The organism is Paenibacillus apis, from assembly GCF_018333295.1.
In the GTDB taxonomy this organism is placed as follows: domain Bacteria; phylum Bacillota; class Bacilli; order Paenibacillales; family Paenibacillaceae; genus Fontibacillus; species Fontibacillus antibioticophila.
The window spans coordinates 288,357-470,757 of the sequence record NZ_BORS01000002.1; the positions used below are offsets into that span (position 1 = coordinate 288,357).

At 49.0% G+C, this 182,401-nt stretch carries 172 protein-coding genes, 2 tRNA genes, 1 other RNA gene, 1 pseudogene and 2 other annotated features (1 of these 178 running past the window's edge); of the genes and pseudogenes, 58 read left to right on the plus strand and 118 right to left on the minus strand.

Features of this window, described 5'->3' with window-relative positions:
- The 7 genes from KI362_RS03900 to KI362_RS03930 form a co-directional block, all read right to left on the minus strand.
- Nucleotides 1-1,223: the 5' portion of an ATP-binding protein gene (locus tag KI362_RS03900; RefSeq protein ID WP_301625003.1), read on the minus strand. The gene continues 88 nt to the left of window position 1, outside the view; 1,223 of the gene's 1,311 nt are visible here — the first part of the coding sequence; the start codon lies at nucleotides 1,221-1,223; its stop codon lies off the left edge, out of view.
- Complete coding sequence (locus KI362_RS03905) at nucleotides 1,220-1,930, minus strand: LytR/AlgR family response regulator transcription factor (protein WP_301625004.1); 711 nt, start codon at nucleotides 1,928-1,930, stop codon at nucleotides 1,220-1,222. The genes KI362_RS03900 and KI362_RS03905 overlap by 4 nt, the downstream gene beginning before the upstream one ends.
- 81 nt (nucleotides 1,931-2,011) lie before the next feature.
- Nucleotides 2,012-3,592, minus strand: a complete 1,581-nt coding sequence (locus tag KI362_RS03910) for a methyl-accepting chemotaxis protein (RefSeq protein ID WP_301625006.1) — start codon at nucleotides 3,590-3,592, stop codon at nucleotides 2,012-2,014.
- Between the two features lie 856 nt (nucleotides 3,593-4,448).
- Nucleotides 4,449-5,027, minus strand: coding sequence for a TetR-like C-terminal domain-containing protein (locus tag KI362_RS03915; protein ID WP_301625008.1), 579 nt, complete (start codon nucleotides 5,025-5,027; stop codon nucleotides 4,449-4,451).
- Nucleotides 5,005-5,760 (minus strand): MBL fold metallo-hydrolase, encoded by a 756-nt coding sequence (locus KI362_RS03920; protein WP_301625009.1) that lies wholly within the window; start codon nucleotides 5,758-5,760, stop codon nucleotides 5,005-5,007. Before KI362_RS03920 ends, KI362_RS03915 begins: the two co-directional genes overlap by 23 nt.
- A gap of 239 nt (nucleotides 5,761-5,999) precedes the next feature.
- On the minus strand, nucleotides 6,000-7,445 hold the full coding sequence (locus KI362_RS03925; RefSeq protein ID WP_301625011.1) for a glycoside hydrolase family 1 protein: 1,446 nt from the start codon (nucleotides 7,443-7,445) through the stop codon (nucleotides 6,000-6,002).
- 31 nt (nucleotides 7,446-7,476) lie between these two features.
- Nucleotides 7,477-8,862, minus strand: a complete 1,386-nt coding sequence (locus tag KI362_RS03930; protein ID WP_301625013.1) for a PTS transporter subunit EIIC — start codon at nucleotides 8,860-8,862, stop codon at nucleotides 7,477-7,479.
- Nucleotides 8,863-9,085: 223 nt separating this feature from the next.
- Between KI362_RS03930 and KI362_RS03935 the strand changes: the two genes are divergently transcribed.
- Nucleotides 9,086-9,745, plus strand: coding sequence for a helix-turn-helix transcriptional regulator (locus KI362_RS03935; protein WP_301625014.1), 660 nt, complete (start codon nucleotides 9,086-9,088; stop codon nucleotides 9,743-9,745).
- A gap of 72 nt (nucleotides 9,746-9,817) precedes the next feature.
- Here KI362_RS03935 and KI362_RS03940 read toward each other — a convergent pair whose 3' ends face one another.
- From KI362_RS03940 to KI362_RS03975, 8 genes are all read right to left on the minus strand, one after another.
- Nucleotides 9,818-10,303, minus strand: coding sequence for a PTS sugar transporter subunit IIA (locus KI362_RS03940; RefSeq protein ID WP_301625016.1), 486 nt, complete (start codon nucleotides 10,301-10,303; stop codon nucleotides 9,818-9,820).
- A gap of 311 nt (nucleotides 10,304-10,614) precedes the next feature.
- On the minus strand, nucleotides 10,615-11,094 hold the full coding sequence (locus KI362_RS03945) for a GyrI-like domain-containing protein (protein WP_301625017.1): 480 nt from the start codon (nucleotides 11,092-11,094) through the stop codon (nucleotides 10,615-10,617).
- A 139-nt stretch (nucleotides 11,095-11,233) separates the two neighbouring features.
- A complete protein-coding gene (locus KI362_RS03950) occupies nucleotides 11,234-12,148 on the minus strand; it encodes an alpha/beta hydrolase (RefSeq protein WP_301625019.1) in 915 nt (304 codons plus the stop codon).
- Between the two features lie 132 nt (nucleotides 12,149-12,280).
- Entirely contained in the window at nucleotides 12,281-13,171 is an 891-nt protein-coding gene (locus KI362_RS03955; RefSeq protein WP_301625021.1) for a carbohydrate ABC transporter permease, read from the minus strand.
- 11 nt (nucleotides 13,172-13,182) lie between these two features.
- Entirely contained in the window at nucleotides 13,183-14,073 is an 891-nt protein-coding gene (locus tag KI362_RS03960; RefSeq protein ID WP_301625023.1) for an ABC transporter permease, read from the minus strand.
- A gap of 80 nt (nucleotides 14,074-14,153) precedes the next feature.
- On the minus strand, nucleotides 14,154-15,791 hold the full coding sequence (locus tag KI362_RS03965) for an extracellular solute-binding protein (protein ID WP_301625024.1): 1,638 nt from the start codon (nucleotides 15,789-15,791) through the stop codon (nucleotides 14,154-14,156).
- 191 nt (nucleotides 15,792-15,982) lie between these two features.
- Entirely contained in the window at nucleotides 15,983-17,773 is a 1,791-nt protein-coding gene (locus KI362_RS03970; protein ID WP_301625026.1) for a sensor histidine kinase, read from the minus strand.
- A gap of 4 nt (nucleotides 17,774-17,777) precedes the next feature.
- A complete protein-coding gene (locus KI362_RS03975) occupies nucleotides 17,778-19,376 on the minus strand; it encodes a response regulator (RefSeq protein ID WP_301625027.1) in 1,599 nt (532 codons plus the stop codon).
- Nucleotides 19,377-19,621: 245 nt separating this feature from the next.
- On the opposite strand from KI362_RS03975, the gene KI362_RS03980 reads away from it, so the two are divergent.
- Together KI362_RS03980 and KI362_RS03985 are read left to right on the plus strand one after the other, a co-directional pair.
- A complete protein-coding gene (locus KI362_RS03980) occupies nucleotides 19,622-20,752 on the plus strand; it encodes a glycoside hydrolase family 27 protein (RefSeq protein ID WP_301625029.1) in 1,131 nt (376 codons plus the stop codon).
- Nucleotides 20,753-20,784: 32 nt separating this feature from the next.
- On the plus strand, nucleotides 20,785-20,952 hold the full coding sequence (locus tag KI362_RS03985) for a hypothetical protein (protein WP_301625030.1): 168 nt from the start codon (nucleotides 20,785-20,787) through the stop codon (nucleotides 20,950-20,952).
- On the opposite strand, the gene KI362_RS03990 is transcribed toward KI362_RS03985, so the two are convergent.
- From KI362_RS03990 to trxA, 4 genes are all read right to left on the minus strand, one after another.
- Nucleotides 20,941-21,789 carry an AraC family transcriptional regulator gene (locus KI362_RS03990; RefSeq protein ID WP_301625031.1) on the minus strand — a complete coding sequence of 283 codons (849 nt, stop codon included), beginning with the start codon at nucleotides 21,787-21,789 and terminating at the stop codon, nucleotides 20,941-20,943. The genes KI362_RS03985 and KI362_RS03990 overlap by 12 nt on opposite strands.
- A gap of 106 nt (nucleotides 21,790-21,895) precedes the next feature.
- Nucleotides 21,896-22,447: a peroxiredoxin family protein gene (locus KI362_RS03995; RefSeq protein ID WP_301625032.1), complete on the minus strand. Its 552-nt coding sequence runs from the start codon at nucleotides 22,445-22,447 to the stop codon at nucleotides 21,896-21,898.
- A 42-nt stretch (nucleotides 22,448-22,489) separates the two neighbouring features.
- The gene (locus tag KI362_RS04000) at nucleotides 22,490-23,170 is read right to left on the minus strand and encodes a hypothetical protein (RefSeq protein ID WP_301625033.1); all 681 of its coding nucleotides are present in this window, start codon (nucleotides 23,168-23,170) and stop codon (nucleotides 22,490-22,492) included.
- A gap of 196 nt (nucleotides 23,171-23,366) precedes the next feature.
- Complete coding sequence (gene trxA, locus KI362_RS04005; protein ID WP_044477869.1) at nucleotides 23,367-23,687, minus strand: thioredoxin; 321 nt, start codon at nucleotides 23,685-23,687, stop codon at nucleotides 23,367-23,369.
- A 203-nt stretch (nucleotides 23,688-23,890) separates the two neighbouring features.
- Between trxA and ytxJ the strand changes: the two genes are divergently transcribed.
- Both ytxJ and KI362_RS04015 read left to right on the plus strand, forming a co-directional pair.
- Nucleotides 23,891-24,229, plus strand: a complete 339-nt coding sequence (ytxJ, locus tag KI362_RS04010; RefSeq protein WP_301625034.1) for a bacillithiol system redox-active protein YtxJ — start codon at nucleotides 23,891-23,893, stop codon at nucleotides 24,227-24,229.
- A 58-nt stretch (nucleotides 24,230-24,287) separates the two neighbouring features.
- Nucleotides 24,288-24,950: an ArsR/SmtB family transcription factor gene (locus tag KI362_RS04015; protein ID WP_044477867.1), complete on the plus strand. Its 663-nt coding sequence runs from the start codon at nucleotides 24,288-24,290 to the stop codon at nucleotides 24,948-24,950.
- 14 nt (nucleotides 24,951-24,964) lie between these two features.
- Here the strand turns inward: KI362_RS04015 and KI362_RS04020 are convergent.
- Both KI362_RS04020 and KI362_RS04025 read right to left on the minus strand, forming a co-directional pair.
- A pseudogene (locus KI362_RS04020) lies at nucleotides 24,965-25,092 on the minus strand (transposase); the annotation flags it as partial.
- Between the two features lie 179 nt (nucleotides 25,093-25,271).
- Nucleotides 25,272-25,505: a hypothetical protein gene (locus tag KI362_RS04025; protein ID WP_301625036.1), complete on the minus strand. Its 234-nt coding sequence runs from the start codon at nucleotides 25,503-25,505 to the stop codon at nucleotides 25,272-25,274.
- Nucleotides 25,506-26,384: 879 nt separating this feature from the next.
- Here KI362_RS04025 and KI362_RS04030 point away from each other — a divergent pair.
- A complete protein-coding gene (locus KI362_RS04030) occupies nucleotides 26,385-26,510 on the plus strand; it encodes a hypothetical protein (RefSeq protein ID WP_301625038.1) in 126 nt (41 codons plus the stop codon).
- Between the two features lie 192 nt (nucleotides 26,511-26,702).
- Here KI362_RS04030 and KI362_RS04035 read toward each other — a convergent pair whose 3' ends face one another.
- Nucleotides 26,703-27,413 carry a YceI family protein gene (locus KI362_RS04035; protein WP_301625040.1) on the minus strand — a complete coding sequence of 237 codons (711 nt, stop codon included), beginning with the start codon at nucleotides 27,411-27,413 and terminating at the stop codon, nucleotides 26,703-26,705.
- 196 nt (nucleotides 27,414-27,609) lie between these two features.
- On the opposite strand from KI362_RS04035, the gene KI362_RS04040 reads away from it, so the two are divergent.
- On the plus strand, nucleotides 27,610-28,293 hold the full coding sequence (locus tag KI362_RS04040) for a response regulator transcription factor (RefSeq protein ID WP_301625042.1): 684 nt from the start codon (nucleotides 27,610-27,612) through the stop codon (nucleotides 28,291-28,293).
- Entirely contained in the window at nucleotides 28,278-29,684 is a 1,407-nt protein-coding gene (locus KI362_RS04045; RefSeq protein WP_301625043.1) for a HAMP domain-containing sensor histidine kinase, read from the plus strand. The genes KI362_RS04040 and KI362_RS04045 overlap by 16 nt, the downstream gene beginning before the upstream one ends.
- A gap of 6 nt (nucleotides 29,685-29,690) precedes the next feature.
- Here KI362_RS04045 and KI362_RS04050 read toward each other — a convergent pair whose 3' ends face one another.
- Nucleotides 29,691-30,521 (minus strand): alpha/beta hydrolase, encoded by an 831-nt coding sequence (locus KI362_RS04050; protein ID WP_301625045.1) that lies wholly within the window; start codon nucleotides 30,519-30,521, stop codon nucleotides 29,691-29,693.
- Nucleotides 30,522-31,107: 586 nt separating this feature from the next.
- Between KI362_RS04050 and KI362_RS25500 the strand changes: the two genes are divergently transcribed.
- Nucleotides 31,108-31,317 carry a hypothetical protein gene (locus KI362_RS25500; RefSeq protein WP_374705618.1) on the plus strand — a complete coding sequence of 70 codons (210 nt, stop codon included), beginning with the start codon at nucleotides 31,108-31,110 and terminating at the stop codon, nucleotides 31,315-31,317.
- A 2-nt stretch (nucleotides 31,318-31,319) separates the two neighbouring features.
- Here KI362_RS25500 and KI362_RS04055 read toward each other — a convergent pair.
- The 8 genes from KI362_RS04055 to KI362_RS04090 form a co-directional block, all read right to left on the minus strand.
- Nucleotides 31,320-31,407 (minus strand) — tRNA-Leu (locus KI362_RS04055).
- 327 nt (nucleotides 31,408-31,734) lie between these two features.
- Nucleotides 31,735-32,712, minus strand: a complete 978-nt coding sequence (locus KI362_RS04060) for a pectinesterase family protein (protein ID WP_301625251.1) — start codon at nucleotides 32,710-32,712, stop codon at nucleotides 31,735-31,737.
- Nucleotides 32,713-32,753: 41 nt separating this feature from the next.
- Entirely contained in the window at nucleotides 32,754-34,118 is a 1,365-nt protein-coding gene (locus tag KI362_RS04065; protein WP_301625047.1) for a glycoside hydrolase family 28 protein, read from the minus strand.
- A gap of 16 nt (nucleotides 34,119-34,134) precedes the next feature.
- Entirely contained in the window at nucleotides 34,135-35,238 is a 1,104-nt protein-coding gene (locus tag KI362_RS04070; protein ID WP_301625049.1) for a glycoside hydrolase family 88/105 protein, read from the minus strand.
- Between the two features lie 72 nt (nucleotides 35,239-35,310).
- Nucleotides 35,311-36,186, minus strand: a complete 876-nt coding sequence (locus KI362_RS04075; protein WP_212939439.1) for a carbohydrate ABC transporter permease — start codon at nucleotides 36,184-36,186, stop codon at nucleotides 35,311-35,313.
- 21 nt (nucleotides 36,187-36,207) lie between these two features.
- Entirely contained in the window at nucleotides 36,208-37,176 is a 969-nt protein-coding gene (locus KI362_RS04080) for an ABC transporter permease (protein WP_044477854.1), read from the minus strand.
- An 83-nt stretch (nucleotides 37,177-37,259) separates the two neighbouring features.
- Nucleotides 37,260-38,807 (minus strand): extracellular solute-binding protein, encoded by a 1,548-nt coding sequence (locus KI362_RS04085; protein WP_212939441.1) that lies wholly within the window; start codon nucleotides 38,805-38,807, stop codon nucleotides 37,260-37,262.
- Nucleotides 38,808-39,016: 209 nt separating this feature from the next.
- Complete coding sequence (locus tag KI362_RS04090; protein WP_301625055.1) at nucleotides 39,017-40,528, minus strand: extracellular solute-binding protein; 1,512 nt, start codon at nucleotides 40,526-40,528, stop codon at nucleotides 39,017-39,019.
- A 178-nt stretch (nucleotides 40,529-40,706) separates the two neighbouring features.
- Between KI362_RS04090 and KI362_RS04095 the strand changes: the two genes are divergently transcribed.
- Together KI362_RS04095 and KI362_RS04100 are read left to right on the plus strand one after the other, a co-directional pair.
- A complete protein-coding gene (locus KI362_RS04095) occupies nucleotides 40,707-43,055 on the plus strand; it encodes an AraC family transcriptional regulator (RefSeq protein ID WP_301625056.1) in 2,349 nt (782 codons plus the stop codon).
- A 174-nt stretch (nucleotides 43,056-43,229) separates the two neighbouring features.
- Entirely contained in the window at nucleotides 43,230-43,694 is a 465-nt protein-coding gene (locus tag KI362_RS04100) for a hypothetical protein (protein ID WP_301625058.1), read from the plus strand.
- A 243-nt stretch (nucleotides 43,695-43,937) separates the two neighbouring features.
- Here KI362_RS04100 and mnhG read toward each other — a convergent pair whose 3' ends face one another.
- From mnhG to KI362_RS04135, 7 genes are read right to left on the minus strand one after another with little or no spacing between them, the layout of a single operon-like run.
- A complete protein-coding gene (gene mnhG / locus KI362_RS04105; protein ID WP_301625059.1) occupies nucleotides 43,938-44,306 on the minus strand; it encodes a monovalent cation/H(+) antiporter subunit G in 369 nt (122 codons plus the stop codon).
- Nucleotides 44,281-44,574, minus strand: a complete 294-nt coding sequence (locus KI362_RS04110) for a Na(+)/H(+) antiporter subunit F1 (protein WP_301625061.1) — start codon at nucleotides 44,572-44,574, stop codon at nucleotides 44,281-44,283. The genes mnhG and KI362_RS04110 overlap by 26 nt, the downstream gene beginning before the upstream one ends.
- Complete coding sequence (locus KI362_RS04115; RefSeq protein WP_301625062.1) at nucleotides 44,574-45,050, minus strand: Na+/H+ antiporter subunit E; 477 nt, start codon at nucleotides 45,048-45,050, stop codon at nucleotides 44,574-44,576. Before KI362_RS04115 ends, KI362_RS04110 begins: the two co-directional genes overlap by 1 nt.
- Nucleotides 45,051-45,055: 5 nt before the next feature.
- Nucleotides 45,056-46,537: a Na+/H+ antiporter subunit D gene (locus KI362_RS04120; protein ID WP_301625064.1), complete on the minus strand. Its 1,482-nt coding sequence runs from the start codon at nucleotides 46,535-46,537 to the stop codon at nucleotides 45,056-45,058.
- Nucleotides 46,530-46,874 (minus strand): Na(+)/H(+) antiporter subunit C, encoded by a 345-nt coding sequence (locus KI362_RS04125; protein ID WP_044477844.1) that lies wholly within the window; start codon nucleotides 46,872-46,874, stop codon nucleotides 46,530-46,532. The genes KI362_RS04120 and KI362_RS04125 overlap by 8 nt, the downstream gene beginning before the upstream one ends.
- On the minus strand, nucleotides 46,865-49,738 hold the full coding sequence (locus KI362_RS04130) for a Na+/H+ antiporter subunit A (protein ID WP_301625066.1): 2,874 nt from the start codon (nucleotides 49,736-49,738) through the stop codon (nucleotides 46,865-46,867). Before KI362_RS04130 ends, KI362_RS04125 begins: the two co-directional genes overlap by 10 nt.
- A gap of 39 nt (nucleotides 49,739-49,777) precedes the next feature.
- Nucleotides 49,778-50,425 (minus strand): universal stress protein, encoded by a 648-nt coding sequence (locus KI362_RS04135; RefSeq protein ID WP_301625068.1) that lies wholly within the window; start codon nucleotides 50,423-50,425, stop codon nucleotides 49,778-49,780.
- Between the two features lie 189 nt (nucleotides 50,426-50,614).
- Here KI362_RS04135 and KI362_RS04140 point away from each other — a divergent pair, with 189 nt between their 5' ends.
- Nucleotides 50,615-50,830 (plus strand): hypothetical protein, encoded by a 216-nt coding sequence (locus KI362_RS04140; RefSeq protein ID WP_301625069.1) that lies wholly within the window; start codon nucleotides 50,615-50,617, stop codon nucleotides 50,828-50,830.
- Between the two features lie 2 nt (nucleotides 50,831-50,832).
- Here KI362_RS04140 and KI362_RS04145 read toward each other — a convergent pair whose 3' ends face one another.
- The 3 genes from KI362_RS04145 to KI362_RS04155 form a co-directional block, all read right to left on the minus strand.
- Nucleotides 50,833-51,069 (minus strand): hypothetical protein, encoded by a 237-nt coding sequence (locus KI362_RS04145; RefSeq protein WP_044477839.1) that lies wholly within the window; start codon nucleotides 51,067-51,069, stop codon nucleotides 50,833-50,835.
- A 161-nt stretch (nucleotides 51,070-51,230) separates the two neighbouring features.
- Entirely contained in the window at nucleotides 51,231-51,563 is a 333-nt protein-coding gene (locus KI362_RS04150) for a hypothetical protein (RefSeq protein ID WP_044477838.1), read from the minus strand.
- Between the two features lie 100 nt (nucleotides 51,564-51,663).
- Complete coding sequence (locus KI362_RS04155) at nucleotides 51,664-52,236, minus strand: xanthine phosphoribosyltransferase (protein WP_301625072.1); 573 nt, start codon at nucleotides 52,234-52,236, stop codon at nucleotides 51,664-51,666.
- 102 nt (nucleotides 52,237-52,338) lie between these two features.
- Here KI362_RS04155 and KI362_RS04160 point away from each other — a divergent pair, with 102 nt between their 5' ends.
- A complete protein-coding gene (locus tag KI362_RS04160) occupies nucleotides 52,339-53,370 on the plus strand; it encodes a YkvI family membrane protein (RefSeq protein WP_301625073.1) in 1,032 nt (343 codons plus the stop codon).
- Between the two features lie 5 nt (nucleotides 53,371-53,375).
- Here KI362_RS04160 and KI362_RS04165 read toward each other — a convergent pair whose 3' ends face one another.
- Genes KI362_RS04165 through KI362_RS04175 form a run of 3 tightly spaced genes read right to left on the minus strand, consistent with a single transcriptional unit; the run spans nucleotide 53,376 to nucleotide 59,075 of the window.
- A complete protein-coding gene (locus tag KI362_RS04165) occupies nucleotides 53,376-56,624 on the minus strand; it encodes an AAA family ATPase (RefSeq protein ID WP_301625074.1) in 3,249 nt (1,082 codons plus the stop codon).
- Nucleotides 56,621-57,946 (minus strand): metallophosphoesterase family protein, encoded by a 1,326-nt coding sequence (locus KI362_RS04170; protein WP_301625075.1) that lies wholly within the window; start codon nucleotides 57,944-57,946, stop codon nucleotides 56,621-56,623. Before KI362_RS04170 ends, KI362_RS04165 begins: the two co-directional genes overlap by 4 nt.
- A 4-nt stretch (nucleotides 57,947-57,950) precedes the next feature.
- Entirely contained in the window at nucleotides 57,951-59,075 is a 1,125-nt protein-coding gene (locus KI362_RS04175; RefSeq protein WP_301625077.1) for a glycosyltransferase family 4 protein, read from the minus strand.
- 224 nt (nucleotides 59,076-59,299) lie between these two features.
- On the opposite strand from KI362_RS04175, the gene KI362_RS04180 reads away from it, so the two are divergent.
- Together KI362_RS04180 and KI362_RS04185 are read left to right on the plus strand one after the other, a co-directional pair.
- Nucleotides 59,300-60,724, plus strand: coding sequence for an RsmB/NOP family class I SAM-dependent RNA methyltransferase (locus KI362_RS04180; protein ID WP_301625078.1), 1,425 nt, complete (start codon nucleotides 59,300-59,302; stop codon nucleotides 60,722-60,724).
- Nucleotides 60,725-60,901: 177 nt separating this feature from the next.
- The gene (locus KI362_RS04185) at nucleotides 60,902-60,997 is read left to right on the plus strand and encodes a sporulation protein YjcZ (RefSeq protein WP_199558820.1); all 96 of its coding nucleotides are present in this window, start codon (nucleotides 60,902-60,904) and stop codon (nucleotides 60,995-60,997) included.
- Between the two features lie 81 nt (nucleotides 60,998-61,078).
- On the opposite strand, the gene KI362_RS04190 is transcribed toward KI362_RS04185, so the two are convergent.
- The 6 genes from KI362_RS04190 to KI362_RS04215 form a co-directional block, all read right to left on the minus strand.
- Nucleotides 61,079-61,882 (minus strand): Cof-type HAD-IIB family hydrolase, encoded by an 804-nt coding sequence (locus tag KI362_RS04190; RefSeq protein ID WP_044479791.1) that lies wholly within the window; start codon nucleotides 61,880-61,882, stop codon nucleotides 61,079-61,081.
- A 54-nt stretch (nucleotides 61,883-61,936) separates the two neighbouring features.
- On the minus strand, nucleotides 61,937-62,728 hold the full coding sequence (locus KI362_RS04195) for a pseudouridine synthase (protein WP_301625080.1): 792 nt from the start codon (nucleotides 62,726-62,728) through the stop codon (nucleotides 61,937-61,939).
- Nucleotides 62,729-62,731: 3 nt separating this feature from the next.
- Nucleotides 62,732-64,285: an RsmB/NOP family class I SAM-dependent RNA methyltransferase gene (locus KI362_RS04200; protein WP_301625081.1), complete on the minus strand. Its 1,554-nt coding sequence runs from the start codon at nucleotides 64,283-64,285 to the stop codon at nucleotides 62,732-62,734.
- Between the two features lie 102 nt (nucleotides 64,286-64,387).
- A complete protein-coding gene (locus KI362_RS04205) occupies nucleotides 64,388-64,864 on the minus strand; it encodes a DUF309 domain-containing protein (protein ID WP_301625083.1) in 477 nt (158 codons plus the stop codon).
- Nucleotides 64,854-65,669, minus strand: coding sequence for a GTP pyrophosphokinase (locus tag KI362_RS04210; RefSeq protein WP_044477830.1), 816 nt, complete (start codon nucleotides 65,667-65,669; stop codon nucleotides 64,854-64,856). Before KI362_RS04210 ends, KI362_RS04205 begins: the two co-directional genes overlap by 11 nt.
- A 30-nt stretch (nucleotides 65,670-65,699) precedes the next feature.
- Nucleotides 65,700-66,794 carry a quinone-dependent dihydroorotate dehydrogenase gene (locus tag KI362_RS04215; RefSeq protein WP_044477829.1) on the minus strand — a complete coding sequence of 365 codons (1,095 nt, stop codon included), beginning with the start codon at nucleotides 66,792-66,794 and terminating at the stop codon, nucleotides 65,700-65,702.
- A 182-nt stretch (nucleotides 66,795-66,976) separates the two neighbouring features.
- Between KI362_RS04215 and KI362_RS04220 the strand changes: the two genes are divergently transcribed.
- Nucleotides 66,977-67,111, plus strand: coding sequence for a hypothetical protein (locus KI362_RS04220; RefSeq protein WP_262362610.1), 135 nt, complete (start codon nucleotides 66,977-66,979; stop codon nucleotides 67,109-67,111).
- Between the two features lie 28 nt (nucleotides 67,112-67,139).
- Here the strand turns inward: KI362_RS04220 and KI362_RS04225 are convergent, their stop codons facing one another.
- The 3 genes from KI362_RS04225 to KI362_RS04235 all read right to left on the minus strand — a co-directional run bounded on the left by KI362_RS04225 (nucleotide 67,140) and on the right by KI362_RS04235 (nucleotide 70,381).
- On the minus strand, nucleotides 67,140-68,582 hold the full coding sequence (locus KI362_RS04225) for a L,D-transpeptidase (protein ID WP_301625085.1): 1,443 nt from the start codon (nucleotides 68,580-68,582) through the stop codon (nucleotides 67,140-67,142).
- A gap of 137 nt (nucleotides 68,583-68,719) precedes the next feature.
- On the minus strand, nucleotides 68,720-68,962 hold the full coding sequence (locus tag KI362_RS04230; RefSeq protein ID WP_044477827.1) for a ferredoxin: 243 nt from the start codon (nucleotides 68,960-68,962) through the stop codon (nucleotides 68,720-68,722).
- 132 nt (nucleotides 68,963-69,094) lie between these two features.
- Nucleotides 69,095-70,381, minus strand: coding sequence for a DNA polymerase IV (locus KI362_RS04235; protein WP_301625087.1), 1,287 nt, complete (start codon nucleotides 70,379-70,381; stop codon nucleotides 69,095-69,097).
- A 187-nt stretch (nucleotides 70,382-70,568) separates the two neighbouring features.
- On the opposite strand from KI362_RS04235, the gene cimA reads away from it, so the two are divergent.
- Nucleotides 70,569-72,188, plus strand: coding sequence for a citramalate synthase (cimA, locus tag KI362_RS04240; protein WP_301625089.1), 1,620 nt, complete (start codon nucleotides 70,569-70,571; stop codon nucleotides 72,186-72,188).
- A gap of 59 nt (nucleotides 72,189-72,247) precedes the next feature.
- Here the strand turns inward: cimA and KI362_RS04245 are convergent, their stop codons facing one another.
- The 4 genes from KI362_RS04245 to KI362_RS04260 all read right to left on the minus strand — a co-directional run bounded on the left by KI362_RS04245 (nucleotide 72,248) and on the right by KI362_RS04260 (nucleotide 76,184).
- Nucleotides 72,248-72,835, minus strand: a complete 588-nt coding sequence (locus KI362_RS04245; protein ID WP_044477825.1) for a TlpA family protein disulfide reductase — start codon at nucleotides 72,833-72,835, stop codon at nucleotides 72,248-72,250.
- Nucleotides 72,836-72,922: 87 nt separating this feature from the next.
- Nucleotides 72,923-73,657: an exonuclease domain-containing protein gene (locus KI362_RS04250; protein WP_301625092.1), complete on the minus strand. Its 735-nt coding sequence runs from the start codon at nucleotides 73,655-73,657 to the stop codon at nucleotides 72,923-72,925.
- Nucleotides 73,654-74,751: a DUF294 nucleotidyltransferase-like domain-containing protein gene (locus KI362_RS04255; RefSeq protein WP_301625093.1), complete on the minus strand. Its 1,098-nt coding sequence runs from the start codon at nucleotides 74,749-74,751 to the stop codon at nucleotides 73,654-73,656. Before KI362_RS04255 ends, KI362_RS04250 begins: the two co-directional genes overlap by 4 nt.
- A gap of 20 nt (nucleotides 74,752-74,771) precedes the next feature.
- A complete protein-coding gene (locus tag KI362_RS04260; RefSeq protein ID WP_301625095.1) occupies nucleotides 74,772-76,184 on the minus strand; it encodes an ammonium transporter in 1,413 nt (470 codons plus the stop codon).
- 281 nt (nucleotides 76,185-76,465) lie between these two features.
- Between KI362_RS04260 and KI362_RS04265 the strand changes: the two genes are divergently transcribed.
- Nucleotides 76,466-76,903, plus strand: coding sequence for a MerR family transcriptional regulator (locus tag KI362_RS04265; RefSeq protein WP_044479788.1), 438 nt, complete (start codon nucleotides 76,466-76,468; stop codon nucleotides 76,901-76,903).
- A 51-nt stretch (nucleotides 76,904-76,954) separates the two neighbouring features.
- The gene (locus KI362_RS04270; protein WP_044477821.1) at nucleotides 76,955-77,635 is read left to right on the plus strand and encodes a zinc metallopeptidase; all 681 of its coding nucleotides are present in this window, start codon (nucleotides 76,955-76,957) and stop codon (nucleotides 77,633-77,635) included.
- Nucleotides 77,636-78,336: 701 nt separating this feature from the next.
- Here KI362_RS04270 and KI362_RS04275 read toward each other — a convergent pair.
- Complete coding sequence (locus KI362_RS04275) at nucleotides 78,337-79,248, minus strand: LysR family transcriptional regulator (RefSeq protein ID WP_044479787.1); 912 nt, start codon at nucleotides 79,246-79,248, stop codon at nucleotides 78,337-78,339.
- Between the two features lie 114 nt (nucleotides 79,249-79,362).
- Nucleotides 79,363-79,977, minus strand: coding sequence for a rhomboid family intramembrane serine protease (locus KI362_RS04280; RefSeq protein WP_301625098.1), 615 nt, complete (start codon nucleotides 79,975-79,977; stop codon nucleotides 79,363-79,365).
- A 115-nt stretch (nucleotides 79,978-80,092) separates the two neighbouring features.
- Between KI362_RS04280 and tpx the strand changes: the two genes are divergently transcribed.
- On the plus strand, nucleotides 80,093-80,614 hold the full coding sequence (gene tpx / locus KI362_RS04285) for a thiol peroxidase (protein ID WP_044477819.1): 522 nt from the start codon (nucleotides 80,093-80,095) through the stop codon (nucleotides 80,612-80,614).
- Nucleotides 80,615-80,698: 84 nt separating this feature from the next.
- Here the strand turns inward: tpx and KI362_RS04290 are convergent, their stop codons facing one another.
- From KI362_RS04290 to KI362_RS04305, 4 genes are all read right to left on the minus strand, one after another.
- The gene (locus tag KI362_RS04290; RefSeq protein ID WP_301625100.1) at nucleotides 80,699-81,088 is read right to left on the minus strand and encodes a DUF1499 domain-containing protein; all 390 of its coding nucleotides are present in this window, start codon (nucleotides 81,086-81,088) and stop codon (nucleotides 80,699-80,701) included.
- Nucleotides 81,089-81,255: 167 nt separating this feature from the next.
- Nucleotides 81,256-81,447, minus strand: a non-coding RNA gene (ssrS, locus tag KI362_RS04295) — 6S RNA.
- Between the two features lie 75 nt (nucleotides 81,448-81,522).
- Nucleotides 81,523-82,362: a YesL family protein gene (locus KI362_RS04300; RefSeq protein WP_044477817.1), complete on the minus strand. Its 840-nt coding sequence runs from the start codon at nucleotides 82,360-82,362 to the stop codon at nucleotides 81,523-81,525.
- A gap of 186 nt (nucleotides 82,363-82,548) precedes the next feature.
- Nucleotides 82,549-84,147, minus strand: a complete 1,599-nt coding sequence (locus tag KI362_RS04305; protein WP_044477816.1) for a DEAD/DEAH box helicase — start codon at nucleotides 84,145-84,147, stop codon at nucleotides 82,549-82,551.
- 258 nt (nucleotides 84,148-84,405) lie between these two features.
- Between KI362_RS04305 and KI362_RS04310 the strand changes: the two genes are divergently transcribed.
- The 4 genes from KI362_RS04310 to KI362_RS04325 all read left to right on the plus strand — a co-directional run bounded on the left by KI362_RS04310 (nucleotide 84,406) and on the right by KI362_RS04325 (nucleotide 87,029).
- Nucleotides 84,406-85,227: a YitT family protein gene (locus KI362_RS04310; protein ID WP_044477815.1), complete on the plus strand. Its 822-nt coding sequence runs from the start codon at nucleotides 84,406-84,408 to the stop codon at nucleotides 85,225-85,227.
- Nucleotides 85,228-85,403: 176 nt separating this feature from the next.
- Nucleotides 85,404-85,604 (plus strand): hypothetical protein, encoded by a 201-nt coding sequence (locus KI362_RS04315; RefSeq protein ID WP_187375129.1) that lies wholly within the window; start codon nucleotides 85,404-85,406, stop codon nucleotides 85,602-85,604.
- A gap of 4 nt (nucleotides 85,605-85,608) precedes the next feature.
- Entirely contained in the window at nucleotides 85,609-85,833 is a 225-nt protein-coding gene (locus KI362_RS04320; RefSeq protein ID WP_301625106.1) for a hypothetical protein, read from the plus strand.
- Nucleotides 85,830-87,029, plus strand: coding sequence for a putative glycoside hydrolase (locus tag KI362_RS04325; protein ID WP_301625107.1), 1,200 nt, complete (start codon nucleotides 85,830-85,832; stop codon nucleotides 87,027-87,029). The genes KI362_RS04320 and KI362_RS04325 overlap by 4 nt, the downstream gene beginning before the upstream one ends.
- A 150-nt stretch (nucleotides 87,030-87,179) precedes the next feature.
- Here KI362_RS04325 and pfkA read toward each other — a convergent pair whose 3' ends face one another.
- On the minus strand, nucleotides 87,180-88,151 hold the full coding sequence (gene pfkA / locus KI362_RS04330) for a 6-phosphofructokinase (RefSeq protein ID WP_301625109.1): 972 nt from the start codon (nucleotides 88,149-88,151) through the stop codon (nucleotides 87,180-87,182).
- 94 nt (nucleotides 88,152-88,245) lie between these two features.
- Nucleotides 88,246-89,325 carry a tetraprenyl-beta-curcumene synthase family protein gene (locus KI362_RS04335; RefSeq protein WP_081671628.1) on the minus strand — a complete coding sequence of 360 codons (1,080 nt, stop codon included), beginning with the start codon at nucleotides 89,323-89,325 and terminating at the stop codon, nucleotides 88,246-88,248.
- 253 nt (nucleotides 89,326-89,578) lie between these two features.
- Here KI362_RS04335 and KI362_RS04340 point away from each other — a divergent pair, with 253 nt between their 5' ends.
- On the plus strand, nucleotides 89,579-90,790 hold the full coding sequence (locus KI362_RS04340; protein ID WP_301625112.1) for an MFS transporter: 1,212 nt from the start codon (nucleotides 89,579-89,581) through the stop codon (nucleotides 90,788-90,790).
- 95 nt (nucleotides 90,791-90,885) lie between these two features.
- Nucleotides 90,886-90,981 (plus strand): YjcZ family sporulation protein, encoded by a 96-nt coding sequence (locus KI362_RS04345; RefSeq protein WP_233500597.1) that lies wholly within the window; start codon nucleotides 90,886-90,888, stop codon nucleotides 90,979-90,981.
- A 52-nt stretch (nucleotides 90,982-91,033) separates the two neighbouring features.
- Here the strand turns inward: KI362_RS04345 and KI362_RS04350 are convergent, their stop codons facing one another.
- Nucleotides 91,034-91,348, minus strand: coding sequence for a hypothetical protein (locus KI362_RS04350; RefSeq protein WP_044477810.1), 315 nt, complete (start codon nucleotides 91,346-91,348; stop codon nucleotides 91,034-91,036).
- A 104-nt stretch (nucleotides 91,349-91,452) separates the two neighbouring features.
- Between KI362_RS04350 and KI362_RS04355 the strand changes: the two genes are divergently transcribed.
- Nucleotides 91,453-92,121, plus strand: coding sequence for an NAD(P)H-dependent oxidoreductase (locus KI362_RS04355; protein WP_301625117.1), 669 nt, complete (start codon nucleotides 91,453-91,455; stop codon nucleotides 92,119-92,121).
- A 520-nt stretch (nucleotides 92,122-92,641) separates the two neighbouring features.
- Here the strand turns inward: KI362_RS04355 and KI362_RS04360 are convergent.
- Nucleotides 92,642-92,839: a cold shock domain-containing protein gene (locus tag KI362_RS04360; RefSeq protein ID WP_018750471.1), complete on the minus strand. Its 198-nt coding sequence runs from the start codon at nucleotides 92,837-92,839 to the stop codon at nucleotides 92,642-92,644.
- A 225-nt stretch (nucleotides 92,840-93,064) separates the two neighbouring features.
- Between KI362_RS04360 and KI362_RS04365 the strand changes: the two genes are divergently transcribed.
- From KI362_RS04365 to KI362_RS04410, 10 genes are all read left to right on the plus strand, one after another.
- Nucleotides 93,065-93,298, plus strand: a complete 234-nt coding sequence (locus KI362_RS04365; RefSeq protein ID WP_044477808.1) for a hypothetical protein — start codon at nucleotides 93,065-93,067, stop codon at nucleotides 93,296-93,298.
- A 41-nt stretch (nucleotides 93,299-93,339) separates the two neighbouring features.
- Nucleotides 93,340-93,519 (plus strand): hypothetical protein, encoded by a 180-nt coding sequence (locus KI362_RS04370; protein ID WP_044477807.1) that lies wholly within the window; start codon nucleotides 93,340-93,342, stop codon nucleotides 93,517-93,519.
- Nucleotides 93,520-93,772: 253 nt separating this feature from the next.
- The gene (gene pepF / locus KI362_RS04375) at nucleotides 93,773-95,563 is read left to right on the plus strand and encodes an oligoendopeptidase F (protein ID WP_301625123.1); all 1,791 of its coding nucleotides are present in this window, start codon (nucleotides 93,773-93,775) and stop codon (nucleotides 95,561-95,563) included.
- Between the two features lie 91 nt (nucleotides 95,564-95,654).
- The gene (locus tag KI362_RS04380; protein WP_081671627.1) at nucleotides 95,655-96,005 is read left to right on the plus strand and encodes a LapA family protein; all 351 of its coding nucleotides are present in this window, start codon (nucleotides 95,655-95,657) and stop codon (nucleotides 96,003-96,005) included.
- A 29-nt stretch (nucleotides 96,006-96,034) separates the two neighbouring features.
- Entirely contained in the window at nucleotides 96,035-97,072 is a 1,038-nt protein-coding gene (locus tag KI362_RS04385) for a M42 family metallopeptidase (protein ID WP_301625125.1), read from the plus strand.
- A gap of 82 nt (nucleotides 97,073-97,154) precedes the next feature.
- Nucleotides 97,155-98,015, plus strand: coding sequence for a MerR family transcriptional regulator (locus tag KI362_RS04390; protein ID WP_301625126.1), 861 nt, complete (start codon nucleotides 97,155-97,157; stop codon nucleotides 98,013-98,015).
- Between the two features lie 229 nt (nucleotides 98,016-98,244).
- Nucleotides 98,245-99,231 (plus strand): hydroxyacid dehydrogenase, encoded by a 987-nt coding sequence (locus KI362_RS04395; RefSeq protein ID WP_301625127.1) that lies wholly within the window; start codon nucleotides 98,245-98,247, stop codon nucleotides 99,229-99,231.
- 9 nt (nucleotides 99,232-99,240) lie between these two features.
- Nucleotides 99,241-100,647: an SLC13 family permease gene (locus KI362_RS04400; protein ID WP_301625128.1), complete on the plus strand. Its 1,407-nt coding sequence runs from the start codon at nucleotides 99,241-99,243 to the stop codon at nucleotides 100,645-100,647.
- A 374-nt stretch (nucleotides 100,648-101,021) separates the two neighbouring features.
- Nucleotides 101,022-101,510, plus strand: coding sequence for a MarR family winged helix-turn-helix transcriptional regulator (locus tag KI362_RS04405; RefSeq protein ID WP_049894780.1), 489 nt, complete (start codon nucleotides 101,022-101,024; stop codon nucleotides 101,508-101,510).
- A gap of 4 nt (nucleotides 101,511-101,514) precedes the next feature.
- Nucleotides 101,515-105,750 (plus strand): 2-hydroxyacyl-CoA dehydratase, encoded by a 4,236-nt coding sequence (locus KI362_RS04410; RefSeq protein WP_301625131.1) that lies wholly within the window; start codon nucleotides 101,515-101,517, stop codon nucleotides 105,748-105,750.
- A gap of 65 nt (nucleotides 105,751-105,815) precedes the next feature.
- Here the strand turns inward: KI362_RS04410 and KI362_RS04415 are convergent, their stop codons facing one another.
- Nucleotides 105,816-106,574 (minus strand): SDR family oxidoreductase, encoded by a 759-nt coding sequence (locus KI362_RS04415; protein ID WP_301625133.1) that lies wholly within the window; start codon nucleotides 106,572-106,574, stop codon nucleotides 105,816-105,818.
- A 171-nt stretch (nucleotides 106,575-106,745) separates the two neighbouring features.
- Between KI362_RS04415 and KI362_RS04420 the strand changes: the two genes are divergently transcribed.
- Nucleotides 106,746-107,381, plus strand: a complete 636-nt coding sequence (locus KI362_RS04420) for a TetR/AcrR family transcriptional regulator (RefSeq protein WP_301625135.1) — start codon at nucleotides 106,746-106,748, stop codon at nucleotides 107,379-107,381.
- A gap of 46 nt (nucleotides 107,382-107,427) precedes the next feature.
- Here the strand turns inward: KI362_RS04420 and KI362_RS04425 are convergent, their stop codons facing one another.
- The 7 genes from KI362_RS04425 to hemE all read right to left on the minus strand — a co-directional run bounded on the left by KI362_RS04425 (nucleotide 107,428) and on the right by hemE (nucleotide 115,255).
- Nucleotides 107,428-109,395 carry an ABC-F family ATP-binding cassette domain-containing protein gene (locus KI362_RS04425; protein WP_301625137.1) on the minus strand — a complete coding sequence of 656 codons (1,968 nt, stop codon included), beginning with the start codon at nucleotides 109,393-109,395 and terminating at the stop codon, nucleotides 107,428-107,430.
- A 76-nt stretch (nucleotides 109,396-109,471) separates the two neighbouring features.
- On the minus strand, nucleotides 109,472-110,389 hold the full coding sequence (locus KI362_RS04430) for a DUF92 domain-containing protein (RefSeq protein ID WP_301625256.1): 918 nt from the start codon (nucleotides 110,387-110,389) through the stop codon (nucleotides 109,472-109,474).
- The gene (locus tag KI362_RS04435; protein ID WP_301625139.1) at nucleotides 110,389-111,033 is read right to left on the minus strand and encodes a fumarylacetoacetate hydrolase family protein; all 645 of its coding nucleotides are present in this window, start codon (nucleotides 111,031-111,033) and stop codon (nucleotides 110,389-110,391) included. The genes KI362_RS04430 and KI362_RS04435 overlap by 1 nt, the downstream gene beginning before the upstream one ends.
- The gene (locus KI362_RS04440) at nucleotides 111,033-111,788 is read right to left on the minus strand and encodes a glycerophosphodiester phosphodiesterase (protein WP_044477799.1); all 756 of its coding nucleotides are present in this window, start codon (nucleotides 111,786-111,788) and stop codon (nucleotides 111,033-111,035) included. The genes KI362_RS04435 and KI362_RS04440 overlap by 1 nt, the downstream gene beginning before the upstream one ends.
- Nucleotides 111,789-111,790: 2 nt before the next feature.
- The gene (locus tag KI362_RS04445) at nucleotides 111,791-113,089 is read right to left on the minus strand and encodes a CapA family protein (protein WP_301625140.1); all 1,299 of its coding nucleotides are present in this window, start codon (nucleotides 113,087-113,089) and stop codon (nucleotides 111,791-111,793) included.
- 129 nt (nucleotides 113,090-113,218) lie between these two features.
- A complete protein-coding gene (gene hemH / locus KI362_RS04450; RefSeq protein ID WP_301625142.1) occupies nucleotides 113,219-114,154 on the minus strand; it encodes a ferrochelatase in 936 nt (311 codons plus the stop codon).
- Between the two features lie 48 nt (nucleotides 114,155-114,202).
- Complete coding sequence (gene hemE / locus KI362_RS04455; RefSeq protein WP_301625143.1) at nucleotides 114,203-115,255, minus strand: uroporphyrinogen decarboxylase; 1,053 nt, start codon at nucleotides 115,253-115,255, stop codon at nucleotides 114,203-114,205.
- A 225-nt stretch (nucleotides 115,256-115,480) separates the two neighbouring features.
- Between hemE and KI362_RS04460 the strand changes: the two genes are divergently transcribed.
- Complete coding sequence (locus tag KI362_RS04460; RefSeq protein ID WP_374705619.1) at nucleotides 115,481-116,704, plus strand: MFS transporter; 1,224 nt, start codon at nucleotides 115,481-115,483, stop codon at nucleotides 116,702-116,704.
- 50 nt (nucleotides 116,705-116,754) lie between these two features.
- Here KI362_RS04460 and KI362_RS04465 read toward each other — a convergent pair whose 3' ends face one another.
- From KI362_RS04465 to KI362_RS04480, 4 genes are all read right to left on the minus strand, one after another.
- On the minus strand, nucleotides 116,755-118,452 hold the full coding sequence (locus KI362_RS04465) for an S-layer homology domain-containing protein (protein WP_301625145.1): 1,698 nt from the start codon (nucleotides 118,450-118,452) through the stop codon (nucleotides 116,755-116,757).
- A 172-nt stretch (nucleotides 118,453-118,624) separates the two neighbouring features.
- Nucleotides 118,625-119,884, minus strand: coding sequence for a tyrosine--tRNA ligase (tyrS, locus tag KI362_RS04470; protein WP_212939496.1), 1,260 nt, complete (start codon nucleotides 119,882-119,884; stop codon nucleotides 118,625-118,627).
- A 54-nt stretch (nucleotides 119,885-119,938) separates the two neighbouring features.
- Nucleotides 119,939-120,167: a binding site (T-box leader), on the minus strand.
- Nucleotides 120,168-120,399: 232 nt separating this feature from the next.
- A complete protein-coding gene (locus tag KI362_RS04475) occupies nucleotides 120,400-121,362 on the minus strand; it encodes a DUF4097 family beta strand repeat-containing protein (RefSeq protein WP_301625150.1) in 963 nt (320 codons plus the stop codon).
- Nucleotides 121,363-121,614: 252 nt separating this feature from the next.
- On the minus strand, nucleotides 121,615-122,244 hold the full coding sequence (locus KI362_RS04480) for an O-methyltransferase (RefSeq protein WP_301625273.1): 630 nt from the start codon (nucleotides 122,242-122,244) through the stop codon (nucleotides 121,615-121,617).
- 129 nt (nucleotides 122,245-122,373) lie between these two features.
- Here KI362_RS04480 and KI362_RS04485 point away from each other — a divergent pair, with 129 nt between their 5' ends.
- Both KI362_RS04485 and KI362_RS04490 read left to right on the plus strand, forming a co-directional pair.
- Nucleotides 122,374-123,519, plus strand: coding sequence for a THUMP domain-containing class I SAM-dependent RNA methyltransferase (locus KI362_RS04485; RefSeq protein ID WP_301625151.1), 1,146 nt, complete (start codon nucleotides 122,374-122,376; stop codon nucleotides 123,517-123,519).
- Nucleotides 123,520-123,910: 391 nt separating this feature from the next.
- Complete coding sequence (locus tag KI362_RS04490; RefSeq protein ID WP_301625152.1) at nucleotides 123,911-125,884, plus strand: LTA synthase family protein; 1,974 nt, start codon at nucleotides 123,911-123,913, stop codon at nucleotides 125,882-125,884.
- A 161-nt stretch (nucleotides 125,885-126,045) separates the two neighbouring features.
- Here the strand turns inward: KI362_RS04490 and KI362_RS04495 are convergent, their stop codons facing one another.
- The 5 genes from KI362_RS04495 to KI362_RS04515 form a co-directional block, all read right to left on the minus strand.
- Complete coding sequence (locus tag KI362_RS04495; protein WP_212939500.1) at nucleotides 126,046-126,279, minus strand: DUF1450 domain-containing protein; 234 nt, start codon at nucleotides 126,277-126,279, stop codon at nucleotides 126,046-126,048.
- A gap of 54 nt (nucleotides 126,280-126,333) precedes the next feature.
- On the minus strand, nucleotides 126,334-126,636 hold the full coding sequence (locus KI362_RS04500; protein ID WP_044477785.1) for a HesB/IscA family protein: 303 nt from the start codon (nucleotides 126,634-126,636) through the stop codon (nucleotides 126,334-126,336).
- A 107-nt stretch (nucleotides 126,637-126,743) separates the two neighbouring features.
- Nucleotides 126,744-127,007 (minus strand): hypothetical protein, encoded by a 264-nt coding sequence (locus KI362_RS04505; protein ID WP_044477784.1) that lies wholly within the window; start codon nucleotides 127,005-127,007, stop codon nucleotides 126,744-126,746.
- Between the two features lie 134 nt (nucleotides 127,008-127,141).
- Entirely contained in the window at nucleotides 127,142-128,068 is a 927-nt protein-coding gene (locus tag KI362_RS04510; RefSeq protein WP_301625153.1) for a M14 family metallopeptidase, read from the minus strand.
- 23 nt (nucleotides 128,069-128,091) lie between these two features.
- A complete protein-coding gene (locus KI362_RS04515; protein ID WP_301625155.1) occupies nucleotides 128,092-128,730 on the minus strand; it encodes a TraX family protein in 639 nt (212 codons plus the stop codon).
- A gap of 112 nt (nucleotides 128,731-128,842) precedes the next feature.
- Here KI362_RS04515 and KI362_RS04520 point away from each other — a divergent pair, with 112 nt between their 5' ends.
- Nucleotides 128,843-129,775, plus strand: a complete 933-nt coding sequence (locus tag KI362_RS04520) for a diacylglycerol/lipid kinase family protein (protein WP_301625156.1) — start codon at nucleotides 128,843-128,845, stop codon at nucleotides 129,773-129,775.
- Nucleotides 129,776-129,852: 77 nt separating this feature from the next.
- Here the strand turns inward: KI362_RS04520 and racE are convergent, their stop codons facing one another.
- From racE to KI362_RS04555, 7 genes are all read right to left on the minus strand, one after another.
- A complete protein-coding gene (racE, locus tag KI362_RS04525; RefSeq protein ID WP_187375150.1) occupies nucleotides 129,853-130,671 on the minus strand; it encodes a glutamate racemase in 819 nt (272 codons plus the stop codon).
- A gap of 192 nt (nucleotides 130,672-130,863) precedes the next feature.
- Entirely contained in the window at nucleotides 130,864-131,298 is a 435-nt protein-coding gene (locus KI362_RS04530; protein WP_301625157.1) for a YtxH domain-containing protein, read from the minus strand.
- A gap of 330 nt (nucleotides 131,299-131,628) precedes the next feature.
- Nucleotides 131,629-132,066 (minus strand): DUF86 domain-containing protein, encoded by a 438-nt coding sequence (locus KI362_RS04535; RefSeq protein ID WP_301625159.1) that lies wholly within the window; start codon nucleotides 132,064-132,066, stop codon nucleotides 131,629-131,631.
- Between the two features lie 43 nt (nucleotides 132,067-132,109).
- A complete protein-coding gene (locus KI362_RS04540; RefSeq protein ID WP_301625160.1) occupies nucleotides 132,110-132,397 on the minus strand; it encodes a Dabb family protein in 288 nt (95 codons plus the stop codon).
- A gap of 125 nt (nucleotides 132,398-132,522) precedes the next feature.
- Complete coding sequence (locus KI362_RS04545; RefSeq protein ID WP_301625162.1) at nucleotides 132,523-133,830, minus strand: 6-phospho-beta-glucosidase; 1,308 nt, start codon at nucleotides 133,828-133,830, stop codon at nucleotides 132,523-132,525.
- Complete coding sequence (locus tag KI362_RS04550) at nucleotides 133,827-134,816, minus strand: N-acetylglucosamine kinase (RefSeq protein WP_301625163.1); 990 nt, start codon at nucleotides 134,814-134,816, stop codon at nucleotides 133,827-133,829. The genes KI362_RS04545 and KI362_RS04550 overlap by 4 nt, the downstream gene beginning before the upstream one ends.
- A gap of 1,363 nt (nucleotides 134,817-136,179) precedes the next feature.
- On the minus strand, nucleotides 136,180-137,052 hold the full coding sequence (locus KI362_RS04555) for an AraC family transcriptional regulator (RefSeq protein WP_301625165.1): 873 nt from the start codon (nucleotides 137,050-137,052) through the stop codon (nucleotides 136,180-136,182).
- A gap of 174 nt (nucleotides 137,053-137,226) precedes the next feature.
- Between KI362_RS04555 and KI362_RS04560 the strand changes: the two genes are divergently transcribed.
- A complete protein-coding gene (locus KI362_RS04560) occupies nucleotides 137,227-137,538 on the plus strand; it encodes a DUF2642 domain-containing protein (protein WP_301625167.1) in 312 nt (103 codons plus the stop codon).
- Nucleotides 137,539-137,594: 56 nt separating this feature from the next.
- Here the strand turns inward: KI362_RS04560 and KI362_RS04565 are convergent, their stop codons facing one another.
- The 14 genes from KI362_RS04565 to KI362_RS04630 all read right to left on the minus strand — a co-directional run bounded on the left by KI362_RS04565 (nucleotide 137,595) and on the right by KI362_RS04630 (nucleotide 150,947).
- Nucleotides 137,595-139,151, minus strand: a complete 1,557-nt coding sequence (locus tag KI362_RS04565; RefSeq protein WP_301625169.1) for a 2-isopropylmalate synthase — start codon at nucleotides 139,149-139,151, stop codon at nucleotides 137,595-137,597.
- Nucleotides 139,152-139,244: 93 nt separating this feature from the next.
- Nucleotides 139,245-139,479 (minus strand) — a binding site (T-box leader).
- Between the two features lie 92 nt (nucleotides 139,480-139,571).
- Complete coding sequence (locus KI362_RS04570; RefSeq protein ID WP_301625171.1) at nucleotides 139,572-140,288, minus strand: ABC transporter permease; 717 nt, start codon at nucleotides 140,286-140,288, stop codon at nucleotides 139,572-139,574.
- 18 nt (nucleotides 140,289-140,306) lie between these two features.
- Nucleotides 140,307-141,008 (minus strand): ABC transporter ATP-binding protein, encoded by a 702-nt coding sequence (locus KI362_RS04575; protein WP_301625172.1) that lies wholly within the window; start codon nucleotides 141,006-141,008, stop codon nucleotides 140,307-140,309.
- 93 nt (nucleotides 141,009-141,101) lie between these two features.
- A complete protein-coding gene (locus tag KI362_RS04580) occupies nucleotides 141,102-141,629 on the minus strand; it encodes a PadR family transcriptional regulator (protein WP_301625174.1) in 528 nt (175 codons plus the stop codon).
- 137 nt (nucleotides 141,630-141,766) lie between these two features.
- Nucleotides 141,767-141,839 (minus strand) — tRNA-Lys (locus KI362_RS04585).
- 176 nt (nucleotides 141,840-142,015) lie between these two features.
- The gene (locus KI362_RS04590) at nucleotides 142,016-142,702 is read right to left on the minus strand and encodes an MBL fold metallo-hydrolase (protein ID WP_301625276.1); all 687 of its coding nucleotides are present in this window, start codon (nucleotides 142,700-142,702) and stop codon (nucleotides 142,016-142,018) included.
- 50 nt (nucleotides 142,703-142,752) lie between these two features.
- Nucleotides 142,753-143,310, minus strand: a complete 558-nt coding sequence (gene maa / locus KI362_RS04595; protein WP_301625176.1) for a maltose O-acetyltransferase — start codon at nucleotides 143,308-143,310, stop codon at nucleotides 142,753-142,755.
- Nucleotides 143,311-143,334: 24 nt separating this feature from the next.
- Entirely contained in the window at nucleotides 143,335-144,540 is a 1,206-nt protein-coding gene (locus KI362_RS04600) for an MFS transporter (protein ID WP_301625177.1), read from the minus strand.
- 27 nt (nucleotides 144,541-144,567) lie between these two features.
- The gene (locus tag KI362_RS04605; protein ID WP_301625178.1) at nucleotides 144,568-145,596 is read right to left on the minus strand and encodes an ROK family transcriptional regulator; all 1,029 of its coding nucleotides are present in this window, start codon (nucleotides 145,594-145,596) and stop codon (nucleotides 144,568-144,570) included.
- 146 nt (nucleotides 145,597-145,742) lie between these two features.
- The gene (locus KI362_RS04610) at nucleotides 145,743-146,837 is read right to left on the minus strand and encodes an ABC transporter permease (protein ID WP_233500596.1); all 1,095 of its coding nucleotides are present in this window, start codon (nucleotides 146,835-146,837) and stop codon (nucleotides 145,743-145,745) included.
- Between the two features lie 14 nt (nucleotides 146,838-146,851).
- Nucleotides 146,852-148,117 (minus strand): ABC transporter permease, encoded by a 1,266-nt coding sequence (locus KI362_RS04615; RefSeq protein WP_301625180.1) that lies wholly within the window; start codon nucleotides 148,115-148,117, stop codon nucleotides 146,852-146,854.
- Nucleotides 148,118-148,128: 11 nt separating this feature from the next.
- Complete coding sequence (locus KI362_RS04620) at nucleotides 148,129-149,061, minus strand: ABC transporter ATP-binding protein (RefSeq protein WP_301625181.1); 933 nt, start codon at nucleotides 149,059-149,061, stop codon at nucleotides 148,129-148,131.
- A 112-nt stretch (nucleotides 149,062-149,173) separates the two neighbouring features.
- Entirely contained in the window at nucleotides 149,174-149,809 is a 636-nt protein-coding gene (locus tag KI362_RS04625; protein WP_044477765.1) for a response regulator, read from the minus strand.
- Entirely contained in the window at nucleotides 149,802-150,947 is a 1,146-nt protein-coding gene (locus KI362_RS04630; protein ID WP_301625183.1) for a sensor histidine kinase, read from the minus strand. Before KI362_RS04630 ends, KI362_RS04625 begins: the two co-directional genes overlap by 8 nt.
- Before the next feature lie 181 nt (nucleotides 150,948-151,128).
- On the opposite strand from KI362_RS04630, the gene KI362_RS04635 reads away from it, so the two are divergent.
- The 4 genes from KI362_RS04635 to KI362_RS04650 all read left to right on the plus strand — a co-directional run bounded on the left by KI362_RS04635 (nucleotide 151,129) and on the right by KI362_RS04650 (nucleotide 154,067).
- Nucleotides 151,129-151,515, plus strand: a complete 387-nt coding sequence (locus tag KI362_RS04635) for a MarR family winged helix-turn-helix transcriptional regulator (protein ID WP_301625184.1) — start codon at nucleotides 151,129-151,131, stop codon at nucleotides 151,513-151,515.
- A 65-nt stretch (nucleotides 151,516-151,580) separates the two neighbouring features.
- Nucleotides 151,581-152,663 (plus strand): saccharopine dehydrogenase family protein, encoded by a 1,083-nt coding sequence (locus KI362_RS04640; protein ID WP_301625186.1) that lies wholly within the window; start codon nucleotides 151,581-151,583, stop codon nucleotides 152,661-152,663.
- A gap of 188 nt (nucleotides 152,664-152,851) precedes the next feature.
- A complete protein-coding gene (locus KI362_RS04645) occupies nucleotides 152,852-153,442 on the plus strand; it encodes a TetR/AcrR family transcriptional regulator (RefSeq protein ID WP_301625188.1) in 591 nt (196 codons plus the stop codon).
- Entirely contained in the window at nucleotides 153,435-154,067 is a 633-nt protein-coding gene (locus KI362_RS04650) for a hypothetical protein (RefSeq protein ID WP_301625190.1), read from the plus strand. Before KI362_RS04645 ends, KI362_RS04650 begins: the two co-directional genes overlap by 8 nt.
- 6 nt (nucleotides 154,068-154,073) lie before the next feature.
- Here KI362_RS04650 and KI362_RS04655 read toward each other — a convergent pair whose 3' ends face one another.
- Entirely contained in the window at nucleotides 154,074-154,700 is a 627-nt protein-coding gene (locus KI362_RS04655) for a GyrI-like domain-containing protein (RefSeq protein ID WP_301625191.1), read from the minus strand.
- Nucleotides 154,701-154,869: 169 nt separating this feature from the next.
- Here KI362_RS04655 and KI362_RS04660 point away from each other — a divergent pair, with 169 nt between their 5' ends.
- The gene (locus tag KI362_RS04660; protein WP_212939525.1) at nucleotides 154,870-155,232 is read left to right on the plus strand and encodes a VOC family protein; all 363 of its coding nucleotides are present in this window, start codon (nucleotides 154,870-154,872) and stop codon (nucleotides 155,230-155,232) included.
- Nucleotides 155,229-155,792 (plus strand): winged helix-turn-helix transcriptional regulator, encoded by a 564-nt coding sequence (locus KI362_RS04665; protein ID WP_301625278.1) that lies wholly within the window; start codon nucleotides 155,229-155,231, stop codon nucleotides 155,790-155,792. The genes KI362_RS04660 and KI362_RS04665 overlap by 4 nt, the downstream gene beginning before the upstream one ends.
- A gap of 87 nt (nucleotides 155,793-155,879) precedes the next feature.
- On the opposite strand, the gene KI362_RS04670 is transcribed toward KI362_RS04665, so the two are convergent.
- The 10 genes from KI362_RS04670 to KI362_RS04715 form a co-directional block, all read right to left on the minus strand.
- Nucleotides 155,880-156,803 (minus strand): SDR family oxidoreductase, encoded by a 924-nt coding sequence (locus tag KI362_RS04670; protein WP_301625193.1) that lies wholly within the window; start codon nucleotides 156,801-156,803, stop codon nucleotides 155,880-155,882.
- A gap of 53 nt (nucleotides 156,804-156,856) precedes the next feature.
- Nucleotides 156,857-157,234, minus strand: coding sequence for a winged helix-turn-helix transcriptional regulator (locus KI362_RS04675; RefSeq protein WP_301625195.1), 378 nt, complete (start codon nucleotides 157,232-157,234; stop codon nucleotides 156,857-156,859).
- A gap of 165 nt (nucleotides 157,235-157,399) precedes the next feature.
- Nucleotides 157,400-157,963 (minus strand): 6-phospho-3-hexuloisomerase, encoded by a 564-nt coding sequence (hxlB, locus tag KI362_RS04680; protein WP_301625197.1) that lies wholly within the window; start codon nucleotides 157,961-157,963, stop codon nucleotides 157,400-157,402.
- 5 nt (nucleotides 157,964-157,968) lie between these two features.
- Nucleotides 157,969-158,601, minus strand: coding sequence for a 3-hexulose-6-phosphate synthase (hxlA, locus tag KI362_RS04685; protein WP_212939529.1), 633 nt, complete (start codon nucleotides 158,599-158,601; stop codon nucleotides 157,969-157,971).
- Nucleotides 158,602-158,762: 161 nt separating this feature from the next.
- Entirely contained in the window at nucleotides 158,763-159,311 is a 549-nt protein-coding gene (locus KI362_RS04690) for a hypothetical protein (protein WP_301625199.1), read from the minus strand.
- Between the two features lie 738 nt (nucleotides 159,312-160,049).
- Nucleotides 160,050-160,523 carry a GyrI-like domain-containing protein gene (locus KI362_RS04695; protein WP_301625201.1) on the minus strand — a complete coding sequence of 158 codons (474 nt, stop codon included), beginning with the start codon at nucleotides 160,521-160,523 and terminating at the stop codon, nucleotides 160,050-160,052.
- A 44-nt stretch (nucleotides 160,524-160,567) separates the two neighbouring features.
- Complete coding sequence (locus tag KI362_RS04700) at nucleotides 160,568-163,240, minus strand: MerR family transcriptional regulator (protein WP_301625203.1); 2,673 nt, start codon at nucleotides 163,238-163,240, stop codon at nucleotides 160,568-160,570.
- Nucleotides 163,241-163,422: 182 nt separating this feature from the next.
- Nucleotides 163,423-164,520, minus strand: coding sequence for a glycosyltransferase (locus tag KI362_RS04705; protein ID WP_301625279.1), 1,098 nt, complete (start codon nucleotides 164,518-164,520; stop codon nucleotides 163,423-163,425).
- Between the two features lie 329 nt (nucleotides 164,521-164,849).
- The gene (locus KI362_RS04710; protein ID WP_445376003.1) at nucleotides 164,850-170,144 is read right to left on the minus strand and encodes an NTTRR-F1 domain; all 5,295 of its coding nucleotides are present in this window, start codon (nucleotides 170,142-170,144) and stop codon (nucleotides 164,850-164,852) included.
- A gap of 905 nt (nucleotides 170,145-171,049) precedes the next feature.
- Nucleotides 171,050-171,727, minus strand: coding sequence for a lactate utilization protein (locus KI362_RS04715; protein WP_301625204.1), 678 nt, complete (start codon nucleotides 171,725-171,727; stop codon nucleotides 171,050-171,052).
- Between the two features lie 112 nt (nucleotides 171,728-171,839).
- On the opposite strand from KI362_RS04715, the gene KI362_RS04720 reads away from it, so the two are divergent.
- The 8 genes from KI362_RS04720 (at nucleotide 171,840) to KI362_RS04755 (ending at nucleotide 178,487) form a co-directional block, all read left to right on the plus strand.
- Nucleotides 171,840-172,505, plus strand: a complete 666-nt coding sequence (locus tag KI362_RS04720) for a Crp/Fnr family transcriptional regulator (protein ID WP_301625206.1) — start codon at nucleotides 171,840-171,842, stop codon at nucleotides 172,503-172,505.
- A gap of 273 nt (nucleotides 172,506-172,778) precedes the next feature.
- The gene (locus tag KI362_RS04725; protein WP_301625208.1) at nucleotides 172,779-173,339 is read left to right on the plus strand and encodes an RNA polymerase sigma factor; all 561 of its coding nucleotides are present in this window, start codon (nucleotides 172,779-172,781) and stop codon (nucleotides 173,337-173,339) included.
- Nucleotides 173,332-174,105, plus strand: coding sequence for a DUF4367 domain-containing protein (locus tag KI362_RS04730; protein ID WP_301625283.1), 774 nt, complete (start codon nucleotides 173,332-173,334; stop codon nucleotides 174,103-174,105). Before KI362_RS04725 ends, KI362_RS04730 begins: the two co-directional genes overlap by 8 nt.
- A gap of 75 nt (nucleotides 174,106-174,180) precedes the next feature.
- Nucleotides 174,181-174,615, plus strand: coding sequence for a hypothetical protein (locus tag KI362_RS04735; RefSeq protein WP_301625210.1), 435 nt, complete (start codon nucleotides 174,181-174,183; stop codon nucleotides 174,613-174,615).
- A gap of 571 nt (nucleotides 174,616-175,186) precedes the next feature.
- A complete protein-coding gene (locus tag KI362_RS04740; RefSeq protein ID WP_301625211.1) occupies nucleotides 175,187-175,594 on the plus strand; it encodes a hypothetical protein in 408 nt (135 codons plus the stop codon).
- Between the two features lie 120 nt (nucleotides 175,595-175,714).
- Nucleotides 175,715-176,551 (plus strand): hypothetical protein, encoded by an 837-nt coding sequence (locus KI362_RS04745; RefSeq protein WP_301625213.1) that lies wholly within the window; start codon nucleotides 175,715-175,717, stop codon nucleotides 176,549-176,551.
- 627 nt (nucleotides 176,552-177,178) lie between these two features.
- Nucleotides 177,179-177,865, plus strand: coding sequence for a hypothetical protein (locus KI362_RS04750; RefSeq protein ID WP_301625215.1), 687 nt, complete (start codon nucleotides 177,179-177,181; stop codon nucleotides 177,863-177,865).
- A complete protein-coding gene (locus KI362_RS04755) occupies nucleotides 177,855-178,487 on the plus strand; it encodes an ABC transporter ATP-binding protein (protein ID WP_301625217.1) in 633 nt (210 codons plus the stop codon). Before KI362_RS04750 ends, KI362_RS04755 begins: the two co-directional genes overlap by 11 nt.
- A gap of 436 nt (nucleotides 178,488-178,923) precedes the next feature.
- On the opposite strand, the gene KI362_RS04760 is transcribed toward KI362_RS04755, so the two are convergent.
- The gene (locus tag KI362_RS04760) at nucleotides 178,924-179,862 is read right to left on the minus strand and encodes an NTTRR-F1 domain (protein WP_301625219.1); all 939 of its coding nucleotides are present in this window, start codon (nucleotides 179,860-179,862) and stop codon (nucleotides 178,924-178,926) included.
- Between the two features lie 528 nt (nucleotides 179,863-180,390).
- On the opposite strand from KI362_RS04760, the gene KI362_RS04765 reads away from it, so the two are divergent.
- Nucleotides 180,391-181,110: a transcriptional regulator gene (locus KI362_RS04765; RefSeq protein ID WP_301625221.1), complete on the plus strand. Its 720-nt coding sequence runs from the start codon at nucleotides 180,391-180,393 to the stop codon at nucleotides 181,108-181,110.
- A gap of 660 nt (nucleotides 181,111-181,770) precedes the next feature.
- Here the strand turns inward: KI362_RS04765 and KI362_RS04770 are convergent.
- Nucleotides 181,771-182,401: transposase (locus tag KI362_RS04770; protein WP_301625223.1), on the minus strand; the 631-nt coding region annotated here is incomplete at its 5' end.

A 182,401-nucleotide genomic window follows, 5' to 3' on the forward strand; every position in this document is an offset into this window, starting at 1 on the left:
GAATAACGAATACTTTTTAACCCATAGCCATGATTGAACGTATCCGTTTTTGTCGTAACCGGCAAATTGCCGTCCAATTCCAATTCGCCTTCAAAATAGTTTTCAAAACGAATCATAATGAAGCCCTTCTGCGCGAAGACCGATACATGAATCAAGCGCTTTTCCGCTTCTTCAATCCGTTGCTCATATTCGATTGCATTATCGAGCGCATTGCCAAAAATCGTACATATATCGATAATATCGATATCACTGAGCAAGCTTCCATCCGCCACGCAAGTAAGCGTGATCCCATTTCTAATGCAATGCATATTTTTGCTGGCCAGCAGTGTATCCAATACATGATTGCCCGTTTTGTTCTGCGCCTCAAAAAATTTAATTTCGTCCTCCATTTTCTTTAGGTAAGCGTTGCGTTTCTCCGTATCTTCTTCCGCTCGTACCGCAATAATTTGATTTTTCAAATCATGATATTTCAGATTGATCAGCTCGATGCTTTCTTTAGATTGCTGGTATTGCACGTACTGATGCTGGAGAATGTTTTGCACCGCTTTCAGCTCATGCCGGATGCGCAGTTCATTAAGCTGAATGTGGTAAGCATATAGAATCGCAAAGCCGCCCAGATCGACAAGTGTACGAATATTCAAAATCTCTTGGGCATACTGTCCGCTGAATGGCGTTTGCGTGCTGACAAAGCTTAAATTGCTAATGCCGAATACGGCAGCGCCGATAAATACGGTCGACCACAGCTCACGCTGTCTAATATTCAGTTTGCCTTCCTCGGGAATGTGCCGCTTCTCCAGCAGCCAAATGATCGCAAACGCTGTCCCGTAGATAAGCAGCAACAGCAGGGATTCCTGCCACGCCGAAGCAGGCTTGTTCTGCCAAACGAACACATGGACCTGCCATTCCAAGGAAGCGACAAATTCAGCGGCTACAAAGGCCCTTACGCTATAATATCCCGCTTCCAGCGCACTGATATGGCAGCTGATATACATGAAATAAAACATAATTCCAATCGCGGCAACCATGCAGGGAATCCAAAAATAAACGGGAAAATTCTTCGTCAGCATTAAGAACAAGGACTGCAGTACAAGAAAACCACCCGCGAAAGCGAATAAACTCCAGCCCTTCAGCCGTTTTCTCAACGGGATAATGTACACGATACAGGCCAGCCACTCTGCCAGTGCCGTATACAATCGGGGAATATCCGGAAGCACAGTATTCATTTGATCACTTCTCCCCAATAGTTGGACAACGCCTCCATGAACGCTTTGCGTTTGGGACGGCTGATCAGCAGGAGCTTTCCTTTGACGATCGCAAACACATCCTCCATTCCTTCCACATGCTCCAGGTTAATGAAGTAGCCTTTATTCCCTCGAAAGAAGGGATACCCGGCAAGCTGATCCTCCAGCTCCTTCATCGTGCCGATGGTCTCCACCTCGCCGCTTTTCGTAACAAATACCAGCTTGTGTCCCAGGCTCTCAATGTAATAAATATCCGAAATTTGAAATCGCTTGACCCCGGCTTTAATCTTAAGTGTAATGTGATGCTCTTCCCGACGCTTCATCCGTTCAATCGCCCGGTTCAACCGCTGGGAGAACTGAAAATAGGAGATCGGCTTCAGCACGTAATCAAGCGCGTCAACCGCGTACCCCTTAATCGCATACTGTGCCATATTGGTAATGAAAATGATGACCACCTCGGAGTCCATCTTTCTGATCTCCTCCGCAGCCGCCATGCCGTCCATAAAGCGCATCTGTACATCCATCAGAATAATATCGAATTGGGCCTTGAAGCCCTCTACAAATTCATCGCCGTCCCCGTAGGTTGCGAGATCTATATGTTCGCCGGTCTCTTGCTCGAACCGTTTCAGAAAATCAGTAAGCTGCTCTTTGTAATGAGCTTCATCCTCAACAATCGCAATCCGGATCATGTTTCCCCTCCTTACCCTTCATCAGGGAACAAAAATACCATGATTATAGCAGACAAAAGCACATCTTTCCACACGCTCGATCTAGATCTTTTTAAACTTATTTACATGGTCATGTAAACGATTTACAATTTCCTGATTATAGCTTACTTCGTCCGAAATGGTAGTCATCGATTCAAGCAAGCTCGATGTGCTTTCATTAGCATCAATCATTACATTCACCCCGTCCTCTACAGCCAAACTGATTCCCCTGATGCCTTCGGCCATATTGGTTGAGATGCTCCTTAATTCTTCTGATTGGCTCGTAAAGCGCGACAGCATTTGATTGATGTTCTCCACATCAGCCTTATAATTATTAGCTGTATCTACAAAGTTGGCGTAGTCGTCCAGTACCCTGCCCGAGATATAAGACATAATCCTATTTGCGTTATCGACAAGCTCCTTCACCGAGTCTGTCACCAAAGCGCTGATCGTCTGGATATGGTTCGCGGTATGTTTCGTATTTTCCGAAAGCTTTCTGATTTCATCCGCTACGACGGCAAAGCCCTTTCCGGCATCTCCAACTCTTGCCGCCTCTATAGAAGCATTCAGGGCCAGGAGATTCGTCTGGGTGGAAATGTCCAGAATGTTCGTGGTGAGCTCATTAATTTTTTCCACAGAGCGGCTGTTCGATATAGCACTAGACATCCCTTGCTCAATATCCTGCACCACAGACATCGTCTGAAGCTTGCTTTGGTTGGACTGTGAATGGATATGCTCGGCACGATTGAGAATATGGGCAACCTGATCATAATTGGCGCCGGCATCGTCTGCAATAAGATTTGCTGCCGAAAGCACGAGCTGGGCCCCATGATCGATGTCCTGAATGGTGCTGCTGATTTCCTCCATGCTTGCTGTCATTTCATTTAAACCTGCTGATATGGTTGTTGTAGCGTCTGTGGAGGCCAGGATATTGTTACTAATGTTCTCAGCCGATTGATGAATTTGATTGGAGCCCAGCTTTATCGAGACCATAGCGCTCTGCAATATCTCTAAAAAGCGGTTCATTCCATGGGTCATTTGCCCGATTTCATTATCTGAAATATGCTCTAATCTAACCGTCAAATCCCCCTCATTATGCTCCAGACTATGGATGATTTGATTGAGATTTTTACTCGCCGTATGAATTGGGCGAATGATCGCTTTCAAGACGAATCTGAAGGCAACAACAACAGAAATCAGGAATAGGATGGCCATCGCATAAATGATTACGGAGGATCTTGTTAGTCTGGAATCAATGAGTGCTTTCTCATGGGCAATGCTACTATCCAGCACGGCCTGAAATTGAGCTTCCGCTTCCTGCATAGCTCCTGCGAGACGATCCAACTCGATGTAGCTTTCTTTCGCTAATGCCTCATCCCCTTGGACAATCTGATTCAATACTAACGCAATTTGACTTAAATAGGCTTCTATTGAAGCCTGATAAGGCAGGTATGAAGCTCGAAGCGCGTCGTCCTTCACCTTGCTGGAGAACTCCTCCGTTAGATCAGATATGGTATTAGCACCGGCTGTCGCCTGCTCAACAATCTTGTGCGTTGCCGGCACTTCTTCAATTACTCTTCCGTTTCCCAAAAGGGCTGCCTGAACGGATAAATCAATCCGGCCTAACTCTTTAGCTAGTTTCAACTGCTCATTCTCCAGAACCAGGAATGAATTTGAAAATAAAGTGGCGGATAATTGCACTTGAGAATTAGTAATTCCACTGATTAAGGTGTTTAATACAAAGAGGAATGTGAGGAATAAAAGTACAAATTTGATCTGAAACGAGATGGTTTTCCGCATACGCTAACGCTCCCTGATCGTTCTATTTGGATAAAAGCGCATACATCTTTACTTAGGCGCTCTTCCCCCATACTAAGAAAATGTAGCACAAAGAATTCCCTTTCATGGGCCTCTTGCTCAAACTGTATAAATTACTGCATAAACTGTTATTATGATCTAAGGAGCGCTGTTGTTCGCCGGATTCTCGGGCTGAACGCAGCTAAATGTAGCTGAATGCGGCTGAATGCGGCTCTGAATGCGGATGAATGCGGCAGAATGCAGTTGCTTGCATATTGAAGTACGAGGAAGTTTTGTACGTTTTTTCGCATAAATTATCCTCCCCATTCTCCCAATCGATGCAAGTTGTACGAATAATCGTATAAAAAGCATGGCTTATCCTCTGAAAACGGAAAATTTGTACGAATATTCGTATAAACCGCCTATCATTCTCTCAAGAAAACCTTCCTTTGTATGAAATATCGTATAAAACTCTCTTTCCTACCCTATGGACTATGGACTCTAATAAGTTGAACTACTGAATTTTACGTTCTGGGGCAACGTGTGAAGTGTGCTTACGATCGCTGTTGTTTATGCCCTTTCTACGTAGCTTTTATAGTTCAACTAATATAGTCACCATCATCATGCGTTAGGTACTGCTTTCCGTTTTAAGCGCACAAAAAAACAGCAGTCAAATAGCTGATCTGCTGTTTATCCAAAGCGTTTATGATTTGAAGGAATCAGGATTTTTGACTCCGGCCAGAAAAGTATCCACCATGAGCCGAAAGGTAACGTCCAGGTCGAGCGGCAGGCCAAAGCCGCCCTGCTGCTCCAGCGTTACGAAGCCGTGCAGCAGACTGCGGATCGTCCGCACCGCATGAACGGCGCTGTCGCCGGACAGTCCGTAACCGTCCATTGTCCGGTAAATTTGCTCCAGCACCCTTTCCCCGGCTTGCTCCAAGAGCTCGTCGCCGGGGGACGGCGCCGCCTGCAGAGCTTGATACAAGCCGGGATGCTCACGGGCGAAGCTGAGGTACGCCCGGCTGAATGCCCGGACCGCGTCATCCCCGGACAGGCCGGCGACCTCTCCCTCAAGCCGGACGGCGAGCTCTTCCAGGCCGCGATGCGCAAGCAAGCGGCGCAGCTGGGGCAGTCCGGCGACATGGTTGTACAGGGAGGGCGGGCGGATCTTCAGCTTCTGAGCAAGCGTCGCCAGCGTTACCGCTTCGAAGCCCTCCGCATCGGCCAGCTCGGCGGCGGCGTTGAGCAAGGCAGGCAAATCAAGACCGATTCTCGGGGACATGAGGCTGTGCACTCCTTTGCTTTATGATCGCTTGCTCCGCTTCAGCGATGGCGCGGTCGAGGGCTTGCGAGGGATCGCTGAGCATGCGGCCGTGACCGACCGCGAGCAGCGATGGCTTCAGCGCTTGCAGCTTGCGGGCGCTGGCAAGCGCCTCTTCCTTGTTCCATGTCGCCATGGCCGGGAACGGGAACCATGGCTTGAGCTGCCCCGACACGGCTACGCCGCCCCGGGTCTGCATGGCGTCTCCCGCGATCAGTGCATCGTTGCGCGTATCCAGAAAGGACATCGAGCCCGGTGTGTGTCCCGGTGTCGCGATGGCAAGCAGGGAGCCAACCCGGTCGCCGTCCCGCAGCAAAACGTCCGGCTCCGCGGCAATCTTACCCGGCTTCGGCACGCCGCCTTGAATCGTTGTAGACGGCTCATGCGCGTCCAGGCTTCTGTCCCCGGCGAGCAGCCGGGCATCGCGCGCGGAGATGTGCAGCTTCGCAGCGGGCAGCGCCCGCTTCAGCGCATCCACCGCGCCGATATGATCGCTGTGCGCGTGGGTAAGCACGATTCGTACGATCGGTTTGCCGATGCGCGCAGCCTCCTCCAGAATCCCCTTCGCGCTATAGGGCAGCGCCGCATCAATCAAAGTCAAGCCATCCTCTTCCTCCACCAAATAGGCATTCACCGGAAAAATGCGCGGCATCCACGTCAATTGCCATACCGTTTTTTCATGTATCACTCTCATATCAGGCTCTCCCTTCACCAAAAACTAATCCTATTAGTTTCATGATAACTAATGGCATTAGTTTTTGCAAGCCCAATATTGAATGAGGCGCCTACGCTATCCCTTCTGCTTCATCACCCGGAAATACTCCGCAACTGATCGATGGAGAATGGATCCCCTAAGCAAAAGGCCCCCAATCCTACTATATAGAGTAGTTTTGGAGGCCTTTCCGTACCCATAAAGCTTAAATGATTGCGATATTACAGTTCTTGTCCGTTGGTTTCAATCACTTTTTTATACCAATGGAAGCTATCCTTCTTCGTTCTCTTCAATGTTCCGTTGCCATGGTTGTCCTTATCCACATGGATGAAGCCGTAACGCTTGTCCATTTCACCGGTTGAACAGCTTACTACATCAATAATTCCCCAAGAGGTATAGCCAACCAGCTCAACGCCGTCTGTGATGGCCTCCTGCATTTGTTGTATATGCTGACGCGTATACTCGATACGATAATCGTCATGAATCTGGCCATCGGCCTCTACCACGTCGCGTGCTCCCAGACCATTTTCCGTAATCATGACAGGCAGACGGTAGCGGTCGTAGACATGGTTCAGTGTATAACGAAGGCCCTTCGGGTCAATCTGCCAATCCCATTCATTGACTTCCAGATAAGGATTCTTGGCTCCGCCCATGATGTTGCCTGAGGTCTGTGCTGTATTCGGGTCGGCGCTTTTACAAATCGTCATATAATAGCTGAAGGTATAGAAATCGCAAATGCCTTCCTTCAAAATCGCCTTGTCCGCCTCGGTCATTTCAATCTGAATATCATTCTCTTCAAAATATCTCAGGGCATAGTAAGGATATTCCCCGCGGTGCATAACGTCGCCGCAGAAGCAGTTTCTGATCAAATCTTCTCTTTGCGCAAGCAACACATCGTCCGGATGGCAGGTATGCGGGTAAACCGTAATATGACAGATCATGGAGCCGAATTGGAATTCCGGATTAATCTTTTTACCGATAACTACCGCTTCTGCACTCGCTACCATTTGGTTGTGCAATGCCTGGTAACGCATGTTCGGATCATCTACCTGGTCCACGAAGTATTTGGTTCCCTCGTGAAGAATACCGCCATGATTCCAGTTGCCGAGCGGCACGGTCAGGTCATTGATTTCATTAAATGTAATCCAGTATTTCACGTCATTTTTGTAACGGGTGAACAAGACCTTACATAGCTCCAAATATTGATCCAGCACTTTCCGTGAAGACCATCCGTTGCATTCCTCGACGAAATGGTAAGGCAGGTCGTTATGATAGATCGTAACCAATGGCTCGATATTGTACTTTTTCAGTTCCTTGAACACCTTGTCGTAGAACTCCAGCCCTTTTTCATTCGGCGTATCCGAATTGCTGTCCGGGAAAATACGGGACCAAGCGATGGACAGGCGATACATTTTCAAGCCCATTTCGGCAAACAGGGCAATATCCTCTTTATAATGATGATAGAAGTCAATGGCTTCATGGGCAGGATAATATTCTCCCTCCACAATTCCTCTGGTAATCCGTCTTGGTTCTCCGAAGGATCCTTCTGTCATTACATCAGCAATGCTGATCCCCTTGCCGTCTACATCCCATGCCCCTTCAATCTGGTTGGCAGCAGTTGCGCCCCCCCAGTAAAATCCTTCAGGAAAGTTTTTCAGTGTTCTCATGTTGTTCCACTCCTTATTTTATCTATATTTTTTAGTTGTCTTCTACCGGATTTTCTTCAAATCCGACGATAAACGTGGTGATAGCGGCTGTGATAAAGGCGATGACAAAGGCAGCAGCCACCAACCAGACATTTCCCGGTTCCCCGATGAACATCGGCAGGGTCAGGAAGGACGGGCCGCCCATGGCATAAGACTTGGCTCCAAAGAATGCGGCAAACGATCCGCCGACCGCACCGCCGATTAAAGCGGCTAAGAACGGCTTTTTCAACCGTAAATTGACTCCGTATATCGCAGGCTCCGTGACACCGGACATCGCTGAGATGGTTGCAGACGCAGCAACGGTCTTCGTGTTCTTGTCCTTGGACTTCAGCCACACTCCGAATGCTGCACCGGCTTGGGCCATATTGGCACTGCCTGATACCGGGCTGATGAAGTTGTAGCCTACTCGGGAAATTCCGTCGATCAGGACCGGCACCATCCCATGCTGCATACCTGTCACGACCAGTACGGAGTAAAGTGCGCCGTAAATCAAACCGGCGAAAATGCCGCCCTTATCAAACAGAATGCTGATAAATCCTGCGATATTATTGCCCAGGAACTGCGCAACAGGACCGATAGCTATCAGGGAGATCGGCGTCGCAATCAAAATAGTAACGGCCGGAACAATAATAATCTTCAGCGCTGACGGCGTGAACCGGTCTACGAATCTCTCAATGTAAGACGCGAACCAAATCGTCAATACAATCGGCAATACGCTGCCGTTATATTTGATCAAGTTCATAGGCGCCCCCAGGAAATGCAACTGGGTTGTCCCCTCTGTCAAGAAGTTCAAGAAGGTCGGATGAAGCATCGCTGCAGCTATGGCAACGGCTACATAGGTATTCATCTTGAAGATTTTGGCCGATGAAATCGCTAACAGAAACGGTAAAAAGGTAAATACGCCGTCACTGATCGTGTTGAGGATCAGATAAGTTTCACTTTGATTACTGAGTACCTTGACCGAGACCAACAGGGCGAGGATCGCTTTGATCAAGCCGGCCCCGGCTAATGCAGGTACGATAGGATTAAATATACCCGCAATCGTGTTCATGACCTTCGTCAGCGTCTTTTCCTTCGGACGTTCTGTTTTTGTATCCGATTTCACTGGAGCTGCTGAAGAACCGCCATTTGCCGAGTCAGACGTATATTCCACAAATTCCTTGTATACGTTCGAGACATTGGGACCGATTACAATTTGGACTTGACTGCCATTCTTAATGACGCCCAATACACCCTTTATTTTTTCAAGCTCCGGTTTGTTGACCTTGCTCACATCGATGATCTCCAAGCGCAAGCGAGTCATACAATGTGTGGATTCTGCGATGTTGCTGCTGCCGCCAATATGATTCAGCACACTAGCGATTAAGTCCTTATACATGTTCTCCCCCATTTCGAAGTTGTTGGTTCTGGTTCGTTACAGCCAAATTATAATGCTAGTATTTTTTTTAGTCAATAGAATAATTTTCATTCAATAAAATAATTTTATTTGGGACTTTTTGAGATAACAAGGCTAAAACCCTATGTTATCCCTTTATAAGTTGTTATATTTGTATTTTTTAGGTATTATTTAATAATGAAATATATTTTAGCGGAGGGGTATCGTGAAGATTACCAAGACGGATCGTGAAATATTGAACTCATACATACAAACCATGAAAGGAATGGGCGCTTTTTTAGGGAGCGGCTATGAACTGATCCTTTACAGCCTTGAGAATCAATCGATTATGATGATTGTTAACGGGGAGCATAGCTCCAGAAAAATCGGGGATTCCATTACGGATAAGGATCTGAATATTTTGGAAAAGGCAAAAAAAATGGAGGAAGGCAACCAACACCTCGTCTACTTTAGCAGAAATTCCTCTGGTGAGCCTATGAAATCAATGATCACGCCGATTGAAGGCTCCAATCATAAAATTATTGGGGTTCTTTGCATCAACTTTTATCTGAATACCTCTTTCGTAAAAGTCATGGGCACCTTCCTTCCGGAACATAACTCTTCACAGAAGGCGCCCGTCATCGACAGCTTTTCCGAGGATCCGCAATCGATCATCCTTCAATCGCTTCAGGAGGCCAAGGCTCAGATCGAGGGCGACACCTCCATTCCAGCTACCGAGAAGAACAAAGCCATTATTGAACAGCTGCTGGTCAACGGAATATTCCAGATCAAAAATTCTGTAGTTATTGTATCTGAATTACTATCTATTTCCAAAAACACGGTTTATCTTCACATCAGAAACTACAAAACCAAACAAAACAACTAAAATAGCCAAAGAAGCCCTGCCGGAGGAACTCCTTAAACAGGGCTTTCTTTATGATTACTGCTCATAAAACGGTTACAAGTCTACGCGGATATAGCTGTCAGAGCCTTCGAGCACCACTTCTATCCCTTTAACGCTTACCAGTCCGTTAGGAACGATAACCGGGGTGATCGTCGGCAGACCGGCCTCACGGATCACGGCCATGTCAAATTCAATAAGCAGTTGCCCTTCCTCAACCCGCTGACCATTCTCAATATGCAGCTTGAATCCTTCACCTTTCAAAGACACGGTATTCATGCCAATATGCATCAGAATCTGCACGCCGCTATCATGCTCCAGCATAACTGCATGCTTACTCTTTTCCATAACATGTACTACCGTGCCGGAGAACGGCGATACCAGTCTGCCTGCGTCAGGCTCAACAGCAAACCCTTGTCCCATTGCGCCCTCCGAAAAAGCTTCATCGGGAACTTCCGACAGTGCCACAACAGTGCCGCTCAGCGGGGATTTGATAACCAATGAGGTTAAGGCTGGCTTCTTTTCCTTGCGTTTAAAAAACATAGGCTTCCTCCCGGATGTCATCATAATGAATAGATAAGTTGCTTCAGATGGATCATAGTTAAAATTATATAGATAGTATTTTTTTTAGTCAATAGAATTTATTTCATTGCGAGGTTGTGTTTATGATGTCTGAATTGAAACCAGTTCATTAAATTTGAAGTTCTTGCTCAATAGTCATATAGTTCATGTTGAAATTTAATTATTCAATTTGACTGACCATGATGAAGGAAAGGGATTTACTGTAATGAAGTGCCTAACATTTCACTCGCCTCCTTCACCGAAATATAATAAACCCTCCAATAGTTGGAGGGTCAAATGGTTTGGTATGGAATTTGTATTTCCGTAGTAAATTTTGACGGATCGTTTGTGAGTCCGTAATCGATTAAAGCAAATTCAAGCGAATCGCCTGCGGGGACATACCCCTTTTGGTCCATGTACTGAAACATCTTGATGTAGGCAGGCTCAGCCTTCTTGTGTGTGCCGTGAAAGCGCAGGGTGAGATATCGACCGCCCGGCAGACAAAATGTGTCTTCCGCATCATCGTCCCCCGGCTCAAGAACCACAAAAATGGAGGAAAATCGATCCAAATTTCGGTTCAATAGATTTTCACATGAGATCGAGACACCCACCTTTCCGAGAAACATAACGGAATTGAGCGAATTCCTGAGTTCCAATTCACGGATGGGCTGCTCCAGATCCTCTGCAAAGGATATCTTGTCGTAGTGCCTAAGTAGCCGAACATCGATATTGAACAATTTGGAGACTTCTCCTATTGAAAATAATTCATTCATGGACCTCATGTATAGTTACTTTTGCTCCTTGTATTCAAAATAATCGAAGTGGGGGATCCGGGTTAAACCTGAACGATTTGAAATCGCGAATTTGAATATATTCGGAAAGACCGATATAAATACTATAGTGCGGCCTGCTCTATGCCTTGCCTGCAATATCAGGCCGGTTCAAGCTCGCCGACAAGAACCTCTCTGTAATTTTAAGGACCTGAGGGTTCCATACACCGTCACCGTGACCTGCACCCACTACTTTATAGAACAAAACCGACTGCCCATGCTTTTTAAGCGCCTTATACATCTCTATACTTTGGTTAATATGAACAACGGTATCGCTATCTCCATGAATGATCAGAAACGGCGGAAGGACTTTATCCAAATTCTGATGGATAGGGCTTGCCTTTTGGGCCAGTTCCACATGATCCTTTACCCGTCCTCCAATAAACAAGCCTTCCGGTGAATCAGCGGCATCATGATCCAGAATATGATTATACTTGCCTAATGTGAGCAGATCCGAAACTCCGTAATAGTCGATGACCGCACTGACTTCATCTGTCTGTTCGCTGTACATTCCGTTGTCAAATTCTCCAATGGTCAGGCCTGTCATTAATGAAAGGTGTCCGCCTGATGAATCTCCCCATACCGCAACACGATTCCGATCAACTCCATATTCATCTGCATGTTTGCGCATAAACCGGATTGCACACTTCACGTCCTCAATTGCTGCCGGAAACCGGGCCACATCCGTATCTCTGATTTCAACGCTTGCTATCACGTACCCCTTTGCTGCAATGTGACATAGATTAGGGATGTTCATATACAAATCCTGTTTCCGCCAGGCGGATCCCTGAACGAAAATAACCAAGGGAAATTTGTACCCGGAACGATGAGGAATTATGATTTGGAGTCTTCTTTCCACTTCTCCATATGTTGCATACACTATGTCAGGCTTATAGGAGCAGGAATAATAAGAGCCTTCTTCGGCAAATTGACCATAGAGAATCTGGGTGCCTTCAGGCGTTTCATTGGCTGCAATCATCGCCGCTTTTTCTTCCATTTGCCATACCTCCTTCTAAATATCGTGATAAACCTTATTATATACTGTTATTCGGCATGCTTTTCCAGAGAAATGACTCGATAAAACGAAATAACAGTCCCCAAAGCTTATATTTGGAGAATCCAATTGCGCCTAACCCTTTACACTTCCCAACACAAGCCCTGTGGTGAAATATTTTTGCAAGAACGGATATATGGCCAGGATCGGAAGGGCGCCAAGGAATAGCTGTGCTGCCCGGCCGGTTCGCGCATTCATCATGGCCAATAGCTGCGTATAATCATTGCCCGACCGCAGCATGATCTGCTCAAAATCGAGCAGCAAGGTTTGCAGATAGCTTTGCAGCGGATAATTCGCCGGATTGTTCATGTAGATGATGCCCTCGAACCAGGAGTTCCAGTGGCCCACAATGCTGAACAGACCTACCGTTGCCAGTGCAGGCTTCAGCAAAGGCAGCAGGATGCGCACCAGAATTTGAATGGGTCCGGCACCGTCGATGGTCGCTGATTCCTCAATTTCCTCGGGCAGCCCGCGGATGAAATTCATCAGGATAATCATGCTGAATATCGGCAGCGCCCCGGGCAGAATCAGGGACCACAGGGAATCGATCAGTCCTGTCTGGACAACGATCAGATAGGTCGGGATCAGCCCGCCGCTGAATAACATGGTGACGACGAAATAACCCATGTAAATGCCGCGCCCCATCACCTTTTCCTTTGATTTGGACAATGGATAGGCGGTAAGCACCATCAACACAAGGTTAACTATCGTTCCCAGCACTACCCGCTTAACGGAAACCCAGAGCGCCTGGTAAAACTGCCCCCCCTCCAGCGCAAATTCGTACGCTTTCAGATTGAAATCCACGGGCCAGAACACCACCTTTCCGGCAGATACTGCGGCGCTGCCGCTGAACGAGACGGCCAGCAGGTTCACGAACGGCAAGATGCACAGCAAAGATACTACAATCAAAAAAGTATAATTAAAAGCATGGAATAAACGACGCCCAAGACTCTTGTCCTGTATCATGCAACCCCTCCTCAGAAAATGCGGTATCCGGCCACTTTATTGGCCAGAACGGCAGACAGAACAACCATGATGGTGGATACAACCGATTTGAACAGTCCTACTGCCGTGGCGACAGAGTATTGGGCTTGCTGAATGCCAAGACGATAAACATAGGTATCGATGATATCCCCCGTTTCGTATACAGACGGCGAATACAGGTTATAAATTTGGTCGAAGCCTGCGTTGAGCACATTCCCCAGCGCCAGCACGGACATTAGTATAATTGTTGGGGTCAGAAGCGGCAGCGTAATGTAGAGCGTCTGCTTCCAGCGCTTGGCGCCGTCAATCAGCGCCGCCTCGTACAAGCCGGGGTCGATGCTGGTCAGAGCCGCCAGATAGACCACCGTGCCAAAGCCAAAGCCTTTCCAAATATCCGTCACGATCATTGTCCACGGGAAAATGGAAGGATTGCCCAGAAAAGATACAGGCTGCACCCCCAACAGACCGAGAAAGCCGTTGACAATGCCTTCCGAGCCTAATATGTCGATCATGATTCCGGCCATAATAATCCAGGAAAGAAAGTTCGGAATATATACCAAAGTTTGAAATGTTCGCTTGAATCGGGTACGAACAACCTCATTCAACAGCAAAGCAAAAATGACGGGCACCACGATGCCCCCGATGATTTTGAATACAGACATGTAGAGGGTATTCCAGATAGTCCGCAGAAAGTTCGGCTGCCGGAAGACATGCTCGAAGTTCTCCATGCCTACCCAGGGCGAGTTAAAGCCCATTCCGGGATTATAATCCTGAAAAGCGATCACCAGCCCGTAGAACGGCATATAGCTGAATATGAATACGACGATAATGCTGGGAATCAGCATCAGATGGTAAGCCCTCTGCCGGTATAATTTTCTTAACATTTCGTTCCTCCTAACGTTCTGAATAACAAGGAAGACGGGCTTGCACCCGCCTCCTCCATCACCACCCGGTACGTTCTCCGTTATTTATTCCCGTAAAGCTCATTAACCGCTTTGGTTACTTCCTCTCCGCCCGCGGTGCTCCAGTTCTGCACAACTGTATCGAAATAATCGATATCCGCCGAGCCCATAATGATTTTTGTGAAGCCCTCGGTGAGGATATCGTCAAGTGTGGAGCCGTACTTTGCCAGTTGCTCCGGCGGCGCTCCCTTGAGACCGGTCTCGATATATTCGCCATTGTCCAGCACCGTCTTCGCAATACTGTAGGCATTCTTCGGCGCACCTTGCTGGAGGTAATCACCAACAGCCGCAGGCGTCCCATTATTCATAAACTCCAGGCTGTTGTTATACTTCTGCCACATGCCGCTGGTTGTAAAAGCACTCGTATCGTTGGTCTTTAGCGCTTCGCTTACCCGCTCATACTGCACGTAATCCGTTTGCGGGTTAATAATCTTGAAGGCTCCGGTCACATGGGCGATGTCCTTGTCCAGGAAGGCAGCCAACGTTTCAGGCGTTTCATGCTCCGACCCTTCGTCCAGCATATGGGCATAGAAGTTCAGCAGCTTGATTGCCGCTTCCGGATGAGCGTAATTTTTATTCACCACGGTGTATACACTGTTCGCAAAAAAGAAGGAATGCACCGGGTTCTTGCCGTCCACGGTCGGGATATTATAGGGATAGAAGATGGCATCCTTCCCCTGATTGGTGACCAGATCTACACCTGGATTATACCCCCACCACTGATAGTAAGGCTGCATTCCGGCTTTGCCGGACACGATGCCCGCATTCATGGCGCTGAAGTCCTTGATTGGAAACTCCGGATCGATGACCCCCAGCTTGAACCATTCTGCCCACTCGGCGATTGCGTCCTTCATTTCGGGCTGAACGGAGCCGTAGACAAGCTGACCATTCTCATCGGGAAGCCACATGTCCGGGTGCGCTCCCCAGCCGACGGCAAGCAGGTTCAGATAATCGAGCGTTTGGTCTATGGCCAAACCGTATCCGCCATAGGCCTCTTTGAATTTGAGTGCTATATTTTTGACGTCTTCCATCGTTTTGGGATCCGGCAGACCCAGTTCTTCCTTCCAATCGTTACGTATCCACAGGAAATCGGGCTGATCGATATATCCCCATTGCAATTGCGGAATACCGTACAACTTGCCGTCTTTCATCCCGGATTCATAGCTGGAACGATCGGCTTCCATATATCCTTTAATCCTGTCGGAGGCATATTGATCGAATACTTCCGTCAAGTCCATGATCATGTCCGCTTTGATCAACTGTTGAAGCTGTGAAGCGTTTACATGAAATACATCGGGTAATTTGTTCGACGAGATGGCCAGATTCAGCTTCGTGTCATATTCGTCGGTTACCCAGTCCGTCACGACATCAATGTTAAGGCGGTCCTTATAAGCTCTTGTCCATACATTCCGGGTCATGTCGTCTCCCTCGGGAAACTGGGCAGAAGAATACTCGGCTCTTACCGTATGCAGAGTGACTGTGTCCTTGTAGGCCCCGAAAGCATAATCGACCTCACCGTTTTCGCCCACCTCCTGAACAGCGGGACCGGGCGTTGCTTCAGACTTGGCATTTGTTCCTCCGCACGCCGAAAGCAAGACAAGTGCGGATGCCATAGTTAAAGAAAGAAATGACTTTTTCATAGTACCCCCCATTTACGCGCTTATTTGAGTCCTCTACATTTTAAACAACCCGGTTGCAAGACGAATACTATCGTTTTTGACTTTTTCTTCTTCTTTTTTGACCTTTTCATCCGAGAGGGAGATACGGGTAAAGCGAACGGTAAAGAAAATGAATCATCCAGTCAAAAAAGTGCAATTCCGCTCTGCTCCGCTTACCCGACCGAACCTGCATCCCGCATCCCGGCTTGCTCGGGCAATCCATACTCTTCGGGGAATACGATCCGGAAGCTGCTCCCTTCCCCCGGCAAAGTACAGAAACGGATAGACTGAGTGTGTCCGGAGAACAGCTGGATTCTGCGCTGCACATTCAGCAGCCCAATCCCTCCCTCATGAGCCTGTTCGCCGCTGAGCAGCTGCTCTACCAGCCGGACGGTCTCCGCATCCATTCCCGCGCCGTTGTCGCAGACATAGATTGCGATGCCTCCCGATTCTCGAGCAATCCGTACGGAGACGATGCCTCCTTCTTCAATTGAAGCCAGACCGTGAAAAATCGCATTTTCAACGAGCGGCTGCAAAATAAGCTTCGGAATCCGGCAAGACAGCAAGGTTTCGTCGGCCTCGATGTCCATACGAATGCGGTTGTAATAGCGAACGTTCTGGATCGTCATGTAATTCCTTAGATTGTCCAGCTCTTCGCTGATGCTGGCCGTCGCTCCTTCGGCCCGGGCCGCATACCTTAACATAGAAATAAGCGAATCGGTCATGATTACAATTTTATCTGCCCGTTGCAGGGAAGCGATCCACTTCACCGTTGCCAATGTATTGTAGAGAAAATGAGGATTGATCTGCGACTGCAGCGCCTTCATCTCCGCTGAAGCTTTCTCCACCTCATCCTTTTGAATTTGCTCGACCAGCCGTTTTAATTCGTGGGACATCCGGTTAAAGCGAACAGCCAGAAGACCGAATTCATCCCGGGACTTAATGTCGCCCACTTGCTCGAATTGGCCCATCTCCACCTGAAGAATGCTGTTCATCAAGCTTTTGATCGGACGGGTAATGAAGCTGGACAGGAACAAAGAGATAAGTAGGAGGAACAGCAGCATCAAAAGCGCTAATTGAATCATGCGATGCTGCAGGACATAACCTTCAGCGGACAGCTCGCTCATCGGAATATAGAGGAAGGTCGTCCAGCGTTGCCGATCGAACGGGCTTTGCACCACGATATGGTCCGATTCATCCGGGCGGACTGTATCGGAAAACTTCTGTCCCAGCAATGCCTCATCGGCGTTGTATATAATGTTGTCCGATTCGTCTACAATTGTGAATCGGGAACTCAGCGCCTTCTGAAGGCGAGTATTGACAACGTCGATAATGTCCAGATCAATGCTCACGACCATAATGCCCAGCACGGTGCCGCTGTTGATATCAAGTATTTTCCGGGCATGCGAGATGGCCATTTTGTTTGGCTTTACTTGCTTGTTGACATGCGTGTCTATGGTCATCATCCGACTGCTGGAGACCTCAAAGAAGCGAAACCATTCTTCCCCCTTCGCACTGTAGCTGTAATCGTATTCCAAGCCGTTGCTGATGAACAAATCTTTGCCTCCGTTCAGATTGTAGATGTAGATGGATATCTCGCTGTCTTTCAACAAAATGTAATTCATGAGCATCCCGCGGGCTTCGTCCGCATTATCATCGCTGTCATCACGCAAATAATCCTGAATGGGATAATTGGCCTTGTCCGCAGCGCTGGTCCCGCTGCTGATGCCGAAGCTGGACACAAGGGTCATTTTTTCAATTTCCTTCAAATATTCGTCGATGCGGATATTCGTCTGTTTGGCCAAATCCATGAGTAGTTCCCTATATTTCGTTTCCAGCAGCCGCTCTGAAGAGGTATAGGCATTGATGGTTATTACGAAGATCGGAATGATTACGACAATGAGGCATAACATAACAATTTTGACCTTGATACTGATAAAGCGCTTCCCCTCGAAATAACGCATTTTTTCACCTCCTGAATTCTTCCGGGCTGACACCGACAATCTTCTTGAAAATTTTACTGAAATATGTGTAATTATGGTATCCAACCTTATCCGCCACTTCGTAGACTTTGTATTTTCGGCTTTCGAGAAAGACCTTTGCCCGTTCAATTCGTACCCGCGTGAGATAAGATATGAAATTTTCTCCTTTTTCCTGCTTGAATACCCTGCTTAAATAGGAGGGATTCACATTGATCTGGCTGGCGACGCTTTGCAGTGAAATATCCTCTGCGTAATAGCGCTGAATCATCTGAACAGCTCGTTCCGCATAGCTCAGCTGCTCCTCATGGCCTCCCTCCGCCAGAAAAATCCGTCTCGTGAATGACGTGAGGACATGATGCAGCCCCTCCAGCGTCTCTTCCAGCAGCAATGCTTCAAAAGGAGATGCGCCGGACGAAGAGATGAGGGTATGATTCCGGTAAGACTGACAAGCGCACGCTGCTTCCGCCAGGCGGATATAGGCCTCTCTTACCACCCGTTCATCTGTTCTGCAGTAGGCGAAACCGTCGCGAAATCGATCCAGGAACCCGATGGCTTTTACCTCATCGCCTTCCTCCAGCACGTTCAAGAAAGCGTAAGCCTTCTCTTCGGGCAGATCACCCGACAATTTATTTTCATACTCAGGCAGGCTATCCTCATCAAAGAGAATATGCCCCGTTCCCTCGAAGAAGCGCCTCCGCATAGCACGATCTGCTTTCCTGTAGGCCGTTCTCAATTCGCGGAGCGAGAACACGACAGGACCAATGCCGATGGACAACGAAAGGTTCATGAAATCCTTCACAGTCTCCCGAATGCTTGCACACAGCTGTTCAAGCTCTTCGCGGCCGGCGACCTTTATCTCTTCTGTAAGGTTTACGATCAGCAAATATTCTGCAGAATTTTCAATTACAATTTCCTTTTTCCATCTGCCAGGAATGATTTCTTCGAGGATGTTTACAATGGAGAATCGCAATAGCTTTTCGTCTTGCTCAACATATTTCTTCCTGACTTCATGAAAATCATCAATACGAAGCTTGACAACCGTCAAGCGCTCGGGCCGAATTCGAACATCCAGATTCTTTGCCTGAATCCGGGCTTCCTTTTCACTCAGCAGCCCGCTGATTATATCTTTGAACAGGTTTTCCTTCATATGTGCAAGACTTTGCCAATAGTCGGAATTGAACGCAAGCGCCCGGGTTCGTCCTTTGTCCTCCCGAACTTTCTGCTTGACGCTTTTCAACAGCTCATCCACGACAGCTGGACTCACCTCGCTTTTGATCAAATAATCAATGGCCCCCAGCTGCATCGCTTCCCGGACATAACGAAACTCATCGAAATTCGACAGCACGACAAATTTACAACTTGGCAGCGCTTTCGAAACTTCGCGAATCAATTGCAAACCGTCCATGACCGGCATTTTGATATCGGTAAGGATCAGGTCGGGTTCGCGGGATAACGCCAGGTCATAAGCTTCTTTTCCATTAGAAGCCTCTCCAATAATCTCAATTCCCCGTTCCTTCCAATTCATCAGGGAGCGGATCGCGAGGCGCATCAACATTTCATCGTCCGCTATAAGCAGTTTCAACATAGCATCTCCCTCTTCCCTAATAGTTCAATTTCTAGTTTGTACTATAAAGGAGCGCAAAAACGCTGGCAACGCTGTTGAGACCGGTAATATGTCCGCCGCTTCATATAACAACACTGCTCCATGTGCATACAACTTTAATCCATAGGACTGCGGACGCGAATCATGCTTTAATACAGGAGAATCGTACATAGGAAGGATGATCGGAGGAAATGAGCAAACAGTCTTTATTGGGCTTGGTCCCGTCAATGGGTTGGAATTCGTGGAATACCTTCACCTGGGATATTAACGAGCAGTTGATCCGCGAAGTGGCGGACCGTTTTGTTACGGAGGGATATAAAGAGGCAGGGTATGAGTATATCGTCATCGATGATTGTTGGAGCCTGAAGCAACGCGATGCGGAAGGCCGGCTCGTGCCGGACCCCGAGAAATTCCCTTCAGGAATGAAGACGCTGGCCGATTATATTCACGGAAAAGGCCTGAAATTCGGGATGTACTCCTGCGTGGGCACCCATACTTGCGCCGGTTATCCCGGCAGCTTTGAGCACGAGTTTCAGGATGCCGAACAGTTGGCCGAGTGGGGGGTTGACTTTTTAAAGTACGACTACTGCTTTAAGCCGCGGCATATTTCCGGAGAGCTGTTGTACAAACGAATGAGCCTGGCTCTAAAAAACTGCGGACGCAATATTCTGTTCTCTGCATGCAACTGGGGAGAAGACGGAGTGTATCAGTGGATTCGGGAATCCGGCGCCCATATGTACCGCTCCACCGGGGATATCCAAGATAATTGGGATTCCATCAAAAAACTTGCCCTGTCCCAGCTTGACAAGCAATGCTACACCGGATCCTTCTGCCACAACGATCTGGATATGCTAGTGGTCGGGATGTACGGGGGAAGCAACAATGACTTTATTGGCCGAATCGGCGGTTGCAGCGATGTCGAGTACAGAACCCATTTTGCGCTTTGGAGCCTGATGGGTTCGCCTCTAATGATCGGCTGCGACATCCGTTCCGCCAATCAGGCAACCAAGGATATTTTACTGAATCCCAACCTGATTGCTATTAACCAGGATCCTGAAAGCCGAGGGGCTTACCGCATCAAGCCGGAGCCGCAATGGTTCCATACCGACGAGGTGTTCATGCTGGTGAGAGTTCTTGCTGACGGTGATTTAGCCATTGGCTTCTTCAACCTCAGTGACGGACAACGTGAAATTTCGCTACAGTTCTGGGATCTCGGACTCCCCTTTGCTTCCGGCTTCTCTCTTTCCCTGAAGGATTGCTGGACCAATGAGGAGTTGGGCGTATACACCGAACGCTTTGCGCCAACCGTGCCGGCCCATGATTGCCTCGTCGTTCGTGCTAAGCTCGTCCGACGATGAACGGCCGCCCGACTTGCAGCGCCTGCGGCGAAATGCTGCAAACCGACGAGGTGGCGATCTATTTGAAGCTCGTCTCCAGAACAGACCGGCAATTTCTATGCCTCGATTGTCTTGGCAGGAAGCTTGGATGCGAGCGCGAGGCCCTCGAGAAGCTGATCGCCTATTTCAGGAAATCAGGCAACTGCGTGTTATTTCGTTAGTTCTCCCGCAGGCAAAACCCCTTCGGCAACTAGCGCCTTATACTCCGACGGGGTGAATGTCGTTGCCTTTTTAAATACTTTGGAAAAATAGAGCTGATCGTGATACCCTACCGAATAGGCGACAGCTTTTACGGACAATTCCGACCTCTTTAGCAGCTCGCAGGCTCGTTCGATCCGAAACGCCGTCACGTATGCCGAAACTGACATCCCTGTTGCCTCCTTGAACAGTCTGTACAGGTAGCTGCGCTCGACGGAGACGAATCGTACAATATCCGTCACCGTCAGAGATTCCCTCCAATAATTATTGGCTATGTATTCCTTGGCAGCCCATACATAGTCCTGGGAATGAAGCATCGCCACGGATGGAAAATACTCGGCATAATAAGACAACAGCAGCCGCAGCTTGGCGGTGGATCGCAGCCTCTCGAACGGCTTTGCGTTAGCGTTCTCTATAATGGAAAACAACGGAAACAAATCTACTGTCGTTTTTCCTGTTACAGGGAAATCCGGCCTCATACTAGTTAACGAGACCAGAGACCCAGCTTCATCGCCCTTGAATTCGATCCATACATACTCCCAAGGATCATCCGGGTCAGGATAATAGCAGACCTCTGTTTCGGGGAAAATGATAAAACTCTCGTTGGCTTCGATGGTAAAAAGATGTTCCTTCGCCTGATAGGTCCCTTTGCCTCTAATAATGTAATGAAGGGCGTATACATCACGGATTCCCGGTCCCCACTTATGCAAATTCGGGGGCTTATGCCCTCCCAGGACGCAGCCCAAGCTGTCGATGCCGTTGCGGGCGGAAGGGGCTGCCGCTCTGTTCGTTCTTAACATGCTATGCAACTCCAATCGTCGTTATCCTAAGCGTCTCGTATCGCCGATTCTTGGTTTGCGATTCACATTCTTACAAGCCATTGTATCAAAGCTCCCTATGTGTATGCTATTTCATTTCCATAGCGTATTTCTTCATCGTTTCGTAGCTCATTGCTCCCACAAATTTGTCCTTGATCACTCCGCTGGAATCCAGCAAATACGTTGTCGGGTACGCAGTAACCTGATATGCCTGCATAACGTCTCCTTTCGTATCGAACAGAATGGGAAACGTAAACTGCCCTTTGTTCACAAACTTTTGCACATCCTCCTGATGATTTTCAATAGCCGTCATATTCACTCCAAGAACCACTATATCTTGATGCCGATATTCTTCATAAAATTTCTGCATATGAGGCATCTCCACTTGGCACGGGGGACACCAGGTGGCCCAAAAGTTAAGCATTACTCTTTTACCCTTATAGTCAGATAGCTTTACGGGGTTCCCTTGTAAATCCGCAAGTGTAAAGTCCGGTGCCCTTTGTCCCTTCCGAATTCCTACTTCATTCGCTTCAAGCTCCGACATCTGTATCGCATCGGAAGGGGACTCTTTCAAATAATCATATGTGCCGTATACAACAAGACCGATCAAGAAAAGTATGGCTGCTATATTTCTCCTCATTCTATGTATCTCCCTCCATCAAAGAGTAATCCGCCAAAAATATTATTCCCGGAGACCTCCGCCAGGCCTTGCCTCATTCAACCAGTTCCATGCGGTTAGGGCTGCGGCAATAATTAAAAAATACAATTGCTGCTTGTTGAAGGACAAAAGCAGGATCTCCCGATTCGGAACACAGAACCAGAGAATAACATGTCCAATCGATAGCCAGACTGCATAGGCCGGCCATTTTAACAGATTACTTTTACTTGAAAAGGCTAATTGCAGAAAAAGAAAACCTGCGATTAATCCGGCGCTTGCTACATGGAACCAGACAGGCTCTACGCCGATGACAGCCGATAACATCTGATAGGCGAACCATCCGGAACATAAAAATAAGGTCGTCATATCCAGCCATGATGGAGATAAGCCCTTCAGCTTCGCCGCTTTCTTCCAGATATAGAATGCAGCAACTGAGCTTGCAATCCAGGCCCCGCGCCCTCCTCCGTCAAAGTAGAGCAGAACAGCAGGACGGTGAATGACCTCGACCGGATGAAAGATTAAGAAACTCAGCTTCCACACTACAATCCACATCCAAAATGCGTTGGACATAACAGACAGAATGACGTGCCGCTCCGCCCTATTTCGAAGACGATAGCGAAGCATCAACCAGCCTGCTGCTCCAAAAGCTAGATATAATATCAGTTGTCCATTTAACACTAAAGAGCCTACTTGAATATTATTCAATTCCCCTCAACCCACCTTGATTAAACGATTTGCCTGTTTAAATAAACATTATTGCACTTATAGAAAAGGGAATACCACAGGTAAGGCATTCCCTTTCATATCGAGCTGCTATTTGATTAAGGAGCTGCTTCACTCCGCTTTGTTGCCCTGAGATATTCCTTTTGATCAGGAAACAAGAGCAAGGGTCGGTGCTATTTTATTCACCAATCAGGCCCAGTACCTTGTTTTTTAGTATAGGCTTTTGATTGATGCCAATCAATTGATCGACTAGTCTTCCATCCTTAAAGAGCAGCAGAGTAGGAATACTTCGAACACCAAACTGAGAAGCCAGTTCTGCATTTTCATCGACATTGACTGTAGCAATTGTAGCTTGCCCCTCCAGTTCACTTGCCAATTCGTGCACGATAGGAAGCTGAACCTTACATGGGCCGCACCAAGGAGCCCAAAAATCAACTAAACTAACACCTGACTGGATAGAGCTTTGAAACGTTTCTTTCGTCAATGCTGTTGCACTCATTGCAATAACCTCCTGTAATTCATACAAGTAATTTATTATTCAATTGAATAGTTGAATTATAGTGTGTTATTATTAACACGTCAAGCAAATATGGAATATGGAGTCGATTAAATTTGAAATTTCCGCCTAATCGTTGTATAGTTCATGTTAAAATTCAATTATTCAATTGACTGAGCTTAATATAAGGAAAGGGGTTTACTGGAATGAACTGGAACGAAATAACTACCCTTGAGGAATGGAAAGATATCCTTGCGAAATCATCAGAGCGAGGACAGGTAATCCTTAAGCACAGCACAACCTGCCCGGTCAGCGCCAATGCACTGCATGAATATGAACAATACCTGGAGTCCGTTCCCAATGATCAGATAGATTACACGCTGGTTAAGGTCATTGAATCCCGCCCCGTATCCAATCAGATCGCAGAAGATTTAGGAGTAAAGCATGAATCACCTCAAATGATCTTCGTGAAAAATGGAGAAAAATACTGGACTGCTTCGCACTGGTCGGTTACCAAAGCACATATGACTGCGGTATTGGACTGACACTTTAAAAAGGTAAACAGCATCATTTTTGGAAAAGAATCGAGGTTAATGAGCTACTATGGATGAGGCGCTGAATGAGGCCAAGGTATTTAAAGAAGATCTCTACAAACAACTATCGAGGATCGGAAAGTGCTTGTCTAGCGATAAGCGGCTGGAGATTATGAATTTGTTGTCTCAAGGGTCAAAGAGTGTTGAAAAGCTTGCAGCATGCACAGACATGAGCATCGCGAACGTATCTCGCCATCTCCAAGTCCTGCTTGAGGCGAAGCTCGTGAAGTTCTCAAAAAAAGGGACCTATGCAATTTACTCATTAGCTGATCCCTCCATTGTCGACTTCCTTGCAGCCTTATGGCGAGTAAGTGAAAAGCAACTGCCTGATATCGGGAAACTAAAACAAGACTTTCTTGAAAACCTTGATCATATTCAAACCTTGACGATGGATGAGGTTCAAGAAAAATTAAGCTCCGGATCCATTATTTTACTGGATTTGCGGCCTAAAGAAGAGTACGAGTCCGGGCATATATCCGGAGCCATATCAGCTCCCATCGAGGATCTTGAGAACTTCATTCAAGAATTACCAAAAAACGCAGAGATTGTCGCTTACTGCAGAGGACCATTATGCGTCTACTCAGCATTAGCTGCCCAGAAGCTGCAAGCTAATGGCTTTAAAGCCTATCGGATGGAAGAGGGCTTAAATGAGTGGCAGCATCATTTCCAGTAATTCTGTTGAACTTACAGTCCTCGGGTGATCCCCCCGAATCCTCGCTTCATTTTCCCATAGGTCATCTGTCTTCTGTATTTTGGTGCAAATACAATGTGGTATGTGCAGTTCCAGCCATGTGTGCTAGACTGCTCTTGTCCATTCCCTTGTCCTCCTTGATTTATTCATTGCTATAAGCTTCCCTGAACAACAATATCCCTCCTTCGGGAGGGATTTTCAATTTTAGCGATGTGTACCGGGATATTTATGTTAGCCATGACGAAGAAGGCCCATTCCGAAACACCAAGAGCCCTTCCCATCTTGTCCATTCAACGCAATCTCTCACGGAAATTTCCTCTCGAAAGTCAGAATACTGCTCTTAACAAGAACCATAGGATGGGCCATGTACTGAAACATCTTGATGTAGGCAGGCTTGGCCTCTTTGTGTGCGCCGTGAAAGCGCAGGGTGAGATAACGACCGCCCGGTAGACGAAATATGTCTTCCGCATCATCATCTCCAGGCTCAAGAACGACAAAAAGGGGTTCCACTCCTAACAATTTAATTCTATTATTCAAATTAATATTTCCCAAACAAACTATAAATAATTGTTGAACATTTCATCTATAAGATAGCTTTACTAAGCCAAGTTACTGTTGTTGTTTCAATTATTGCTAACACTCACACTTAAAAAGTATTAGAGAACGGAGGCTAACACAATTGAAGACTTTAATTTTCATTGCTAAGCGGTTGTTTGGCACACTTGCACTATCTATATGGATAATGGTTACATTTGTAATAACTTTATATTTCTACCTCGTGTTTACTTCTTTTTTACTAACACTAAAACAAGCTCTTAATTTAAGTTAACTCTTTGTTCAGCCTCATGTTTCTAAATTTCCTGTTACAGTAACTGAAGCGTCAAGTTGCGATACTCAAACCCAAAAGCGCGTGAAAATTGTTGTGCGATCTGGACTGCAGCCTCTTCGCTTCCTGTATTAATGCCGAGATGACCATAAGAATAAATTATAGTACTTCCTGCCAAGCATAACTCCCTCATAAGTATACTAATGATGCCATTATAGTAAAGAGCATACATATAGAGATAGAAAAAAACATCATTATTAGAACTTTACACTTTTATAAAAAAACCTACCTGATATTGTCCATGTCTCATGCCAGAATCAAAAATACAGGTAATGAGCAATACCTTGCAAGTTTGTTAAGCAATTCTCTTACCCAACATTTTTGCGCCACTCAAGGGACAGGAAACACGGCTAACTCAACTGAATTTGAAGTGTGGTCTCTGCTGTTGTATCCCCCTGATTGACTTCTACACCTTTGACCATATCCTGACCGTTAAGCGAAGAGCTGACGGGCGTGTCTTTTGCCATCTAAACATGGAGTACTCGTCCGACTGGTTTTAAGTTGAAGGATCAAAAAATAGGAAATGGCGGATGATTGACTCTAACGCTGATGATAAGCGCTATTGCGGCGAATCCGCCGCTTTAGAAATCCTAGCGACGCTGGCACGCGCTATTTCTGCAAAAACCCATGGTTTCGTTGATGAAAAAGAGGTATAAGATCTGGGGTAAGCGTTAGAATCTCAGAGCGATGATCTCAGAGGGGTTAAGCACCGTGGCAAGCGTTAGATCATGAAACGATCATTTCATTTCTTCTATGCGAAGGACCTCATCTCCCTTCTAGAGAATTTGAGGTCCTTTTATGCGTTAATAGGGAGCACTCCCCTATCATGCGAGACGAATGAAGCAGGGTTACTTCTCGAGCACCAGCTCCAAACGGACCGCAATGTCATTTTCCGTTTCCAGCACGACCGAATGCGGGTTTTGCATCCCGAAATCGGCGAAGGTCACGGTGGTCGTCCCCGACAATCTTACCTGATTATTTTGATAGAGCGCCTGCCCGTCGAACGTTGCCTCTTTGTCGATCCCTTTCACGCTTAACGTTCCGGCCATCCGAAAGTCGTAAACCGCGCCTTCTTCCCAAGCCTCCGGCAGCCCTTCAAACGAAGCCGCCGTAAATGCTGCCTGCGGGAACTGCGCCACGTTAAAATAATCGGCGCTTTGGATATGACCGTCCCGCTGGGCGTTCCCGGAGTTGACTTCACTCATCTCCAAGGTCCCTTCGGCTTTCATATTTTCCGGCTGGTCCAGTTGGATCGTCCAAGACCCGCCGACCGCCGCGTTTTCAAAATTCACGGTTTCGCGCGAAGTGGTCACGGAAAAATAAACCTTGGATTCTTCGGCGATGTTCCATTCTCCGTTTAATTGTTCGGCTCCGACCGTGGCTTGCTCCGCGTTCCCCTCGTTTGTGGAGGCATTCGCCGCCGAGCTGCTTGCCGGGATGGCTTCGGTAATTTCCACCCGGTTCCCCAAGTAATCATCCATATAGGCGTAACCGCCGGCGCCGACCAAAATCACCGTAGCAGCTCCGGCAACGATCCAGTTTCTCGTCTTTTTGTTCATGTTTAGTATAGCCTCCTATCCTCTTTTGCCCCTTAATCTAGCAGCCGAATGTGTCGGGATGATGTCCAAACCTCAACTTTCATAGAAATTCCCATTTTTGGTATGGCTGCCAAACCAAAACTTGCGGCCCCGGCCGGCATGTGGTTATGATTTATACCATAAGCTTAATAATTGAAAGATAGAGGAGGAGGACTTCGTGAAGACCATTCTTATTATCGAAGACGAGGTGGCCATATCGCGCGTCCTCGCCGCCTATGTAAAAAAAGCCGGCTACCGTCCCGTCAGGGCGGCAACCGGCACGGAAGCCATCGCAGCGTTTGATTGCGATAAACCGGATTTGGTGCTGCTGGATCTGATGCTGCCCGACGCAGACGGGATGGAACTGCTTGCCGCGATTCGCGAAAGAGGAGCTTGTCCGGTCATCATGCTGACGGCAAGGGACGGGATTTCGGACCGGCTCGCTGGTCTGAACGAAGGGGCGGACGACTATATGGTCAAGCCTTTCGTGCCCGAAGAGGTGGTCGCCCGCATCAATGCCGTCCTGCGCAGGCCGGTCCATTGGAATGACCGTCACGGCAAAAGGATTTACGGCAACCTGCTTATCGATTTAGCCGCCAAGCAGGTGTTGGTCAACGGAGCCGAAGTGGCATTGAATCCCCGCGAGCTGACGCTGCTGCTCTTTTTGGCGGAACGCCCCAACCGGACTTTTTCCCGCGAGCAACTGATTGAACAGGTGTGGGGAATGGATTACGAGGGGAGCGACCGGGCGGTCGATCTCTCGATTAAGCGGCTGCGCCAGGCGCTGTCGCACTGGTCTGGCGACGAAGGGGAAATCCGTACCTTACGGGGAATGGGGTATCAATTATGGATCAAAGAATAAAACCGAAGGCGGCCTCCCTCTTATCCTACTGGACGCTGCGCTATTTCGCCATTTTATGCCTGGGCCTTGCCATTATTGCCGTGGCTGCGGTGTACTGGATCCAGGATACGGCCAGGGACAACCGGCTTAAGACAAGCGGATTGCTCGTCCAGGAAATTTCTGAACGGATCGCCTCCAGTGACGGGGAACTTGCCATTCCTGGCGAGTTCGAGCCGTTGCTGAAAAGCCGGTTTGATTATTTTAACGTGGACAAGGACGAGCTATGCCTGATCATTACCGATAAAAAGGGGCACTTGGTCTTCTCCAAGCCGAAAATCAGCGAATATGAGCTTAAACACAAACTGACGGACGACCTGGCCCGTTCGCGGGACAACCGCTTTTTGGCGGTAACGGCGCCGATTATGGGCGAAGGCGGGCAGCAAGGGCAGGTTGCCCTGCTCCAGTCCAAACGATCGCTTACCTATAGCCCGAACGAAATCGTCTTGGTCGTCCTGCTGCTGCTGACCCTGATTTTATGCGGATGGATTACGCTATACGCTTTGTCCCGCAAGCTGTCTCGGCCGATCCGCGACGTTGCCCAAAGCGCCAGGCAAATCGCCGCGGGCTCTTACGACGTCAGCCTGGAGATCGACGCGCCGGAGCGCGAAGTCCGGGAACTGATCGGATCCTTTAAAGACATGGCGCTTCGTCTCAAGCAACTGGAGGAATGGCGCGCATTGGCGCTCGCCGGCGTAACCCACGAATTGAAAACCCCGGTGACCTCGATCAAAGGCTTGCTGCTGGCCGTTCGCGAAGGGGTGGTCAACCGGGAGGAAGCCGAGGAATTCCTAGAGATTGCTCTCAAGGAATCGGAACGGATGGAATGGATGGTGGCGGACCTGCTCCATTACAACGCCCTGTCCTCCGGCAGCGTGGAAGTGAAGAACAGCCCGCTTCAAGTCAAGCTGCTCATAGAAGAAATCGTCTATCAATGGGGGTTGATCCATGAGGGAGAGCAGGTTTCCGTCACGGTCGCCCCGGGCGGCGAGGAACTAATTGCCGGCGGGGATGCCCTGCGCATCCAGCAAATCATCGTGAACTTGTTGAACAATGCGCTCCAGGCGGCGCTCCCGGAACGGCCGCTCCGTATCCGGATCGATCTGACGGCGCAAGAGCATGATGTCGATATCCGCGTCCAAGACAACGGCAGCGGCATCCCCGCCGAGGAACAGCCGCAGGTCTTCGAGCAATTCTATCGCGGGGAAGCCAAGAAAAGAAAGGTGCGTGGGCTGGGGCTCGGCCTGACCTTCAGCCGCCTGCTCGCCCGCGCCCAAGGCGGAGATCTCATACTCGACGGCAGCTCCGACGCAGGCAGCACGTTCGTGCTGAAGCTGCGGCGGGAACCCGGCTAACGATCCTCAATATTCAAACGCAAACTGCCGGCTCAGCCACTCCAGGCAAAGCGGAAACCAGGTGGCCAAATGGTCGTCGCGGCTGTTGACCTCCGTGGTGCACATCGACATGCCGTGTCTGCCGTTCTGGTAGAGATGGCATTCAAACGGGACGCCGGCTCGCCGCAGTGCCGCCGCAAAACGCATGGAATTCTCCACCGGTACGCTGGCGTCCTCCACCGTATGCCACAAGAAGGCCGGCGGCGTCGAAGCGGTGACATGGTTCTCCAGCGAAAACGCCGCTTCCCTTTCCGCTTCATTCCAGCCGGGTCCCAAGCGTTCAATGGAGCCCCGGTGCGCAAATTCGCCGGCCGTAATGACCGGGTAACACAGCACCATGGCGTCCGGCCGGCCTTGTCCGTCTTGGCTGCCGTCCGCCTCCAGCAGTTTGGGGTGATTCCACAAGGTCCCCGATGAAGCCGCAACGTATCCGCCGGCCGAAAAACCGCAAACGGCGATTTGGCGGGGAATAATCCCCCATGCAGCGGCGTTTTCCCTGATTTTCGCGATCGCGAGGGAAATATCCATGATCGGCCTTAGTTCGCTCGCCTCCTCCCGGATCGAGTAATACAACGTAAACACATGGTATCCTTTGGCGAAAAAGGCTGTAGCTGGCGGATCCGCTTCACGCGGAGACAGGATTTCAAAACCGCCGCCGGGGCAAATCACCACGCAAGGCCGCTCGACGCGGTTGCCCATGCTCTCCTTCTCGATATCGTGCAAATAACCGACCAATCTGGCCTTGCTTCCGGGATTCGGGTTCAAATCAACGATCTTCATCTGCAGCCCCCATCTCAATTAAATAGACTCCTAATCTATTATACTAAGCCCAGACGCATTTGTTAGGAAGAATATAACAGGGGTTTCGAAATTCATAGCAAGAATGCCGGTTAGGCCGTATGATTAGTTACATACCCGACTTACCATTATGGCATCTCAACTATAAGGACGATGAGATCCCCTTTTACGAATACTTCTTATATAGGGATAATTGTGACGAAGAACGTACTCGTTGTACTCATGGCACACTTGCCCCGGCTTCATCGTTCCAGTGGACGAGAATGCTCCAGCAGTTGCACAGGTTGTTCATCCATTCAATTCAGCAGGATTTCGGGATCGTAGGGCAGGGCATACGTCTCCAAAACGTCCTCCATTCGGGCGCAAGTTATCGCACTTTGCCCCTAGTTCCCGTCTTACTGGAACTGCTTTGCGGCCATTCTGTACAAGGATTCTTACAGCGACCGATATCAGGACTATATTTACGTCAATAAGCTGGGAGAGCGAATTAAGCCGGGTTATATTACTCAACATTTTCCGCTCGTCCTGAAAAAAGCATAATTTTCAGCGAATTCGGTTTCACGCTCTTCGGCACAGTTGTGCCAGCTTGCTGCTTGCTAACGGTGTCAACTTAAAAGGAATTCAGGCATGGCTGGGGCATAGCCATTATTCCATGACCGCCAACATTTATGTTCATCTTGAATACAACTCAAAACTTTCCTCAGCTCAGGTAATGAGCAATACCTTGCAAATTACGAATATACAAAAAGCTCCTGAATTTCCACCAAAGGAAACTCAAGAGCTCGTTCATTGTTAGATTGGTGCGGTCGAGAGGACTCGAACCTCCACGGGGGGTTAGCCCACACGGACCTGAACCGTGCGCGTCTGCCAATTCCGCCACGACCGCATTTTTTGTGGTGCCGTTAATTTAGCGGCAACGAAGTAAATATTACCACGGATCCCGAAGCCAGTCAACAACACTTTTCGAACACAACACTTTTCGAAATCAGCCATAAGACGAGTTTTGTACGATCTTTCGCATAAAAAAGCGCTATATGAGCAGTAGATAGAAGAATTTGTATGTTTATTCGTACAAAGTTGGCGTATCCAAGCCGCAGGTGGAATCTTTTGTACGTTTATTCGTACAAATTCACTCGTCCGACCACTACGGCGTTGGCTTTTATACGATATTTCATACAAAGGTTACGCATCCGTCCGTTCCTATCCTTGAAGGCTAGTTCCTCCAGAAATCGGTTCCGGCGAAAACCTGCTCCAGGGCATAACCTGCTGCCGGGTTGTCTGCAGCTTCTTCAAGCGCCTCACACCTCGCCCAGGCCACCCTGCTCTTGGAGATCGCAGCCATCATCTCTGCTGGGCCGTACTCCCGATAATCTACCGTCTGCTCATTTGCTGGATTATCCCAGTGGTCCCAGCCTGACGGATGAATATGCTCGCCCAATTGGCAATTCACAAATACGGTCTGGGCATACTCGCGCCAAGGCCGTCCCAGAAATACCTCCGACACACCGGGATCTGCCGTGATGAAGCAGCCACGGAAGACATAACCGTATTGTTGTCCGATTGGAGTGGAGGCGGCTGTAAGATACCCTCTCTTCCCGGGCGCTTGCAGCAGGCTGTGAATATTGCAGCCATCAAAATAAGCAGTCGCCCCGCCAAAGATAAAATCGACGGTCCCCTCGATGTAGCAATTTTGATACAGCTGGCGATAGTGATCATGCTGCTCCCTGATCGGGACACCGCCAAATTGCGCCCGCTCCTTGGGCTTTGGCGGCAAAGGGCCAGTAAATAAAGTGTCCTGGTGGCCCTTGAATACACAATTGCGAAAGACCGTCTGGTCACAATGGGCATACACCGCCACAGCTTGACCGATATGCTCCCCCATCCCTGCCGTATTGGAAATCGTCATATTTTCAACGACAAGGCGTTCTCCGCCCAGAAATAAGGTCGGCGTGGCAAATGTGCCGATTTCATTCCCGTCTTCATCCAGTTCCTTGGCATAACGGTTCATCGTTAACTCAACCGCTCCAATGCCAACCATTTTCAGATTGGAACGGTAGATTATGACCTGCTCCTCGTAGATCCCCGGCAAGATACAAATTGTTTCCTGCTCTCCGGAAGCTGTCTGCTCTAGAAAATCTACCGCCCCCTGTATTGTTCGGAAATGACAGAAGGACGATGCCCCTACCAAAATCATGCCAGACGGCTCCTCTCCACTACACTACTTTTTCATACTCAGGATTCTTCCAACTCCAGATTTAACGGTACGAGTTCCACTTGTTCTACCAAAGGCTCCGGCTTGCTCGTATTTTTCGATCGGCAATGCACGATTTCTACATCTTCCCCGTTCTCGATGTAGAAGGCAGGGCCCGTGTGATTCTCAATCGTAACTCGGTTAAAACGCACATCCCGGACATTTCCCAGATAGAACCCGCGCTGCTTCATATCCTGTATCCCCGACATCATGGCCGGCTTGCCCGGAATCGCTTCCTTGGCCATGGAAATATCGATTCCGTCGAACGTAATCTCTGATACGTACTGTTCTGCCAACCCATAAAGAAATCCTGCTGCTGCATGGACCTCCCGGGCTGTTACATTCATAAAATGTATTCTTCTGAACCTGGGCGTTTCCTTTGTCACCGGATAAGGCGTTTTGTCCCACACGTATTTTTCCTTCCCGCGCGGGCCGCAGAAATAATAGAGATTCATAATGAAGGGGCAGATGACCTCCTCCATAACCACATTGGCAACGCGAATATCCTCGACCGTACCGCCGCGGCCGCGACGGGATTTAATACGGATTCCCCGGTCCGTTCCTTTAAAGATACAATTGCTGATGGTGACATTGCGGACATCGCCGCTCATTTCGCTGCCGATCACCACACCGCCATGTCCATGTATCATCGTGCAGCCCGTAATCGTAATATTCTCGCAGGCCACCCTTTCCGCCGTATCTTCCGTTCCCGCCTTAATAGCGATGCAATCATCCCCGACATCGATATGGCAGTTCGCAATACGGACATTGTTGCAGGATTCCGGATTAATTCCATCCGTATTCGGAGAGTCCGCCGGATTGTTAATCGATACATTATCGATCGTGACATCGCTGCAGCAGATCGGATTAATCGTCCAGGACGGAGATTGAATGAGCGAGACATCCCGGATGGTGATCCGCCGGCACCGGTCAAAGCTGATCAGCTTCGGCCGCGGGTACTCCAGCTCATGCGGAGCATTTCTCTGCTTATGCCACCACGGCTGTCCGTTCCCGTTCAGCGTCCCGCTGCCCGTCACCGAGACTTGCTCCAGGTCTTCGCCGTAGATGCAAGAGGCATGCACAGGCCGCTTCACTCCCTCCCATCTTGATTCCACCACAGGATAATCAGCCGGATTGGTACTGAAGGATAGCACCGAGCCAGGACTAAGCCGAAGCTCGACATGGCTTTTCATCCGGATCGATCCCGTCACATACACCCCTGCAGGAACGTAGACTGTTCCGCCGCCGGCTTCACTCGCAGCCTCTATCGCTGCGGCGATTGCTGCGGTTGCCGGTATACCGCTGTCTCTGGTTGCACCATAGTCTGTGATATTATAAATGCTCATTTTTGATTTTACGCTCCTATGTCGTCATTAAAGACCGCATTTCCACACAAGCCATCACGAAGGCCCCAACTCCATGCAGATCATTCTTCACCTTCGGACGAGTCACATAGTTCTCATAATCGCCAGCCGAGGTTCCGATGCAAATATCCGGCAACAGCAGCCGCCCCTGCTCATCCCATTCCACGATTTCGGTCAATCCCTCAAAACCTCTTCTGGCCGCGATTACTGCCTCTTCACCGGCCAGTCCGAATTGGACCGCTTTCGCAAGTGTATAGACGAACAGACAGGAGCCGGAGGCCTCAAGCCAATTGTCCTTCTGATCTCCTTTGTTCACCACCTGATACCATAAACCGCTTGCACCATCCTGATAACGAATGAGCACCTGAACGAATCCCCGCAGCTCCTTCACCAGCTCCTCCCGGCCGGGATCATCCTCTGGCAGCAAATCAAGAAACTGACTTAGAGCCAGTCCGTACCACCCTATCGCCCGGCTCCAAAACTCCGGAGAGCAGCCGGTATCCGGGTTTGCCCAGGGCATCTGACGGCTTTCATCCCAGGCGTGATACAGCAAGCCGGTAGCTTCATCCTTCATATGCTTGCGCATCAGCCGCTCCTGGTACAGCACGATCTCCCGCAAGCCAATTTCGCCATAAGCGTTGGCATATTTCAAAGAGAACACGCCTGCCATGTACAGCCCATCCAGCCACATCTGATTCGGATATTTGTCCTTGTGCCAGAAGCCGCCCTCCGATGTTCTGTTCAAGGTCAGCAGCAGGCAGCGCAGCTTATCCGCAGCAGCTTTATACTTCGGTTCACCAGTCTGTTCATGTAATCTAAAGAGCAGCTGCCCTGCCTGCATCGCGTCCAGTTCATCCCGGGCGAAGTAGAAATTACCATAATCATCCACCAAGTTATCGACGTATTGCTGAATGTACTCCATGTAACGGCCGCTATCTTGAACCGTCTGTGCAAGGAGCTCCATTCCGCATAAAAATACACCCTGATGATAATGCCATCGATGCGCAGGGGGAAGATTGCCCGCTGCAGCGTAGATATCCATTAATGAGTCGCAGGCCTTCCTGGCCCATTGAATCGGTGTCTCCGGGCGACTAACCGTCATGTTCAAGCTCCCTCCAATTGTGATTCGTCTAAGACTTTTGATTCGCAGATCGTCCGAGCGATTATCTGAACTTTAACCCTTCACCGAGCCCAACAGCGCTCCCTTTGCAAAATGCTTTTGCAGGAATGGATACACCATAAGAATGGGCAGCGTAGCCACTACTATGACCGCCATCTTGATCGTCTGATCCGGCGGAGGCACCGTTCCGTCTAATGTAGAGCTATGGTCCATCCCGCTGGCCAGCACGACGATCTGTCTCAGCAACACTTGAATCGGCCACTTGGCACTGTCATCCAGATACAGAATGGCGCTCATATAGGTGTTCCAATACGTCACCGCATAGAAAAGGGAGATCGTTGCGATGGCCGGCATGGACAGCGGAAGCACGATCTTGAACAAAATACCGAAATCGCTGCACCCATCGATTTTTGCCGACTCCTCTAGACCTTCAGGTATGTTCTGGAAGAAGTTCCGAAGAATGATCATATTAAACGCACTGATTGCCGACGGCAGGATTAACGAGGCATACGTATTGATCAGTCCTAATTCCTTCACGACCAGGAAGGTAGGAATCATCCCGCCGGTGAACAACATGGTGAATACGACCATAAAGTTAATCACATTCCGCCCGTCCAAATCTCTGCGGGCCAGACCGTAGGCCATCAATGAAGTAATAAACATACTGAACAGGGTTCCGACTAACGTCACGCCAATGGAGACGCCCATCGCCCTGAATATCGTATTTGTGGAAAAAATAAATTTGTACGCATCCCAGCTCCAGACCCTTGGAATCAACACGAATTTATGCGCAGCCAGCTCCGCACTCGTCGTAAATGATCCGGCAACAACGTGGACGAAGGGAAGCACGGTAATTAACGCAATCAAGGCAAGCAGCGTGAAATTGATGGCGGCATAAATTCTGCCGCTAATCGATCTGTCTTCTACCATTTTTAGATTCCTCCTGCAATATCAGTAAACGCCTTCTTCACCCATTTTTTTCGAGATCCGGTTAACTAGCATAACCATGATCAAGCCGATGATCGATTTAAAGAAGCCAATCGCCGTACTATAGCTGAATTGTCCTTGTCGCAAACCAGCCGTGTAGACATACGTATCGATGATTTCCCCAACCTGCCGGTTCATGGAGTTTAAGAGCAAATAGACATGTTCGAAGCCTAAATCCAGCACATGACCGATTTTCAAGATGAACAGCGTTATAATAACCCCGCGGATCGTAGGCAGCGTAATATGCCACACCTGACGCATTCTGCCGGCTCCATCCATACGGGCTGCCTCATACAGTCCCGGATCAACGGCTGCGATCGCTGCGAGATAAATAATCGTCCCCCAACCTGCTTCTCTCCATATCACCTGAATAATGTACATCGGACGTAACCAGCCGTTACTAAGCAGGAAATTGATCTTTTCAAAGCCAAAATAACTCAGCAATTCATTAATAATCCCGCCATCCATCGTGACCATAACATAGGAGATGGATACGATAATAACCCATGACATGAAATGCGGCAGGTATACCAGTGTCTGAAATATCCGTTTGAAGAAATTGCCTCTCAATTCATTGAGCATCAAAGCGAGAATAATCGGGATCGGAAAATAAATAAATATATTTAACGCAAACAAAACGATGGTATTCCATAAAATATTGAAAAACTCCGGCTCCGTGAACAGCCTTTTGAAATGCTCAAATCCTACCCATTCGCTGCCGAATATTCCTTGATAAGGCTTATAATTTTGAAATGAAATAATGAGTCCGTACATCGGAAGATATTTGAAAATGATAAAGTACAGCACTCCGGGCAACAGCATCACATAGAGCCATTTATTTCGCCACAACCGTTTCTTGAGCTCGCTTGATCTCGTTTTTTTCTCGAGCCGCAACGGAGGGGCGGCTCCGGGCTGAACGGTGACTTCCTGCATGAGATTCTTCCTCTCTACTATTTGATGAACCGAAAAGGCCATGGCAGTTCCACAGCCTTTCCGGGTGACTGCAAAGTCACGCTTTATTTCGCAGCGGCATTAAACTCCTCGATGATCTTATCGCCTCCCCGACTCTTCCAGTCGGATACTGCTTTCTCAAAGCCGGCTTTATCGATCTGTCCATACATATATTGATACGTCGCATCCGTAATAATCTGTTGAAGCTCAACACCCTTTTCCATATAGGTGACTGAATCCAGTGCGGCAGTTGGGTCAGCTACCCCAACCTTTACGTTCTCCAGAAGCAGCTCTTCCGCATGAATCCGGCCCGGAAGCTCATTGTAGCTCTCGTACATTCCGTTCGTTTCGGCTTCCCCGATAACGCTGTCCTTGTAGCCCTTTACCTCACGCTCAATCAGTTCCTTCTCTGACGAAGGCTTGGCTTTGCCGTCAACGACGGTATAGTGGACACCCTCGATACCCCAGTACATTACATTGGCAACCTCCGGCGTCATCATCTTGTCAAAGAAAGCGAGAATCTTTCTAAGCTCGGCCTCATCCTTTACAGCCGATTTCGGGAACAGAACAATGTTGTTATATCCCGGAATCATCCATTGTGCGAAATTACCGTCAGGACCGGCAACCATGCTGTGCGTATCAAGCACCGCTTCCGGAACGTTCTTGATCAGGTCCTTATGCAGTGAATCGATATCCTGCATCGAGCCGCCGATGTACATCCCTGCCTTGCCGCTGGTGAACATTTTGACGGCATCCGTCTTACTTGTCGCAGCAAAGTCCTGGTTCATATAGCCGTTCTCACGTACCTTTTTGAAGAAATCCATCGTGTCGTAGTAGCCTTCGAATGTAAACTCCGGCTCCAGCTTGCCGTCCTTGGTTCCCCAATAGTTCGGTGTTCCGAACCAGGAGGATACGGTCTTGAAGGCACCATAGACAAGCTCGTTCCGGTCAACAATTCCGATTGTATCCTTCTGACCATTACCATCCGGATCCTGCTCGGTAAAGGCTTTGGCCATTTCAAATAATTCATCCACATTCGCCGGTGCGCTAAGACCTAATTTATCCGCCCAATCCTTGCGGTAGATCATGCCTTGACGGGCCAGCGGTCTGCCGATGTACAGCGAATACAGCTTGCCGTCCACCTTGGTGTTATTCAGAATTTCCGGCTTCAGCTTGTTCAGATTCGGGAACTCGCTAAGCAGTGGACCGATCTCCCAGAACTGACCATCTTTAATCGCTTCCTTCATCTGAACGAAGGTAGTGGAGTTCTTCAGATACGTAACCTGTGGCAAGGATCCCGTTGCAAAAGAGGTGTTCAGCTTTTCTTCATACGTATCCGCCGGGAAAAATTGATAGGTCAGCTTCGTGTTGGTCAACTTCTCGACTTCTTTTTTGATCGTGTCCGGCGGTGTCTCTGACGTATTCAGCGGAAGCATAATCGTAATTTCCGTCGGTTCCTCCGGAGCGGTCGAGACCTCCTCTTTGGAGTTTGACGGAGCAGGTGTCGGATCCGCTGTTGCCTCCTTGCTCTTTTCGCCTCCCCCGCATGCGGACAATACCAGGCTGAATGCGAGCAATACGGTCAGTAACATACTGAATGACTTTTTCTTCATTCCAATTTGACCTCCATTGACATAAATTGATTACGCTTTCACATTACATGCCCGTTAGCATTCCGGATACAATCATTTGTTCAGATTGGCCGCTTGGTTCAAGGCTTCTGGAGAAATGATTATGGTGATTATCGGGGAGGGAATAGAGTACAAAAAAAAGCCTTGCGCCAACTCGAAATATAGTTGGGGCAAGGCTTTGGAATCGATATTTATTTCTTCAAAGCAAGCGAAGCATCGTACTCCCGTATAATTTGATCTCCGCCATTTTGGCGCCACCGCTCAATCTCCCGGGCGAAGCCTTCGGCATCGATGCTCCCAAGGATATAGTTGTAAGTAGCGTCGGCGATCAGCGCGGACAGCTCTGCATTCTTCTCGTCAAAGGTAGGCGAGCTGAGCGAAACGGTCGGATCGTTCACCAGGAAGGACTCGTTATCCTCACTTAACTGGTCGGCCAGATTGGTCAAGTGCTCCTTCTGTCCCACCTTCATAATATTGGCGTTCCCGATATCTGCGATCATTAGAGAATAGAGCGGATTGACCTCATACACGCGCAATTGGGAGGTGGATTCAGGTAAAATCACCTCTCCGTTGACTATACTGTAATGTCGACCTTCCACTCCATACATCATCAGATTGGCTACATCCTTATCCATAGTCCGGTCAAAAAATTGCAAGATATCCTGTAGCTCCTGCTCTGTCGGGATCGCCTTCTTCGAGAATAAGAATAAACCATTATAATTCGGAATCGACCATACCTTGTGGCCGTCCGGACCTTCAATCCGGTTCACCAGCGTGAATTCAGCCTCCGGATTAAGCGCCCTGGCTTCGATCGCCAGACGCTGCACGTCCGTCATGCTGCCTATGAGCACCCCGGCCTCTCCCCGGATGAACCGATCGCGCTGAATTTCCTTGCTCGTCAGGGCAAAATCCCGATTTAAAATCCCTTCATTATACAGCTTCTTCATGAAGTTCATCGTATCCATGTACTCTGTCGTCATAAACTCCGGAATCAAGTGACCATTCTCGACCTTCCAATTATTCGGTGTACCGAAGTACGAGCTTAGCGTCTTGAACACCCCATACACGAGATCATTTCGATCGACCAGGCCGATGGTATCCTGCTTCCCGTTACCATCGGGATCGTTATATGTAAACTGCCGCATCACCTCATATAGATCATCCAGCGATTGCGGCTTAAGCAATTGAAGCCGGTCAAGCCAATCCTGACGTATAATGACCCCTTGCCTTGAGGATGGCCTTTCCGTATATAGACCGTAAATTTTCTCATCTACTGACGCCTGCTCCAGAATTGCGGGATCCAGTTTTTTTAAGTTATTATAATCCTGAAGATACGGGCCAATCTCCCAGAAGGAATCGGAGCGAATCGCATTTTTCACTAAATTGTAATCTGTAAACTTCACGAAGGTTACTTTCGCCAACGAATGCGTAATCAGACCCGTATTCATCTTATCGGTATAAACGCCCTCAGGAATCCAGTTCACATCGAGCTGAGTGCCGGTCAGTTGCTCAATCTCCTCCATAAGCTCCGATGCAGGCGGCTGGGGAAAATGAAGCGGAGCGAGAATCGATATATATAAGCTGCTGTCTCTCTTCGCTGCCGAATCCGAACTGCCACCGCAAGCAGCTGTCACCAAGAATGGCACAATCAGCATGAGACGAAAAAGGCGGGATGCTTTCGCCCTGATGGATTTTCCATACATTTAAAATGTCCTCCTTCCTCATGTATTCATCATACATGCTGGAGCCGCAATAATTAACCATTTTGACGCAACTCTCGATGAAATGATTATCATTCAGGAAAATGATTATTGTTATTATATGCCAGATTACATACACTAATAGTACGTGATGACTATCTATGATAAGGTGCTGAGTTAGGTGAGACCATTAAGCTTCCTAAGCAAATTGATGATCTTTACATTCGCAATCAGTACGCTTCCTGTACTATTTATCGGATCTTTTTCTTATTTAACCTCAACCAAAGAAATTCAAAAAAATGTAAACCAGAGCAAGATGGAGCTTATCTCGCAAATTAATTCCAATGTGGAGCGAAAGCTGACCACCGTCAATCAAACCTTGAATCAGGTTGTGAACTCCAGCGTCCTGAAGCGGGCTCTTGACAGCCCTTTAAATGAAAGCGATTTCAAGTTATATAACGATCTTAGAAATGAAATCCGCAATATGCAGTCCTTTGATACCAAGCTTGAGGATGTCGTCCTCCTTAATACCCAGCAAAACTGGATGATCAAAAACTCCGGTCTATACCGGCTGGATTCCTACAAGGATCAAGATCAGTTGATATCTTTGCTGGAGAATTCCGATAGCAACTCATGGGTCCTGACTCCTTCATCCTGGTATTACAGCGAAGAAAGTGTCGGTGCATCCAAATGCAGCTACAGCATCAGCCTGATTAAGAAGCTTCCGACGAATAAATTGCATAAATACGGACTTGCGCTCGCCAACATTCCCGCATGTACTTTACAGGGCGACGTATATTCCGATTCGCAGCCCTTAGACGATATTATTATCCTTGATGAGCATAGCCGGATTTTATTGCATCCGGATGCTTCGCTCGTCGGCATGCCGCTTGAAGACAGCGGATTTATAGACGGTTCCAAGCTGTCCCTCCAAGCAGGCAACTCCGGGCAGTTTACCACAACCATCAACAAGAAGGAATATTCCGTCAGCTTCTTGCGCTCCCAACTGAACGGCTGGGTTTATTTATCTGTAACCTCCATCGCCAGCCTGACCAAGGAGTCCAATAAGATCGGGCTGTTCACCTTCTACATTTGTGCGATCATGCTGCTGATATCCGTTCTTCTCGCCTGGATCGGGTCCCGGCGGATGTATACTCCCATTGAAAGATTATTGAACCAGCTGGGACAGCGGAAGCCAGGTCTCAGAGCCCGGCACGCCAATGAATTCCAGGTGATCGGCGAGCAGTTGCACCATCTTTTCCAGTCCAAATCACAATTAGAGCGGGAGATTAACCAGCATATCCGCCAGGTGCGGACCTTTTCGCTAAGCCAGGCTTATCAAGGCAACTACAAGAAGAGCGAGCTTCATACCAAACTGGAGCAATTTGGCTATGGCAGACAGCTTCAGGACTGGAAGACGATGGCGGTCATTACCCTGTCTATCGATTCATATGAAAATTCGGCCTACGAGAAAGAGGATCTGAACCTGCTGCTGTTTGCTACGCACAATATGATTGAGGAGCTGGTCAGTCCGGACAATCGGTTTACCCCGGTCATTATGGACCCGTTCATCGTTACCTTAATTGGAAATACAGAAGAGGATGAGCTTGCCTTCCATCGCTGGCTGTATGCATTGACCGAGCAGCTTCAGCAGGAAATCAACCGTTGTCTCAAGCTGCAGGTGAGCATCGGTCTCAGCCTTCCGTTCCATTGCTTCCACAAAATACCGATCGCCTACAAGGAAGGAATTGAAGCTTTGAAATACCGAATCAAGCTGGGCACCGGGGTGATTATTCAATTTGAGAATCTTAACTCCGGCATGCATTATCTGAAATTGAACTATCCGAACCACAAGGAAAACGATCTGATGGACGCGATCAAATTGGCTGAAACCGACAAGGCCAAAGAGCTTGTTCGGAGCCTGTTCGCAAGTATATTTTCGCAAGAATTATCGCCGCAGGAATACCAGATTCCGCTGACTCGCCTGCTTAACAATTTGCTAATCATGATGCAGGAATCAGGCATCGGGTTGAATCAAATCTATCATGCCAATGGATCCTTATTCGAGGAATTGCTGGAGCTGCCTACTGTGGCAGAAATAGAGGACTGGTTCTGGAGCGTTATTATTAATCCATTGATCAAAATTTTTAACAGCCGGCAAAATGCCCAATATCAGAATATTTCCGAGAAAATCATCGACCTGGTGCAGCATTATTACGATACAGACCTTACGCTGGAGGAATGCGCTTCAAGGCTTCATTATAACGCGAACTATATCAGCAGCATTTTCCGTAAAGAGACTCAATCCTATTTCAGTGAATATCTAACGATGTACCGGTTCAAAATGGCTAAAAAATGGCTGGAGGAGACCGATATGCCGGTCAAGGATATCGCTGCAAGATTACGCTATAATAACTCCCAGAACTTCATCCGTTCGTTCCGCAAGCAGGAAGGAATGACCCCCGGACAGTACCGCGAGCTGCACGGAGGTTCAAAGCATACCGATTTCCTCGATGAAATTGCCGAATAATCGCGTCTTCAAAACGGAGCAAAGGTGCCCCAAAGTCATCGTCGATGATTGGGGGCACCTTTTTCAAAGTGAGGTTACGCCGTGCGTTACGAAATAAGTGTCGAAAAGCACTAAAATTATTGGCTGGCGGCTCGTGCGGCGAAATAGATGCCGAAAGGCATTATAATTCCTCGCGTGAGTGCTACTGCGGTGATTTTAATGCATAAAGGCATTATAATTCCTCGCGTGAGTGCTACTGTGCCGATTTTAATGCATAAAGGCATTATAATTCCTCGCGTGGGTGCTACTGCGCCGATTTTAATGCATAAAGGCATTATAATTCCTCGCGTGAGTGCTACTGCGCCGATTTTAATGCATAAAGGCATTATAATTCCTCGCATGAGTGCTACTGCGCCGATTTTAATGAAGAAAGGCATTATAATTCCTCGCGTGGGTGCTACTGCGCCGATTTTAATGCAGAATATCACTAAAAAGCCTCGAGGCTTGCCAAAGGTAAGTTCGGAGGTCGGTTGGATTTTCCTCGCTCCCCATTTGACCAAGAAAGCCTCAGTTGGACGCAAGAAACCAAGGAATCAAAAGCGAAAGAAGACCGCTCTGCTCCTTGATTTCTATATGAATATCACTCTATTTTCTATATGAATATCACTCTATCTTCTATATGAATATCACTCTATCTTCTATACGAATATCACTCTACTTTCTATACGAATATCACTCTACTTCCTATTTTTTATATAAATATCACTCTACTTTCTATTTTTTATATAAATATCACTCTATTTTGGTATTAAGGCTGTACAGAAGTTTACTTTACTTTGGGACACCCTTGACAGCGCGCGGTGGGACGGTACGGGTGTCGCCAGGTATTAGCTGGTTTCTCTTCTACTCCTTGGAAATTTCTTTATTCAAGTCACGGCGCAGGTCATCCTGTACGCTCTTTTCCCACAAGGGGACACCGGATCGATATGCTGCTCTGCCGTTCAAATGGCCTGCCACTGGTGAAGTTATGAACACGAATACGATACCAAGAAGCAATTTGACGCTAAGGATATCAAGGAACAGCATTAAGTACAGAAATGCTCCCGACAGGATGCACAGAACCCCTAGCGTCGCTCCTTTCGTAGCTGCATGGGACCGCAAATAAATATCCGGTAGACGAACCAGACCAATCGCACTCAAGACGCTCAAGACGGCTCCCAGAAGGACAAGGAGCGCTATTACCCATTCACTGATTCCGCTGATCACTGCCATGTTCCAGAACCTCTCCCCTCTCAATGTACCGGGCAAGCGCCGTAGTTCCAATAAAGGTCAATATCCCGATCAATAGAATAATTTCAATGAAGCTTTCGGTTCGAAGCAGCAGCGACAGAACGGCAATCATCGCCAGCACATTGATCCCGATCGTATCCAGCGCAAGCACCCGGTCACTCCGGGAAGGTCCCTTCACCAACCGGTACATGCAGACGCCAATGGCCAAAGACAACAAGGTGAGCGCAGCTACAAATATATTGTTCGTCATCAACGGGTCACCTCCTTAATTGCCTTCTCGAATGAATTGCGAATCTGTTCCGCATGCAAGGATACATCTTCGATATTCATCGCATGAATGTACAGCGTATCCCCATCTTCGGATACTTCCAATGTTAATGTTCCCGGTGTCAGACAAATCAGGCACGATAATAACGTAACCTCCCACTCCGACTTCAATTCAGTGTGATAGGCGAAGATTCCGGGCTGAATAGCCAGTCTTGGTGTCAGAATATACCTGATGACCGCAAAGCTCGATACGATCAATTCTTTAATAAAAATCCAGATCAACCTCAAAACAGCCCATACTCGACTAAGGTAGAGCGGCGCAGACCAGAAAGGACGGAGCAACATTACAAATGCAGCCCCAATCAAATATCCGATTATAAATCCGGAACCGGACCAGTTCCCTGTAAAGGCCATCCATAAAAATGCAAGCGACAGGTTGCTTAGTATTTGTGCCTTCATAACATCTACTCCTTCATAACCGCTTCAATATATAGCTCCGGATTAGCAAGAACCTCTCCCGCTTGGGATACGAAGGAATAGACATACTCCGAGCAGATCCCCGCCAGGATGACGATCAGCAGCAGCCCTGCCGCCCCTGCCATCCCCGCTCTTGGCAATGCGCCGGACTTCTGGATTTGCTTCTCCTGGGGATCGCCCCAGAAGCCGATTCTAAATATCTTGATCAACGAATACAACACGAGCAGGCTTGAGCCCACTCCGATCAGCGACAAACCGATCATGCCTTCTTCCAGGCCCCCGCGGATGAGCAATAGTTTACCCGGAAACCCGCTAAGCGGAGGAATTCCGACAAGAGCCAGGGCAAGAATAAAGAACATCCAGCCCAGGAGAGGATACCGCTGAATCAGACCACCCATGTCTTTAAGCCGATCCGTACCTGATGCGCTAATGATAAGACCGCCGAGGATAAACAGCAGGCCTTTTGCAACGATGTCATGCAGCAGATAAAAAACGGCCCCGTTGATCGCGTCACCGGTCGCCGCAACCAAGCCGAACGTCACGAATCCTACGCTCACAATAACGTTATAGTTGAGAATACGCGGAATATCTTTGTAAGCAACCGCTCCAAGTCCGCCCAGAATCATTGTAGCGGCAGCCATAAACATCAGCCATGGCCGCGTTGTGCCCGGGTCGTGATAGAAAATTAACGTAAATATCCGAATGATCGAATAGACTCCGACTTTAGTCAGCAGGGCTCCGAACAGAGCTCTTACGGCAGAAGGTGGAGCACTATAAGAGCCGGGCAGCCAGAAGAACAAGAATAGACCGGCTTTAAGTCCAAATACAATCAGAAATAGGATTGCTATCACATTAAGCACGCCGCCCTGGCCCAATTCCGCAACACGCATCGACAGATGAGCCATATTCAATGTTCCCACGGAAGCGTACAAATAAGCTACAGCGGCGACAAATAACGTGGAAGAAACGATATTTATCAAAAGATATTTCACGGTTTCCCGAAGTTGGAGCTTGGTTCCTCCAAGCGACAGCAGAGCATAGGAAGACATTAGCATAACCTCGAAGAACACGAACAAATTAAAAATATCCCCCGTTAAAAAAGAACCGTTCACACCAACAAGCAAAAATAGAAAAAAGGAATAGTAATGGTATCTTTCCCGTTCCCCACCGATGCTTCCAAAGGAATAAATCAAAACGGCGAGACCTACTACAGAAGCAGCCAGCACCAGCAAGGCCGAGAACATATCCCCTACGAACACGATTCCATAGGGCGCCTGCCATCCCCCCAGATTAAGAGTAAGAATCCCTTCGGAATGAATGCGTCCGGTTAGCACCAGCGCAGTTAATACGCTGAGCAGAGAGCTGATCAGGCTCAGGATGCGTTGAAGCTTGATTTTTTCCTTAAAGAAGAACAGAATCACCGCTGTCACTAACGGAAGCAACACAGGAAATACAAGCAAATTATTCATTGGCTGCTTCGCCTCCTTCCCGGTCATCCGTTACTTCCGTGCCTGTCGTTTGATTCGTACGGTAGGCTAATACAAAGAAGAATGCCGTAATGCCGAAACTGATTACAATTGAGGTTAAAATAAGGGCCTGCGGCAAAGGATCCACATAGGATCCGGAATTATCTCCCAATATCGGCGAAGCCCCCCGCTTCAAGCCGGCCATGGTCATGACCAGCAAGTGCACTCCATGCGTCAGCAGCGAGGTCCCCAGAATGATCTTCAACAAGCTTTTTGACAAAATCAAATATACGCCGACAGAAAACAGGATTCCGACCGCCACACAGAGTATCAGTTCCATTCCCGGTCTCCTCCGATCGTCAGAATCATATTCATGGTTACTCCCGTTACAGCAAGAAAAACACCAAGATCAAATAGAACTGCCGTTGCCAGCTCGGTGTCGCCCAGAATCGGCAAATAGAAATGACCGAAAGCATGGCTGAGGAAAGGGGCTCCGAAGATAAATGAACCTGCGGCTGTGGCAATTGCAATTAAAAGCCCCGTCGCTGTAACCATGCGGAAATTTACCGCTAACACTCTGGACAACAGATCCGTTCCGAATGAAACCGCAAGCAGAATCAGCGCGGCTGACGCCATAAGCGCACCGACGAAGCCTCCCCCTGGGCTGTTGTGGCCAGCTAGGAACAGATGGAATGAAAAAATCGTAATGATTGCAGCAGCAATCTTTGTGATTGTTTTCAAAATAACGTCATTGCTCTTCGGATAGGGTATTAATCTTGCAGCACCGGTCATATCATTCACTCGGGCAGAGGCCGGACCCGGTTCCATTCTCAGCTTAACCATGCTGAAAATCGCAAACGTGGCGATTCCGAGGACCATAATTTCAAACAAGGTATCGAAGCCGCGGAAATCAACCAAAATTACGTTCACGATATTTTTGCCGCCTGCTGCATGATAGGACTCTTTTACAAAATACTCCGAAATCGGTTCGAACGGGCTGCTGCCTATCGCCGCCAAAGCCACAAACATCATGACTAGGCCGACTCCGACCGAAATCATAATATTTCTGACCTTGGAGCTGACCGCAGCCGCTTCCTTCTTTAAGCGTGGGAAGAAACGGAAACAGATCAGGAACAGCACCACCGACACTGTCTCCACAATCATTTGGGTCAAGGCAAGATCCGGTGCACGGAAGATAACGAACAACAACGTGACCATATAACCGACCGCACCGGTGAACAAAATGGCTACCACGCGTGAATTTGCAAAGGGTACAAAGAGCGCGGCAGTAAGCATTACCACAATAATAATGATTTCATAGAAGGATACAGGAGCGTACTCGACCATGCCCAAATGGATCCCGTCGGCACGGATAAGCGTACTTCCAAGCGCTATGATCAAGAACGTAAAAATGTATAGCAGATAATGTCGCTTGGAGCCGGTCATATACGTATTCGTAATCCGGTTCGAGCCTTGCTCCAGAATACGAAGCAACCGATCGTAAAGTCTGTCCAGCGAAAATCCACCGTCTCGTTCACGATCCATGATGCGTAATCGCCCATATGCCATATACAACAGGACACCGACCGCGATTACTCCGATCGTCATGAACACTTCGGGTGTCCAACCATGCCAGAGGTGAATCGAAACCGCGAATTGTTCTCCGGCCGCAAGCAAATTTCGATGAACGGAAGCCATTGCAGGCTCGATGAGTGTTGAAGACAAAATATTCGGAAAGAAGCCGAAAACCAAGGTCAGCGAGGCCAAAATGACCGGAGACAGCAACAGCCCCAGAGATGCTTCGTGAGGACGGGCATTCAGCTTGTCCTTTGAAAAGGGACCTGCAAAGGTTTTAAATACCAAAATCATGCTGTAGACAAAAGTGAATATACTTGCAATCCATGCTATGACCGCAAACAGAACGAGCCAGGTCTCGGAATGAAGCACATCAAATTGTTGAATATTTAGAACTGCAGTAAAGAACATCTCCTTGCTTAAAAAACCATTGAACGGCGGGATTCCGGCCATCGAAAACGTTCCGGCCAGAGCAGCCGTAAAGGTGATCGGCATCATGGACATCAGACCGCCAAGCTTGCGCAGGTCCCGAGTATTTGTCTCATGGTCGATGATCCCCACAACCATGAAGAGAGTGCCCTTGAAAATTGCGTGATTGATAATATGAAAAATGGCAGCCGTTGTCGCAGCGGCAAAGAACATACCCTCGACAGTCCCCGGATAGAAAGCAGCCGCAGAGCCTAAGCCCAGAAGACACATAATGAGTCCCAGCTGGCTAATGGTGGAATAAGCCAGCATCGCCTTTAGATCGGTCTGTCGTATCGCTTTAAGCGAGCCATATAACAGTGATACTAGCCCGGTAACAGATACGATCCAGAACCACGATTCCTGCCCCGAAAAAATCGGACTCATTCGTGCCACCAAATATAACCCTGCTTTTACCATTGTCGCCGAATGCAAATAGGCGCTTACTGGAGTCGGTGCTTCCATTGCATCCGGAAGCCAGATATGAAAAGGAAACTGGGCAGACTTGGTGAACGCGCCCAGGAGAATGAGCACCATAGCCGGTATGAATAGCTTGCCGGTTGCCAACACATCCAGTTCATTGATCGTCTCGCGAATGCTGAATGTACCGGTCATTGTATAGAGCATTAAGAATCCGACAAACATCGCAAGACCGCCGAATACCGTAATCAGCATGGACTTTAAGGCACCGTAACGCGATCTTTCCCTGCGGTGCCAGAAGGCAATTAAGAGAAATGAGGTTATGCTGGTCAATTCCCAGAAGCCATACAGTACCATCATGTTGTCGGACAAAACCACACCCAGCATGGCTCCCATAAACAACAGCAGGTACACGTAGAATTGCCGCAAAGCTTCCATCCGCTTGTTCAAATAGAAGATGGAATACAGAACTACAAGGGCGCCGATTCCGCTAATCAGGAGGGCAAACAGCATGCTCAGACCGTCCAGATACAAGCCGAAATCGATTCCTAAGGAAGGAGCCCAGACTGCCTCAGCCCTATGGAGCTGACCTGCCCGGATATCCGGAATGAGGCTCAATAAATACAAGAATATTGCCGTGGGGAGCGGGATCACCGCCCAACCGGGGTGAAGCGAATGCCAACGTTTTGTTAATGGAACGATGGCAGCAAATAGGAATGGTAGTAAAACAACCGCATACAGCACCAGTACAGCCTCCCTCTTACCTTCTCTATAAAAATGGGTTTATGGACGAAGTTCCGTCCATTCCCCATGGACGATTTTCAAATATTGCGGTTCTCCGTTCAATTGGGTCTTGAACAGACCGTTATTGAAATCGGTATGCAGCTCTTTGAAAAAGGTGCCTCGCATGAATTCAGTCTCAACAGCTTCTCCACTGTAATTCAATTCATACTTTTCTCCGTTCTTCACCAATATAGCCTGAACCCCTTCTTCATGGGTTTCTTCCAGCATGGCCTCGTAACGCTGCACCGCAACGATGTGGAGATCAATCAGACCGAGCCTTTCCACCAGTTCATTGACAAAGTTGCCTTTCGTAAAGCTCTGCCAGAAGGTCTGTCCGGATTGTCCGATAATGATCTGGGTGACCCCTTTCTCCCTGGCCGTCTCGATGATGACATCGGCCGCTTTTCTTCCTCGGGATTTCCGCACTAGAAACTCCCCGCCAGAATCCCGGCACATTTTCTCCCAGGCCTTAAGATACTGCTCTTTGTCCTCGTTGTACTCGTTCTCTTTGGACGAATCCACGGTAAGGACGGTAAACGGAGCCCGAAGAAGCTTGGCTAGCTGACTTCCGCGCTGGATCAACCGCTGACCATGAGGACCATAGTATACGCATACCATTACACTTTCCCGATGTTCTGCTGTAGTCATTTCATTGCCTCCTAATTAAAAATAGCTAAAAAAACACAAAAAGAGCCCGTTAGTGACAGGCTCCTCCGACTTCCATTCATATCAAATTAAACCGATTATAGCTTCTGGAGAAAAAAAAGTAAAGGTTTCAACAAAACGTATGGATCCTTGGGCTAATGGAAATTCTCCTTGTATGGAGGTATATTGCTCATGCTGACAAAACAGAAAATAAAAATTTGCTCAGGCATTTTTGCCATGATCTTTATCGCCGGGTGGAGAATGCATCTGAGCTTCCCCGAGAATCCTGTTGATTCAGCTCCGCGCACGGAATTCGGGCAGATCGGTGCATTCTCAACAGAGCTGGCAAACGAAGTGATTTTCTCGCCCCGAGAATATTTGAGAATTGTGCGCTATCAAACAGACTGATTCTATTCCTGCCCCGGTGTGCCTTCCTCCCAAGAGGATACCCGAGGTTCGCGTGAAGGTCGATAGCTGTAATTCCGGTCGAGCTTAACGACGTTCCGGTTCGGTCTGCGGATGAGCACATGCGTGTCATCCCAAGCCACCACGATGCCGCGCACATCATTTTCAGGCATGGCATCGCGAACCACTCGAACCTTCTCCCCGGATATTCTGAATTCATTCAGCTGCTCATCTGAAATCATGCCTTGAATCCTCCTTTCGAGTGAATCCGTATTATTTCCCATATCTTCAAAAAAACTCCCGCAGCAACCTTAAGCTGCGGGAGTCTTATGTCTGCACAACTTCATCCTGCTTCGCCTTAAGCGCAAGCCTCTATACTCAAGCAATACAACAACCTTACCTGTTAACGCTGAGCATGCTCCTTGCTGTCGTTCTTCTCGAACCAGAAATCAAGCACCTTCGCGGACATAACCCGTTGCTGGATATATCCAACCTGTTGAGGACTGAATTCCTGCCGCCAAGCTATATTCAACTCTTCACACAGCCCGGCAATCGTAAGCAGTTCTGACCAGGCCACATAGCGCTTATACCAGAAGAACTGAGGGTGTTCAAGCATATAGGGATAAAGGTCATCAAATTCTGTATGCTTGCAATCCAGTGCACGCTCGAAGGTAACCTTTGCATCAGCCAATTTAGAAATGAAAAAGTCCGAATTCACTACCGATTCGTTCCCCATTTTGTAAGCCTCCTCTCCTAGTCATCCCCATTATATCGAAAATAACCTTACCTGCAAAGAAGCGGACGCAAAAATAGGGCAGGAAGATTGAAGAAATAGATTAATCCGCGAAGACGATCTTCCCGCCCTCAAGCGAGGCGATTTTAGCTAAAGACTCCAGACGGATGCCGCTCTCTCGAAGCGCATTAGCCCCTGGCTGGAAGCACTTTTCGACAACGATGCCCGCTCCGATCAAGGTCGCTCCCGAGCGTTCAACAATTCTGATCAATCCCCGGGCCGCATCTCCATTGGCAATAATGTCATCAATAAATAAAATTCGGTCATTCTCCTTCAAAAATTCCTTGGAGATCAGAAGATCGGTAACCATTCCCTTCGTAAAGGAAGGCACACGTTCGCACAGCACCTCCGACTCCGCCGGAAGCGACTTCTTCCGTCTGGCAAATACCAGCGGAACACCAAGCTCATATGCGGTTGCAAAAGCGATGGAAATTCCCGAAGATTCCACGGTAACGACCCGGGTCACGTGCTCGCTCCTGAACAGGTCAGCAAATTGACGCCCCATTTCCATCGTCAGCTGCGGATCCACCTGATGGTTAAGCAGGGCATCGAGCTTCAGCACCTGGTCCGATACAACAACCCCTTGATCTATAATTGCTTGTTTTAATTTATCCATGCCATTTCCTCCCGAGCTTCCTTGTTTACGACTTTGAGTCATGTCCCGTTGCCGGATAACATACCTTGTACTATATATAGCACATCATCCGGGGGGAGTACCATGAGAAATACCATCAAAGTGTTGCAGATTGCGTTCACTTATATCGGAACCGTCGTCGGTGCAGGCTTTGCTACCGGTCAGGAAATATTACAGTTCTTTACCCGATATGGAAAATGGGGCACACTGACCATCCTGCTCTCTACTGTCATGTTTATTTGGTTGGGAACGAAGATGATGCTGCTCGCGAATAAAATCCAGGCCACATCCTATGAAGACCTGAACCGCAAATTATTTGGCGAAAAAATCGGACAGGTTCTCAGTCTGTTCACCCTGGTCGTCCTGATCGGCGTCAACAGCGTCATGCTGGCCGGAGCCGGCTCGGTGTTCGAGGAGCACCTTGGCCTTCCTTTTCAAGTTGGCCTGTGGATCACGCTCGTTGCCACCTTTTTTCTATTAGGCAGAGGAATCGGCGGGGTCATGAAGCTGAATACGGTTGTGGTGCCGATGATGATCACCCTATCTCTCGCCGTTATCTTCAATACGGCCGGTTCTCCCGGAGCCTCCCGTTTCTTGACGATCACTACTGATGCTAGCCCGCTAGCCGTGTTGGCATCACCGCTGATGTACTCCGCCTTCAATTTGTCCATGGCACAGGCGGTTCTTGTACCAATAGGCAGTCACACCGGAAATCGGAAGACGATCATTTGGGGAGGGATCACGGGCGGCATCGGGGTAGGCTTCATGCTCATGGCAGGGCATTTCGCTCTCTCCTCCAGCATGCCCGGCATCACCCAGTTCGAGATTCCGATGGGCAACATCGCCCGACAGCTTGGTACCACAATACAGCTCATTTACATCTTACTGATCTTCATGGAGATCTTCAGCACCTTCGTGGCCGATGTATACGGCGTAACCTTGCAATTGAAGCAGTATCTTAAGGTTCCCTCCGCATTACTGTCAATCAGTATTCTAACCATCTGTTATGTGACCAGCCAGTTCGGCTTCAGTGCGCTGCTATCGGTTTTATACCCGCTCTTCGGACTGTTCAGCCTCCTGTGGGCAGTCATGCTCGCCCGTTACAAAGAGACTTAGCTTCCTTAATGAATTTCGATAACATCAACGGACGAAAAATGCTCCCTGATCTCCTGCAGAACATGATCATGGCAGGTCATAAAAATAATCTGCTGCTTTCCGGATAGGTGTCCAAGCACCTTAAGCGCCCCTTGCAGCCTTCCTCTATCGAAATTCACGAACAGGTCATCCAGCAGTAATGGAAGGCTCCGGGACCCGGACACCGCATCCGACAATGCTAGCCGCATGGCAAGATAGGTCTGCTCGGCGGTCCCCCGGCTAAGATAAGAGCTTCCGATCGGTCCGTAGTCCCGATGCTCCACCATAAGCTCCTGGGTCCCCATCTTCACCAGGATTCTTGAGTACAGCCCCCCTGTCATTTCCTTCAAATAGGCTGATGCCGTCTTAAGTACTTGAGGCTGCCGCTCCTGTTCATAGATTTTGCGTACCCGTCCGATCAGCTCATGACACAGCGCCAATGCAGCATATCGGTCTACCGCGTCATGAAGCGCCGCTTCCTGCTCAGCCAATTGCTGCTGCCAATTGTCCCGAAGCCCCTGGGCCTCCAGACTTTCGCGCTCCTGAAGCAAGCGTCCTTTCCGCTCAACCAGACCTTGTCTTGCGGTCTCTGCCTGCTTAAGCCTGTCACGCGCCTCCGCAAGCAGAACGGATAATTCCGGTTCTTCCCGGCTCTTAAGAAGCTGTCTTACCTGCTCACCGTGCTCTGAACCGATTGTTAAATGGAGCTCCAGCTCAACCTGTCTTAGCTCTTCCTTAAGTCGTCCGCGAAGGGCTTCTTCCTCTGCTATGCGCAGGAGCTGCTCTCCAGCCTCCGCACCGCTTTCATCCAGCAAATGCCTCTCTGCCTGTTCCAGAAGTCCGAGCCGATCCAGCGCTTTCTCCAGCTCCTCCTCAAGGCGAGCCTTCTTCTCCTCGAGTCTGCTCGCAGCTTCCCGCTGCTTTTGCTGTTGCTCCAGCTCAGCCAAGGCGCGATGCAATTTACCCGGCAAGGCATGATGCTCTATAGCCGCCGCTACCTCATCCTCCGCTGATCCGCCTATCCCATTCAAGGCCCGGCAGTCCGACTCAAAGCTTGCGATTTCATGCCTAACGCCTTCAAGCTTCAAGGTTACGGCTTCGAGCTGCTCCAGCCATTCCCTTCCTTGCTCGGCAAGGCGAAACACTTCCAGCGCCGCCTCCGGCGATAGCTCCGGAGCCAGCTCACGCTCAGCCAGCCAGCGCTCCCAGGCTTGGGATTGAGCTGCAAAGATCTCTTCCTTCCGAGTCAGCTCACGCTCCAGTCCGGCTAATGCTTCATCCAGGGCGTGCTTTTTCCGGCGTTGCTCAGCTACTTGCTCTTCCAGAGTCTCCTGCCTTTGGCTCCAGAGCATCCACTTCTCCATCAGCCTGCGGAGTATCCGTTCTTCCTCATCTGTCAGCGTATAGCCATCCAGCCCTCCCTCAGCCTTGAACGAGACCGAGTAACCCGACAAACGGGAGGGTGCCCCCAACTCTCCGACAGGCAGGTGAACCAGCTTGGGCAGCAACTGGCTCAGCTTTAATCCGGCAGGTGTAGCAGATAAGCTCCTTCTGCTTTCCTGCGCTTTTCGTGGAATATCCTTCGATTGCTGTCTATTGTTGAACACCTTGCTAACCAGGTATAAATCAATCCCGAGCAAGACAATAGCACTGACAAGACTCCCCCATAGCGAGTCCGCAATGAGCCACAACAGGAGCGGGATTACAACCGTCAGCAAGACAGCCCCTGCCAGCCAGCCGGATAATTTCTTGGCCGGACGAGCTGATCTAGTGACCTCTGTCGACGGAAGTCCTTCTTCCCGAAGCAGAACTTGTTCTCCGCGCGCCTGGTCGATGAGTCCGGATATCTCATTCCACAAGGCTTGAGTCTCGCTCCGATCCTTGGAGCGCAGCGGGGCATAATCCCGATTCCCTTCCTCTCTGCTTGCCGCCAGTCTGTCCATTATGCGATCAAGCTCGGTGCCTGCCGCAGTCGCCTCCCGCTCCAGCTTCAGGCGCTCTTGATAAAGGGCCTCCATCTCTCTTTCATAGGCGCTAAACTCCGTATTCGTTCTTCTTACCGTCTCACGCTCACCGATTGTACCTGTAAATTTCCGCAGCAGATCACGCGTCCAATCCGGGTGGATGCTCTCCAGACAGCGCTCCAGCTTTTGTTCAAGCCTGGACGCCTCGCTAGCCAGCTCAACGGCCTCTTGCCTGCGGCTCTCATAAGCAGGAAGACGCCGCTCCAGCTGAAGAATGGCTTGCTCCTGATCAAGAAGCGTGAAATCGGCGGATGCTGTCCGGATTTCCAATTCCATAGCAGCGATTTTCCGCTTCAGCTCATTCAGCTCCGGAAGCTCTCTTGCCTTATCCTCCTGCAGCCGATTCCAGCGTTCCTTCGCCTGTACCGGGAATGCCGGCCGTTCCGGCAAATCCGCTAACTCTCTAAGGATCGCTTCCCGTCTATACCAAGCAGGACGACATGCGATCGCCTTGCTAAGCGAAGCCTCCTCTTCAACGCACTGCTCATATTCAGCAGCAGTGCCGTAAAGGAGGTCTTCGAGCTCCTTCAGCTCCAGAGTCACAGACTCATATCGTGGCAAGAGCGATTTGGCTGCTCCCGCCTGGAGCTCGATACGCTCAAGCTCCTGGGTCAATCCATAAATCTCTTGGCTTCTGCCCCGGGGACGATACAGCTTGTCCAGCTCTTGAAGGATTTTCTTCTCTCCCTGCAGCACTGCCGTCCCTCCGCCGATACCGGCGTGAAACAAATAGCTGCTTAAATCATCCGAAGCAAGCGCCGATACTTCCTGAAGCTCGGATAAGGTAACCGCAAACAGCTGGTTGAACATCTCCTTCGACATCCCGCCCAGCAGCTCTCTGCGCAGATCCCCGTCCGATAGCTCGACCATTCCGCCTTCGGGATCACTTCGGCTAATCCTTAGCCTGTCGCCCGCTCTGCCGGACAAGGTTGTTCCTTCTGGCGGCTTCGCATAGCGCTCGATGAACCAGCTCCGGCCTTCCGGATCACGAATCGTGATAGTTCCTCCGTGAATGCCTCCGCTTGTCGGTTCATACCGCTGAGCTCCATAGCTTCGGGAAGGGATTCCGAACAGCATCGCCCGCACAAAGCCAAGCAAGGTGCTCTTGCCCGCTCCATTCGGTCCAAAAAGGACCGTCACATCCTCCTTAAGCTCCAGTTGGAGCCCTTGAAGCTGACCGAAGCCTTGGACATTCAACCGCTCGATTCTCATCGTCCGCCCTCCCCTGCCGCTCCCTCTTCACGCAGAAGAGAGGCTGCGGTCTCGCGCGCGAAATGCAGCCATTCCAGGCGTTCCTGCGCATTCTTGGACTTCAGCAATTGACGCAGCCGGCGATCCGATTTCATCGGCTCCAGCGCTGCCTCCAGCAGTTCATCCAGAAGCTGCGGCTCCCGCTCAGCCTGCTCCGCCATACGGAACAACTCGCCAAGGAAGCTGTCCTCTCCTAGCAGCTGCTCCCGATCCACCGCAGCCTGTGTATGCAGCCGGATACCGGCAGGCCATACAATTCCCCTTGGCAGCAACCCTGTGCTCCCGGCGCCCACCCGCATCTCCTCCTGCCTTTGCAGCTCGGCCAGCAGTTCTCTTGCTTCACGCCCGCTGCTAATCAGCGCATGCAGGGGGCCGCTCCCGGTATACTTGAAGCGGGCAATAGCCGGTTTGCCTTTCATGTCCTGCCTTATGGCCTCAAGCCGTTCCTCGGTCCGAAGCTTCCATTCTTCTTCTGTATTCAGGCCTTCAATGGAAAGTTCAATCTCACACCATCTTAATTGGTCAAGCTCATGGAAATGCAGCACGGACCTCCCTGCTTCATCGACTTCTACCAGATAACAGCCCTTTGGCCCGGTCTCTTTCATGCTCCGTCCTTGCGGATTTCCCGGATAGACGACCCATGGCGCTTCACTGAGCACCTGCCGTTTATGGATATGTCCCAAAGCCCAATAGTCATATCCGGATTCGCGCAGCTCGGAAAGGGAGCAAGGGGCATAAGCATCATGCCCCTCTTGTCCGTCTACGTTCGCATGAAGGAGGGCGATGTGATATAAAGACGAATCCTCGTTGCGGATAAAATGACGTGACAAATTCTCTGTCACCGAGGAAGACGCATAGGATATTCCGCTGACAACAGCTACCGATTGTCCGTTCAAACGGCTGACCGCGGTATAACTCTCCAGCGAGGAGCCGAAGATTCTGACATTCGAAGGCAAGGCAAGTCGTACCCGGCTGCCAAGCGGGTCGTGATTGCCGTGAATAACATAGACCGGTATTCCGTGCCGATCAAGCCTCTCCCACGCCTCCTTCAGGCGAAGCTGCGCGCGTAGTGAAGAATCAGCGGCATCATAGACGTCGCCGCTAATGACGATAAAGTCAACCTCCTCGGAAACAGCAAGATCCACCAGCCCGCTCAAGGCGGCGAAGGTGGAATCCTGAAGATAACTGCGCAGCCGGTCAGGTATCCCGGTCATGCCTGTAAACGGGGTATCCAGATGCAGATCCGCGGCATGTATAAAACGAAACGGATGCAAAGCGATCACCCTTTCATCCTTTATATTGCAAGTAAATTTTCTTCAATTCATGAACGACCCGATTCAACGAATAATGGTTCTTGGCATGATCCGATCCGTTCCGCGCCAGCTCATACCGGTAAGCCGGATCGACGATCACCTTTTCCAGTGCGTCGGCAAGCTGGTCCGCATCATCGGGAGGTACCAGCAATCCGGTCGTCCCGTTCGCAATTTGCTCCGAGATGCCTCCAATATCAGAGCCGACCAAAGCCAGCGAGCACAAGGCCGCCTCAGCGAAGACGGAGCCGAATGCCTCGGCGCGGGACGGCAGTACAAATACATCAAAGAATGGCATAAACTCCTCAGGATGAAGGGTATAACCGTAGAAAATCGTCTCACTGTACACGCCGAGCTGTTGAGCCCGCTGCTCTAACTCCTCGCGTATCGGCCCGTCCCCGATGATATGGAGCACATAAGCAAGCCCCCGCTCCTTCAGCCTGGCACAGGCCTCCAGTAAAGTATCAATTCCTTTGGCCGGTACAAGACGGCATACCGTGACAAGCTGGGCGACCTCATTTTCATGGGGAATCGGCTTAAAGCGTTTCTCATCAAAACCGTTCGGAATGACATCGATTTGATCGTAATTTAATACATAAGGTCTCAGGTACTCTTTAAAGGAGTGCGATACAGTAAGCAGCCGATCCGTACGATGCTCCAGCTCCTTATAAATGGAAGTCAAAAATTGATGTTCAAGTCCGTTCTCCTGAATCCTTCCGTTCAGAATGAGCTCCCGCTCATAGCTGGAGTGAATGCTCTGAATGACCGGAGTATCCGGAAATACTTCCTTCATGGCGAGCCCGGCGATGGGATGATGTGCATGAATGAGATCAAACGTCGTTTTTAGGCGGAGCCGGGTCCACCAGAGATAATCGCGATAGGTCTGGACGTACTTTTGCACCACCGGGCTGGCTTCATACTGATGCCAATCAAAGGTCTGAAATTCGACTGCATCGCTTCCCTTGCTGCGAATTCGCTTGGGGATCGAGAACAGCTCCATCTCCCAATGCGGCGGATTGAAGCGCTCCTGCAAATAGGGAATCATTGATGACACGCCCCCGGGCTGCTCCGGCGGGAAAAACAAAGCCTGCAACAGTTTCATAAGGGTTCTCCTTTGCTGTGTCCTGCTAACCTGCGGATGAACCGCTCTCCTCTTCATTATGCCATAGGCCAAGCGGAACATCCATTCCCCTTTTGAGATTAAAATAGGATATGTTAAACTTCCTAAGTACTGCTAACGCGACAGGATTTCTAGTTAAGCCCCTAATGCAGGATCGACAGTTCAATTGTTGTATAGATAGAACGTTTGTAAAGGAGCAAGATGCGATGACCAAACCTTCCTTGCCGGAAGACTTCCGCAATCAGATGACCCATATGCTGGGAGAGGCCGAAGGAGCTGATTTCCTGCGCAGCTATGATGCGCCGCGCGCCTTCGGTCTCCGCCTCAATCAACTGAAGCTGACCTCCGGATCTGCCGCAGAGCAACTTCTCTCCGCACAGTTCGGACTTCGGCCGGTACCCTGGTGTCCTACCGGGTATTACTATGAAGAGAACTCCCGCCCGGGCAAGCACCCCTATCATGCGGCCGGATTATATTATATTCAGGAGCCCTCGGCCATGTCTGCAGCCGAGCTGCTTATGCCGCAGCCTGGTGAAACCGTGCTGGACCTCGCGGCTGCGCCGGGGGGCAAGACGACTCAAATCGCGGCTTACATGCAGGGAGAGGGAGTGCTGATCAGCAATGAACCCCATCCGCAGCGCGCCAGGGTACTTGCCGAAAATGTGGAACGAATGGGCATCACGAATGCGGTAGTGACTCAGGCTGCTCCCCCTGAACTGGCCTCCCGGTTCCCTGCGGCCTTTGACCGGATCATGCTGGATGCCCCTTGCTCCGGTGAGGGCATGTTCCGCAAGGATCCGGAAGCGACGGCAGAATGGTCGCCAAAGTCCGTCGAGCTGTGTGCGGTAAGGCAATGGGAAATTCTGCAGGATGCGCTTGTCATGCTCAAGCCGGGAGGCAAGCTTGCCTATTCGACCTGCACCTTCAATCGGCAGGAGAATGAGGAAATGATGCAGCGCCTGCTGGCAGCTCATCCCCGTCTGAAGCTGATTGCCGAGAAGCGCATCTGGCCGCATCTCCAGGAGGGCGAAGGGCATTATGCGGCGCTGCTGGAGCTTACCGATGTTGACGACGCGAACGCGGAGGATAACAACGCTGGCGGTGAGGTGAAGCGTCCGCATAAGGGACGCGAAGCCCGCCGGGACGCGCGCGGCAGCGGCGGCAAGGATATCGCGGCCGCCTGGGAGGCATTCCGGCAGTGGGCCGATGAGTCACTGCCGGGCCTGGACAGCGGCCGCCTGCGCGGGGAGCCGGTGCTCTTCGGCGAGGCGCTCTACCTGCTGCCGCGCGGCAAGGAATTGGTCCTGACGGCAGAGAAGCTGTCAGGACTGAAGGTGCCCCGAGCCGGGCTTGAGCTCGGCGAGCTGCGCAAAGGGCGCTTCCAGCCCGCGCATGCGCTTGCGATGGCTGCCCGGGCCGAATCAGCGGCACAGCACTGGATGCTGGACGCTGATTCGGCCGAGACGGCAGCCTTCCTGCACGGCGAGACGCTGACTGTGCCGCCTGAGCTGCGCGGCTGGTGCCTTGTCACCCTGCGCTGCGGCGACGAGAGCTTCCCGCTCGGCTGGGGCAAAGCCAGCGGCGGTCAACTCAAGAATCATTTGCCAAAAGGACTGCGTCGGCCGCAGTAAAACTTGTTGCTGCCCCGATTGTCAAGGCGCGTGCTTCGTACTTGTGCTTCTGCTGTCCGCATACTCCCGATTTGTTGGAAGAGGGCACCTATCCATACCTGCTACGCCCCCTCGGCATATGATACGGTATCCCGCTGTGAACGGGATCTTGATCCATATGATGAGGGAGGAATAACAATGGGTGAAGTATATGGCGGCGGCTTCACGTCGACGGGAGCTATTCTGGTGCTCTTTATCCTGCTCGTTATCATTTCCCGCGCACTGGTTCTCTAAATAGAATCGCGGCGATCAACAAAAAGGGGGCTGTCCCGCAGATCTCGGATCTGACGGGATGCCCCCTTTTGCCGTATTCTCTTAATTCCCCAGGCAATATTTCTCCAGGGCCAGCTTAACGCCCTCTTCATTGTTAGTTGCAGTAACGGCTTGAGCAGCCGCTTTGACCTCAACCGGAGAATTATCCATCGCTATGCCAAGACCGGCATAAGTCAGCATCGACAGGTCATTATAATAGTTGCCGATAGCCATCACCTGCTCTGCTTGAAGTCCGCGTTTCTCGGCAAGCTTCTTCAGGGCCGCACCCTTGGAGGATTCCTTGTGCATAATATCAATGAAAAAATCGCCGCTGCGCAAAATATTAAACTCCGGCGCCCAGACGCTCCAATCCGACTGCACCTGATCCAGTTGCTGCATATCAGCGGTAAGCGTCATCTTGACGATCGGCTCGGAGAACTCCTCCCATGCTGGTAAATCCAGCGGGTCAATCAGGAAGCGGTGATAAAGATCAAGCGCCTCCTGGCTCAGCCCCGGTGCATTCGGCACATAGACCGAGAAGGTCGTGTTCACATCATAGTGAATCCCGTGTTCCCGACAATATTCGATATAGGGATTCAAGCCTTGAGGAGTCATGCCGAACTCATGAACGATCCTCTCGTCCCGGGTACCTACAGTTGCCGCGCCGTTATGCGTAATCACATAACCATTCAGTCCCATTTTCTGCATATAGGGAATGGAGCTGAACGGTGCCCGTCCGGTACACAGGACGAACTCAACACCTTGTCCGGCCAAGGCTTGAATAGTCTCCACCGTTCCTGCACTAATCTCATGATCGTCATTCAGCAATGTTCCGTCCATATCCAATGCAATCAGTTTGAATTTCATCTCCATCCTGACACCTCTCCTTGTCCTTCCGTGTTATGATCTATAGTTTTTTTTCTATGCCTTCCCGGTGCTGAAAAGCCGGCTTTTTGAGCTTGCGCTATAAGAACGAAGGGATTCCAACTCCGGCGCCAGCAGCTCGCGAAAAGCTCCCTTCGGCAATGCTTCATCCAGTTCGAGCGGCCCCATGGAAATCCGCTTCAGATAGGTCACTCGGGAACCGACGGCTTCCAGCATCCGTTTAACCTGATGGTACTTTCCCTCCGAGATCGTCAGCGCGATACGGGTGCTTGGACTTCCGTCCGCAGCGGTCTCCCTGCTAACTACCCGCATTTCAGCAGGGAGCGTCTTATATCCGTCATCCAGCTCCACGCCTGCGGCGAATTGCCGGGCTTCCTTCTCACCGATTTCTCCTGCACAATCAGCGAGATAGGTCTTAGGGACATGCTTTCTAGGAGAGAGGAGCTCATGGGCAAGCTGACCATCATTCGTCAGCAGCAGCAGTCCTTCGGTATCCTTATCCAGTCTTCCTACAGGAAAGGGACTGAACACCCTTAGCTCATCAGGCAGCAGGTCCAGAACTGTGCGCTCGCGCGCATCCTCCGTTGCAGAGATCACGCCCGGCGGCTTGTGCAGCATGATATAAATAAACTCACGATAAACAACGGCCACGCCATCAAATTCAATCCGATCCAGGCCGGGATCACTTTGCAGTCCGCTGTCTTTGATTACTGTTCCATTAACTGTGATTCTGCCTTGCTTGACCCACTTTTTGATCTCTGACCGGGATCCATAGCCAAGATGCACCAGCATCTTGTCAATCCGTTGTGTCTTCTTGCCCTCTGCCATGAATTAAGTCCACCTCCATCCGGCCGGATATTCATTCTTGATCATGCCGTCCTGCCATTTTCCCCAGCCAAGCGGATAGCCGCTCACCGTGATCAGCACATACCCCTTGGGTTGAAGACCGGAAGACCTGACAACTCTTGCTTCAGGTATTTCCAGGGTTTCTCCCTTCAAATAGCGGACGGCTTCTCCTTGCTCTATTGAAAGGTCTGCCCTCCGTTTAGCTTCGTCACTCCGGAGCCCCAACGCCAACGGGTGGCCCGGATGAAAGCGTCCGTGACTGACTGTTCCGACATACCATCCCGGTCTGACAACCTTTAAGCCCTTCAGCTTGTCCTTCGGTAACGGAGATATATAGACATGTCCACCGAAAAGGACTACATGCCCTTGCGGCGCTTCTAATAAATGATTCGCAGCAAAATCCAGCCAGCCCTTCAACAGCTCCTGTTCATGATCGTCCTGGCTGTTTGAATGACGCTGATGACGCGGCTTTTCTTTTCGCTTCCCCTTGCGAGGCGCCTCCTTCAAGAACTCTTCCTCTTGCTTGAAGGAGCTGCCTCGCAAGGGTTCTTCCGCTTCCGATTGCTTGAGGGACATCTCTTCTGCAGTCAGGTGCTGCCCCTGATGCCTGAGCACAGCTAGAAAGTGTCCTTCCCCGTCGATTCGATGCGGCCACAGTCGCCCGCACCCGGCCGTTTGATTCCCAAGCTCCGGATTTGAGGCTGCCAGAGGATGGGTCAACCAATCCGGATGTCCGGGCTGAAAGCCAGGCTTCAGCTTCAGCGGGACCACCTCAAAATCGGGGTTCTCAAGCAAAAACTCAAAGATCCGATCCTCATTTTCCTCGGGCGAGAAGGTGCAGGTGGAGTAGACAATCATTCCGCCGGGAGCCAACAATTGCGCAGCCACGCGCAAAATGTCTTGCTGCATTAAAACACATTTTTGTACGGAATGACGCTCCCACTGGCGAGCCATATCCTCATCCTTACGGAACATCCCTTCCCCCGAGCATGGGGCATCGATAAGTATTTTATTAAAATAATGCGGAAAGCTTCGTGCAATTGCCTCTGGTGTCTCATTCAAGACCACTGCGTTTCGAATTCCGTACAGCTCTATATTTTTAGCCAGTGCCTTCGTTCGGTCCGCGCTGATATCATTCGTTACCAGTACCCCTTCCCCCTGCAGCTTGGCTGCAATCTGGGTCGACTTGCCGCCTGGCGCAGCGCACAAATCCAGTACCCGGTCCCCAGGCTGGATATCCAATACCTCTACCGGCGCCATCGCACTCGGCTCCTGAATATAGTACAGGCCTGCATGATAGTACGGATGCTTGCCCGGTTTCAATCCTTCATCGACATAAAATCCGGATTCACACCAAGGTATACTGCGAAGTTCAAATGGAGACAGCTTACGAAAATCATCCACACTGATCTTTAGTGTGTTTACCCGAATACCGGCAAAGCGCGGTTTATTGTACGAAGACATAAATCGTTGAAATTCTTCTTCTCCCAAAAGGGCGTTCATTCTGTTGACGAATTCTAGCGGCAATTGCAGCGCCATCGCATCGCATCCCATCCATTTCTAATTGTTCTGGGCCTTGTCCGGCCCTCCGATATTATAACATAAAATGCAGCCTGCCCTACGGGCAAGCTGCATCCTTATTCATTCCTTCCGCTGTTTGGCTGCTTCCCTGGCTTCATGCTTGGCTCCCCGCTGCGGGCCTCGCCGCTGGGGGACATTAGGGGCCAACTCTGCGGCTGCAGTCTCTACAGCCTGAATCAGCTCTTGGTCAAGCAGCTCGATGCGCAGATCATAGTACTCGAACGGAGCCGTCTCGAATTCGTCGAGCTTCCGGGCATATTCGAGGACCGATCGGCGAAGCTTGCCCAGATCAATCCCCAGACACGTTGCCGGATAAGGGCCTAACTTCTCCGCAGCCGAGTGAAGCATTTTTCTCCCGCCGATGATGTTGCCGTTCCGAAAATGATAGAGCCCTACCGCAACCTGAAGCAGTCCTTTATATAAAGGATCTTTGTCCCGCTCCAGCCATAGCTCCTCCAGAACCTCATGGCATTCGAAGTAGTCCTGATCCCGATTGAAATAGATTAGATACGCCACATAGAGCGGCTCATAGCTCATCCCCGGGCTCCTCCACTTTTTTCTTCGATTTGATCAGCGCTTTGACCTCGGCAAGCTGCTCCTTCATTCCCTCCATATCATGATTCTCCCACAGAATGTTGAACTTCTCCTGCGCTTCAATAGCTTCCGTGACAAGGTGGAAAAAGTACAGCTGATGGATGCTCATAAGCAGCTTGGATACAATGTTGGAGTCATCCTCGAAGCTCTTCTGGGCAATCAATATCTCCTGCCGGATACTGGACATCTCATTGTCGAGTACGAAAGCCGCTTCCGCTGCCTTCTTCAGCCGCTTTCTCATATCATCCGGGAGGCTCTCTTTATATTTGTAATTCAGAGAATGCTCGATGGTTGCCCAAAAGTTCATAGCCAGTGTACGGATCTGAATCTCGGCCAGAACGTGTTTTTGACCAAGCGATGTCTGAACGGGGTATTCGATAATCATATGGAAGCTCCGATAGCCGCTGTCCTTGTAATTCGTAATATAATCCTTTTCATAGACGACCCTGAGGTCCTTCCGCGTCCGAATATACTCCGCCACCCTGCGGATATCCTCTACAAACTGGCACATGATGCGGATGCCCGCAATATCCTCGATTCCCGTCTCCAATTCACTCATCGGCACTTGAAGCCTCTTCGACTTATCCAGGATACTGGATATCTTCTTGACTCTGCCGGTAACGAATTCAATCGGCGAATATTCCTCCAGCTTTTTGAGCTCGGAGCGCATCGTTTTGAACTTCACTTTTAATTCTTCTACTGCTTGTTCATATGGAAGCAAAAAGGTTCCCCAATCTCTACTGTCCATTTCTGTTGTGCCTCCTGTCTTATCTCAACGTCAGCGATGATCGGCTCCGACGGCCTCGGAAATATGCCTGTAACCGTCTTTACGAAGCAATTCCCCTAACTGACGATGCAACTTGCGGTTAATTTCCGGCCCTTCATAGATCAAAGCCGTATAAATTTCGACCAGGCTTGCGCCGGCCTTAATCTTCTCATAAGCATCCTCTGCCGTGAAAATCCCGCCCGAGCCGATAATCGGCAGCTTTCCGTCCGTCTGCATATATATTTGGGAGATGATCTCCGTCGACTTCTTCTGGAGCGGCTTTCCGCTAAGTCCGCCCGTCTCGCCGGCATGAGCATGACTAAGCCCATCCCTTGCAAGCGTAGTATTAGTGGCAATTACGCCGGACACTCCGCTTCTGGCAATCGTATTGACCATATATTCCAGCTCCTGCGGGCTGACATCCGGAGCAATCTTGACCAGCACGGCCTTCTCTGCCCCGAAGTGTTCGGCCTGACTCTTCATCTCGGCCATAACCGCTTCAAGCAGAAGAGCCAGCTCGTTCCCATGCTGCAGATTGCGAAGATCAGGTGTATTTGGAGAGCTGATATTAACGACAAAGAAATCAGCATAAGGGTAAAGTGCCGCGATGCACTTCTTATAATCCAAATGCGCTTCTTCATTGGGTGTGGCTTTATTCTTACCGATATTGACTCCGATCGGAACAGGCCTGAATTTCAGAGCAGCAAGCCGCTTGGCCATCTCTTCGGCTCCCAGATTATTGAATCCCATCCGATTGATCAGCGCCTCATCCGAAGGAAGCCTGAACAGTCGGGGCTTAGGATTTCCAGGCTGTGCAAGCGGCGTGACGGTGCCGACCTCCATGAAGCCAAATCCGATCGATGAGAAGCCCTTCACGGCTTCTGCATTTTTATCCAGACCGGCAGCCAGACCGATCGGAGAAGGAAAGTCCACTCCGAACAAGCGGCTTGACATTCGGGAATCTCCAGAAATGCCGTACATTTTACGAAGAAGAGGAATCATTCCGGGAATTTGAGCTGATCTATGTAATCCGCCGATCACCAAATGATGGGCTTGCTCCGGATCCAGTTTAAAAAATATAGGTTTCCCCAAACGGCGATACAGCACTCTACACACACTCCGATCTAGTTCGAACTATACTCCATATTCAGTTTAGCGGTTTCCGCTGGAAAAGAAAAGTTCACATCCGTACGACTGTTCTTTTTCTGTATATGGAAATTTGCTGTGAAAGCCGTTACAATAAGGCTAGGCACGATCAAGTAACCGTATTCAATGAGGGGGGAATCGCTATGTCAACCAAACGCAAGGCACCGGCTATCCAGCACAAGAACCAGGAACAAGTCAACAAGAAGGCGCTTATCTGGACAGGTTCCGTCACTGCCGCTCTGATCGTCGTCGTCTCACTGATTATTATCTTCCTTTAAGGGTCATCATTTACTGACTTTTTGAACTCTAATTCAACCAACGATACGTCCGATGGGGATTGGTCTGATTCTGGCGGTGCTTAAGCTCAAAGCGCTGTTCATGCTGCGGCTCCAGCTTTGGAAGAATCCCCTTCTTAATCGTTACCTTGGTTCCCTTCGGAATCATATCGAATAATTCCTCCACATCCTCTTTATCCATGCGAATACAGCCCAAGGACTCATCCTTGCCGATACTGTCCGGATCATCCGTACCATGGATCGCATAATTAGTATCCGAGAGCTGCATTCCTCTGCTCCCAAACTCCCCATTATCCCTGCCGTTTGGATTCACCACTTTATCTGATATTTGAAAAGAGCCTTCGGGCGTTCTCTCTCCACCCAATCCCACCTTGTAAGTCCGCAAAATCGTCTTCCCGCTTACCACGGCAAGCTGATGGCTCGCCGGATCCACAAGCACCTCTATCGGTTCCGTGAAGAAAGGCTCCCCTGCCAATAGAGCCGCCCCTTGCCCTGAACCATTACCTGCCTCCGGGCTTGCTGCGTCTCCATCCGCTTCTCCAGAGCTTCCGGATAGCCCCTTCAGCTCTGCGAGCAGCGGAACAAAGGCCTGTTCCATGATTGCATTGCTGCCGGCAAGCCAATTACCGGGGAACTCCCCTGTCAGATCACTCAGCTGTTCCGGCCATTCTCCCCGGCTCTGCTTGAAATGCCGCATCGCGGACATCAGCACGGCCAGCGATTCTTGACGCTCAATCCAATCCGGAGCATCGGTCTGCAGTTGTCCAGGCTCTGGAGGATCACAATCACAAGCCTCCGGATCAAATGACTGTACGGTGATCTTCCCTTGACCAGGATTCTTGTCGATTGTGTAGACAACAGGCATGCTTCTCGACCAGAGCGCCCATATGCCTGCAGTATCCATCCCCAGCACCGCCTGCTGTCCGGAAATAGTTGAGCTTGTCCCCTCCTGACTTCCTTCCAATAAGCTTGCCAGGCCCGCTTGCCTTGATGAAGGGTCGTTGAAATAGCGCTGCGCTGTAAAACCGGGCACAGAGCTGACCGCTTGCTCCTCGGGCTCGGTAGCTGCATTTGCTTCATCCTCTTCCTGTACTGGTAAGGGGGCTGTATTCACCAGGTCCGCAGACGTTGGCGTTGTTCTGCCCGGCGCTTGCACCTGAGGCAGCGTGGCAAGCAGGAGGATCATCAGTGCAAGAAACGCCCTTCTCCATCGCCGCTTGTTTTTCTCCTTGCGCTTCGATTCCTGGAGCAAATTTTCCTGGTACTCTTGCCACAGATCAGCGGGCACCTTGCTCGCCTCGAACGCCTCGTATACGCTCCCTGCCTGAATGTAACAGTAGTGAGCCTTCCCCTCCTGTCCGGATGCTTCATATTCTTTACCCAGTAAATACCAGGCCATTTTATTGTCGGGATGATTGCGTACATATTTTTTAAGATAAGAGGAGTTATTCATCTTGGCCTCCGCGCTTCACCGAATTGTAAACCCACTATATAAGTATATCGGCAGCAAAAAGTCTGTTGATGAACAAAAATCCCCCGCAGATTCATGCAGGGGATTTTGCTGGTATGATTTAAGAATGGCTCGAGCAATCAGCCTTCTTTGTTAAACGGGCTATCCGCAATTTTGATAGAGTCGGTAGGACAGCCGTCGCAAGCATCCTGAAGATCTTCGAACATATCCTCCGGAATTGCCGTTACGCCGCGGTTGCCGTCATTCTCGAAAATAACTTCTGCCAATCCCTCATCATCGTAATCGTAAATGTCCGGCGCCGTTGCGCCGCATGCGCCGCATGCAATGCAAGTATCCTTCTCTACCCAAGTATATTTAGCCATTTAATCTGCCTCCTGAATAAACGGAACAAGTCCGGTGCTTAGTTTGTGACCAAGTTCAATATAATATAAAAAACGTTTGATTTCAATGCAATTTCCACATCATTCCTATTCCCAAAAAGCAAGATTCCTTGATTATTCCCCCGGTTCCTTCAGAAAATCCCTCTGTAACGAAGTACCCCGAATCTTATGATTCCGAATCAGGGCGGAGGGATCTTCGGTCAGCATACCTGCGGTTAATACGGCACTTTCGCCAAATTTATCCCGCAGCAAATCCATCGTCTTGGTTAGCGCTTCTTTCTTGGGCTGCTCGCTATAATCAAATAAATCCAGTTGAAGGGCAGAATCTTCTTTATCAACAAGATTTTGCAAAGTGATGCCCAGAAGCCGTACCGGCCGCTCGCTTTTCCAATGCTTATGATACAAGTCGCATGCCTCTCGGTATACTTCGTCCATTCGGTCAGTCACCGTCTCCAGGCTCTTGGAACGCGTAATGGTCCGCATATCCGGAGTTCTTATTGTAATCTGAACCGTCTGCGCCATCATCCGTTGTCTGCGCAGCCTGCGCGTTACCTGATCGGCAAGATTCAGAAACACCCGATGGATATCTTGACTATCAGTCAAATCCTTCGGAAGGGTGGTGGTATGACCGACTGACTTATTCTTCTCCCGGTCATCTCTGACCGGAGAATCATCAAGCCCGTTGGCAGCCTGCTTCATCCAGCTTCCGGCAATGCCAAACCGCTGAACTAACATGTTCTCATCCGCTACCGCCAGTTGACCGATCGTATGGATCTGGAGCTTTTTCAGCTTCTCGGCTGTCTTCCTTCCGATACCGAACATTTCCTGGCAAGGTCTGCCCCAAAGGATTTCCGGCACGTCCCTGATCCGCAATACGGTAAGCCCATTCGGCTTCTTCATATCAGAGGCCATCTTGGCAAGAAGCTTATTCGGCGCAATTCCAATCGAGCAGGGAAGGCCCAGCTCTTCCCTGATTCGTGTCTGGATTTCGCGCGCGATATCCAGAGGCGTTCCGAATTGTCTGGAGCCGGTAATATCCAGATAGCATTCATCAATAGAAACCGCCTGCAGCAATGGCGAATAGCTGTATGCAATATCCATGAAGGCTCGGGAATACTTCCGATATAAATGAAAGTCAGGCTGGATCACAACCAGCTCCGGGCATTTCTTCAGTCCCTGGCTTACGGTCATTCCTGTAGACACACCCAGCCTGCGGGCGGCATAGGAGCAAGTGACAATTACGCCCTTTCGCAGCTCCACGCTTCCCGCTACCGCCGTTGGAATCCCTTTATATTTTTCCGGTTCATCCGCCTCATGCACCGAGCAGTAAAATGCGTTCATATCAATATGAAGCACAACTCTTCCCCGAGACGGATAATATTCATCAACTGTACCTTCCACAGGTTCCGAGACCGCCCTTCGTATTGTTTTCTTAACATCAGCATACCTCCGGGCAGGAAATGCGGTCAATAACCCCTATGTAAAATCCCAAAAAGCGTGTTACATTTAAAAAATTAAATGCTATAATATGAAATTATACAAATCGGGCCTTATACTAACAGACATCCAAAGGGGGATCTATTCCAACATGACAAAGGCATTATCCATCTTCGATACCACCTTGAGAGACGGCACCCAGGGTGAGGGCATCAGCCTTTCCGCCGACGATAAGCTCAAAATCGCCAAGAAGCTGGATGATTTAGGTGTTCATTACATTGAAGGCGGAATTCCCGGAAGCAACAATAAGGACATTGAGTTCTTCAAGCGCGTCCGGGAGTATAAGCTGAATGCCAAAATCACAGCCTTTGGCAGTACCCGCAGGAAGGACAGCTTGGCGGAGCGTGACCCTAACCTGGCCAGAATTATCGATTCCGGCGTCTCGGTCGCTACCCTTGTCGGCAAATCATGGGACTTCCATGTGCATACCGCGCTTCAGACTTCGCTGGAAGAGAATCTGGCGATGATTTATGACTCCATTGCCTTTTTGAAACGCAAAGGACTGGAAGTGATCTTCGATGCGGAGCATTTCTTCGACGGCTACAAGAAGAATCCGGAGTATGCTCTTTCGGTCATGCGTAAAGCCGAGGAAGCCGGCGCCGATTGGCTGGTGATGTGCGATACCAACGGCGGAACGATGCCACATGAGGTGCATGATATCGTAACTATTCTGAAGGGGCAGGCAACAAGTGCCCGTGTCGGAATTCATACTCACAATGACTGTGAGCTGGCAGTTGCCAACGCGATCAGTGCGGTGCGTGCCGGTGCCGAGCAGATTCAAGGTACGATGAACGGCTATGGCGAACGCTGCGGCAACGCCAACCTTTGCTCGGTCATCCCGAATCTTCAACTCAAGCTTGGATACCAGGTGCTTGAGGAAGAGCAGCTGCAGCAGCTCACGAACACTGCGCGCTATATCAGCGAGATCGCCAATGTGTATATGCCGGTCAATCAGCCTTATGTCGGCTCCGCAGCCTTTGCTCATAAAGGAGGAATCCACGTCTCGGCGATTTTGCGGGATTCAAGAACCTACGAGCATATTGCCCCGGAATTGGTCGGTAACCGCCAGCGTGTGCTGGTATCCGAACTGGCCGGCCAGAGTAATATTCTGTCCAAAGCCCAGCAGATGGGAATTCAGATCGATCCGGAACGGGAGAGCACGAGAGAGGTCATCGACAGAATCAAGGAGCTGGAGCATGAGGGCTATCAGTTCGAAGGTGCGGATGCTTCGCTGGAGCTTTTGCTCAGAGAAGCGAACGGTGATCTAAAGGAACTGTTCGTGTTTGAATCTTTTAAAATGCTGGTTGAGAAAACAGCAGGAGGGCCTGTCACCTCCGAAGCGTTCGTCAAGCTAAAAATTGATGGGGCAAGCATCTTCACCGCCGCTGAAGGCAACGGTCCGGTAAATGCCTTGGATAACGCGCTCCGCAAGGCGCTCATTACGTATTACCCGGGTCTTCAGGATATTCATCTTTCCGATTACAAGGTGCGGGTTCTGGATGATAAGGATGCGACAGCCTCCAAGGTTCGGGTTCTGATCGAATCCGGCAGCTTCGGTAATTCCTGGAGCACGGTCGGGGTCTCCGGCAATGTCATTGAGGCCAGCTGGGAAGCGCTTGTGGACAGCTTGCGTTATGCACTGATCGGTCAGGCCAAGCGTGAGGATTATGTTGCCATCTCGTCCGATTCCCGAGGATTAGTCAATCATTAACAGTCGAATAAAAAGGTGCGCAGCATAAGTTCATTCCCGCTGCGCACCCTTTTTTTTCATTACATCCATTTCTTAATTTTCGCTTCCAGCTCGTCCGGAGCTAACGTTCCTACAATCACATCCCGGATAATTCCGTCCTTGTCGATTAGCACATTGGTCGGAAATGCTACCCCGCCGAACTTTCTATAGATTTCCTCATCCTCATCAAGCAGCACCGGAAAGGTATAGTTGTACTCCTTCACAAATTGCTCCACCTGCTCAAGCTTATCGTACAATGTGACATTCACTGCATATAAGTCCAGGCTGTCCCGATAGCGTGATGCCAGGTCCACCAGATCAGGCGCCTCTTCCTTGCATGGATCGCACCAGGAAGCCCAAAAGTTAAGCAGCAGCACCTTATCTCTCGCTCCCCCCACCTCGTATCGGCTTCCATCCAGACCGGGCAAGCTGAAGGAAGGAGCCGGCGTACCCGGCTTTAGCGCATACTGCGCAGCCATCGATGTTAGGGAGGGCTCTTCCTTGGCTGCTTTCCCCGTAATTTTGCTCACCCAAGCAGCAACCGGAATTCTTCCAGCCTGGGCATGATCGACTACGATGCCTGCCAGTAGGATGAATGCAATCAACCATATCCAAGTATTTCTTTTCATCATCAGCTTCCTTATCCTTTATTAAGCATAAGCGATATCAGCTTCTGACTCTATTGTACCCTGTTTCTTAAAATTTTTACAATTCAACTATTGCGTTTTACTGAGAAATACGTAGAGATCGCCCAGTGTAACGATCCCTCGCTCCCTCAATTTTTCAATCATCGAGATCCATAAGCCTGAAGTCATTCTGGAATCCTCAAGAGCATGATGCCTGCGGAGCAAAGGCACCTCGTACACGCGAAGCCAATCATCCAGCGAAGACAGCTTGCGCTCCGGCTCCAGCTTCTGGGCAATCATCATCGTATCCAGCACCCTGTGGCCCAGGTGCGCCTTCGTTGTCTTCCAGAGCGCAACATCAAGAAATGCTTTGTCATGAGCACTTCCATGTGCAATAAGCACCCTGTCATCGACAAATGACATGAAGTCCCGAAGCGTCTGCAACAAGCTCGGCGCCTCCAGTACCATCTCCTGTGTAATGCCCGTCAACTCCACGATACGATCCGGAATAGAGCATGCCGGCTTGCAGAGCGAGTAGAACTCCTCGCCGCTCGGTTGATTACCGTCGACTTTAACAGCCCCAAAAGAGATGATTTCATCCCCATAATGATAATGAAAGCCCGTTGTTTCCAGATCGAACACTGCGGTTTTCAGCTGATGAAGCGGAATATGCAGTGTCTCAGGTCTTCGTTGCCCCTTCGTCAGCGATCTTACGAAGGCAATTTGCTGGGCGCTGGGCGCTCCCAGCATTGACCCAAGGCGCGGCGCTCCTCCCCCTCTTAATGCCTCCCAAAATCCTCCGTTTCCCTTCATAGGCTCCTTCATAGCCATTTCCTCTCTCTATACCTTTGCTGTCTTTGTAAAGACCGGTACATCAGCCTTACCGTGCCGAGCGCCTCTCTCAGCTCCCGGCGGATTTCCTTTTGCTTAAGCAAGCTCTGCGGCAAATAGCCTGAACCGCTCTGTTCTCTCTCTCCGGCCTTGACAGCTGTTACCGAGCGGAGCCTGAGCGCTGTATCGAAGGCGGTTTGGCAGGATTCCACCCATCTAAAGGGAACTGCATCCAGTTGATTCAATTGAGACAGTCTGTCTATGGTTGAGGATGCATGGATACCATATTCCACCGCTAAATAGCGAACCGCGTTTACAATAGGAAGATATAATCCATACTTCACATCAAACTCGCCCGCATGCTCTCCGGCCTGCTCTGTAATCACCTGCCCGAGCACATTCAATGCTGCTTTGTGGCGGAGCGTATTCCGAAGCACGGCTGCAGGGAACGATTCCTGCCGAGTGGATTCCTGCTCAAACAGGACATACATCTCGTTTCTGACCCCTGCCGTCAAATCGGGATTCCCCGAAATATGCCGCAGATCTGCCGCAATCATCAAATAGCGAACCTGCTCCCAACCCGGTTCGTCTCTCCAGGAAGCAAGCTGACGGGACCACTCAAGAGTTGTCTTTCTCCACAGCGGATTCGTAACCATCACATTTCCGGGGCAAGGGGGATATCCCGCTATTTCCAGAATTGCTGACAGCCGTTTGCCAAACAACTCGAAGTAGTGATGTACTTCCTCATTTTCCAGATCATGATCAGCTAATATGAGTCCGTTATCCTGGTCGCTCCCCAGCGTCTGTTCTCTTCTGCCGGCACTGCCAAATACAACAAACGCATAATCAGCAGGAGGAGAGCCGAAGCCCTCCTCAACCAACTGCTGCTCGCACAATACTGCCGCTTGCTTCATAACAGCATCGTGCATTTCGCCGACCTTTTGATTCCATTTCTCTATATGGAGTGATGCAAACTGGTCCAGGAGAACGTCCTGCATTTGCATCCGAACCGATCGCAACATCTCCGGGGATGCAGCCGACATGATCCTTTGAAGACTGGAATGGCTCGCGGCCGTATCATAGCTCATAAGCCGGCTCCCTTTCTATCTTAAGATACGTGGTTGGCGGATGGCTTAACCGAAGAAGTCTCTTGCTGAAGCAGACTCATTTGCTCCGGATAGCCGTAAGTGCCATGCTCGCTGATATCCAGCCCCATCATTTCCTCTTCTTCTGTCACTCGCAAGCCCATCAGTACCTTCATGCCCCCAAGAATAATGAATGAGACGGCCAATACGAAGGCAAATGTACCGATAACCCCCAGCAATTGCACACCAAGCTGTCCGAAGCCTCCGCCATAGAGTAAACCAGCTGTACCTACTCCTGTTGTCTCTGCAAGCTCAGGTGTTGCAAACAACCCGGTTGAAACGGCACCCCATATACCGGCAATACCGTGAACAGAGAAGGCATAGATAGGATCATCAATTCCAGCACGCTCGAACCATCTTGCTGTAAAGAAGGTAAGAACGCCCGCTACTGCACCAATGACGATTGAAGCCCATGCATCGACGAAAGCACAAGCACCTGTAATTGCTACGAGTGCTGCCAGAACACCGTTCAGCATGCTTGGTATATCCGATTTGCCCATAACCGCCCAAGAGATTAGAAGTGCGGCCACCGCCCCTGCTGCTGCAGCGAGATTCGTCGTTGCCAGGACATAACCGAAGAATCCGTCGCCAAGCGGTGTCAATGCACTGCCTGGGTTAAACCCAAACCATCCGATCCAGAGAATAATGACACCGAGCACCGTCAACACCTGATTATGCCCAGGAATGCTGTTCGGCTTGCCATCCTTATTGTACTTGCCAAGACGCGGCTTCAACAGGATCGTTGCAACCAAGGCAGCGGTTGCACCGGTTAAATGAACTACAGTGGAACCGGCATAATCCTGCATCCCCAACGCGCCAAGCCAGCCTCCGCCCCATACCCAGTGCGCTACGATCGGGTAAATCAACCCTACGAACAAGACACCGAATACAATGTAAACGCTAAGTTTGGCTCGTTCAGCCATCCCCCCGCAAGCGATCGCAAGCGATACTGCAGCGAATGCCATTTGAAACAGAAACATCAGATTCAAAGGAACTCCGATTTCAGAAAATACACTGAAGGATCCAATGGCACTATCACCGCCAAAAAGGAAGCCTGTTGTCCCAAGAAAACTGTTGCCGTCTCCAAAGGCAAACGCGAAGCCCAATGCCCACCATACAATGACAGTGATTCCGAGGGTTAATACGGTCTTGCCTGCTACGTGTCCGGCGTTCTTCATTCTTACTGTTCCGGCTTCCAGAAGCGCAAAGCCCGCTTGCATAAAGAACACCAGCATGGCAGCTACAAAGACAAACAAGGAATTCAATCCAAGCTCCAGCACGGCCGTTGTAACCTCTCCCTCTGCAGCAAATGCAGATACCGGAAAAGCAAATGCTCCGATTGCCGCTAACATCCCATACAACCACTTCTTCTTCATAAGACCCTCTCCCCAATGTTAAGTTTCCTAACACAAATTAAAATGTTAAGGTGATTATATGGCTGAAGGCACTAAAAACACAATAGATTTTTCAGAAAAAAGCAAGAAAGTGCAAATTATATAGCACGCAGTATAAATAACTTTACATAGTATGTTAGATATATTGTTTTTCATTCTAAAGCCGCTTATTTTTAGAAAGTATGACGTTTGACTGTACGGTTATAGTTTTGTATCATTATCCAATAGTAAGCAATCCATATGTACGGGAAAGGAGTGGTCTAATTGGAGTAGCGAAACTCTATCGAATCGGTGAACTTGCGAAGGCGGCAGAGGTGAGCGAGCGCACCATAGACTACTACACCAAGCTGGGGCTGATCCGTCCGGAGACAAGAACACAGACCAACTACCGGCTTTACAGTTCTGAAACCTTGCTTCGCCTGACACGTATTAATGAAATGAAGCGGGAAAAGTACTCGCTTGAAGAAATCCGGGAAAAGCTAAAGCAGTGGGAAAAGTTAACCGGCGAGGAAGTAACCGAGAAGCTTAGTGCGCTAGAAATCCATATGCAGCAGCTGGAACGCGAGGTGAAGGAGCTTCAACCAATCATTTCCAAATTATCGCCAAATCAAGCCAAACGGGCTTTTGCCGAGCTGATGCCGCAGAGTCTGGCTTGTATTGAGGCTTTGCGTATTATTCTAAATCAGGGTCCCTTTAGCTGAGAGATATTTGCAGTAGATGAAAATAACGATTATTTGACGGAGGAATGCAAAATGTACTCAGATGTTATGCTTATTCCAATACTGCTGGCATTCGGACTTTCGCTCTGGGCACAATTCCGGGTGTCCGGCACATTTAAAAAATGGGCCAAGGTTCCAAATATGTACGGCCTTACCGGTCAACAGGCGGCTCGACGCATGCTTGACTCCAACGGTCTTTACGATGTACCGATTGAACCGGTAAGAGGCACACTGACCGACCATTACGATCCGATCAAACGAGTTGTACGTCTGTCGGAACCGGTCTACTACGAGAATTCGATCTCGGCTGTATCTGTGGCTTGTCACGAGGTTGGTCATGCCATTCAGCATAAAGAATCTTATCCGATGCTTGTTCTCAGACACCGCATGTTCCCGATTGTTAACTTCGCCTCAGGCGTAGCTCCCTTTCTTTTGCTCGCCGGCTTCTTGTTCGGCGCATTCAATCTGATCGGGCTCGGGATCATCTTCTTCTCGGCTGCCGTATTGTTCCAGCTGGTTACGCTGCCGGTAGAATTTAATGCAAGCAGCCGCGCTCGAAAAATTATGCTCCAGCAGGGCTTTATTAGCCAGACAGAAGAACGCGGCGTTGCCAAGGTACTGAACTCAGCTGCATTGACTTATGTCGCAGCCGCATTGGTGTCCTTGTTGGAACTGCTTCGCTACGTTCTCATCTTTACGAACAATCGAGATTAAGGTATGCAAGCAGGATGTAGTGCAAGATGGCTCTAGCGAGGGGCAACGTGTGAAGTGTACCTACGATCGCTGTTGTTCGCGGATTTCCTCTATTGGACTAAGTTCTGACAAAGGCGAACGCTCCGCTTCTCCAGTACACTTCACACTTTTACCCTAACTATTTCGCCTTGCAGTTCAACTTCAACGCAGCTTGCACATGGCCGTGTCAAAAAAAAAAAAAAACCGCATTGCAAGCTTGTCACATACGGCAATGAGGCAATGCAAGGTCTTATATCTCCCAATGTTAGCTTACGCAATTGGTTTTCCACATGACGACTACCCCTCCCGACTGGGATTCCAGTCTTGCTCCGAACTTCCCTCGCCCCTCTCGAACAATTCGGCCACGCTCCAGTGAAATTACTTACCTTAAAAGCTTCATTCGACGCACGAACCCACTTTTAGTGAAAAAACTTACCTTAGATCTCCAGTAACTTGTTAAATCCGCGTTTTAGCCAACTTTAAGCGCAAAAATTTCACTATATCCTCCTCTTGATCAGTTTTCCTGAATTTAACGTATCTTTTTTCATTACATCTTAGTCCAATCATAGAAATCCGCGAGCAACAGCGATCGTAAGCCCCTTCACACGTTGCCCCCCTGCATGCTGAACCTCATTAGCCTGCATTTATTTTGCTGCGTACTTACAGCAAAAAAAAGCCGCCGGTCATTGACTCGGCGGAGTATCGATTTGAAGTCCAAAATATTCGAGCAAAAAGGCTCGGAAGGATTGCGCGACAAGCGGAAGCTTTTCGTCTGCCCGGTGGATAAGTCCGATGGTTCGTGTCACCTTCGGTTCTGAGATTCTCACACGGCTGGGCTGCAGCGAGAAGCTCTGAAAAAGCGCCATCTCCGGCAGCAAGCTGACTCCCATACCCGCGGCTACCAAGCCGCGAATCGTATCCGTCTCCTCTCCTTCAAAGGCTATCTTGGGCGTGAAGCCCGCCTCCTGGCAAGCCTGCCATACAATCGGCCTGAGCGAGTAGCCTTTACTGAACAGAATAAATTTCTCATCCTTTAATTGACTCAGCTTGATACTCTGCTCCTCTGCCAAAGAATGATTATTCGGCAGAATGGCTACCAGATCCTCTGTCAGCACCACATTGCCGACCACCTGGTCATGATTCTCCGGAAACGGCGATATGAACGCCAAATCTACCTCTCCGGACACCACATCCCGAATCAAGGTCGGATAGGTCCCCTGACGGAATCGAAACTTCACATTGGGATACAGCTTCCTGAACTCGGCTACGACACTTGGAATCATGTGAATGCCCAAGCTATTGGGAAAGCCAAGCCTGATCTCTCCCTGCTCCGGGTCCAAAAATTCATGCACCTCGTTAACGGCTCGCTCCAAATCCTTCAGAATGGCTTCAACCCTGCTGCAAAATAACTGTCCAACAGCAGTCAGGTATAAATTACGTCCCTTTTGCATGAACAAATCCACACCAAGCTCCTGCTCCAGCTGATGAATCTGGCGGCTCACAGCAGATTGTGCCACATGAAGCTCTTCTGCCGCTTGAGTAACATGTTCCTTCCTGGCAACCTTCAGAAAATACTGCAATTGTCTTAATTCCACGAGTCCGATCGCTCCATTCGCATCTGTTCGTAACATCAGAATTAGCTCATGAAATGGCAGAGTAAGGGCTTACAAATCATATTAATTCTAATTTACCATGGCTTTGCCGGTCATTCAACGCCGTTTTAACAGTCTTATAATAAGTCCGTACAGGAAGAAGCCGGCAACCAGACCGCCAAAATGCGCCATCCAGTTAATTTGTGCTACCATGACACTGAAGACAATACCGATCATTAAGATGCTGTAAAGGGTCTTCCTGGAGCTCTCATCCATCATATTCCGTTGGAACAGGGCAATATACAAAAAGGCGCCGTAAACCCCGTAGATGGCGCCAGATGCGCCTACAGACAGATGGGGCTCCAAAGTTTGCCGATAGACTTCAAGACTAATCACATTAGCAATAACACCGCTGCCTAAATATAACAACGCATATCTCCAGTGTCCGAGAAGCCTCTCCAGCGGCGGAGCAAACACCAGAATCGCAAAGCTGTTGGAGATCAGGTGAGTGAAGCCCAGATGCAGAAACATGGAAGAGAAGAGTCTCCAGTATTCGCTGGCGAAGGGCTCTACATTGGTTAAAGCCCCGAATCTCAGCTGTACATAGGAGTCCGTAGATCCGCCGCTGAATACGGTGATGAAGAACATCACGATATTGGCCGCAAGGATCAGGCAGGTTACCGGGTAATAACGCAAATAGCTCTTCCAGTTCTCATAGCGAATAAAAATCATACAATCCTTCCTTTACTGTGTAAACTCCTCAATTCCCCTCAAATTGGACAATCCCAATTTAAAACGATTATAATGAAGGCTGAATCCATTATCTCATGTTTAGGAGGAGAATCAAATGACTCAAGAACGCGGTAGCGTGGCAACATTTAAAGGCAATCCGATTACCCTTGTTGGTCCTGAATTAAAGGTTGGCGATCAGGCGCCAGACTTCAGACTGAATAAGAATCTCCTTGAGGAAGTGACCCTCCAGGATTTTGCCGGCAAAATCAAGCTGATCAGCGTCGTTCCTTCATTGGATACCGGCGTATGTGATGCTCAGACTCGCCGCTTCAATCAGGAAGCTGCAGCACTCGGCGAAGATGTGGTCATTCTCACTGTCAGTGCAGACCTTCCCTTTGCGCAAGCCCGCTGGTGCGGAGCGGCCGGCGTAGACCGGGTCATTACTTTATCCGACTACAAAGATAATTCCTTCGGTAAATCGTACGGCGTTCTGATCAAGGAATTTGCACTGGATCATCGTGCAGTCTTCGTCCTGGACCGCGACAATACGATCCGCTACGTGCAAGTCCTGAGTGAAATGGGCGAGCATCCGGATTATGAGCAGCCAATCGCTGCTGTTAAAGAATTGCTCTCGTAAGAAACCTGTACATGAAAAAGCGAGCAAGGAGTCATCTCCTTCTCGCTTTTTTGGTATATCTCAGACTAATATTCGATTTTCTGATTAAGAAACCTTATAGGAAGACAGCTTCTTATCCAGCATGGCAAACAAATGCAGGATATTGCGGTAATTGGCCCCCAAATCCCCGAAAGAACCGCGGGTTGCCGAGTAGATATCAACACCGCAACGCATAGGCCCGGTCGCAACGATGGAAATGGTGATATCCATGATCCGGCCGAATTTTGTCCGTTTCTCCAGTGTAATCTCCCCGACTGACGGCACCTCATGCAGCACCTTGTATCCCGGAATCTTCTTCAGGGTCGCAGACACTTCATCAAACAACTTGTCTTTGGACATCTGATAATATCTGGTCTTCAATTCAGGTGATTTAGCCCGGTCACTCGTTCCATCCTGGCTACGGAAAATCCCTGCTAATGTTCTCTTTAATGACAACCTGCTCTTCCTCCTTTATGTATAGCGCCTCAAAACTGCACGTACATCCTGTTTATAGTGTAACATTGTTGGGACGCAAACAAAAGCCAAGTCATGAGGCGAAAAAACAAAAAAAGCGCGACAGATGCCGTTGTTCCCGACAACTACAGCGCTTTCTTCAATAAAGATTGAGACCCGCCTATGCCGTCCGGTTTCACTGTCTCGAACCTGCACCCGCAGGTGGGTGACCGCAACTTCACTTTTGAAGTCCCCTCATCAACATGGATAGGGCATTTCAGCCATGCAGCAATGTTGGTCTCCCGAGACAACCGTCATTGGTTCAAAACAACTTGGAACCGAAACGCACATCGCAGGACGTAAATCCATTATAGAACCTTCATTCCTAAAAGTAAACTTAGCGAACAAGGAAAATGTAACCATTTTCAAAACAATGCTTAATTCCGATCCTTACGCTCGTCACCTTCGGTTAATTCCTTGACCTCGCCATGTTCATCAGCTGCTTCCGAAGCTGCTTCCGCGTTCTCGTCCTCAGGCTCCTCGGCTTCTTGCCCTTCTTCTTCCGCGGCTCTCATCTTCTCGGCCTTCTCTTGAATCTTGGCATACCCGTTATAAAAATTAAAAAAAGCTACAAGCGCGCTCAGCGAGGCAAAGCCGAACATGATCAACCAAGTGAATCTAAGCGTGATCAGTCCTAGAAAGACTACGCAGAGGGCCGTCGACAATAGACGAAACGGCTTGATAATGCTGAGCAGCACCGCATTCTTGATAATTTCCTTCGTAGACATATAGAGATGTGTCATGATCGAGAAGAAGTTGAACAGCGACAGTAAAAGAAGAACCAGAAGCACCAGCATAATAATACCTATGACCTGGAGATTCTGCATTTCATTCATGTAGAAGAAATACGCAAAGTACATAATCACAATCAGAGCAGTGTAGAAAATACCCCCAAGCATGCTTTGCTTGTAATTCTCTTTGTAGCCTCTAAAGAATAGCTTGATTATACCAAGGTCCGTCTCTCCCATCACCCATTTACGGACGACAGTGAACAAAGCGGCCGTTGCGGGAAAAATAGTGAAAGGCGCAAGAATTCCCATGGCATATAAGGTTGCAGTTTCTCCTTCCAGCTCCGGAATTTGCAGAACCTGCATTCTGACTACAAGAAAGAAAAAGAATGGCAGCGAGCATAGCATCCATAACAGGTTGCTGCCCGAAATTCTCATAATCCATTCTGTGACTTTATAAAACCCGCCCATCATACCTCTTGGTTCCAAGTATAAATCTCCTTCCGCAAGTTAAAAGTTTGTCCAAATCCTACTCTAACTATATCACGATTATATAAGTGCAATCCAGCGCACAATGTGGCATCTGCGGTAAGGTATTTCAACAAGTCTTCCTTAACGCAGCAAAGGCTGCTTCCGGACATGAAGCTCATGCCGGAAACAGCCTTTTCATCTGCTTTATTCGTGGGAATGATCGTCGCGTTTTGCCGGGCGGCGATCTCCTCCGTTATAGTTCGAAGTACGCGGCTTCCGATCCGATGAACGGTAGGAATCACGGCCTCCATCCCGGTTGTAACCTTCTCTGTTGTTGCTGTAACCGCCTTTATTGCCGTATCCGCCACGGTTGCCGCCTTCACGGTTGTCCCGGCGATATCCGCCGCCACCGCTATTGCGGTTGCCATAGCCAGAGGGCTTGCGTCCGCTCGAGCGAATATCCGGATTCCGGCGCTTCACACGAATCGGCTCTTCTGGCGTCAATTCAATATTGGTCTTCTCATTCTTCTCACCGGTAATCAGCTTGAAGGCTGCTGCAAGCAGGTTGACCGAATCGTACTGCTCCAGAAGCTGGATCGCAATCCCTTTATACTCGTTAAGCTCCCCGCCTTCTACAAGCTCGATCAGGCGCTCTGCCGTAATGCGCTGCTTGCCTTCAATCGCTTCAGCGATGCTTGGCAAAGGCTTGCGGGCAATTTTATGTCTGGTAATACGTTCAATAAAATGCAGATGATCAATTTCACGAGGCGTAACGAACGACCAGGCCACACCCTCTTTACCGGCACGTCCTGTACGGCCGATCCGGTGAACATAGCTCTCCGGATCCTGCGGCAGGTCGAAGTTCACGACGTGAGTTACGCCGGAGACATCGAGACCGCGCGCAGCGACATCTGTTGCGACGAGAACATCAATGCTGCCGTCACGGAATTTGCGCATAACATTGTCACGCTGGTTCTGTGACAAGTCGCCATGAAGACCGTCCGCGGAATAGCCGCGCTTTTGCAGCGCTTCAGACAGCTCATCCACCCGGCGCTTTGTCCGGCCAAATACGATCGCAAGCTCCGGCGATTCCATATCAAGCAGACGGGACAGGGCGTCAAATTTCTGGCGTTCTTGTACTTCAATGTAAGCCTGATCGATCAACGGCGCGCTAACTTGCTTAGGAATAACAGACACATGCTCGGGATTCTTCAGGAACTGCTGGGCAAGACGCTGGATATTCGAAGGCATTGTAGCAGAAAATAGCATCGTCTGACGCTCTTCCGGCACCAGCTTCAGGATGGATTGAATATCCTCCATGAAGCCCATATCGAGCATTTCATCCGCTTCATCAAGAACCACGGTCTGAACATCATCAAGCTTGATCGTCTTCCGGTTAATGTGGTCCAGCAAACGGCCCGGAGTACCGATAATAATCTGAGGCTTCTTCTTCAAGGCGCGGATCTGACGAACGATATCTTGACCGCCGTAGATCGGAAGGGAGCGGGTTCCTTTAAACCGGGCCAGCTTACCGATTTCTTCGGCAACCTGGATAGCAAGCTCGCGGGTCGGAGTCATAATCAGAGCAACGATGCGATCTTCATCCTTAGGGATTTTGTTGATCAGCGGCAGGCCGAATGCCGCGGTCTTTCCTGTACCTGTCTGAGCTTGTCCGATCAGGTCGCGGCCTGTCAGTGCGATCGGAATGGACTTCGATTGAATCGGGGTTGCTTCTTCAAAGCCAAGTTCGGTAATGGCTTGCAGCACTTTAGGCTCTAGGCCGAATTCTGTAAATGTGTTCAATAGGTTCATACTCCTTCTATATAGTGGACATTTCCACCATCTTGACTGTATTCTTAAGTAGCATTCAAACGTTAATTAGGCTGTCCAACCGCATCCTAAATGTTACATATGGATTGGCGTGCGATAAATACTTCTGAAGGTAAATCCGTTTAGGAAATAGATCCCTACTCAAGAATATCTAAAACATTATAGCACAAAACAATTCCAGAATACTAGCAAGCAGGTTGGGATACTCTTATTTAAATGAGGTGACCATTTGTGTTAAAGGAAATCAGGAACTGCGTAATCGTCATGATCGGAGCTGCTTGCATCGCCTCCGGATTCAACTTGTTCCTTGTTCCGAATCATCTGCTCAGCGGCGGCGTTTCCGGTCTGGCCATGCTGACTGGCTACTTTACTCCCTTCAATATTAATGCCATGTATCTTGCCTATAATGTGCCGCTCCTGATCGCAGGCTGGTTCATGCTCGGCAAGCGGTTCATCGGGCTCAGCATCCTGTCCGTTGTCTCTGTGACCCTGCTGATGGCCGTTATTCCCGAAAGAATGGTCACCTCCGACACCTTGCTATCCGCCGCCTTTGGCGGCGTGCTTGTCGGCTTCGGCAGCGGTATTTCCTTTCGCGTAGGCGGCTCCTCCGGGGGCTTTGATATTATTGGCTCCATCGTCACGCGCTTCCGGGACTACCCGATCGGCCAGATTATGGTTGCCATGAATGGCTTGGTCATTCTGGCCATGGGCTATCTGGATGGGGACTGGAACCTTGCGCTCGCCTCCATGATCTCGATCTACATCACGGGCAAGGTGCTCGACTACGTCTACATCAATCATGTGAAGGTAACTCTCTACATCATTACCGATCACACAGAGGCTATGCTCGAGCAACTGCTTAAGCTGCCAAGAGGCGTAACTCTAATGAAGACGCAAGGGGCTTTTTCTCACAAAGAGAAGGATATGCTTATGACAGTTACTACCCGATATGAGCTGATTGAACTCAAGGAAATCATCAAGGCCGCCGATCCCTCCGCATTCGTCAATATCGTTCAGACGGTCGGCGTAATGGGCTCCTTCCGTAGACAGTAGCGTTGCTTTTGGGTGAGGATGGATGATTCTTTTTAGCTCCAGATGTGGTATACTGACAGTAATCGGTTCCTTCGTCAATTTCATATTTTCGATCCGATTGCCTTTTTTCACAGGCTCAATGCTTTTTCTGTTTTAGGAATGATTCCGGTAACGAATGATTCTTGGAGGAAAGGGTGATGGATGTGGAAATGGAAACGGTAAAGCTGGAACGTATCGTCATGAAGTGGTTTCCGGATATGCTGGCATGCCTTAACGAACGGGAGCTCAACTCCATGATCATCCTGCGGGATGGTTTGACCATTTTGGAACCGGAAGATGCGATGGAGATTATCCAGTTCAGCATTTGCGAGCATCAGAACTCAGCTCTGCTTCATTAACCTTTTGTCTGCATCAAGCCGTTTTTTCCGCTTTGCGGAAGAGACGGCTTTTTATTATGGCCTGCATCGGCTGCGGGCATTTACCCTCGAAAATCCGTTTATTCAAAGCGCAATCGGTTTATTATTACAAGAAAAAGATCTGGTCAGCAATGGTAACAAAGATGTTCTTTATGAAAATAACGCATCAGCTATAATCAAGTCAGCGCACACAAGGGAGAGAAGACGATGAACATCCTATGGACACTTTTACTTCTGGCCTTGGGGACAGGCTCTGGAGGCGCCGCACCGAGTGATCAGGCTGAGGCTCCAAATGCCGCTAGACTTCCGGCTATTCTGCAAACATCTGTGCAGACGATCAAAGCAAACTATGCACAAGGCAAGCTGAATGATCCGCTGACACCCGCGGAATTGAATCCCGTAATTGTTCAAGCCGAAGCACCCCAAGTGAAGGGCATTTATGTCACTGCATACAGTGCAGGCGGCGCCCGTCTCAGCACACTGCTGGATTTGGTCGATACAACCGAGCTGAATTCCATGGTCATCGACATCAAGGATGACGCAGGCTACATCACCTATAAGACCGACAACGCCACACTTCAGGAACTGGGCAAGCCTCAGCCCTTTATTGGAGATATAGATGCCTTAATGACCAAGCTAAATGAACATGACATTTATCCAATCGCCCGGATCGTCGTCTTCAAGGATACGATACTTGCGAAGAAGAATCCGGAGCTATCCTTCCTGAACAAGGACGGAACCGTATGGGAGAACAGCAAGGGCGACAGCTTCGTTAATCCTTACAACAAGGATGTATGGGAATATAATATTGAGGTTGCCAAGGAAGCCGTCAAGCACGGTTTCAAAGAAATCCAGTTCGACTATGTCCGGTTCCCGGAAGGCTTCGAGAAGCGGGCCGACAGTCTGAAGTATGATAAAAATGAGCTGAGCCGGATTGACACGGTATCCGAGTTCGTGAAATATGCCCGGGAACAGCTGGAACCGCTTGGTGTAAAGGTATCGGTCGATATTTTCGGCTATGCCGCATCCGTACCGGCTGCCGAAGGGATCGGACAGGACTTTGTAAAGATATCCCAGCATGTCGATATTATCTGTCCAATGATTTATCCAAGTCACTACACAACCGGATGGTTTGGAGCCAAGGAACCGGATCTCGCGCCTTACCAGACGATCAAAGGCGCGTCTGAAGACACGATTAAGAAGCTTGAGCCGCTTGGAGAGGAAAGGCCGATCATCAGGCCATGGATCCAGGACTTCACCGCCAGTTGGTTAGGCAAAGGACATTACACGAAATACGGCAAGTTTGAAGTAGAAGAACAAATTCGCGCCCTCAAGGATTTAAACATTGATGAATATCTATTATGGAACGCCAATAATCGTTACACCGCTGATGTCGCATACGAATAAGATCAGCTTCCTGCACTTATACTTTAAATTAATCTAACAGCTTGCAGGCGAATCCAATCTGATTACAAAACAATCTGCAGATACAAAAAAAGACTGTGCCCTCCGGTATGCAGTTGCATGCCAGAGGCACAGTCTTTTTTGAAATTAGGATTATTGCGACAAACGGGCTGCCAGCTCGTACAGGTCCTTATCGAACTTTTTCTTGGTTGTGACGACCTTCTCGATATCCGTCAGAATCATCTCTCCGCCGATCATACCGCACGCCTTGTTGGACTCTCCCGCAATTAGGCTGCGTACTGCAAAGTCACCCAAGCGGCTTGCCAGGTTACGGTCGAACGGTGTAGGCGATCCCCCGCGTTGAATGTGGCCGAGTACCGTTGCGCGCGGCTCCAGCGAAGGCTGGCGCTTCTTGATCGCTTCCACCACTTCATCCCCCTTGCCAACCCCTTCGGCAACGATAACGATGCTGTGTCTCTTGCCATTATCGAAGTTCTGTCTCATCCGGTCTGCAACTTCATCCAGATCAAACGGCATTTCAGGAATAAGAATGGTCTCTGCACCGGAAGCCAGTCCTGCATGGAGAGCAATATCTCCGGCATGACGTCCCATGACCTCAACTACGGAAGCCCGTTCGTGGGAAGACATGGTATCCCGAAGCTTATTAACAGCATCGACAACGATGCTTACCGCGGTATCAAACCCGATGGTGTAGTCGGTAAAGGAAATATCATTATCAATCGTTCCGGGCAGACCCATTGTCTTGATTCCCAGCTTACTCAGCTTCTCGGCGCCATGATAAGAGCCGTCGCCGCCGATTACGACCAGTCCGTCAATCCCGCGGGCACGCAGAATCTCCGCTCCCTTCTGTTGACCTTCCGGTGTCTTGAACTCCAGACAGCGTGCGGATTGGAGAATCGTACCGCCCCGTTGAATAATATCTCCTACGCTGCGAATATCCATGGAGAAGATATCGTTGTTCAGGAGACCTTGGTAGCCGCGTTGAATTCCGTAAACCTCCAGTCCATAGAACAAGCCGCTGCGAACAACAGCGCGAACCGCTGCGTTCATGCCCTGCGAATCTCCTCCACTGGTAAGAACTGCAATCTTTTTCACTGCTGACATGATAATTCCTCCTAATGATTATTAAAGTACGAGCTCAAAAAGCCGGCTTTTCAGCACCGGGAAAGTTGCCAAAAGATGACTTTTCGAACTATCTTTAAAGGTGTTTTCGAATCCAGACGCTATTGACGAAGAAGAAGATCCGCATGAGAGGACTTCGCCGCATCAGCCGCTTGGACGCATTGCGAATTTCAGGCTGTTCGCTGACCTTCGGATCCGATAAATATAATGCCAGCAATCCTTCTATGATCATCCGGTGAAACGAAGAAGCCGGCAGCTTCTTGATATCCCGGCGAGCCCCTTCCACTATAAGGGAAATCCGTTCCAGCATTGTTTCTCTATTCTCGTAATAGCTGCAAAAATTCAAATCCCCGCCTATTTCATCCTCTGCCTGGTCAATGAGATAGTCAAGCATAATATGTAAACCGCACACATTCGGGAAATAGGCATGATGAATCGTCCGGGCACTGCTGTCATCCAGCTTGTCGTTGCCAGCCGCAAGAAATAACATGAATACGCCCAGCGTCGAGCCTGTCGCTGCCGCAAATTCATTCCAGCGCAGCTCAGGGGTACGAAGCTTATGCTGCTCCCACCAGTTCAGAAGCGCCTCCTCGCGGAGCTTGGGATCGATATGCTTGTACACCTGAAGATCGCTGTACAGACTGACTAAATCGATGATGTAGGGCTGTGCAGCCGCAAATCCAGGCAACTTCGCAATGTTATTCCGGCACGTCATAACCAGGTCTCTCAGATACCCGCCATCATCCTGTTCTTCGCGAAGCGCATAGTAATCAACAAGCTCGGCATCAGGCTGGACGGCATCCAGCATACTCCGATGCAGAAGACGAAAGTCGTTCTGATCCATCGAAGTGCTTCGGTCACATAGATTGTCCAGATAATCACTAATTGTCTGAAACGCGACAATTAACGGGATTAGCGCATCTCGTCTCTCCAGATTGGCTGCAGCATACACCGCTCCGCCTTGACAGTGGAACTCCTTGGTGTCGATGCTGGCCAATGCCTGACGCTTAAGCTCGGGGTCAGGAATCCCCTCTGCTGAACGTCTCCATCTGTTCAATTCATGGCGAACCTCAGGCAGTATATACCTGTATACCCGGTTCATCATGGAGAGAGGTTCTCTCGGGAACTGGTTGCGCCGCTGCTCAAGTTGTATCAATGTCCTGCCTCCGCTGATTGATTCTAATCGTAATCGCCATTTGTTAAAAAATCATTCTATATTATAATATGATCCCACAAATTGCACAAATAAACAAAGTCACAAGCTCAACCGGTTTCGGGTCTTCGCCAGGCCCCATATTAGCCATAACTTTGTCAGCTCATTCAAGCACTATTATGCTATACTCTAAATGATTTGTCTTCGTGATTCTAGATGTCCTATCATTAGATGAGAATGGAGCTCCAAACCGAACATGAACAATTCCGACCCATCCGAAATTCCGAGGCTTAGAGCCTTTAACTTTACTATTTTTGGAACAAGCGTACTTGTGGCATCTTACTTCCCGCTTTTTTATGCCGGACTGGGCTTTTCCAAGAGTCAGATTGGCTTGCTATATGCACTCGGCCCGATGATATCGATTGTCGCGAACCTGCTCTGGAGCATTGCAAGCGATAAGTTCCGTACGATCAAGAAGATCATGCTTATTTTACTATTGGGCGAAATTATAATGAGTGCTGTGTTATCTCTCTCTACGTCCTTCTCGGTCATCGTTTTGATGATTACGATATTTTATTTCTTTTTCTACCCCGTCTTCCCGTTGTCTGACACACTTGCCATCAATGCGGCCAAGAGAGCAAATAAAAGCTTTATCACGATCCGGATATTCGGTTCGATCGGTTATGCCTTTTTTGCGCTGTTTATCGGATATTTACTATCCTTTCTCGGCTCCTCACGTACGATGTGGGTCACGATCGGCATTGCAGGCATCGCGCTCCTGATTACCCTGTTTATGAAGGATCAGAGCGCTCCCGTTGCCAAGATGGACATGTCCGGAATCTGGAGAATTCTGAAGCAGAAGGAGCTGCTCTGGTTTTTCGGCTGCGTATTCTCCCTAGCCATTGCCGTCCGGATGAATGATGCTTTTCTGACGGTGACCCTGAATGACCTTGGCGCGAGTGAAGATATGATCGGCTGGTCTCAACTCGCTTCGTCCCTTTCTGAGGTTCCGATCTTTTTGCTGCTGAGTATATACGGCGAGAAAATTAAGGAACTGCCGCTGCTGATCTTTGCCAGTCTCATGTTCGCCACACGCTTCCTGCTCGTCAGTCTGGCTGATTCCGCCTTGGATATCATCCTTGTACAGACTCTGCACAGCCTGTCCTTCGGTGTCTTCTATGTAACGTCCATTCGCATGCTCACCCGCCTGGTTCCGGATGAATATCGGGCAACCGGCATGGCATTGTTCACCATTGCCTGGTCCAGCGCCTCAGGTCTGCTGAGCGGCACATTCGGCGGGATGGCCTTCGAGCAGTTCGGACGCGAGCGATTCTATATGATCGCCGTAGGTTTTGCCTTGCTTGCCTGCATAGGCTTCGCCAGCAGATATATAATTCGCGGGCCACGGCCGACAATCGCCCCGGCCCCTGCTGTTCAGGAGGCAGCTCGCAAGGATTTGCCGGAATGAGTGTAGATAATTATTCCGGTTTGGCCTAGGCACCTGCACTCACTCCTTTCGGGATTGGAAATATATTAGTTATGAGTCCGGAAGGAGGGATACGAATGGGCGAATGTAATGTTGGCGGCGCTTTTTACACATCAACTACAGTAATCTTGGTACTTTACATTCTGTTGGTCATTGTTTTGAGAACCTTCTGAGATAACTGGATTAAAATGAAAAGGAGCCTACAAAAGTAGGCTCTTACGCTTGCTATGTGTATAACAAAGTAATAACCAGCAATTCGTAAAGAACAAGTGTAAGAATTAATTCGTCTTGATTGTATGGATTAAAGAAAGCACGCGGGGTTCCTTGATTGGGCACAGCCAAGTGTAATAGCCCCCGATCGCAGTTTACAATCCTGCCTGTAATGACATGCCCATCCATCGTTTCAATTCTGACAAATTGATTCGTATAATGTCTGCAAATATGATGGAAATGTTCTCGCATAGACCTTAGCTTTTGGATTGAGCTTTCATCTGCTCGATATAGAACTTTCTGCTGATGCATTCCTTGTTGATAGCTCATTGGCGACTTCCTTCCGCTTGAAATTTTATATATCATATGCCCATGTCGTTGCTTTGTTAATTGGACAAGCTAAAATAATTAAATTAGTGTTAGGAGGATGTTTCATGACCCAATCCAACTTGAGTCCCATTCTTGATGCCCTAAAATTCCGCTATGCCTGCAAAAAGTTTGATCCTTCAAAGAGGGTCTCTGACAATGACTTTTTGTCCATTCTTGAAGCTGCTCGTCTGTCGCCAAGCTCTTATGGCTTCGAACCATGGAAGCTGTTAGTTGTGCAAAATCCAGAGCTGCGCGAGGCACTCCGCCCGCATGCGGGCGGAGCTCATAACAGCTTCAATGGAGCCAGCCACTTCGTCATTTTGCTTGCAAGAAAATCGGCTGATTTGCGGTACGATTCAGAATACATAAGCTATATGCTGCACGAAGTTCAAGGATTGCCTGAAGCGACAGCAGCTTTGAAGCGAAGCAGCTTTGAGAATTTCCAGCGTGAGAGCTTCAAGCTTCTGGAAAGTGATCGGGCCATGTTCGATTGGGCCAGCAAACAGACCTACATCGCCCTCGCGAACATGTTAACCATTGCCGCCTCCATGGGAATCGACTCTTGCCCGATCGAAGGGTTCAACCGGGCAGGCGTGGAGCAAAAGCTTTCTGAGCTCGGGTTGCTGGATCTTGAGCACTTCGGAGTATCCGTCATGGCCGGCTTCGGTTATCGTGCGGAGACAGCTCCAGCGAAGACCAGACAGTCTATTGAAGAGATCGTCCAGTGGGTGTAAGCATTTTCATTAATAATCGCATTCCATACCCATTCGCCCATTAGACACCTTCCCATCCATCATGCTCCAAATGTAGCAACATTTCTCCGGACCACACTGCTTCTCTGGGAACTGCTTGTTTAGATCGAAAACAAGGGGACTTGGATCTTGTCAGCTTACATCCTGCCTGGCTCACTAACGGCCTAACTGCTCTCTAACGGACATTCCGGACGGTTAGCCGGCTTTTTCCGGATCTATGGAGCGGTAACGGACATTTTGTGCACTTAGGATGCTTAGCCCGACTCTCGTCCCATCAATTTGCTCGCTAAGCCGACAAAATGTCCGTTACATGGTTGACTCCTTAAAAATTCCACTTTAAGAGGACGAAATGTCCGTAACGTAAGATTAGAGAATCCTGGAGGGAGCCAGAGTTACTATTACGCACAAATACGCACAAAAAAACACAGCTCCTAGGAGCTGTGTCTTTCAATATGTGCCTGGAACCAAACTTTATAAGTGATCCGGTAACCCGGAAGTGATCTTATAATTTGATTACGTTAGCAGCTTGAGGACCACGGTTGCCGTCAGTGATTTCGAACTCAACAGCTTGGCCTTCTTCTAGAGTTTTGAAACCGTCGCCTTGAATCGCGGAGAAATGCACGAATACGTCTTCGCCGCCTTCAACTTGGATAAAGCCATAGCCTTTTTCTGCGTTAAACCATTTAACTGTACCTTTCAAATGAACAACCTCCTAAAAATAATCGCCATCATTGACGAATAACCATATTATACTCTATGCCTTTTAACATTGCAACGTGACATTTATCGTAAAAAATGCCTATAGTCATTTTGCCCCGGATTCGCTCCCCTTTAAGCACGACTTTGATTTGCCTTTCTTCAGGCGCTGAGTTATCATTTTACATAATATTTCATATATGAATGGTACAGATCGGAGTCGTTGAACATGATCAAGAAACACGAAATATACAAAAAAGACAAGTGGAACATGATGACGGTCGAGGTGCAGGGAAAATATATCGTTCTGCGCGAAATTTCCGACCAATGGGGCGAGGAGAGCCATACCTTTCTCAGCAGACCCGCATTGATGCATTGGGTGCAGCAGCGTTTTCCTAAGGAAGAGTATGCGGGCAAGGAAGAAGAATGGCACAGTATTATCGCAGCCTTCAAGCAAGTGTAAGAAATGAAGCCCTAAAGCCATAGAGAATGGAGCCGAATTCAATGGACCAGAGTTCCAGCCTGTTAGTATTTATCATTTCCGCATTCGCGCTCGGAATCGTCCTGATCCTGACCAAGGACAATATTCCGCCAAAGCTAAGGCGCGGATCCGCTATCGCCGCGATCGTCATGATCTCGGCCGCATTTATCCTCATGATTTACAGCTTCTTCACCCTCGGTTAGTGGTTGTTCAAAATAGTCGCCTTTTGATCACGAAGTAAAATAAAATCAGCCGCCGCAGGGCATCATAAGGAAATGTTTCCAGCCATGTTAAGAAGGGAGCTTTCCAAACTTGATGCCTTTGCAGCGTCTATGCCACCTGCCGCTGGCGCTAAGTCTGCTGGTATCTTCAATCCCCAGCTCTGCAGCGTCACACGGGTTACCGGCTACCAACCAACCGCCAAGCCATGATTTAATCCAAAGGAGGATCACCCCCATGAGTACATTAATTAAACGTTCTGAAGTGAAAACGGAGAACACCTGGAAGCTGGAGGATATTTATCCCGATCAGAAAGCATGGGATCAAGCCTACGATGAAATTAAGGAACTCAAGAAAAAGGTAGCTGACTACGAAGGCAAGCTGACCGATGCGGACAAGATCAAGTCTGTATTCGAGCTCGAGGACACGATCTCCGAGAAGCTGGAACGCCTGTACGTTTATGCTCACCTGAGCCATGATCAGGACACCACGAACCCTACATATCAAGCTTTATCGCAAAAGGCAAAGAAACTAAACGTCGAAATCGGAGAAGCGCTCTCTTTTATTACCCCGGAAATTTTGACACTGCCGGAGCAGGAACTGGATGCTTTGATCGAATCCCCGACCCTCGCCGGATATAAATTCACCCTGCAGGAAATCAAACGGGAAAAAGCCCATGTGCTGAGCAAAACCGAAGAGGCGCTGCTCGCCCAGGTCGGCAATCTATCACAAGCGCCACAGCATATTTTCGGCATGATCAACAATGCTGACATTAAATTTCCGAAAATTCAGGATGAGAACGGCAATGAAGTCGAGCTGACCCACGGCAGCTACATTCAATTCCTTGAGAACCCGAACCGCGAAGTGCGGCGCCGTGCCTTCAAGGCCGTCTATGAGACCTATGCCAAGCAAAAGAACACGATCGCGGCAACGCTGAATGCGAATGTGAACAAAAATATGTTCTACTCCAAAGTCCGCAAATACCCTTCTGTCCTGGAAATGTACCTTTATGGGGATAACATTCCTAAGGATGTCTACACCAATCTGATCGATACGATTCACGAAAGTCTGCCGCTGCTTCACCGGTATATGAATCTCCGCAAGAAGCTGCTTGGCGTTGACGAGCTGCATATGTATGACCTGTTTGCGCCGCTCGTTGAGGAGTACAAGTGGGATATCACCTATGATGAGGCCAAGCAAATGGTGCTGGATGGTCTTAAACCGCTTGGCGACAACTACCTGGGTGTCCTGAAGGGCAGCTTCGAGAACCGCTGGATTGATGTTTACGAAAATGAAGGCAAACGGACCGGCGCTTACAGCTGGGGCGCTTATGGCACACATCCGTTTGTTCTGCTTAATCATAAGGATAACCTGAACAGCATGTTCACCCTTGCCCATGAGATGGGTCATGCGCTGCACTCCTATTTCTCTGACGAGGCATTAGCTTACCGGGATGCGCAGTACACGATTTTTCTGGCTGAGGTGGCTTCGACCACAAACGAAGCCTTGCTGATGGATTATCTCCTTAAGAAATCCACCGATCCGAAGCAAAAAATGTATCTGCTCACCTATTATGCCGATCAATTCCGCACCACGGTGTTCCGGCAGACCATGTTTGCCGAGTTCGAGAAAATTGTGCATGAGCGCGCCGAAAGCGGCGAGTCGCTGACACCGCAAGATTTGTCCAAAATCTACTATGATCTGAACGTGAAGTATCATGGCGAGGGCATGCATGTGGATCAGGATATTGAAATGGAATGGGCGCGGATCCCTCACTTTTACACCAGCTTCTATGTTTACAAATACGCTACAGGCTTCTCGGCAGCAACCAGCTTCTCGAAGCAGATTCTCGAGGAGGGCCAACCGGCTGTTGACCGTTACCTCGGCTTCCTGAAGAGCGGGGGCAGCGATTACTCGATCAATATTCTTAGCAAGGCTGGAGTGGATATGTCCTCTCCACAGCCAATCCGCGAAGCGATGAGCGTATTCGAGCAGATTATCGAGCAAATGGAGCAGTTAACCCAATAAATCAGCCGGAGCTATTCGTTCCGCCTAATCTATCCCTTGCCCAGATGGGCAAGGGATTTTATACTGTCGATAGAAGGAGGTGTTACCTCATATGAAAATGCAATGGTCCTTGATTCTTGCACTGATCTTCGCCCTGATTACTGCGGTGTTTGCCGTTATCAATGTCGATCCTGTTCAAGTAAATCTGCTATTCGGTTCAGTTAGCCTGCCGTTAATCCTGCTCATCCTCGGCTCCACACTGCTGGGCGGCCTGATCGTCGGTTCTTTCGGCATCTACCGCGGATATCGTCTGCAGCGGGAAGTGAAGCAGCTGAATGCAAAGCTTGTACATATCCAGGATGCCACAGGCTATGTCTGGCCTGCCGAGAATGTGTCCGATGCTCCTAAGAGCGAGCCGGCAGAGGCTGTTGAAAAACAGCCGTCAAATCCGCAAGAACAATAAATCCATGCAGTTGCAGGAGGACTAAACTAATGAAAATCCAACCCAATGAATCCTATATCCTTGATCTGCTCGTCAAGCTGCTCGATACGCCCAGTCCCAGCGGCTTTACCCGAGAGGTCATTCAAATCGTCCGCGAGGAAGCCGAGGCGCTCAGCATCCCTTTTTCCCAAAATGAAAAAGGCGGAGCCATCCTTACCCTGAAGGGCAAGGATTCCTCATGCCGGATTGCCATCAGTGCCCATGTGGACACACTTGGAGCCATGGTTCGTGCAGTCAATAGCAACGGCACGCTGGCAATCACTTCGGTCGGCGGGTTCATGATGAACAGTATTGAGAATGAATACTGTCAGATTCATACTCGCAGCGGGAAGGTTTATACAGGAACCATCCTGTCTTCGCATCCTTCCGTTCATGTGTACAGCGATGCCCGGGAGTTCAAGCGTGAAGAACGCAATATGGAAGTCCGGATTGATGAACTGGTTGAAAATAAAGAGGATGTGCTGAAGCTCGGCATCTCTGTTGGCGACTTCATTTCCTTTGACGCTCGGCCTGTCGTTACAAGCAGCGGATTAGTAAAATCCCGCCATCTGGATGACAAAGCCAGTGTCGCCGCATTGTTTGGATTGCTGGAATCAAGCCGCCGCGAAGGCTGGCTTCCGCGTCATGATCTTGTATTCTTGATCTCCAACTTTGAAGAGGTCGGCCACGGCGCTGCATGGATTCCTGAAGGGGTCAATGAAATGATCGCCGTCGATATGGGCGCAATGGGCGATAATCTGAGCTGCAAGGAAACCGATGTGTCCATCTGTGCGAAGGATTCCAGCGGCCCCTATGATTACGAGATGACAGGGCGACTCATTGACCTTGCCAAGGCTTTGGACATCCCTCATGCTGTGGATATCTATCCGCACTATGGCTCTGACGCCTCTGCGGCCCTGCAGGCAGGACATAACATTCGGGCTGCATTAATCGGCCCGGGCGTTCACGCCTCACATGCCATGGAACGGACGCATAAGCAGGCAATCTTTAACACGACCCGCTTGCTTGCCGCTTATGTCGCGGAATAATTGGCTGATAGAACTCCGTATTGTTGCCACGACGATCAATTGATAGCATGACCAATATTTACGCGAAGGCGGGGTTGCATTTATGGGACACAAAGACCGCAAATTTATGGCTACATATCGAATCGGCGAAGTCGCAAATATGCTGGGCATGCACCCCCAGACCATTCGCTATTACGACAAGGCTGGCATTGTGCTTCCCGGTCAGAAGAATCATAGGAATGAAAGGCTTTATGCCTCTTATGACGTATACATGATCATGATTCGCAAGCAGTATCAGAATATGGGCTTCTCCGTGGAAGAAACCGAGAAAATCTTCAACGAAGACGATATGAACGATTTGGCGGGCAGTCTGGGCAGCAAGATAGCTGAGAACGAAAAGGAGCTGTTAAGAAAGCAATATTGTCTGGAAGGCATGAAGCAGCTTAAGGAACTGGTCGAGTCCATCCCTTTATTTTATAAAAAGTGCTTTTATCGTGTCCGCCCTCCCAGATGGCATCACCTGCATTTGCAGGAGGACATTTTGGAGAATTCAAGCAACGGCACCCTGGCGAGGAAGATCGGTATGGAGGCTATGCCGTTATGCCGACATACCTTGGGCATCAGGCAATTGGATATCGCCACTCAAGAGCATCCCCTTTCCACCTACTGTGATTTGACTCTGGAGCAGAAATATGCTGAATTTTTTGGCTTTGACCAAATTTCCACGGCTTTTTTCGTTGAGTCGCAACCTTGTATTTATACGATTTTCAAGGTTGATTCTTATGATTCGGTCAAGTGGAGCTACCTGGATTATGTGGAAGAGTTCTTGCAGTTTAATCGGCTGGAACTGAGTGGAGATGTGCAGCTTATAACCATCGCTAACATATTTGAAGAGACGGAAGGCAACAAGGAGCGGTATCGTTATTTTGAAGCATGGATTCCCTTCCGGCACCAAGTACAGTAACTGTAGACCGGCTCGACTTCATTGAACAAAAGGAGCATAAAAACCCTGAACAGATGAAAATAAAGGATGATTTGGGTTCGGATGGAACTCAAATCATCCTTTTTTTATCGTATCCCTGTATTGACTGTACAGTAAGTGTAGCGAGTACACTTCAATCGATTGATACTTTTTTCACAAAGTTTTGCTCGTGACAAAAGTTGTCATCATATTACTGTAATGGAGGGTTCTTATGTCAACCAAGATCTTACTATGCGAAGCAATTAACCCGAAAGGACTAGCCCTTTTGGAGCAACAAGGATTTGAAGTCGTCGTCTCCCCTTCCACCGATGTAGAGACCTTGATTAGCCTGAGCCAGGACGTGTACGGCATGATTGTCCGTACCAGTCCCTTACCCCGCGAAGTCATTGAAGCAGCACCCAACTTGTCCATTATCTCTCGTCACGGTATCGGTGTGGATAACATCGACGTGGAAGCAGCTACAGAACGTGGTATTTTGGTGAGTCGGGTATTGAATGCCAATGCCTACTCGGTGGCGGAATACATCGTCGCCTCGATGATGACCCTCGGCAGATATTTCTTCCCGGCAGATCATCTGATCAGAACAGGCAAGCTATCGGAGCCCGGCGCATCATTGCCCGGATTGGTCAATCGCTATAAGGTCGGCGGCAGCGAGATCAAGGGCAAGAAGCTGGGTATTATCGGGTTTGGCAGTATCGGCAGCATCATTGCCGACTTGGTCCAATCGTTGGGCGTCTCCATCTACGTCTATGATGAATATGTGAAAACTAAGAGCCCCAACGTGACGCAGCTGAGTACAGCCCAGGAATTGTACGAGTTGGCCGACTTCGTCACGATTAATGTACCCTTGACGGAAACCACGAAGAACATGGTTACTCTGGAAACGTTGAAGCAGATGAAGCCATCCGCTTATTTGATTAACGCCAGCCGGGGCGGCATCGTCAACGAAGCCGATTTGGCAGAAGCGTTAAATCAGAACATCATCGCCGGAGCCGCTGTAGACGTGTATTCAGTTGAGCCGCCAGAGCTGGCTAACCCGCTGTTCTCAGCCAAGAACGTGATTCTTACACCTCATATTGCGGGAACCACAGCCGAAGCCATCGAGAATCTTTCTATCGGTGCCGCGCAAGCGATCGTTGATTTCCATGCCGGTAAAACACCTGCCTATGTAGTTAATCCGGCAGTTCTAGAGAAGTAGGTGAACCCATTGAAGAACACAAATACCAAGAAAATCATCGGTGCCGTTCTCGGTCTGCTCTTTGCCATTGTAATTGCGTTCCTCCCTCCCTTTGAAGGGCTGGATCAATCATCCATGATCGTACTGGGAACTTTGGCCGGGGCCATCATATTCTGGATTATCGACGTCATGCCTGATTTTGCCGTTGCGCTGATAATGTGTGCCTCCTGGGTGGTCCTGAAGGTCGTTCCGTTCAACGTCGCCTTCTCCCAATTCTCCGGCACAAGCTGGTGGATGGTCATTGGCGGCCTTGGCATCGGGATCGCCGTCAGTGGTTCGGGATTGATGAAACGAATTGCTCTGCATGTCATGAAGTTCTTCCCGACAACATTCCGAGGACAAAGCCTGGCCGTACTGCTGGCGGGATTAATTGTCTCTCCGACCATTCCCAGCACCAATGCCAAAGGCTCCATTGCTGCTCCGCTTAGCTTATCCATTAGCGATACGATGGGTTATGAACGGAAAAGCAAACCTAGCGCCGGTCTGTTTCTCTCTATGTTCTTTGGCTTTGTCTGCGCTTCGCCTATCTTTCTGAGCGCTACATTCATGAACTATGTTGGCCGTGGGCTGCTGGATGAATCCGTTCAGAAGCAATTAACCTGGGGTAACTGGTTCCTCTATGCGTTGCCGTGGTCCATCGTATTTCTGGTCGGCAGCTACTTTGCCATCCAACACTTCTTCAAGCCGGAGAAGGATATCAAGCTGCCGGGTGACTTCCTGAGCAGTCAGCTTAAAGAGCTTGGCACAATGAGTAAAAACGAGAAGATAACCGCTATCGTCTTAGTCGGCACACTTGCCCTATGGATGCTGGAGAAGACGACCGGAATTTCCTCCGCCATCATCGCGATTCTGGCCGTGTCTATCCTGGTGGGCCTGAAAGTCATTAGTGTCGCTGACTTCAAGAACAAAATACCTTGGAACGCCATTATCTTCATCGGATGCGCCTTAAATCTGGGGACGGTCCTCCCGGAAGTAGGCATCGATCAATGGATCGGTAGCACCCTAACGCCAATGATTAAGCCTGTGCTGCAGAATCCGTACATCCTGGTCGTTGTATTGGCCTTGCTGGTCTACGCGATTCGCTTCCTGCTCGTTTCCTTGTCCGCAGCTGTCACTATTTTCATTCTGATCGTGTTGCCATTGCTGGCCAATACGGATATCAGCCCGTTCATCATTGCTTTTGCGACCATTACCTCGGTCAATATCTGGATTCTGCAATACCAGAATCCTCCGTTCCTAACGACGTATTACGCGATCGATGGGAAAATGGCTACCGCCAAACAAACGATGCTGGGATCGGTCATTTATATGGTCGTTAACATCGTTGGTCTGCTGGTCAGCGTACCCATCTGGCAATGGCTGGGCCTGATTGGATAGTGGATTGAAAAGTGTGAAGGTTGCTGCAGAAGCGAAAGCGTTCGCCTTTGCGAGTGGGTTCCTACAATTTCAGATTTTATTTAATCAAAGGAATCCGCGAGCAACAGCGATCGAAAGCAACCTTCACACGTTACCTCCCGGAACGCAGAATCAATCTTCAGACGGTTTTATATTGCTGCGCACTTGCAGGAAACTACGAAAAAATGGAGCATTGGCCATTGACTCCTGAGATGGCTCTATTTTTGTTCCGCTCATTCTTTTTTTGATTGTGTTCTAAGCGAATGTAATAAATGACACAGCATTCTCAGCTTGCCCATTGATATGGTTTTAGTATAAAACTTAATTTCTAGGCTTTAAGGAAGGTGGTGTCTTCCGTGGAGCAGGAAGAACATTTGAACATTGTCGAGGATATCTGTGAATCCACCCTGACGATGGCTTATCAGCTGGGCAAGCTTTTTTTCAACGATGGGGAGCCGATTGTCCCGAGCCGTTTTTTTATCCTGCTGACGGTCTCCCGTGCCGGTTCCTGTACGATCTCGGCTATTGCCGAAGAGGTTGGACTCTCTCCGGGAGCCAATACGATTGCAGTGAACAAGCTTGTTAAGGAAGGTCTGTTAATGCGGGTCAAGGATAAGCAAGACAAGAGGGTGTGCTGGATGCGGATCACTCCGGCAGGTCAAGCTGCACTGGATGCGATGATCGACAAGCGAAATCACGTATTCCGCATGGTGCTTGCGGATTTTCCGGAATCGCATTTAAATATGTTCCTGCAATCTCTCGAGTTTATTCAGCATAAATTATCTCCCTCAGGAGAGCCGGTAGAGCTGCCTGCATTTCCTTCAGACGGAAAAAGAAGCAGGTGAACATATGCAGTTATTACGTATAGGTCTTGACATCGGTTCTACAACTGCGAAGCTGGTCGCCATACAGGACGGAGCCATCGTTCATGAGAACTATATCCGTCACTATTCCGATGTCCACCGCTCCGTACTCACGCTTTGGGAGCAATTCATCGCTCTCTTCCCCGATCCTGAAACCAAAGCTACAGTATGCATCAGCGGTTCCTCCGGGCTGGCCCTGTCTGACCTGGCAGGCATCCCCTTCCTGCAAGAGGTGGTTGCCTGTACCAAGGCCGTCAAACAATATGCACCGGAGACGGATACGGCCATCGAGCTTGGCGGTGAGGATGCAAAAATCATCTATTTCAGCGGCGGCATGGAACAGCGCATGAACAATGCCTGCGCGGGAGGAACGGGCGCTTTTATCGATCAGATGGCCGCGCTGCTAGAGACGGATCCGGCTGGCCTGAACGAGCTGTCCAGCCAACATACCACAATTTATCCGATCGCTTCGCGCTGCGGCGTGTTCGCGAAGACCGACGTCCAGCCGCTTCTAAATGAAGGCGCACGGCGTGAGGACATTGCCGCTTCGATCTTCCAGAGCATCGTGAACCAAACGATCAGCGGTCTGGCCTGCGGCCGTCCCATCAAGGGGAAGGTCGCCTTTCTCGGCGGACCGCTGACCTATCTGTCCGAGCTGAGGGAACGTTTCGCCATAACGCTGAATCTCAGAGCGGACGAAATCATCTTCCCTGAGCGAAGCCAGTATTTCGTGGCGCTGGGCTCGGCGCTGCATGGAGCAGACGGTGAGCCGCGCAGACTGGACGATTGGCTTCAGTCACTGCTCGGCTTATCCTTTGAACGCTTGCGCAAGCAGGATGAAAGCCAGCAGCTCCCTCCCCTGTTCAAGGATTCAGAGGAGCTTGCAGCATTCCGTACACGCCATGGCAAAGCCTCGGCGAAGGTGATGAGCTTGTCGCATTATTCGGGACCCTGCTATGTCGGTATCGACGCAGGTTCTACTACGACCAAGCTGGTGCTCACCGGGCAAGAGGATCAAATCCTGTATGTCTATTACGCCAGTAACAAGGGCAACCCGCTCGGCTCTGTGCGTGAAGCGCTGAAGCAGATTTATGCGTTGCTGCCGCCGGATTGCTACATCGCCAGATCGGTTGTGACCGGCTATGGCGAGGGGCTTGTCAAAGCCGCGTTCCGTGTCGATGGCGGAGAGGTAGAGACGGTTGCCCACTACAAGGCGGCCGCTTCCTTTTTGCCGGATGTCGACTTCATTCTGGATATCGGCGGACAGGACATGAAATGCATCAAAATCCGCGGCGGCATCATTGACAGCCTGATGCTGAATGAAGCCTGCTCGGCAGGCTGCGGCTCCTTTCTGGAGAGCTTTGCGGCGGCACTGGGGCTTCCCATTACAGAGTTCGCTGCTCAGGCCCTGGAGTCCAGGCAACCTGTCGATCTGGGATCGCGCTGCACAGTGTTCATGAATTCCAAGGTCAAGCAGGTACAAAAGGAAGGTGCCTCCCTGCCCGATCTGTCTGCAGGCCTCGCCTACTCTGTGGTAAAAAATGCGCTGCAAAAGGTCATTAAAATCCGCAACCCCGAGGAAATGGGCAAACGAATCATCGTCCAGGGCGGCACCTTCCTGAATGACGCCGTCCTCCGCGCCTTCGAGCAATTAACCGGACGCGAGGTCATTCGCCCCGATATCGCAGGTATGATGGGCGCTTACGGCTGTGCATTGATCGCCAGAAGCAGTTATTCGGGCACAGGAGCAAGCACCCTGCTGCCGGAGTCAGAGCTGGACAGCTTCACCTGCGAGGTATCGCACGCTCGCTGCGGGATTTGCAGCAATCACTGCGCTTTGACGATCAGCCGGTTCCCGGACAAGAGCTTCCATGTCACCGGCAATCGCTGCGAGCGTGGAGCCACCCAGAAGAAAGAGAAGAACACGCTGCCCAATCTGGTCGCCTACAAATATGACCGGATGTTCCGCTACCGCTCCCTGGAGCCGGAACAAGCTCATCGCGGAACAGTCGGCATTCCCCGGGTACTGAATATGTTCGAGAACTATCCGTTCTGGCATACGTTTTTCACCAAGTTGGGCTACCGGGTCGTGTTGTCTCCCAAGTCCTCCAAGAAGCTCTACGAGAGCGGTATGGAGACGATTCCTTCGGAATCCGTCTGCTATCCCGCCAAGCTTGCGCACGGCCATGTACAGAGTCTCATCAACAGCAAGGTTGATATGATATTCTATCCTGCAGTGATTTATGAGAAAAAGGAGGACGAAGCGGCTGACAATCATTTTAATTGTCCGGTTGTCGCCTCCTATCCCGAGGTTATCCGGACGAATGTTGACGCATTAAAGCAATCGGGCATCCCCTTGATCAGTCCTTTTCTAAATTTTGATTCCCCTGCCGTACTTCGCAAGCGACTCCAAGAGACGTTCGACGGGATTGCCAAGGAGGAATTGAATCAAGCCTTTGATGCAGCCTGGCAGGAAGCTGAGCTAGTGAGGGAGGAATTGCGCCGTCAAGGTGAGAATACGCTGGCATATCTGAATCGGAGCGGCGGTAAAGGCATCGTTCTATGCGGCCATCCCTATCATGTCGATCCAGAGATCAATCATGGGATTGCAGAGCTTGTCACCGGCATGGGGCTCGCCGTACTGACGGAGGACGCCATTTGTCATCTGGGCGATGTAGAGCATCCGCTGCCGGTCGTCAATCAATGGACGTACCATGGCCGGATGTACCGAGCCGCCTATGCCGTCTCCAAGCTGAAGCAGCTGGAGCTTGTCCAGTTGACCTCTTTCGGCTGCGGTATTGATGCTATTACCGCCGATGCCGTCCAGGAAATTCTCGAGAGCCGCGGCAAGACCTTTACGCTGATTAAGGTCGATGAGATCAGCAATCTGGGATCAGCAAGAATCCGGCTTCGTTCACTGCTCGCCGCAATGCGGGACAGAGAAGCCGGCCGCAGAAGCGAGCTGCGGCAGGACTCTGTCATTCTTCCGCCTTCCCCGGCTGTATTTACGCGGGAAATGAGAGAGGGCTACACCATTCTTGCCCCGCAGCTCTCTCCGATTCACTTCGAGCTGTTCGAGACCGTATTCCGGGATGGCGGATACCGGCTGAAGGTGCTGAAGGCGGCAACCCGCGAGACCACCGAGGAGGGGCTGAAGCTCGTCAATAATGATGCCTGCTACCCGGCGATCATAACGATCGGGCAGATCATGACCGCCCTGAAGAGCGGAGAGTACGATCCGAACCGCACAGCCGTCATTTTGACCCAAACGGGCGGCGGCTGCAGAGCAACCAACTACATTGGTTTGCTCCGAAAAGCTTTGAAGGAGTCGAAGCTGGAGCAGATCCCAGTCATTTCGCTCAATGTCTCCGGACTGGAAAATCAACCGGGGTTCAAGCTGAACCTGCGCATGATTAATCGTCTGATTGCCGCCTCCTGTTATGGGGACCTGCTGATGCGGCTTCTATACCGCTTCCGCCCCTATGAACAGCAAGCCGGTTCAACCCTGGCTCTGTTTCGCAAATGGATGGACCGCTGCAAGCTGTCGCTGGAGAAATTCTCCTTCGGACAATACAAGGATTACATTCAGGCTATGGTTGCCGAGTTCGAATCACTCCCGCTTACCGGCGCCATCAAGCCCCGGGTCGGTATTGTCGGAGAAATTCTGATCAAGTTCCATCCGGACGCCAACAACAAGCTGGTCGAGATTATTGAAGCAGAGGGCGGTGAAGCTGTCGTGCCTGACTTCCTGGACTTCATGTTTTATTGTCTATACAACCCGATCTATAAATCGGATCAGCTCGGCAAGAGCAAAATGCTCGGATTGCTGAATCCGATGATCATCAGCTATCTGGAAATGTACCGCAAACCAGTGAAGAAGGTGCTTGAACAGAGCCGGTACCTGACACCGCCGGAGAGTATTTATACACTCGCCGACAAGGCCAGCCGACTGCTCTCGGTCGGTAATCAGATGGGAGAAGGCTGGTTCCTTACCGCCGAAATGATGGAGCTGCTGGATCACGGCGTCGACAACATCGTATGCATCCAGCCGTTCGCCTGTCTGCCGAACCATATTACCGGACGCGGCATGGTCAAGGGGCTCAAGGAGCTTTATCCCCGTGCCAACATCGCCGCAATTGACTATGACGCCGGTGCCAGTGAAGTCAATCAGGTGAACCGGATCAAGCTCATGATGTCGATCGCAAGCGGAGTTCTGTGCTAGACAAAAAAACGCCGGCCACCTACAGGCATTCAAGCTGTAGATGGACGGCATTTTATTTTTTGTAATTAATAAGCGGTCCAGCCGGCATCTGCCGTAATCGTAGTCCCGTTGACGAAGCTTGAATCATCCGAAGCCAGGAACAAGGCAATGTTGGCAATATCCTCAGGCTGCCCCATCCCCGGATTGATCCCCATTCCAATTTGTGCTCGTTCTGCACCAAACGGATTAACCGCTGTCAGTGAAGCCCCAATATTTGTCTGCACCGCACCAGGAGCAATCGCATTACAGCGAATGCCCAACTGGGCATACTGGAAGCCAACGTTCTTGGTTAGTCCGATCACCGCATGCTTGGAAGCCGTATATGCAGCACCCGCACGGGAGCCGAACAATCCTCCGGCCGAAGCGATATTCACAATCACGCCTGCCTTCTTCTCGGTAAAGAGCGGCAGCACTTTCCGGATGGTGCGCATCGGGCCAGTCGTATTCACCGCGAATACCTTCTCCCACAGCTCATCTGTTAAGTCCCCTGCAGGGACAAAATTATCCATAATTCCTGCGTTGTTCACCAATATATCTACGGTTCCATAACGGCTCACCGTCTCATCAATCAGGCGTTGAACATCCTCCTCTTTAGCCACATTGGAAGCTATTGCGAAGGCCGTACCTCCTTTGGCTTCAATACCCTCAACGACCTTTCCGGCATTTTCCACACTTAGATCAGCAACGGCAACCTTGGCCCCTTCCGCCGCATAGAGCTCTGCAATCGCTTTTCCCATCCCCGAGGCAGCTCCTGTGACAACAGCTACTTTTCCTGATAGCTTCATGTTCTATAACCTCCTATTATGATAAAATCAACATGTGTTCGATAAGTAATTGCATAACTCAAGTATAAAAGTCACACGAACACCTAACAATCATGAAACTTTCCAGAATTGTTCATTAACCAACAAATACAGTGAAACTGTATATTATCTTGCAGTTAGGGGGAATCTGATATGCCGCAAGCCGAGGTGAAGCGGGATCCAAGAATTGTTCGTAGTATGACGGCCATGCGCAGCGCACTTCTCCAATTGATGTCCCGCAAGCCGTTTGCAGCCATTACGATCACTGAGATTGTAGGTCTAGCCGGATATAACCGGGGAACGTTCTATGCCAATTACACGACTAAGGAAGATTTGCTGGAGGACATGATCGGCGAAAAGATCAACGACCTGCTGCAATCCTTCCGAGCCCCTTACGCCCAGGTCAGTGAGTTCAGTCCGCATGAGCTGCACGCCAATTCCGTCATGATCTTCAATCATATTGCCCGAAATGCCGATTTCTATACCATTTTAACGAAAAGCGACGTGCTGCCTGCACTGCGAAAGAAAATGTTTGCTTCGCTGAAGAATATTCTTACAGAGGAATTGAGTTTCGAGGAAGGAGATGTGGATCAGGAATTGATGTTCATCTATTCCTTGAACGCCTTATTGGGCCTAATCTTTTATTGGATCGAAAGCGGATATGCCCATCCTCCTGCTTACATGCAAGAGCAGTTGGTGAAAATCTTGAATCATATGCCGTCACCGGGAAAGAAGCTGGGGGTAAGAACCCAAGCCGTGTCAAAAAATCTGGATGAAAAAAGGGGCTGAAGATGTATCTTCAACCCCTAAGATTTATCTTCAACCCCTCTTCAACTTACCCGTTCTTCTGTGCCTCGATCCGCTCGGCTAGTTCGCTGAGGTATGTCCAGCGCTCCATCAGGCGTTCCAGCTCGGCCTCGGCCTGCTGCTGTTCAACCATCAGCACCTGCAGCCGCATCGCATCGCTTGCAGCATGCGCCATTTGCTCCGTGATGTCGGTAATCAGCTGCTCAGCGGCTTCCACATCCGCGTCGATGGTCTCATATTCCCTTTGCTCCTTGTAGGAGAACTTCAGCTTCTCCGCTCTTTCAGGATCCTTCGTGCTGCCGGAAGCATTTCCGGTCCCGGTTCCATTGCCCGAGCTGCCTTTTGCTCTCTCCGCTGAGCCCGCACTGCTTCCGGCACTATCCTTCGCCGCCGAGCCCGCCGCATTCATCCGTTCCTCGTAATCACTGTAATCTCCCGCATGTACGGCGACAACGCCATTGCCCTCGAATACCATCAGCTTGTCCACGGTCCGGTCCAGGAAATACCGATCATGGGATACGACGAAGACTGCACCGGGGAACTCATCGAGATAGGATTCCAGCACCGTCAGCGTCTGGATATCGAGATCATTGGTAGGTTCGTCGAGCAGGAGCACATTCGGGGCTTCCATCAATATCCGAAGCAGATAAAGGCGCCGTTTCTCGCCTCCGGAGAGCTTGGAAATCGGTGTCCATTGCGAGGCGGGCGGGAACAGGAAGCGCTCCAGCATCTGCGCTGCCGTGATTCTTGAACCATCCGCCGTCTCAACGACCTCCGCGGCGTCCTTGATATATTCAATGGCCCGCTGATTCGGGTCCATCTCCTGATGCTCCTGGGTAAAATATCCCAGCTTGACGGTCTGACCAAGCACGACCTCGCCTTCCTCAGGCTGAATTCGTCCTGCGATCATATTGAGCAGGGTCGATTTGCCGTATCCGTTCGGCCCTACGATTCCAACGCGGTCTCCCGGCACAGCTGTATAGGTTAAGCCGTCGATCAGCAGCCGATCACCGGCGGATTTACGGATGCCCTCAATTTCTACAATCTTGCGCCCCAGCCGGGTGGAAGCTACGGAAATATCCAGCGACTCGTTCTTATACTCCGGCTTCATCCCTTGCAGCTTCTCGAACCGTTCGATTCGGGCCTTCTGCTTGGTCGAGCGCGCCTGAGCGCCGCGACGAATCCAGGCCAGCTCGCCCCGCAACAGATTCTGCCGCTTCTGCTCGCTGGCTGCCTCCCGTTCCTCCCGTTCGCTTTTCAATTCAAGAAAACGGCTATAATTGGCTTCATAGCGGAACAGACGCCCCTGATCCAGCTCCAGCATGACATTGCATACCCGGTCCAGGAAGTAACGGTCATGCGTAATAATCAGCAGCGCACCGCGGCGCTTCTGAAGGTAGCTCTCCAGCCAGGCCACCGAATCATTGTCGATGTGGTTCGTTGGCTCGTCCATGATGAGCAGCTCGGATGGCAGAATCAATGCCGACGCCAGGGCAACACGCTTGCGCTGCCCCCCGGAGAGCACCCCCATTTTCCGGGAAAAATCAGCAATCCCCAGACGTGTCAGTACGCTCTTTGCTTCATTCTCCAGCCCCCATGCATCAAGACGGTCCATCTCCTGGCTTAATCGGCTGACCCGTGTCTGCAAGCTTTCATCTGTCGGCAGAAGCTCCAGCTCCTCGACCGCCTCCATATATTGCGAGACGAGTTGATGTTCTGGTCCGCCGTTTTGAAATACCCCTCTCAGAACCGTCGTATCAGGATCAAATTCCGGATTTTGTGCTAAAAAAGAAATCCGAACTCCCCGATTAATCGTAACCTTGCCCGCATCAGCCTGCTCCAGGCCGGCAAGCACCCGCAGAAAGGTCGACTTACCCGTCCCGTTTACCCCGACCACGCCGATCTTATCGTATTCGTCCATCCCGAAGGAGGCCTCCTGAAACAGGATTTTCTCCCCGTAGCTCTTGCTTAATTGTTCAGCTGTCATTATGTTCATATGATTAACCTGCTTTCCGCTTCCACCAAATTGATCTTATATCACTCTGCGCCAAGCAAGCCAACCCAAGACCGGCTTAGCCAAGCGATAATCCCAGGCCGGCGGCAATCAAGCCCGCAGTCAACGCACTGAGAATATTCACAGCATCATTGTTCATCCAGACCAGGCCCCGATCCGGCAACGTAGGCTTGCCGCAATGCACCTCGACCTCCACCAGCTTGTCACAGACCTGGCAGCGATACATCCGCTGGACGGTAGCTCCAAGCAATGAATCGACATAGGCTCCGGCAAATCCCGATGTCCCGCCGATCAACAACCATTTTCCAAGCGAAAGCCCCATAGGAAGAGCTATGGAACCCTCCCGGCTCCCCCCGGCAAACTGACCGAGCGAGCCGACCCAGCCGGACACTGTTTCTCCCAGCCCAAGCCAGGCCGCCCAGCTTTCCCATTCGGGCCATGCCAGCAGCAGCCAGCCTGCTCCGCCTATCATCAGCGCTCCAAGAAGTGCGGCCCCGCTGCCAAGCAAGGATACCCCGCCTGAAGTTCCTGCGGGCACCGGCCTCCAGGTAAGCAGCGATCTCGGCTGACGACGGCTGAGCCCTCCCAGCTCCGTCGCCCAGGTATCCGCCGTCACCGCAGCTAGCGTACCCAGTACGAAATAGGCCCAAAATGGATCCGGCCATAAGGCATAGCCAAGACACGCTGCCATTCCTGCTCCGCCGTTTGCGAATACTTGTCCCGCATCACGGCGTCCTGTCTTGGCGTAGGACTTCTCCAGCTCCTGCTTGCGCTCGGCCTTTACCTTGGACAATATTGATGAGCTTATAAAGAATAACAACAACAGTCCAAACCAGAACCAGGTTCCCTGTGCAGCACCGAAATAGACGGTTCCCATCAATATGGCTGCCGCCATACCGGATAGAGATAGCGATTGCTTCCGATAAGCCATTCCTGCAACCAAAGCGGCACCCAGCGCGCCAATTCCCCAATAAATCATGAACGGGATGGACCGGACAACACTTCACAGCGACCCAGTACCTCGCCGCCATAGGCAATTTCCAGCTTGTCTCCGGCGAAGATCGGCCCTACTCCTTCCGGCGTACCGGTAAAGATCAGATCCCCCTCGCCCAATCCGTAGCGCTCCGCTATATAATCAACGATCTGCTGAAGCGGGAAAATCATATTTCTCACATTCCCTTGCTGTACAAGCTCACCATTCTTGGTCAAGGTAAAATCCTTCTCGGCAAGCTCCTCCGTACCGGGAAACGCAACATATGGCGTTAAAGGCGCCGAGTTCCGAAAGCCCTTGGCCGCCGTCCAGGGATGCCCCTGCTTCTTGAGCTCGCTCTGCACATCCCGAAGTGTAAAGTCAATTCCGAATGCCATCACATCGACGAGCTCGTCCACGTTCATACCCGGTTTATAATCCCGGGCAATCCGCAGCACAAGCTCAGTCTCAAAGTGAATCTCTCCCCGGTTTCCGGGAAGCTCTAATCCACCCTCATGCATCGACACGGCAGCATGGGTCGGCTTCATAAAGATCATCGGCTCCTTAGGCACTGCATTGCCGAGCTCCTCCGCGTGCGCACGGTAATTCCGCCCCACACAATATATATTCGAGATCATCTTGTTGCCCATTATCTGTTCCTCCCGTTAACTAAATTCGGAGCTTTAAATGCCGATGGCCATAGCTCCGGACGATTCGTACAAATGAGCAAGTCCGGATGCAGACCTGCAAGACGGCGCATAACCTTCACCTGATCCACCGTCCATGCCATCACATCCAGGCCGCGTCTTGCCGCTTTGGCTGCCAGCTCCGCGGTGAGCCTTTTGTAATTGATCGAAAGAAAGGAGCACTGCAGCATTTGCAGCCGCAAAAACAAATCCTTTGGCAGTTGATCAATAATCAGTCCGGTTCGCAGCGACCTGGCATTCTCCTTGACTTTGGACAGCGAACGCAAATCAAAGCTGGTCAGCACTACTTCATGTTCCATGCGATGCTTTTTTATCACCTCAATAACCTTGTCTTCCAGTCCGGGATACTTATTCCCATGCGTCTTCAATTCGATATTGGCCTTCAATCGGCCTTGAATAGCCTCCAGACAGTCATCGAGGGATATCAGACGTTCCCCCGCGTACCGTTTTGATTTCCAGCTGCCCGCATCCAACGCAAGCAATTGCTCCCAGGTATAATCCTTCACAGGCCCACGGCCATTGGTCGTACGGTTCAAGGTGTAATCATGAATCAGAAAGGGAATCCCGTCTCTGGATAACTGGACATCCACCTCGATCCAGGTCACATTTGAATCCGATAGAGCTAATTCGATCGCCGCCATCGTATTCTCAGGGGCCGCTCCTGAGCAGCCCCGATGTGCCACGCATTGTATCGGCATCTCTATCCGCCCCCTGTGTGTACCTCTCCCGATTCTTTTATTCTTACTCCCGGAGAAATCGCTTCTAGCTCGCTCCAGAGCTGAGTACGCTCCGCTTCATTCATCGGCACCGGCTGTCCTACCTCTGTTCTGTAAGGAACCAGCTTCAGCTCACAGTCTCCAGCCTTGCTGCAGGATGCCTGGAACACAGCGGTCTCCCAGGTGTTGGGATCCTTCGATTTTGTAAAAATAAAATTCCCTGTACTGTAGGCGATCCATTTCCCCTTATAAGACTCCAGCCCTTGGAGAACATGGGGGTGTCCCCCGATGACCAGATCCGCACCTGCATCAATATACGCGTGAGCCAGTTCAGTCTGATGCTTCTCAAGCTCAACGGTCCGCTCTTTCCCCCAATGAACAACCACAAGCACAAGGTCAGCCTGATCACGCGCTTCCTCAATCGTCTTCACCGCTTGTGTAGAATCGTAGGTAGCGGCGACTCCAGGCCCTTTACCCGCTGCCCATTCTTTTCTCGGAATCACCCGCGAGAACCCGCATAGTGCAATCCGTATGCCATTTCGTTCAACATAGACAGGTGCAAATGCCTCTTTACTGTTCTTGCCAGCACCGACATGAAGCACGCCAGCCTCTGAAAGATGCTCAAGCGTATCCAACAGTCCTTCCACACCTTGATCCAAAATGTGATTGTTCGCCAAATTCACTGCTTCTACCCCTGCCCGAACCATTTCCGGAATGGCCTTAGGCGACGATTTGAAGACAAAAGTCTTCTCTTCCTCAGGCGTTCCCCCCTCCGTTACCGGGGTTTCCAGATTGAGTACGGTCAGATCATCCTGAAGGAACAGGTCCTTGACATGCTTGTAGGGATAGTCATAGCCTGCTTGCTTAAGCTTGTTCTCGACCTTCCCGGAAAACAATGTATCCCCGCCAAAGGAAATCACCACTCGCTCCTGTTCACTTGTACCTGACGCCAAGTCCGGATTCTCTTCCGAAGCATCGACTTCCTGATGGGACTCCCCGGAAAGATCATTCTCGGATTCCTTCCCCTCGGAAGCACCCTTCTCCCCGGTCTCTCCATCCAGCTCCGCAACAAGCTCCGGAGGAACTGATTCGCCTTGCTCCTGCACCGAATGATCCGGTTGTGTTGCCCCATTCTCAGCAGGCCGATCCATCGTAAACAAATAAGAGGCCAGCACAATAATCATAAAAATGAGACCGAGATTAATCCAAACCCATATTCGTCGCTGCCTTCTTTTCTTACTCGCTTGCTTCTTCTTGTTTTTCTCAGAACGCGGTGGATACATCCTTATACTCCTTCAACTTAAAAATTGCTCCATGAAATCATTACAATTCGAAATCTGATCTTATTATATCAGCTATCCGGAAATAAATAGAACCCTCTGCCAAAAGCAAAGGGTTCATTCAAAGCATCTTCAGGGTTTAAATGTTGAAATAATACAATCGCTAAGCGTCTCCATATAGAGCGGATCCGTATTTAACGAATCGATGCGCTCCAATCTCATATCCAGCTCCTTGGCGATGGCCTTGGCCTCGATATCCAGATCATACAGGACCTCCAGATGATCGGACACGAAGCCAACCGGAGCGACCAGCACATCCTCGATCTGTTCCTGACTCAAATCCCGCAGCGTATCCAGAATATCCGGCCCAAGCCAAGGCTCTGCCGTCCGGCCTGCGCTTTGCCAGGTGAACTGCCAGGACGTGACTCCAGCCTTCTCTGCAACAGCCCTGGATGTCTCCAGCAGCTGATCCTGATAGGGGTCTCCCATCTCGAGAATTTTAGCCGGCAGGCTGTGAGCGCTGAACAGCACCCGTACCTTGTCACGCAGGGCACCTGCTTCAACGAACTGCTCCAGCTTGGCCGATACGCGCTTGGCCAAGGCCTCTATAAGCTGCGGATGAAGATGGTAGCTCTTCACAAATTTCATGACGATTCCGTGTTCGGCAGCTTTAGCCTCAGCACGTTTAATGTAGCCCCCGATGCTCATCACAGAGTAATGCGGAGCCAGCACAATGCCAACCGCCTCCTTGATTCCATCCTTCGCCATCTCAGCAACGCCATCCTCGATGAACGGAGAAGCGTGCTTCAGCCCTTGATAGCATACAAAACGCTTGTCCTGATAAGGATTCATTCGATTCAGTGTTTCCTGTAGTGCAGCTACCTGATTGTCTGTGTTGGCCCGAAGCGGAAATACGCCTCCGACGATCGCTTCATAGCGATCGGTCAGCTCCTTGAGCTGATCCTCTGTCGGGGGATGACCCCGACGAATGTGAGTGTAATAAGCCTCAATTTGGTCCATGCTTTCCGGTGTGCCGTAAGACATCACCAATACGCCGATTGTTGTCATAACGAATTCTGTTCACCTCTTCAATTAATAAGTTCTCTATAAGTTCGTCTAAGCTTTCCGCCTGGCAAGCACTTCAGCGGAATAGTCGTGCACATAAGCTGTGAGCTCCTGCAGCTTCTCTAGCGATGCTTCAGGGAACAATCCGTGTCCGAGATTGAAAATAAATCCCGATGTCTCCAGACCCATATCGATGATTTCTTTTGCATGCTGCTTGATGACATCCATAGGTGCCGTCAGGAGATAAGGATCCAGATTACCCTGAATGGCATATTTGCCTTCTGTTCGTCTGCGTCCTTCCCGAATCGACACGCGCCAATCCAGTCCAATCACCTCTGCCTGCAGAGAGGTCAGCTGCGGAAGAAGCTCTCCGGAGCTAACACCAGGGAAATAAATTTTTGGTACATTCAAATCGGAAAGTTCGGCAAAAATACGGGTAATTACCGGCTCCACATATCGTTCAAAATCTTTAGGCGCGAGCGCGCCAACCCAACTGTCAAACAGTTGAATAGCCTTTCCGCCACTATCGACATGCGCTCTTAAATAGGTGATCACCATATCTCCCAGCTTGTTCATTAGCATGTCCCAAAGTCCGGGATCACTGTACATCAAGGTTTTTGTCTTGATATAGCTTTTGGAGGGACGCCCCTCAATCAAATAGCTTGCTATCGTAAATGGCGCGCCTGCAAAGGTAATTAACGGGACATCAAGCTCCCGGTCCAGGATGGAAATGGTATCCAAAATATGCTGCAGATCCCTGTGCACATCAATGGGCTTCAGCCGCTCAATGTCCTGCCGTGAAGAGATCGGATTGGCGATAACCGGGCCAATATTTTTGACAATATCAAAGTCCACACCGATCGATGCAACCGGATTCATGATATCAGAATACAAAATCGCTGCATCAACCCCAAGCTTACGCACCGGCATCAGGGTAACTTGGGCCGCCAGCTCTGGCTGCCGGCAAATTTCAAGCAAGGTGTATTTTTCCTTGATTTGCCGATATTCAGGATCGTATCTCCCAGCTTGGCGCATGTACCATACCGGGAGCCGATCCACCTCCTGCTTGAAGCAGGCGCGGATAAACCGGTCATTATAAGCCACTAAATCAGGCCTCCTGTTCACTTAATTCACTAAGCTTTATTATGCCCTTTTTAAGAGCAAGTCTCAACATTCGCGCCGTGATTCTCACAGACTCTTCATTCATGTCCATCCCATGACAACATATCGACAATGCTGCCGGACAGCCCGAGGAGAGCTTTTAACTGTGGTATAATGGAATAACTTGTTTACTTCGAGCCGGATGACGCAGAAAGGAAGTGAAGCACATTGAATAAGTCATGGAAGGTTAACCTCATTGTGCTCTGGTTCGGTCTGTTCTTTGTCAATGCGGGAATGACGATGCTTACCCCGTTTCTCTCCTTGTTCCTTGCAAGGGATCTGAATGTGCAGGGAGAGCATGCCATCGCGATCTGGGCAGGGATGATCTTCGCAGCCAATTTCGCCACCTCCTTCATCTTCCAGCCGCTGTGGGGCAAGCTTGCCGATAAATATGGCCGCAAGATTATGGTGCTGCGCTCCGGCTTCGGGATGGCCCTGGTCATCGCCCTTATGGGCTTTGCGACACATCCTTGGCACTTGCTGGCCCTCCGGCTACTGAACGGAACCATCTCAGGCTTCAACCCTGCAGCCGTATCGCTGATTTCAGGCACCGCACCGAAGGATAAGATGGGCCTGGCCATGGGAACGATGCAATCCGGTACTGTCGCCGGCACAATTCTGGGTCCGCTAATTGGCGGATTATTAGCGGAATGGATCGGCTTCAGGCCTATTTTTTTTGTGACCGGAATTTTATTGTTTCTGGCCTCAATGCTCACTCTGTTTTTCGTGCATGAGGATTTTGACCGGAAGGAAGCGGCGCAAATGCCGCAGGTCTCTGTGCTGCAAGGCTTCACTGAGCTGAGCAAAACCCCTCAGTTACTTGCACTATTTATGGTAACGCTGCTGCTCCAGTTCGCTCTGGTCAGCCCCATGTCCCTCCTGCCGATTTACGTCGAGAAGCTGCATGGCGTACCGACAGACGTGGCTTTCTGGGCCGGCTTTGTCTCTGCAGTCGCAGGGATGTCCAATATGGTCACCTCTCCCGTGCTTGGAAGGGTGAGCGACAAATTCGGGGCTCATCGGGTACTGACGGTCTGTCTGATTGGAGCCGCCGCCAGTATCATTCCGCAGGCTTTTGTAGAATCGGTCTGGCAGTTGATCCTTGTCCGCTTTGTGATGGGCGTATTTATGGGAGGACTGCTTCCGAGCGTGAACGCCTTGATTCGGTTCTATACCCCGGATGGCATGGAGAGCCGCGCCTATGCCTTTAACAGCAGCACGATGGCGCTCGGGAATATGCTCGGTGCGATGATCGGCGGATTCCTCGCCGGATTCATAGGCATCGAGGGACTGTTCATTGTAGCCGGAGCCCTTCTGCTTGTAAATATGGTCTGGGTCAGAATGAAGCTCTATGCCCATCCCGCAAAGAGCATTCCAGAGGGCCGCACCTAGCGGCTGCTGATTTTGGAGAGCCATAGGGCGGATCATTTAGTTCAACTTATCTAGTACTTCTCCATCAGCTTCGCCAGCATGACATAAGCCTGTTCCTTCGTCAGATTGGCCTTAGGCTGGAATTGGTTAGCGCCTGTCCCCTGTATAAGTCCAAGGTTATGTGCAGCATAGGCATCGGCTTTCGCCCAGGATGCTATTTGAGCATCGTCGGCAAAGATTGCGTTTGAAGTGTTTACTCCCGCAGTATTTCCGCCAAGCTTCTTGTACAGGTTCATCAACACAACTACAGCCTCCTGCCTGGTTAACTGCTTGTCAGGAGAGAATAATCCCGCTGAAGTGCCTTGAATAATTCCAAGCTTGGCCGCATGGGAGATTTTCGGTTGAGCGATATCGGTGAACGGGCTTGCCACTTCCTGCATTTCATAGTTTGTCAGATATTGATACAGGTTAAAACCAATCGTGGTGAACTCCTGCCGGCTGATTTGGCGGGAATGGTTGCTATCTGCCACACCGTCAAGCAGGGCATTGTTTTTCAGATTCATATAGTATTCTCGCGCCCATGAGCTAACCGTTGCATCGGAGAATTCATTTTGCGGATGAGTTTGCGCACTGGTCTGTGGTCCAGATATGGATTCTTCTTGCTGCTCGGCTGCAAAGAACTGCGTATCATAAGCGATCGAAACCGCTTGGCCATTCGCCTTGCTGTAAAGTCCCGAAATCTCGATATGAAATTGATCCTCTGGATTATATTTAATGCTAGAATCAGGCCGGAAAATAATACAGAACGGGATCGCATAATATCCGGTGTCTACCTTAAAATACTTGCCACCCTTATTCTGATCGCTTGAATCCAGGCTCCATACCTTGCCGTCTGCTTTACGCGTCATCTTTACCTTAATTCCACTTGTCCGCTGATTATCATAAATATCCGGATTCAGCGAGACCGACCATGGATCCTTATCATGCCATACTTCTAGCGGGAACTGTCCCGCCGACGGCCAGGCAATCTGATCGTAAACCACTTCACCGGCCGCACGAGAGGCATCGAACGAGTACATATTAGAGTAAGGCACTTCCATCGTGCCCGACTGACCGACTACGGCGCCAAACATCGTTTTCTTCATACGTGGATTCAGAATCCAGCGGCGGTGTCCTACTCGATCTATGTTGTTCTCGCCGGAATCCGCCATATAAAGATCAAAGACGGCTTCTCTAAAAGTATCAGCCCCATATGCGATATTGCTGTTTTTAGCTGCGTTTGCTCCTAGACTGTATAAATCCTCGTTCATTCCTTCTGGCCGGGAAGGGTAATGACTAAGCTGCCCGTTTACGGCATTTAACAAAGCGGCCGCCTGCTGCTGTTTGCTTAGTGTGTAATCCGGCTGTACATCATCGGGAAGACCGGCTAAATACCGGGCTAGATTCACCGCTTTGATTCCTTCTAAAATATATGTATCCTTTAGCTTACCCGCTGTATAAGGTGCCGTTATGCTTGGCCGTTCCTCATATGCCTCTTCCCATAAGTACTCTGCATCAGGCTGTAGTGGTGCATATTCCTTCATCTTCTGCACAATCGCTTCGCGCGTATGCTGCTCTACACTGCCTTGTACATCATGTTTAGCATAGACTTCCCGGCCAGGCAGGATTACCGTCGCAGTTAGCACCGCAGCTGCAACCACCGTCGCTATTCTCCCCCTTTTCTTTATATTCTTGTTCCTCTTCTGACTGGCTGACATCATCTTGTCCATGGTCCCTCCAATTTACTCTGAATTTAATTCCCTTCTATTTAATTTTCGGTTTGAAATAGTGAAATTTGAAGTAAAAAAGGCAAAGCATATTCCCCCCACTCAAAAAGGAGGTATGCTTTGCCTTTAACCGCTCACTTTGATGCTTTGTAGTTGGTGTGTTCAGCCTCAGTCTCTAAGCCAATTTCACCAAATGATATTTCTTCTTGCCTTTGCGGATAATGATGAATCGCCCTTCGATCGCTTGTTCTGCGCTAACCTCGAATTCAAGCTCACTTATGCGGTCGCCATTCAATGAGATGGCGCCGTTCGTAATATCCTCGCGCGCTTGGCGTTTCGATGGCTCAATGCCGATATCAACAAGCCAGTCAACGATATTCTTGGCTTCTTTACCAGCTTCAAAAGTAGGCATTTCCTTGAAGCCTTGTTCAATTTCATCCGCAGTCAACGACTTGATGTCACCGCTGAACAGGGCTGCCGTAATTCTCTTCGCTTGCTCCAGCATTTCCTCGCCATGCACGAATCTGGTCATTTCTTCCGCCAGCGTGATTTGAGCTTCACGTTTATGCGGCTCAGTTTGTACCTTTTCTGCAAGAGCTTCGATCTCCTCTTTACCAAGGAACGTAAAGTACTTCAAGTATTTAACGACATCGCGGTCATCGGTGTTCGCCCAGAATTGGTAGAATTCATATGGTGTCGTCTTCTTCGGATCGAGCCAGATTGCACCGCCAGCCGTCTTGCCGAACTTTGTGCCGTCCGCTTTTAGCATTAACGGAATCGTCAGGCCAAATGCCTTGGCTTCAGAGCCTTCCTTTTTACGGATCAGATCCAAGCCGCTAGTGATGTTGCCCCATTGGTCGGAGCCGCCGATTTGCAGCTGCACATCCTCATGCCGATACAGATGCAGGAAGTCCATTGATTGTAAAATTTGATAAGCAAATTCGGTGAAGGAAATTCCGCTTTCGAGACGATTGGCAACAATATCCTTGGCCAGCATCGTGTTGATGCTGAAGTTCTTCCCGTAATCACGCAGGAAGTCGAGCACATTCAATTGATGCGTCCAATCGTAGTTATTCACCATGCGCAGTTTAGTGTCTCCGTCTGTCAGAAACAGCTTTTTCATTTGCGCAGTCAGAGCATCCACGTTCGCCTGTACTTGCTCCATCGTCTGCAAGGACCGCTCGGATTGACGTCCGCTCGGATCACCGATCGTTCCTGTTGCGCCGCCGATCAAGATAACCGGCCTATGACCTGCCAATTGGAATCTTTTCAGCATCATAAAAGGGATCAAATGTCCGATATGCATGCTGTCTCCGGTTGGGTCAACCCCGCAGTACAAAGAAATCGATTTCTCCTCCACCAGCTTGCGAAGACCTTCCTCATCCGTCTGCTGATTAATCGCCTCGCGCCATGCCAATTCATCAATAATGTTCACTGTATTCAGCCCCCTATAGATAAATAAAAAATCGCCCCTTAGTCCATTACAGACTACAGGGACGATTGAATTCACCGTGTTACCACCCAAATTGTATGATGATATTATTCGCCGGCTCATCATACCACTCTCAGCTTGATTATCGTAAGCTAACCCGCTTGGCATTACCCAAGATACTCCGGAGTGTAATTCGCAAAGGATCAGTGTGCTGCCAGGTTCCATCAACCCCTGGCTTTCTGGAAAGCAGTGACTGCCTGCTACTTCGCTCTTTCAACGTATATCGATATAAGATTACTGTGAAGTATAGTGAATTCTTTTTCAATTGTCAAATGGAATTCTTGCTGCCTTGTTGTTCTTCTGTGATAATGTCACCCTATAGTGGAATACGGCGATTATGGCGAGCCTGAACCGATGGAGTCCCCGGACGGAGACGAGGATGACGAATAGTGGATGCCTAAAGGCCGGGTGAACAAGCATAATGTCTATTATGCTTGTTCACCCGGCACGATGAGGAGTTACTTCAATGTGAAGTTACCGGAGCCAGTCTCGACCTGAAGCTTGATTTCTCCGGAGCCGAAGGCGCCTTCGATGTCGTCCTCATCCCTGGTATTCTCGTAACGGAAGCCCTCTTTCTCGACACGGCCGACTCCTGAACCGCCTCTGTACGAGACGGCAAGCGATTCCGGCGTGCGGTCCAGATCTATGGTGACGTTGCCGCTGCTTGTGGTGAGCGTGGTGTGGCGAATGAGATCCTGCGTAACCAGATCGATATTGCCGGAGCTGGACTTGCCGTCCAACTCGGCGACGCCGTCATTGAATTTGACGTTGCCGTTGCCGACGTCGAACTTGATCGTGTAGGCCTCGTAGCCGTCGACGCGAATGTTGCCGTTTGATGTCTTCAGCACGAAGTGTTCGCCGCTGATGTCTTCGATCTTCACGTTGCCGCTGGATACTTTGGTGTCCAACTCCGTGACGGACATCTTTTCAATGGTGACATTGCCGGAGCCTGCTTCCAGATCAACGGTGTCCCAAGCCATATCGGACAAGGCAATATCGCCGTTGCCGACATCGACGTTCAGTTGGCTCCATTGTTTATCGGGAATTTCGACGGTCATTGTAATTTTGGTCCAGTTGATGCCGATACGAAATCCGGTATTGTTGTCGATTTCCACATGGAGCCGGTCGCCCCGGGATTCCGTTTGCAGTTTGATGTCGTCGGCGTATTCTTTGGTTGCCTGACCTTCTACATTGATTCGAACCTGATCTCCGGACCCTTTGACCAGTTTCACGTTGGTGCTTCCCGATTTAATGTCGATATTGCTTAGCGAAGAAGCGTCGACGGCGCGTTCGATATAAACGTCCTGTCCTTTCCATGACGCTATGCGTTCCATCGGGGATTTGTCGCCGAGCAAAACGAATGTCAGTGCGGCCGCGCCTACTATCACCAATAGCGTACCAAAAATGGTTCTTCCTTTCATAATTCCGTCCTCTTTTCCGTTCGCGATAAACCGTAATTGTTGTACTCATTGTAGCAAGCATAGGCATTGGAAAAAACAGCCTCCGGATGTATCGGGCAGCCCGACTTAAGTCTAGGATGAACCCGGACTGCGAACGGCATCATTTTGATATTTAAATTTAAAAATCAAGTTGCGCTTGGGCGATATTTATAGATTAAAGTAAAGTATAGTGAATTCTTTTTCAATTGTTAAATGGATTCTTACTGCCTCCTTCTACTTCACGATTGCCAGCGCCAAACCGTCATAAGCCGGAAGCATGGTGCTGAGCAGACGCGCATCTGTAGCAATCATTTCATTGAACTTACGGACAGCTTGCACCGAGGGGCCGTTCTTCTCCGGGTTGATTGTCCTGCCGCGCAGCAAGGTATTGTCGCCTGCAATGATCGCTCCTTGATCCGCCAATGTAATGGCATATTCCAGATAGGATGGGTAATTCTCCTTATCGGCATCAATCAGGAACATGTCAAAACGCGCTCCCTCACTCTCAAGCTGCCTCAGGCTTTCCAGCGCAGGCCCGATTCGGTACTCTACACGGTCTCCATATCCGGCATTTTTCAAGTTACGGGCTGCGAGCGCAGCGTTTTCTTCCTTCAGCTCCAGCGACACAAGCTTGCCGTCTTCCTTCATCCCTCTCGCCAGGCAAATTCCACTGTAACCGCCTAATGCGCCAATCTCCAGAATGCGGGACGAGCCGGAGAGCTTAGCGAGCATTGTAAGCAGCCTGCCGTACCCCGGCGCAATCGACACATCCCGGATGCCGCTCTCCAGGATAGAGGCTGTAACCTGCTCCAATATGGGATCTTCCTTATAAATTTGTTCACTGTATTGTTCAGGGGTCAACAACCCGCTGTTTTCATGATCTTCCAAAGGTAATCCTCCATTTTCGGTTTGTATCTTCCCGGACATTGTCCTATACTGAATTGTATGGCTTTTTCCAAGGAACGACAAGTAGATCACGGAGTTGATAGATAGATGAAGGAAAGATTACAGTTGATCGCCACGGCGCCAATGGGGCTGGAAGCGGTTGTCGCACGCGAGCTGAAGGATTTAGGATATCAGGATACGGTCACTGAAAATGGACGGGTTACGTTTAGCGGAACCCTGGCTGACATTTGCCGCTGTAATCTCTGGCTGCGCACCTCTGATCGGGTTCTGATCAAAATGGGCGAGTTCAAGGCTACAACCTTTGACGAACTGTTCGAAGGGACCAAAGCATTGCCTTGGCACGACTGGATTCCCGTACACGGTGAATTCCCGGTCGAAGGCCGCTCCCACAAATCACAGCTTAGCAGCGTGCCGGCTTGCCAGGGGATTGTCAAAAAGGCAATCGTAGAGAAGATGAAGGAGAAATATCATACAGAATGGTTTCAGGAAAATGGACCGCGCTATGTTATCGAGGTGAACCTGTTAAATGATGTGGCTCTGTTGACGCTGGACACGACCGGACCGGCCCTGCATAAGCGGGGATACCGGAAGCTCGTTACCGAGGCTCCGCTCAAGGAAACGATGGCTGCCGCGCTCATCCTGCTCAGCCGCTGGAACCAGAATCCTGCTCGCCCGTTCTACGATCCTTGCTGCGGATCAGGGACACTGCCTATCGAGGCTGCGATGATCGCCTGGAACATTGCTCCCGGCCTGCGCCGCACCTTCAATTCAGAAGCCTGGCCGATCCTTCCGGAAGAACTCTGGCAGGAAGCCAGGGATGAAGCGATCGATTCGGTCCGGGATGATATCCCGCTCCAAATCGCCGGAAGCGACATCGATCCCAAGGCGATTGAAGTAGCGGAGGCTGCTGCCAAGAGCGCCGGACTGGCCAAGGAAATTTCTTTTCAGACACTGCCTGTTACGAGAGTCCGGCTGGAGGGTGAATATGGCTGTATCATCACCAATCCGCCTTACGGAGAACGTCTTAGCGAAGAGAAGGAAGTTCGGAAGCTTATCGGTCAACTCGGCCGCCTGTACGTGGAGCTGCCGACCTGGTCCTTCTTCGCCATTACGCCAACCAAGCAATTTGAACATGATTTTCAGCGTAAAGCGGACAAGCGCCGCAAGCTATTTAACGGCCGGATTGAATGCCAATACCTGCAATTTCTCGGACCCCTACCTCCGCGGCATTAATGCCAAGGCGGAGGGGTTCTTCGCCGCTAATAGACAGGTTGAGGTATTGAAGCCATATGCGGCTTTTTCGTTTAAAAATACTGTGTCCGGCAAAGTGCGTCTTCAGTTTCATACGATTTTTCGTACAAAAATGATCTATTCTGCGGAACTTTTGAGTTTTTGTGCGATTTTCCGTACAAAAAATGTATGTCCGGGGAGCCAGTCGGTTCAGTTATATGTTTTTTCGTATAAAAGAGCTCTTTAGGTTGATTTCTTGGGACTTTTATACGAAAAACCGCACAAAGAGCTTAAGTCTCCTGCTAGTCAGGGCAGCCGGGGCTCTAACATTACGAATCCATTTAATCATTACTTTTATTTCATTACTTTTGTTTCATGACTGGAGGTGGGCATTTTGCTGGAATTTATCGTGTTCATTTTGTCCTTATTCTACAAGCTCACCGTTCTGCACGGTAATCTTCATGCGCGCTATATCGATATGAATTTGCTGGACGACGTCATTGCCATCGGCTCCGTGATGCTCGTCTCCTTCTGGACCCTGTGGCTGCCGCGCCGGGGGCGGATAATAGCTCTAATTGTTCTTGATGTGCTGCTGAGCCTGCTGATCTTTGCCGATCTGGTTTACTATCGTTATTTCGGCGATTTCATTACGGTGCCTGTGCTGCTTCAGGCGGGACAAGTGGGCGAGCTCGGCGGCAGCATTCGGGAGCTGCTCCGTCTCTCGGATCTTCGCTTGGCTGCTGATTTTCTGCTCGTATTTGTTGTCTGGGCAGGTATGAAACGGTTTAAAAGTAGCCGCAAACACCGCTACAGCAATTATGAAGCAGTGCCGGCATTGCGAAATACAGAGACAAGCGGGACGGCAATCCGCATGTCTGGCACTGGTTGGCGCCGCACTCCTCGCTCTCGGCTGCTATCCGGCATCATCGCTTTTGTACTCGGATTCGTCCTGACGGTCGGACCGATTACCTTTTACGCAAAAACCTGGGCTGTCGGATTGTTCGAAGGTGCCTGGTGGAACCTGTCTCTGTACAATGTGACCGGGCTGCTGGGCTTTCATTACTACGATGTCTCCCGCTATGTGAAGGAAAACGTGCTCGGTAAGCCAAAGCCTTCCCCTGAGCAGCTGGACGAGATGAAGCAGTGGTTCGCAGAGGCGGCCCAAGCAAGGAAGGGAAACAACGAGACGTTTGGGGCCTATGAAGGCAGTAATGTGATCGTCGTTCAAGTCGAGGCCTTCATGAATTTCATGATTGGCAAAGAAATCAATGGCGTAGAGATCACGCCAAACTTTAACAAGCTGATGGAGGACAGCCTCTATTATCCCAATTACTATCATCAAACCGGACAAGGACGAACCTCGGATGCGGACTTCACCTCACATGTATCGCTGCATCCGCTCCCTTCGGGCTCTGTATTCACCCGTTTTTCCAATCATACCTTTGACTCGCTCCCCCAAATCCTCGTTGGGCAAGGCTATGACACGGCCGCATTCCATGCCTATGAGGGAAGCTTCTGGAATCGGACGCGGATGTATGAGGCGATGGGATACAATCATTTTTATACCAAAAAGGATTATACTCTCGATGAATCGGTCGGTTGGTCTCTCGGCGATAAATCCTTTTTCAAGCAGTCGCTGGAGCTCATGGATGACCAGCAGCAGCCGTTCTATAGCTTTCTGATCACCTTATCAAGCCATCATCCTTATACACTGCCGGCCCCCGCCAAGGATTTTGACTCCGGTGAATTTAGCGGGACCATTTTCGGCTCCTATCTGGAATCGATCCATTATGCGGACGCAGCGTTGGGACAATTGGTAGAAGGACTGAAAGCCCGGGGACTGTGGGAAAATACAATTCTCTATGTCTACGGAGATCACGATAATTCGCTGACAGACAGTTCTGATTACGAGCAATTTTTCGGCAAGCCGCTCACAGAGCTGGATATGCATCAAATCCTGAATCAAGTGCCTCTTCTGATTCATCTTCCTGATGAGGCGCTCACCGGCATCGACAAACGTGCATCAGGGCAGCTTGATATGGCGTTCTCCCTGCTCCATTTGCTCGGCATCGACTCTTCGTCTTATCCGATGATGGGGAATAATCTGTTTACCGATTCCGTGGATGCCTCGCCGCTTGTCGTGTTGCGTTCCGGCGCTTTTACGGACGGGAAGCTGTACTATATTCCATCACCGGACCATCAATATGACAATGGGAGCTGTTACGACCTTTCAACCAGAAGCAAGACCGATATCGAGGCGTGCCGGCTTCCTCATGAGGAAGCGCAAAAGCGTCTTCTCATGTCCGACAAGGTGGTCGAACTGGACCTGATTCCGTTACTGAGGAATGAAGCTGACTCCCCGAATTAAACGTGCGAGGTGAGATAAATCTGCCGAGACGAATGAGATTGCTTCCTTATATTTGAAAAATCCTGCGGTCATTTGTAAGAATGACCGCAGGATTGCTAATCGGAGTCTTATATGACTTCAAGCACGTCATTATCCGGCAATGACGGGTAATTAAACTCAGCCTACTGTTTAGGCTTCTTCACAAAAGGCGCTGCCTTCTCGATCACTTCATCCTCAGTCGGCGCGCTGACATATCGGCCATTAATATATACAAACGCTCTCTTGCCGCAAGGGCCGCAATACGATTTGCAGCCTACTTGAATCTCGGCATCAGGAGCCATCTTCTGAAGCTTGGGTACCATTGTCTTTAAGCGGATATGATTGCATTTGTCACAGATCCGTATATCGTTAGCCATACTATTCCCTTCTTTATTCGAAGCTAAGCTGCCATACCCGTGCAGGGTGTGGCATTAGTGGTCACCGTGATTCCCTTTGGAAGGATTCGTAATGACGAAGCCCTCTTCCGGAAAATACAAATAATCAATCTTGACGCCATCAAGCAACGGATCATTCCCATCCAGAATAACGTCAATCTCCTTATCGGTAGGAATCACGGTGTCGCCTTCCTCCGGCTTCACCAGATCCATCCCGTAGTGGGCATGATCGCCATGTGCATGTGTAATAACAACCTTCAGAGCCAAGCCCTGATTCTCTTCCTTCTCCAGTTCCTTCTTTATGACTTTCGCCGCATTGCGGGTAATTTTCACCTTCATCAAAATCACTCCATTTCTCAATATGACATCAATATTCCTATTGTAAAGAAACATTCGCGCCCGCGCAAGACCGGGCTGATTATTACTACTCTTTTGAACAACCTCTGCTAGGGATTGATGTCGATTCGTTGAACCCCGTCCCGATCCTTCTGCTCTGCCCGACCGACAAACCAGTTCATTAGCAGCATCGTTACGGCAATATCATCAATCGGTATGAAGGGCAGGACGTCCGGCAGAATCCAGTACAGAATGGCAGGTATGCCAAGAAGCAGCTTGTCCAGCAAGGGAACCCTCGGTGAACGAAGCAGCCCTGGCAGCTTGCGGAAAACATGTGCCCAGTGGCGCAAAGACCAAATTCTCGACCATTTCATGGCGATCCCCCCTTACTAATACAATACCCTAAAGCTCCGAGAATTAAATAAGACGAATCTGAACCAGCTCGGCTTTATATTTACTTCAAACGTGCGGCATATGCAAGAAGTTACAAAAAAAGCGGGGACGCGCATCATCGCGGCCCCTGGATAAATTCAGCCAGCACTGGAGCAAGACCCCGGTAGATCTCATCATACTGCTCCGGCGGAAGCGGGTTCACGCCTTCGCCGGCCTCGACCGTGTAGCCGGGCCGGCGAAATTCATGGATGAACCAGTCCTTGTATCCGGCATCACTGCCGGTTAGCTTGACGGACTGGTAGCCCTCCCCGGCCGCAGCCATCCTCGCGGCCAGCGGCTCTGCCTCCCGCGGCTCGCAGTCGCGGTAGTTCCAGTAAATCTCCTTGCCCTGCGTATGCAAGGAGAGCACCCGGCTGAAGCCCGCTTCGCGCGTCAGCCGGGCCAGGGCGGCCGCCTCCGGCTCGCAGAGCGGATGCGGCCCGCCATAGTCCTGGGGCGCCGGGCCTGCCACGCCCCGGCGCTCCCGCTCCAGTTCCCAGCCTGCCGGGAACTGGTCGTTAAGATCGACGCCGCGGATATTGGCCTTCCAGCGGCGGAAATCCCTGCTGCCGCCGTTCCACGCGGCGAGCTGCTCCGCCCAGGCACAGCCGGGCGGGATGCCGTCCTGCGCCAGGTCTGCGCCGTCCGGATTGGATAGCGGCACCGCCCACAGGGTCACGGCGTCCAATTCCGTCGCGCCGCCTGCGAGCCTCCGGGCGGCCAGCTCCTCCACATAACGGAGCAGAAGCGGCGCGGTAATCCATTCATTAGCATGGACGGCCGCATTCATATGGACCTGCTCCGCTCCTTTTCCAAGACGAACCGCCCAAAGCGGCTCTCCCAGAACACTCTCCCCCAAAACTTCAACGGTAAGGATATCGCTATATTTCTCCAGAAGCCGATTTAGTTGGCTGGAATACGTACCGCTGCGATACCCCTCCTGCTCCAGTCGAACAATGGATCCTCCCGGCCATTGCACAGACGAATCTCCCCGTATTTGCACAAGTCCCCCTCCTTGATGCTCCATTAAGGAGCCAGGATGCGCATTCCGTACACTACGAACATGAGAATATACAGATGAGCCGGATAGAACGAGCGCCATAGCCATGCCGGAGCCCGGCTTGCCTCCACTTTACGCCACATCCCCCCTCCATAAGCAATCGGAAGCGTTATGACCAGGCTTGCCATCTGGATCAACCAGCCATAAGCCGCAAGATAAATCAAATTGAGTCCCAGGTGCATCAGCAGCAGCTGCGAGGAACGCGCATATTTGAATATAAGCACGAGAAGCAGTCCATATGCTCCATAATCGAAAGGAAGCACCTCCATTGCGAGGCAGCACAGGGCAATCACCAGAACCGAAACAACGCCCGGCTTGATTCGTTCAAGCAGCTTCAAGATCAGCAGAGAGACCAGCAACGTCGCCACCACATTGAGCCCGCCTGGCTTCAGCACCAGTTGATAGGGAATTTGCGAGATCGCTGCAATCAGGGCTAACCTCAGCATATAATTGCGGAAGTTCGAGGTATGTCTGTAGCCCTGGACAAGCGCATAGGCATACAGGGGAAAAGCAATTCTGCCGATGATCCGCCAGATCGCTTCATCCGGAAAGAACAGCAGGCCTGTATGGTCAATCAGCATGGTGAGCATCGCAATCCATTGCATAGTTTTACTCCTTTTTAGATGTTGTTCAAAAATAAAATAAAAATGATTCCATTCTAGCTCGGTTTTGATTTACACTTGAGCCAGAAGCAGCCGCATAATTGGAGGAACCGACATGTATTTATTTGTGATTAATGCTAAATCAGGAAACGGAGGAGCCCGCCGGGTCTGGGACAAAATTCGGACCGTACTCCACAAACGGAATATTCCTTATGAGTATACATGTACCCAAAGCGCAGAGGAAGCTCAAGCTTACCTGAAAGAACGGCTGACCGAGCGCACGGACTGGCTGGCCGTCGGTGTGGTTGGCGGTGATGGAACGATCCACAGCCTGCTGCCGGCTATGCACAATTCGGGAGTTCCGCTAGCGGTATTCCCTGCAGGATCAGGCAATGATACCGCCAGGGGCTTCAGCATTCCGAGAAACACCGAAGCAGCCCTGGATGTCATGCTGAAGGGCCGCGCCCGCTCAGCGGACTTGATCTCCATTTCCGAACGAAATACATTGACCGCACTGGCTGTCGGGTTCGATGCCGAAGTCGCAAATAACGTCAACAAGAGCTATTATAAGAAGATCTGCAACTTGCTCGGAATGGGAAGACTCGCTTATATTATCGGAATCTTTCATACTCTGATTTCCTTCCGTCCCGCCGCATTGACGGTAAGCTGCGATGGAGAAGAGCATTCCTTCTCCTCCGCCTGGCTGGCCGCAGTCAACAATGTGACCACCTATGGCGGCGGCCTGGCCATTTGCCCTGAAGCAAGAACAGATGACGGACTGCTGGATATATGTATTGTTCATAACTGCTCCCGATTGAAATTACTGCTACTGTTCCCGACCGTGCTTTTCGGCAAGCACACCCGACTGTCCTTCGTGACGATGCTTCGCGGCCAGGAAATTACCGTCCACAGCAGCCTGCCAAGGCTTGCCTTGGGCGACGGGGAGCCTGTCGCATTTACTCCGCTCACCGCCTCCGCGCTTCCGGGTGCAATGAAGGTCATGACTCCTTCTTCAGGTTCTCGCAGCCTTCTTGGCGCTGAAAGCTGATTTTTTGAATTGCATTTTTAATGGGCATATGTGCAAAAAACCTCTGGCAGAAGGCTCTGTCCAAAGGTTTTTTCGTCCTATGCGGTTGGGCTGGAGATTTGCCACACAATCGGAGTGAGCTCGATTTGCTTGCCTAGCCACCGCAAGGCAATTTGCCGGAACATTTCCGGGTCTCCGCTGCAAAAAAACTGGTGAACCGGCAGCTCGCTGCCACGGGCCAGCTTGCCCTTCTGATGGAGGATCGTGCTAATCTCCCTTGCCGTCTCGTCAGCGGAGTTGATCAGCTTTACGGACGAGCCTATCACAGTCTGGATCACCGGTTTCAAAAAAGGATAATGCGTGCATCCCAGAATCAGACAATCCAAGGAATACCGACTGATCTCCTTCAATGCATCCCGTACAACCTCGACCGCCTCCGGCGTCTCATAAAGCCCTTGCTCGACAAACGGAGCGAGCGTCGGACAAGCCTCGCTGACAATTTCAAGAGTCGGATTCAGCTCCTTCAGTGCCGATGAGTAGGCACCGCTTCGTATCGTTCCCAAGGTGCCGATAACCCCGATCTTTCCCGTCTTGGTCGCGCTTATCGCAGCGCGCGCACCGGGATGGATCACGCCAATCACCGGGATCGCTACCTTGGACTGGATATAGCCGAGTGCTGCCGCAGTAGCTGTGTTACAGGCAATCACAATCATTTTCGGATTAAATTGAATCAGAAAATCTACAATTTGCTCGGTAAACAGGCGTACTTCCTCTGCTGAACGAGGTCCATAAGGCGCACGCGCGGTGTCTCCAAAGTAAATAATTTTCTCTCTCGGAAGCTGTCTCATGACTTCCTTGACGACGGTAAGGCCTCCTACGCCGGAGTCTAATATGGCAATGGCTTGCTGCACGAACATACCGCTTCCTTCATTGAAAATTTGCATTTATGATTTCTTCCTTACATTATGTCAATCCCGCTCCAAGCGTACCTAAATCTTAACCCAAATAGCAGTGCGGTACAACAACCATAAGCCCTATTTGGGAAGGATAGTACAGCAAAAGCCGGGACAGGTCGAAGCACCTGTCCCGGCTTTTTCGGGAAACATACCTTACTCTTTATCTGTTTCTTCCGCAGCTGCTGCCTCAGCTCCTGCCGGCGCTTCCGTAGGTTCGGACACCGCTTCCTCCGACTGAGCTGCCTCATCGGCTTCGTCGGATGGTCCAACGGCCGCCTCCAATGCAAGCGGCTCCTCTTGGGCCGCTTCTTGCACTTCCTCGCTGCTCTCCGCCTTCGAAGCACGCCAGGTCTGGAACTCATGAACGAGATCCTCGGCCTTTTCCTTCACGATTCCGGCGATCTGGGTACTCTGTTCTCCAACCTTTCCTGCCACTTCCTGGGTCTTCTCTCCGACTTGACGAGCTCCCTCCGCAATATCCTTGCGAAGCTCACGGCCCGCCTTCGGCGCAAACAACAATGCAGTTACCGAGCCGACAATCGTACCGATCGCCGCCCCCCAAATCCAGCCCTTCTTTCCGTTACTCACGTCTCATCTCTCCTTGTTCGGCCCTTTGCCCCAGTACAGCTCCAGTTCGCACAGATGCCTCTGTCAGGGCGAATGCCTATATCGATATTGTATTATAAGCAATGCGGGATTGTCCCGACACACCTATTTTAAAATAAATGACTATATAAGCTGAACTATAAAAGCTACGTAGAAAGGGCATAAGTGTGAAGTGCACTGATGAAACGGAGTGTTCGCCTTTGTGAGTGGATTTTCACCTTGCCAGAACTTAGTCAATAAGAGAAATCCGCGAACAACAGCGATCGTAAGCACACTTCACACGTTGCCTCCCAGAACGTAAAATTCTGTAGTTCAACCTATATACGCCTGAATACCTTCCTGATCCAAATAAGCCTTCACTCTGATCGAAAAAGCACGAAGCAACCCCGGCAAAGCTGCGGACAATTCATGCGCATGACTGCGATCCCAATCCACATATTTCTGAACGAGCGGTTTTCTTAGCCGGACCAGCCCGGTAAGCTGCAAGGCCAGCTCATGATCGATAACAGATTCATCCCGCATGATCTCAACGATGTCCTCATAGCTGCTCGCATCCCGCATAATAAAACCATCAATTAGATAGCTGCCCACATCTGTTATAGCTTCAATAGCCAGATGCAGCGCCCGCTCCTCGGCAAACCGCAGCATTAGCTTATCTTCATCAGCGGCTGCAGTTTCCGCTAGAACTTGAGAAATTCGGGGCAGCAAGTCCAGTCTGCGCTCGATCTGACTTCGGTCAACATAATACATCGTTGTCTGGGCCTCCTATATCAGAGAGTAGGCGATTCCTTCATCAATATTCAAAATCGACAGCAACCTGGCTTTCTCTAACCTGGGACATATGCTCGATGACCTTCTTGTGCTCGGGATGCACTTGATAACCTTCCAGGTCCTCCAGCGAATCGAATTCCGCGATGAGAGCGATGTCATAAGAACGAGCCGACTTTACGACATCGATTCCGACCTCTAGACTTCTTAGCTGCTCAACCTTTCCATTCAGTCCCCGTAATACCGAAACCGTATGCTCGATATTTTCCGCACTCGGGTCCTTAAGCTTAAATAATACGATATGCTTAATCATGGTAATCACCCCTTTGTACAAAATATATCATAACAACAACTCCTCTTCCACCGCAGACGGCATGCGCCATCTAACAGCAGAAGAGGAGGATTGGCAGGAGACGGATCCTGGCAGACCATTATCTATTATGCAAAAAACTTCGGCAAATAAGGCTTATGAGCTTCCAGCAGCTCTTCCAGCAACACCTTCGCTACCGTTACTGACGGGACTAACGGATGATGAACCAGTGCCTGCAAGGCCAGTCCCCGGTCCCCGCTGACGGCCGCATCAATCGCAAGGCTCTCATAGGTCTTAACAGCATGCAGCAGCCCCTTTATGGTCTCAGGCACGTGCATCGGCTTCAAAGGAACAGGTCCGGCAGCGGTAACTACACAGTTAATTTCAATACTGGCATCCTCCGGCAGGAAATCATAGATCGCTCCATTAGGCACATTCAAGGTCTGGATATCGTTCCGGCCCAGATAGAGCGACTTCATCAACTGGACGGCCGCCTCGGAATAGTAGGCTCCCCCCCGTTGCTCGAGCTGCTTCGGCTTCTCTTGCAGGCTTTCATCGGCGTACAGCTGGAACAGCTCCTTTTCCACGCTTCTGACCACATCGGCACGTGTCCCGTTGTTCTCAAGTGCTTCCTTCTCCTCTTGGAGCATTTCATTCGTCATATAATAGTATTTCAAATAATATGTCGGCACCGCGTGCAGGGACTGCAAAAATTCGAGATCCCAGCCTAATGTCGGTACATTCTTCGCGTTGTATTCCCCTTTTCCAGCCAGGAGCTCCGGCATTCTCTCCTTCCCGTTCACCAGTGCCGAGGTTACCCAGTGCAGGTGATTAATGCCTACAAATTCCGGGAGCACCTGATGCTCGGAGGTTCCATAGGCTTCGGCCAAGGACTTCTTGAAGTTGATCGGGGAATTGCACAGTCCCACAGTTTTGACCTGCGAGTATTTCATCACTGCCTCCGTAATCATCCCTGCCGGATTGGTAAAGTTCAGCATCCAGGCATTCGGTGCGAGCTCCTCGATATCCCTGCAAATATCCAGAATCACCGGAATGGTTCGCAGCGCTTTGAACATCCCCCCGGGTCCTGTCGTTTCCTGGCCGATCACGTCATGCTTAATCGGAATATGCTCATCCCGCTTGCGGGCTTCCAGCTGACCCACCCTCATTTGAGTCGTCACATAATCTGCACCTTGTATCGCCTCTCTCCGATCCAGGGTCAATTCAACCTTGATGGGGAGGCCGGATTTGCGGACCATCCGCTTAGCCAGGTTCCCTACAATCTCCAGCTTCTCCCGGCCTTCTTCAATATCGACCAGCCATAGCTCCGAGACCGGCATTTCCTCATAGCCTTGAATCAACCCCTCAACCAGCTCTGGCGTATAGGATGATCCCCCTCCGATAACAGCAATTTTTATCCCTTTGCGATCATTCATGACTCCCGTTCTCCCTTCCTATCCGCGATCATAATTTTCTTCAGGCGTTCTACCGCCTCAGCCTGCGGCGCATATCCATCCCGATCCATCGCGCTAAGCACCGCACCAACAACCGGTTCCATTTCAATGCGCCGTATTCTGGCATATGGAGCCGTCTCATGAACCCGCTTCGCAAGCGATTCCCGCATGAGATCGGTTCGGCTCTTGGAGAGAATGCTCCCGCCAAGCACCAAATCAAAGTGATCTTCCTCCATATCCAAGCGGCGGATTAAAGCCGCGGCCGCATTGCCAAGCTCTGTCCCCTGTTCTCTCAGAATCCCTTCAGCCACCGCATCTCCCGCTTCAGCGGCAATAAATACCTGCTCCGCCAACTGCAACGGGGGTTCATAGCCTTCATCCAGCATTGCATCCAACACCTCAGGAATACTGCTGAAGCCAGTGCTTCTCAGAACCAGCTCCTGCAATAAAGTCTGTGGCCCTCTAAGGTCCCAGGCCCTTACCGCCGCGCGAAATGACAGGTTTGCAAGGTCTCTGCCCGAGCCTTGTCCATCACCGAACAAATATCCAAACCCGCCATATTGCAGCTCTTGGCCGTCCCGGTTTCTGGCAGCCGCATTGAAGCCCGTGCCGCTAATGACGACGGCCCCATGCGATGCTTGGCTACCCGCTCGCATAGCGATCATTGTGTCGCAGGCAATGTCAGTTCTGGGGTACTGCAGCCGCGCAATCATCGGACGAAGCACTCTGTAATCGGGTTCCCGGTCAGCCCCGGCCAAGCCGAAATAAGCGAAGGCGATCTCGTCTTGCCTTAAGCCGGCTTCATTCAACGCTTGAGCGCACGCCACAGCAATCTCATGCTCCGCTCTGGCATTGGTCTGATGGTTGCCGTTGCCAGAGATTCCTATACCGCACGGTTCTCCGCTTGCATTCACGATCAGACAATGTGTCTTGCTGCCTCCCGCATCCACGCCCATATAATAGTTCATATGCATCGCTCCTTCTTCCCCCAGCATACAAAAAAGGACTACTGCATTTCCTCTGCAATAGTCCTGAACTATAATATGATCTTACTGAAAATCACTGCTATCATAAAACCGTCTAAAGAGTGATTCTGCGTTTCTGGGTAACGTGTGAAGGTTGCTTTCGATCGCTGTTGTTCGTGGATTTCTCTGATTGTAATAAGTTCTGACAAGGAAGAAATCCTCTCGCAAAGGCGAACACTCCGTTTCTGCACCAACCTTCACACTTATCCCCTTTTAACGCAGGTTTTAGTTCATCATTTATATGCTACGAATGCACTTTAATAGCTAATAATGCCGACCAAGTACGCATTACACGCTTATGAAGATAACACGTTGTGCCATTGACGTCGTGCAAAAAGCGGATTGCGCAAGCTGCCCTGTGCATCATGCAGACATCACACTACGCGAAGCTCCTAATGTGCGGTGTGGAGATTGAATAACGACAGTTGATCGACCCACGTAAATACGGGTCATACGCATGTAGTGAAAAAAGTTACTCTAAATTTAGGTGAAATGATGGAAATGCGGATATAGTGAAATTCTTTCGCTTAAAGTTGGCTATACCGTCGGTTTAACTAGTTACTGGAGATCTAAGGTAATTTTATTCACTAAAATTGAGTTCGAGCGCCGAATGAAGAATTTAAGGTAAGAAATTTCACTGGAGCGTGCCAGAATGAAGCTGAATAAGCGGGATGAGTTAAGCTCGGAACAAGACTGGAATACCTAGTCGGATAACGAAGTTCCGTGTTCCTCGCAAGGCTGAAGCAACGTACAACTGGGCACAACTCCAGGCACCCAGTGTTCCATGGGCTGTGCGTAAAGTGAATCGCGCAGGCTTCCATTCATGTGCCTAACCTAAGGCGTGCCTGGCAGCAAGAAGAAGTTGGGAGGAGGCTTGCATGGAGTATTCTGCTTGCGTGCCGCAGGCTGCAAGCTTACTGTAATGCAACTGTGGCGCAGTCATGGTGCAATCTCGAGTATCAGTTATACTTCAAAGGCGAAGTGATCAGGGCATAAGTGTGAAGGGTTGTGTAGAAGCGTAAGCGTTCGCCTTTGTGAGCGGATTTCTCCCTTGCTAGAACTTAGTCCAATCATAGAAATCCGTGAACAACAGCGATCGTAGCACCCCTTCACACGTTGCCCCTCTAACAAGCCCTCCAATATTTAACTGTCTTCCCGCTATTGCACACTTCCCTGCAAACGCGCCCTTGATTCGCCCGCAGGGAGCTTGTAGCAACATATGCAGGCACTTCGTCAGAGCTAAGATTTTTGGGGACAGCCCCTTTAACACTTCACACTTATGCCTTTTTTACGTAACTTCTTTGATTCAACTCATAGAGGTTTTTCCTTGAAGCTTCCTGCGCATAGCGCTTGGCGGTTTACCCACGTAACGCAAGAATAGCCGATTGAAATTGGATAGATTCCGAAAGCCCGACTGATCGGCGATTTCCAGAATACTGAGCGAGCTCTGCTCCAGGAGCTGAACCGCGTGATCGAGTCTTAGCTGCAGCAAATAGTTCATAGGGGACATCCCCGCTGCCTGGCTAAAAATCGCACTGAACCGGGATGGGCTGAGATGGGCTTGCTCCGCTAATTCGGAGAGTGTCCATGCACGCTCCAGATCCGATTCCATTCGCTGAATCGACTCGCGGATCATCTCCAGATGCTTGACAGCCGGGCGGGCTTCCGCTGTCTCCGGCTGGCGGAAATGGCGGTGCACCTCTGCCAGCAGCAGCAGCAAGCAGCCATGGAGCACAGAATAGCGCGAGCTTTGCTCCGATTGATATTCCTCCAGCATTCTCAAAATGTACTCATTTAATCCGGCATTTGCGGCTTCGATCTGATCAGCCGTGATCCTGTTCGGGAAAAGGCTCCCTGTTTGTCTGAAGGGCAGCATTATCTCCGGATTATAACGATGCTCCGAGCTGACCAGGGACGGCTCGAACATGATCACGACCATTTCCAGATCCTTTCCCTCATATGCCCGATGCAGATCGTGGGAATCGATCAGAAATACATCACCCGCTGCAAACTGATATTCCTGTCCGTTGATGATATATGTCCCCATCCCGGAGGTAATGAGATTAATCTCCAGTGCGCGATGCCAGTGCAGCCGTTGAAACAAAGGGCTAACCCCCTTGGACACGGAGACCGTCATCGGAAATTCGCCCGGCATTTGTATGAGGTCAGGTTGAATCATCTGGTATTTTCCTCCTGCAGCTTGATTCATGTTTGCCTCTATTAAAGCATACCCGCCAGGATGACTCAATTCTCTATTGTACGAACCCTATGAAACTAGCACACATATAGTATAGAGTCCCCAGCGATTTCTATTGGCTAGGACATTACCATTCAATGAGAGGAGGTGATGCCCATGAACGCTATGCTTTCCGGCAAGTATCAGTCCGCCCGCCGAAGTATCCGTATCTTGAGTGCAAGGATCGAGCTGCTGGAACATCGTGTGGAGCATTTGGAGGAAACCGTCCAAGCTAACATTCTTCCGCTCCCGCTAACCCGGGAACGGCTCCACAGCTTGGTTGGCACATCCCTCACTGTCCAAGCCTTTGACCGGAAAATCCAAGGAATCTTGCTCTCTGTTCAGCCCGATTTCCTTGAATTAATGGATCAGGAGGGAAGGCGTGTCATCATCCCTGCAGAACGCATAACAGCTATCGATCCGGAGTAGTAAAGCCGGCAAGTTAGCATGCTTGTGTGTCTTACCCTGCAGAATCAATGCTTATTCTATTCACCTGCGGGGGCTTTTTTTTCTTTTTCCGAAGTATCCAGCAGCACTGCATTAATGCCGTTGATGAAGGCCTGGGCACTCGCCTTGATAATGTCTGTGTCCATAGCTTTACCTGTATAAATATTGTCTTGATGCTTCAATCGAATGTGAACCCGGCCAAGCGCCTCTTTTCCCCGGGACATGCTGTTAATTTTGTAATCCAGCAGTTCAACCTCCAAGCCGGTCAAAGCCCGGATCGTTCCATAAAGAGCGTCGATCGGCCCATCTCCGCTTCTGGTATCCTCCAGACTGACTCCCTCTCTCTTCAGCTTAACGGTAGCCGTTGGAGCTTCATCGTCTGTAACGACCCGAAGCGATTCCAGCTCATACAGATGACCGCTTCCTCCAGACTGCTTGCGCGCTGCGGACAACAAGGCAAATACATCATGGTCGTAGACCTCCTTCTTGTCATCCGCCATGCGAAGAAAGGCGGCAAACAGCCCTTCGAATTCGTCCGTAGATCCGGCATAGAAGCCCAGCTTCTCCATCACATGCCTGAAGGCATGACGTCCTGATCTCGCGGTCAATACGAGCTCCATGCTCTCTACTCCAACATCCTCCGGCGACATGATCTCATAGACCTCCTTGTTCTTCAGAAGACCGTCCTGATGAATGCCTGAGGAGTGCGCAAAGGCATTTTCGCCGGTGATGGCCTTGTTCACTTGAACATCCAGTCCGGTCAGATAAGTGAGCAGCCGTGAGGTTCTCATAATTTCCTTCAGATTCAGATCCGTATGGCTCTGATAGAACGATTCCCTTACCTTCAGCGCCATTGCAATCTCTTCCAGCGAAGTATTTCCGGCTCGTTCACCAAGTCCGTTGATGGTACACTCCACCTTCTCGGCCCCGTTTTTTATAGCGCTTAGTGTATTCGCGGTTGCCATCCCCAGATCGTTATGACAATGAACACTGAGCATCACGCGGTCATTGAGATTTTTCAGACGTTCATGGATCTTTCGGATCAATTCGCCAAATTCCTCCGGTACCGCATACCCGACTGTATCCGGGATATTAATGATCGTCGCTCCTGCCTTGACGACAGCCTCAATGGTCCGCCACAAATATTCGAATTCCGATCTGGAGGCATCCTCCGTAGAATACTGGACCTCAGGCAGTAGCGTACGGGCATACTTAACGGCTTCTACCCCCATCTCAAGCACTGCATCTCTTGAACGGCTGAACTTCTTCTCCACATGGATATTCGAGGTGCCAAGCACGATATGGATGAATGGATTCTCAGCCAGCTTGATGCTCTCGTATACGCTGTCAATGTCATTCTTAACGGCCCTTGCAAGGGCTGTTACGGAAATCCCGCCCCTAACCGTACGAGCGATCTCCTGTACCGCTTGAAAATCACCGGCAGAGGAAGCCGGGAATCCTGCCTCAATCATGTCGACATGCAATTGCTGCAGCTGACGGGCGAACTCCAACTTCTGCTGTACATTAAGCTTCGCTCCAGGAACCTGTTCTCCATCTCTCAAAGTCGTATCAAGCACCCAAATTTTTCGACTCACAATCCTTCATCCTTCCTGTTTTGGAGTATCCTTTATGTGAAGCGGAGGCGGCTGAACCCGGAATTCAGCCAACAAAAAAGCCTCGTCTCTATAGCTAGAGACGAGGCTTACCCCGCGGTACCACTCTAATTGATTCTGCGCCAAAGCAGAATCATCTTGTTCGATGGCCATCACCATCTATCCCGATAACGGTGGAACTCCGGCATACCCTACATTGTCAGGCAGCAGTTCATAGACGAGTTCAGAATGTCGGACCTGCCGTTTTCCACCTGCCAACGGCTCTCTGCGAAAGTCCTGAATTCCTACTATTTCTAATCGCAACATTTCAATTTTAAGAATTGTTATACATAGTATGGCAAATTCTCGAGAATGTCAACAGCATGAAAAAAATCATAAAGTGAAGTGGTGAGTTATGACGTTTCAAACATCGGCATATCTGAATGTTCTTAATGCCAGCACGAAAGTAACGGTTCCTACGATAAACAATAGGCCGATATTTATAAAGTAATTCGGCCAATCCAGGGCCAATGAACTTCGCAGCCCATCAACAAACCATTGGAATGGATTGAAACGGCTGATCGTTTGAATCCATTGTGGGGCTCCCGCCAATGAATAAAACGCATTGCTGCAAAAAAGAAACGGCAGTATCCCGATACTGGTTATCATGCTTAGATTGCCTTCGGTTCGAGTCAGGCTGGCAACAAAAAAGCTTAGAAATACATACCCTATAGCCGCTAAAAAAATGATCGGAATGACCAGCAAAGCAGCAAACACGAACTGATCGATCCCGAATACAAGTCCCCCGGCGAGTAACACGACCATTCCACACAAGACCGATGTCAGTGTCCATGCGCTTGAGATGCTGTAAATATATTTCCACAGCGGCAAAGGGGTAATGCGTAACAGATGATAGACGCCTCTGCGGCGTTGTACCAAAATGCTGTATGCCGTAGTCATGAATGAATAAAACAAAATGCTGACAGCCATCATGCCGGTAAGGATATGTCTAGGATACTCCGACGAGTTAAACAGCATCCCCAAACCAATAGCTCCGGTCACAGGCAATAAGATGGACCAAAAGAATAAAAATGGATCACGGACGGCGGATTTCAGTGTAAGTTTAAATATAGTTTTCATTATCGTTTCGCTCCCTTATTATTCATTGTCGGTCAGTCGCAAGTAAAGGGCTTCAAGATTATCTGCTTGATGCTCCTGCAATAGAGCTTCCGGATTCCCCTGAGCAACAATCTCGCCATGATGCATCAGAATCAACCGGTCCGCAATACGGGCTACTTCCTCCATATCATGAGAGGAGAACAGCACGGTCACGTTCTGATCCGCAAGACGCCTCATCAGTCCCCGTACCTCATGTCGAGCGCGAGGATCAAGTCCGGCCATGGGCTCATCCAGTACAACTAATTGGGGATTGTGGATCGTAGTGATAGCAATAGCCAGCCGTTTTTGTTGTCCGCCGGACAGACGAACGGCCGGCGTTTTTCTGGCTTCTAACAGATTGCATGCCTCCAGTTTATTGCGTACTTGCTCCTTATCTAACTTGACATGATAGAGCGCCGCGAATAAGGATAAATTCTCTTCCGCTGTATAGCCCTCAAAGAACGGAGTAGATTGAAGCTGTGTCCCGATATGTGCGCGGTAGTCTTCTCTCCATCGCTTGATATGCCCTGAATCCGGCTGCAAGATTCCCAGCAGCATAGATAGCGTGGTGGTCTTTCCCGCACCATTAGTTCCGATGAGCGCAAGAGTTTCTCCTTGATAAACTTCGATGTCGATTCCTTTTACGACTTCGCGGTTACGGAACTTCTTCCGTATTCCTTGAGCCTCGATTAGTTTGGTCATATTTCTTCTCCTTATAGTTAATATTGTTTATTCAACGTTGACTAATTGGATATTTTTTTCTCCCTCATAGAGGGAGAAATATGCATTGACATACTATAAAAGTTTCAAAGCTTGCTCAACAAATTCCTGCTGCTGCTTGATGATCGAAAACATATTATCAAAAACCAGCTTGACCATAGGCGGCAGCCCATGCTCCATCGCTTGGCTCTTTGCTTCCAATCCCCGTTTGATACTTGCATATTCTTCGTTCAACGTAAGGCGCTGCTGTTCCAAAGCCTGTCTAGCCTCTTCAGGGGATAGCTTCTCATAAAAAGAGATTCCGGCGTACAGGGTGGAAGGATAATTGGCAGAAGTCACTGTCAATGCCTCGCGAACCAAGTCCTTCAGGTGTTTTATTCCCCGATCCGTAATTTGGTAAATTGCTTTCTGACGGTGTCCAGACTGTTCTATACCGCTGATCTCGACATAGCCCTCTTGCTCCATCTTTTTCAACGCATGATAAATAGAGCCTATTAGCACACCGCTCCATCGTTCAGCATCCGTCGTCTGCAGCATTTGTTGAATGTCATATCCGGACATCGGCTTCATATCCAGCATGCCGAGTACAAGTAATCGTGTCATTGCTTTCACCTCCATTACTCAACGTTGAATATTCTACATTAATTATTCTGGTGAATCAAGTTTCGCCCGAAAAAAATTTTCAAGCACATAATTTGGCACACAAAAAAAGCCAGCATTTCTGCTGACTTTTCGAAGAATGGATCGTCAGGGGCTCGAACCCTGGACCTGTCGATTAAGAGTCGAATGCTCTACCAACTGAGCTAACGATCCATAATATAAGCTTGTCCTGCACCATCTGTGCTTCTTCGAAATCGCCTTTTTTAAAAGTCTGTTTTTCGAGGGGACTTTTATAGTATATCCATTTTAAAAAACAGAGTCAAGCATTATTTTTAAAAAAATGATCCGGAATAACTAACCTGCTTTTTGAGCCGGCGGAAGCCGCCGACTCACCTGAGATAAATTCCACTATGGTAAATATAATACGTGTTGGCATCAAGACTCTTCAATAAGCGCAAGGATTGCTCGGCCTGGACGAGATTTATACAATACTGAGGATTCGCAATTGCCAGTTCACCTTCCTCCACTACAGCCGCATCTCCTGTAATCACACTTTTCAGCTCTGGAAAATACAGTGAAATATGCCCTGTCGTATGACCCGGCGTGGCTAATACTTCGCAATGCCCATCCATGAGGTGATCCCCGTCCTTGACGAGAAAATCGACTGAAGCCGCTCTTAACCTCTTCAATTCCTCAATGAACTCCCGCCCGGACTCCGCCTGTTGCTCATCCATCTCCTCCAGCAATTGTTCGGCTTGGCGCAAGCGCTCCGACTTGACCTCTCCGGCTATAGCCTTGCTCTCCCATTCGCTTGCAATGATTCTAACCGCAGGATGCTTCTCCTTGAAATCATGCAAGGAACCGATATGATCGTCATCGTAATGCGTAATAATGATCTGGGTTAGCTGGTCTGGATGATACCCCTTCTGCAATATTTCGCCTTCGATTCGATCGAGAAATCCAGGGTAGCCGGTATCCACCAAAGTCAGTTCATCTTTATACACAATTAGGCTGGGGCAGATAGAGTACATTTGTCCATAATACTCGAATTCAATGGGCAGATTAATGATCTGCACAGGGTTATTCATTACACCTGTATCTTTCATGCATGAAGCCCCTTTCCTGATTAAGCAATCGTCTTAATGACTCTAGCCGGGTTGCCTCCAATGACTACATTGTCCGGGACATCCTTCGTCACCACGGAACCCGAGGCAATGACAACGTTGTTGCCGATAGTCACACCGGGGTTGATCACGGATCTTCCGCCGATCCACACGTTATGACCGATATTCACCGGCTTGCCGAACTCGGCTCCGGAGTTTCGCTCAGCGGCATCAAGCGGATGTGTTGCGGTATAAATATGAACACCCGGCGCAATAAAGCAGTTGTCTCCGATCCGAATCTCACAAACATCCAGAAAAACACAATCAAAATTGGCATAAAAATTTTTGCCGACATAAATATTATAGCCGTAATCACAACGAAAAGTGGGTTCGATATACGCACCTTCCCCCGTCGAGCCTAATAACTGGCTAAGCAGCGCTGTTCGCTGATCCATATCTGTCTCAATGGTATTATTAAACAGCCGAGTCAGCTTGCGAGCATTCAATCTGTCCCGTGTCAGTTCCGGATCTCCCGCTATATAGAGTTCACCGTTAATCATTTTTTCTTTCTCTGTCTTCATAAGAGCACTCCTATCTTTATGTGGTTAAATTGGGTTGCGGCTTGTGCTTTGTTTCCCGAAAAATACGTTAAGACGTTCCGAAAAAAGCAGCATGGCGGCGGCAGATGTTGCGATAAAGAATGGGAATATTCCGATTGTCGTATACCCGGCCAGCAAGCCAAGCAGCGGCGGCAGCAAGGTGCTGCCTGTATAGGCCATAGCCATCTGATAACCCATAATTTTCTGAGCTCTCGCTTCGCCAAATCGGACAGGCGTCTCATGCAGCATGCAGGGGAAGATCGGAGAGAGTCCCAATCCAGCTATCAGCAGTCCGCATAATGAAAAACCGGCCGGAAGCGGCAGCAGTAGCAATAATGTGCCTGCCAATGTCGTAATTTGTCCCGTGCGGATCAATTGGCGATTTGTCAGCTTGAACGTAACAAAGCCGGTAATGAAACGCCCGATGGTGATTCCCGCGTAGTACAGAGAAACCCAGAGTGCGGCTTGGTCGGCGGCCAGCCCTTTCATTTTGACCAGGTAACTGCTGCCCCACAGGCCCACTGTTGTCTCAACCCCGCAATAGAACAGGAAACAAGCCAAAGCAAACATAACACTCTTAAGGCGAGGCTTTCCTGCTCCGCTGTTGCCAGACAGAGAGGGCCCCTCAGTGGATGTGTCTCCCAGCCCAGTGCTCTGTTGAACTGCTAGCCGTCTCCATAACGGGAGTGATACTAGCAGAACGATCACCAGTGTAAATTGAATCCCGGCAACCGCCTGATAACCATCTCTCCATGAAGCATTTCCATTCAGGAAGGAGGCCATGATAATCGGGCCAGCCGTTGCCCCTACGCCCCAGAAGCAATGCAGCCAGCTCATATGATGGGCTTTGTAGCGTGCAGCGACAAAATGGTTAAGCGCTGAATCGACGGCCCCTCCGCCAAGTCCAAGCGGAATGGCGCATACCATCAGCCAAATGATTGACGGGGCAGCCGAGAAGCCTGCCAAAGCGCCTGCTGTCAGGATACAGCTGACAAGCGTGACAGGACCTGTGCCGAACCTGCGAGCAACAGAGCCACTGATCAGACTGGATACAATGGTGCCGATGCTGATCGTCATCGACAATACACCAGCCATCCCAATCGGTGCGCCAAGCTCCGGTCTCATCACAGGCCAGGCTGATCCGAGCAGCGAGTCAGGAAGCCCAAGGCTGATAAAAGCCAAGTAAATAATCAATAGTAAAAGTGTTCCCATATACGTATAAAACTCCTATCCTTATCATCAATCTTCATGGTCATCGAGAATCAGGTTCATGCCAAGCGTCCTCAGCCCGTTTAAATAGTCCTCTCTCCAATCACTTGCCGCTAGGACGGGCAGATGCTCTTTTGGAATATAGGCGGCACTTCTTGAAGCGATGGCATCCAGAAGCTCTTCGCTGACTTCGTCGCGGCAGAAGATGACGGCCTTCGGATTCACCATGGCTGCATAGGAAGCTATCAACCGACTCACCGCATCGATTGCACTGGAATTATTCATCTTTACAGCGGCACCTTCTTCGTTCGAGATCGCCTGTTGAAAATTCCCTCCGTCATAGAGAGGCACGAACGACACTTCTCCCGAAAAAGACGTGCTTCCGCGGACAACACTGCCGTTAAGCCATAAACCTGCCCCTGGTCCGTTTTGTCCGAAGCACAAATAGACCAGGGACTCGCTATTAGACACGCGCATTCTTTCGCAATAACCGAGCACAGCCGCATTCATATCATTCTCCACCGCAACGGGAAGCCGGAATTTTGCCTGGAAAAATCCCTTCAGATCAAAGTCCTGAAACTTCTCATACCCGGGGATGTGAATGATGCGACCATCCTTGACAGCTCCAGGCACTCCAAAGGAGATCGCACGAATGCCGGGATGAAGCTCCATCAAAGACTCCAGTTGCTTGGTCAGCGTATCGATTCCTTCCTGAAGCACACCGGAACAGCTTCCGCTCTCCTTCACTTCGCCCAGCGCATTGCAGATGGCATACGGCGTTTCCTTCTTCTCCAGAAACATCGTGATCCCCAGCCTGTAGTCCGGGGTGTAGGCATAACGTCTGGCTCTTCTTCCGCCGCTCGAATCATCCAGACCGACAGCCGCTACTTCTCCTGCCTTCTCCATCACACCGACAAACTTGCTGATCGTCGGAAAGCTAATTCCAAGCTGTTCGCTGAGCTCGACCTTTGTTGCACTTCCTGAGTTCAACAGCGCTGTGCGGATACCGCGAAAAATACTCCTTTTCATATCCTTCGGTGTTGAAATCCTGTCGCCCATTCCTGCTCACCTCGATTCCGAACACTTTTTAAACGAATTTAATAAGTGCGCTATTATCATATCAAGACCTTACCTGAAAAGATAGACCTTTTAACAAAAAAAGAGACTGCTCCTAAGAGCAGCCTTAAATCTCCCTTCCGCCTGAATCACTTCCGTGCGGATTTTCTTTCAACCATGTTGATGCCAATGCCCATATATACCACTCCAATCAGCAGTATAAGGGAAAGCTGGAGTGCAATCTCACCGATTCCCGCATCCGAATTGACTACCTTCATTAGCGCATCCATCGCATGGGACATCGGAAACAAATCCGCGATGAAGGATAGCACCGGATTATTCAGCACCCCCGGCGGCATATAGGCGCCACTAATAAGGGGAATCATAGGAACAAAAGTCGGATAAATCGCATAAAACTGCTCCGGCTTGCTGACAAACCCCGTGATGAGCATAGCGAGACTGATCATCCCGAAAATAAAGATAGCAATGATCAGCACAATCAATCCGAAGTGATGGCCTAAATCAAATTTGAATACGTATTTGAACAGGATGAGAACAACGACGACCTGAAAAAAGGAAATGAAAAAGCTGTATGAAATATATCCAAGATACATGCTGGTTTTATGGATTGGCGACAAGATCATTCGGTCCCATATCCGGGATACTTTGTCGTACGTAACGCTGTTCACCTTGAAGCCCATCGTGAATAGGGAGATTAGGAGTGTAAAGGCAAACATGAGCTGTGTGCTCATATTATGACTCTGCACCTTGTTGCCGTCGATCCCTTGCTTGGTTAGTTGAAAAGGAGGCTTCTGCAAGTACTCGTTCACAGCTTCCCTAAGCTTCTCTTCTTTAATGGCGCCGGAGGAAGCCTGTAACTGCATTTCCTGAGTATAAATCTTGCGTACATACTGATCCACCTGCTGAATTGTTGGGGAATCGGAGGCTGCAATCAGACGATAATCCTGCTCCAACAGCTTCACCGCGACATCGCTTCGCCCCTTCTGCACCTGTTCGCGCGCATGCTTCGCATCCATCACTTTGAAGTGATAATACGCCCCTTCCCGATTCAGCAATGGCAACCACTTTTCCTCGATTGCCGCTCCATGCTCATCCTCACTAAAGACAGCGATTGTCGTCATATTCTGACCACCGCGTACAAACAACAAGGTTGCCAAAATGCTTAACACAATAAAGAGAAGAAGGAGCAGCGGATTTCGTCTATCCTTTGCAAGTTGTGCCATAAATACCGAGCCCATCAGGCTTCACCTCTTTTCGGATACAGAAGCATTCCTGCAAATAAAAATAAAATGCCGACCAGACTCAGTACAACCAAAGGCATCCCTAAAGACGTACCCCTCTCCAACTGAATCCACTCGATCACCGTTGACAGCATAAGCCCATTCGGCGTCCATTCGCTGATGCGCTGCAGCCATTCAGGAAATAGATAAATTGGAACAAAGTTCCCTCCGAGAATGCCAAGCGCCATCGTAAAGAGCAGGATAAGCCCGTTAGCCGCATCCATTTTGTTTGTTCTAAGCGAAATGGAAGTATAAAAGGCGGAAATACCGGCTACGGTCAGTGCATAGACGGTGATCATCAACAGAAGACCGATCCAAAAGGAGAGCGGCTTTCCCGTAAACAAGCCGAGCAGCAAATGCGATACAATTACAACAAATGAAAACTGCAGCCAGACCAAAACAAAAGTAGCGCAAGTCTTGCCCATTAAATAAGACATGGGTTTCGTATTCGCTGCGACGATCCGTTTGATGACCTCTTCCCGCTTTTCCGCACCCGTCTTCTCGGCTACAGTTGAAGCAATAAACAGGGAAAACAGCGCTCCCATTGCCATCGTAAAGTATTGGCCCATCGTGAACGGCTCGGCACCCTCCAAAGCTTCGCGGCCGCCCTCCGGCATGGCCACTGCCTCCGCCGCCGTCCTATCGCCTCCCGAATGTTGAAGCGCAAGCTGGAAATTCATCTGGTCGAAAAATTCGCTAATCATCATTTGAATGACCGTCACATTCATGGAATTTTCAGCTACAACAAAAGGCAGGCTGACTGCAGAGGCCTCCTTGTCGAGCATGATCGCATTCAACATGTCATAGGTGTACCCTTGCGGGATTTTAATCCAGCCGTCGATCTTCTTCTCCTTCAGCTGTTGAAGCGCCTCGGATTCACTTAACTCATAGACCGTCAACCAATCCGCAACCTCCGGGCGATACAGATATTGCTCTAGGAAGGCAATTGGCTTCATGTCTGCACTGTGTTCCATTAGTGCTTGAGCTGCGGTCTGATCCTCAAGCCTCTCGATATCCGCTATAAATTGTCTAATCCCTGCCTCTTCCGCATCTTGATTGACAATAGCCAATTTAAGATCAAGAGGACTGGTACTTCCTCCTGCAACACCGGAGAAAGCAAAGCTTAAGATGACAATCAGGACAATCGGCGTCACGAGGACCGTGAGGATCTCCTTGCGATTTCTCCAGAACAGCAACAGGTCCTTGAAGATAAAAGTAAGCATCGTATTTCCCCCTAGTCTCTCAGTGTCCGCCCCGTTAAATGCAGAAATACATCCTCCAGGCTAGGCGTATCCACCTGGTAATTGATCAATTCGGCGCCTGCCTTCTCGGCTTCACGAACCAGCAATCCCAATGTGTTGCTGCCCCTTGAGGTAATAAAACTGATAATCTCTTCCTTCGTCTCCACGTGATGAATATTCTTCAGTCCCTTGATCGCCTCGACAAAGGATGCGCTGGGCCGGTCAAGCTGAATCTGGATCTTGTCCTCATTGGAAAGAATGCTCATCAGCTCCGCCTTGGTGCCTGCCGCAATGATTTTACCATGGTCCATGATGTATACCCGTTTGCACAATTGTTCAACTTCCTCCATGTAATGGCTCGTGTATAGCACTGTCGTACCGGAACGCTCATTCATCAACCGGACCATCTCTAAAATATGAGTGCGGGATTGGGGATCAATCCCTACGGTAGGCTCATCAAGAATCAGAATCTTCGGTTGATGAAGGAGGGCGGCTCCAATGTTCACTCTTCGCTTCATCCCGCCGGAGAATGTCTTGACGATTTCCTTCTGCCTGTCCTTAAGACCAACCAGCTCAAGTATATCCTGGATGCGTTCTTCTAGCAGGCGTTTCTCAACTTTATAGATCTTCCCGAAAAACTTTAAATTTTCATAAGCTGATAATTCTTCGTACAATGCAATTTCTTGCGGAACTACACCGAGCACTTTTCTCAAAGCAGCCGGATCCTCCACCGTGCTTTTTCCATGAAACTTGATATCGCCAGACGTAGGCTTGATCAGTGTCGAGATCATCGAGATCGTCGTCGACTTTCCAGCCCCATTCGGACCCAGCAGTCCTACAGAGTCCCCTTCATCAAGGTAGAGGTTAATTTCGTCCACGGCCCGTTTGCCCTTATACGATTTGCAAAGCTTGAATACCTCCAGCATGCTGTACTCCCCCTGCATCCCTATAATTTTCCTAGAGCGTATAATAAAAAGACCGGAGCCGCTACTTACTCCAGTCACTAATTCCTATGTATGCATGACTTCAGTCACTTTTTTATACCAGGTGGTGCTTGATTGCATAAATGGCCAGCTGCGTCCGATCTCTCAGCTCGAGCTTATCCAGGATTTGACTGGTGTGATTTTTGACCGTCCCGATCGAAAGCGCCAGGCGCTCGGCAATCTCCCGGTTGCTCAGTCCTTCGCCAATGCAAGACAAAATCGCCCGTTCCCTTGGCGTCAGCGATGGATCCGGCTGGTTCGCTTCCTCCTGCTTGCCTAGCAGAGCAGGCACCACCTTCGCGGCAATCTGATCCTCAAGCGACAGTCCGCCTGCAAAGGCGCTCTTCACCGAACGGATTAATGCAGAGGTGTCTCCGTTTTTCAGCAAATATCCGCTTACCCCGATTTTCAAAGCATTCATGACATAATCCTGATCATCAAAGGTCGTCAGCATCAACAGCTTCACTTCCGGTGAACGCGCGCGGATAAATCTAGCTGTCTCAATTCCGTCCATTTCAGGCATGCGAATATCCAGCACAGCAACATCAAACTGATGATGCTCGCACAGGGCGACGGCTTCCAGGCCGTTATTTGCTTCTCCCGTCACCCTGATCTCCGGATCCGTCTCAAGCATCGCTTTCAAGCCTTGCCTGACCATCACTTGGTCCTCCGCCAGCAATACTCTAATCATCAGGCTCCCCCCTATCCGTAATATGAAGCCAGCCCCGCACCACAAATTGCCCGGAAGCGGCAAAGACCTCCAAATCCCCGTTTATTTTGTTCAGTCTCTCCCTCATTGAGGTTAATCCAAACCCCTCCTGATACGAGTAAGGATTTGTAATCGGGTTGCTGATTTCAAACCGGAACACACTGCCCCCCGGCGCCTCAAATAGAATTTTTGCCTCTCTAGCTTTGCTGTGCTTCATAATATTAGTCAGTGCTTCTTGAACAGAGCGGTAAATGGCGAAGGACTGCTCCCCATGAAGCGGAGCGCTGAAAGCACCATGGTTGACGGTAAAATAAATGCGTAAGAAGCTGTCGCTCTCCAGCTTCCGGATCAATCTCATAATTCCCTGCAATCCGCCTGTGTCTCCATGCCTGAAGGCTTTTACGGCCCTGCGGGTCTCTTCCAGGCTATCGTAGGCTAGCTGCTTTATCAAATCGACCTCCTCGTGATACGGATTGCCGTCCTTCAAACGAAGCGATTCGATCTGCATAAGGAGTGCGGTTAACTTATGCCCCACCGAATCATGGATCTCATGGCCGATCAGCATTCGCTCTTCCTGTCTCGCCGAATCCTCCTCGGTTGCCAGCCTTCTTTTTAAGCTTCTGTACTCCGATATCAAGGTGTTGTATCTTGCATTAGCAAAAGCTTCCCGTTCATGCTTTAACCGATATAGCACTGCGCCGGAATACAGCAGAATGACATAGATGGAAATAAACAGCCAAGAGGAAGGCTCCAGGCCTGCCCTCACGGCGACCAGGCAAAGTCCCGCAATCTGAAGCACAGCAGGATAAATAGCGGAGAACAGTGAAAGACGTTGAATTATTTCCCAGACCACCATGCATTGAATCAGTAAAAGAAAGGGATTAAAGGCCTCACTGGCCAGGGGATACAGGTTGACCACCGAGAGGATCGACAGGACGCATAGTAAGACAATCGTAGTTCTGGGCTTCTTCGTTAGCAGGGGCAGTACAAAGAAAGCTGCAAAATACGCTGCCGCGCCGAGCAGTCTCCAATACTCGGTTGTCATATGACTCCAATATGTACTCAAAGCTGTTGCCCAGACCAATAGCTGCAGAACAATCCTTAAAAAGTATGTCTTCAATCCTATCCCCCGTCCTCTTCAGAGCGTTCACACCTAGTATTGATTAAAGCATGACCTTGTACCTTTATTCAACGATTGACAGCATTAAGGTTTATATACTAAACTAAATTCCATGAAAAATAAATCGGAGCATTCGCAACCTATTAGCAGTCACGGAAGCAAAAGCTTGGGCCGCTTAATTATGCAGCTTAGAAAGCTTGAACGGCAGCCCCATACTTTTGGACAGGCAGGCAAGCTTACTCCCAGTGAGATCCATACAATTGATGCCATTGGCTGTGACGGAGCCATCCTCATGAGTGAATTGGCTGCACGTCTCGGCGTAACCAAGGGAGCGATCACCCAACTGGTTGATCGGCTGGAGTCGAAGTCATTAGTCCTGCGCTCCCCGCATCCCACCGATTCAAGAAGCTCCCTCCTGTCACTCACCGACATGGGAAAGGAAGCTTATCTAGCCCATGAATCGGTCCATATCTCTTTTTATGACCAGCTTCGCTCCCAGTTGACAGAACAAGAAATTGAAGTATTCGAAAAAAGCATAAATATATTAAACCGCATGTTAGACAAGTAATTTTTTTTGAATATTTAGTTTAGTTATTAAACTAAATCAAAAGTTAAGTCATTGGAGGAATCATCATGTTAAGAGACCAAATTGTCGTCATTGGCGGATACGGACATGTCGGACAAGGAATATGCCAAGTGCTTGCGAAGAGCTATCCGGGCAAGGTCTATGCCGCCGGTAAAACACTCTCCCGGGCAGATGCCTTCAGCCAGGCCACAGATGGGCGGGTTCAACCGATGCAAATCGATATACACGAAGTACCGGACGAGCAATTGCTGGCTGGAGTTAAGCTAGTAATTATGTGCCTGGACCAGCAAAATACGGCATTCGTCGAAGTGTGCCTGAAGCAGGGGATACGGTATATAGATGTATCTGCCGATTATCGGTTTCTGTCTCAAGTCGAGCGGCTTCATCCACTAGCAGTTGCAAACGGCGCAACAGCCATCCTGAGCGTCGGACTTGCCCCGGGTTTAACGAACCTATTGTCCCTTCAGGCTGCCAGGCTCTTGGATAAGACAGACAATATCAACATCTCCCTCATGCTTGGATTAGGCGATTCCCATGGCAAAGCAGCCATTGAATGGACAATAGATAATCTGCGTAGAGACTTTCATACGATAACGCAAGGAAAAAGCCAGCCGCACTCCAGCTTAACAGATGGGCTAAAAACCGACTTCGGCGGGAATTTGGGACGTCGTACAGCATATCATTTTAATTTTGCCGACCAGCATATTCTGCCTAGGACTTTGCAAGTGCCTGACGTTTCAACCCGGCTCTGCTTCGATCATACCTTTCTTACCTGGTTTATGAGCGCCTTAAAACGTATTGGAATCCTCAACATGCTAAACGTGGGTTGGATCCGGGATGGGGCTGTCAGCCTGTTCAGTGCTATAAAGCTCGGCGAGCCCCTGTTCGCACTCAAAATTGATGCCTACGGTAAATTGAAAGGCCTGCCTGCCCATGCGGAATGCTTTATGCAGGGCACTGAAGAGGCGGCGATCACGGCACGGGTAGCTGTCTTGCTGGCAAGGAGGCTCTATGCCGCCGAAATGGAACCGGGCGTATTCCACATTGAGCAATTGTTCCGCTATGAATCCTTCGAACAGGATTTGGCCGACATTGCGGACATGTCGTCTCAGGTCACGGTCAGAACATAGAAGGGACCGACACTATCACCCGGCTGACAGCAAATCGGTTAACATTCATCCTGAGCCAGAGATTTCTCATTATAAGGCGCATGATATTTAGGCGATTGAAATGTTATTTTTGCATAGACAAATGAGGGAAGCTTTGCTATATTAATCACTGAACAACGTTCAAATCATTGTTCAGTAAGGAGGACATGATGGTCCCAAGAAATGATGCTAAAAAAGCAATTGTTGATGCAACTATAGAATTGATTCAAGAAAGCGGAGGGAATATCGAAGAACTGACCGTAAGAACCATCGCCGAAAGATCCAATGTAGGAATAGGATTGATCAATTATCACTTTCAAACCAAAGAAAATCTGATCGAGGTTTCTGTTCAGCAAATCATCGGCGAGGTCATATCCAAATTCAAGCCAGATATGAACGGGAATTTGAATCGCATCGAGCAACTAAAAAACGTGGTAAAATCGGTTGCCGATTTCTTAGCGGGTAATCCATCCGTCGCCCGAATCTCTATTCTTGGCGATTTTAAAACGCCGAAAACATTCGATAATACAATGCAAACCGTGAAAGGATTTGGCCTATCCCTAAAAGACGTGAATTTTCCGGACAAGGACAAAACCTTGCTGATGTTTATGATAACCTCGGTCCTGCAGGCTGTTTTTCTGAGAAGGGAACTAAGTGAAGAGCTATTCGGATACCAGTTTGACGACAAGGTTCAAAGAGACCGGTTCATAGATGTCATCATGAACTATATGAAATGGGAGGGAACAGATTCCAATGAATAAACAGCTAGGTTTTTATTCCTCCATCATCGCCGGAGGTTGTACGATTCTATTTTTGATTGGACTTGTTACTTTTAACGGTTGGCTTAGCTATTTCGTATGCCTGTTGCTAGGCTGGGCCTATGTGTTGCTGGCCTGCGCATTCGCTCAGGAAGCGGAAGAAGATAAGAAAGGAGTTGCTCTGGGAGGCGTGGCGATTGCAGTTATTTATTCGGTTTTTACGAACTTCGTGTATTATTCGCAATTGACGACCGTTGCCCATCAGTCTGCAAGTCCGGCGGTCATCGAAGCAATCACCTTTACGCCTGGCAGCTGGGTGTTCGGATTCGACATCATGGGGTACGGGTTAATGGCATTATCCACCTTTCTCATCGGCCTAACCATCCGTGCACAAACTGGAAAAGAGCGGGTGATGAAATATATGTTCCTTATCCATGGGGCATTTTTCCCGGTTTGCGTGCTTCTTCCGATGTTCAACGTGTTTAAGCAAGGCGGCGAATCTGATATGTCTGGTGTAATCGCTCTTATCTTTTGGTGCATCTATTTCGCCCCGGTAATGGCCCTGTCTGCTCTTTATTTCGGGAGTCGAAAGCGAGAAAGCAACCCCCTTGCTTCTGCAAAAGCCTGATACCGCTCATCTGCTCTTTTCAGCATGGAATCTTAACACCGTTTTTAGCTTCTCCGGCTTTGTCTTTCGAGGGTCGGACAAATAGATTTCCCGATGCAGTTTACTAGTGCGGCTGTAACCATTCTCTGCACAATAGGCTTCCATTCGGGCAAAGCTCGCCGGCTCACCGTCGTAACTGCCAATATGCAGCATTTGACAGCATAGGCCTTCTTCCATGGACTCAAAACGGGCGGTCTCCAGAAACGGATTAGGCTTTTTTCCTTTTACCTGTTCCAGGAACCGCTGAAATCCTTGCTCCGTCAAAAAATCCGGTTGCCGTATCATCAATGTGTATTTGTAGTTGCTTTTGTCCGTTGAGGGTTTGGTTCGATCCACTAAATCCCAGACCCCCTCCATCGGAAAAACAGTATATTCGTAGTAACCCTCCGGCACATCCTTGCTTTTGTATGACATCCTTACGGCATAGCTTAAGCTGTACAAAGCCTCAACCGCCTTAGAGAACTCCTCTCCGTTGGGGTCTCCGGAGCCCTCCACCATTATAAAATTCATGTTCGGAACTTGGATAATCTCTGGAGACGACTTCGGCAGATACAGTTGCTTGAAATCCTTTTTGAAATCCACTTTACGATTCAATGGATATAACCCCCTAATATCATGTTAGCCTCAGTATATCACCCTAAATATGACATTTACCGAGGCTTTTTTCTAATTAATGAAGAATCCTCAGAATATTTTATATGGATCATTTACTACCGAAATAATACTTGATATACTATCGATATTAATCTATTGGAGGTGCTCTATGTTTAAACCAGGCGTAACCATATGGTACAGCGTGAAGAGCTTGAAAGACACAATCCACTTTTACAAGGAGCTATTGGGATTCGAGCTTGCCTTTCATGATGCTGACTCTGGAATGGCTATGGTAAATACGACGACCAAGGATTGTATTATCGGATTCTCCGAGGCAGAAGAGGTTATTCCTTCCACATCATCCACCGTATTTGAGGTTTATGATATTGAGGCCTCAAGACGATCCTTGGAGCAAAAGGGCGTAACCTTCATCGGTGAGACAGAGACCGTACCCGACATGGCAAAGCTGGCGACTTTTGTGGATCCTGACGGACACAGCCTGATGTTATCCGAGGAATTGAGTCCGCTCTGAGTACGGAAGGTCAAGTTCTTCAGCTCTCGCAAGAGCTCTCGGGACAATGGACGGTGCCTATTCTAGTATCACTGGAGAAATGCAGGGGCCGTTTCACCCCGATACAGCATCATTTGCAAATATCTCCGGGACGTTTAAGCGACAATCTAAAGCGGATGACAGAAAGCGGTCTGCTCCGGCATCTATCGCCCTATGAGCGACGTCATCCCGCTTTGCCCGAATATGTTCTGACAGAAAAGGGCCGACTGTTCCGGGAGGCAGCTCTGATGCTCCAAGCTGCCGAGCTTGAGCTGGGATACGGCAGATTGTCGGCTAAAGCCTGGAATATGCCCGTTTTGCTCGCGCTGCATTACAAACATGAGCACTTTCAAGATATCCGTCAGGCTTTGCAGCAGGTGACGCCGAGCATGTTATCTGCACGATTGGGTAATCTCCATGAGCTAGGGGCGGTGGACAAGCAATTAATAGCTCAGCCGCGCCCTTCATTTCTGTACCATTTGCAGCAGCCAGCGAAAAGGCCCATTCATCAGCTGGCGGCCAACCTGGATTCCATCGTGTAATTCTCGTTAAACGTAACCGTCAAACAAGCGCACATGATAGGCCATGTGCGCTTGTTTTTCCTGGGATATGATGCTGAATTCTTTTAATCAATGTTCGATATGCTCCCTTTCAAATCCCTCCCATTGAAATCCAGTCGCCTGTTCGCTCCATGCCCAGAACCGTGATGCTTCACTGGAATCCTCTGCTCGCGTGGACGGAGAAATCCGCTTCTTGCGATAATAATAACCGCCGGATTGCTCCGCCAACTCCGGAGCAGTGGCAAGGAATATGGCCGTAGAGGAGCCTTCCTCCGGAGAAAGGAAAAAGGGACGCAGCAGCTTGTGCACCATTTTGCCGAACCCGGTTTGGCGATTGACGCCGATGTCAGTCGAGACGGCACCCGGATGCAGGGCGTTCACCGTTACCTTCGTCGCGGCCAGGCGGGCTGCCAGTTCGCGGGTAAACCAGATATTCGCCAGCTTGGAGCGGCCATAGGCATTCCAGGTTTTAAAGCCTCTGTTCATGCCTGGATCTTCATAATTCATTCGCCCAATCTTGTGGGCGCCGGAGGAGACTACAACGATTCGTCCTGCGGTGCTGCGCAATAGGAGGGGCATCAGCAGCCCTGTCAGCAGAAAATGACCCAGGTGATTAACCCCAAGCTGCCTTTCGAAGCCATCCTCCGTCACTTCCCGCTTGATCGTAACCACTCCCGCGTTATTGACAAGAACATCGATATGATCGACCCGTTCCGCAATTTCGGCTGCCGCCGCACGAATACTAGCAAAGGAAGCCAAATCTCCCAATACCATCTCCGCATCGTTGCGACCGCTTCGGCGATTCACCTCATCGACTGCTGCCTTGCCCCGCTTGGCATCCCGAACTAATAACAGAACCTTCATGCCATGCTCGGCTGCGAGCAGAGCCGCTGTTGCCCGCCCCATCCCGCCGCTTGCCCCTGTTACTACAGCAATGCGGTCCTTGCCCACAAATGATTCCGTCCCATTGGCCACCGCTTTGAAATCCTCCATCTCCCCGCACATCCCTTCGCCCCATTCCCCTTATTGGGTTCCTGCTTCTTCATTTATTGGGTGCCTGCTTCTTCATTCGATTTCCAGATGACATTCTCTCCATAGTCCTTACCCCAGTCATACATCGCCTTCAATAAAGGCATTAAGCTCTGCCCATATTCTGTAAGCGAATATTCAACACGCGGCGGGACCTCGGCATACACCTTCCGCTCCAGTAATTGGTCTTCCTCCAGCTCGCGGAGCTGGTTCGTCAACATCTTTTGTGTAATATGAGGGATTTGTCTCTTCAGCTCGCTGAATCGTTTGGTTCCTTCCAGACCAAGATGCCATAATATAATCAGCTTCCATTTGCCGCCAATCACAGCAAGAGTCAGTTCTTTTTCACAGTTGATTTCCTGTAGATTGATTCGTTCTTTCACTTCAGAGGCCATGCATCAGAACCTCCTCTCGTTTATTCATTTTGAGACTCAAATGTATATTTATTTTACTACAGTGATGGACTAGTGCAAAACTCGCATCTTACGTTCCCTTCAATAAGCAGCAATGAAAAAAAGACCGGAGTCCTGTTCACCCAGGAGCTCCGATCTTATAGCTTCTTATTCCAGATTGGCATGCCGGCCAAACATATCTGCCCCCGTAATGCCTTCCATATCCATCAGTGTTAATACCAAGGCATCCAGACAGAGCAGAAGTCCTTGCTCAAACAGAGAACCCATCGGCTGAATTGTGATCGCCGCTCCGCTTGCAGCTGTGTCCTCCTTGGCTGATGCCGGAACCTGAACAATAGCTTCTGCCAGTCGTCCGATGGTGGATTCCGGCTTGATGGTAATCAGTCCAGCCCTTGCCCCGATCCTAACAGCCTTCTCTGCCATCAATGCCAGGCTTCCCGTCTCTCCGGACCCGGAGCATAGCAGCAGCAGATCATTCGGGCCAATTCCAGGCGTCACGGTCTCGCCCACCACATAGACCTGCCGTCCGATATGCATCAAACGCATGGCAAATGCTTTTCCCATGAGTCCGGATCGGCCAGCCCCGGCAATAAACACCTTTTCTGATCGGAGCATAAGCCCTGCCATCGCCTCTAGCTCCGTATTGCTAATACGGGTAAGCGTCCGTTCCAGCTCCTTCAGAATTTCGGTTGTATAATGTGTGCCGCTCATGCTGCTTATCCTTGCTTGATCAAGCGTTGAATTTCGGACGCCACTGCCGCTTTATCCTCGGCGCCGGTAATGCCGCCGCCAACGATAACAAGATCAGGGGCAGCTTTAATTACCTCAGGCAAGGTCTCAAGCTTGATCCCGCCGGCAACCGCAGTCTTGGCATTTGTCACGGCACGTTTGATCGTCAGCAGATCTTCGAATGGGTTCTCTCCAACCGCTTGTTGATCATATCCGGTGTGCACGCAAATATAATCAACGCCAAGCGCATCGACCTCACGCGCCCGCTTCTCAAGATCCGCCACGTTGATCATGTCCACCAAAATCTTTTTGTTCTGCTTTTTGGCTTCTTCCACTGCACCCTTGATCGTCATATCATTGGATACGCCCAGTACGGTTACAAGATCCGCACCCGCCTCGGCTGCCTTCATGATTTCATACCCGCCGGCATCCATAATCTTCAGATCGGCCAGCACCTCCAGATGAGGAAAAGCATCCTTCATCGCCTTTACTGCGTGCAAGCCTTCATTAATTACAATCGGCGTACCAATTTCAACAATGTCCACGTAGGACTCAACCTCTTTCACAAGTGCAATTCCTTCCGGAATATTTACAAGATCCAATGCCAGCTGCAATTTCATAGTTAGTAGCCTCCTAAGTCATTCAATTGACCTTATTGTAAAGATGAATGCTACGAACCGGAAGTACGCACTTTGAAGTGGGGTAGTTACCTGGAGGATACTAATGATATCTCTGGACATTTATACGCTATACGCCGTCTATACGCTATACGCCGTCCCTTTCAGATTAAATCAGGACTTTGCGTTGAGCCTAAATATTCATATTGGTACACCCGACCTGTAGCCCCGGAGGGCACGGCACGGAATTTCCCTTTATCTACAAGGAGCCGACAATACTTGATGACCGTTTCCTTGTGAAGCTCCAGCTCTCTGGCGGCTTTCGCAGGGCGAATCATCCGATGGTGACGAATGGCCAGACGCATCAGTTGCCGCTCAATTCTCCCGAATTTACGGAGAACGCCCCCTTCTTGTCCCGTCGGCGCAACCAAATATGGCGTCAATATACCGCGAAGCATAGCTACAATGAATAAAGGGTTTTCCTTCAGCTCATCCAATGAAATCTCAATATAATGAAAACCTTGCGATTGCAGATAGAGTCCACGATTCAAATCCATGCGATATTTCGTCCGATCCTGCCCATGCGAACCGTAATCCATAATCTCGAACACGAAAAAGTACTCACCCAATTTCCACATGAAATCCGTGTAATAAGACCGTCCCCTCCAATCCTTCACCTCGTATTCGGGACGCAAGCCATTAAAGTGTCCCATAAGCGGCCACCAAACTTTTTCTGCAAATAAACAGTTCCCATAACCATGCCCTCTCCTCAACGCATCCTTTCGATCTCCTTGCCGCCTGGCTAAATGACTTTCAATCCACTGATCGTGCTCAACCTGAAAACTCAACTTTTTCACCTCAATTCCCCATTTTTGCTCAAAAAAATACCCGGTCATCCTTTATCATTAAAGGAATACCGGGCGTGCTTCGCCAGTCATATCTAGATTTAATAATTATAGTATGTCATTCCCGTTCCAATTTCAAGAAAAAGATGAGCAGCGGGGATTTGTACGTTTTTCCGTATAAAAGTCACGTGTCGGCGTCTAAATTACTGCTGTTTATATGATATTTCGTACAAAATTTCCGATTTTACCCTCCATACAGGATTTTTTATACGACATTTCGTACAAATGCCCTCATAGCAACGGCACAAGCAGATCTTTATACGAAATTCCGCACAAATATCCGTTCGTCCACCCAAATACCGCAGTATCTGATCGCCTCGCCCGCTCTTTATACGAAATTCCGCACAATACTCCCATACCCGCTAACCTCACCCGTCCATTCCTTTCGAGAGCACTACCAGATCGCCATCCCAATCCGGGATAAAAAGACAGCCGTTATAGTGGGACGGCGGTTCTTATCCAGTAATCTGCTTGGGGCTTGGATTGAATTCATCCTATGTCTTCCATTTTGCGGCAGCCGAGTTTTCCCTCTCCCCGTGCCGGCATTTAGCTACTAATCTTTACAGGAATAAACACCTCCATCTGCCCCCAGCCTTGTGCTTCCATAACAGCCTTCGGCGTAATGATATGCCCCATGGAATAGTGATTCGGCCGGATATCAAGCTCAAGAAAATCAGAATTTTCAACGTAATCGAGCACTTCCTTTTGTAGCCTGTCATGTGCCTGCCCGTCACGGTCAGGATAAGCAAAGGTGATGTACAGCCCGCCGTCGAAATCCATGGTTTCAAAGCCACCTGTTTCTCCGTTTTCCGTTAATGCCCAAAGCCAAACCATTCCCTGCTGTTCTTCATCGTAATAAAGGAAGTCCCTGGGCATAAAGCTCTCGCTCGGTCTAGGTGTCACGCTTGAAAAAAACTTGTCAAAGCTTCTCAAAATCCCATCATCGGAAAAATCACCAACTTTGTCTAATCCTGATGTTACCGCCTTGAATGGAGGCAGTGAAATGATTCTGAAATTCATAAAAAACCTCCTTAATAGTGCTTGATCCATTTTTCTTTTTCATGTCATTTTGCCTTAAACTGCTCAATTAAAGCCGAAACCCCATCCATACAATCCGCAAAAGCCCTTAGCTTGTCAGCAATCTTCTTACGTTTGCTTTTATTCTGCAATGCCTCTAGGGTAACATTAAAGCCTCCGCCCAAAGCCTCTAAATCCGTACCGTTGTCATCATTCCAGTAGTGGCCTGTTTTGCGATAAAGCTCAATAATACTGCTAATAAATGTCATATTCGGATTCAAGGCAAGCGCCTTATCTAAAAAGCCCTTGCAACCGCCGCTGTTGGTGGCAAGACAGCAAACGTAAACCGTGTGCATCCCCCAGTTGTCGAATTCTTCCGGCGTGATTTTCTCGAAATAACCTTTTTCAATGTGATCTGCCCATGCATGAAATGCTTTTACTCCAAAGCAATAGTTCTCGCCTTCATAAGTGAGCAGCTGAGGCAGAGATAATATCCGCTCCCGATAAATTCCAGCCAAATCCTTGCTCTCCTGCTTTTCACCGATAAATAACCAGCCATGGCAATGATCGTCCTGATCTACATATCCCTTTGGCAATAAATCCTCCACGGATATGGAATCAGGCACCGTTCCGTCGCCGCCCATATAGAGCAAGGTTTTCCCGTAATCAGCATACCCTACCAGCACCCCCCAGCCAAAACGGTTATGCGGATTGTTGCCATAATCATTCAGAATAACGGGTATTCCCTTGTCAATATACGCTATGAGCATTTGCACATACATTTCCCTGTTGGATAGGATTTGCTTCAGCGGAACAAAGGTGCTCGCATACCCGCATTTTTCAAAGATTTCTTCAATAACGTGATGGTTCCCTTTTTCACTTAGGCGGTAATCCACTACGCCGCTACCCCGAAAGTAGTTCTTGGAAAAAATCTGCGTGAAGTTCTCCCCGGTTAGCCCCGCAAAAAACCAATAGTCGAAATCCCGTTCATCCAGACATTCCATCAGGTAGCTCGCACAGCCGTTGAACCAATAATTCTGACCGTATTCGGGATGAATGATCTGCCTTAAATCAGGCAGTGTGTTGTTGCTCTGCTTCACATTCATTTTCAATGCTCCTTGTATGGTATTTGTTTTCGCCGAGGTTTTCAGCTGTGAAATTTTGATTGAGCGAAATCTCTTTTTTCCCTGCCCGTTTGTACCAATTATTATCGTCTCCGGTGTATGTAAGTGTAGGTCCATATTCATATAAGGGAAGCTAACGCCGCAAAAGCGGACTTCACCGTTCAGAATGACCGCAAAATGCTTTTCACCCACAATCCACGTCAGCTTGTTATAGCGGTCATGAGGAATATTCCCGATTTCCGGATAGGAAAATGCATTCCCTAGTACAGGCTGCTGAAAAGAAAGCGCATGTTCTTTTAAAGCTTTATCGGCATAATTTTCGGCATTCATGGTGTAGGTGCAACCTCCGTGGGAGAACCAGAGGCTGCCCTCGGTTGTTCCCCAAAGGTATTCTTCACTCTCTTCCTCCGCGATAAATTCCATGTCAACCCGAAACGGGAGTCTCACGGCCACATTGGTATCCAGCTTCCTTTCGGAAATCCATGCGATAAATTCAGCCTCGCCATTCTCCAGAACCGTAAAATGGGGATCATAAATCGGCGTGATTTTGTGAAAATCAACACCATATTCCTGCAGAATCGGATTAGCTCTTTCGATTTCTTCATAAGTGATACACTCTGTAATTTCAAACTCAGAATAGTCCACAAAATTAGGCTTGCGCTGTCGTACAGGGACATAAATATTTATCCGCTCCCGATTGTTTTCTGGAGAAAACACAGCCTCGATCAACGCTTCATGACGTAAGCAGCCATTATGAAGAAAATCCACCTCAAAGCTTGGATTATCGTCAAAGCTTTGCAGCATCCGGTACTGTAAGGCCCCTAAGTCTTCATCTGTATAAGTGGACGAAACCGCAAACAAACCACCCGTAAACTCTCTGTATTCAAATGGGAATGCCTTTGTGGATTCGTTACACTTTTCCATGTCAGAGATTTGGCCAGGAAGCTTCTGCATAATAACAATATCCTCACCGCTCTGAAACTCAAACATCGTACGGCTTCCCGGCTTACCAAAGGGGATTTGATTGGCGGAAAGCCAGTCCCAAAAGCTCTCTATTTCCGATCTCCTGCTATCCGTTCTTATAGATGTAATCATAAGCATTGGCGGCAATGTCACAATATCCATCTCCAGCGGCTTAGCCAGCTTATCCGAAATGGTGTTCAAGGTTTCCATTGACAGATCCTGCTTGGAAGCGGACAGAAACTCTTTTTGCGCCTTCTCATAAAGTAAGGGCAGAGCAGAAATATGGGTGATTCCGTGGGCAGTCATGGCATTCAGAAAGTCGCTGACAAAGGCTTTTAATTGAGATAGCGTGCTTATTTCGTCATCAATTTCCTCCATGCGTTTAACGAAGCTATGTACTAAAGTTTCCATGTCCTGACTTTCGTAAATCCGCAGAATATCCTTGATGGAAATTTGCATTTTCCGCAGTACCAAAATCTGCTGCAGCCGATTGATATTATCACTGTCATAAAAACGGTGCTTCTCAAAAGGCGGACGCTCGCTTCTCAGCAAGCCTACCTGTTCGTAATATCTGAGTGTTCTTGAGGATATGCCGAATTTTTCCGTGACTTCAGATATTTTCACCAGACTCATAACAACCCTCCGTCTCGTTTTGCTATGATTATATCAGTTGACCTAACGTCAATTTCAATGCCTCGTACTCTCAATTAATGAACGTATTTTGAGCAATTAGATAAATAAAAAAGGGAGCCCTTTTCTTGTGGAAAAGAGAACCTCCCTATAAATCATTTACAACAGATTCGGATTAGCTTTAGTTATAAAAGTTGTTCCTGTCCATCTGCGATATTCAGCTTCTCCTCAAGCAGCTTTTTGTTATGAACAATACTTTTGTCATCAGGTCTATATTTCCTGGCCTCTTCGTTATGAAGGTATGATTCCTTATATAGACCTAGACGGTAATAACAAACGCTCATATGAAGATGCGGGTACCAGGTCCAGTAGGCAGGAAAACTGAAGCTCCACTGATTCGTATCGGCAGGCAGCTTTGTGGCCAAGTCGTACCAGAAAATAGCTGTATGATACTCATTTTTTCGATAAAAATAATATCCTAGCCGGCTTGCTACTTCAGCTCTGGGTTTACTGTAATCGAAGGAGCGGCACAATGCGGCAAATTCCTGCTGCATATTTCCGAGAAAACGATAGCAATCTGCCATATTGATGCATGCGTTGATTTTATCCTCGACCCATCCTTCTCTAAGCTTCAAATTTTCCTCATAGCTCTCAATGGCTTTTTCGTAATGACCATTCTCCCTCAATTCATTTCCATAGTAAAAATAGTCTCGTGCGCTGAAGGTATCGCCTCGGGCGATCTTGGTTTCGTAAATTTTCAAGTTTCTTCCGACTTTATGCTCCGTCTTCTTATGGGTGATAGCCACGTCTGAGTTGATAACATAACCGCTCACTTCCAAGTAATTGTGTACCTCTCCGCGCCATTGAAAATGTTTAGCTGTTTTAACCAAACGGTTACGGCGATAACGAAGCGTGACGTTTCCGAATTCATCCGTGCCCGCATTGTAAAACATAGAGACGGAATCCACGGCTGGATCTAATGTTTCTTTAAGCTCGAGAAATGCTTGTCGGTCTCCCTCGAGAATAACGTCATCGGCATCCAAATATAGAATGTACTCTTTCGTTGCATAAGTAAAAGCATGATTTCTCGCTTCCGAGAAGCTGCCGGTCCACGGAAAGTGAAAAACTCGGTCCGTATATTGTTTGGCGATTTCTATCGTACGGTCTGTTGAGCCCGTATCAATAATGTTAATTTCATCTACAATATCTTTGGCAGAATCCAGACAGCGAGCAAGAACTTCTTCTTCGTTCTTTACGATCATACAGAGGCTTATGGTAATCATGAGAGTTGTTCCTTTCATTAAAGATAATAAGAGGGGAGAAGGAAGAGGAGAATACTCCCGAAGAGGAAGTATTCTCCGAAGAAGCCAAGAGAAGAACACGATAACACTTAGGTCAGTCTGGTGTTTCGATATATCGAAATACATCTGTAATTGGACGACGAAACGTAGATGCATTCTGCAGTGCTGTATCATATGGTCTAGAAACCACAAGTGTACCATTCAAAATAAAGTCGTGTTGTGAAGTTCATAATATCTTCCGCCGTTGCAGTCCACTAGAGATGTTGGATAAAGAATCTGAAGCAAATTCCCTGGTTCAACTGTTCTTAGAATCACGGACCTGTAGGACCTGTAGGTCCAGTTGCTCCAGTGGCTCCAGTGGCTCCGGTTACACCAGTTGCTCCTGTTACTCCAGTTGCTCCAGTTACGCCTGTTGCTCCGGTCGCTCCTGTTGCTCCAGTCGCTCCAGTCACGCCTGTTGCTCCGGTGGCTCCAGTGGCTCCGGTTGCTCCAGTTGCTCCTGTTGCTCCAGTCGCTCCGGTCACGCCTGTTGCTCCGGTCGCTCCAGTTGCTCCAGTCGCTCCAGTGGCTCCAGTTGCTCCGGTCGCTCCAGTCGCTCCAGTTGCTCCTGTTGCTCCGGTCGCTCCGGTTGCTCCTGTTGCTCCTGTTGCTCCGGTCGCTCCAGTGGCTCCAGTGGCTCCAGTTGCTCCGGTGGCTCCTGTCACTCCAGTGGCTCCTGTTGCTCCGGTCGCTCCAGTTGCACCAGTTACTCCAGTCGCACCGGTCGCTCCAGTTGCACCAGTCGCTCCAGTTACTCCAGTCGCTCCTGTTGCTCCTGTTGCTCCGGTAACTCCAGTTGCTCCTGTTGCTCCAGTTACTCCTGTTGCTCCTGTTACTCCGGTCACGCCAGTTGCTCCGGTGGCTCCTGTTGCACCAGTTGCTCCTGTTGCTCCAGTCGCGCCAGTTGCTCCTGTTGCACCAGTTACTCCTGTTGCTCCAGTCGCTCCTGTTGCTCCTGTTGCTCCTGTTGCTCCTGTTGCTCCTGTGGCTCCTGTTGCTCCTGTTGCTCCTGTTGCACCAGTTGCTCCTGTTGCTCCTGTCACCCCAGTGGCTCCGGTCACTCCTGTTGCTCCGGTGGCTCCAGTCGCTCCTGTTGCTCCGGTCGCTCCTGTTGCTCCTGTTGCTCCTGTTGCTCCAGTCACGCCTGTTGCTCCTGTGGCTCCTGTTGCTCCGGTGGTTCCAGTCACGCCTGTTGCTCCTGTGGCTCCTGTTGCTCCAGTTGCTCCTGTTGCTCCTGTTGCTCCTGTGGCTCCAGTCACGCCTGTTGCTCCGGTGGCTCCTGTTGCTCCTGTTGCTCCTGTGGCTCCTGTTGCTCCTGTTGCTCCTGTTGCTCCAGTTGCTCCAGTTGCTCCAGTTGCTCCAGTCGCGCCAGTTGCTCCGGTCGCACCAGTTACTCCGGTTGCTCCAGTCGCACCAGTTGCTCCGGTCGCTCCAGTTACTCCGGTTGCTCCAGTCACGCCTGTTGCTCCTGTGGCTCCAGTTGCACCAGTTACTCCAGTCGCTCCAGTGGCTCCAGTCGCTCCAGTCACTCCTGTTGCTCCGGTCGCTCCTGTTGCTCCAGTTGCTCCAGTCACGCCTGTTGCTCCTGTGGCTCCTGTGGCTCCAGTTGCTCCAGTTGCTCCAGTTGCTCCAGTCGCGCCAGTTGCTCCAGTCGCACCAGTTACTCCGGTTGCTCCAGTTACTCCGGTTGCTCCAGTCACGCCTGTTGCTCCGGTTGCTCCAGTTGCACCAGTTACTCCAGTCGCTCCAGTGGCTCCAGTCGCTCCTGTTGCTCCTGTTGCTCCTGTTGCTCCTGTTGCTCCTGTTGCTCCTGTTGCTCCTGTTGCTCCTGTTGCTCCTGTTGCTCCGGTGGCTCCAGTCACGCCAGTTGCACCAGTCACGCCAGTTGCACCTGTGGCACCAGTTACTCCGGTCGCTCCAGTTGCTCCAGTGGCTCCAGTCGCTCCAGTCGCTCCTGTTGCACCAGTTGCTCCAGTGGCTCCAGTGGCTCCAGTCACTCCTGTTGCTCCGGTGGCTCCAGTCGCTCCTGTTGCTCCGGTCACTCCAGTTACACCAGTCGCTCCTGTTGCTCCGGTCACTCCAGTTACACCAGTCGCTCCTGTTGCTCCGGTTGCTCCAGTCACGCCAGTCGCTCCAGTTGCTCCTGTTGCTCCGGTGGCTCCAGTTGCTCCTGTGGCTCCAGTCGCACCAGTTACTCCAGTCGCTCCAGTTACTCCAGTCGCTCCAGTTACTCCAGTCGCTCCTGTTGCACCGGTCGCTCCGGTTGCTCCGGTTGCTCCTGTTACTCCAGTTGCTCCGGTAACTCCAGTCACTCCAGTTGCTCCTGTGGCTCCGGTCGCTCCGGTTGCTCCAGTTACTCCGGTCGCTCCTGTTGCTCCTGTTGCACCAGTTGCTCCAGTCACTCCTGTTGCTCCTGTGGCTCCTGTTGCTCCAGTCACGCCAGTCGCTCCAGTTGCTCCTGTTGCTCCTGTGGCTCCAGTCGCACCAGTTACTCCAGTCGCTCCAGTTGCTCCTGTGGCTCCGGTTGCTCCTGTTGCTCCTGTTGCTCCAGTCGCTCCAGTTGCACCTGTGGCTCCAGTCACGCCAGTCGATCCAGTTGCTCCTGTGGCTCCGGTGGCTCCGGTGGCTCCGGTGGCTCCGGTGGCTCCGGTGGCTCCTGTTGCTCCAGTTACACCAGTCGCTCCTGTCACCCCAGTGGCTCCGGTCACTCCTGTTGCTCCGGTGGCTCCGGTGGCTCCAGTTACACCAGTTGCTCCAGTTACGCCTGTTGCTCCGGTCACACCAGTTACACCAGTTGCTCCAGTCACTCCTGTTGCTCCAGTTACTCCGGTCGCTCCTGTTGCTCCGGTTGCTCCAGTTGCTCCAGTCACTCCTGTTGCTCCGGTTGCTCCAGTCGCACCAGTTACTCCAGTCGCTCCGGTGGCTCCTGTTGCTCCGGTGGCTCCAGTTGCTCCGGTCGCTCCAGTTACGCCTGTCGCTCCAGTCACTCCTGTTGCTCCGGTGGCTCCAGTTGCACCTGTTGCTCCTGTGGCTCCAGTCGCACCAGTTGCTCCAGTTGCTCCGGTAACTCCAGTTGCCCCAGTCACGCCTGTTGCTCCGGTCGCTCCAGTCGCACCAGTTGCTCCTGTGGCTCCGGTGGCTCCGGTGGCTCCAGTCACACCAGTTACACCAGTTGCTCCAGTTACGCCTGTCGCTCCAGTTACTCCAGTTGCTCCTGTCACTCCAGTGGCTCCAGTTGCTCCGGTGGCTCCAGTCACTCCTGTTGCTCCTGTTGCTCCAGTTGCTCCGGTGGCTCCAGTCACGCCAGTTACACCAGTTGCTCCAGTTACGCCTGTCGCTCCAGTCACACCAGTTGCTCCGGTCACACCAGTTGCTCCAGTCACTCCTGTTGCTCCTGTTGCTCCGGTGGCTCCAGTCACTCCTGTTGCTCCGGTCGCTCCGGTTACACCAGTTGCTCCTGTTACGCCTGTCGCTCCAGTTACTCCAGTTGCTCCAGTTGCTCCTGTTGCACCAGTTGCTCCAGTGGCTCCAGTCACTCCTGTTGCTCCGGTCGCTCCAGTCGCTCCAGTTGCTCCGGTCACTCCAGTTACACCAGTCGCTCCAGTTGCTCCTGTTGCTCCGGTTGCTCCAGTCACGCCAGTCGCTCCTGTTGCTCCTGTTGCTCCGGTGGCTCCAGTTGCACCTGTTGCTCCTGTGGCTCCAGTCGCACCAGTTACTCCAGTCGCTCCAGTTACTCCAGTCGCTCCTGTTGCACCGGTCGCTCCGGTTGCTCCGGTTGCACCAGTTGCTCCAGTCACTCCTGTTGCTCCAGTTGCTCCTGTTGCTCCTGTTGCTCCGGTGGCTCCTGTTGCTCCTGTTGCTCCAGTCGCACCAGTTACTCCAGTTGCTCCAGTTACTCCGGTGGCTCCAGTTGCACCTGTTGCTCCTGTTGCTCCAGTCGCACCAGTTACTCCTGTTGCTCCTGTTGCTCCAGTCACGCCAGTCGCTCCAGTCGCTCCAGTTGCTCCTGTTGCTCCTGTGGCTCCAGTCGCACCAGTTACTCCTGTTGCTCCTGTTGCTCCAGTTGCTCCAGTTGCTCCAGTTGCTCCGGTAACTCCAGTTGCTCCAGTCACTCCAGTGGCTCCAGTTGCTCCAGTCACGCCAGTCGCTCCAGTTGCTCCTGTTGCTCCTGTTGCTCCAGTTGCACCTGTGGCTCCTGTCACGCCAGTCGCACCAGTTACTCCAGTCGCTCCAGTTGCTCCGGTCGCTCCTGTGGCTCCGGTCGCTCCTGTGGCTCCGGTCGCTCCTGTGGCTCCGGTCGCTCCTGTTACTCCTGTTGCTCCAGTTGCTCCAGTCGCTCCAGTTGCTCCGGTCGCTCCTGTGGCTCCGGTCGCTCCTGTGGCTCCGGTCGCTCCTGTGGCTCCGGTCGCTCCTGTTACTCCTGTTGCTCCAGTTGCTCCAGTCGCTCCGGTTGCTCCTGTTGCTCCAGTTGCTCCTGTTGCTCCTGTGGCTCCAGTTGCTCCGGTCGCTCCTGTTACTCCGGTCGCTCCTGTTGCTCCGGTTGCTCCTGTTGCTCCTGTGGCTCCTGTTGCTCCTGTTGCTCCAGTTACTCCTGTGGCTCCTGTGGCTCCTGTGGCTCCTGTGGCTCCTGTGGCTCCTGTGGCTCCTGTGGCTCCTGTGGCTCCAGTTGCTCCGGTCGCTCCGGTTGCTCCTGTTACTCCAGTTGCTCCGGTCGCTCCAGTCGCACCAGTTATGCCTGTTGCTCCAGTTACGCCTGTTGCTCCAGTTACGCCTGTCGCTCCAGTCACACCTGTTGCTCCAGTCACACCAGTTGCTCCAGTCACTCCTGTTGCTCCTGTTACACCAGTTGCTCCAGTCACTCCAGTTACGCCTGTTGCACCAGTCACACCTGTGGCTCCTGTCGCTCCAGTTGCTCCAGTCACACCAGTTGCTCCGGTCGCTCCAGTTGCTCCAGTCACACCAGTTGCTCCGGTCGCTCCAGTTGCTCCTGGTGCCCCAGTTACTCCTGTGGCTCCAGTTACACCAGTTGGTCCAGTTACGCCTGTAGGTCCTGTAGGTCCTGTAGGTCCAGTTGGCCCTGTAGGTCCACTCATGCCGTTAAATAGAAGGACTCCAATATCATCGACCAGGATATCAGCTGCTCCTGCTTGAGGGATCACGCTGATTGTAATAAGTGCTTGCGTAGTTCCCTGTGGAGCAGGAGTAGTAATGTTATACAACTCCAGCCATTGTTCAGATGTTACGTCTGGAATTCGACCACTATAGTTGATAGCGATTAACCCCATCCCAAGGAAGTTTATTGCTGCATCATAGAATGCAACGGATACACTAACCAATGGGCTAGGCAGTGCACCGATTTTGGATAGTGAATAAATGACACCTAGATTTTCTCCTTCCTGAATAGTAAAAAACTGTGAGAGAAAAGAGTTCGTAGGCCCTCCTGATAACTGTGCACTGAAAAATCCCGAGTGGCTATATGTTTCGTTAATTGTTGCAGCTTGTGAGAACCATGGAGTTAAGGTCCCAGTCTCAAATTGACCGTTAACTACAAGATTGATTAAATTCACTAAATCTTTCACCTCCATCATAATTACTCCAATGAAATCAGAGACTTGTACATCATATGTAGTTAAAGTCAAATGTGTCTCCGCTGTAAGTAACTAATAACAGTATATTTTTTTGACTCTATCTAAAAATCAGTGCTTGAGGATTAATGAAACAAATGATGTCGATTACATACCATCAGGATCCCTTCATTATAATGGCTTTGATTATATGACCTTCTTCCGTCACACTTGCCCATTAACAGCAATGATAATTGCCGACCTCTTCTTGCCAGGTTCGTAGGGTTCTTAATTGCAAAGGCGGGTGAGCAGTCATACCAAGTTGTGGCGCCTACGAGGATCGAATCCCTGACCTCATCGCTGCCAGTGATAAGTTCTGCTCGTGCGATTATTTCAACAGACTTAGCCGTTAGAAAACTGTGATTTCAAAAAAAACAACCTCTTGATCAATAGTACAGATTTTGTTAATTTGAAAGAGAATTATCGGTGTGAAGCACATGCCGCTTTGATTAATGAAAACACATGGTTTCATCAATCAAAGCGGTATTTTTTGTTTTAGAGAGGGAAGGGATTAAATTGTCACGTTTTGGATGGGCTGGGTCACTATGTGGGCTACCAATCGAAGATTGTTCTATAAGTGGTTTATTCCGCTTCTGCTGTCCATACAAAAATCACAATAGTACACTTGCTCAATATTCGTTCCCAATTTCGATTTAGAGATTATAATCAATAAACAAAAAAACTTATTCAAGGGACTGTTGACAAAGTGAGGCTAGGGGTCATTTCCCCTAGCCTCACTTCAGTCATTGCGTAGTTTCTTTTCATTGTTCCAAAACTACCCTCACACTACACTCGCCTTGCAATGGGGGCTTTTTTTATATGTCGTTTGGCAGCTATTTAATCCTTAATCAAAATCCCAAAGATTCGCCAACGAGGATAATCTTTATTCTCCCCGCCGGTTTACACATTCTTGTTTGGACGATGTAAGAACAGATACAATCATCTGTTTTACAATCTCCGCAAGCACCATTGATCAGGCAGGGCGTTTTTTGCGGCGAATGTAAAAACGGGCTGGACGAGCACGAACAGCGGTATGCATTAATGGGGGCCGCATATGTTCTGGCTCTTATAACTGCGTCTTCAGCGGTCTTGCAAACCTTATTCATCCCAACGATAGCAACAACACTTTTCGGTCCAAAGGTAATTGCCGCTGTTCGATTGCCCACACTGTCTATATTGACCAATATGCCATCTTCGCTAACGGCGTTAAAGCTCGTTAAATAGGTGTCGCACAAAAGAGCTTGGCGCATGAGGTCATAACGTTCCTCCATTGTTTGCGCTTTATCACGATCAATGATTGTATAACTGCCTTGACGTACTCGATTAAGAAGCCCGATTTCCTCAAGCGTGACTGACCCACCCCACGATACCGAAGAATGTTCCGGAATAAATGATAGTGCCTTTTCTACAGCGTCTATGGCGTTATCACAGTAATAAGCCTCAAACTTTCTGCTTTGCAGATTTTTAATAACCTTTGAGGCTAAAAGTCGATTTCTCGCTCTTATTGAATTTTCTTTCTCTTGCATTGTTTTTCCTCCATTCTGACATCAGAAAAGGTGACTAACTTTTTGTATATTTATGATTAATATAGTATGGTAAAAAGAAAAAGTATGTTGCACGTGCAACGAGGAGTTTCTCATGAACAACTTAGATTCCCTATGTCAATCACGTTTATTTTCGGGGATTTCTCCAAATGATATTCCCCAAATGCTTAAATGCCTATCGGCCACACGGAAAGAATATGCAAAAGATGAGATGGTTGTCCGTGAGGGCGATTTAGTTGATGATGTCGGCATCATATTGCAGGGCAGCGCTCAAAGTACGAAATTGAGCGTCACGGGAAAACAAATTATTGTATCCCTCCATTATCCGGGTGGATATACCGCAGTTTTAACAGCGGCTAGCCGTGGAAGAAGATGCCCTATGTCAGTACAGGCAATAGAACCGCTTGAGGTTCTGTTTATTCCTATCAAAAGCATATTGAGCCGTTGTACGAAGTTATGTATGGCACACGAACAATTACTTGGCAATCTTTTTGATAGTATTGCAGAACGAGCGTTAGAACTGCATGACCGAAATGATTGTCTGATTATGCCTACTATTCGGGATAAGGTCTTAACTTATTTAACAAAAGTTATGCGTGAAACTGGAACAGAAACTTTTACTATTCCTTTTGATAGAGAAGCGATGGCCGAGTATTTAGATGTAGATCGAAGTGCTTTATCCAGAGAGCTTGCATGGATGAGGCGGGACGGCTTGATTGACTTTTATAGAAACGAATTTAAGCTATTGCAAAAGCAGTAGAAAAAGATTTTCACTAAGCGGCAAGCAGGGCAAGTGTATTGACACTTGCCCTGCTTGCCGCTTAGTTGAATTAAAGAATTTTTTCCTAAACAGCTACAGGCATGCACTAATAGATATACTGTCCACAAACATCAATTGAATATATTGGTAAAATTTCTTTTTGTTGTGAGGATATTGTAGTATTATAAAACTGATACCGTTTATACTGTCCGATTTGTAAAAATACTAGTAACCGTAGAAAATTTGGGGGTGTAGGAAATATCTCTTCTATTTATGACCGTCCTAGAGGATGAGAACGATAAAGAATTCATGATAAATTTGTATCAACTTTATTATCCAATAATGAAGCAAAGAGCTTATATCCTTGTAAGAGATTATGCAATAGTTGATGACCTGATTCAGGAAGCCTTTATAAAATTAATCCCAAAAATTCCTTTGCTGCGTTCTTTAGATAGTTACAAAATAGCTTCTTATATCGTCAATACTATAAAGCGCCTTTGTATAGATTACATTCGTAAGGAATCACGACATAGACAACATAACTTTTCTGGATCGATTGAAGATATTGCTGACCAAATATCGGATCAACAGGCAGCAACAGAAGAATACTATATAAAAAAAGAGGAATTTGAAGATTTAGCCCAAGCACTCTTCCTACTTTCAGAAAGAGACAGAGATCTACTATACTTTAAATACAATTTAGAACTCAGTGACAAAGATATAGAACTATTGTTGGATATTCCTGCACACCATGTACGAACATACATAGCGCGAGCAAGGAAACGTGTATTTCATACCCTGTTTAAAGGAGGCTCATTTAGTGGGAATGAATAATAAATCAATGGATAAACAGGCTCTCCAAGAAGAATATGAAGAAATCAAAATAAAACTACTTATGACTCAGTTTGCAGAGATGGAAGGTAGGATACTTGTTAAAGAAAATGAGGAACTCAAAAAGAATGCATTATATCTTCCTACTGAAAAGCAAAAAACTACATTTTTCAAGCGGTTTAATCGCTATTTTTTTTATCATCGATTTAAAAAAAACATTAAACCTTTATTTCAATTTCGTATTACTAAATTAGCTGTTACAATACCACTGTTGGTCATTTTGCTAACAACCACTTTTTTTAGTGTAGAAGCATTTAGAAGCGGAATTTTAAATTTGCTTATTAAAGTCGAAAAGGAATATACAGAAATACGATTTGGAGTAGAAAATCAAGAAGAAGAAAAAGGGCTGCTTGAAATTGAACTAAAGGATACGTTTGTCCCTTCAAAAATTCCTGAAGGTTATACTCTTGCAAATGTAACTAAATATCAGACTATGAACTTAATAGAATATAGGAATAATAAAGAGAATGGATATATATTGTTTCAACAGAACAGCGAAAATAGTGGAATAAACGTTGATACAGAAGAAGCTGATGAATTGACTTCAATGACTATTCAAGGACAAGAGGCCCTTGTTATACGAGAGGATAATCGAATTACCGTAGTATGGCAAAAGGAAAATTCTTTTTTTATGATTATTGGCGAATCACCTAAACTTAGCAAAAACGACCTAGTTAGTATGGCTGAAAGTGTAGAGTTGCACAAATAATTTCATTATTAATCTGTTACAAAACCCCTGTTTTGTCGTCTTCATTTATGAGGGGAATTATAAATGGAGGGTAATATGAAAAAAATATTAAGCACAGTTTCTTTATTAGCTATATTGTTGTTTCCTATGCAAGAAACAATCGTTCAAGCACAAAATAACTCAAGCACTTTAAATTCGGATCATATAACTCTGTTTTACGATTACATATCTGTAATTGGAGCTTCAATAGATATCGGTAATTTGGGCAAAACTGCTTCCAGTGGATTTGTTCATTATTCTGGCGATTATGATTCCACACTTACTGTTGAACTTCAGCGCTCAGACGGAAACGGTTGGTCAACAATAAAGACATGGAGCAAGTCTTTTTCAGGCGCAGGCCTTCATAGCTTAGAAGAGAATTACTACGTCACTTCAGGTTATACATACAGAGTGATGAGCAAAAGCACAATTAAAAGTGGAAATACTATTTTAGAAACCGCATCAAGCACCTCTTCCGTAGTCAAATATTAACAGAAATATACTTTACAAATAATCCCCTCTCCATAATAAAAATGAACATTATCTGCTAAAAATTGCTTTACTGCAGATGATGTTTATTTTTTATACAACAAAGTTCTGTTGTTAGTTGGTTTTGTAAGTCAAATTTCTTCCTACACAATTTCAAATTTCATATCACAGGTTGTTACATTCTTCTACATAAAGCGTCTTTATAATTAGATGGGACAAACAGTATAAGAGTATGGCTTGCATCTATAAGCCTTAAAGCAAGCTACTTAGTTGGTGGTTGTACCAAAATTATCAGGCCATTCGCTGCTTGGTAGTTTGTTACAATAAATTGGAGCCGATTTCCAGATGAATTTGAGGGTAGCAACTGGAAACCGACTTTATGCGCTCCTTACTTAGGTATACAAAGCAAGCAGCCTAGACTCATTATACATATAATCTAATTTTGTTCCAAGTAAGGAATAGCTCACGTAGAGAGGAGGAAACATCAAGCTTAAATTAATTTGAATGGATTATTTGAGTGAAGTAAGTGTCTATCCAGTTTCTAAAATAACATTTATCGAGGAGGATTTTTGAAATGAAAAAAACAGTTAAAATGATGGCTGCCGCAACGCTTGTATTTTCTACTGTGTTTGTAAGCTCCGCTTTTGCTGCTAATGCAACATTTAAAGGATCACTTCCTGCGAAACAAGGGGATACAGAAATAAGCACGGTAGCGAGAGCAAATGACTCAGATGTTGTCAAATACTTTAGCATAAAAATCACAGATATCGGAGCAGGATATTCTTCAGTTAGAGCATTTACAGAAAGAACTAACGGTGCTAACCTATCTGACCCATACACAGAAGTAGCTGCTGATGGAGCATGGCATACTGTGAACTATACTACTGTCCCATCAAGTGGCACTAATGTAGTTTTAAATCTTGATAATCCAGTTTATGTATCAACTTCTGTTCCAGTCGAAGGAGAATGGAGCCCGAATTAACAACGTTCTTAAATAAAAGCTGTAACATAGGGGCAATAAACGATGCCCCTATGTTACTTATTGAACTTATATTTATTATATTGCTCAATTATTAAGGACTGAACACAGGAGGTGCCGTATTTGAATTATTTTAAGATAGATATACAACGACTTTTTACCAATAAAATGGTGCTAACATTAATAGTGGTTTTGCTATGTATCTCCATAATCGACCCAATCACAGTATTTAGGCATTTTTCTAAGTTTCCTGAATCTGCTAATACAATAGGCCAAAATCCATTTCAATTTTGGATGCTAATGAATTCAGTTAGTTGGGGAAACTCTTTATATAATAATATGTTTTGGATCATTACAGTAATATTAACTGGTTTAATTTATTATGAGGATAAAAGCACTTCTATGTATATGTATCAAATAATTAGAAAAGGAAAAACACAATATTTGGTTTCGAAATTTCTTTCAACTGGTTTGTTCTCATTTTTTATCGTATTCCTCATTTTAGAAATTAATATTTTCATGACCTATACCATATTTTCTGATACAAATAACATAACCGATTATTACGGTAGATTAACTCCTCACGAGGGAAGCTTTGTATATAAAGCATTTACAGAAAATCCAATAAATGCGGTTCATATATACACAATTTTAAACGCCTTTGTAATATCCTTATTTGCTATATTCTCACTATGCATAAGTATGCTTCTGAATTTTTCTAATAGATATGTTACCCTTCTCCTCCCTGTTATTTTGCTCTATGGTATTCATTTTATTTTTGATTCATACCCTGTCCTTTTTGACTATAATATACGAATGATTCTTCAACCTAGAGCAGTCAGTGCGCTAACAAATATTATAAGTTGGAATGATGTCTTCATTTCATTAGGAGGATGGTTGCTAGTGAACCTCTTATTAATGTGTACAATATTTTATAAATTGCGAGATAGCTATGAATAGAACTCTGTTTTTAATGATGTACACAATATACATTTCATTTACAGGAGTTATTGGTTTAACTAAAATTTCAAGCAGCCAACAATGGTTTACTCAATGGTTTTTTGATAAATTTTTTATATTCCAATTTATGTTAGTAGTTACTATAGGATTGGCCATAGAAAGTAATTACTTTCATAATATATCTTACATAAGGATAGGAAACAGAAGAACAATTTTAAAAAAGGAGTTATTTAGCTACTATTTGTGCGGAGTAACTTGTTTAGCGATTATGTTTTCTTTTATTATCTTTGGAGCACTAATACTAAAAGAAAATAATTATATTCTCCCTCTTACAGAATGGTTTATAAGATATTTTTTAGGGATAATTATTTATATTAATATAATGTCATGCTTAAAATCTTCAAAAAGCCTTATTCTAAGCAAATATTGTTACTTATTTACTCTCATTTGGTTGGTGTTTGAACTAACCCTTTTAAAACCTTATTTGAAAAAATTCACTTCTCTTGATGTTAATTTTATTTTCTCATGGATTTTTAATAAAGGTATTACAAGCTACTATTTTATGTTGGTATTAATTCTTATTACTGTTTTTCTGAACATTAAGATAAATGACAAGAGGGATTTCATATGACATCAATTATTCCTAGAAGTATAAGGCCCTTAACTTTAATAATTTTAATAATAAGTATTGTTTTGATTTATGGGTATTTAAAAATCCTAAATATTGGCGATCTTACTACTATGTTACTAACCATTTTTGGAGGGAAACCTCTTCCTGGAATTATGTTAAAAAGCTTATTCATTATGACTTTTCTATTGCTACAATATATAAATGTTGATTATATTTCATTTTGTATTGATAACATGGAATGTTTATCAATTAGATATGAGAGTAAAAAAAGATGGCTTAAAGTTATGTTAACTGGCTCTTTAGTAATTTCTGCTTTCTTTGTAGTTCTATTTTATGTTGGAATATTAACGTTGCATTGGATTTGGGGAGATTTTGAAGTTTTAATGATAAATTTAGATACATTTGGAGTTATATCAAGGATATATTTATTCTGCATCATTATGGTTCTACTCCAAATATATTTATCTTTAAAACTTAGTAAATCTAACACCTTCATGATAATGATATTACTTTCTATAATTTTATCAATGATAAGCCATTACCAAAATTCTATTGTTGGTATTTTGCCTCAATATCACGATTCACTTGATAATGTTGTTGGAAATTTAGTGCTTGTTTTAGTGTTAATCCTTCTTATCAAAAAAGCCAGTTTTAAAAAGGAGTTGTCTTTTTATGAAAGTTGAAGCAATCAACTTTACCAAGTCACTCGGAAATACTATTGTTCTTGAAAATATAAATGTTCTATTAAAAAGTGGCAACATATATGGTGTAATAGGTAAAAATGGAAGTGGAAAAACAATGTTTTTAAGAATGATTTCTGGTCTCATATTACCAACAAGTGGCGAAGTTAAAGTAGACGATAAAGTATTAGGAAAGGACATGTCATTTCCTAAACACTTAGGAATATTGTTAGAGAGACCAAGCTTTCTCCCCCATCTAACGGGTTATGAAAATCTAAAAATGCTAGCTAAAATCAGAAAAATTGCTAATGAAAAAGATATTCAAGCTTTTATGAATTTGTTTAACCTAGATTGGGAGTCAGATAAAAAATTCAGAAAATACTCATTAGGAATGAAACAGAAATTAGGGATAATACAGGCAATAATGGAGAATCAACAAATAATCGTATTGGATGAGCCATTCAATGCACTAGACGAAAATTCCGTTGAGACACTTCGACACACGCTTATAAAATTGAAGACAGAACAAAAGTTGATAGTAATGACATCACATAATAAAGAAGATATTGAACTGTTATGTGATTATACTTTTTTGATTTCAGAAGGTAAATTAATGAATACCTAATACTTTGGCAGATCCTTGCTTCTCATCTACCGGAATACTATAGTTTCTGGTCTGCTGTTTATAGCCGATTTCGACGCTGGTATTTGGGATCAAATACTTGAGCATGTCTCCATTGAACCCGACTTTGAAAGTATAATGATTGATGCAACGATTGTCCATCGAGATGCTGTGCCAGATGGAGCTAACGAAAAGACAAGTCTTGGCGGATCCCGCAGAAGTGAAGCATTCCCGAAGATTAGCGACCCGCTATGAACAAACTAGCCTGCTCTTACAAAGCATGTTGCCCCCGTTCCTGTCCCTGCACCAAAGGTGGATGCGAATCTCAGACTATTTTGATATGGGGTTACGATTGGCATGGTTCCTCACCTCCCTACCTAAAAATAGTGTATGTGGTAGATTCGGAAGTAGTAAAGGCAAAGGAACGGGGAATTCCATTTTACACTTGAACATTAAATTGTACAGTCTCAATAATGATCGGCGTACCGGCAAATATGGTGCCGCTTTGTGCAGGAAAGAACAACATGTCGGGACTTACGTTGTACGCATTGCCTGGTTGCACGAGACCGTTAATGAATAGATTATTAAAGCTGTTTGTGCCTAGTCCAGAAAATTCGGTAACGCTGTTTCCATCATCATCGCTGAACTCCCCCGCAGGAATTGTAACAGAGGAGGATAAGTCCAGATCTGTAGGTGGGAAATAAAAGTACCGGTTTGCGGTAGGAATAATTTCGATTGCCGAAATGTCACCCGTCGGGCCTGTTGCACCGGTTGGCCCGGTCGCACCCGTGGCTCCTGTGGCTCCAGTTACGCCGGTTGGTCCTGTAGGTCCAGTTACGCCTGTAGGTCCTGTAGGTCCTGTAGGTCCAGTTGGCCCTGTAGGTCCACTGATGCCGTTAAACAGAAGGACTCCAATATCATCGACCAGGATATCAGCTGCTCCTGCTTGAGGGATCACGCTGATTGTAATAAGTGCTTGCGTAGTTCCCTGTGGAGCAGGAGTAGTAATGTTATACAACTCCAGCCATTGTTCCGATGTTACGTCTGGAATTCGACCACTATAGTTGATAGCGATTAACCCCATTCCAAGGAAGTTTATTGCCGCATCATAGAATGCAACGGATACACTAACCAATGGGCTAGGCAGCGCACCGAATTTGGATAGTGAATAAATGACTTCTAGATTTTCTCCTTCCTGAATGGTAAAAAACTGTGAGAGAAAAGAGTTGGTAGGCCCTCCTGATAACTGTGCACTGAAAAATCCCGAGTGGCTATATGTTTCGTTAATTGTTGCAGCTTGTGAGAACCATGGGGTTACGGTCCCCGTGTCAAATTGACCGTTAACTACAAGATTGATTAAATTCACTAAATCTTTCACCTCCGTCATAATTACTCCAATAAAAATCGGGAGACTTGTACATCATATGTAGTTAAAGTCAAATGTGTCTCCGCAGTTAGTAACTGATAACTGTGCATTTTTTTAAAGACTCCATCTAAAAATCAGTGCTTGACGGTTAATGAAACAAACGATGTCGATTGCATTCCATTAGAATCCCTGCGACATTGATTATATTACCTTTTTCCGTCATCCTTGCCCATCAAGCAATGATAATTAACGACCGCTTCTGCCATTTCGTAGGGTTCTTAAAGTGTTTTGAACTGCCTGATGAGTGACTCGGGTGCCTTATGTACAAACCGATTTTGGCAATTGCAAAGGCGGGTGAGCAGTCATACAAAGTTGTGGAGCTTAGGGACAAACCCCTGACCACTCCACTGCCAATGATGCGATCCCCACCTTTAGCCTGCTTCACTGACAAACCTAAAAGGCCCGACCTCTTGATCAAAAGTAAAGATTATGTTAATTTGAAAGAAAACTATCGGCGTGAAGCACATGCCGCTTTGATTAATGAAACCACATGGTTTCATCAATCAAAGCGGTATTTTGTTTCACAGAGAGGAGGATAAAATTATAAATTTTGAAATTGAATTTGAAGAATGGATTTCTGAACAGACCGCTTATGAATCGAATCCTAGAAGGCGAGAGTTGCTTGGGAAAGGGCTAGGTCACGGAACCGTGGAGTTTCTTAGAAGGATATGGTATCCGGCCATCGGGAACTTCAATGATTTGCATGCGGAATGGGAGGTGCGGGATCTGAACAATCGGTACCGTTATCTCGATCTTGCGTATATGCCAGCCGACGCAAAAGGATGTATCGAGATTCATGGATTCAGTTCGCATGCAAGAGATATCGAAGCTTGGCGATTTAAAGACTTATGTATGAAGCAAGCTATCTTAAGCCTTGACAATTGGTTATTCCTACCTATCGCTTACTTGTCCATCAAGGAAGATCCCTCCCTTTGTAAACAGCTTGTTCTCTCCTTTGTTGGCAAGTTTACCTCTTTTCCCGCTTCGCAATCCTTAGATTGGACTGAAAATGAGACTATCCGCTATGCGAGGCGACTTCTACGGCCATTCACTGCTAAAGAACTCTCTTCCCATCTCCAACGTTCAGAGAAGCATGCAAGGCGCATTCTACAGCAACTTGTAGATAAACACTGGCTGACTGTTGTTGATGACAAGCAAAGGTACCGTACCTGGCAGCTTCCGCCACACATGTTTCTCTAATGGACATTTTGGAATGTTAGAGCACTCTAATATGATCCTTTGATCGATAACGGACATTTTCTGCCGTTAGGATGCTCAACGAGCTTTTTTCTGCCAGAAGTTGCTCCTAAGATGACAAAATGTCCGTTAGAACTTTTTTGAATGAAAGAACGGCTGCTAAGGAGATATAATGTCCGTTGATATGAACGAAACCTGTCAAGCGCCTCTGTGACTCTCTCGTTTTTGACGCGCTTAAATAAGAGCCTGTCAAGCGCCTTTCTTGACAGGTGGCTCTTTCCGGCGATACTTTTTGAATGTCCCTGGCCAACGCCAGGGGCTGCCTTACGGCGAGTAACGGGTGCAGGGAGTGCACTCCCTGCGTTTCCCCTTGTAGGGGACGGAAGGGGTAAATCATGCTTTAGCTTGGCGGCAAAAACAATTCGCTGGTTGGCAATCTGATATTCGTGGATTCACACACATTCTACATACGTCTGAAGAAGCTGGCCGCTAACTAGAAACGTGCGTGGAAGCCGAAGCTTTGCACAAACGGACATCGCGGGTCTCTTCTTCACCTTGCCTGATTTTGCCGCCGAGGTAAATCACGATCTACTCCCAGCCTCACCTCCTTGATTCATCCATCTCTACTTTGAACAACCCTCTGTCCGTCAAACGGTTCTCTCATTACGAAGCCTTGGCTTTCGTCATTTCCACTTCTTTCGCAATCGCCCACACAAACCCGGCAAGTTCCCTGGCAATGGCCACCGCGATGGCCCCCTTGTGTTTTCCCATGCGTAACAAGCTCTTGTACTTTTGATGCAAACGATGCTGGGCCTTCCAAGCGATTCGCTGTACTTCAGGCGGTAGACCCAAAATGCGCTGTCTCATCTTCTTTTTCACGGCGGGACTGTATCGATAGCTCCAAGCGGCTTCCACTAACACTCTTCGGAGATGTGCATTCCCCGCTTTGGTGATCTTCCCTTGCCGGCGGCTGTCTCCCGTCGAATTTTCACTAGGAACCAATCCGCAATAGCTCATAAAAGCCGAGGCCAACGGAAATCGCGCGGCTTCGATCATTTCTGAGGCCAGGGTGGTCGCGGTAAGCACGGCCACTCCTCGTAACGCTTGCAGAGCCTGAATGAGCGGAGCTTGCGCACAGCTTTCGGCTTGTCGTTCGATCTCCTGCTCGTACCGGCAAATGCGTTCTTTCGTTTCCCAGATCGATTGGCGATACTCTTGAAACGTGACCTGCTGACAGTGATCTGCAAATTTTAAGCTGTCCAACCACGCTTCATACGCATGCGTCCATGGGGTG

Coding starts and splice junctions, on each gene's coding strand:
- KI362_RS03920 (WP_301625009.1), bottom strand. CDS start 5,760: ATGAGAGTGATACATGAAAAAACGGTATGGCAATTGACGTGGATGCCG.
- KI362_RS03990 (WP_301625031.1), bottom strand. CDS start 21,789: ATGTTAAGAACGAACAGAGCGGCAGCCCCTTCCGCCCGCAACGGCATC.
- KI362_RS04195 (WP_301625080.1), bottom strand. CDS start 62,728: ATGGCAGAGGGCAAGAAGACACAACGGATTGACAAGATGCTGGTGCAT.
- KI362_RS04065 (WP_301625047.1), bottom strand. CDS start 34,118: ATGAGCATTTATAATATCACAGACTATGGTGCAACCAGAGACAGCGGT.
- KI362_RS04115 (WP_301625062.1), bottom strand. CDS start 45,050: ATGAAGGCACAAATACTAAGCAACCTGTCGCTTGCATTTTTATGGATG.
- KI362_RS04555 (WP_301625165.1), bottom strand. CDS start 137,052: ATGATTCAACCTGACCTCATACAAATGCCGGGCGAATTTCCGATGACG.
- ytxJ (WP_301625034.1), top strand. CDS start 23,891: ATGAACTGGAACGAAATAACTACCCTTGAGGAATGGAAAGATATCCTT.
- KI362_RS03970 (WP_301625026.1), bottom strand. CDS start 17,773: ATGCGTTATTTCGAGGGGAAGCGCTTTATCAGTATCAAGGTCAAAATT.
- KI362_RS04385 (WP_301625125.1), top strand. CDS start 96,035: ATGAAAATCCAACCCAATGAATCCTATATCCTTGATCTGCTCGTCAAG.
- KI362_RS04135 (WP_301625068.1), bottom strand. CDS start 50,425: ATGACTACAGCAGAACATCGGGAAAGTGTAATGGTATGCGTATACTAT.
- hxlA (WP_212939529.1), bottom strand. CDS start 158,601: ATGAAATTGCAGCTGGCATTGGATCTTGTAAATATTCCGGAAGGAATT.
- KI362_RS04550 (WP_301625163.1), bottom strand. CDS start 134,816: ATGAACTATTATATGGGCGTGGATGCGGGAGGCAGCAAGACACATTGT.
- KI362_RS03960 (WP_301625023.1), bottom strand. CDS start 14,073: ATGTTAAGAAAATTATACCGGCAGAGGGCTTACCATCTGATGCTGATT.
- KI362_RS04315 (WP_187375129.1), top strand. CDS start 85,404: ATGGATGTGGAAATGGAAACGGTAAAGCTGGAACGTATCGTCATGAAG.
- KI362_RS04350 (WP_044477810.1), bottom strand. CDS start 91,348: ATGAGCTATCAACAAGGAATGCATCAGCAGAAAGTTCTATATCGAGCA.
- KI362_RS04345 (WP_233500597.1), top strand. CDS start 90,886: ATGGGCGAATGTAATGTTGGCGGCGCTTTTTACACATCAACTACAGTA.
- maa (WP_301625176.1), bottom strand. CDS start 143,310: ATGAAGACAGAGAAAGAAAAAATGATTAACGGTGAACTCTATATAGCG.
- KI362_RS04155 (WP_301625072.1), bottom strand. CDS start 52,236: ATGGATAAATTAAAACAAGCAATTATAGATCAAGGGGTTGTTGTATCG.
- KI362_RS04730 (WP_301625283.1), top strand. CDS start 173,332: ATGAATAATAAATCAATGGATAAACAGGCTCTCCAAGAAGAATATGAA.
- KI362_RS03965 (WP_301625024.1), bottom strand. CDS start 15,791: ATGAAAAAGTCATTTCTTTCTTTAACTATGGCATCCGCACTTGTCTTG.
- hxlB (WP_301625197.1), bottom strand. CDS start 157,963: ATGAGCGGCACACATTATACAACCGAAATTCTGAAGGAGCTGGAACGG.
- KI362_RS03915 (WP_301625008.1), bottom strand. CDS start 5,027: ATGTCCCCGAGAATCGGTCTTGATTTGCCTGCCTTGCTCAACGCCGCC.
- KI362_RS04720 (WP_301625206.1), top strand. CDS start 171,840: ATGAACAACTTAGATTCCCTATGTCAATCACGTTTATTTTCGGGGATT.
- KI362_RS04505 (WP_044477784.1), bottom strand. CDS start 127,007: ATGAAATGGTCGAGAATTTGGTCTTTGCGCCACTGGGCACATGTTTTC.
- KI362_RS04380 (WP_081671627.1), top strand. CDS start 95,655: ATGAAAATGCAATGGTCCTTGATTCTTGCACTGATCTTCGCCCTGATT.
- KI362_RS04540 (WP_301625160.1), bottom strand. CDS start 132,397: ATGATTAAGCATATCGTATTATTTAAGCTTAAGGACCCGAGTGCGGAA.
- KI362_RS04435 (WP_301625139.1), bottom strand. CDS start 111,033: ATGGGCAACAAGATGATCTCGAATATATATTGTGTGGGGCGGAATTAC.
- KI362_RS04180 (WP_301625078.1), top strand. CDS start 59,300: ATGACCAAACCTTCCTTGCCGGAAGACTTCCGCAATCAGATGACCCAT.
- KI362_RS04395 (WP_301625127.1), top strand. CDS start 98,245: ATGTCAACCAAGATCTTACTATGCGAAGCAATTAACCCGAAAGGACTA.
- hemH (WP_301625142.1), bottom strand. CDS start 114,154: ATGACAACAATCGGCGTATTGGTGATGTCTTACGGCACACCGGAAAGC.
- KI362_RS04640 (WP_301625186.1), top strand. CDS start 151,581: ATGTTAAGAGACCAAATTGTCGTCATTGGCGGATACGGACATGTCGGA.
- KI362_RS04410 (WP_301625131.1), top strand. CDS start 101,515: ATGCAGTTATTACGTATAGGTCTTGACATCGGTTCTACAACTGCGAAG.
- KI362_RS04755 (WP_301625217.1), top strand. CDS start 177,855: ATGAAAGTTGAAGCAATCAACTTTACCAAGTCACTCGGAAATACTATT.
- KI362_RS04150 (WP_044477838.1), bottom strand. CDS start 51,563: ATGGGGAACGAATCGGTAGTGAATTCGGACTTTTTCATTTCTAAATTG.
- KI362_RS03905 (WP_301625004.1), bottom strand. CDS start 1,930: ATGATCCGGATTGCGATTGTTGAGGATGAAGCTCATTACAAAGAGCAG.
- KI362_RS04145 (WP_044477839.1), bottom strand. CDS start 51,069: ATGATTTCAGATGAGCAGCTGAATGAATTCAGAATATCCGGGGAGAAG.
- KI362_RS04280 (WP_301625098.1), bottom strand. CDS start 79,977: ATGATTTTTATTCGCTATGAGAACTGGAAGAGCTATTTGCGTTATTAC.
- KI362_RS04740 (WP_301625211.1), top strand. CDS start 175,187: ATGAAAAAAACAGTTAAAATGATGGCTGCCGCAACGCTTGTATTTTCT.
- KI362_RS04495 (WP_212939500.1), bottom strand. CDS start 126,279: ATGGCTAACGATATACGGATCTGTGACAAATGCAATCATATCCGCTTA.
- KI362_RS04735 (WP_301625210.1), top strand. CDS start 174,181: ATGAAAAAAATATTAAGCACAGTTTCTTTATTAGCTATATTGTTGTTT.
- KI362_RS04190 (WP_044479791.1), bottom strand. CDS start 61,882: ATGAAATTCAAACTGATTGCATTGGATATGGACGGAACATTGCTGAAT.
- KI362_RS04620 (WP_301625181.1), bottom strand. CDS start 149,061: ATGCTGGAGGTATTCAAGCTTTGCAAATCGTATAAGGGCAAACGGGCC.
- KI362_RS04205 (WP_301625083.1), bottom strand. CDS start 64,864: ATGAGCTATGAGCCGCTCTATGTGGCGTATCTAATCTATTTCAATCGG.
- KI362_RS04325 (WP_301625107.1), top strand. CDS start 85,830: ATGAACATCCTATGGACACTTTTACTTCTGGCCTTGGGGACAGGCTCT.
- KI362_RS03950 (WP_301625019.1), bottom strand. CDS start 12,148: ATGGAAGAAAAAGCGGCGATGATTGCAGCCAATGAAACGCCTGAAGGC.
- pfkA (WP_301625109.1), bottom strand. CDS start 88,151: ATGTCAGCAGTGAAAAAGATTGCAGTTCTTACCAGTGGAGGAGATTCG.
- KI362_RS04605 (WP_301625178.1), bottom strand. CDS start 145,596: ATGGGCGACAGGATTTCAACACCGAAGGATATGAAAAGGAGTATTTTT.
- KI362_RS03995 (WP_301625032.1), bottom strand. CDS start 22,447: ATGAGGAGAAATATAGCAGCCATACTTTTCTTGATCGGTCTTGTTGTA.
- KI362_RS04225 (WP_301625085.1), bottom strand. CDS start 68,582: ATGAATAACTCCTCTTATCTTAAAAAATATGTACGCAATCATCCCGAC.
- KI362_RS04615 (WP_301625180.1), bottom strand. CDS start 148,117: ATGCTTACTTTTATCTTCAAGGACCTGTTGCTGTTCTGGAGAAATCGC.
- KI362_RS03930 (WP_301625013.1), bottom strand. CDS start 8,862: ATGTATAAGGACTTAATCGCTAGTGTGCTGAATCATATTGGCGGCAGC.
- KI362_RS04610 (WP_233500596.1), bottom strand. CDS start 146,837: ATGGCACAACTTGCAAAGGATAGACGAAATCCGCTGCTCCTTCTTCTC.
- KI362_RS04515 (WP_301625155.1), bottom strand. CDS start 128,730: ATGCAATGGATTGCGATGCTCACCATGCTGATTGACCATACAGGCCTG.
- tpx (WP_044477819.1), top strand. CDS start 80,093: ATGACTCAAGAACGCGGTAGCGTGGCAACATTTAAAGGCAATCCGATT.
- mnhG (WP_301625059.1), bottom strand. CDS start 44,306: ATGGCAGTGATCAGCGGAATCAGTGAATGGGTAATAGCGCTCCTTGTC.
- KI362_RS04415 (WP_301625133.1), bottom strand. CDS start 106,574: ATGAAGCTATCAGGAAAAGTAGCTGTTGTCACAGGAGCTGCCTCGGGG.
- KI362_RS04185 (WP_199558820.1), top strand. CDS start 60,902: ATGGGTGAAGTATATGGCGGCGGCTTCACGTCGACGGGAGCTATTCTG.
- KI362_RS04535 (WP_301625159.1), bottom strand. CDS start 132,066: ATGTATTATGTTGACCGAAGTCAGATCGAGCGCAGACTGGACTTGCTG.
- KI362_RS04715 (WP_301625204.1), bottom strand. CDS start 171,727: ATGCAAGAGAAAGAAAATTCAATAAGAGCGAGAAATCGACTTTTAGCC.
- KI362_RS04650 (WP_301625190.1), top strand. CDS start 153,435: ATGAATAAACAGCTAGGTTTTTATTCCTCCATCATCGCCGGAGGTTGT.
- KI362_RS04485 (WP_301625151.1), top strand. CDS start 122,374: ATGAAGGAAAGATTACAGTTGATCGCCACGGCGCCAATGGGGCTGGAA.
- KI362_RS04165 (WP_301625074.1), bottom strand. CDS start 56,624: ATGAGAATCGAGCGGTTGAATGTCCAAGGCTTCGGTCAGCTTCAAGGG.
- KI362_RS04675 (WP_301625195.1), bottom strand. CDS start 157,234: ATGGCCTCTGAAGTGAAAGAACGAATCAATCTACAGGAAATCAACTGT.
- KI362_RS04255 (WP_301625093.1), bottom strand. CDS start 74,751: ATGAGCTATGATACGGCCGCGAGCCATTCCAGTCTTCAAAGGATCATG.
- KI362_RS03980 (WP_301625029.1), top strand. CDS start 19,622: ATGGGTTGGAATTCGTGGAATACCTTCACCTGGGATATTAACGAGCAG.
- KI362_RS04575 (WP_301625172.1), bottom strand. CDS start 141,008: ATGACCAAACTAATCGAGGCTCAAGGAATACGGAAGAAGTTCCGTAAC.
- KI362_RS04370 (WP_044477807.1), top strand. CDS start 93,340: ATGGACCAGAGTTCCAGCCTGTTAGTATTTATCATTTCCGCATTCGCG.
- KI362_RS04750 (WP_301625215.1), top strand. CDS start 177,179: ATGACATCAATTATTCCTAGAAGTATAAGGCCCTTAACTTTAATAATT.
- KI362_RS04080 (WP_044477854.1), bottom strand. CDS start 37,176: ATGCAGGAAGTCACCGTTCAGCCCGGAGCCGCCCCTCCGTTGCGGCTC.
- KI362_RS04500 (WP_044477785.1), bottom strand. CDS start 126,636: ATGAAGGTGAAAATTACCCGCAATGCGGCGAAAGTCATAAAGAAGGAA.
- KI362_RS04725 (WP_301625208.1), top strand. CDS start 172,779: ATGACCGTCCTAGAGGATGAGAACGATAAAGAATTCATGATAAATTTG.
- trxA (WP_044477869.1), bottom strand. CDS start 23,687: ATGAGTGCAACAGCATTGACGAAAGAAACGTTTCAAAGCTCTATCCAG.
- KI362_RS04670 (WP_301625193.1), bottom strand. CDS start 156,803: ATGGAGGATTTCAAAGCGGTGGCCAATGGGACGGAATCATTTGTGGGC.
- KI362_RS04030 (WP_301625038.1), top strand. CDS start 26,385: ATGATTGACTCTAACGCTGATGATAAGCGCTATTGCGGCGAATCCGCC.
- KI362_RS04625 (WP_044477765.1), bottom strand. CDS start 149,809: ATGATTAGAGTATTGCTGGCGGAGGACCAAGTGATGGTCAGGCAAGGC.
- KI362_RS04015 (WP_044477867.1), top strand. CDS start 24,288: ATGGATGAGGCGCTGAATGAGGCCAAGGTATTTAAAGAAGATCTCTAC.
- KI362_RS04660 (WP_212939525.1), top strand. CDS start 154,870: ATGTTTAAACCAGGCGTAACCATATGGTACAGCGTGAAGAGCTTGAAA.
- KI362_RS04045 (WP_301625043.1), top strand. CDS start 28,278: ATGGATCAAAGAATAAAACCGAAGGCGGCCTCCCTCTTATCCTACTGG.
- KI362_RS04245 (WP_044477825.1), bottom strand. CDS start 72,835: ATGAAAAGAAATACTTGGATATGGTTGATTGCATTCATCCTACTGGCA.
- KI362_RS04230 (WP_044477827.1), bottom strand. CDS start 68,962: ATGGCTAAATATACTTGGGTAGAGAAGGATACTTGCATTGCATGCGGC.
- KI362_RS04140 (WP_301625069.1), top strand. CDS start 50,615: ATGCTGACAAAACAGAAAATAAAAATTTGCTCAGGCATTTTTGCCATG.
- KI362_RS04475 (WP_301625150.1), bottom strand. CDS start 121,362: ATGAAAGGAAGAACCATTTTTGGTACGCTATTGGTGATAGTAGGCGCG.
- KI362_RS04355 (WP_301625117.1), top strand. CDS start 91,453: ATGACCCAATCCAACTTGAGTCCCATTCTTGATGCCCTAAAATTCCGC.
- KI362_RS03940 (WP_301625016.1), bottom strand. CDS start 10,303: ATGTTTTTTAAACGCAAGGAAAAGAAGCCAGCCTTAACCTCATTGGTT.
- KI362_RS04695 (WP_301625201.1), bottom strand. CDS start 160,523: ATGAATTTCAGAATCATTTCACTGCCTCCATTCAAGGCGGTAACATCA.
- KI362_RS03945 (WP_301625017.1), bottom strand. CDS start 11,094: ATGAATGAATTATTTTCAATAGGAGAAGTCTCCAAATTGTTCAATATC.
- KI362_RS04110 (WP_301625061.1), bottom strand. CDS start 44,574: ATGACGAACAATATATTTGTAGCTGCGCTCACCTTGTTGTCTTTGGCC.
- KI362_RS04120 (WP_301625064.1), bottom strand. CDS start 46,537: ATGAATAATTTGCTTGTATTTCCTGTGTTGCTTCCGTTAGTGACAGCG.
- KI362_RS04635 (WP_301625184.1), top strand. CDS start 151,129: ATGCAGCTTAGAAAGCTTGAACGGCAGCCCCATACTTTTGGACAGGCA.
- KI362_RS04580 (WP_301625174.1), bottom strand. CDS start 141,629: ATGACACGATTACTTGTACTCGGCATGCTGGATATGAAGCCGATGTCC.
- KI362_RS04645 (WP_301625188.1), top strand. CDS start 152,852: ATGGTCCCAAGAAATGATGCTAAAAAAGCAATTGTTGATGCAACTATA.
- KI362_RS04160 (WP_301625073.1), top strand. CDS start 52,339: ATGAGAAATACCATCAAAGTGTTGCAGATTGCGTTCACTTATATCGGA.
- KI362_RS04365 (WP_044477808.1), top strand. CDS start 93,065: ATGATCAAGAAACACGAAATATACAAAAAAGACAAGTGGAACATGATG.
- KI362_RS04085 (WP_212939441.1), bottom strand. CDS start 38,807: ATGAAGAAAAAGTCATTCAGTATGTTACTGACCGTATTGCTCGCATTC.
- KI362_RS04200 (WP_301625081.1), bottom strand. CDS start 64,285: ATGGCGCTGCAATTGCCGCTAGAATTCGTCAACAGAATGAACGCCCTT.
- KI362_RS04445 (WP_301625140.1), bottom strand. CDS start 113,089: ATGTATCCACCGCGTTCTGAGAAAAACAAGAAGAAGCAAGCGAGTAAG.
- KI362_RS04125 (WP_044477844.1), bottom strand. CDS start 46,874: ATGGAACTGATACTCTGTGTGGCGGTCGGAATCCTGTTTTCTGTCGGC.
- KI362_RS04210 (WP_044477830.1), bottom strand. CDS start 65,669: ATGGACAGTAGAGATTGGGGAACCTTTTTGCTTCCATATGAACAAGCA.
- KI362_RS04390 (WP_301625126.1), top strand. CDS start 97,155: ATGGGACACAAAGACCGCAAATTTATGGCTACATATCGAATCGGCGAA.
- cimA (WP_301625089.1), top strand. CDS start 70,569: ATGACAAAGGCATTATCCATCTTCGATACCACCTTGAGAGACGGCACC.
- KI362_RS04570 (WP_301625171.1), bottom strand. CDS start 140,288: ATGAAAACTATATTTAAACTTACACTGAAATCCGCCGTCCGTGATCCA.
- KI362_RS04175 (WP_301625077.1), bottom strand. CDS start 59,075: ATGAAACTGTTGCAGGCTTTGTTTTTCCCGCCGGAGCAGCCCGGGGGC.
- KI362_RS04220 (WP_262362610.1), top strand. CDS start 66,977: ATGTCAACCAAACGCAAGGCACCGGCTATCCAGCACAAGAACCAGGAA.
- KI362_RS04600 (WP_301625177.1), bottom strand. CDS start 144,540: ATGGGAACACTTTTACTATTGATTATTTACTTGGCTTTTATCAGCCTT.
- KI362_RS03985 (WP_301625030.1), top strand. CDS start 20,785: ATGCTGCAAACCGACGAGGTGGCGATCTATTTGAAGCTCGTCTCCAGA.
- KI362_RS04420 (WP_301625135.1), top strand. CDS start 106,746: ATGCCGCAAGCCGAGGTGAAGCGGGATCCAAGAATTGTTCGTAGTATG.
- KI362_RS04425 (WP_301625137.1), bottom strand. CDS start 109,395: ATGAACATAATGACAGCTGAACAATTAAGCAAGAGCTACGGGGAGAAA.
- KI362_RS03975 (WP_301625027.1), bottom strand. CDS start 19,376: ATGTTGAAACTGCTTATAGCGGACGATGAAATGTTGATGCGCCTCGCG.
- KI362_RS03925 (WP_301625011.1), bottom strand. CDS start 7,445: ATGAGAACACTGAAAAACTTTCCTGAAGGATTTTACTGGGGGGGCGCA.
- KI362_RS04545 (WP_301625162.1), bottom strand. CDS start 133,830: ATGAATGATCGCAAAGGGATAAAAATTGCTGTTATCGGAGGGGGATCA.
- KI362_RS04520 (WP_301625156.1), top strand. CDS start 128,843: ATGTATTTATTTGTGATTAATGCTAAATCAGGAAACGGAGGAGCCCGC.
- KI362_RS04465 (WP_301625145.1), bottom strand. CDS start 118,452: ATGGACAAGATGATGTCAGCCAGTCAGAAGAGGAACAAGAATATAAAG.
- KI362_RS04700 (WP_301625203.1), bottom strand. CDS start 163,240: ATGAGTCTGGTGAAAATATCTGAAGTCACGGAAAAATTCGGCATATCC.
- KI362_RS04250 (WP_301625092.1), bottom strand. CDS start 73,657: ATGAAGGAGCCTATGAAGGGAAACGGAGGATTTTGGGAGGCATTAAGA.
- KI362_RS04440 (WP_044477799.1), bottom strand. CDS start 111,788: ATGCCGATACAATGCGTGGCACATCGGGGCTGCTCAGGAGCGGCCCCT.
- KI362_RS04560 (WP_301625167.1), top strand. CDS start 137,227: ATGAACGCTATGCTTTCCGGCAAGTATCAGTCCGCCCGCCGAAGTATC.
- KI362_RS04765 (WP_301625221.1), top strand. CDS start 180,391: ATGAAACCACATGGTTTCATCAATCAAAGCGGTATTTTGTTTCACAGA.
- KI362_RS04070 (WP_301625049.1), bottom strand. CDS start 35,238: ATGACGGTTAGTCGCCCGGAGACACCGATTCAATGGGCCAGGAAGGCC.
- racE (WP_187375150.1), bottom strand. CDS start 130,671: ATGTTCGTGCAGCAAGCCATTGCCATATTAGACTCCGGCGTAGGAGGC.
- KI362_RS04690 (WP_301625199.1), bottom strand. CDS start 159,311: ATGGGACACTTTAATGGCTTGCGTCCCGAATACGAGGTGAAGGATTGG.
- KI362_RS04705 (WP_301625279.1), bottom strand. CDS start 164,520: ATGATTACCATAAGCCTCTGTATGATCGTAAAGAACGAAGAAGAAGTT.
- KI362_RS04340 (WP_301625112.1), top strand. CDS start 89,579: ATGAACAATTCCGACCCATCCGAAATTCCGAGGCTTAGAGCCTTTAAC.
- pepF (WP_301625123.1), top strand. CDS start 93,773: ATGAGTACATTAATTAAACGTTCTGAAGTGAAAACGGAGAACACCTGG.
- KI362_RS04035 (WP_301625040.1), bottom strand. CDS start 27,413: ATGAACAAAAAGACGAGAAACTGGATCGTTGCCGGAGCTGCTACGGTG.
- KI362_RS04090 (WP_301625055.1), bottom strand. CDS start 40,528: ATGTATGGAAAATCCATCAGGGCGAAAGCATCCCGCCTTTTTCGTCTC.
- KI362_RS03955 (WP_301625021.1), bottom strand. CDS start 13,171: ATGATACAGGACAAGAGTCTTGGGCGTCGTTTATTCCATGCTTTTAAT.
- KI362_RS04270 (WP_044477821.1), top strand. CDS start 76,955: ATGTACTCAGATGTTATGCTTATTCCAATACTGCTGGCATTCGGACTT.
- KI362_RS04075 (WP_212939439.1), bottom strand. CDS start 36,186: ATGGTAGAAGACAGATCGATTAGCGGCAGAATTTATGCCGCCATCAAT.
- KI362_RS04260 (WP_301625095.1), bottom strand. CDS start 76,184: ATGAAGAAGAAGTGGTTGTATGGGATGTTAGCGGCAATCGGAGCATTT.